The sequence below is a fragment of the Thioclava sp. NG1 genome (assembly GCF_003122275.1).
Lineage (GTDB): Bacteria > Pseudomonadota > Alphaproteobacteria > Rhodobacterales > Rhodobacteraceae > Thioclava > Thioclava nitratireducens.
On the sequence record NZ_QFBB01000003.1, the window covers coordinates 281,296 to 511,981 of the forward strand.

Below are 230,686 nucleotides of genomic sequence, written 5' to 3' on the forward strand. Positions count from 1 at the left end.
GCCGTCTCGGTCGAGCCGGTGAAGGCGATGCCCGCGATCTTCGGGTTGGACGACAGAGCTGCGCCCACCGTCTCGCCCCGCCCCGGCAGCAGTTGCAGCACGTCGCGCGGCACACCCGCCTCATGCATCAGGCGCACAGCGATGGCGGCGACGAGCGGCGTCTGCTCGGCCGGCTTCGCGATCACGCCATTGCCGGCGGCCAGCGCCGCCGAAATCTGCCCGGTGAAGATCGCCAGCGGGAAGTTCCACGGGCTGATCGCCGCGAAGATGCCGCGCGCCGTCGGGTCGCTCTCTTCGGCCTGCGCCGAATAATAATGCAGGAAGTCGACCGCCTCGCGCAATTCGCCCACGGCGTCGAGCTGGCTCTTGCCCGCCTCTTTCGCGAGCACCGCGAAGAAGGGTCCGAAGTTTTCTTCGTAAAGCTCCGCCACGCGACGCAGCACGGCGGCGCGCTCAGCGACCGGGGCAGCCCACGGACGCGCAGCGTCGATGGCGGCCGCGACACAGGCCTCGTCTGCCTCGGTGACGCGGGCCACCTCTTCGCCGGTCGACGGGTTGATGACGGCCACGGCCTCGCCGGTCGCCTCGCCCGCCACCAGCGGACCCGCATCCGGGATCGCCACATTGCGGGCGGCGTCGATGCGCGCCAGCGTGCCCTCGTCGGTCAGATCGAAGCCCTTGGAATTCTCGCGGGACTCGGCGAACACCTCCGAGGGGAGCTTGAGCATCGCCGAACGCTCGGCCGTCTCGAGTTGCACGAACGGGTCTTCCGCGATGGTCTCGGGCGCCACGTCCTCATCGACGATCTGGTGCACGAAGGAAGAGTTCGCACCGTTCTCCAGCAGGCGGCGCACCAGATAGGCCAGCAGGTCGCGATGCGCGCCGACGGGGGCATAGATACGGCAGCGGGTGCCCTCTTCGCGGTGGACGATCTCGTGCAGACGCTCGCCCATGCCATGAAGGCGCTGGAACTCGTAGGGACGTCCCTCGGCCATCTCGAGGATCGCCGCGACCGAATGGGCATTGTGGGTCGCGAATTGCGGATAGATGCGGTCGGTGTAGCTGAACAGCTTGCGCGCATTGGCAAGGTAGCTGACATCGGTCGCAGCCTTCGTGGTGAACAGCGGGAAGTCCGGCAGGCCTTCGACCTGCGCGAGCTTCATCTCGGTGTCCCAATAGGCGCCTTTCACCAGACGCACCATGATCTTGCGGTCGAGCTTTTCCGCCAAAGCGCCCAGCCAGTCGATCACGAGGCTCGCGCGTTTGCCGTAAGCCTGCACGACCACGCCGAACCCGTCCCAGCCGGCAAGCTCGGGGTCGGACAGAACCTCCTTGATGATCTTGAGCGAGATCACCAGACGGTCCTGCTCCTCGGCGTCGATGTTGAGGCCCATGTTCCCGGCCTTCGCGGCCTTCGCCAGATCCTTGAGCACCGGCACGATCTCGGCCATGGCGCGCTCTTCCTTGGCGACCTCGTAGCGCGGATGCAGCGCCGAGAGTTTCACCGAGATGCCGGGATTTTCGGCCACAGGGCGGTCCTTGCAGACCTTCGTGATGGCGGCGATGGCGTCGGCGTAATCCTTCGCGTAGCGCTTGGCGTCGCGCGCGGTGCGAGCGGCCTCGCCCAGCATGTCGTAGCTGTAGGTGTAGCCGCGATCTTCGAGCTTCTTGGCTCGGCTCAGCGCGTCCTTGATCGTCTCGCCAAGGACAAACTGGCGGCCCATCTCCTTCATCGCGCGGCTGACGGCGGCCCGGATCACCGGCTCGCCCAGACGGCGCACGGCCCCGCGCAACACGCCTGCCATGCCGGGCTTTTCGTCTTCGAGCACGCGGCCCGTCAGCATCAGCGCCCAGGTCGAGGCGTTGACCATCGAGGACGAGGCCGTGCCCATGTGCTTGCCCCAGTCCGACGGTGCGATCTTGTCTTCGATCAGCGCGTCGATCGTCTCGGCATCGGGCACGCGCAGCATCGCCTCGGCCAAACACATCAGCGCCACGCCTTCCTGCGTGGACAGGCCATATTCCGCGAGGAAATGCTCCATCAGCGTCGGTTTGGCTTCGGTCCGGATACGGCGCACGAGCTTCGCCGCGCGGGCGGAGATCTGCTTGCGATCACTCTCGCTCAGTTCGGCCTGGCCCTTTAGCCGCTCCAGAAGCGCGGCTTCTTCGGCGAATTTCGCCTGTGTCGTGAACTGATCGAACGTGTCGCCCATGCGATCCTCCCTTGAGTCTGATTGTCCGATGCTATTCGATTTCCCCTAGGCGATTGGCGCAAAGATTTGCTAAGCGATGGTCTCTGGAACTTATTTTTGGAGACTCTGTAGCCCATGAGTGAAGAGATCGATGCGATCGACAGGCGAATCCTCAACGAGCTTATCGCCGATGCACGCCTTCCCGTGGCTGAGATAGCGCGCAGGGTCGGCTTGTCGAAGACGCCGGTGGCCGCGCGCATCCGCCAAATGGAGGAAACCGGGCTCATCAAGGGCTACCGGGCGATGATCTCACCGATCAAGCTGGGGCTGACCCATGTGACCTATATCGAGCTGAAATTGAGCGATACGCGCGAGACCGCGCTGAAGGCGTTCAACGCCGCGGTGCGCGCGATCCCCGAGGTCGAAGAGTGCTACATGATCGCCGGGGGCTTCGATTATCTGGTGAAGATCCGCGCCCGCGACATGGCCGATTACCGGCGGATCATGTCGGAAGAGCTGTCCACCCTGCCCCATGTCCATTCCTCGTCGAGCTATGTCGCGATGGAGACCGTGGTGGAGGCCAGCGCGCCGCCCTTGGAGTGAGGTTACAGAGGGCAGCGCCCGATCGCCGGGCGGGCGTCCCTCGTCATGTGGTCCGTACTTAATCGCGGCCAAATCCGGATGACCTCGATCCGCGCGCTGACGTCACCCAAGCGCCCGCCCGAGGGGGCGGTCGGGCGCTGCCCGGGCCGCTTCGCGGCTGTTCCGGGCAAGCAGATTGCGTTCGTTCAGATCGAGGCCCTCTCTACGCTTCCCTGTCCCTGCACGCGCATATTGGCAATAGTTGTCCACTTGGCACAGGGCGACCAGCCCCGGGCCGCGCCCGACCCTCACCACATTAGGCGCAATAGAAAAGGCGGCAGGTCTCCCTACCGCCTCTCGATCCGATCAGGTCGAACTCACTCGCCCTGTTTCTTGATCCGCCCGTCGAGCTTGGGTGCGACCGTCCCCTTGCCCTCGATATAGGTCATCACGTCATTGGCCATCAGGTTGCCGTTCCCGGCGTTCACGATGACCTTGCCGCCGCCGAGCGACGTGTAGCCGTCGCCGCCGCCCAGCATGTAATCGTTGGTCGCGACCTTGTAGACCTTGTCCTTGTCGAGCGGCTGACCGCCCACCTCGACCGAGACCACGCGCGACCCGGCCGGTGCGGAGGGATCGTAGACCACGCTCATGCCCGAGATCTGCGGGAAACGGCCCGCACCGTTCTCGACCTGGCTGAAGCCGTTCTCCAGCGCGCTCAGGAGCTGCGAGCCGGGGATCTCGGTCACCACCGTCTTGTTGCCGAAGGGCAGCTCGGTCAGCACGTCCTTGCGGGTGATCTTGTGGCCCGCATCATAGGTCGTGTCGCCCCGGATGCCGCCGCCATTGATCAGCGTCACATCGGCCTTGGTCGCGGCGCGCAGCGCATCGGCGATCAGATCGCCCATCGTGCTCTCCTGCGAGCGCACCACGTTGCGCCGCGAGTCCAGTTCGGTCTCCGACGTGCCGATCTGCTGGCCGAGATTGTCGTCGAGTTGCTGCTTGAAGCCGTTGACCAGCTTCATCGATTCCGGATCCGGCGTCACATTCGCGGTGTCGATCCAGCGGAAATCCGGGGTCCAGCTGATCTTGCGCTTGCCGTCCTTCTCGGAGATGTCGACGGTCAGATCGACCGGCATCAGGTAGCGCGCGTCGATCGAGGTCTCCACATAGGCCGTGATCCCGTCATAGAACATCGCATTGAGGTGGTCGTCGCCCGAGATGATGACGTCGAAATCCTTGCTCGCGATCAGGTCGCGGTCGTTCGACTGATCGGTCTGCACGACCCCGATCACCAGATCCGCGCCATCCTCGCGCGCCTTCTTGGCTGCTGCGATCGCGCTGTCCACGGTCGGCCCGAATTTCAGATCGCCCGAATTGGCGACCTCGGGCGTCGTGTCCTGCGCGACCGGAACGAGCGCGACCTTGAGACCGGCGATCTCTTTCACCATCACGCCGCCCAGACCCTGAACCGGCGAGCCGTCTTTCTGGGTGATGTTGATCGCGGCCCACGGGTATTTCGAGGCTTCCATCTTCCTCTCGAAATTCTGCGGGCCGAAATCGAATTCATGGTTGCCCGGCACCGCGATATCGAAGGGCACGATATTGGTCAGGTCGATCGTGTTCTGACCTTCGTCGATCCCCGACAGAAGCGAGGGCGAGAGCATGTCGCCATCGAAGACATAGAGCGTGTTGGGATTGTCCGCGCGCTCCTTCTTGGCGACCGCGTTGAGCCGGGCGAACCCGCCGCGCTCGCCATCACCGTCGAAATTGTAGATATCGCCAACCCCGAGGATCGTGAGCTTCACCGTCTCGGCCTGAATGGGCCCGGCGGCGAGAAGCCCGGTGGAGGCGGCGCCCAGCATGAGGGCAGCCAGACGGCGCTTGAAATCGGACATTTCGGTCTCCCTGCGGAATGAATTTATTCATAGACCCCGAACGGCCGCATGGCCCGGGGCGTGGGAGAAAGCTTAGCCGCACTCTGTCATCGCGCAAACCTCAAGTCAGATGACCTCGCGTTCACGATCGGGCGCGCGCCTCTTTTCGCGTCACCCCGCGCAGATCAACGCGCTGGGTACGCTTTCAGACCAACACGCCCGCCAAGCGCGCGAACAACGCATGCGCCGCCGCCTCGTCGATCAGGTCGACGGTGAATTGCGCGAAGGTCAGGCCGGTCTCCGGCGCGCTGGAGAACATGACGCGGACATCCTCGCCCGACTCGGTGATCATGTCGAGCTGCCCGCCGAAGACGGTCGTGTAGCTTCCCGCGAATCCGGACATCATGGCCTCCAAAGCCTTGGCGCAGGCCACGATCTCGTCCGACGACCCTTTGACGGGCCGCAAGATCCGGTCGCTGGGGCCGATCCGCCCGGCAAGCTGCAGCCCCTCGGGCAACTCGATACCCAGCCGGAGCCGCGTGGTGGCGAGAAGCAGCGGGCTTTCCTGCTCCACCGGGGCCTCCCTCTCGGCCTCGGTTTCAGGCACGACGCCGCCGGTGACATTCGGCCCCGGCTTGAGCGCGGGCTCTCGAACGGGCTCGCGCGCAGGATCGCGAAAGGGTTTCGACGCCCGCGTGACACGACGTGGCGACACCTCGGGCGTGCGGTCGACGGGGTTCGGGTCCGGCCGATACTCGGGCTCGGCCCCGGGGGGCGCGACCGGCGCGCCCGAATTTGCGGGCTCGGAGCTGCGTTTACGCTCCCCGGGCGCGCGGAACGTCAAGATCGCCCCGCCATGTTCCGAGAGCAGCGGGGACGGCGCGTCATGGGCCCCGATCGCCAGATCCGCCTCGGTCTCGGGATCGAGCGCGTCGAGCCCGGCCACCGCGCGCCCTGTCATCGCCCCGAGCGCCGCGATAAGCGCCGCGCCGCCGCTACGCTGGAACGCTTCATCCGAAGTCTCGGCGGCACGCAACAGGTCGCGCGATCCGTGCAGAAATGCGATCCGCGAGAAATACGCCGCCGACTCGCGCTGAACCCGTGCCTTCAGCTTCGCCCGGTCCCTGTCGTTGCGCAGCTTGTCGCCACGCGAAATCGCGAGCAGGCAATCGGACGGGCGCGCAGACCCCAGACATTCGATCAGAGTCTTTTCGGTCAGCCGCCATGCCTGCGAGGCGATCGTGACCCAAATCATCACGTCGCAGGTGGCGATCAGGCCGACCTGTCCTTCGTTGAGATCCTCGGCGCAGGTCAGCGGCACCTCGACGAATTCGAACCCCTGCAGATGCGGCTGCGCGGAATAGACGTAAATCTCGGAGGGCACGGCGCCGCCCTCTTCGACCTCCGCCGCGTCGATCTCCCGCCCCGTCGCGTCGCGCATCACCACGCCCGGCGTCGCCCGGTAGCGCGCGACGACCGTGGGTCGCTCGGTCCGGCCCAGATTGTCGCCGATGCTGCGCGCGCGCAAAATCGCGTTGAGCACCGTGGACTTGCCGGAATTGACCTCGCCGCAGATCGCGACCCGCAACGGTGCGCGGACCGGATCGGGCGGTGCCTGATCGTGGCGGAGGTCTTGTTTGAAGATCATTTGCTTCCTTGTCCTCACGCCGCGCGGGATGCGGGCTTACGCCGCGGCATCATCGTGCTGCTGACGGCGCTTTCGATCGCGCCGAGGTTGATCAGGCGCCGTTCCAGAACTTCCAGCTTGCTCTGAATGCGCGACGCCATCCGGCTTTGCTGGGCGGGATCACGCGCCAGCCGTTCCAACTCGGCCCGCTCCTGCTTGAGCTGCAGGGTCCGCTCGCGCACGACCATCTCCATCATCCGAACCATGACCCGCAGTCGCGACCCGCCCGCGGTCGCGCGCTCCACCAGCGTCTCGCCATAGGCTTGCAGGATCTTCTCCACCGCAGGGCGCAACTCTTCCGCCGCGACGATGCGCAGACCCTCGAGCGTCTTCTCGATATTCACGGTCGGTCCACGCCAGAAGGCCCAGCCGCGCTCCAACGCGAAATTGATGCGCAGCGCGCGCCGGGTCAGCGTCAAGGTCGAGGTGAACGTGTCATGCGGCATATCCGCGAGGTCGATCTCTTCGCTGGGATCGTCGAACCGGTCCACGATGGTTGTGCGGCAGGCATGGATCGCATTGTCGAGCAGCACGTCGATCGCGGCCCGCGAGCGGGCGTAGCTTTTCGTCACTTCGCGTTCGAGCGCGATCTGCAACGCGGTCGTATCGGTCTCGAAGCTGCGCGGCGGACGGCCGTCGCGGATCCGATTGGTGCGCAGAACCTCCTCGAACCGGGCACGCTGACTGTTGACGAAATCCTCGATGCTCTTGTTGAGCCGCGTCTCCAACGCCGACCAGCCTCGGTTCAGCACGGATTCGATCTGGTGTTCGGCGCTCTCGACATGATTTTCGAGCGCGCCGCGCAGCGCCTCCGTCGCCTCGATCTCGCCGGTCATCTCCTCGATCGCGGCCTCCGCCACGTCCGAGCGAATGCTCTCGATCTGCATCTGCAGCGTATCGCGTTCGCGGCGGGCGACGAATTGCATCCCCGACAGCTCCGCGCGCAGATCGCCACGCAGCTGGGCGAGCTGCTGACGCCCCACCCCGCCATCGATCACGGCAGAGAGCACGTGTTTGACCTCTTCGACGCCCGAGGCCAGCAGCAGCCGATCGATCGGATCTTCGGGCACACGGCCGAAACGCGAATACAGATATTGCGCCAGCTCCATCGAATCCATCTCGGCGCGCGCCCAGGCGGCTTCCTCGTCGGAGCGCTGGGTGAGATCGGCGAGATAGGCACTGCCCGCGACGATCTTGAAGTCGATGTCGGGGATCGCCGCGCGCAGGCGGCGCGACACATCGGCAATCACGCGGGGCACTTCGACTGCGTAATCGTCCAACTCGTCGATCCGGTTGAGGAAGATCAGCACGTCCTTGTCGTCCTGCCGCGCGAGGATACGGATCAGGGCGAGGTCCACATCGGTCAGAGGCTGATGCGCCGAGAGCACCATGATGAACACGTCCGAGCGGTCGAGCGAGCGGCAGGTAAACTCGTCGCGCACGAGGAACGGGTCGTTCACGCCGGGCGTGTCGGTGATGATCGTGGGCACCTGAAACTCGGGCAAGCGCATGTAGATATGGGCGCTTTTCGTCAGCGCGGCGAACCGGCCGAGCGCCTCGCGATCCAGCCCGTCATCCGCGCCCGGCCCGGCACAGACATAGCGCTGCAACAGGTCGGGGGCGAGGAAGTCGTAGTCGTGCTGCTGCCCCAGAAGCGTGTGGTAATGCTTGCCGAGCCGCCGTTGCGCGCGCCGGCGCATCTGCTCGGACTGCTCGCGCAGGATGTCGGTATCGAATCCCGGCAGCAGCTCTTCGGTCAGTTGCCGGATGCGCGTGCCACCATTGATGATCTCGTCCCAATCGGCTTCCGAGAAGAACTCGAACCGGGCCCCCGTCACCGGATCTTCCGGCAGGTTGATGCGCATGTTCGTCACGACCGAGGTCCACGGGTTCACGTCCGAGGGCAGGAAGTCATGTTGGTGCAGGAAGGCGTTGAGGAAGGTCGACTTGCCCGCCTTCACCTGCCCGATCACCGCCACGCGCGCCGCCCAGTCATGCAGCCGCAAGCGCAGATCGCGGATGCGCGGACGGGCGCTGCGTTCGACGGCGGTTTCTATCTGGTCGAGCGTGCCGTCGAGAAAGTCGAGTTCCTTACGCAGTTGCGGGGCGATCTTCATGGCGTGCTCCTCCTCGTCGCGTAGGCCGGCTCGGGTTCGTCCGCGGCTCTGGCATCGAGCCGGTCAAGCAGATGTTCGACATGGGCGAGGACATCTGCGGCATCGGTAAAGGCGTGACCCGCCGTGAGTTCCTCCCACAGCGCGCGGGCCGGGCCCGGCATCGAGGCGGGCTCTGCGGGCGGGTAGTCGGGCAGCGGCGAGTCGAGGATCAGCGGCTCGGCATCGGTCACCTCGGGCAGCTCGGCGCCCTCCGCCTTTATCAGGCGCGCCGAGCGCAGACGGCGCGGCTTGACCGGCATGCGCGGCTTCGGGAAAGCGATCACGTCGCGCTCGCGCACGAATTTGGCGACCGTCTCGTTGGTCTCTCCCGATGGTTGGCCGATCTGGCCGATCAGCCGCTCGATCTCGCGCCCGATCTGCGCGACGTCCTGCGCGTCGGTCAGTGCCGCCAGACGGATCGTCGGGAAAACCTCCCCCGCCTCGCGCTGAACCCGGCGCATCAGGCGAGCGCGGGTGCGTTCGTCGGGCAGACGGTCGCCATGGGTCACGACGAGCATCGGCTGCTCGAGAAGCGCCTGGGGCATCGCGTCCCAGACCGCCTTCTCGCTTTGCCGCCACGCCTGCGTCGCATTGGTGCACCAGATCACGAGATCGGCATAGCGCAGCATCCGCTGCCAGCTTTCCATCGGCATGTTCGGGTCCGACGAACCGGGCGTGTCGATGATGTCGATCCGCTCGAGGATCGGCGCACCATGGGCGATCACGCAGTAGCGCGCCTTTTCCAGATTGAGCTGCGCCAGATCGCAAAGCGGGCGCGCGACCTCCTCCTTGTCGATCCAGATCTGCCCCCGGTCCCTGCCGTGCACCAGCCAGATCGGCGGCAGGGCGGTCGCGGTGACATGCGAGGGCAGCACCTTCTCGCCCAGCAACCCGTTGATGAGACTGGTTTTGCCAGCCGAGAATTCGCCCGCCACCAGCACCCGCAGCTTGCGCGGTTTCGCGGCGGCTTGCGGGCTCTGGGCACTCGTGAGGTCCGGCAAGGCAGGGCGTTCGCGTTTGCGCATCGAGTTCATGCAGAGAGCCTTTCCTTGTCGTGTCCCGCCGCGCCCGAGAGGCAGCGCTCGCGCACCGCCTTGCAGAACTGACCCTGATCGAAGACGAAGCGCTCCACGATCTCGCGGCTGCGCGCGATGGCGGGGTCGAAATACTCGGTCATCAGGTCTTCGATCAGCGGCGTGGTTTCCGCGATTATCACATCGCGGTAGCGCGCCTGTGCCGCGCCCTTGCGATTGAACCGCCAATAGCGACGCCACCACGCGCCCTGCATATCCAGCGTGATCATTCGCGCGAGCACCGTCGGCGCGCGATGTTGCGGCTGTTCGGGGAAGCGGCTCACATCGGCCTCGCGGATCACGCCGAACTCGGCAGCGAGGAAGCTGTCGATCCCGTCGCTGACCATGTCGAGCGCCGCCTCGCCCTTGCGCCGCAGCCGCGCGCAATTGGACGCGAAGGCGGTCTTCATCGCCATGCGCAGCGAAGTCGGATCATGGGTCCACGCGCCGATCTCGCCATAGGTGTCGATATGCGACTGCAGCGCCTCTAGCGCCGAGGCCACGAATTGCTCCTGCGCCCGGTCGAGCCGCTCGCGCAGCTCCGCGCGCAGGTCCGCGGCATCACGGTTGAAGGCGGAGACGGCCTCTTCCTCGATCTCGGCAAGGCGCATCATCAGTTTGGACTCGCTGAGGATGGTGGAGGGATCAGCCACGCGGGCGACGCTATCCACGGTCTCGGCGCGCTCGATGATGCGCTCCAGCTCGTCCTGCACATCGCCAAGCACCGCCTGCCCCGGCCCGTCGACGATCCGCTTGACCACCGCCTGCATCAACGCACCGATCCCGGACGCTTCCATCGCGCGCTGGCGCAACTCGGTCTCGCTGGTGGGCGTGGGGCCGGTCATCTTCTCCAGCGCCGCGCGGCTGGCAGGCGCCATCTCGTTCACATCGCCCATCGCGCAATTGGCCCAGTAGCCCGAGCCGAACAGGATCTCGATCTCCTCGCCCAGCCCCATGCGCCCCAGCGTCTTGCGGATCGAGCCGCGGATCGCGGCCTGCGCCCCGCGCGGGTCTTCCAACTCGTCGATGCGGTTGACGAAGATCACCACCTCGCGCGCATCGATCGCGCAGATGATGCGCAGCAGCGCGAGATCCATCGTGGTCAGAGCCTGATGGGCGGAGAGGACGACGATACAGGCGCGGCTGTCGCCGATGGCATTGAGCGTTATCTGCTCGCGCATCATGAAGGTGTCGTTCACACCCGGCGTGTCGCGCAGACACAAGCCGCGCGGCAGATGCGGCAGATCGAGGTAGAGATCGGCGGATTTCGTCAGATCGGCATAGGTGCCTTCGCTCGCGCCCTCGGCCAGATCGTCGGGATCGCCGTAGCAGATATATTGATCCAGCACCGCCTTATCGAGCGTCGGGAAGGCGCGGCTGGTGCCGAGAAGTTCCTCGAACTGCTCGCCAAGCCTCGCCTCGGTCGCGTTGCGCATCGCGGTGACCTGTTTGCGCACGCTCTCGGCCTCGGTCTCGAAGCCCGCGCGGTTGGCCATCTCGCCCAGACGCCCGCCGGTCGCCACAAGCCGATCCCATTCGTGACGGTCGAAGAAACGAAACAGCGCGCGCGTGTCCATCGGGCGGTGGCGCGCGTTCAGATGCAGCGCCGTGATCACCGAGGTCCAGGGGTTCACATCCGAGGGCAGCATCCCCGGCTTGCCGATCAATGCGTTGAGAAGTGTGCTTTTTCCCGCTTTGACCTGGCCGATGACGCTGACGGTCGGCTCGAACGCGTCGATCATCTCGAGCACGCTGTCGAGCTGGTCCTCGACGAAGCCGAGATCGGCGTCCGAGACATCCTTTACGGCCTGTTCGAGCTGGTCGAGCGTCTCCCAGTAAGAATTGAGCGCCTCGAAACCGCGGCGATGCCAATCAAAGATGGAATTCGCTTCATACACGAGGGGCACTCCTTTCCGCAGGGGCGATGCGGTCTTGGGCGGAAACGGTTCGGCACACCCCATGCCGCCCGAGACCGCCAACGTTACAGGGACGGCGCGCGCCCCCTTCTTGGCGACGCACCGGCTGGGTCGGTTCGTGCTTAAGTTCTGTTGTGCACTCTTGTCCGAAATGCGGCAGAGATTATGGCAGAGCGACCATAATTGCCGTTCGGGGCAGCGCGCAGCGCATTTCCCCGATCACGATTTTTCGCCTGTTTTCTTTGCTTTGCTGGGTCGATGCGAAATAGGTGACGCAGGGGAAGTCTCGTTTCGGCCCTATTTCCCTGCGTATTCACGAATTTGTGAGCGTTTCCGGTTATCGCGAGTTACCGCAGGTTTTCCGTGGATTGTTTACACGTAATCCGTCTATCGCGCACCGTCATCAAAGCTTCACTTGATCCGACTCTCTTATTTCGTAAAACCTCGAAATATGGATGAGATGACACCCCAACGGCTCACCGTGCTGGGCCACGCGCAACGCCTAGCGATCTTCCGGCTCTTGATGCGCCGGTATCCCGACCGGCTGCCCGCAGGCGAAATCGGCGCGGCGCTGGGGCTGAAACCCTCCACGCTCTCGGCCTATCTCGCAGCCCTCGCCGAAGTCGGGCTGATCGGTCAGACGCGGGCCGGCACTTCGCTGCGCTACGGGATCGAGATGGAGACCGTGCGCAACCTCTTCGACGCGCTTCTGATCGACTGCTGTCAGGGACGCCCCGATATCTGCTCTCCCCTCACGCAACCCGATCCCAGCGGAGACAGCCGCATGACGCAATCTGCAACGGGCCGAAAATTCAACGTGCTTTTCATCTGCACCGGCAATTCGGCGCGCTCCATCCTTGCCGAGACGATCCTGCGAGACCGGGCGGGCGACCGGTTCAAAGCCTATTCAGCGGGCACGAAACCCTATTCAGAGCTGAACCCTTTCGCGGTGCAGGTGCTGCGCGACAAGGGCCATGACGTGGAGCCGCTGCGCGCGAAGAACATCTCCGAGTTTCACGGAGAGGACGCGCCGGTACTCGATTTCGTCTTCACTGTCTGCGATCTCGCCGCCAACGAGGAATGCCCGCCCTGGCCCGGCCAGCCGATCAGCGGCCATTGGGGGATGCCCGACCCGGTAAAGGCGACCGGCACCGAGGCCGAACGCGCGCTGGCGTTCCAGCAGGCCTATGGCGCGCTTCACCGCCGGATCGAGGCCTTCGCCGCCCTGCCGCTTACCACGCTCGACCGCATCGCGCTGCAATCCGCCGTCGATGACATTGGCCGTAACTGAAGGACTCACCATGACCACCTACGCCCTCAATGGCCTCGGCCGCATCGGAAAACTCGCCTTGAAGCCGCTTCTGGAGTGCGGTGCGAAGATCGCATGGATCAACGACGCGGTGGGCGATGCGGCGATGCAAGCGCATCTGCTGGAATTCGACTCCGTTCATGGCCGCTGGGACGCGGAGTTTTCGAGCGACGCGAACAGCGTCACCATCGACGGCACCCGCCTGCCCTTCATCGGCACGCGCAACATCGAGGACCTGCCGCTGGACGGGGTCGACGTGGTGATCGACTGCACCGGCGTCTTCAAATCCGAAGCCGCGCTCGCCCCCTATTTCGCAGCCGGCGTGAAGAAGGTCGTTGTCTCGGCCCCGGTGAAGGACGGCCCGACCGCGAATATCGTCTATGGCGTGAACAATGACGCCTACGATCCGGCTGCGCATAGCATCGTGACGGCGGCCAGCTGCACCACCAATTGCCTCGCCCCAGTGGTGAAGGTGATCCACGAGAACCTGGGGATCAAGCACGGGTCGATCACCACGATCCATGACGTGACCAACACCCAGACCATCGTTGATCGCCCCGCGAAGGACCTGCGTCGCGCGCGTTCGGCGCTCAATTCGCTGATCCCGACCACGACCGGCTCGGCCACCGCGATCACGCTGATCTACCCCGAGCTGAAGGGCCGCCTGAACGGCCATGCGGTGCGCGTCCCGCTTCTGAACGCATCGCTCACCGATTGCGTCTTCGAGGTCGAGCGCGAAACGACAGCCGAAGAGGTCAACGCGCTTTTCAAAGCCGCCGCTGAGGGCGAGCTGCACGGCATCCTCGGCTACGAGACGCGCCCGCTGGTGTCGTCTGATTACACCAACGACATCCGCTCCTCGATCATCGACGCGCCCTCGACGATGGTCGTGAACGGCACGCAGGTGAAGGTCTATGCGTGGTATGACAACGAGATGGGCTATGCCTACCGGCTCGCCGATGTCGCACTGATGGTGGGAGCCTCGCTGTGACCGACCACCCCGCCAGCCGCCCCGAAGGCTTCTCCGCCTATATCGCGGTGACGGCGGCCTATTGGGCCTTCATGCTCACCGATGGCGCGCTCCGGATGCTGGTGCTGCTGCATTTCCACACGCTCGGCTTCTCGCCGGTGCAGCTGGCTTACCTGTTCATCCTGTATGAAGTCGCGGGGATGGTCACGAACCTCTCGGCGGGCTGGATCGCGGCGCGGTTCGGGCTGGTTTCGACGCTCTATGCGGGGCTGTCGCTGCAGGTCGTGGCGCTGATCGCACTGGCGCAACTGAACCCGGGTTGGGCGATTGGCGCCTCCGTCACGTATGTGATGATCGTGCAGGGCCTCAGCGGGGTCGCGAAGGACCTTGCCAAGATGTCCTCGAAATCGGCGGTGAAGCTGCTGGCGCCCACCGGCGAGGGCGGGCTCTTCAAATGGGTCGCGGTGCTGACCGGGTCGAAGAACGCGGTGAAGGGCGTGGGCTTCCTGCTGGGCGCGGCGCTGCTGGCGGCGCTCGGCTTCGATTACGCGGTGGTCGCGATGGCGGTGGTGCTGGCGCTGATCCTCGCCGCAATCGTCGTGGCGATGCCGCCGGGCCTGCCGCGCGGGCGCAAGGGCGCGAAATTCTCCGAGGTTTTCTCGAAATCGGCCAATGTGAACTGGCTCTCCGCGGCGCGGGTTTTCCTGTTCGGCGCGCGCGACGTCTGGTTCGTCGTCGGCGTCCCGATCTATTTCTACGCGGTTCTGTCGGACGGGACAGACGCGGGCGACCGCGCGGCCTTCTTCCTCGTGGGCACCTTCATGGCGCTCTGGATCATCCTCTACGGCGCGGTGCAGGCCGCCGCCCCGCGCATCCTGAAGGCCAAATCCCGCCCCGAAAGCGCACTGATCGGGGCCGCGCGGCACTGGGCGCTGGCGCTGCTTGCCGTGCCTGCGCTCCTCAGCGCCGCCGTGCTGATCGACCCGACGCCGTCGCTGTGGCTCAGCACCGTGCTGGTCGTGGGTCTGCTCGTCTTCGGCGCGATCTTCGCGGTGAATTCCTCGCTCCACTCCTATCTCATCCTCGCCTTCACGCAGGCCGAGCGGGTGACGATGGATGTGGGCTTCTACTACATGGCCAATGCGGGCGGGCGGCTGGTCGGCACGCTGCTGTCGGGGCTGAGCTACCAGATGGGTGGGCTGCCCGCCGTGATGATCACCGCGACGGGGATGGTGGCCTTCAGCGCGCTGGCGGCGGGGCGGCTCTCAGCACAAAGCCCCGCATAAGCCCGTGAGCGGAGATGGACATTCCCGGCTCTCCGCGCTTTTCTGAGCGGCGGAGGAAAGCGGCCCCCGCGCCGCTTGCAAAATGGGAGGAGAGTCGGTGCTGTCACGCGGCAAGGATTACGCGGCCACGCGGGCTGCGTTTCGATGGGACATACCCGAGCGCTACAATATCGGCGTCGACACCTGCGACAAATGGGCCGCGCGCGAACCTGACCGCGTCGCGCTGATCGAGGTCGAAGAGGATGGCTACGGAGCAGTGCGCGAGACCACCTTTGGCGCGTTGCGCGCGGCGTCGAACCGCTTCGCCAATGTGCTGGCCGGGCTTGGCGTGGGCGGCGATGGGCGCGAGACCGGCGACCGGGTGGCGATCCTGCTGCCGCAACGCCGCGAGACCGCCATCGCCCATATCGCGGCCTTCAAGGCGGGCTGCGTCTCGCTGCCGTTGTTTACCTTGTTCGGCCCCGAGGCGCTGCTGCACCGGCTGCGCGACAGCGGCGCGCGGGTGCTGGTGACCGACCCGGCGAGTTACGAGGTGATCGCCGCAATCCGCTCCGAGCTGCCCGATCTGGAGACGGTTTTCGTCACCGATGGCGGCGGGACGCAACCGGAAGGCGCCGCGGATTTCGACGCCGCTCTCGCCGAGGCTTCGCCCAAGTTCACCCCCGTCGATACCAGCGCCGAGACCCCCGGCGTGCTGATCTACACCTCGGGCACGACGGGCAATCCGAAAGGCGCGCTCCATGCCCATCGGGTGCTGCTGGGCCACCTGCCCGGCGTCGAGATGAGCCATGATTTCCTGCCGCAGGCGGGCGACCGCATCTGGACGCCCGCCGATTGGGCGTGGATCGGCGGGCTCTTGGACGTGCTGCTCCCGGCGCTGCATCACGGTGTGCCGGTCGTGGCTTGCCGCTTCCGCAAGTTCTCGGCGCAGGCAGCGGCCGATCTGATCCGGCGTCTGGGCGTGCGCAACGCTTTCTTGCCGCCCACCGCGCTGAAGATGATGAAAGCCGACCCGGAGAGCCTGTCTTGGAGCCTCAATATGCGCTCAGTCGCCTCGGGGGGCGAGCCGCTGGGCGCGCAACTCCTCGACTGGGGGCGCAAGGCGCTTGGCGTCACGATCAACGAATTCTACGGCCAGACGGAGTGCAACATGGTGGTCTCGTCCGCCACGAGCCTTGATGCGCCCGAACCGGGTGCTATGGGCTGGCCGGTGCCGGGCCACGAGGTCGCGATCGTCGACAGCCAGACGGGTCAGATCCTGCCCGATGGCGAGGAAGGCGCGATCGCGGTGCGCGCGCCCGACCCGGTGATGTTTCTCGGCTATTTCAATCAGCCCGAGGCGACAGAGGCGAAATTCGTGACCGGCCTCGACGGGCGCTGGCTGCTGACCGGCGACCGGGGCGTCAGCGGCGCAGACGGCAGGCTGCGCTTCATCGGGCGCGACGACGACATCATCTCGACCGGCGGCTACCGTGTCGGCCCCGCCGAAATCGAGGATTGCCTGATCTCGCATCCGGCGGTGCAGATGGCGGGCGTCGTGGGGCAGCCCGATCCGCTGCGCGGCGAGATCGTCGCGGCCTTCGTCACGCTCTGCCCCGGCCATGCCGATACCGAGGCGCTGCGCGACGACCTTGCCGCCCATGTCCGCGCACGGCTCGCGAAATACGAATACCCCCGCGCGATCTACGTGATCGACGACATGCCCGTGACCACCACCGGCAAGATCATCCGCAACGCGCTACGCGCCCGCCTACCCAAGGAGCCCGCCCAATGAGCCCCGTCCTGTTCGAGACCCGCGGCAAGATCGCGATCATCACCCTCAACCGCCCCGAACGGCGCAACGCGATCAATGCCGAAGCTGGCCAGGCCCTGGCCGAGGCCGTGGCCCGTCTGGAAGCGGATGACGCACTGCAGATCGGCATCCTGCGCGGCGAAGGCGCGGTGTTCTGCGCGGGCATGGACCTCGCCGCTTTCACCGAAGGTAAGGTCGAGGAGTTACTATTTGCTGAAGGCGGTTTCGGCGGCCTGACCCAATCTCACCGCAGCAAGCCGATCATCGCCGCCTGTCACGGCGCGGCGCTCGCAGGCGGGTTCGAACTCGCCTTGGGCTGCGACATGATCGTGGCGGAAGACGGCTGCCGCTTCGGCCTGCCAGAAGTGCTGCGCGGTCTGGTTGCGGGCGCGGGCGGCGCGTTGCGGCTGGCGAGCCTCATCCCCCCGGCCCGGGCGCGCGAATTGCTGCTGACGGGGCGGCTTTTCGACACGGCGGAGGCGTGGGAGCTGGGCCTGATCGCCCGCCGCGCCGAGGCCGGGCAGGCATTTGACGCGGCGCTGGTGCTGGCCGAGGAGGTCGCGAAGAACGCGCCCTTGGCCCTGCGCGAAACCCTGCGGCTGTCGCGCGAGATCGAGCGCCGCGCGGTCGACCCTCTCTGGGAGGAGAACGCGCGGACCCTGAAGGCCGTGATGGAGAGCGAGGACGCCGCCGAAGGCGCGCGAGCCTTCCTCGAGAAACGCGCGCCGGAGTGGTCCGGGAGATAAGGGCCGCACCCGAGCCTTGGGGTGAGCCGCGTCTCGGAAGGCTGCCAGTGGAAGGCTTCAGCGGCGAACGCGCCGCGCGTCGCGGCGCAGGGGGCGCCCTCCCGGGCGGAGGATCGGCGCGGCCCGGGGCTGGTCGCCCCGTGCCAAAATCAGACCTGAGAGCGTTTCAAAAATGAAAAGGCCCGAGGCGCATCGCCCCCGGGCCCATTTCTTAACTCCAAGCCGCCCCTGAGGCGCCCGGCACTTATTTCTCCGCCGCAGCCAAGAACGCCTTTCGGCGTTCGACCCGCTCGCGGATCTTTTCGACATCAGCGATCGGCGTCGCGGCCAGCAGCGTCTTGGTATATTCGTGCTGCGGATTGGCGAAGATCTGATCGCGCGAGGCGTATTCCACCACCTCGCCCGCATTCATCACCATCACCTCATCCGCGAAATAGCGCACGACCGAGAGATCGTGGCTCACGAAAATATAGGACAGGTCGAACTCGTCCTGCAGGTCTTTGAGCAGGTTCAGCACCTGCGCCTGCACCGACAGATCGAGCGCCGAGACCGGTTCGTCCAGCACGAGGATCTGCGGGTTCAGCATCAGCGCGCGCGCAATCGCGATCCGCTGGCGCTGGCCGCCCGAGAACATATGCGGGTAGCGGTTGTAGTGCTGCCGCTCGAGCCCGACCTTCTCCAGCATCTCCTCGGCGCGTTTGCGGCGCTCCTTGGCGGGGATGTCGGTATTGATGATCAGCGGCTCGGTCAGCACCTCGCCCACCTTCTGGCGCGGGTTGAGCGACGAATAGGGGTTCTGGAAGACGATCTGAACCTTGGCGCGCAGTTCGGACGTCACCTTGGTTTCCTTGATGTCGATCTTCTCGCCCTGGATATACAGATCGCCCGAATTGGCCGGGTCGATCAGCGTCAGGATGCGCGCCAGCGTGGACTTGCCGCAGCCGGATTCGCCGACGATGGCCAGCGTTTTGCCCTGCTCGAGCGAGAACGAGATGCCATGCAACGCCCGGATCGTCTTCGCCCCGCGCAGGAACCCGCCCGAGACGATGTAGTCGCGCGTGATGTCGCGCCCTTCGAGGATCACACTCATTGCACGCCCTCCCAGCCATCGGCGACGGTCAGCAGACGGTCCCCGGTCGCGTTCTCCGGCAGCGCCGCCAGAAGCGCGCGCGTATAGGGATGCTGCGGGTTCTCGAAGAGTGAGAGCACGTCGGCCTCCTCCAGTTTGCGGCCCTTGAACTGGACCGAGACGCGGTCGGCGGTCTCGGCCACGACGCCCATGTCATGGGTGATCATGATCAGCCCCATGCCGTATTCTTCCTGCAGGCTCATCAGCAGATCGAGGATCTGCTTCTGGATCGTCACGTCGAGCGCGGTCGTCGGCTCGTCGGCGATCAGCAGGCGCGGCTTGCAGGCGATGGCCATCGCGATCATCACGCGCTGGCACTGCCCGCCCGAGAGCTGGTGCGGATAGCTGTTCAGCCGCCGCTCGGGATCGGGGATGCCGACCTGTTCGAACAGCTCCAGCGCGCGTTTGCGGGCATCCTTGCCCTTCAGGCCAAGATGACGCGTCAGCACTTCCTCGACCTGGAAACCACAGGTGAAGGAGGGGTTGAGCGAGGAGATCGGCTCTTGGAAGATCATCGAGATTTCCTTCCCGATGATCTGGCGACGTTCGCGGCCAGACATTTTCAGCATGTCGCGCCCGTCATAGGTGATCTCGTCGGCGGTGATCGTCGCGGTGGGCGGCAGAAGTCCCATCACGGCGAGCATAGAGACCGATTTGCCCGAGCCGGATTCGCCCACGATGGCGAGTACTTCGCGGCCGGAGACCTCGACATCGATCCCGTCCACGGCGCGAAACGCGCCCTGAGCGGTGTCGAATTCGACGGTGAGATTGCGGATTTTCAGCAAGGACATTGGCTCAGCTCCGCTTCAGTTTCGGATCGAGCGCGTCACGAAGGCCGTCGCCCATCAGGTTGATCGCCAGCACCGTCACGAGGATCGCGATACCCGGGAAGGTCACGACCCACCATGCGCGCAGGATGAACTCGCGCGCTTCCGACAGCATCGTGCCCCATTCCGGCGTCGGCGGCTGCGCCCCCATGCCGAGGAAGCCGAGCGCCGCCACGTCGAGGATCGCGTTCGAGAAGCTCAGCGTGCCCTGCACGATCAGCGGCGCGAGACAATTCGGCAGCACCGTGCGGAACATCAGGCGCATATGGCCTGCGCCCGCGACCTGTGCGGCCATGACGTAATCACGGTTCTTCTCGGACAGCACCGCGGCCCGCGTCAGGCGTGCGAAATGCGGCTGGTAGACGATGGCGATGGCGATCATCGCATTGATCAGGCCCGGGCCGAGCACCGCCACGAAGACGAGCGCGAGCAGCAGCGACGGGAAGGCGAGGATGATATCCATCACCCGCATGATCACGGTATCGACCCAGCCGCCGAACCAGCCGGCGAGCAGGCCGAGGAGCACGCCCACGGAGAGCGCGAGCAGCACGACCATCACGCCGATGAACAGCGAGAAGCGTGCGCCGAACAGCAGGCGCGAAAGGATGTCGCGCCCGACCGCGTCGGTGCCCATCAGGAACGTCCCGTTCGCGTCATGGGTCAGCGGACCCGCCAGAAGCGCGTCACGGAACTGCGTATCGGGATCGAAGGGCGCGACCAGCGGCGCCGCGATCGCGGCCAGCGCGATCAGCACGAACACCACCAGACCCAGAACGGCCCCACGGTTTTCCTTGAAATAGAACCAGAACTCGGCGAATTGCGCGCGGCGCGTGCCGGCCGGGATATCGGTTTCGATCACTTCGGACATGTCACTCACCTATGCCGGATACGCGGATTGATCAGACCGTAGAGCAGATCCACGATCAGGTTCACGAACATCACGATCAGCGCGATCATCAACAGCCCGCCCTGCACGGAGGGGTAGTCGCGCCGCGAAATCGAGTCGACCATCCATTTGCCGATGCCCGGCCAGGAGAAGATCGTCTCGGTCAGGATCGCGCCCGCCATCAGCATGCCGACCTGAAGGCCGATCGTGGTGATGACCGGGATCATCGCATTGCGCAGCGCGTGGACGCCCACGACGCGGCGCGGCGGCATCCCCTTGGCGCGTGCGGTGCGCACGTAATCCTCGCCCAGCACTTCAAGCATAGCCGAGCGGGTCTGGCGCGCGATCACCGCGAGCGGGATCGTCGCCAGCACGATCGCGGGCAGGATCAGGTGGCTCAGCGCCGAGGTGAGCGCGCCGGACTGCCCCGACATCAGCGCATCCCAGATCATGAAGCCGGTGCCGTTGGGGAAGTAATACATCAGCGAGATGCGCCCCGAGACCGGCGTCCATTGCAGAATGCCGGAGAAGAGGATGATGAGCAGCAGGCCCCACCAGAAGATCGGCATCGAATAGCCCACCAGCGCCGTGCCCATCGTCGCCTGATCGAACCACGAGCCGCGCTTGATTGCAGCCATCACGCCGATCGGAACGCCGATCACCACGGCGAGGAACATCGCGCAGACGCCCAGCTCCAGCGTGGCCGGGAAGAGTGCGAAGAACTCACCGAGCACGGGTTTGTGGGTCACGAGGCTGTCGCCGAGATTGCCATGGGCGAGTTGCCAGATGAACTCGAGATATTGCTGCCAGAGCGGGCGGTCGAAGCCCAGCTGATGCGCCAGCTCGGCATGGCGTTCGGGGCTCAGCCCGCGCTCGCCTGCCATCAGCAGCACGGGATCCCCGGGCAGCACCCGAACGAAGCCGAAGGCCACGATCGTGATGCCGATCAGCGTAGGGATCAGCCAGAGGATCTTGCCGATTATGAAACGTAACATGTCACCGGTCCTGTTTGCGGTTCTCTGCGGAACCTTCGTGGAGCCCCTGCCCGCCGCACCCTGTCGCGCCCGCGGTCATCGGTCTCCGATGTTTGGCCCCTGAAAGTATTGCGAGGCGCCCGGTCTCCCGGACGCCTCAATCAGACGGGTATTCTCAGGATCACTCCGAGATGTCCACCCCATAGAAGTCGTGACCGCCCAGCGGGCTCATCACGTAGCCGGTGACCTTCTTGGACATCGGCATGAACACGGTCGAGTGGGCGATGGTGTCCCACGGCGCCTGTTCCTTGAAGACTTCCTGAGCCTCTTTGTAGAGCTTGGTGCGCTCGGCCTGATCGTTGCTCTGACGTGCCTTGGTGATCAGATCGTCGAATTTCTGATTGCACCAGAAGGCACGGTTCGCACCGCTTTCGGCCGCCGAGCAGCCCAGCAGAACCGCGAGGAAGTTGTCCGGGTCGCCGTTGTCGCCGGTCCAGCCGAGAATCACCGCGCCGTCACGGCTCGGGTCTTTCGACTTCTTCAGGTACTCGCCCCACTCGTAGGAGACGATGTTCGCCTTCACGCCGACCTTGGCGAGATCCGACTGCATCAGCTCCGCGGTGCGGCGCGCGTTCGGCATGTAGGGCCGCTGCACGGGCATCGCCCAGATGTTCATCTCGAGGTCCTTCACGCCGGCATCCTCGAGCATTTTCTTAGCCTGCTCAGGATCGTAGGCGTCGTCCTTGATGTCCTTGTTATAGGACCACATGGTCGGCGGGATCGGGTTCTTGGCAACCTGGCCCGCGCCCTGGAAGACCGCGTCGATGATCGCATCCTTGTTGATCGCCATGTTCAGCGCCTTGCGGACTTCGACCTTGTCGAACGGAGCCTGCGTGGTGTTGTAGGCGAGGTAGGCCACGTTCAGACCGGGCTGCTCGTCGACCTTGATGTTCGAGTCGTCCTTGAGCGCCTGGATGTCGGCCGGCGCCGGGTACGGCATGATCTGGCACTCGCCCGCCTGCAGCTTCTGCATGCGCACCGCCGGATCGGGGGTGATCGCGAAGATCAGGTCGTCGACCGGGGTCTTGCCCTTGAAGTAGTCCGGATTCGCCTTGTAGCGGATCACGGCGTCCTTCTGGTAAGCCACGAAGGAGAACGGGCCGGTGCCGACGGGCACGTTGTTGATGTCGGCCTTGCGGTCTTCGCCGGCGAGCTTGTCGGCATATTCCTTCGACAGGATCGACGCGAAGTCCATCGCGAGGTCGGCGAGGAACGGCGCGTTCGGCTCGGACAGGGTGAACTTCACCGTGTAATCGTCGACTTTCTCGATCGATTTGATAATCGTCGGCATATCCATGCCGGCATAGTATTCATAGGACACGCCCGGCGCGTAAGCGTAATAGGGGTTGTCCTTGTTGCCCTGACGGTCGAACGAGAAAATCACGTCATCGGCGTTGAAATCGCGGCTCGGGGTGAAGCCCTCGACCGAGTGGAATTTCACGCCCTTGCGCAGGTTGAACGTGTAGGTGAGGCCGTCATCCGAGACGTCCCAGCTTTCCGCGAGGCCCGGTTCGATCTCGGTCGTGCCCGGCTTGAATTCGACGAGCTGGTCATAGACGGGGTGCGAAGAGGCGTCGAACGTCGTGCCCGCGGTGTAAGGCGCGGGATCGAAGCCTTCCGGCGACGCTTCCGAGCAGTAAACGAGCGTCTTGGCGCCGGCCCCGCCTGCGGTCATCATCACCGCGGCAGCCCCCGCCAAAAGCATCGAGCGAATGGTCATGGTCTGTCCTTCCTGTTGGTTGGTCTTCTCGTGTGTGCCGCCGCCCCCTCACGGTCGCGCGGACGCGACATCGTGGGACGGTTCAAACACAAACTGGTGAGGAGTAAATCGTGCTTTGATCACGTGGTCAATGAATGCCGTGACGTCGCGGGTCACGAGCGGGTGAAGCTGTCGTGCGTCCGAGGCACGGGGTCACGCCGCAGCGCGCCGTTCACCGCCTCAATCGAGCGGGATCACGTCCACCGCCTGCGCGCTTTGCTGACCGCCCGCCCCGCGCATCGCGCCGCGCAAAGGCGGCACGTCGTCATAGTCGCGGCCATAGCCGACGGTGATGTAATCCTCGCCCGCATATTGATCGTTCGTGGGGTCGAATTCGATCCAACCGGTCTCCGCCCCCGCCCATGCGCGCACCCAGGCATGCATCGCATCCGCGCCTTCCAGACGCGGTTGGCCGGGCGGCGGATAGGTTCGCAGGAAGCCCGAGACGTAGCCCGCAGGGATGCCCACCCCGCGCAGGCAGGAGATCATGATATGGCTGAAATCCTGGCAGACGCCGTGGCGGTTCGCGAATGCCTCCGCCGCGGGCGTGTTGACATCGGTCGCGCCCGCATCGAAGCGCATCTCCCGGTGCAGCGCACGCCCCAATGCCTCGATCGCGCCGCGCGCGGTCTGGCCCGGCTGCAACTGCGCCCGGGCGAAATCGGTCATCGCCTTGGTCGGCGAGGCGCGGCGCGAGGACGCGAGGAAGTGATGCGGCGCGTCGGGCGCGAGGCTGCGAAATTGCGCGATCTCCTGCGCCAGTTCCTCGCGCGGCGACGACAGGTCCAGCCCCGGCTCCGCCAGCCCGCGCTCAATCTTGGCGTTCAGCGTCACTCCGATCTCGGCGACCGGCGCGTGCCAGACCGCCGAGGTCATGCCATTGCCGAAGAAATCGCGCGACTCGTGACGCTCGTCGGGCGGAGGATCGAAGCTGAGCACCCGCGATGTGACGGTTTGCAGCCCCGCGATGTCCGAGGGTAGCACCCGTAGCAGGGTCCGCGCATGATCCGATGGCGCGTTATACCTGTAGACCAACTTCAGCTTCACCTCGTAACGCATCGGATTACCTCAGATATTTCTGCGACACGAGATCGGAGAGCCGGAACAGGTCCGACCGGATCTGCTGTAACATCTGCAGCGTGACCTCCTCGGGCTCGATCACCGAGAGCTGGGTGCGCAGCGGCATGAGCGCGCGCAGCAGATCGCCCGGACGCCCGGCGACCTCCGCACCGGGGAGCTCATCAAGAAGCGCTTTCAAACCATTGATATGGAAAAGAATTGCGCGCGGATTGGCGGCGTCGAGCACCAGCAGGTCCAGCACCGTCTCCAAGTTGGTGCGCACCCGGTAGCGGCGCTGGTGGGTGATGACGCTGTCGGCGACCTCCACCGCCAGATCGAGCGCTCCTTCCGGTGCGTCCTCGGCAGTGAAACGGATCAGCAGCGCGGCCAGCCCGTCAGCGCGCTCCAGCGCCCGCCCGATCGACAGGAAGCGCCAGCCCTCGAAACGATACATGTTCTCGTGCACGAGCCCGGAGAACCCCGTGATCTTGCGCAAAAGCACCCCCATCGCGCGGGCCGCATCGTCGCCGGGGCGCGCGGTATTCACCATCTCCCGCGCGGTCTTCGACAGATCCTTCAGCGCGAGCCAGCCATCGGTCGAGAACCGGTCGCGCACTTTCGACGCGCAGGCCTGCGCCGCATCGAGCCGCTGCAACAGCGCGTCGGGCACCGGTTGCGAGATGTCGAAGCCATGCGCGCCGAGAAATTGCGCAAGCCGTGCAAGCCGCGGGTCTTCCGGGCTGCCTGTCGCGGCGAGGCGCAGGTGATAGGCGCGGATCACCCGGATCGAGTCTTCGCAGCGCTCGATATAGCGGCCGAGCCAGTACAGGTTGTCGGCGGCGCGCGCAGGCAGCGTGCCGGGGATCTTGCGCCGGAAGGTGCCAGTCTGGCGCGGCGCGATGCTCGCCGAGGGCACCGGCTTGTCCGAGACGATCCAGACATCGGCCACCGCGCCGCCTTGCTGCATCGAGAGTGCGGTCGCATCGCCTTCTGGCCCGATCCGGGCATAGCCGCCCTTCATGAACTGCCAGCCCTGCGGCGTGCGCGCGGCAAACACCCGGACCGTCATCGGACAGGGCCGGATCGCGCCGCCGCCCTGCCCGTCGTCATGCCATGCGGGCGTCGTCGACAGCGTCACCGCCTCCTGCCCCACGAGCTTGCCGCCCTCGGCCTCCAGCCAATCCGCGATCGGCGCCTCCGCCCCCGAACGGAACTGCCCGCCCAGCGCGGTCGCGGCATCCAGATCGAACGGGAGATCCACCGCCATCGCGGGGCCGATCATCATGTTGGCCGCATTGGCGCGGACATGGGCGCGCTCTGACGCGCCGCCGCACCACCATGTCGCGATATTGGGCATGGCGAGCGGCTGCCCGGTCAGCACCCGCGAGATCTTCGGCAGGAAAGCCATCAGCGCGCGGGTTTCCAGCACCCCTGCGCCCAGCGCATTGACCATCGCCAGATTGCCTTCGCGCACCGCCTCCATCAAACCGGGCGTGCCGATCTGCGTGGCGGGATCGAACTCCAGCGGATCGACGAAGCCCGCATCCATCCGCCGCCAGAGGGCACCCAGCGGCTGTGGCCCCTCGATCGTGCGGACCATCGCCTCGCCGTTCTGGACCAAGAGATCCTCGCCTTCGAGAAGCGAGAGGCCGAGGTAGCGCGCGATATAGGTATGCTCATAGTAGCTGTCATTGGCCGGGCCCGGCGTCAGGATCGCGGCGCGGCGCATATCGCCATCGGCCCGCCCCGCCAGCGTCTCCAGCGCGGCGCGGAAATCACCGAAGAAGGTGGCGAGCTTGTGGATATGATCGCGCGGGAAGCTCTCGGGGAAGATGCGCCCCGTGGCCATCCGGTTCTCCAGCGCGAAGCCTGCCCCCGAGGGCGCCTGCGTCCGATCCCCCAGCACGAACCACGACCCGTCCGGCGAGCGCCCGATCTCGAAGGCGAGGAAATGCAGGTAGTTCCCCCCCTTGGGCTGCACCCCCACCATCGGGCGCATCCAGTGCTTATTGCCCGCGATGAGTTCCGGCGGCAGGTGTCCGTTGGAGACCAGCGTGCCAGGCCCGTAGAGATCGGCCATCACCGCCTCGAGCAGATCGGCGCGCTGTGCCAGCCCCTCGCAGATACTCGACCATTCGCTTTCATGCAGCACGACGGGAATATGGCTAAGCGGCCATTCGCGTTCGGCCAGAACGTCGTTGGAATATTGCCGGTAATAGACGCCCGCGTCGCGCAGATATTGATTGCCGCGCTCGAACCGCTGGGGGATTTCCCCCGGTTCGAGCTGCAGGAACTTCTCCACGAAGGGCCGCCAGACCCGCCGCATCGCACCGGAGCGTTCGAACAGCTCGTCGGCCACGCCGGGCACAGGCGCATAGCCCGCCAGAAGTGGGTGCTGTTCGAGCGGGCTCGCAGCGTCGGGCGTATCGGGGCTTTGCATCGGGTCTCCGTTAGGCTCGGATCAACTCAGCCCGACAGGACGTCGCAGGTCAAGCGTCAGGGGAAACTCCGGGTGGGGGGTCTCCGGTTCCGGACGATAGGCCCCCGGCGTGTGACCGTGCCCCTCGAAGCGCGCCAATCGGCGGGCTTCCGCCTCGTTGCCGTTCACCGGGAAGGTATCGTAGTTGCGCCCCCCCGGATGGGCCACGTGGTATACGCAGCCCCCGATCGCCCTGCCCGTCCAGTCGTCATAGATGTCGAAGGTCAGCGGCGCATTGACCGGCAGCGTCGGATGCAGCGCCTCTGCAGGTTGCCATGCCTTGAACCGTACCCCGGCGACCGAGACCCCGCTCTCCTGCGTCCGCGCCAGCGGCATGGGGCGACGGTTGCACATCACCCTGTAGCGGTCCTGATGGAGCGAAGTCATTTTCACCTGCAGACGCTCCACCGAGCTGTCGGTATAGCGAACCGTACCGCCAATGGCGCCGGTCTCCCCCAACACATGCCACGGCTCCAGCGCCTGACGGATCTCCAAGTGCACGCCTTCCGCCTCGATCTGACCGCAGAATGGGAAGCGGAACTCCGATTGCGCCTCGAACCATTGCGGATCGAGATCGAAACCGTGGCGGCGCAGATCGGCGAGAAGATCGGTGAAATCCTCCCACAGGTAATGCGGCAACATGAAGCGGTCATGCAGCACCGTACCCCAGCGCACCGGACGCCCCTCTACCGGTGCATTCCAGCACCGCGCGATGATGGCCCGCAACAGAAGCTGCTGGGCCAGCGACATGCGCGGGTCCGGCGGCATCTCGAAGCCGCGAAATTCGACGAGGCCAAGTCGCCCCGTGGGCCCGTCGGGCGAGAACATCTTGTCGATGCAGATCTCGGCGCGGTGGGTGTTCCCGGTGACGTCGGTCAGCATGTTGCGCAGCAGCCGGTCCACCAGCCACGGCGGCGGGACGTTGCCTGCCTCGGGCGGATGGATCTGGCTCAGCGCAATTTCCAGCTCGTAGAGCGTATCGTGCCGCGCCTCGTCGATCCGCGGGGCTTGGCTGGTCGGACCGATGAACAACCCTGAGAACAGGTAGGACAGCGACGGGTGCCGCTGCCAGATCAGGATCAGCGATTTCAGCAGATCGGGGCGACGCAGGAAGGGACTGTCGAGCAGCGTCTCCCCGCCGACAACCACATGGTTGCCGCCCCCCGTGCCGGTATGGCGCCCGTCGATCATGAACTTGTCGGCCCCCAGCCGGGACTGGCGGGCCTCCTCATAGATCGCCTCGGTGGTGGCGACGCAGTCCTCCCAGCTATGAGCGGGATGGATATTCACCTCGATCACCCCGGGATCGGGCGCGACCCGGATCACGTTGAGGCGCGGGTCATGCGGCGGGGCGTAGCCTTCGATATGGATCGGCAGCCCCATCGCCTTGGCGCTTTCCTCGGCGGCGGCGATCAGTTCGAGATAGTCCTCCAGATCCTCGGTCGGCGGCATGAAGACGCACAGCCGCCCGTCGCGCGGCTCGACCGAGATCGCGGTGCGCACGACGCCGTCGATCGTATCCAGATCCTGCTCCACGATGGTCTGGCCCGGCTCGGCCGATTGCGCCTCGGAGACGGGCTGGCTGTGTTCCTCGGTGGGCTTGTCGACCAACCCCTTCGCGACGGCCTTCTCCATCTCGGCATGGAAATCGGGCAAATCGCCTTTGGGCAGCGAGGTATCGGTGACGTAGTGATAGGGATATTGCGCGGGCGGCACATAGGGCAGCGCGCCCAGCGGCAGACGGAACCCGGCAGGGCTGTCCCCGGGGATCAGGAACAGCTTGCCGCGCCGGGTCTTCCACTTCTCCGAGCGCCAGCGATGGCCGGGCTGCGCCTTGGCCTGCCAGCGCTGCACCGGCAGGATGTAGCCCGTGGGCGTCTCCAGCCCGCGATTGAAGACCCGGGCGAAACGGGCGCGATCCTCGGGGTTCTTCAGCTTGCTGTCTTCGGGCGTGACGTTCTCTGGCAGGTTGCCTTCCTTGAGCATCCATTCAGCCGGGTCTTCATAGGCGGGCTGCGCGTGATCGGGCTCGATCCCCAAATGCTCCGCGATGCCGCGCATCAGCGTGCCGGCCTCCTCCGGGCCCGCGCCGGTCTTGTCGCCCTCCTTGGCGATCAGATCTTCGTCGCGCCAGATCGGCTTGCCGTCGCGCCGCCAGTAGAGCGAGAAGGTCCAGCGCGGCAAGCTTTCGCCCGGATACCATTTGCCCTGCCCGTAATGCAGAAAGCCCCCCGGCGCGAAGCGGTCGCGCAGCCGCCGGATCAGCTCATCGGCCAGCGCGCGCTTTTGCGGGCCCACGGCGGCGGTGTTCCACTCGTCGCTCTCGAAATCGTCGATGGAGACGAAGGTCGGCTCTCCCCCCATCGTCAGGCGCACATCGCCCGCCTTCAGGCTTTCATCCACCTCGCGCCCCAACGCATTGAGCCGCTTCCATGCCTCGTCGGAGAACGGCTTGGTGATGCGAGGATGTTCGGCCACCCGGTCCACCGTCATGTCGAAAGCGAAACTCACCTCCGGGCTGCCGACCGAGGAAAAGCCCCCCGAGATCGGGGCGGCGTTGCGGAAATGCGGAGTGGCGGCCAGCGGGATATGGCTCTCCCCGGTCAGAAGGCCCGATGTCGGGTCAAGCCCGATCCAGCCCGCGCCGGGGATGAACACTTCGCACCACGCGTGCAGGTCGGTGAAGTCGTGATCGGTGCCAGACGGCCCGTCGAGCGCCTCCAGATCGGGCTTCAGCTGGATCAGGTAGCCCGAGACGAACCGCGCCGCGAAGCCGAGATGGCGCAGTACCTGAACCAGTAGCCACGAGCTGTCCCGGCACGAGCCCGAGCATTTCTCCAAGGTCTCCTCTGGCGTCTGCACGCCGGGATCCATGCGGATCGTGTAATCGACGACCTTCGAGATATGCGCATTGAGCGCGACGAGGAAATTGACCGTCCCTTTGATCGTGTAGTCGATCTCGCCGATGAACTGCGCCAGACGCGGGCCCTCCGGCTCGGGCGTGCGGTAGATCGACAGATCGTCGCGCAGCTCCTCGGGGTAGTCGAAGGGCCATTCCTCGGCATATTCCTCGGTGAAGAAGTCGAACGGGTTGTAGACGGTCATATCCGCCGTGAGGTCCACTTCGATCTTCAGCTCGGTAACCGGCTCGGGGAAGACGAAGCGCGCAAGCCAGTTGCCATAGGGGTCCTGCTGGTGATTCACGAAATGCCCGCCGGGCGAGACCTTGAGCGAATGCGAGATCACCCGGGTGCGCGAATGCGGCGCGGGACGCAGGCGGATGATCTGCGGGCCGAGCGTCACCGGGCGGTCATATTGGTAATGGGTCAAGTGATAGATGCTGGCATGGATCGCCATAAGTCTCGCTCCCGCAATAGGATGTCGCGTTTCTTCACGATGACGGAGCGAGAGCATCGGTGAAAGGAACAATTTCGAAAAATACGCCCTGCCCCTGCTTATTGCGAAATCGAACGCCCAATAATGAGGCAGGAAGCGCGCCGGCAAATTATTTCCGATTATTTCACTCAGGCATTGACGCCTTCGTGAACCGCCGTTACCTCTTCGCTCACGAAAACGCGAATGGAGACTTCAATGACCCGGACCCTCGCCCTCGCCCTGATGGGCACGGCCCTCGCCACGCCGACGCTTGCGGATGTGAACATCTACTCCCACCGCCAGCCTGAATTGATCCAGCCCGTGCTCGACGCCTTCACCGAAGAGACCGGGATCGCGGTGAACATCGCCTATGTCGAGAAAGGCATGGTCGAGCGTCTCAAAGCCGAGGGCGACCGCTCCCCCGCCGATCTGGTTCTGACCGTCGATATCGCGCGGCTGAGCGAAGTGGTGAATGCCGACGTGACGCAGGCGGTCGAGGCCCCGGCGCTGCAAGACGCGATCCCCGCCGAATTCCGCGATCCGGAGAACCACTGGTTCGGCCTGACCTCGCGGGCGCGCATCGTCTATGCCTCGAAAGAGCGCGTGGCCGATGGCGAGGTTACGACCTATGAAGACCTCGCCTCCGAGAAATGGAAGGGCCGCATCTGCACCCGCTCCTTCACCTCGGATTACAACGTCGCGCTGACCTCCGCCTATCTCGCCCATCACGGCGAAGAGGCGACCAAGGAATGGCTCGAAGGGCTGAAAGCGAACCTCGCCAAGACGCCCGAAGGCAATGACCGCAGCCAGGTGAAATCGATCTGGGCGGGCGAATGCGACATTTCGCTGGGCAATACCTATTACATGGGCCAGATGCTCGCCGATCCCGAGCAGGCGCAATGGGCCAATTCCGTGCGCATCACCTTCCCGGTCTTCGAGGAAGGCGGCACGCATATGAACGTCTCGGGCATGGCGATGACCAAATCTGCGCCGAACCGCGAAGACGCGCTCAAGCTGATGGAATTCCTCGTCTCCGATGAAGCGCAGGAAATCTACGCTCAGACCAACCACGAATTCCCGATCAAGCCGGGCGTTGCGCGGTCCGAGCTGGTGCAAAGCTGGGGCGAGTTCACGCCCGATACGCTGGACCTCGCGAAGCTGGCAGAACTGCGCCCGACCGCGCTGAAGCTGATCGACGAGGTCGATCTCGACGGCTGATCGCAGGCGTGCCTCCGAAAAGAGAAAGCGGCGTCCAGAAGGCGCCGCTTTTTTCATTCTCGCAAAGGAGCGAACCGAACCGTTTACTGGGCGGCGATCTGCAACGCTTCGTCGGGGCCGATGCGCACGCCGTCGATGGCAGCCATCTGCTCCAGATCCTGCTCGTAGCGGCGCTGCAGCGAGACCCGGTCGAGCGCGTCGAACTCCGCAATCGGCGTGCCCTGCGGCTGATGCTCGTGGAACCGCGCCAGACGGCGTTTCTGCTTCGGCCCGATCACGACGCCCGAATGATGCAGACGCTGCATCATCGCAATCACCGTATCGGAATGGTTGGGTTCGGCATCGGGCGCGGGCTCGAGCGACGCGCCCGGCACCAGCGCCGCCAGCGCCTCGCCGATCTGCGAGCCATGCGGCAAGACGATGATCTCGCGGGGATCGAGCCCCGCCTTCAGATCACGCACCACATCGACCCAGCGACGCGGGCGCGCCATCAGGCGCGGCGTCAGCTCGGCGAAGGGCTTGAGCGGGCGGCGGGCGGCGAGGTCACGCCAGAGCGCCGGGTAATAGTCTTCGTAGCTCGGCGCGTAGAGCACCACGCGACCGACCGTCCCGGCCAGCGCTGCGCGAAACCGCTCGGCCCGTTCCTGGGCTCGGGCGAAGAGGTGATAGAGCCCCGCCGCCGCATCGCCGATCAATTGCGAATCAAGATGGACACGGCCACTGGCTGCTGCTCCGATCACGGCCTGCCCATAGCCTGCGCGGGCCAGAGCGTCCTGTCCGCAGCCAAGCGTGCGGGCCATCCGGCCACTCATCCCCCCCGAAGCGGGCGCTGCAATGAAAACGTGATGCTGGTTCATGTCTGGGTGTCCTTCCCTGCAGCAATTTGTCTAAAGACCGAATGTGGCCAAATGTGGCCGGTGGCTGGAAAGCTTCGGGGCGAACACACGCATAGGTATTGTTGATTTGGTGCGCCTCACCGTCATCCGCCCCCATATCTGGACATCGCCGCGCCGCCGCGCCAAGGTCGCGCGGAACCCACGAAGGAGGCGAACATGGCGCGCAAGATCATCATCGACACCGATCCCGGCCAGGATGACGCGGTGGCGATCCTGCTGGCTCTGGCCAGCCCCGAGCTGGAAGTCCTGGGCATCACCTGCGTCGCCGGAAACGTGCCGCTGCCGCTGACATCCAAGAACGCGCGCGTGGTGTGCGAACTTGCCGGACGCACGGATGTGCCGGTCTATGCGGGCTGCGACCGGCCGCTCGCGCGCGAACTGGTCACGGCGGAATATGTCCACGGCAAGACCGGGCTCGACGGGATCGAACTGCCCGAGCCTCAGATGCCGCTGCAGGACCAGCATGCGGTCGATTTCCTGATCGAGACGCTGCGCGACCATCCCGCAGGCAGCGTCACGCTCTGCCCGCTGGGCCCGCTCACCAATATCGCGACCGCCTTGCGCCGCGCCCCCGATATCGCCGAGAAGATCGCCGAGATCGTGCTGATGGGCGGCGCCTATTTCGAGGTGGGCAACACGACGCCCGCCGCCGAATTCAACATTCATGTCGACCCGCAGGCCGCCGAGATAGTGTTCACATCCGGCGTGCCTCTGGTGGTGATGCCGCTCGACGTGACGCATAAGGCGCTCACCACCCGCGCCCGCGTCGAGGCGTTCCGCAATCTCGGCACCCGCGTCGGCCATGCGGTCGCCAGCTGGACCGATTTCTTCGAGCGCTTCGACATGGCAAAATACGGCTCCGAGGGCGCGCCGCTGCACGACCCATGCGTGATCGCCTATCTGCTCAAGCCCGACCTGTTCACAGGGCGGCATATCAATGTCGAGATCGAAACCACGTCGGAGCTGACCATGGGCATGACCGTCGCCGACTGGTGGCGCGTGACCGACCGGGCGCCGAATGCGATGTTCATGGGCGATCTGGACGCGGAAGGGTTCTACACGCTCCTGACCGAGCGCATCGCGCGCCTGTGACAGCTGGGGGGGGGTGCTGCCCCCGCGCTGACGGCCCTTCGCTTGCGCTTCGGGCGTTCGCCGGGGCGTCCTTCCACTGGAAGGCCGCTGATCCCGCCTCACCCCCGGGGATATTTGGGCCAAGCCGAAAGTGACTGCCTGCGCATGAGAAAGGGGGCCGTAGCCCCCTTGCCCGTCTTACTTGTCTTCCACCGTCGCCTTGACGATGTAATCGGGATCCTCGACCACGCCGTTGCGCGCCGCGTCGCCCTTCTTGATCTTGTCGACCACGTCCATGCCGCTCACGACATGACCCACGACGGTATATTGACCGTCGAGATGGGGCGCGGGGGCGAACATGATGAAGAACTGCGAATTTGCCGAGTTCGGATCGGCGGAGCGGGCCATGCCCACGATGCCGCGCTGAAAGGAGATGTTCGAGAATTCCGCCGGAAGGTCGGGCAGATCGGAGCCGCCCATCCCGGCCATCGAGGTATCTCCGCCCTTCTTGCCGAATTGCACATCGCCCGTCTGGGCCATGAAGCCGTCGATCACGCGGTGGAAGACGACATCGTCGTATTTGCCTTCCTTGGCGAGCTTCATCAGCCGTTCGGCGGCTTTCGGGGCCTTGTCGGTGAGCAGGTCGATCACGACCTTGCCTTCGGTCTGACCGCCGATCTGCAGCACGAGCTTCGGCCCGCCGGTATCCGGCACGCCAGAGCTGTCTTGCGCGAAGGCGGCGGGCGCCGAGACGACGAGACTCGCGGCGGCGGCGAGGACGGTGCGGCGCAGGATATTACGCATCGGCGGCCACCTTCACCGAGATCATCCGGTCGGGGTTCGCCGGCGGCTCGCCGCGCGCGATCTTGTCGACATGCTCCATCCCCGAAATCACGCGGCCATAGACCGTGTATTGACCGTTCAGGAAGTGGTTGTCCTTGAAGTTGATGAAGAACTGCGAATTGGCCGAGTTCGGGTTCTGCGAGCGCGCAGCGCCCAGCGTCCCGCGATCATGCGGCAGCTTCGAGAATTCCGCCGGAAGGTCGGGATATTGCGACCCGCCCGTGCCCGCACGGCCCGGATTGTAGTCCTTTTCCATATTGGCGTTCGCGACATCGCCGGTCTGGGCCATGAAGCCCTCGATCACGCGGTGGAAGGCCACGTTGTCATAGGCGCCGTCGCGGGCGAGCTGCTTCATGCGCTCGGCATGTTTCGGGGCGACGTCGCTGAGCAGCTCGATCACGACCGGCCCGTCCTTGAGCTCGATGATGATCGTGTTCTCGGGATCCTTGATATCGGCCATTGGGTCCTCCGTTGAAATTTGGGCCGACCATAGGAGCGAGGCCCTTGCGCGGCAAGGACAAAGCGCCGCAGTTCGGTCCGCCGTGTTGACGCGACCCATCGCCGCAGGCAAGAAGAACGCAAGCCGCGGGAGCGGGCCACATTCGCGGTGGCCCCCTGCGCAGATTGGGAGAGTGATATCATGGCTTGGAAAACCCTCGACGAGGTCGATCTGGACGGCAAGGTCGTGCTGGTGCGCGTGGATATCAACGTGCCCGTGGAGAACGGAAAAGTGACCGACGCGACGCGGATCGAGAAGATCGTGCCGACCGTGCAGGACATCATGTCGAAGGGCGGCAAGCCGGTGCTGCTGGCGCATTTCGGGCGCCCCAAGGGGCAGGTCGTGCCGGAAATGAGCCTCGAGCCGCTGGTGCCCGCGCTGGAGAAGGCGTTCGGCTTTCCGGTGAAATTCGCCAAGGACTGCATCGGCGGCCCTGCGAAGGAAGCCGTGGGCGCGCTGCAGAAGGGCGAGGTTCTGCTGCTGGAGAACACCCGTTTCCACGCCGGCGAAGAGAAGAACGACCCCATGCTGGCCGCCGAGATGGGCGCGCTTGGCGAGGTCTATGTCAACGACGCCTTCTCGGCCGCGCACCGGGCGCACGCATCGACCGAAGGCATCGCGAAGATCCTGCCCGCCGCGGCCGGTCGCCTGATGGAGGCCGAGCTGAAAGCCCTCGAGGCGGCGCTTGGCGATCCCGAGCGTCCGGTGACGGCAGTCGTGGGCGGGGCGAAGGTCTCGACCAAGCTCGACCTGCTCGGAAATCTGGTGGCGAAGGTCGATCACCTGATCATCGGCGGCGGCATGGCGAACACCTTCCTCGTGGCGCAAGGCATCGACGTCGGCAAATCGCTGGCCGAGCGCGACATGGCCGACACGGCGAAGGAGATCATGGAGAAGGCCAAGGCTGCGGGCTGCAAGATTCACCTGCCCGTCGACGTGGTCGTGGCGCGCGAGTTCAAGGCGGGGGCCGAGAACGAGACCGTGGCCAATGACGCCTGCCCCGCGGATGCGATGATCCTCGATGCCGGACCGAAATCGGTCGAGGAAATCAGTAAGGTCTTCGAGAACTCGCGCACGCTGATCTGGAACGGTCCGCTCGGCGCCTTCGAGATCGCACCCTTCGATGCGGCGACCAATGCGGCGGCGGCGAAAGCGGCCGAGCTGACGCGCGAGGAGAAGCTGATCTCGGTCGCGGGCGGCGGCGACACGGTGGCCGCGCTCAACAAGGCCGGTGCGGCGAAGGATTTCTCCTATATCTCTACCGCTGGCGGTGCCTTCCTCGAATGGATGGAAGGCAAGGTCCTGCCCGGAGTGGCGGCGCTCGACCAGCAAAGCTGAGCCGCGCGCCCTGAAAACGGGCGGGAGACAGGAAAGAGCAAACGGATCGGGCCGGGGCTGCGAAAGCGCCCCGGCCTTGTCTTTTCGCGCAGCGTTTCAAGGCGCGCGAGGGCGGGGCCGGCGAGGACACGCCAAAATGCGCGCCGTTTCGATATGTTAGCGTCACCAGCGTTGCATCGCCCCGGCGCGGAAACTATCCCTTCAGACGACCCTATATCCCGCAGGAGGAATTCCCATGTCCAACGCCAAGCAGACCGAGCAGATGCGCGAGGGCAACGGCTTCATCGCGGCCCTCGACCAGTCGGGCGGCTCCACCCCCAAGGCGCTGCGGCTCTACGGCATCGAGGAAGATGCCTATAACAGCGAAGACGAGATGTTCGACCTGATCCACCAGATGCGCTCGCGGATCATCAAATCCCCCGCCTTCACCGGCGAGAAAGTGGTGGGCGCGATCCTGTTCGAGCAGACGATGGATCGTGACATCGACGGCACCCCCACCGCCACCTATCTTTGGGAAAAGCGCGGTGTGGTGCCCTTCCTGAAGATCGACAAGGGCCTCGAGGCCGAGGAGCACGGCGTGCAGCTGATGAAGCCGATCCCGAACCTCGACGCTCTGCTCGAGCGTGCCGTGAAGGCGGGCATCTTCGGCACCAAGGAGCGCTCGGTGATCTCCGCGGCCAATGTCGGCGGCATCAAGGCGATCGTCGATCAGCAGTTCGAGCTCGGGATGCAGGTGCTCAGCCACGGACTCGTGCCGATCCTCGAGCCGGAAGTGACGATCTCGATCTCCGACAAGGACGAGGCCGAGCAGATGCTGCTGGCCGAGATCCTGAGCCATCTCGACGCGGTGCCCGAGGGCAAGCAGGTGATGCTGAAGCTCTCGCTGCCGACCGAGCCGAACCGCTACAAGCCGCTGGTCGACCACCCGAAGGTGCTGAAGGTCGTGGCGCTCTCGGGCGGCTATTCGCGCGACGAGGCGAACGAGAAGCTGGCCAAGAACACCGGCATGATCGCGTCCTTCTCGCGCGCGCTGACCGAGGGCCTCTCGGCCCAGCAGTCGGACGAGGAATTCAACGCGATGCTGGAAGATGCGATCACCTCGATCCATGCGGCGTCTGTGGCCGGGTAAGATCGGTTACCGATCAAGGGGCTCTGCCCGATTCATAGCTGCCGGTTGGACACCTCCGACGCCGTGTCGGAATGGAGGCAACGGCATGCGCATACCCGCTGCCGCGCCGATGGGATCGGTGGGTAGACGATGAACGCTGAGAGGGCGCGGAACCTACCGCGCCCTCTTTTTCTTCTTACCAGACCTAAGGCGCGGCAGCCCCTTTTCATGCTCGGCGAGCCTCCACGCGGAGCCCGCGCAAAGCGGGTCTGTCGTGTCTCTTGCGGCGCGTTCGCCTTGGGGTTCGCACCGGTGAAACAGCGCAGAGCGCTGGCGTGGTCGCCGCCGCCACGCATATCCACTCCCCTCGCACCGCGATTCCCAGCGGTTTCGTTTCTCCGATCGAGACGGCGGCAAATTCAGCGGCGTTTTTAGGGAAGCCTTAAGGCGGCGTTGCTATGCCTCGTGTGACCGCTTTGTTCCCGGCCCAAGAAACACGAGGTCTCGTTCATGCAACCGACTCCCGATGCCTCCGGCTCGACGTTACGGGGCTGGCGCCTCCGCAACTTCCCCGATTGCGCCGCGATCTCGGTCGCGAGGCTCCGGTCATCTCTTTCCGCGCGCGCTTTCCGAGACGCCTTCGAATTCCGACTGAGGTTTCAATAGATGACACGCAGTATTCTGGTGGTCGACGACTCCCTGTCAGTCCGACAAATGATCGCCACGACCTTGAAGAGCGCTGGCTACGACGTGGCCACTGCGGTGGACGGGCAGGACGCGCTGGACATCAGCCGGACCCGTAGCTTCGATGCGGTCATCACGGACCAGAACATGCCCCGGCTCGACGGGCTGGGGTTCTGCCAGGCATTCCGGGCACGCCCCGCCAACCTCGGCGTGCCAATCGTCTTCCTGTCGACCGAAACCGCAGCCGCGATCAAGGACAAGGCCCGCGCGGCGGGAGCCATCGGCTGGATGGTGAAGCCGTTCGACCAGCAGAAACTCCTTTCGGTAATCGGCAAGGTGGTGGGGACATGATGGACGAAGACTCTCTCGACACCTTCCGCGCGGAGGCCGAGAGCCTCGTGGAAAGCCTGGAGCAGCAGTTGCTGGCCTTGCAGGACGCCCCGGGGGACCGTGGGCTGATCGACGGGGTTTTCCGCGATCTGCATACCCTCAAGGGATCCGGCGCGATGTTCGGGCGCACCGACATCGCCGGTTTCCTGCATGACTTCGAGACGGCATTCGTTGCCGTACGTGAGGGGACGGTGCCGGTGGACGAAGACCTGATCACGATCAGTCTCGCGGCACGCGATCACGTTGCCGGCCTGCTATCCGGGGCTGCGCGCGATGACGGCAACGCCATCCTCAAGCGGCTCGCCGACCATCTCACCTCCGACGCTCCGCCGGCCGCGCCCGGCAGGCACCTGCGTTTTTTCCTGCCACCGGACACGCCAACGCTGGGCGGCCGACCAGAACTGGTACTGGAGGAATTGCAACACCTTGGCGCGGCGCAGATCCTTGCCTTGACCGACGAGATTCCGCCCCTCGATGCGCTGGACCCGCTGCAGCTCTACCTCGGATGGGAGGCGTGGATCGACTCAACCGCGACCGAGGACGATATCCGCGGCGTCTTCCTGTTCCACGAGAACGGCCTCCGCCTCGAACTCGAGTCGTCGGAACCGGCGGACCCCCTGCCCCCGCAACGCGCGAGCAAGGAATCTACGGCCCCGGAACAGGAACCCGCAACCGATCCGGCGCCGGCCCGGTCCGCGGAGGGGGCTAGCCGCGGCTCCGGTGCGCTCATGCGGGTGCCGGCCGAGCGCCTCAACGACATGATGGACCGTGTCGGGGAACTGGTGATCGCAGAGGCCCGGCTGATCGAACTGGCCTCACAGTCCGGCGACCCCGGGCTGATCGCGGTGGCCGAAGACATTCAGCGCCTGACCACGGCGATGCGCGACACGACGATGTCGATCCGCATGACCCCGATCGGCGCGATCACGGGACGCTTCCGCCGGCTGGTCCATGATCTGACCGGCAGTCTGGGAAAGTCGCTCACTTTCACGGTCGAGGGCGAGGAGACCGAGCTGGACAAGACCGTTGTCGAGCGGTTGACGGACCCGCTCATGCATATCATCCGCAACGCCGCCGACCACGGTCTGGAGGATGCGGCGACCCGGCGCGCGATGGGTAAGCCCGAGACCGGAGAAATCCGGTTGAAGGCCCGCTACTCCGGGGCCGAGGTGCTGATCTCGCTTGGCGACGACGGACGCGGTCTCGACCGTGCCGCGATCCGCGACCGGGCCGTGGAGCGCGGGCTGATCGCCGAAACCGCCGACCTGAGCGACGAGGCGCTCTTCCAACTCATCTTCGTTCCGGGCTTCTCGACAGCGGCCACGGTGACTGAGCTGTCGGGGCGCGGAGTCGGCATGGACGTGGTGCGCCGCACGATCGAGGCGCTGCGCGGGACGCTCGAGGTCACGAGCGAACCCGGCCACGGCACGACGGTTACCCTGCGCCTGCCGCTGACCCTCGCCATCGTCGACGGTCTGCTGATCGAGGTGGCGAACGAACGTTTCGTGATTCCGCTGGCCGCGGTGGATGAAATCGTCGAGCTTCCCGCCGAGATGGCCATGCCCGACAGCGGCAACGCATTTCTCGACATTCGCGACAGCCTGGTGCCCTTCCTGCGCCTGCGCCATCTGCTGGACAGCCCCGGCGCCCCCGGCCCGCATCAGAAGGTGATCGTCGTGACCAGCAGCGATGGCCGCGTCGGACTGGTGGTGGACCGCATCATCGGCACCAATCAGACCGTCATCAAGCAGCTCTCGCCGCTGCATGCCGGACTCAAGGCATTCTCCGGCGCGACGATTCTGGGCGATGGCGCGGTGGCGCTGATCCTCGACGTCCCGCAACTGGTCGCGCGCGGCCATAGCGAGGCCGAAACCGGTCAGGAGGCGGCATGACCCTGAACAGCGACCCCCGCGCGCTCGACGGTGATCTCGTCACCTTTCACCTCGCCGGTGAAACACTGGCGGCCCCGACAGCGCAGCTACGCGAGGTACTCGAACCGGGCGCCATGACCCGCGTGCCCGGTGCGCCCGATTTCGTCGCCGGGTTGATCAACGTTCGCGGCGCCGTGGTGCCGCTCGCCGACCTGCGGGTTCCGCTGAGAATGCCGCGCGCCACCGGGGGGATCGCGGCCCGTGTTCTGGTCCTCGATCTCGATCTCGAAGACCAGCGCAGCATTGTCGGCATCCTCGCCGACAGCGTGCATGAGGTCACGCGCATCCCGCCCGAATCCATCGAACGCATACCTCCGGTCGGCAGCCGCTGGCCGCCCCGCTACGTCGCCGCCGTCGGACGCTGGTCCGGCCGCTTCGTCACGATACCCGACCTGTCGACGATCTTCGGCGATTTTCTCATCGGGCGAACCGCCCAACCAGAAAGGCCCGGCGCAACGTCCGCGGGGTCCACACCGCAACCGGAGCATGCCTGATGCGATTTACCTTGAAACTCAAACTGGCCGCCACATTCATTCTTCTGATTGCCCTCGCTGGCACTGGCCTCGCATTCGCGATCCGCGATCTCGGACGCCTCAACGATCGTTTGGGCGAGCTGGTCAACAACTCCGCGCGCAGGATCGAATTGTCCCAGCAACTGAATGCTGAGCAGTTGCGCATCCAGCGCAACGTGCGGGAATATCTGCTGAGCGAACGCGCTTCCATGCGGACCGAATTGCGCAGCGAACTCGCGGCCGGGCGAAAGGCCCATGACGCTTTGGTCACCGACCTGCTTGCCCTGGCAACACCCGAGGGCAAGGCGGAAATCGCCACCTATACCGACATCAACGCCAAGCTGCGCGACATCAACAATCGCGCGATGGGCATGGCCGACAACGACGGGGCTTTGTCGGGCTACCGGCTCGTGTCGAGCGATGGACAAGCCCAGTGGACCGAAATGCAGACAAGCCTCGACGCAATTTTGGCTTCCAACCATGCCATCATGGCCGAGGCGATCCGGAACACCGATGCGCTCTACGCCAAAGCGCGACAGACCGTGATCGGGTTGATGATCGCCGCCGTGGTGCTCGGCGCCCTGACAGCCACGTGGATCGTGATGACGATCTCGCGCGGGCTGAATCGCTCGATCGAACTGGCGCGCCGCGTCTCGGACGGCGATCTGACGCAAACGGCCACGTTGCGCGGCAACGACGAGGTGACCGATCTGCTGCGCGCGCAGAACATCATGGTCGAGAAGCTGCGTGACATCGTCGGCGAAGTTACCGGCGGTGCCAGCAACGTCGCCTCGGGCGCCGGCGAGATGGCGAGCACGTCAGAACAACTCAGCCAGGGCGCGACTGAGCAGGCCTCTTCGACCGAGGAGGCGTCGAGCTCGATGGAGCAGATGACCGCCAGCATCAAGCAGACGGCCGAGAACGCGTCCGAAACCGAGGGCATGGCCAAGAAATCCGCCGAGGACGCCCGGGCTTCGGGCTTGGCGGTGTCGCGCGCCGTAACTGCGATGCAGACCATTGCCGAGCGCATCATGGTGGTGCAGGAAATTGCGCGCCAGACCGACCTCCTGGCTCTCAACGCGGCGGTCGAAGCCGCGCGCGCAGGTGAACATGGCCGAGGCTTCGCCGTGGTCGCTTCCGAGGTGCGTAAGCTGGCGGAGCGCAGCCAAACCGCGGCCGGGGAGATCAGCGGACTGTCTTCGGACACGGTCAAGGCTGCCGAGGATGCCGGCCGGATGCTCGACGGTCTGGTCCCCGACATTGAACGCACCGCCGAACTGGTCAGCCAGATCAGCGGCGCCAGTCAGGAACTGGCCACCGGCGCCACACAGGTGAATCTGGCGATCCAGCAGCTGGACAAGGTCACCCAGGAAAATACTTCGGCGTCCGAGCAGTTGTCGTCGACCGCCGAAGAGCTGTCGGCTCAGGCCGAGACACTGCGCGCGACGATGTCGCTGTTCCGGCTGGCTGACGGGATGGCCGCTCCCGCCGGGCACGCGGCGTCGTCCACGTCCACCGGCCGCAAACCGCAACGACGGGCATCGACCGCGCAGCCCAAATCGCCACCCAAGTCCGGTGGCTTCGATTTCGACATGACCGTCAGCGAGGACGAGCTGGATGCTCAGTTCACCCGGGCCGGCCGCAACGCTGCATGATCAGACACAAGTCCCACAGCAAGGATGTGAAGACATGACACAGAACCACCGTACCGTCGTCACCTTCGGACTGGCGGACACGCTTTTCGCTCTGCCCGTTGCGCCCGTGGTCGAAATTCTGGACGTGCGGCCAATCACTCCACTGCCCCGAACGCCCGCACATCTGCTGGGGCTGATCGACCGGCGCGGCGCTTCGGTACCGGTGATCGATCTGCGCCGTCTTCTGGGACGCCCCGACTGCGATGACGCGCCAGATACGCGGATCATTGTCTTGGGGCTGCGCGGCGATGGTGACGCCGATCACAGTGTCGGGCTCCGGGTCGACCAGGTAATCGAGGTGACAGAGCTCGACGAGGCTGTCACCCGGCCGCTGGCCGAGGCGGATTTGCTGAAATGGCACGAATCTATGGTGGCCGGCATCGGTCGTCGTGACGGCGCCTTCGTGACAGTGCTGGATGTCGAAGGGCTCTTCGCGGACGATGTCGCTGTTCTCGCGTCGGCCGCACTCGCCGCCTGACAATGGTAGACGCGGCAACCAGCACCAGCCACGCCAGGCTCGATCGGTTCCGCGACCTCGTTCACGAGGTCAGCGGCATCCGGTTGCGGGAGTCTAAAAACGTGATGATCGAGTCGCGCCTGCGCAAGCGTATGGTCGCGCTCGGCCTCCCCACGCTGGACGCATATCTCGGTCACCTGTTCGACGATGGAGCAATGCGCGAAGAATTGCCCCAAATCATCGATCTGATAACCACCAACAAGACCGACTTCTTCCGGGAGCCGGCACATTACCGCTTTCTGGAGGAGCGTATCATTCCCGAATGCCTCGCGCCTGCGCCCGCTGGACGGACGGTCCGGTTCCGGCTCTGGAGCGCGGCAGCCTCGACCGGGGCCGAAGCCTGGTCGGCGGCAATGCTGCTGGCCCGCGCGGCACAGGCTCATCGCCGGCTGGATTGGGCCATACTCGGCACCGACATCTCTCACCGGGTGCTGCAGATCGCGCAAAACGCCGTCTTTCCGCTATCGGATCTGGAGCCGGTCCCCCCGGCATTGCGCGACGCCTATCTCATGCAGGGCAGGAAAGGCCCGGTTCGGCAGGCACGAATTGTGCCGGAACTCCGTGCGCGGGTCCGGTTCGCACCGATGAACCTGATGGAGATACCCTATCCAATCGAAACCGGTCTGGACGTTGTCATGCTGCGCAACGTCCTGATCTATTTCGACCCGCCGACGCAGCACCGGGTGCTCGCCGCGCTGGCCCGACACCTGCGTCGCGGCGGCTACCTGATCGTCGGCCATTCCGAGTCCATGATCGTGCAGGTGCCTTCGCTCGTTCAGATGGCCCCCGGCGTGTTCCGCAACGAAGGAGCAACATGATGGCGCAGATCAAGGTTCTGATCGTCGAGGACAGCGCCTCCGCGCGAAAGGCGCTGTGCGAACTTCTGGGCGCGGATCCGGCCATTCGGGTGACCGCGACCGCCCGCGATGCTTTCGACGCGGCCGAGAAAATGCGCGATGCGCTGCCCGATGTGATGCTGCTGGATCTGGAATTGCCGCGTATGAATGGGCTGACTTTTCTGGCCAAGATAATGGCACAGCACCCGCTGCCCGTCGTCGTCTGTTCGAGCCATACCGATGCCGGCTCGCATGCCGCGATGCGCGCGCTGGAAATTGGGGCCCGCGAGGTCGTGGGCAAGCCGCGCCTGACCACGCCCGAGGCCCGGCAGGAAGCACAGATTCGGCTCTCCGATGCCGTACGCGCCGCTGCGAAGGCAGGCGGACTTCGCGGCTTCGGCGATCGCGCGTCCGCCCGACTGAAGGCAGAGCCGACCCAGCTCTCGCCTGGGCCGAAACTTACGGCCGACGTCATCCTGCCTCCGCCACGTCCCGGCGCGCCGATCCCCTCCGGCGTCGGGCCGCTCGTGGTGATCGGCGCTTCGACCGGGGGGACGGAGGCGCTGGCGACGCTGCTTCCGCGGCTTGCCCCGACGACGCCACCGGTCGTGATCGTCCAGCACATGCCGGAGAAATTCACAGCGGCCTTCGCCCGGCGGCTCGATGGTCTCTGTTCGGTCAGTGTCAGCGAGGCGGTGGATGGCGACCGCCCAGTCCCGGGCAGCGTGCTGATCGCACCGGGCGATCGCCACCTCATTCTGCGGCGGCAAGGCGCGGGCTATCGCGTGGGGATTCTCGATGGGCCCTATGTCGCACGGCATCGACCTTCAGTGGATGTTCTGTTCCGCTCGGCGGCGATCGCCGCCGGGCCGGCGGCGCTTGGGATCCTGATGACGGGCATGGGCGATGACGGCGCGCGCGGGCTGGCCGAGATGCGGGCGGTCGGCGCCCAGACCATCGCTCAGGACAAGCCGACCTCGGTCGTGTGGGGGATGCCCGGTGAGGCGATGCGCATCGGCGCCGCTGAACGGGCGGTTCCGCTGCAGGGGCTGGCGACGGAGATCGCGCGGTACGAGATGCGGGTCGGTGCGGCATGACCGATGATATCACGCGGTCGCTTGCCGCCCTCCGAACAGTTTCGGCGCAGCTGGCGGGCGAGTTGGAAGCCGTCTTCCTGAATGCATCGACCGCGCTATTCGCACGGCTCGACGATCTCGGCACGATGCAGACCATGCTGGGACGCGTCTCCGAGGCGTCCGGCCAGGAGGGATTGAAACGGCTCGACGAGGCAGCGCGCGACGTCGGGACGCTCCTCGAACAGGTCGAAGCCCAGTTCGGCATGCTCGACGAGGCGGCCGAAATGCTGCTCGGCAATGCCGCAGAGATCCGTGCTCTGATCCCCGCTCAGGTCCGCAGAATTCGGCTTGCGCGAATGATCGCGACCAATGCCCTCGTCGTCAGCCGCGCCATGAACGAGGGGTCGTTGGCGCGCTTCGCCACGGAGGCCCGGACAATCCTCGACAGGATCGATCGCGCGGTGGCAGAGCTGGGGGAGGAACTGGCGCAGGGCGACCGGCAGCTGGCCCACCTCGCCCCTGAGATCCGCGGCATGAAACGGACCGCGCAAGACATCGGGGATGTTCGAAGGGAAATCTCTGCTCTGCTCCGTGCGCTGCGTGGCAATTCCTTGCCGCTCCGGGCCGTGGAACAGGTCGGAGAAGCGCGGCAACGTCTCGGATCCGCCCTTCAAAGCGCGGTGACCCATCTTCAATGCGGTGACGCGGCGCGGCAGAGGCTGGAACATGTCGAGGCGATAGCGGCGCGCGGCGAGGCCGGTCCGGCGGGCGTAAGACCTGCCGCCCGGGCGCTCGCGCAGCGACAGCTGCACGCGGCGATCGACGACTTGGGGATGGGCATCGAGGCCGCCCTGCCGGAGTTCGATCGGATGGGAGTGCAGGTCGAAAACGCGCGCGTCGAACTCGCCGGCATCGCCGAGGCTCCCTTGGCAAGATCACTGGCCGGCGTGGCCGAACGCGCCCGCCGGCTGGCGACCGGGGCAGAGCAACTTGCAGCGCAGCGTGATCGGATCGCGCCGGACATGGCCGCGCTCTCGGCCCTTTACGCCCGCAGTGCCGCGTCCGCCGCGGAAATATCCCGTCTCGACGAACGCATCCAGCTGCTCGGGATAAACGCGACCCTGGTCTCCGGCCGTCTGGGGCCGGACGGCGGAGCGACGCTCGAAGTGTCAGAGCAGCTGCGCGACTGCACACTCGAGATCGCGGCCGGGATCGCCGGGATCGTCCGCCTGGCCCTGTTGCAGGAGTCGAGCGCCGCGGTCTTCCTTTCCCCGGACGAGCAGAGCGGCGCGGATATCTCTGCGGTCAGGGCCATGGAGAGCCTCGCGGCAGAACTCGGCGCCGCGCTGGACGGCATGACAGATATGGTCCGCGCCGACCGCGATGGTCCCCTGCGGGATAGCCGGGCCGCGTTGGTGCGCTTGCTGAGCGAAGCACGATCGGCGCTTCCTCCGAACACGAACAATGCCTTCCAGGGCGAGATTTCGAACGAAATCGCCAGCTTTTTGGACGCGGTCGAGGCGAGTTACACCATGCCCGCAGAGCGCGAGGTGCATGCCGGGGTCTTCCCGTCATCCTCGGCGGATTTCGTATCCGTGGCACAGGAGGCCGAGGACATCTTCTTCTGAGGTATCCGCATATTCAGTCACCGGTTCCAGCGCCCGGGCGCTGAAGCGTATCGTGTGCCGATCTTCGCCAGCGTATCGTCGGTGCAGCCAGTGTCGTAGAGACAGACGTGGCGCGCGCCGGTCACCGTGTGCGTTTCCAGCCATTCGAGGATGTAATCACCGATAGTCTTCACGATAGCGACGAGGGCCGGACCGTCGCGCATCGGCGGCGGGGGACGCGGTGATGCCGAAGAGCCGAATCTTCTTCGATCCGATCGCCTCGATGAATCCGGAGATGCTCACATGCGCGCGTTTCCATTAGCGCCTGCGTAGCCAGATGCGCGGGTGGGAACAAGTTTGTGCGCAACCAAGGGCGGTGCATGCGAGACAATTCGCCGACACGCAACTCTGCGCGGAATCTTTGCAGAATTGATCGCAGGGGGGATTCCAATGACGAATCACATGTGACATGATTCGAGATACAGGGCCCGGCAGAGGTCAGGACGCGGCTCCGGGGGACGGAGCGCGGCCGATACGGAAGAGAGGCAGGACAATGGTTATGAGACGCCCCACGATCGGGCCTCTGATTTTCGTGACCGTGGCGGTGGTGCTCGGCGCCTATTTCGCCTTTGCCGCCGTACAGGGACGCTACGGCATTCTCAGCCGCGTGCAGATCGAAGCGGAGATCGACGCCAAGCGCGCCGAGCGCGATGCGCTGCGCGCCAAGGTCGACCGGATGGCCAACCTGACCCATCGCCTCTCCGACGATTACCTCGATCTGGATCTTCTCGACAGTCAGGCGCGCGAAGTGCTGGGCGCGATGCGCTCCGACGAGATCGTGATCCGCTGAGAGGCTACTCGGCCTGCCCGTTTTTGCGGCACAAACATCGCTCGAAAACTGCCTCACCGGCCCTAGTTGAAACGTGAGCGCCATTCCCGCCCTGCGATGCCGCGGGGTCATTGCCTTCGGCCCGGCATTGCTGTAAGGAATGGTTTAACGCTAAACTATTCCGGCCAAGGGAGGTCTGACCAATGGCAGCACGGAAAGGCTCGGCGAGCGGCGCCAAAGCGGGCGCGAATGTCTCGGCCGAGGAACTCAAGCAATATTACCACGACATGCTGCTGATCCGGCGCTTCGAAGAGAAGGCCGGTCAGCTCTACGGCATGGGTCTGATCGGCGGCTTCTGCCACCTCTATATCGGACAGGAAGCGGTGGTCGTCGGCCTCGAGGCTGCGGCGAAGGAAGGCGACAAGCGCGTCACCTCCTATCGCGACCACGGGCACATGCTCGCCTGCGGGATGGACCCGAAAGGCGTCATGGCCGAGCTCACGGGCCGCGACGGCGGTTACTCGAAGGGCAAGGGCGGCTCGATGCACATGTTCTCGAAAGAGAAGCATTTCTACGGCGGCCACGGCATCGTCGCGGCGCAGGTGCCGATCGGTGCGGGCCTCGCCTTCGCGGATAAGTACAAGGGCAACGACAACGTCACCTTCACCTATTTCGGCGACGGTGCGGCGAACCAGGGTCAGGTCGCAGAGACCTACAATATGGCGCAGCTCTGGGATCTTCCGGTCGTTTTCGTGATCGAGAACAACCAGTACGCGATGGGCACCAGCGTGAAGCGCGCGACCAAGTCGCCCGACTTCTACGAGCGCGGCATCGCCTACGGCATCTCCGGCGAGGAAGTCGACGGGATGGACGTGCTGGCGGTGAAGCAGGCTGGCGAGAAGGCCGTCGCGCACTGCCGCGCGGGCAAGGGCCCCTACATCCTCGAGATCAAGACCTATCGCTATCGCGGCCACTCGATGTCGGACCCGGCGAAATACCGGACCCGCGAAGAAGTGCAGAAGATGCGCGAAGAGCGTGACGCGATCGAGCAGGTCCGTCAGCTTCTGTTGACCGGCAAGCACGCGACCGAGGACGAGCTCAAGCAGGTCGACAAGGATATCAAGGCGATCGTCAACGGCGCCGCCGATTTCGCCAAGGAGAGCCCGGAGCCCTCCGTGGATGAACTTTACACCGACATCTACACTGATGTCGCGCCGCAGAACGCCTGAGGGGGGAAAGACAGATGGCAACCAAGATTCTGATGCCCGCGCTCTCGCCCACGATGGAAGAGGGCACGCTGGCGAAATGGCTCAAGAAAGAGGGCGACGAGATTTCGGCCGGTGACATCATCGCCGAGATCGAGACCGACAAGGCCACGATGGAATTCGAAGCGGTCGACGAAGGCACGCTGGGCAAGATCCTCGTCGCCGAAGGCACCTCCGGCGTGAAGGTCAACGACCCGATCGCGGTTCTGCTGGAAGAAGGCGAAGACGCCTCCGCCGCGGAAGAGGCCGAAGCGCCCGACACCGGGTCGGACGCCGCCGAGAGCGACGACAGCGACGAACCCGCGAAAACTCCGGCCAAGGCGAAGTCCTCGGACGACGGCGACGACATGCCCAAGCCCGACACCACGCCGGATTGGCCCGAAGGCACGCCGATGAAGACGCAAACCGTCCGCGAGGCGCTGCGTGATGCAATGGCCGAAGAAATGCGCGCCGACGACACCGTCTTCGTGATGGGTGAGGAAGTCGCGGAATATCAGGGCGCCTACAAGGTCACGCAGGGCCTGCTCGACGAGTTCGGCGACCGCCGCGTGATCGATACGCCCATCACCGAGCATGGTTTCGCCGGTCTCGGCGTCGGTGCGGCCTTCGGTGGCCTGCGCCCGATCGTCGAATTCATGACCTTCAACTTCGCCATGCAGGCGATGGACCAGATCATCAACTCGGCAGCGAAGACGCTCTACATGTCGGGCGGCCAGATGGGCGCACCGATGGTGTTCCGCGGTCCGAACGGTGCTGCGGCCCGCGTGGCGGCACAGCACAGCCAGGATTACGGCGCATGGTATGCCCATGTTCCGGGCCTGAAAGTCGTGCAGCCCTACTCGGCGGCCGATGCGAAGGGCCTGCTGAAAACCGCGATCCGCGATCCGAACCCGGTGATCTTCCTCGAAAACGAGATCCTCTACGGGCGGAGCTTCGAGGTACCGGATCTGGAGGACTTCACGATCCCCTTCGGCAAGGCGAAGATCTGGCGCGAAGGCGCGGATGTCACCATCGTCAGCTGGGGCATCGGTATGAGCCACGCGCTCGAAGCCGCCGACAAGCTCGAGAAAGAGGGCATCGACGCCGAAGTGATCGACCTGCGCACCCTGCGCCCGGTGGATTACGACACGGTGCTCGCCTCGGTGCGCAAGACCAACCGCTGCGTGACCGTCGAGGAAGGCTTCCCCGTCGCGAGCTTCGGCAACCACCTGTCGGCCGTGATCATGGAGCGCGCCTTCGACTGGCTCGACGCCCCGGTGATCAACTGCACCGGCAAGGACGTGCCCATGCCCTACGCGGCGAACCTCGAGAAACTGGCGCTCGTGACCTCCGACGAGGTCGTCGATGCGGTCAAAAAAGTCACCTACCGGTAAGGGGATAGCGCAATGGCAACCCAGATTTTGATGCCCGCCCTGTCGCCCACGATGGAGGAAGGCACGCTCGCGAAATGGCTCGTGAAAGAGGGTGACGAAGTCTCCTCGGGCGACATCATCGCGGAGATCGAGACCGACAAGGCCACGATGGAATTCGAGGCCGTGGATGAAGGCACGATCGGCAAGATCCTCGTCGCCGAAGGCACCTCCGGCGTGAAGGTCAACGACCCGATCGCGGTGCTGCTGGAAGAAGGCGAAGACGCTTCCGCCGTGGACGAGGCCGAAAGCCCTGCCCCCGCCGCGGCTCAGGCCGAAGCTGCCGAGGACGCGGAAGAGACCAAGGAAGCCGACAACGCGCCCGCCGAGAAAAGCGGCGCGAAAGCCGGCGGCTCGAAAGGTGCGGGCGCCGCGCCGAAGACCGAGAAAGCGCCTGCTGCGCCGCAGGATGCGGATGGCAAGCGCGTCTTCGCCTCGCCGCTCGCGCGCCGCATCGCCGCCGACAAGGGCGTCGATCTGGCCTCGCTCAAGGGCTCGGGCCCGAAGGGTCGCATCGTGAAGGCCGATGTCGAAGCCGCCGAAGGTGGCAAGGCAGCCCCGGCCAAGTCGGACGCGCCGAAATCCGCGGATGCGAGCCCCGTTCCGGCGCCCGCGCCGTCGGTATCCTCCTCTGCCATCGCCAAGATGTACGAGGGTCGCGAGTACGAGGAGATCGAGCTCAACGGGATGCGCAAGACCATTGCCGCGCGCCTCACCGAGGCCAAGCAGACGATCCCGCATTTCTACCTGCGCCGTTCGGTCAAGCTCGACGCGCTGATGAAATTCCGCTCGCAGCTCAACAAGCAGCTCGAGGGTCGTGGCGTGAAGCTGTCGGTCAACGACTTCATCATCAAGGCCTGCGCGCTGGCGCTGCAATCGGTGCCGGATGCGAATGCGGTCTGGGCCGGCGACAAGGTGTTCAAGCTGAAGCCCTCGGACGTGGCCGTCGCGGTCGCGATCGAAGGCGGGCTGTTCACGCCGGTGCTGAAAGATGCCGAGGCGAAATCGCTCTCGACGCTTTCGGCGGAGATGAAAGACCTCGCGACCCGGGCCCGCGACCGCAAGCTCGCGCCGCATGAATATCAGGGCGGCAGCTTCGCGATCTCCAATCTCGGCATGTTCGGGATCGAGAATTTCGACGCGGTCATCAACCCGCCGCATGGTGCGATCCTCGCCGTCGGTGCAGGCATCAAGCAGCCGGTGGTGAATGACGAGGGCGAGATCGAGGTGGCGACCGTCATGTCGATGACGCTCTCGGTCGATCACCGCGTGATCGACGGCGCGCTCGGCGCGGAGCTTCTCAAGGCGATCTGCGAGAACCTCGAGAACCCGATGCTGATGCTGGCCTGACCGGTCCGCACGTTTCGAGACTTTGAAGAGGGGGGCGCTGCCCCCCTCTTCGCATTCGCGAACTCACCCGGGGGAGATTTTCACCAAGGGGACGATGCGCAGTCATTCGAGAAGGCTGGAGGCTTTTCGCGAGGCAACAAAAAAGCGGGGCCGAAGCCCCGCCTCTCTATTCCATCTGAGCTTTGCTCAACTGCCGTGCAGCAGCTGGTCCATCTCGCTTGCCGGACGCTCGCAGCCCGCCTCGCCGACGATCTTCGCGGGAACGCCGGCCACGGTCTTGCAGCAAGGCACGTCCGAGAGGACGACCGACCCCGCCGCGATCCGGCTGTTATCGCCGACATGGATATTGCCAAGCACCTTCGCACCGGCGCCGATCAGCACGCCATTGCCGATCTTCGGGTGACGGTCCTCGTCTTCCTTGCCGGTGCCGCCCAGCGTCACCGAATGCAGCATCGAGACATTGTCTCCCACCACGGCCGTTTCGCCGATCACGATCGAATGGGCGTGGTCCATCATGATGCCGCGGCCGATCTTCGCGCCGGGATGGATGTCAACGCCGAAAAGCTCCGAAGCGCGCATCTGCACGAAATAGGCCATGTCGCGACGCCCGTTCGTGAACAGCCAATGCGCAATCCGGTAGCTTTGCAGCGCCTGGAACCCCTTGAAGAACAACAACGGCTGGATCAGGCGGTGGCAGGCCGGGTCGCGCTCATGCACGGCGACGAGATCGGCGCGGGCCGCCTGCCCCAGATCGGGATCGGCCGCGAAAGCTTCCTCGGCGATCTCGCGCAGGATCTGCTCGCTCATCTCCGCCGAGGCCAGCTTCATCGAGAAACGGTAGGCCAGCGCGCGTTCCAGCGTCGGGTGATGCAACAGCCCCGCATGGATCAGCGCGCCCAGAAGTGGCTCGTCACGCACCGCTGCCCGCGCCTCGTCGCAAATCTGCGTCCAGACCGGATCGACGGTTGCAACCTTTGCCATCTGCTTGTTCATCGGATTACTCCCTCTTCGCGCGCAAGAACCTAACACATAGGTTTTTCGGCGGATAGAGGAAGGGGCGTTCGATCATTTCGGTTTACGGGCTGCCGCATGGATTGCCACGTGGCGAGCCCCGCGCAGACGCAGCCTAGCGCGGACAGATAGCGCGGATCGCCCGGCCCTGCCCGCGCCCGCGGCATCCTCAGCGCCATGCTCAGGATCGCGCCATTGCCCCAGCAGGGGTGCACACGACGCAACCTCTTGCAGTACCGATCGGCCGCATGGACTTGATCGAAAAGCCGGTGGAGTCGCTCCACGCGGCGCTCCTCCGGCCATAGCATCACCGCCCGTGCAAGCGTTATCAGATCGCCGTCGAGTACCGCGCGCATCTTATCCCGTCCAGATCAGCCGCGCCGGTAGTCCCGGCCCGAACACATCAGAGATCTGCGCCACCTCGAAGGTCGGCGCCGCGATCATCCCGTCCTCCGCGCGCTCCGCAGCGCCATAGGTCCATTCCGGCGTGCTCACGATCACTTCGCGCCGGATCGTCTGCCCTTCTAGAACCCGCACGCGGTAGCGCTCGGACGCCTCCCCCAAAGGCACGTCAAGCGCCTCCCAGTCGTCGCCCCCGACCCGGGTCCGACGCACCCAACTCAGCCGCAGATCGCCGCCCAGCGCCCCTGCGTGCAAATGACAAGGCGACAGTGGCCGCAACCCGATCCCCGCGAAGGCCTGAACCGTGCGAATATAGGAAGGGTCGTCATAGCCCCGCCCCGCCGGCCCCACGCGGTAGTGGCGCGCCAGATTACGTGCCGAGGGCGCGACCTCGATCTGGCGCGGTGCCCCGTCGAGCATCACGACGACCGAACCCTCCGGCCAGACATCGGGCATCACCGCGTCGCTGCCCGCCTGCCCGCGCAGCCGGGTCGAGATATCCCATACCCCCGGCTCTACCGGCTCGGCGGTGACGAACTGGAAGATCTCCCACCGATCCGACGACCCATCGCCGATCGCCATCGCGTTGAGCCCGGCGAGCACACTGGCCTCGCTGGCGCTGTGCAATTCCCCGGAGAGCATCTTCACCCGCAAGCCCGGACCACGGTCCCACAGACCGCTCTGCGCGCGCGGCAGGATCGCCTGCGTCACCCCGACCGCCGCCTGCGTCTCGACCTTCGTGTTGAGCGCATAGCCCGCATCCTCCAGCGCCGAATAGAGCGCGGCCGCCCCAGGCCAAGGGCTTGCAGTGACCGCAAGATGCGGCGCGTAAGGATCTTCCGCCCCGGTCAAAAGCGGCAGATCGAGAAACACAGGCGTCACCGGCACCGGGGGCGTGACGCTCTCGATCCGCGCGACCTCGTCGGTCTCTTCCGAGGGGTCGTAAATTCCCGACTCCACTCGCACGGCCTCCACACGGATCGCTTCAGCGCGTTCCATCCGGTCGATCCGGTAGCGCAGCGCGCCCTCCTCGGTCTGCAGCACCACGACATCCCCCGGCCCGAGCCATCCCATCGAAGGCGGGAGCGTGAACTGCACCGTATCGCGCGCCACGCGCGCCTCGGCGAGCCAGCGATGGACGACACGCATTCCCTCGGCCCGGGTCAATGCCAGGGGCGCCTCGCTCGCGGAGGCCGGGCCATCCACCTCATCAGGAAAGATCGCCTCCACCGCGCGGGTCTCGAAACTGCCATCGGCCTCGACATAGGCGAGCCGGACCCGTCCCGCGATCTCTGCCTCCGGGACGCGCCGCGTCTCGAGGCTCTGATCCTCACCATCCAACGCCAGCAGCGGAGGCAAAAGCTCCGCATCCACCGACGCATCGCGCATCCGGAACACCAGCACCCCGTCGCGCTCCAACGCATCGAAGCCGTAGATCAAGCTCAACGACTGCAATGCCCCGCGCGGCGTGATCCCACCGGGCATCGCATATCCGCGCACCACACCGTGCAGCGCGCTCACGTCGAATACGGAAACGCCCGCAAGCGCACATATCTCGCCCACCACATGCGCCAGAGGCTGGGCCGTCGCCCGCCCCGAAATCCAATGTCCGCGCGCGTAATTCGCAGCATCTTCCCACAGGTCCGGCAACCCGGGAAATTGCGGATAAGGTCGCACGTCCCAAGCCCAGACATGAGCGTGCGACATATCCACCATCGGGCCGCCATAGAACTCCGAGATCGGGTTGCGCGCGTCATCCCCCCAATAAGATGTCATCGCCCGCAGATATTGCATCTGCATGTAGTCGTCCCGCCGCCCGTCCGAGTAATGCGGCAGCGCACTTTCCGAGCTTTTCGGATCGAGGAACTTGTTGGGCTCGTTGGTGCCCTTGTCGATCGCGGCGCAGCCCATCTCGTCGACCCAGGCCGCGTCGAATTGCGGCCCCCGCAGCGCCTCGGGCTCATGCGCGGAAAACGCCTGCGCCGTGGCCCCGTTCGGCCAGACGAGCCGGCGCCGGGTCGCTTCCCAGACCGGTCTGCGGTCGGGCGGAGAGCAGGCGAGTATCCCGCTCTCCCCCATCACCATCACGTCGCGCACCTGATCGAAGGTCTCGCCGACCAGCGCAACACGTCGCGCCCTTCCGGGGTCGAGCGGGCGTGCGCCTTCCACCTGCGCACGCACCCATTCGGCCCCGGCCCGCGTCTTGCCCGCGCCGCGCCCACCCATGATCACCCAGCTTTTCCAATCCCCTTCGGGCGGAAGCTGATGATCGAGCGCCCAGAACTCGAAGATCCAGGGCAGCGCGAGCAATGCATTGTCATCAAGCCCGTCGAGAAACGCCTCGACACTCTCAGGCGTCGCGGAGGCGAGCCAGGCGGCGCCCGATTTCAACTCTGGCGGCATCGAAGTCGAGCGCGCCATTCCGCCCGGCGGCGACGCCTGCCAACTGTCTGCGGAGTTTCTCGACACGCGTTCGTTCCTCCATCACCAAATGAAAAGCGGTGCGGAGGTCCTTGACCGCCTGCACCGCCGCTTTCGCCTCGGATATCTCGCCGCACCGCACCCCCTGCAGCGCCTGCGCCAGTTCCTCGGCCACGTCACGATAGAGCGCTTCGGTCTGATCCAGAAGATCGACCGGCGCCCCCGCCTCGTTCATCATGTTGTCTTGCGTCACGTACGAACCCACCCGTTCCAAGTTGGTCCGTTCGAGAGACATGAAAAAACGCCGTCGGGTTGCCCCGCGGCGTTTGCCCACTTCTCCTAGCATGCCAAACCTCTACCCGAGAGCGTTCGCAGAGTCAAGCTCTAAATTCCGGGTTGTGCGGCGTGGGCAAAAAAGAACCCCGGCGAAAACCGGGGTTCTTTGCGTGATATCAGTTACTTGATGCGTCTTCCTGACGCTTCTTCTCGATCTCGCGCCACTTCGCCACGTTCTTGTTATGCTCTTCGATGGTGCTCGAGAAGGCATGCCCGCCAGACCCATCTGCCACGAAGAACAGGTAGTCGGTCGAATCGGGATGCAACGCCGCCTCGATCGCCGCCTTGCCCGGGTTCGCGATCGGTCCGGGCGGCAGCCCGTCGATGACATAGGTGTTGTAGGGCGTCGCCTTGCGCAGCTCGGACTGCCGCAGCCCGCGGCCCAGCACACCCTTGCCTTCGGTCACGCCGTAGATCACCGTCGGGTCGGTCTGCAGCTTCATGCCCTTTTCGAGACGGTTGATGAAGACGCTTGCCACTTCGGGGCGCTCAGCGGGCACACCGGTTTCCTTCTCGACGATCGAGGCCATGGTCAGCGCCTGCTGCGGGTCGTCATAGGGCAGCCCCTCGGCACGTCCGTCCCAGGCATCGGCGAGGATCTTCGACTGCCGCTCGGACATCAGATCGATCAGCGCCTGCCGGTCGGCCCCGCGCGTCACCTCGTAGCTGTCGGGCGCGAGCGTGCCTTCCCCCGGCACCCCGTCGATCTTGCCCGACAGGAAGCTCGCTTCCTTCAGCCCCTGCACGATCTGCCAGCTGGTCACACCATCGACGACGGTCACGCGGGTGCGCACATCGACGCGGTCGGCCTTTTCCTCGAAGCCTTCGGGCGGCTTTTCGCTCTCGGGATTGTATTCCGCGACCTTCTGGTAATCGCCCGTGGTCGGGTCCAGCTCGCGCAGCAGCACCTCGTTGCCGTTCACGCCGATCCGGAACACCAGCTCCGAGCCGCAGGTCGAAGGCCCGCCAGATGTGATCTGCCCCACGATGGATTGCATCGAGGTCTTCGGCTCGATCAGGTAGGAGCCGAATTTCAGCTTGTCGGCCTTCTCCTCATACTGCGCACCGGTGCGGAAGAGATAGGAAGAGGAGATAGCCCCCTTCTCCTTCAGCTTCGACGACACGCCCTGCAGGCTTTCGCCGGGCGCGACGCGCAGGCACATCGCCTCGGCCAGCGGGCCGGGCTCGACATATTGGTTCTTCGCCCAGGCGACCAAGCCGCCAAGCGCGACGAGGATGACAATCAGCAGCGTCAGGAAATTCGAGACGATGTTACGCCACATCAGCTATCCACCTTGCCCATCACGAGGCTCGCATTGGTGCCGCCGAAGCCGAAGCTGTTGGACAGCGCGACGTCGATCTTGCGCTTGACCGCGGTCTTCGGCGCGAGGTCGATCACGGCCTCTTCCGGCGGATTGTCGAGGTTCAGCGTCGGCGGTGCGATCTGATCGCGGATCGCGAGGATCGAGAAAATCGCCTCCACTGCGCCAGCCGCACCCAGAAGGTGGCCAACCGAGGACTTGGTCGAGCTCATCGTGGCTTTCGACGCCGCATCGCCCAGCAGGCGCTGCACCGCCCCCAGCTCGATCACGTCGGCCATGGTCGAGGTGCCATGCGCGTTGATGTAATCCACCTGATCGGGGTTCAGATCGGCCCGCTCCAGCGCCGCTTTCATCGCGCGGAAGCCCCCATCGCCATCCTCGGACGGCGCGGTGATGTGATAGGCGTCGCCCGACAGGCCATAGCCCAGCACCTCGGCATAGATCTTCGCGCCGCGCGCCTTGGCGTGCTCGTATTCCTCCAGCACGACGCAGCCCGCACCCTCGCCCATCACGAACCCGTCGCGATCGGCATCCCACGGACGGCTCGCGGCCTCCGGCTCGTTGCCGCGCTTGGTCGAGAGCGCCTTGCAGGCGTTGAAGCCCGCGATACCGATCTCCGAGATCGGGCTTTCCGCACCGCCGGCGACCATCACATCGGCATCGCCCAGCATGATCAGACGCGCGGCATCGCCAATGGCATGCGCGCCGGTCGAACAGGCGGTGACGACCGCGTGGTTCGGCCCCTTGAAGCCAAACCGGATCGAGACCTGCCCCGAGACGAGGTTGATCAGCGCGCCCGGGATGAAGAACGGGCTGACGCGGCGGACACCCTTTTCCTTGATCAGAACGGCGGTATCGGCGATCGAGCTGAGCCCCCCGATCCCCGAACCGATCATCACGCCGGTGCGCAGGCGACCCTCTTCATCCTCGGGCTCCCAGCCGGAATCCTTTACGGCCTGCGTCGCAGCAGCCATCCCGTAGAGGATGAAATCGTCGACCTTGCGGCGCTCTTTCGGCTCCATCCAGTCGTCGGGATTGAACGTGCCGTCGGAACCGTCGCCCAGCGGAATTTCGCAGGCGTATTTCGTGGTCACGTTGGACGCATCGAAGCGCGAGATCGTCCCCGCCCCCGACTGACCCGCGATGAGCCGCGACCAGGTCTCCTCGACCCCGCAAGCCAGCGGCGTGACCATCCCCAGACCCGTGACAACTACCCGGCGCATGCGTGACCTCTTTCTCAGCAAAATATCTTGCCAGACCTGATACACGCGGGCGCGCAAAGGCGCAATCACAACCCAAAGCGGCAGGCGGGTTACCGTCCGGCGAATGGCTGCAGTTCGGACGGGTTTGCGCCGCGTCGCGCGACCGGTTCAGGCTGGCACGCAGACTTCAGCTTGAGCGCCTCGACCCGCGTGTCCGGCGCGGCAAAGGGCGGCGCCGAGGCGCGGAGTTCGAAGGAGGGCTGCGCCAGCAGAACCCGGTTGCGCCCGCGGTTCTTCGCCGCGTAGAGCGCCCCGTCCGCCCGCGCATAAAGGCTCCGCAGTTCCTCGCCGCACTCCCATTCGGCGACCCCGATGGAGACGGTGACCCGCAGACCAGGCGCCTGCTGCCCCTCGAAACCCAGCGCGGCCACGGCGGCGCGAAGCCGCTCCGCCGCCTCGAGGCCCTCGGTCAGCCGCGCGCCGGGCAGGATCACCGCGAATTCATCGCCGCCGATCCGTGCCAGCGTGTCCTCCAGCCGCAATTGCGCGCGCATCTTGCGCCCCGCGCGGCGCAGCACCAGATCGCCGAGCGCATGCCCACCGCGATCGTTGACCTGCCTGAAATGGTCGATATCGATCATCAGAGCGGTGAACGGGACCCCCTCGCCCATCCCCTGGCTAAAGGCTTGCTGAAACCGCCGCGACAGCATCTCGCGATTGAAAAGCCCGGTCAGCCCGTCCCGCATCGCGCGGTTGAGAAGTTTCTGCTCCACGGCACGCCGCGCATGATCCGTCCGCTCCAGCGAGACCGCCATCAGGATGATCAGGCCGACATTCACCCCCACGATCGTCGCGAGCAGCAGCAGCATTTCCGCGCGCGTGGCCAATTCGGGATCGGCGAGCAGGTAGAAGGTTCCCAGAAGGATCGGTGCGACCACGCCCAGCAGCATCTGCGCCCGCGCTTGCCGGCCAGACGCGTGTTCGTTGAGCAGCACCCGCATCACCCCGCGGTCGCCGCGGCAGATCACCCCGGCATAGGCCAGACAGAGGATCGCCACCGAGGCGCCGAGCGACATCTCCCCCGACAGATGATCGTGGACGAAAACATGCGAGAACAGATACATCAACGCGCCACCGAAAACCGTCATATGGGCAACGGTGCCGATCAGGTAGGCCCGCGCCTCGACCGCAAAAAACGCCGCCGCCGTCATCGCGAGAAGCGTCGCGGCGCTCGGCTCGATCACGGGTACGCCGTCCCACCGGTACAGCGGCGCGAGCGCGGGCACGCCCCGCCCGAGGCAAAGCAGCAGGCTCGCCGCGGCCAGCCCACGCGCCCCGATCCGTACCTCCCGACCACAGGAGAGCGCCCCCGCCAGAGCCAGCACCGCGCCCGCCGTCCCGGTTCCCATCCCGATCCACCCGTTCAGCGCGCGCAACGGCTCCGAGCCGACGCCCGACTGAACGGCCAATCGGGAGATCAGACCCAAAGCGGCAAGCGTCGCCGCGAAAGACAAAAGGGGGCGGACCGCAACCTGCGCCCGGCGAAAGACTGACATGTGACTACCAAGATCTGCACGGGCATTGAGCGTTTGTCGTAAAGCGCCCGCGATAGGATCAGGAGACGGCCCAATTCGTTAACAAACGATTAACAGCCACTCTCAAGAGCCGCGTTTTCGTTCACATCTTCCTTAATATATGTCTTATGACATAAAATAACCGGCAAGCATCTCGTGGCGCGGCGGCCCATGCCCAAGAGTCGAGCGGATCAGCGCCACGTGATCGGGGCCGAATCCCGGCAAGCGCACCGCCCCCTCGCGGGCCATGAATCGCCCCAGACGGGCCAAATCCCCTGCTCCTGCCCGCTTGCCGAACCGCGCCAGCGTCACATGCGGGCGGAAGCGTCGCCGCGGCAGGTCGATCCCCGCCGCTCGCGCCGCCGCCATCACCGCACGGTGCCAGCGGAGCAGCTCGGGATCGGCCTGTACACCCAGTACCAGCGCCTCGGGCCGCGCCGGGCTGCCGAAGGTCTCCAGCCCTGCCAACACCACCTCCGGCCCCGGCGCCCAGTCGATTTCGCGCAACCTGTCGTCCAGAGCCTCCAGCTGTCCGACGTCGATCTCGTCGAGAAAGGCCAGCGTCAGGTGGAGGTTCTCCGGTTGCACAATCCGCCCCGCGGCCAGATCGGCCTGCAACCGCTCGATCGCCTCGATATGCTCCTCGGGCAATTCGATCGCGACGAAACTCCGCATGCAATCCTCCCCGACACCCGCGCGTCTGGCGCAAAAGAAAAGCGGCGCTCCGGTTTCCCGAAGCGCCGCCCTTAACTCTCTCTCAGCGTCAGCCGTTAAGGCTTACTGCGCTTCCGAGATGAATTTAACCGCATCGCCGACGGTCTGAATGTTCTCGGCGGCGTCATCGGGGATCTCGATGCCGAACTCTTCTTCGAAGGCCATGACCAGCTCGACCGTATCGAGGCTGTCCGCACCGAGGTCGTCGATGAACGAGGCGCTCTCAGTGACCTTGTCCTCTTCCACGCCGAGATGCTCCACGACGATCTTCTTCACGCGATCAGCGATGTCGCTCATGTCAATTCCTCAAAGTTTATAGGGCCTAGCCCGTTCATGCTTGCTCGTTTACGAGCGTCTCAACCCGCGCGCCCCGGGTCAACCCGAAGACCGCAATTCAGAGCCGTGGCTGTTACGCCCGGCTCGTCTGCAGCGCTCTTAGCGATTGCCGTGGCCCATGGCAAGACGTTTCTCCACCCTAACAAAGGCGGCCATGCCGTTGGGTCACAAAGACGTCAGGCCATCGTCCCGCCGCCGTTGACATGCAGCACCGCGCCGGTGACGTAGCCCGCCTCGGGGCTCGCGAGATAGCGCACGGCGGCAGCGATTTCTTCGGGCGTGCCCATGCGCCCGGCCGGGATGCCCGACAGGATCGCGTCTTTCTGAGCATCGGTGAGCTTGTCCGTCATCGGCGTCTCGATGAAGCCCGGCGCCACGCAGTTCACCGTCACGCCGCGAGTCGCGACTTCCTGCGCGAGCGATTTCGACGCGCCGACGAGACCCGCCTTGGCTGCGGCATAGTTCACCTGGCCGGGATTGCCGGTCTGGCCGACCACCGAGGTGATGTTGATGATCCGGCCCCAGCGCGCCTTCATCATCGGGCGAAGAACCGCGCGCATCAGGCGGAACGCCGCCGTCAGGTTCACGTCGATCACCGATTGCCAATCCTCGTCCGACATCCGCATCACCAGCTGGTCGCGCGTGATTCCGGCATTGTTCACGAGGATGTCCAGACCGCCCATCGCATCGATCGCCGCTTTCGGCAGCGCCTCGACGCTTTCGGGATCGCTCAGGTTGGCCGGGCAGACATAGGCACCCTCGCCCAGCTCGGCGGCCAGCGCTTCGAGCGGCTCGACCCGCGTGCCCGACAGCGCCACGGCCGCGCCGCCCGCATGGAGCGCTCGCGCGATCTCGGCCCCGATCCCGCCGGAAGCTCCGGTCACCAGCGCGCGCTTGCCTTTCAAATCGAACATCATGCTACCTCGTTTCTAAGTCGACGCTCTCATATCAGCGAATGTGTCGTTAGGGAACTCCAAGTGCCACACGCCAAGGTTGCGCCCGCCGGAATAGGCGCTCCGCCGCGTGCGACGCCACATGGAAAGGCCGTCCGGTTCGATGGCGACCCCGGACGGCCTCGCCTTCCTCTTGGCGGAAATATCCCAGGGGGTCCGGGGGAGGATCCCCCGGTTCAGCCCTCAGTCCTTCAGCGCGGCGACCTCTTCCGGCGTGCCGATCGCCCGGCAGGTGATGTCCTTGGCGATCCGCCGGACCATCCCTGCGAGCGCCTTGCCCGCGCCGATCTCCCAGATTTCGTCGACGCCCTGAGCGGCCATCCACGCGACGCTCTCGCGCCAGCGCACCGAACCCGTGACCTGCTCAACCAGAAGTTCGCGGATCAGGGCCGGATCACTCACCGCCTCTGCACGGACATTGGCGACCAGCGGCACGACCGGCGCCTTGATCTCGACCTGCGACAGCGCGGCGTCCATCGCATCGGCGGCGGGCTGCATCAGCGCGCAATGGAACGGGGCAGAGACCGGCAGCATCACGGCCCGCTTCGCGCCCGCTTCCTTGGCGAGCACCGTGGCCCGCTCGACCGCCGCCTTGTTGCCCGAGATGACCACCTGGCTCGGATCGTTGTCGTTTGCAGCCTGACAGACCTCGCCCTGCGCCGCCTCGGCAGCGACTTTCGACGCCGCCTCGAAATCGAGCCCGAGGATCGCGGCCATCGCGCCGACGCCCACCGGCACCGCCGATTGCATCGCGTCGCCGCGCACGCGCAGCAGGCGTGCGGTGTCGGGCAGGCTCAGCGAACCCGCCGCACAAAGCGCGGAATATTCGCCCAGCGAGTGACCCGCGACATAGGCCGCATCTGTGACCGCAAAGCCCTCGGCTTCCAGCGCCCGCAGCGCCGCGATAGACGTCGCCATCAGCGCGGGCTGCGCGTTGGCGGTCAGCGTCAACTCGTCCTGCTCGCCTTCCCAGATGAGCGCGCTCAGCTTCTGCCCGAGCGCCTCATCGACCTCTTCGAAGACCGCTTTCGAGGCGGGATAGGCGTCGGCCAATGCCTTGCCCATGCCGATGACCTGTGCGCCCTGACCGGGAAATACGAATGCGCGGCTCATGCCTGATCCTCCTGATTGATCTTTGGTTTCCCTTAGCGAGAAGGGCGCGGCGGGGCAAGTTCGCTGCCCTTGGCCAACCCTGCACCACCTCTCACGCTTTACCGATGATGCGCGCAGGATTGCCCGCGACCGTGGCACCCGCCGGCACGTCGCGCGTCACGACGGCCCCCGCGCCGATCAGCGCGCCATCGCCCACCGTGATCCCCGGCAGGATGATCGCCCCGCCGCCGATCCAGACATCCGCGCCGATCCGCACGGGCCGCCCGAATTCCAACCCGGTCCGGCGCGTCTCCGGATCGCGGGGATGATCGGCGGTCAGGATCTGCACCTTCGGACCGACCTGCGTCCGGTCGCCGATCGTCACCGCGACCACATCGAGGATTACACATCCGAAATTCAGAAAGACTCCGGCTCCAAGCCGGATATTGCTGCCGTAATCGCAATGGAACGGTGGGCGGATGCGCGTCCCCTGCCCCACTTCCGCGAACAGCTCCGTCAGCAGCGCATGGCAGTCCGCGGCACTATGCGCGACGGTCGCGTTGAACCGGTCCATCCACGCCGCTGCCCGCGCCATATCGGCTTCGATCTCCGGCCCTTCTGCGCGATACAATTCGCCCGCCAGCATCTTGTCCTTTTCCGAGCGCATGATCCCTCCCCGCCATCTCGCCGGACGATCCTGCCCCAGCTACGCGCAAAGAAAAAGGGGCGCTCGATGCGCCCCTTCTCCTCAGTCCAGTTCGAGATGCGCGACCCCGTCGGAGCGTCGCCCGATCGAGCGCCCATCCGCGCCGATGGTCGCGCGCACGCGCCGCCGCATCGAGGAAAACGCAGCGCTTTCAACGACATCCACCGGCTCGTCCAGCGCAATTTCGATGTCGTAATGGGTCTCGCCCTTGCGCCGCAGCGCATGGACGCGGCCGCTCACCGGATGGCCCAGATAGCGCCCGCGCACCGCATCGCCCAAGGCATATCCCTTCGCGTGTGCAGCCGGTTCGGCACGTCGCAGCGCCGCCACCATCGTGTTCCAGTCGGCATGACCCGCCGCCTGCGCGGTCAGCTCATACGCCTTCGACAGCGCAACCGGATTGCCCGCCTGCGCCATCGCCTCGGCCAGACGGCGCGCCTGCGCCTTTACGTCTTTCACTGCATTTACAGTCATCGTCTCGTCTCCACGGGGATGATCCACCGCTTCGGGGCCCGCATTGCCGAAGAGCCCCCGAAAGTAAGGAGAGCGATCGTGAACCGGATTTCACCAAGGGAAACGCCCCGCGGGCGGCAGGCATCCGGCAGCCAAGGCCGAGAAATGGGCGGCGGGGGCGCATCTGTCAAGGGATGCAGCCTTACCCGGCGTCCGGCGATGCGAAAGCGCCATAGCAGACGCCCCGAATGCGAAAGGGGCGCCCGACCGGACGCCCCTTCCCATCACTGTCCCTCTCCCGTTCAGCAGGAGTAGTAGTACTTGTATTCCACCGGGTGGGGGGTGTGCTCGAACGCGTACACTTCTTCCCACTTCAGTGCGATGTAGCCCTCGATCTGGTCCTTGGTGAACACGTCACCGGCCAGCAGGAACTCGTGATCCTTCTCGAGCGTCTCGAGCGCTTCACGCAGCGAGGCGCAAACGGTCGGGATCGAGGCCAGTTCTTCCGGCGGCAGATCGTAGAGATCCTTGTCCGAGGACGGGCCCGGATCGATCTTGTTCTTGATGCCGTCGAGGCCGGCCATCAGCAGAGCCGAGAAGCACAGATAGGGGTTCGCCGACGGATCGGGGAAACGGGCTTCGACGCGCTTTGCCTTGGGGGATTCCGCCCACGGAATACGGACACAACCCGAGCGGTTGCGGGCCGAGTAGGCGCGCAGAACCGGAGCCTCGAAGCCCGGGATCAGACGCTTGTAGGAGTTGGTCGACGGGTTGGTGAAGGCGTTGAGCGACTTCGCGTGCTTCAGGATACCGCCGATGAACCACAGGGCTTCCTGCGACAGGTCAGCGTATTTGTCGCCTGCAAACAGCGGCTTGCCGTCTTTCCAGATCGACATGTTCACGTGCATGCCGGTGCCGTTGTCGCCGGTGATCGGCTTCGGCATGAAGGTCGCCGATTTGCCATAGGCATGCGCCACGTTGTGGATGACGTACTTGTACTTCTGGATGTCGTCGGCCTGCTTGGTCAGCGTCCCGAAGATCAGGCCCAGCTCGTGCTGGCACGAGGCCACTTCGTGGTGGTGCTTGTCGACCTTCATGCCCATGCGCTTCATGGTCGAGAGCATTTCCGAACGCAGGTCCTGCGCGTCATCCACCGGGTTGACCGGGAAGTAGCCGCCCTTGACGCCCGGACGATGGCCCATGTTGCCCATCTCGTAATCGGTGTCGGTGTTCCACGCCGCGTCGATCGCGTCGACCTCGTAGGAGACCTTGTTCATCGAGACCGAGAACTTCACGTCGTCGAACAGGAAGAATTCCGCTTCCGGACCGAAGAAGGCCGTATCACCGATGCCCGAGGCAACGAGATAGGCTTCGGCCTTCTCAGCGGTGCCGCGCGGGTCGCGGGCATAGGGCTCGCCGGTGTCGGGCTCGACCACGGTGCAGTGCACGCACATGGTCTTCTCGGCGTAGAAGGGGTCGATATAGACCGAGGACGCGTCCGGGATCAGTTTCATGTCGGACTGATCGATCGACTTCCAGCCGGCGATCGAGGAGCCGTCGAACATGAAACCTTCTTCGAAGAAATCTTCGTCCACTTCGGTATGCATCAGCGTCACGTGCTGCAGCTTGCCGCGCGGATCGGTGAAGCGCACGTCGACGTATTCGACGTCTTCGTCCTTCATCAGTTTGAGAGCGTCCTTGATGCTCATGTCACATTACCCTTTCGTTGAGCTTGGGTTGTCCCTGGACCCGCAACGGGGTCCGCCGGGAATGCCGGAGGTTACAGCGCGTCGTCGCCCGACTCGCCGGTGCGGATACGGATCGCCTGCTCCATCGGAGAGACGAAGATCTTGCCGTCGCCGATCTTCTCGGTGCGCGCGGCGTTCGTGATCGCCTCGATGGCGGCGTCGACGAGATCGTCGGGCAGCACCATCTCGATCTTCACCTTGGGCAGGAAATCCACGACATATTCGGCGCCGCGATAAAGCTCGGTATGGCCCTTCTGGCGTCCGAACCCTTTCACCTCGATCACCGAAAGGCCCTGAATCCCAACTTCCTGAAGCGCTTCCTTCACTTCATCGAGTTTGAAGGGCTTGATGATCGCCTCCACCTTTTTCATGCCGCCGACTCCTCCGTCAGGTCTTCGTTCCGACCCCCTCAGACCACTTTCCCAAAGCCCCCGCAATCGGCTAGGCTGGCGGAGCGCGGTTTTGAGGTCGGATATCCGAAAAGCGCGCCCGCAATTCGTGCAAGTAGCACAAAAATGCAGCAGTTTGAAAACGATTCCTTCGAAAACCCCGGGGACCATGCCTGAAATCCTGACCGCCAGCCAAATGCGCGAACACGAACAGACCGAGATCGCGCGCGGCGCGGTCACGGGGCTCGAGCTGATGGAGCGTGCCGGGGAAAGCGTCGTCACGGCGATTTTCTCGCGTTGGTCCGATCCGGGGCCTGCTCAGGCTGTGGTGCTGTGCGGGCCGGGCAATAATGGCGGCGACGGCTACGTGATCGCGCGCCTGCTGGCCGCGCGCGGCTGGGGGATCGCCTGTTACGCCTATGGCGATCCGGCTCGTCTGCCCCCCGATGCGAAGGCCAATCACGACCGCTGGGCGCAGATCGGGGACGTGCTGCCATGGGACGACGCTGCGATCGAAGGCCGCATCGACGATATGGAGAGCGGGCTGGTGATCGACGCGCTGTTCGGCACCGGCCTGACCCGTCAGATGCCCGAGGACACGGCGAAGACATGGCGCGGGATCTATCCGCGGCGCTTTTCCAATCCCTCGGGACCGCGTCCGCATTTCATCGCCGTCGATATCCCCAGCGGCATCTCCTCGGATAGCGGGCGCAATCTCGGGGGGGCATTCCCTGCCGACCTGACGGTCAGCTTCCACCGCGCGAAATGCGGCCATTACCTCGATCCGTCCGACGGGCCCGACCGCCCCGGCGGTGGCGCCTCGATGCGCGGTGCGCTGGTGGTCGCCGATATCGGCCTGCCGCAGGATGCGATCCCCGCGGCTGCGCGGCTGATCGACCGCCCCTCGAATTTCCTGATGAAGCGGACGGGCCACAAGTTCAGCCACGGCCACGCGCTGGTCCTGGCGGGTGGCGCAGGCAAAGGCGGCGCTGCGCGGATGGCTGCGCGCGCGGCTCTGAGGATCGGCGCGGGGCTGGTGACGCTGGCCTGCCCGCCCAAGGCGCTGGCTGAGAACGCCGCCCATCTCGACGCGATCATGCTGAGCGCCCTGCCCGACGCCTATAGCCTGCGCGGGATGCTGGGCGATGAGCGCCTCAACGCGCTCTGCCTCGGGCCCGGTCTGGGCATGTCCCGCGCACAGGAGATGGTGCCGGCGGCGCTTTGGGGCAAACGCGCGACGGTGCTCGATGCCGATGCGCTCAGCGCCTTTTCCGACGACCCGAGCCTGCTCTTCGGCCAGCTCCACGAGGCCTGCGTGCTGACCCCGCATCCGGGCGAGTTCAAACGGCTCTTTCCCGATCTGACCGAAAAGCTGTCAGGCGACGATCCGACCTATTCCAAACTGGACGCCACCCGCGAGGCGGCTGCGCGCGCGGGCTGCACGGTGCTGCTCAAAGGGGCGGACACCGCGATCGCGGCACCAGACGGGCGCGTGGCGCTGCATTCGGCGACGCAGGACCGCGCGGCCCCGTGGCTTGCAACGGCGGGCGCGGGCGATGTGCTGTCGGGGCTGATCGCGGGGCTGCTTGCGCGCGGGTTCCAACCGTTCGACGCCGCGACCACTGCGGCATGGCTTCATGTCGAGGCGGCACGCAGCTTCGGTCCGGGTCTGATCGCCGAAGACCTGCCCGAAGAACTCCCGAAAGTGTTGCGCGCCCTGATGGCGCGGGACGCTGACCGCGACTGAGCCGCGCCGTCGGGGGGCACGCGGCGCGAAAGTTTCGGGCGGCGAAAGGCAGAGGCCCCTCGCCGCCCGTTGCAGCTTATTGCGCCATCTGCTCGCGCGATTGGTTCTGGTTTCCGTTGCGCGCGCCCGGTGCCGTGTCCGTCGCATCCGCCGGAGCGGTGGCCGGGGCCGCCATGGCGGCTTCGGGAGTGTCGACTGCGTCGGTCCCAGCGGGCCCCGTCATCATATCGCACCCGGCCAGAGCGGCGGTCGCGCCCAGAATGATAAGCCAGTTCTTCATCCGTCTCTCCTTTTGTTGCAGTTCATCTAAGCTCCAATCCGCGGCGCGATTCCTTGATGTTGATCAACGTGCTAGGCGCATAGCGCGAATTTCCTGCAACTTCGTGTGGAAAGACGCTGAAAAGGCTGGCGCAACACGGTTTTTCGCCCCCGCGGCCCTCGCATCCGAACCTCACCCCGACTAAGCTCTCCCCTGCGACAGGGAGACGAGACGCGATGAACGAACACTCGAAGTCCGGAAAGCGGATCGAGATAGAGGGCGTAGTGGCGCAGGGCAAATTGCAGCGTCTGCTGGACGCGCTGCCGCCGGAGCTGCGCACCGAGATGATACCGCTCTGGCAGAGTATCCGTTTCGCGCCGGGCGACGTGCTGATCGAGGATGGCGAAGTCGCCGACCGGATCGGCTTCGTCGCGGACGGGTTTCTCGCGATGTCGAAAACGCTGCAGGATCGGCATCGCCACATCATCGGGCTGATCACGCCGTCCGACATGTTCGGACGCGCCTTCAACGGCCCGTCGGGCTACCGGATCGAGGCGCTCAGCGATGGCGCGGTCCTGACCTGCGACCGACAGAAATTCGAAGCGATCCTCGCGCGTTCTCACGCGGCGGAGCGGCTGTTCCTGCTGAGCATCCTCGACGAGCTCGACGCGGCGCGCGAATGGGTGATGGTGCTCGGCAGTTCGAAAGTCGTCGAGCGGCTCGCCTCGCTCCTGATCATCCTGAGCCGCCACAAATACCGCGCTCTCGAAAGCTGCGCGCGAGACAACATCCGGCTCGGCCTGCATATCCATATCAAGCGGGTCGATATCGCCCATTTGCTCGGCACCTCGCCGGAATCGCTGAGCCGGGCATTTCATCAGCTTGAACGCGAGGGCGCGATCCGGATCGTTACACCCTACGATATCGAGATCTCGAATCTCGGAACGCTCGTCGATATTTCCGGCAATTCACTGGAGATGCGCGACGCCTGAGCGCACTCAGCTCGCCAGAAGCTCCTCCAGCCCCGCGGCCAGCGCGTCGAGATCGTTGAGCCGGAACTGGCGGGTGTTCAGGATGTCGATCAGCCCGTCCTTCTGGAACTGGTGCAGCGACCGGCTGACGGTCTCCTGCGTCGTGGCGAGCAGATCGGCGATGTCCTGACGCGGCAGCAGCATGGTCAAGACGCCGCCGCCATCGGGCAAGGCCTGCCAAGGCATGATATGGCGCGACAGCAGAAGCAGCGCGCGCAGCCGCGCCGCCGGCGCGAAGGCGCCGAGAAGCCAGCTCAACCGCCGCGCCTTCTCGACCCAGCTTTCCGCCTGACGGCACAGCGCCCGGCGCAGTTCGGGCTCCTGATCGATGAGCTGCGCGAAAGTCGCGGCTTCGAAGAGACACAGATCCGTATCGATCACCGCTTCGATCGCGGTGTCCCGATGGCCGTTGAGAAGCTGGCCGATGCTATCGCCCGGGCTGACCAGACCGGTGATCTTGCGACGCCCGGCGAGCGAATGGCTCTGCATCCGCAGCATGCCGCGCTGCACCAGCGCGATGTGCTCGCAGCTGACGTCTTCTTCGCAGAGCCGCTCATTGGCCGCGCAGGAAATCTTGCGCGCCCGTTCGGCGACCCTCGCCAGAGCACGATCCGATAGGGATCCGCAGACGCCTTGGTTGCGAGCGGTGCAACCCGCGCAATGCAAGATCGCCTCTGCATTTCGCAAAGGTGCCGTCATCGCAATCTCCAAAAGGGTTTACCCACACTCTTCGCAGCCACGCTGCGCACTCGTCCTCTGGTGCACGATCGAGCTAAGCAAATGACATACGCCCCTGTCAACACACGCGCTTGATCGTGAGCGGTAGCATCGAAATGCTACCACGAATGTGACGGCGAAGCGCATCACCCCCCTTGATACCGGCGGATATCGGTCGAAATCGCGTGCGGATCAGGCCTCGACGCCTGCGACCGCGGCGGCCATTTCCACGCCATCGACATAAATCACCTCGGGCGTCTCGAATTCCAGCACGAAGAGCCGCGCGCGACCTTGCCCTAGCGTGACATAATGCCCGTCGACGACCGATTGCGCAGGCAGAAGCGCCTCGCGCTTGCCGTAGATCACCTGCACCCGCCAGTCGCGCATCATCAACTGCGCGCCCTGCGCGATGATGAGCGGCGCGCCGGGGCGATCATGGCCAAGCGCGCCGGGCGAGATGCGGATCAGCGCGCCCACGTAATCGCCGGCCCGCAGCGCCTTGAGCCTGCAGGTCCCGCTACGGGTCACGATCCGGTCGCCGGGCTCGAGAAACTCCACGGGAATCGCTCCGTCCAGCGTGTAGACCCGTGCCCCGGCGGCGATCCCGGCGCTGAGATCCGGCTTCGGTTTGCGCATCTCCAAAGGCGAGGTGCGCGCTGCCACCTCCGGACCGGCCGGGCCCGGAAGAGCGTGACGTGGATTGGATTCGATGATCTGGCGGAGCATGGCCATGCCATTCCCCCGCCGTGGCGCCTGTCCCATGGCGATACCTGCTCTTGCCCACTCGTAACCTCGGCCTCTGGCGTGCCGTTGCGTAAAGGCTAACTCTCACCAACACGTTAAGACGAGCAAAATCGCATCTTCCTCTTTCCGTACCCGCAAGCTGTTGCTATTACGCCCCTGATGCGGGTGTGGCGGAACTGGTAGACGCACCAGATTTAGGTTCTGGCGCCTTTGGCGTGGGGGTTCGAGTCCCTTCACCCGCACCACTCCCAACCTCCGGAATTTCCTACCATACCCTCGCCTTCTCCCGCGTGCACGCTAGTTTAAGATGGCTACGCGGGCGGAATTGCCCCCGCTTGGATGACCGAATGCGTGGGAGAGGTGATGGTCGAAAGCCCGCAAACACCGCCTCGGCGGCCAGTCGAAGACACGTCGCCGGGCTTGGGTTCGCAGACATCCCTTCCCATCCGCGGGCTCACCCGCGACACGATCGCCACCGATCCGAATTTCTTCGGCGCGCAGCAGGCGGTGGCGGCAATGCTGCTCGACGTGCAGGCGCAGACACCGCGGATCGCGCGCCACATGGCTTCGCATCGGCGCTGGCTCGTGAGCCAGACCAGTTTCGCGCTGGCGATGAGGGCGAAGATGGAGCCCGGCGCGCCGGAACTGACGCCGGGACGGCTTCTCGCGGCGCTGACGCCTCATGTCGAGATCAACCGCAAGACGCTGAGCCAGTATCTGGGCGAGATGGAGGCGCATGGGCTGCTCGCCCCGCCGGACGAGTACAAAGGCGACGGGCGGCTGCGCCCCGTGACCACCACGCCCCTGGCAGAGCAAGGGATGCGGCGTTGGTGCGAGGGCCACCTGCACTGTCTCGATATCCTCGATGGCGGCGCGCGGCTGGACGCGGCCCGGCGCGACCCCGACCTCGCCTTCGCGATGCAGCGGCAGATGGTCGAGATCATCCGGGTCGATCCCGAATGGCACGCCCCGCCCGCGGCGATGGCGCATTTCCTCGGCTCCGACACGGGCGGGATGATGCTGCATGCGCTCACGCGGATGCTGCGAGATCTGCGCGAAACGGACGGGCGCATCTATCTCGAACGGGTCAGCATCGCCGATTTCGCCGAGCAGTTCCTGATCTCGGTCTCGAAGATCAAGCGCATGGTCCAGAAAGCCGAAGAGGCGGGCAACCTGGGATGGGAAGAGCCGCGCCGACGCGGCAGGCTCTGGCTCTCGCCCGATTTCATCCGCGCCCACTTCCGCCGGCAGGCAGTGAAGTTCGAAGCGGTCGAGCGCGCCTATCGCGCTGTCGCGTGAAAGTCACAGGCGGGTTGCGCGGGCGGGTGACGGGCGATCTGTCCGAAAATGACCGCTGAATTTCAAACACTTCTCGGTTAGGCTTACCTCTCGGGAAGATCGTGTCATTCTCGCTTCGGATCCGAGAACAAGGGGGCGGACCCTCCGAAGCTGCGGAAGATCACGACGGTGCGCCGGTTTGGCGCAATCCCGGTTTCGCGGCCGGAGCGACTTCGTGGGGTGGTGCGCCCCGGCCGCAGCTTTCCGAGCCCGCGCGCACCAGACGTTCATCGCATCGCCCGCCGCGCCAACCGGGGCACCTTCCTCCGTCGCGTCAGCGCCCCCTGCCCGCTCCCTATCCAGGGTTCCCGCCCTCGCCCACGCGTACACCCTGCCCGGACGTCATTTCACCGCTCGCAGGCCGCTCTGCGGCCCCTTTTCGCCTTGCCACCATGGCTGAGGCTCAATAGAAGGACGCCTGAAATTCGAGAACCGGCCGCGATCCGCGCGGCGCCCAGAGACAAAGGACAAACCATGCAGGTCACCGAGACCCAGAACGACGGCCTCAAGCGCGGCTACGAGATCACCATCACCGCCAAGGAACTCGACGAGAAGGTCACCGCGAAGCTTTCCGAAGCGCAGCCCGAGATCGAGATGAAGGGCTTCCGCAAGGGTAAGGTGCCGATGGCGATGCTGCGCAAGCAATTCGGCCCGCGCATCCTCGGCGAAGCGATGCAGGAATCGGTCGACGGCGCGATGAGCGAGCATTTCGACAAGACCGGCGACCGCCCCGCGATGCAGCCGAAGATCGAGATGAAAGACGGCGAGAACTGGAAAGAGGGTGACGACGTGGTCGTGACCGTCGAGTACGAAGCGCTGCCCGACATCCCGGACGTCGATCTTTCGGGCGTCAAGCTCGAGCGTCTGGTCGTGAAGGCCAACGAAGGTGAAGTGAACGAAGCGCTGGAAAGCCTCGCGGCAACCGCGAAGAACTTCGAAGCCAAGGATGGCAAGGCCGAGAACGGCGATCAGGTCGTGATCGACTTCGAAGGCTTCGTCGACGGTGAAGCGTTCGAAGGCGGCAAGGGCGAAGGCTACCCGCTGGAGCTCGGCTCGGGCTCGTTCATCCCCGGCTTCGAGGAGCAACTCGTTGGCGCGAAAGCCGGTGACGACGTCGAAGTGACCGTGAAATTCCCCGAGGAATACGGTGCGGAGCATCTCGCGGGCAAGGAAGCGCTGTTCAAGTGCAAGGTCCACGAAGTGAAGGCGCCGAAGGCTGCCGAGATCGACGACGAGATGGCCAAGCAGTTCGGTGCGGAAGACCTCGCCGCGCTGAAAGCGCAAGTCGCCGAGCGTCTCGAAGCCGAGTACCAGGGCGCCGCACGTCAGGTGATGAAGCGCGGCCTGCTCGACCAGCTCGACGATCAGGTGAAGTTCGACCTGCCCCCCTCGCTCGTGGAAGCCGAGGCCAAGCAGATCGCCCACCAGCTCTATCACGAAGAGAACCCGGACGATCACGGCCATGACCACGGCGAGATCGAGACCACCGAGGAGCACACCACCCTCGCCGAGCGCCGCGTGCGTCTTGGCCTGCTGCTCGCCGAAATCGGCCGCAAGCAGGAGATCGAGGTCTCCGACGCCGAGATGACGCAGGCGATCATGAACCAGGCACGTCAGTACCCGGGTCAGGAGCGCGCCTTCTTCGAATTCGTGCAGCAGAACCCGCAGATGCAGCAGCAGCTGCGCGCGCCGATCTTCGAAGACAAGGTCGTCGATTACATTGCCGGTGAAGCCAAGGTGGACGACAAGGAAGTCACCAAGGAAGAGCTGCAGAAAGAGATCGAGAAGCTCGACGAGCTGTGATCTCCGGGCGCTAAGCCCAAAATTAGCGAAGGCCGCCTTTCGGGGCGGCCTTTTGCGTTTCCGGGCGTGGTCCGGCGCGGAGCGCGGTCGCGCCGCGTCACTCTGCGCCCGGCACCTTCAGGAATTTGGCGCTCGGAATGAGCGAGGGCAGCCCGGTCGCGGTCGCCACGTCGCGCAGGGTCTGCGCGGCCCGGTCGACCTGCAAGGACGCCGTGCGTTCCGCCGCCGGGTTGCCGGGTTCGATCCGGTCATGGATCGCGCTGCGTAGTACCTCGCCCACCGAGGCAAGCCGGTCGCGCGCGCCCTCGGGATCGTGCAGGTACAAAAGCCCGCCGGTCACGAGGATCGTGTGGGTCAGCGCGAAGTGCAGGATCGAAAACAGCCGCATCTCGGGGCCTCTTCAGGTTGCTTGCCCTGCGAGGATTCCCTGCAAAAGCGGCGAATTTTGGGCCTGCTTCAGGCCAGCCGCGCTCAGCGTTTGCGCGAGGGCGCGGGCGCCACGGCATCGGCCACTGCCGCGTTGCGCGCGCCCAAGGGAAGCGGCGCGCCAATGGTGCTGTCCTTCGCCGTCTGATGCTCTGCCTCGGAGTTGATCTCCGCGCCCACCAACACCGCCGTCGTCGAAAGCCAGATCCACATCATCAGCACCACCACCGCGCCGATCGAGCCATAGGTGCTCGAGTAATTCGCGAAGTTCGAGGTGTAGAAGGAGAACGCCGCCGAGACGATCAGCAGGAGCAGCGAGGCAACGATCGCCCCCGGGACGACCCAGATCCAGCGCGGCGCGTTGCGCGCGGGTGCGTAGCGATAGAGAAGCATCAGCATCCCCATCAGCACCAGTGCCATCACCGGCCAGCGTCCCCAGCGCAGCACCGCGTCGAAGGCGCCGCCCAGCGGGATGAAATCCAGCGCGACCGGCAGCACCGCCGCCACGAGGATCAGCGCACAGACCATCACGACCCCGGTAATCGTCATGCCCAGCCCGAAGAGATTGAGCTGCACGAAGCTCCGCCGCTCCCTCTCGCCATAGGCCACGTTGAGCGCCCCGATGATCGCCTTCACACCGCCATTGGCCGACCAGAGTGCCAGCAGAATGCCGAAGATCGAGGCGAGACCGAGCGCGTTGGAACTCGACCCGATCAACTGCTCGAGTTGGGTGCGGATCAGGCTCAGCGCCTCGGGCGGGACGACGTTCTTCAGCGCGTCAAGATCCTGCAGCATGGTCTGGCGGTCCGCGAAAATGCCGTAGATCGAGACGGTTGCGGTCAAGGCCGGGAACAGCGCGAGCAGCGCGTAGAAGGTCACGCCCGCCGCCACGGCCAACACGCGATCCTCGTCGATCTGGCCATAGGCGCGCGCAACGATGGCCTTCCAGCCTGCGCGGGGGATTGCGAAGGGGCTTTCTGCCTGACGTCCTAGCGCGCGATCGGCGGGCCGGTCGTAGCGGTCGGTGCGGGTGGCGGGAATATGCCGCGCGCTGCGGCCTTCGGTCGGGCCGTGGATCGCGGCCTGCCGATCCTCCTGATAACGCCGCCACATGAGGTAGGCGCCGAAGCCCAGAAGCCCCGCCTGAACGAGCCTGTCGCGTGTGCTGGATGTCGCGTCGCGTGGGCTTCGCCCCGGTCGTTTCGTCATGCGCGTCCCCTGTTTTCAAAGCTCTGGAGGCTATTTAGGGGCCAACGCCGGATTGCGGTACGCGGTTCCGGGATCTGCGCCGCGCGTCTCGGCCCGAATATGTCTTTAGACATAATTCGCTGAAGCATCCGCGCAGGCAAGCATGAAAAAACCGCGCCCCGGAAGGCGCGGTTCTCTGTCTTTCGACTGAAGGGTCTGAGCGACCGATCAGGCGTTGTTGTCGTCTTCGGCCGACTCCGGGGTGGCAACGGGGCCGCCCTCGTCGTCGTCGGAGGTCGCGCCGCCGATATCGTCGAACAGTTCGGCGATCTCGAATTCGGCCGCAGCCTCTTCCTCGGCCGCCACGTCCTGGATCGACTTGCCCGACGCCTGCAGTTCGGCCTCTTCGGGCGAACGTGCGACGTTGAGCTTGATCTCGGCGACGACTTCGGGGTGCAGGTGCACTTCGACGTCATGCAGGCCGAGAACCTTGATCGGCTGGCGGATGATGACCTGCTTGCGGTCGACCGAGAAGCCCTGCTCGGAGGCGATGTTCGCCGCGTCACGGGTGGTGACCGAACCGTAGAGGTTGCCGCCGTCCGAGGCGGAACGGATCACGACGAAGGTCTCGCCGTCGAGCTTCGACGCCAGAGCTTCGGCTTCTTTCTTGGTTTCGAGGTTGCGTGCCTCGAGCTGGGCCTTGCGCTCTTCGAAAGCTTTGATGTTGCCTTCGTTGGCGCGCAGCGCCTTGCCCTGCGGCAGCAGGTAGTTGCGGCCGAAGCCGTCCTTGACGGTGACGACGTCACCCATCTGGCCGAGCTTGGCCACGCGTTCGAGAAGGATCACTTCCATCGGTCGGTCTCCTTATTTCACGGCGTAGGGGAGCAGGGCGAGGAAACGGGCGCGCTTGATTGCGCGGGCCAGTTCACGCTGCTTCTTCGCCGAGACGGCGGTGATGCGGGCGGGGACGATCTTGCCGCGCTCAGAGATGTAGCGCTGCAGAAGACGGGTGTCCTTGTAGTCGATCTTCGGCGCGTTCTCACCCGAGAACGGGCAGACCTTGCGACGGCGGAAAAACGGTTTTGCCATGGTGTCTACTCCTGTCTACCGATCAACGGCGCTCGCGACGGTTGTCGCGCTCGTCGCGTTTCTGCATCTGGACCGAGGGGCCCTCTTCGTGCTCGTCGACCTTGATGGTCATGACGCGCATCACGTCGTCGTGCAGACGGGCCAGACGCTCCATTTCCTGCACGGCGGCCGACGGGGCGTCGGTGCGCAGGTAGGCGTAGTGACCCTTGCGGTTCTTGTTGATCTTGTAGGCCATGGTCTTCACGCCCCAGTACTCGGAATCGACGACTTTGCCGCCGTTGTCCGACAGGACCGTGGAGAAATGTTCGACAAGGCCTTCGGCCTGCGCGTTGGACAGATCCTGACGCGCGATGAGGACATGCTCGTAAAGCGGCATGCGAACTCCTGTATTTCGAGGCGGCTTCAACGTTGGGCGATGATACTTCCGCATCCCAACACGAGAGGCTCCGCCGGTTCATAGCAAACGCGGAAGATGCGGCCTTATACGGGATGGGCGCAGGGATGCAAGGAAAAATCCGGGGGCCTGCGGGGCGCATTTGCGCCCTGCCCTGCCCGGCTCAGTCCAGCTCACCCGCGGCGAGGATGGGACCGGGCAGCGGGCCATGTTCGCTCGCCAGGGATTCCTGAACGATCACCACCGCGGGCGCGTCCCCGTCGACATCGACCGAGAGCGTAACCGGCTTGCGCCCGTCCCATTCGGCGATTCCGGTCAGGCTGGTGACGATGTTCTTGTAGGTCACCGTGCGCCCGGCATTCTCGCCGCGCAGGATGTCGACCGTGGCGGAGGGATTGTAGCGCACGAGCTGCACCATTGCGGGCGTCTCCAGCGCGTCGACCGGGGTCAGCTCGATCTCGTAATGATCGCCCTCACCGGTGATCTTCAGATCGACCTCGGGATGGACATCGGTCTCGCGCAGGATCGCATTGTTGAGCGCCGCTTTCTGCGGTCCGACCAGCGTCTCGCGGCCGGCGATGATCATCTGCGGCGTGTAGACCGTGCGCTCACCGGCGGCGATCGCATAGGATTTCTGGCGCGCGGAGAATTCCGGCTTTCCGAAGGGATCCTTCCAGCCGAGGTAGTCCCAGTAGTCGACATGCAACGCCAGCGCGATCACGTCGTCGCGGTCGGCAAGCTCCTTGAGAAGCGCGTCCGCCGGCGGGCAGGACGAACAACCCTGCGAGGTATAAAGCTCGACCACGACGGGGTTTTTCTCCTCGTCGTCATTCGGGTCGGGATTCGCGGGCGCAGCCTTGGCGGAGGGCTCGGATTTGGCAGGCGCCATCTGATCGAGCAGCGCCCCGGACGCATCGAGACGCATCCCAGGCGGCGCATCTGCCGCCCCTTGCGCACAAGCGATTACCGCGGAGCTGACCAGCCCCACGGCACATGCAGCTCCGATCGCGGTCAAACGTCCTGCGCGCACTCGAAAAATTCTCCTCAATTCGCCGTCTTTATACTTAGCGTTTCCGCTCTGGCCATGCCTAATCAATGTTTTGAGAGTTTTCTTTCTGTCCGAACGCGCAAAACGATATAAATCAAACGTATCCGGCTCGGGATTGGATCAAAGTGACGCGAGGTCGCCTGAGAGGCCGCTTTTGTGTGCAACGGTATACAAAAAATGGTCCGACCCTCTTGAACGGATCGCGCGCTTGGGGCAAACACACGCCAGCGACACCCTTAGGACCCTTGAAGGGAGGCCATTCTCATGCCCATCGTTACCGGTAAGGATACCGCGAAGACCCGCCGCGAACTCAGCGTCGGCTCGAAGACCTATGCTTATTACTCGATCCCCGCCGCCACCGAGGCTGGCCTGGGTGATTTCTCGAAGCTGCCCGCCTCGCTGAAGGTGGTTCTGGAGAACCTTCTGCGGTTCGAGGATAACGGCTTCACGATCTCGACCGACGACATCAAGGCCTTCGGCGAATGGGCCGAGAAGGGCGGCAAAAACCCGCGCGAGATCGCCTACCGCCCCGCCCGCGTGCTGATGCAGGACTTCACCGGCGTTCCCGCCGTGGTCGACCTCGCCGCGATGCGTGATGGCATCAAGGGTCTGGGTGGCGACGCGCAGAAGATCAACCCGCTCGTGCCCGTCGACCTCGTGATCGACCACTCGGTCATGATCGACGAATTCGGCAACCCGCGCGCGTTCCAGATGAACGTTGACCGCGAATACGAGCGCAACATCGAGCGCTACAAGTTCCTCAAGTGGGGCCAGACCGCGTTCGAGAACTTCCGCGTGGTTCCGCCGGGCACCGGCATCTGCCACCAGGTGAACCTCGAATACCTCGCCCAGACCGTCTGGACCGACAAGGATCAGGACGGCACCGAAGTCGCCTATCCCGACACGCTCGTGGGCACCGACAGCCACACCACCATGGTCAACGGCGCGGCCGTTCTCGGCTGGGGCGTGGGCGGTATCGAAGCTGAAGCCGGCATGCTCGGCCAGCCGATCTCGATGCTGATCCCGGAAGTCGTGGGCTTCAAGCTGACCGGCGCGATGGTCGAAGGCACCACCGGCACCGACCTCGTGCTGAAGGTCGTCGAGATGCTCCGCGCCCATGGCGTGGTCGGCAAGTTCGTCGAATTCTACGGCGACGGCCTCGACCACCTGCCGCTGGCGCAGCGCGCGACCATCGCCAACATGGCCCCCGAATACGGCGCGACCTGCGGCTTCTTCCCGGTCGATGACGAAACCCTGCGCTATCTCGAGCAGACGGGCCGCGACAAGGACCGCATCGCGCTGGTCGAAGCCTATGCCAAGGAAAACGGCATGTGGCGCGACGCGGATTACGCGCCGATCTACTCCTCGACGCTCGAGCTGGACATGAACACCATCGTTCCGGCGATCTCGGGCCCGAAGCGTCCGCAAGACTATGTCGCGCTGACCAAGGCGGCCGACGCCTTCGAGAACGTCGTGGCCGACTATCGCGGCATCGACATCTCGGAAGACGCCAAGGACATGGCCGACGAAGGCCCGGCCGCGACCAAGTCGGTCTCGATCGGCAAGACCGCCAAGGTCGAAGGCGAGGATTACGAGCTGCGCGACGGCTCGGTGGTGATCGCCTCGATCACGTCCTGCACCAACACCTCGAACCCCTACGTGCTGATCGGCGCGGGCCTCGTGGCGCGGAAAGCGCGTGAACTGGGCCTCAACCGCAAGCCCTGGGTGAAGACCTCGCTGGCACCTGGCTCGCAGGTCGTGTCGGAATACCTCGAAGCCGCTGGCCTTCAGGAAGACCTCGACGCGGTTGGCTTCAACCTCGTGGGTTACGGCTGCACCACCTGTATCGGTAACTCGGGTCCGCTCCAGCCGGAAATCTCGAAGGCGATCAACGACAACGACCTGATCGCGACCTCGGTGCTCTCGGGCAACCGGAACTTCGAAGGCCGGATTTCGCCCGACGTGCGCGCCAACTACCTCGCCTCCCCGCCCCTCGTGGTGGCCTACGCGCTGGCTGGCGACATGAACATCGACCTGTCGAGCGAGCCGATCGCCCAGACGCCGGATGGCAAGGACGTCTACCTGAAAGACATCTGGCCGACCGACAAGGAGATCGCCGATCTCGTCGAGAAGGTCGTCACCCGCGAGAAGTTCCAGTCGAAATACGCCGACGTCTTCAAGGGCGACGAGAAGTGGCAGGCTGTGGAAGTCGAAGGCGGCGAAACCTATGACTGGCCCGCCAGCTCGACCTACATCCAGAACCCGCCCTACTTCAAAGGCATGTCGCCGGAAGCAGGCACGATCTCGAACATCAAGGGCGCGGGCATCCTCGCCGTGCTGGGCGATTTCGTGACCACCGACCACATCTCGCCGGCGGGTTCGTTCAAGCCCGACACCCCGGCCGGGAAATATCTGGTCGAGCGTCAGGTCGCGCCGAAGGACTTCAACAGCTACGGTTCGCGCCGTGGTAACCACGAAGTCATGATGCGCGGCACCTTCGCCAACATCCGCATCAAGAACGAGATGCTGGACGGCGTCGAGGGCGGCTTCACCAAGGGCCCCGACGGCGAGCAGACCACGATCTTCGACGCGGCGATGGCCTATGAGAAAGCCGGCAAGCCGCTGGTGATCTTCGGTGGCGAGCAATATGGCGCAGGCTCCTCGCGCGACTGGGCGGCGAAGGGCACCAACCTGCTCGGCGTCAAGGCCGTGATCGCGGAGAGCTTCGAGCGTATCCACCGCTCCAACCTCGTCGGCTTCGGCGTGATCCCCTTCGAGTTCACCGAAGGCCAGACCCGCAAGGATCTGAACCTGACCGGCGAAGAAGAGGTCTCGATCGAAGGTCTGGAAGGCGAAATCAAGCCGCAGTCGATCGTGCCTTGCACCATCACCTACAAGGACGGCACCACCAAGGAGATCAAGCTCAAAAGCCGGATCGATACCGCGGTGGAGATCGAATACCTCAAGAACGGCGGCGTGCTGCACTACGTGCTGCGCAACCTCGCCAAAGCCTGAGGCTGACGGTCACGAGATTGGAGAAGGCCCCGCGAGCGCGGGGCCTTTTTCGTTCGGGAGGAGCGATCCGACTTTCGCCCGGGCGTCCAGCCCGGGCCGCGCCCGACCTCCCCCCCGGGAGGGCGCGACTGCGCTGCACCACTGAGACTAGGCCGTCGGGGCGACGGAGAAATAAAGTTCCCTCGCCCACATCTCACGAGCGCCCACCCGAGGTCGGGCGCGGCCCTCAGCGCGCGATTCCCGCCATTCGCCCGGTCTGTGCTATACTCGGCCTCTCACGAAGGGAGGGCGACGCGATGAACAGACGCGAGATGTTGGCCCTGACGGTCGGAGCGATGACGGCGGGAGGCGCGTTGGGAGGCGCGCGGCCCGTGCAGGCCGAGGCGGTGATGGGCGATGGCGGGCTCTACCGGCAGCCCTTCTTCCACGAAGGGTTCCTCGATCTGGGAGAGGATCTTCAGGAGGCTGCGGATCAGGGCAAGGGGCTGATGGTGCTCTTCGAGCAGCGCGGCTGCCCCTATTGCCGCGAGATGCATCTGGTGAATTTCGCCAAGCCAGAGATTACCGGGCTGATCGAGAAGAGCTATCTGGTGGTGCAGCTCGATCTCTGGGGCGCGCGCGAGGTCACCGATTTCGACGGCGAGGCCTTGGAGGAGCGCGCGCTGGCGCAGAAATGGGCGGTGAACTTCACGCCGACGCAGGTGCTGATCCCCGCCGCGAACGCAGGCGCGCAATCCGTGCGCGAGGCCGAAGCCTTCAGAATGCCGGGCTATTTCAAGCCCTTCCATCATCTGGCGGGACTCGAATACGTGGCCAGCGGCGCCTATGCCGATCAGCCGTTCCAGCGCTTCTTGCAGGACAAATTCTCTGAACTCAGCGCTAAGGGCATCGACCCGGACGTCTGGTAAGAGCCAAATGAAAACGGCCCGCGCGATTGCACGGGCCGTCTCAAACCGTCACACGGGCTCAGCTTACGCGAGCGCGAGGTTACCTGCCGACTGGCGGCCGTCACGGCCGGTTTCCAGATCGTAGGTCACTTTCTGACCGTCATCGAGACGCTGGATGCCAGCGCGCTCAACGGCGGAGATGTGAAGGAAGATGTCCTTGCCGCCATCGTTCGGTGCGATGAAGCCATAACCCTTGGTGCTATTGAACCATTTCACGGTGCCTTCGGCCATCGTGAGTCTCCTATTAAATTATGCTGCCTGCGAAATGCGTCAGCTCGGCGTAGTCAGTTCTTGAAAGCAAACTGAAGCCGTAAGGAGACAGTGCATCTGGGAATCAAACATAGCGAGAGAAGACATAAGGCGAACGGGCGAAAATTGCAATCGTCAAAGCGGGCGCGCCTCCTTGCGCACCCAATATCTTCGACGGCGACGCGCGGCTTCCCGCCGACGCCGGTCCGGGCGAGAAATCGAAGAGATTTTGGACCTTTGCCAAGGCGCCCGCGTTACTCCCTAGCGAACACAGAGATCTTCAGTCGCTGAAGACCCAGGAGGACCCCCATGACAGCAGCTCCGCTTGGCCCCGGCCAACTCAACGCAATCGACCATGGCGGCTCGGGTCGGCCCGTGGTCCTGATCCACGGCTGGCCGCTCTCGGGCAAGGCGTGGGAACGGCAGGTCCCGGCCCTGCTCGACGCCGGCCACCGCGTCATCACCTATGACCGCCGAGGCTTCGGTCTGGCGGAAAAACCCACCGAGGGCTTCGATTACGACACGCTCGCCGCCGATCTCGATGCCCTCATCACGGCGATGGATCTGCATGACGTGACACTGGTGGGCTTCTCGATGGGCGGCGGCGAAGTCGCGCGCTACATCCGCAATCACGGCGAAGGCAGGCTGCGCGCCGCTGTGTTCGCCTCCGCCGTGACCCCCTATCTGATGCAGAGTGACGACAACCCCGACGGCCCGCTGACCAAGGAGGCCGCCGAGGAGATGGAGCAGGGCCTGCGTGATGGGCGCGAGAGCTTCTTCCCGCAATTCGTAGAGACTTTCTACAGCGCCGGCGGAGAGCTCAAGGCCTCGGACGAGGATTGCGAAAAGGCGGTAACGCTGTGCAACCAGTCCGACCAGAGCGCGGCGCTCGGCTGCATGGAAGCGTTCGGCACGACCGATTTTCGCGCCGACCTGGAGGCCGTGCGGGTGCCGGTTCTGGTGATTCACGGCGACAGCGACGAGATCGTTCCGCTCGAAGGCTCGGCCGCGCGGACCTACAAGGCGATCCCCGACAGCCAGTTCTTCACGATCAAGGGCGCGCCGCATGGCTGCAACGTCACCCATTCGGAAGAGTTCAACATCGCGCTGATGGAGTTCCTGAAGTAACGCCCCCCGGGCTTCGGCCTTCTATCAGTCCGGCCCGCGATCCCTTGCGGGCCGGGTTTCTATTGTCTAAAATGTTCATGTTTTGTTTTCACCACCCCTCTCTGTCGCTGCGACCCGATGACCACGCCCCACCCTTTCCCCCTGCGCGAAGGCCGCACCCATGAGGTCTGCGGCATGGGCACCACAAGCTTCGCCTGCGCGGTCTGCGCCAGCACCACGGGGCCGATCCTCTGGGTGAACGAACGCCATCGCCGCGAAGGGCTCAATCCGCGCGGTCTGGTGAGCTTCTTCGACCCCGGGCGGCTTCTGCTGGCGCGCGGCAAGGACCAGACCGACACGCTCGCGGTGATGGAAGAGGCGCTGCGCGACGGCTCGGTGCCGCTTGTGATCGGGGAATTGCCGCGCGAGATCGGGCTGACGGCGGGGCGGCGGCTGCAACTGGCCGCCAAGGAGGGCCGCGCGACGGGGCTGTGCCTGATCCTGCCCGATGGCGGCTCGAACGCGGCGGAGACGCGCTGGCACGCGATGCCGATTTACGACAAGCTGCTGCGCGAGGGCGTGGACTCGCCGCGTCTGCGCTGGCGGCAGCTGAAGAACAAATCCGGCCCCTGCCGCGCCTGGGAGGTGGAGTGGAACGCGAAGACCCGCACGCCCGAGATCCTGTCGGTCAATGACTGCGCACCGTCGAGCGTACCGGTGTAGCGCTGCGCTTCAGAGGTCGAGCTTGTCCTCGATCGCGCCGATCTGGGCGACCGGATCGACGGGCCATTGGCTGATATTCTGCAAGCCGCGATCTTCCAGCACCTCGCTGCCCGGATGATCTGCCAGCCACGCCTCGATCTGTGCATCGCGGGCGCGCAGGAGTGCGGCGAATTGCGGCCGGTAGAGCGTGACCATCGCGCTCAGCCAAAGGTTCACCGCCCAGTTCGGATGCGCCAGTTCGATCGCGAAATGATCGAGCAGCCGGATCATGTCTTCGGCGCGATAGAGGCATTCGTCCGTCACCCAGCGATTGGTGGTGAAAATGCGGATCGCCCGGCCCTTCGCATCCACGCTGATCGCGCCGATATGGACGAAGCGCGCGGACCTGTCCTCGGGGATTTTCGCACCGGGCAGATCCCACGGCTCCAACTCCGGAATGATCCCTTCGGGGCGCATGAACAGGTGGAAATGCCCGTTCTCTCCCTCGGCCATCTCGCGCGCGTCATGGGCATGGTAGAAATAGTGGCAATGCGTCTCGGTATCGAAGACATCGCCCTGCGGGTAGCGCGACCAGACAAGGAAATCCCCCTGCCCGCGCAGCACTTCCGAGACGACGCTCATTCCCGATTTCGCCAGCACCGTCTCGCATTCGAGCACGGTCTCGGCCGCGTCATGCATCTCTTCCAGTCGGGCACGAGGCAGCCCCTCGATCCCCGGATCGGCGATGCGCAGCGTGGGCGCTGGCGTCGCCGGGTTGGCACTGTCGGGTGACATCTCGGAGGATGTTTCGGGTCGCGTCATCGGTCTCTCCTCATGCGAACGGGGCCAGCCTAGGCGCTGACCCCGTCCTTGTCATCGCGGCATCTGCGCTCAGAGCGGCTCCATGCCGAGCATCTCACGCACAGCCGGTTCACGCGAGGTCTTCAGACCAATCTGGCGGCCTTCCTGCACGGCGATCTCGTTCGGAACGCCTTTCGAGGCACGGTAGAGCGCCCACATCGCGCCCACGCGGTTCGCGCTCTCGCAATGCAGCAGGATCGGGTAGTTCGCCGGGTCTTCGACGATCTTCGCGAATTCGGCGACCTGTTCCTCGCTCGGCGCCTTGGTCGGCACGGAGATCTGGATATAGTTCATCCCGGCCTTCTGCACGAGATCGCCCTCGTTCGGCGCGCCCTCGTCAGGCTTGAGCAGACTCACGACGGTCTTGAAGCCGAGCATCTTAAGCATCGGGATGCCCGTCGGGTCGATGAAGCCACCGGTGCCGACATAGGGCGTCGCGCGCAGGTAGTTGTCGACGATCGGGGGCATCTTGTCGCCATAGGGCGCCTGCGTGGCCTTGACGGTAGTGTCATAGGGCCCGCTGGCCATCGGTGCCGCGTCGTTGCCCGCATCCGCAGCCTTTGCCGCCGAGGGGGCGCAGGGGTTCGCCGCGGCGGGCGCGCAGGGGTTGGCCGCCGCCGGAGCGCAAGGGTTGGCCGGAGCGCAGGGGTTCGCGACCGCCGGCGCACAGGGGTTGGTCGCCTGCGCGCTGGAGGTGGCGGGAACCGCGGCGCTCATCGCGACCGCCGTCACCGGCACCATCGCGGCGCGCAACAGGCTCTTGCGTTTCTTGTGCAGTTTCATGGACTTTGTCCTCCCTAGGCTATCGTCCGTGTTAATACTGGTTACCCACGCGCGTTTGCTGATGTCAGGGCGAACTCGTCGGCCTCGTCATCCGGGGCGCAGACCTCTTCGGCGGTGAACGGACCGCCACGCGACCGCTCGAGGATCGTGCCGAGGCGGAAGCCCACAGCGGCGATGATGATCAGCGCCAGCAGGATCACCCATTCCGGCAGCCCGAAGAGCTGCGGCAGGGTCTGCGCCGTCGGCCCCTGACCTGCGAGGTAGAAATCCTTGATCGGGTCGAACACCCAGGCGAAGACCGAGGTGCCGAGCACCATGCCGATCGCGAAGACCACCGCGTCGATCCGGCCCGAGGCCACACCGACCACGGAGGTGCCCGGGCAATAGCCGCCCACAGCAAATCCCGCGCCGATGAAGACGCCGCCCAGCAGGATCGCCCAGAAGAAGAGCGTCGGGATGAAGACCGCGGCCGGGCCCATCCAGCCCATCGTCCGCAGCACGTAGAGCCCCACGGCGCAGACGATCACCGCGGTGAACATCACCTTGAAGACCGAGAAGTCGCGCAGCGTGAACTGCCCCGTCAGCTTGCGCGGAGAGCCGAAGCCCGCCGCTTCCAGCGCATAGCCGAACAGGATGCCCGACAGGAGGCCCGAGGCTATGCCGCTATCGTAAAGAGGGATGCTCATTGCCAGATCCTCCGCATCATCATGGAGACGGCGAAGCCCGCCGCGAAGAAGCCGATCAGGAAGACGAAGCCCGCCACGGCGAGCGTCGCGCTGCCCGACAGACCCAGACCCGAGGTGCAGCCGCGCGCCAGACGCGCGCCGAAACCCACCAGCGCGCCGCCCAGCAGCGCATAGACGAGGCGATTGCCGGAACTGGTGCGCGGCCCGCGCTCAACCTTGACCGAGATCCGGCCCGCGCCTTTCGCGCCGAGCCACGCCCCGATCAGGACGCCCACCACTTCCCAGGTGATCCAGCTCAGAAGCGGGCTGCCTGCCGCCATGAAAGGACCGAAATAGGAATTGCCGGCGGTCGCCTGCGGGGCGATCCAGTCATTGGCCTGCGCCGCGAAGCGGGTCACGAAGCCGGATGCGCCGAGCCCGTGCCCGGTCACGATGAAGGTCAACAGCAACGCGAGGCCGAGCGCAGTGCCGGCGGCGAGCGGTGACCAGAATGGTTTTGGAGCGTCTCTCATGAAAACCTCCGATCCTCCCATAATCATATTCAAAGATGATGATACAACACACCCGAACCGTTTCAACATTTTTAACCGCTGCAATGCGGCAAATGACATATTGTCGGAAGGCACCCTACCCGCCCGCCAGAGAAAACCACCGAAAGCCAAAGCCTTGCCCCAATCCCCCGCCTCCTTCACCGCGACGATTGATCGCGACGGTCGCTGCGAATTGGCGCGGTCGGGGGGGCGGCTTTTTCCCTATTGGAGCTTTACCAAACCGGTGATTGCGGCTCTGGCGCTGATGCTCGAGGCCGAGGGGTGGCTCGACCTGCGCGCGCCGCTCGACCTGCCGGAGCTGCCCGGTGGCATCACCCTCGCCCGTCTGCTCGACCACAGCGCGGGCCTGCCCGATTACGGCACCCTGCCCGACTATCACGCCGATGTCGCCGCCGGACGCGCACCGTGGCCGCGCGATCTGCTGGTGGCACGGGTTTTGGCGCAGCACTCGCGCGACGAGTGGCGCTATTCCAACCTCGGTTACATGCTCGCCCGCGAGGCGATCGAACGGGCAGCGTGCCGGAGCCTCGCGGAGCTGGTACGAGACCGGATCGCTGGACCGTTGGGGCTTGAAAGCGTGCGGCTCGCGGAGGCGCCTGCCGATTTCGCAGAACTTCACTGGCCCGAGGCGCGCGACTACCATCCCGGCTGGGTCTATCACCGCACGCTGATCGGCACGGCGGGCGATGCGGCGCGGCTGTTGCGCGGGCTGAGCGATCTGCTCTCGCAAGACGCATTCGCCCGCATGACCGCCTGTCGCGAGCTGGGCGGCGCGCTGCCGGAGCGACCTTGGACGCGGCATGGCTACGGGCTGGGGCTGATGTGCGGCGACTGGGGCGAGACGCGCGTTTTCGGCCATTCCGGCGCGGGGCCGTTCAGCGCCAACGCCGTCTATCACTGCCCCAAGACAGGCCGCACCGTCGCCGCCTTCACGCATGGCCCCTTCGAGGGGCCGGCGGAGATCGCAGTGGCAAAGCTCGTGGTGGGGCGGTGAGGGCTGCGCCCGACCCTGGGTGGGCGCATGCGCTCCCTAGGTGGATTTCCGTTTATCGCTCCACCTCTCCCTAACTTGCGTTCGCGCGGCTCCGGTGCAGATGCGCCCTCCCGGAGGGAGGGTTGGGCGCAGCCCGGGCTGACCGCCCGGGCGAAGGCACGGTTTCAGACGCGTCCGAAGCCTCCGGCGCATACCTTCGTCGCCAAAAAGAAAGGCGGCAACCTCCGTCGCCGCCTCTCCCAAGATACCGGGAAATCCGATCTCACACGCCGCTGTCGAAGGGCTCGAACGCCTCGGCGCGGGCACGCTTCCAGCGCTTGAGATAGCCGAAGCGGTCGTCATCCTCGCGCAGAAGGAACCCTTCGGGCATGTAGTGATAGATCTCGTCGCCCACTTTGAAATCCCGCTCGCGGTCGCGCACCAGCAGGTGATGCGGCAGGAACTGGCCCGGATGGGTGAGGCCCGCAGCCCCCGTCATTTCGGCCAGCGCCTTCATCGTGTTGCGGTGGAAATTGGCCACGCGGGTCGCCTTGTCCGGCACCACCAGCGCGCGCTGACGGATCGGGTCCTGCGTGGTGACGCCGGTCGGGCAGCGGTTGGTGTGGCACGACTGCGCCTGAATGCAGCCGATCGAGAACATGAAACCGCGCGCCGAATTCGCCCAATCCGCGCCGATCGCGAGAACCTTGGCGATGTGGAACGCGGTGACGACCTTGCCCGAGGCCCCGATCTTCACCTGATCGCGCAGCCCCGCACCGCGCAACGTGTTGTGCACGAAGCTGAGCCCTTCCACGAGCGGGAAGCCCATGTGGTTCGCGAATTCCAAAGGCGCGGCACCGGTGCCGCCTTCCTTGCCGTCGACGACGATGAAATCGGGCGTGATACCGGTCTCGAGCATCGCCTTGACGATGCACATGAACTCGCGGCGATGCCCGACGCAGAGCTTGAAACCCACTGGCTTGCCGCCCGACAGTTCGCGCAGTTCGCCAATGAATTCCATCATCTCGATCGGCGTCGAGAAGGCCGAATGCGAGGCGGGCGAGATGCAGTCGCGATCCATCGGGATGTCGCGCGCCTCGGCAATCTCGGGGGTGATCTTTGCGGCCGGGAGCATGCCGCCGTGGCCCGGCTTCGCACCCTGGCTCAGCTTCAGCTCGATCATCTTGACCTGCGGGTCCTGCGCGCGCTTGGCGAATTTCTCGGGGTTGAAGCTGCCATCGTGATTGCGGCAGCCGAAATAGCCCGAGCCCACCTCGAAGATCAGATCGCCGCCCTCGCGGTGATAGCGCGAGATACCGCCCTCACCGGTGTCATGCGCGAAGCCGCCCATCTTCGCGCCTCTGTTGAGCGCCATGATCGCGTTCGCCGAGAGCGCTCCGAAGGACATCGCCGAAATATTGTAGATCGACGCCTTGTAGGGCTGTTTGCAGGTCTCGCCGCCGATCTCGACGCGGAAATCGCTATCCTCGATGTGGCGCGGCTTCACCGAATGGGTGATCCACTGATAGCCAGATTCCGACACACGCATCCGCGTGCCGAAGGGCTTGGCGTCCTCGATATCCTTGGCCCGCTGGTAGACGATCGTGCGGGTGGCACGCGAGAACGGCACCTCCTCGTCGTCGCCTTCGATCAGGTATTGCCGGATCTCGGGGCGGATCTCCTCGAAGAAGAAGCGCAGATGGCCGAGGATCGGATAGTTCCGGGTGATGGCGTGGCGGCCCTGGATCAGGTCGTAGATGCCGACCAGCGTCAGGAAACCGAAAAGGATCGCGGCGACCAGGAACCAATCTGTCAGGATCAAGCCGGAAAGCGCGAAGAGCGTCAGCAGGGCTGACAGGACGAGCGGAGAAAACCGTATGAAACGCGTGAACATGCCCCCTCCCGCGGGGTTTTTTGTCTTGTGTTCGCTTTGCCCGCCCACTCTAGCGTGCGCGGGTTCTATGTCGAAGAACAATTACGCCCGCAACCCCGGATCGGACCAGATAGCCGCCTCGAGCGCATCGAGCCCGTCGGTCAGCGCGGCGGGGCCCGGCTGCAGAATGAGGGTCGATTTGACTTCGTGCAGCCGGTTTCGCGCAACAGCCGGAACGTCCTGCCAGCCTGGCCTTGCGGAAACTTTCTCGGGGCGGAATTTCTTGCCGCACCAGGAGCCCACGATGACCTCGGGCGCGGCTGCGATCACTTGTTCGGGAGCGACGATGCGATCCTTGGCTTTGCCCTCTTTCGCCAGCTCGGCGAAGACATCGCGCCCACCCGCGATCTCGATCAGCTCCGACACCCAGCCGACGGCAGAGATCAGCGGCTCGTTCCATTCCTCGAACCAGACGCGCGGACGGCTCGGGCGCGGCTTCGCGGCGACCTCCGCCAGACGCGTCTCGTAGCCCGCGGCCAACAGTTCCGCCCGCTCGGTGCAGCCCACCAGCGCGCCCACCGTGCAGATCATGTCGAGGATCCCCGCGACCGAGCGCTGGTTGAACGCGTGCACGGCCACGCCCTCGCGCACCAGCCCCGCGACGATGTCGGCCTGAAGGTCGGAGAACGTCAGGACGAGATCCGGCTCCAGCGCAAGGATCTTCGGTAGATCGGCGGAGATGAAGGCGGAGACGCGCGGCTTTTCCTGCCGTACCCGTTTGGGCCGAACCGCGTAGCCCGAGACGCCGACGATGCGCGCGTCCTCGCCCAGAAGGTAGAGCGTCTCGACCGTTTCCTCGGTCAGGCAGACGATGCGTTCAGGAGGAAATGCCATCAGATCCCCAATGTGGAAAGTGGTTGGAAAACAGCGCCTTCCGACGTGATTTTAAAGTGCGCGCGGATGTGGAAGACCTGCGCCAGAAGCGTCTCGGTCAGGACCTCGCCGGGCGGTCCATCCGCCACAAGCCGCCCGCGATCCATCACCCAAAGCCGGGTGCAATGGCGCGCGGCCAACCCCAGATCATGCAGTGAGGTGACGACCGCGCCGCCCGCCTGCGCGTGGGCGGTGAATACCTGCATCGTCGCGATCTGCGCCGCCGGATCGAGCCCGGCAATGGGCTCGTCTGCGAGGATCAGCGGGCTTTCCTGCGCGAGCGCCCGGGCGATCAGCACCCGCGCCTGCTCGCCGCCCGAGAGCTGCGTGGCGGCGCGGTCTCGGTAAGTGTCGAGCCCCATCCGGCGCAGCGCTTCTTCCACCGCCGCCGCCCCGCGCGTCGCCTGATCGCGGCCATGCGGCAACCGCCCCAGCGCGACCAGATCGGCGACCGACAGCCCCCAGGCGATTTCGCGCGCCTGCGGCAGCCACGCCGCCGCCCGCGCCCGCGCCATCGGATCGAGCGCCGACAGCGAGCTGTCCCCGCGATGCGACAAGAGCCCCATCGCACCGCGCAGCAGCGAGGTCTTCCCCGCGCCGTTGGGCCCGATCAGCCCGATCAGCTCGCCCGGCGTGACCTGCGCCGAGACGTGATCGACGACCGGGCATTCGCCCCGCAGAACGGTCAGGTTTTCCAGCTCCAGCATCAGCCCTCGTGCCCCATCTTGCGGATCATCGACAGGAAGAACGGCGCGCCGACCAGCGCGGTCAGCACCCCCAGTTTCAGGTCGCGTTCGGGCGCGATCACCCGCGTCGCGATATCGGCCAGCGTCAGCATCGCCGCCCCGCCAAGCGCCGAAGCCGGAAGCAGCCGTGAGGGCCGCGCGCCCACGGATTTGCGCAGCAGATGCGGCACGACGAGGCCGACGAAGCCGATCGCACCCGCGACCGCCGTGGCCGCACCGACCATGAGCGCGGTCCCGAAGACGACCTGAAGCCTCAGTTTTTTCAAAGAGATACCAAGCGAAGCTGCAGCATCCTCCCCAAGGCTCAGCGCATCCAGCCCGGCCCCTGCGCGTAGCAGGATCAAAGCGCCCACGATCAGGAACGGCAGTGCCAGGGCAACATGGGTCATCGACCGATCGGCAAGCGAGCCCATCATCCAGAACACGATCTCGGCCGCGGCATAGGGCGACGGAGCGAGGTTCAGCACCAGCGCGGTCGCCGCCGCCGCCAGCGCGGAGACGGCGATGCCTGCAAGGATCAGAACCAGCGCCCGGCCCTCGCGCCCGGCAAGGATCAAGATCAGCGCGACGGCCACGCCCGCGCCCGCCAGCGCGGCGAGCGGCAGGGCCAGGGCGAAGAGCGCGTAGAGCCCGGTCTGGATCGCGATGACCGCGCCAAGCGCCGCCCCTGCAGAGGTGCCGATCAGCCCAGGCTCGGCAAGCGGGTTGCGCAGGAAGCCCTGCATCGCGGCGCCAGACAGCCCCAGCGCGGCGCCAACGCCGATACCGAGGATCGCGCGCGGCAGGCGCAATTCGCGCATCACCAAGCCCGCCGCGCCATCGCCGGAAATGAGCGCGGATATCCCGTCGAGCGGCGAAATCCCCGACGGTCCGATCAGCAGCGACGCTGCGAAAAGCACCGCGCAGAAGGCTGAGAGGAGAATGAGGATCGCGCGATAACTCATTGCGTTAACTTCTCTTTCTCGAACTTGCGCCCAAGCGTCGCCAGTTGCCCTACCGCATTCAGCATCGCCGGTGCGCCGCAGGTCCAGCTCGCATCGCGCAGGCCCCGCACGACCGGAAGATCGCGCAGCACCGGGTGCGCCAGCACCTCCTGCGCGCGGCTCGTGCCGGTGCCGCCTTGCGAGCCCCCCACGACCACCAGATCGGGGCGATCCATCACCAGATCTTCCAGCGGCAACCGTCCGCCCCAGTCGAGCCCCGGCCCGCTGACGACGTTCTGAAACCCTGCCATTTCAAGGATTTGCCCTTCAAGGGTCCGCGGCCCGTAGCCATAGCCCGAGGGCCCGATGATCGCAGCTTTCAGCCCCGGCGCGGGTGTCTGGATCGCCGCCAGCCGCGCATCGAAATCCGCGAGCATCTTCGCCGCGCGACCGGGATGGCCAAGAAGCTTGCCCATCGTCTCGATCCGGCCGCGGATCTCGGGCAGCGAGGTGCCCGGCGGCAGTTGCTCGACCCGGATCCCGAGCGTGCGCAACATGCGGATCGTGTCGGGGTTCGACCACGTATCGGCCAGCACGAGATCGGGATGGAGAATCGAGATTTCCTCGGCGCGACCGTAGTTTACGGGAAGGTCTTCAGCCTGTTTCCAGTGCACCGACATCGACGGGTCGGTCGCGAAATGGCTGACCGAGACGATCTGCGACGGATCGGCCAGCGCCAGCGCCAGCTGATCGGTGCAGAGGTTCATGGAGACGACCCGCCGCGGCACATCTCCCGCAGGCTCTTCCGCCCATGCGGAGGAGGTCGCCGCCAAGGCGGCGAAAAGGGCGGCGCAAACCGCCCATTTCAGATCAGAACCGCGCACGCAGCCCCACATAGGCGGCGCGACCCGAGGTGCCGTAGCCCGGCCAGAGCTGGTAATCGGTGTCGGTCAGGTTCTCGATGCGCAGATAGGCCTCCTTCTCGTTGCCCAGATCGTAGGTCATCTGCGCGTTCAGCAGGCCGTAATCGGGCTGGCTCTGACGATCGGTGACCACACGCATATCGGCGGCGAGCGTGATCTTGTCGGTCACCTGCGCGTCGATGCCCGCGGTCAACGTATGACGCCCGAAGGCCGAGTTCCACGTCGATCCCGACGACAGCCCGTCGGGGTTCTTCCAGTCGAGATAGGTGTAGCCGAGGCTGTAGTTGATCTTGCTGGTGATCGGCCCTTTCAGCCCCAGCTCCAGCCCCTGCCGCTTCGCGGTGCCCGAGGTCTGGTAGTAGGTGCCGTCGTAGTCGATCAGGTCGTCCACCTCGATATGGAACAGCGTCGCGGTCAGCTTATGCGCACCGAAGTCACGCTCGACGCCGAGATCGTAGCTCAGCGATTTCTCGGGCTTGAGGTCGGGATTGCCCACGTAGCCGTCATAGAGTTCATAACCCGACGGCGCGCGGAAGCCATTGCCGATCGACGCCCGGTAGAGCGTCGCGGCGTCGGCCTGCCACGTCACGCCCAGACGACCCGTGGTGTTGCCGCCGAAATCCGAGTGATCGTCGTGGCGCGCGGAGGCGGTCACGTTCACCCCGTCCATCGGCGAGAAAGCATATTCACCGAAGATACCCGTATCCGCCGTCAGGACGTGGCCCGAGACATAGGTGCCTGTATAGGTTTCCAGCGTGCGATCCGCCCCGAAGGTCAGCCGCCCCGGCCCGAGATCGGTCGAGGCTTTCCAGTCGAGTTTGCGGCGCTTGCCCTCGTAGCCATAGTCATAGACCGGATACCAGCGCGAGGTCGTGTAATAGGTCAGACCGAGCTCGTGATCGAGCGGGCCGGTCGCGAATTTCGCGAAGAGACGTCCGCCCCGCTCCTTGTGGATCGTGTATTCCCCGTCGTCGGAGGGCGGCGAGGTGAAGGCATTGTCGAACTCGCCCCGATCGTTCTGCGCGAACCCGTTGAAGCCGATCAGCAGATTGTCGGAGATGCGCTTCTGCGCGCGCAGGCTGACACGGTCGGCGCGGTAGCCGTCCTTCTCGGTATTGCCGTTCTTCTTGTCGGCGGCCGAGAAGCCTGCAGTGTAAATTTTCGACAGCTGAATCGCGAGCTCGTCATCGCCCTTCTTCCAGCCGAAATTATAGGCCGCATTCGCGGTGTGGTAGGAGCCGAGCTCGAGCTTGACGCTTTGGCTCACGCCATCCTCGGTCGGGCGCGGCGTGTCGAGGTTGATCACACCGGCGACCGCCTGCCCGCCATAGACCGCCGATTGCGAGCCGCGCATGATCTCGACCCGGTCGTAGTTGAACGTGTTGAACCGGCCCAGGTCGGGCAGCACCTGCGTCGCCGACGGATCGGAGACGTCGATCCCGTCCACCACGACCTTCACGTAGTTCTGCGACACGCCGCGAATGGTGAAGCCGGTCTGCGCGCCCATCGGCCCGCGCGACAGGATGCCGACGCCCGGCGACTGCGCGATCAGGTTGGCGAGACGGGTCTGGCCCGAACGCTCCAGCTCCTTGCGCGACAGCACGGTGACCGCCTGCGCGGTCTTGTCCGACGATTGCGGCTCGAGCGCGCCGTGATAGATCACGATCTCATCGAGTTGGTAAGGTTGCGCATCTTGCGCGAGCGCGGGGCCTGCCAGCGCTGTGGTGAGCATCAGGCCCACGGTCAAACGGGTGCGGATCATATCCAATTCCCTCGTGCCGCGACTCTGCGGTCGCGTGAACTTCGCATTGCAAGTCTTTGGAAATTTGGAATTTCCGCCGACGGTGAAAAATGTCACCACTGACGGAAGACCGCCTCCGCTGCGCGCCCCGCACAGGCAGAAAGGATGAGCGCCTCGGCAGGTCTCCTGGCTCGCGGGTCCTGGTTCCGGCTGGCCTTCCCGGGTCTCCCCAGTGGCTCAGTCAGCCGTCACTCGCCGCTCACAGTTGCGGGGGCAGCCCCGGAATGAATGCACGCATCGCACCGGGTTCCCTTTTCATCCGCTTTCGCGGAACCGAAGTGCCCCTGCTGTGCCGCGCGCGCCGCACTGAGTCAAGAATATTTCAGCTTTCCACGGCGCGCCGGCAGCGTCGGTTGAACCGGATCGAGGATAGCAGCGCGAGACCGATCAGCCCGGCCCCGATCAGGCCGGTGATCACCTCGGGCACTTCCACCAGCGTCTGCGCGAACATGACGACGGAGAGGATCAGGATCGACCAGAAGGCGCCGTTCTCGAGATAGCGGAATTCGCTGAGCGTGTTGCGCTCCACCAGCATCAGGGTCATCGAGCGCACGTACATCGCGCCGATCCCCAGACCGATCGCGATCAGAAACAGGTTCTGGGTCAGCGCGAAGGCCCCGATCACCCCGTCGAAACTGAAGGACGCATCGAGCACTTCGAGATAGAGAAACGCGCCGAGGCCCGCCTTGGCCGTCTCGGCGGCGATATTCGTCCGGTCGAGCACGTGGCTGAGCACCTCGACGCCGAGAAAGGTCGCAAGACCGCAGATGGAGGCGAAGAGGAACTCGTCCTCGCGCCCCTCCGGCAGAATCCAGGTGAAAAGCAGAACGACGACCAGCACGAAGCCGATCTCCAGGCCCCGGATCGACGCGAGCGCGCGCAACCGGCGCTCCAGCGCGCGGATCCAGTCGACCTCCTTGCCCTCGTCGATGAAATAGGTGAGCGCTACCATCATCAGGAAGGCGCCACCGAAGCCCGCGATCGACAGATGCGCGTCCTCGATGATCTCGGCATATTCGGCCGGGTGTTTCGCAGCCAGAAGAACCGCATCCCACGGTCCGATCCCGGCGGCGATCACGACGATCAGAAGCGGGAAGAGGATACGCATCCCGAACACCGCGATCAGGATACCCCATGTCAGGAAACGACGCTGCCATTTCGGCGTCATCTGGTGCAGCTTGTTGGCGTTGACGATGGCGTTGTCGAAGCTCAGCGAGATTTCCAGCACGGCCAGCACGGCAGTGATCATCAGGAAAGAGACCGCGCCGCCAAGCCCGCCGGTCTGAGCGAACCCCAGCGCGAAGGACCCGACCAGCCCTGCCACCGTGACGGCGATGGCCCAGGAAAAATAACGATACATGATGGTCATGCTGGCTCCGGCTGCATGAGGCCTCACTTAGGCTTCGCCCCCCGTCTTCGCAAGGGAGCGCACTGTCAGAGTTGGTCTGTGTGACCCTACGGCGTGGGGCGGGTCGGCGGGAAAACGCGGCGCAAGATACCCTGCGCACGGCGGGTCGCGCCCGCTAGAGCCCGACCTCGTCGAGCCAGCCCTTGATCCGCGCCTCGTTCACCCCGAGATCGGATTTCCCGTAGACGAGGTGCCCGCGGATCTGCAGCGTATCGCCTTCGATCCAGAGCGTGGTGACATCGGGAAAGCCCCAGACGGCCGAGCGCGTCACATAGGCCGCGTAGCCCTCGTCGGCGCTGCCCGCGACGCGCTTGGTGCGCGCGGTGCCCCGGATGATCTTGTCGAGCGCGGCCATCTGCGCCGGCGGATCGGAGACGTCGCGCACGGCCTGAAACCCGCCTGTCTCCGGGTGGTCACCGGGCGCTTTCGCCAGCCCGTCGACATCGAAGCGCGCCGGATCAATCGGGGCGAGGCGCACCCACCCGTCGGCCGCCACCACGACGGCGAGCCCGAGCGCGAGGATCGTCACGGCCCGTTTCATGCCCCCCTCTCCCGCATCGCCCAGCCCGCAAGGGCGATCAGCTCGGTCGCGACATGAGCCCCGGCGATCGCCGTCACCCCGGTCGGATCGTAGGGCGGAGAGACCTCGACCACGTCGCCGCCGATCAGGTTGATGCCCTTCAGCCCGCGCAACAGCTCTGCCGCCTGCCAGCTCGCCAGGCCGCCCCAGACAGGCGTACCGGTGCCGGGCGCGAAGGCCGGGTCCAGACCGTCGATGTCGAAGGTGAGGTAGCAGGGTCTATCACCCACCACCGCGCGGATGCGTTCGAGCGTGGGACCGATCCCTTCGCGATGCACGCTCGGCGCATCCACGATGTTCACGCCCAGCGTATCGGGATTGTCGGTGCGGATGCCGACCGAGACCACATTCTCCGCCCGCAAGACGCCCGACTTGATCGCCTTGTAGAGGAAAGTGCCGTGGTCGATCCGGTCCATGTCGTCATCGGCCCATGTGTCGGAATGGGCGTCGATCTGGATCAGCGCGATCTCGCCATGCGCGGCGACTGCCGCGCGCAGGATCGGAAGCGTGATGAAGTGATCGCCGCCGAGCGTGATCGGCACCACGCCCGCCCCGAAGATCGCGCCGAGATGCGCCTCGATCCGGCCCGGCACCTCGGGCACATTGGCATAGTCGAAGGGCATGTCACCGTAATCGACGATCGCCAGCTCGGAGAGCGGGTCATAGCCCCAGCCATAGGGCGCATCGAAAGCCTGCAGCGTCGAGGCTTCGCGGATCGCGCGCGGCCCAAACCGCGTGCCGGGGCGATTGGTCACCGCCTGATCGAAGGGGATGCCGGTCACGGCGATCTGCGCGCCTGCGAGGTCTTTCGTGTAGCGCCGCCGCAAGAAGCTGGTCGCGCCACCGAAGGTATTCTCGAAGCTCAGACCGCGCGCATCTGCGCGCGTAAAGGCCTGATCCACTTGGGTTTTCGCATCTTCCAGAGCCATGGGCGCCCTCCCTTTCGCCCGCGAAATCTGCGCCAGCCCTCGCGGGAGGTCAAGTTGCCCCGCAAGGCGACGAGGGATGCGTCCGAACCCGCGCACTCCGACAAGGGCCCGCCCGGGACGATCCGGGCCGGGCAGCGCCCGCAACCGCGCGAACCGGGCGCAGAAGACCGAAGCTCTCATTCGCTCACGCCACCGTGTGCCGCGACTTCATCGAATGGACGCGCCCGCCGCGCCGGCCCGGCAGCCCCGCTTCACCCAACCGATATTGGCCCGCGTGACAACGGCGCGGCAAAATCTCGCCTCGGCGCGAAAATTTCCAATGAATGTGACATAGGTCAAACTTGCGAGGCAAACTTATCTATATCACCGCCGCGTGAGCTGGAGGAGTTACGATGCGTTTGACCACTCGAACCAATCTCGCGATGCGTGTGCTGATGTTCTGTGCGGTCAATCCGGACCGCACCGTGCGCAAGCACGAGATCGCGGAAGCCTGCAATGCGTCCGAGAACCATCTGGCGCAGGTGATCAACACCCTTGCGCATGAGGATTTCATCACCACCCTGCGCGGCCGCGCCGGTGGCATGAAACTTGCGCGCCCACCCGAACAGATCGGCGTCGGCAACGTGCTGCGCGCCTTCGAGGCCCGCCTGCCTTTCGCGGAATGTTTCGACACCGAGACCAACACCTGCCCGCTGCGCGACGCCTGCCTGTTCCGCGATGCGCTGAGCGAGGCGCTCGAGGCGTTTTACGGAACGCTCGACCGCAAGACCATCGCCGATCTGGTCGAGAACAACACCGCGCTGGAAGCGATGCTCAGCCTGCCCGGCCTGCAACCCATCCCGATCTGCACGGCGGCGCGAGCTGCGCGATAGCCCTTTGAAACAACGCTCCGCGCAGGCGGCCACGATAGGTCCGAATTCTTGACGCACTCGCGCCAAAATCCGCGCTTTCGTGTCGGCGACGTCACAGTTTCATGACGGTCGCTCACGCCAATGCGACCAAAAATCAGTTTCGCTTGACCGACCCTTTTCTCGGCGAGAGCCTGTGGCTACTTGTCGCAGCAACGGGAAGACCCCGCTAGAACGCGACTCATCACAAGGCTTAGGTCATGCAACAGCAATCGGGCAATCAATCAGGCCAGCAACAGCAAGGCGGCACGAACCGTCCTGGCCAGCAACAAGGCCAAACGGGCAATACGACCCAACAGAACGGCACCGTATTCGACGATTGGGCGTCCATCTGACGCCCTCTCTCGCGCCGCGATGATAGCGGCCCAGGCAGGCCCCGCAACCGGCATCTTCATCCACCGCCGGTTTTCGCGCCGCCCGCCATTCGATCTCTCCTTCGCGCTGCTCTTGCGTGGCGCGAAGTCCAGCTTCAGACTGCGATGATCCGCCAATCCGTCGCGCTGCCCTTGCCGCGCGGCCCGAAGGACCGTCCGGCACGATGAGCACCTCTATCACCTCCATCAAGGGGATCGGCCCCGCCACCGCCGAAGGTTTCATGCGCGCCGGGATCACCTCGGCGGAAGACCTGCGCGAGATCGGAGCGGACGCCGCCTATGCCGCCTGGATCGAGGCCGGGAACCCCGCCCATTTCATCGGTTATTACGCACTGCACATGGCGCTGCAGGGTCGGCCGTGGAACGACTGCCGCGGCGCCGAGAAGGCCGCATTCCGGAAGAAATTCGACGCGCTCAAGGCGCGGATCGCAGCGGAGGACAGCTCCGCGCCTTCCGCAAAAGAAAAGGGCCGCGCCCGGCTGGACGCGGCCCTCTCGGAAATTGGTCTGATCGCGAAACGCTAGATCAGCCGACGATCTCGAGACCCGAGAAGAAGAACGAGATTTCTTCCGCAGCGGTTTCCGGAGCGTCGGAGCCGTGCACCGAGTTCTCACCCACGGAGAGCGCGTATTCCTTGCGGATGGTGCCCTCGTCGGCTTCCGCCGGGTTGGTCGCGCCCATCACTTCGCGGTTCTTGGCGATCGCGCCTTCCCCTTCGAGGACCTGAACGACGACCGGCTCGGACGCCATGAATTCGCACAGTTCGCCGTAGAAGGGGCGCTCTTTGTGCACTTCATAGAACTTGCCGGCCTGTTCCATGGTCAGCTGGATGCGCTTTTGCGCGACGATGCGCAGACCCGCTTCCTCGAACTTGGCATTGATCTTGCCAGTGAGGTTGCGCTTGGTCGCGTCGGGTTTGATGATGCTCAGCGTGCGTTCGATGGCCATGTGTGACCCTTTCCTTGTGTTCGCGGCCGGAAAGCCGGTCCGAAATATCCCGCGCCTGCTATCATGCAGGGGCTGGCTTGAAAAGCCCTCATGGGCGGGCCCGGGGCGAGTCTAGCGCGGTTTCGTGACCGTTTGGTCAAGGCAGACCGGCGGGCCGCCGGGCGTCACGGGCCGAAGGACGCCTCCGGCGGGGATATTTTTTGCCAAGCCGAAGCGGCGCGGCGCGCAGCAGCGATTGACTGTCGCGCGCCCCTGCGCCAAGTCAGGCCCCATGTTGCGCATCTCCGATATCTCTTTTTCGATCGAAGGCCGTCCGCTCTTTGCGAACGCCTCCGCTACGATCCCCGAAGGCCACAAGGTCGGCCTCGTCGGCCCCAACGGCGCGGGCAAGACCACGCTGTTTAGGCTGATCCGGGGAGAGCTGACGCTGGATGGCGGCGAGATCGCCCTGCCCTCGCGCGCCCGCGTCGGCGGCGTCGCGCAGGAGGTGCCGTCTTCTTCGACCTCGCTGCTCGACACCGTGCTGGCCGCCGATGAGGAACGTGCCAGTCTTCTAGCCGAGGCCGAGACGGCGACCGATCCGCATCGCATCGCCGAAGTGCATGCGCGGCTCGCTGATACCGACGCATGGTCGGGCGAGGCGCGGGCCTCCGCCATCCTGAAGGGGCTCGGCTTCGACATGGAGGCGCAGAAGCGCCCCTGTTCGGATTTCTCGGGCGGCTGGCGGATGCGCGTGGCGCTGGCGGGCGTGCTCTTCGCGCAACCCGATCTGCTGCTTCTGGACGAACCGACGAACTATCTCGATCTCGAAGGCGCGCTCTGGCTGGAAAGCTACCTGATGCGCTACCCGCATACGGTGATCGTGATCTCGCACGACCGCGATCTGCTGAATCGCGCGGTGGGCTCGATCCTGCATCTCGAGGACAAGCAACTGACCCTCTATCAGGGCGGCTACGACACCTTTGCCCGCACCCGCAGGCTGCGCCGCGAGGCGCAGGCCGCGCAGGCCAAGAAGCAGGACGCGCGCCGGGCCCATCTGCAAAGCTTCGTCGATCGGTTCCGCGCGAAGGCCACCAAGGCCAAGCAGGCGCAGGCGCGGGTCAAGATGCTCGAGAAGATGGAGCCGATCACCGCGCCGGAAGAAGCGGCCAAGCAGGTCTTCACATTCCCCGAGCCCGAGCAGCTCTCGCCGCCGATCATCGCGATGGAAAGCGCCGCTGTCGGCTATGGCGGCCCGGCGATCCTGAAGCGTCTCAACCTGCGTATCGATCAGGACGACCGGATCGCGCTTCTGGGTCGAAATGGTGAGGGGAAATCCACGCTTTCCAAGCTCTTGGCGGACAAACTTCAGGTGATGGAGGGCAAGATCACGCGGTCCTCCAAGCTTCGGATCGGCTATTTCGCCCAGCATCAGGTGGATGAGCTTGACCTTAAGGAAACGCCGCTGACCCATCTCAAGCGCGAGCGTCCCGACGAGCATCCCGCCAAGCTGCGCGCGCGGCTCGCTGGCTTCGGCCTCGGCGCGGATCAGGCGGAGACGGCGGTGGGCAAGCTCTCGGGTGGACAGAAGGCGCGGCTGTCGCTCCTGCTGGCGACGCTCGACGCGCCGCATCTCTTGATCCTCGACGAGCCGACCAACCACCTCGACATCGAGAGCCGCGAGGCGCTGGTGACCGCGCTCACCGAATATTCCGGCGCGGTGATCCTCGTCAGCCACGACATGCACCTCTTGGGACTGGTCGCGGACCGGCTCTGGCTGGTGAAAGGCGGCGCGGTCGCGCCCTATCAGGGCGATCTGGAAAGCTACCGCGCCGAGCTGCTGGCGCCGCCGCCCGAAGACAAGCCCGCGAAGCCCGCAGCACCGAAAACGGCCAAGCCCTCCCGCGATGCGATGACGGCAATGAAGCGCGAGGTGCGCGACTGCGAGGCCCGGGTCGAGAAGCTTAGCGGCATGCTGGAGAAGCTCGACGCGAAACTCGCCGATCCCGCGCTTTACGAGCCGGAAAAGGCAAAGGACCTCGCGGTCTGGCAAGCGAAGCACACCGAGGCGACGCAGGCGATGGAGAAGGCCGAAGCACTCTGGATGGCGGCCTTGGAAAAGCTGGAAACCGCTGAGCAAAATTAAGATCGTCGAAGGGGCCGCCCGCCCCTTCCTCTTGACCCAAATATCCCCGCCGGAGGCGCCTGCCCTTTCGGCAAGCGCTTCGGCTCACAGCTTGTAGATGCCCTCGAATTTCCGCGTGAGATAAGCCAGCAGCGGCGTCTCGGTCGGCTCGAACCCGCAGGCATGCCGGATCGTCTCGCGCGGCGTGCGCAACCCGCCGTGGACGCGCAGGTTTTCGTCGAGCCATTGTTTCGCGGGCGTCGCATCGCCCTCGGCGAGGGCTGCGTCGATCCCGGGCGTAACCGCGCGCATCGCCTCGTCCAGACAGCCCGCATAGACATTGCCGAGCGCATAGGTCGGGAAATAGCCGAACAGTCCCACCGACCAGTGTACATCCTGCAGGAAACCCTGGCTGGGCTTGGTGACCTTCACGCCGAAATCCTGCTCGAAGCGGGCATTCCACGCCTCTTCGAGATCGGCGACCTCCAGCTTGCCCGAGATCAGATCGCGCTCCAGATCGAAGCGCAGCATGATGTGGAGGTTGTAGTTCAACTCGTCCGATTCCGTGCGGATGAAGCCCATGTCGACGCGGTTGACCAGCGCGTGGAAGGCCTCCCTATCCATGCCGAGATCGCCGAACGCATCGGTCATGCGCTGGTGCAGCCAGCCGGTGAACGGGGCCGAGCGGCCAAGCTGGTTCTCGTAGATCCGGCTCTGGCTTTCATGCACGCCCATCGAGACGCCATGGCCCAGCGGCGTGAAGCGATAAGCCGCGTCGATCGCCTGCTCGTAGGTGGCGTGGCCGACCTCGTGGATCGTCGAGTAGATATTGCCGAACGGGTCGCTTTCGGAGATGCGCGTCGTGATGCGCGCATCATCGCCGCCGCCCGAGGAGAACGGGTGAACCGACATATCCAGCCGCCCGCGCGTCCAGTCATAGCCGAAGGCGGAGGCGCATTTACGCGCGAGCCGCAGCTGGGCGTTCTCGGGGAAGACCTTGTCGAAGGGCTGCGGCGAGATCTCCGAGCCCAGCACCCGGTCGCGCAGCTCCACCAGCGGGCCGCGCATCCGGTCGAAGACGGTGGCGATTTCCTTCGACGTCGCGCCCGGCTCATAGTCGTCGAGCAGCGCGTCGTAGAGATTGCCCTCGGACAGGCATTCCGCCTCTTCGCGCTTCAGGCGCACAACCTCTTCCAGCGTCGGCAGGAAGGCGGACGCGTCCTCGTTGGCGCGGGCCTCGGCCCAGATGCCCTGGGACAGAGAAGTCAGCCGCGCCATCTCGGTCGCGAGGCGCGCCGGGATACGGGTCGCGCGGTTGTAGCTGCGCCCGACCAGATCGAGAATGCGCGCGCTCACCGCGTCGTCGGCCTCGGCGCGGGCCAGCCAGTCTTCGATACGCGGATCGGTGCGGCGCGCATGCAGCACCGATTCCAGCGCCGCGGATTCCTCGGCGCGCTGATCGGCGGCGCCGCGCGGCATCATCACTTCCTGATCCCAGCTCAGCAGCCCGGCGATATTGCCCAGCGCTTCGGTTTCGCGCTGATGCGCGAGCAGGTCCTGATAGGCGCTCATACGCGGCCCTCCCGGATGGAACGAACAAGGGGGAAGCGCGCCATGTGACGCGCGCGGATCACGAGGACCCATGTAATAACGGCGCCGAACTGATGGATGAGACCCAGCCACCAGTAATTCACCAGCTCAAGCGCGGTGGTGATGCCCAGCACCATCTGGAAGAAGATCATCGCGGCCATCAGCGCGAAGGCTTCCTTGGTGCGCGGATGGGCCGAGCTGCGCGCGCGCCATGCGGCATAAAGGCCCGAGGCGAAGACGAGATAGCCGACCATCCGGTGCATGAATTGCACCAGCGCCGGGTTCTCGAAGAAGTTGCGCCAGATCGGCGTGTAATCGAAGCTCTCGGAGGGCAGGAACTGTCCGTTCATCGAGGGCCATGTCGGGAAAGCGAGCCCGGCGTCGATCCCCGCGGTCAGCGCGCCGAGAAGAATCTGCACGAAAACCAGCCCGATCAGCACCGAGCCGATCCGGGTCAGGCGCGGTTCGGCCAGTCTACGTGCCTGCAACAGCGCCGATTCCGGGCGCGAGAGTTGCAGCGCGAACCAGGAGATCAGACCAAGGATGATGAAAGCGAGGCCGAGATGCGTGGCCAGACGATAAGAGGCGACCGACGTCATCCGCCCCACGAGGCCCGAAGACACCATCCACCAGCCGATCGCGCCCTGCAAACCGCCCAGTATCCCGAGACTGAACAGTCGACCCGTCCAGCCGGTCGGGATTTTCTTGGTCAGCCAGAAGCCGATGAAGCCGATGAACCAGACCATGCCGATCAGGCGGCCCAGCTGCCGGTGCCCCCATTCCCACCAGAAGATGCCCTTGAACTCGGACACGGTCATGTTCGGGTTCATGTATTTGAACTGCGGGCTCTCTTTGTAATGAGTGAATTCCGCCTGCCAGTCCGCATCGCTCATCGGCGGGATCGCACCCGAGATCGGGTCCCAGCGCGTGATCGACAGACCGCTATCGGTGAGGCGCGTGGCCCCGCCTACCGCGATCATCGCCACGACCAGCGTGAACAGCACGAACAGCCACATCCGGATCGCCCGGCGCGCGCCGCGCGGCTTGGCGTCGATCATGCCTCCCTTGGGCTCGGCCCGTTTGGCACTGCCCTCGGCTCCGACTTCCTCGAAGATGCTGCGTTTTTCGGCCATGCGTGCGGACCCCCGGCTTGTCTGTCGGCTTTACTCGGCAAGAATTTGCGCGTGGGCAAACTAGGCCGCCCCCTTACCGGGGGCAAGGGGGCGGGAGAGCGCGGGATGCGCGGGCCGAGGCCACTTAGGCGTGATCGCGATGCGTCAGTCGAGATCTTCGCGGACGATGCGATCTTGCGAGACGCCGAGCTCTTTCAGCGTGGCCTCGAGCTCGTCCACCATTTCGTGGGGGCCGCAGACATAGAACTTGCCGCTCTCCTTCTCGACATAGGGCGCGAGGAAGCCGCGATCGATCTTGGCGGTTTGCACGCCCGCGCCGGGATCGTCCTGCTTGGTCACGGTCCAGACGGTCTCCAGCCCCGACATCGCCTCGAACTCGTCGCGCAGGATGATGTCGTCCTCGGTCTTGTTGGAGAAGATCAGGCGGCAACCCTCCAGCGTACCTTCGCGGGCCAGTCGCGCGCGCAGGATCGAGATGAAGGGCGTCACCCCCGCCCCGCCCGCGATGAAGGTGCCGGGGCCCTTGTCCTTGATAGCGCCCCACGGGTCGGAGACTTCCACCGCCTCGCCGGGCTTGAGCGTCGCGATCTGCTCTGTCACGCCGTCATGGTCCGGATAGGACTTGATGACGAATTCCAGCGTGTCGCCGTCCACCGGGTTCGTGAAGGTGAAGGGGCGCTTCTCGTCGGTCCAGCCCTCCCGGGTCAGGTTCAGCTCGACCGCCTGACCGGGGTCGAAGTCGAACCCGTCGGGGCGCGGGAAGACGAGGTGATGCGTGTCATGGGTGACGGGGCTGATACTTTGCAATTCGAGACGGGTGCTCATGAACGGCTCCTTTCGTTGAAGAGCGAACGCGAGGCTTTGCGCAGGCGTTCCCATCCGATCCGCGGAATGCGCAAAGAAAAGGGCCGCGCGATTGGATGTCGCGCGACCCTTGGGGATTTCGAGGGGTAGCGGCGCGATCAGAAGCCGAGCGCCGCGCGGATCTGATCGACCACCCCTTCCACGAGTTGCGGATTGTCGCGGGCGCTTTGCACCGCCGTGCGCAACTGCGCCTTCGTGGCCTCGGGCAGCTCGGACGTATCGACGATGTCGATCACCCTGTCGGCGTCGAACCCTTCCACGGTCAGCGCCTTCGCGGCGCTCATCACGCCCTGGCCCTGCACCGGCGTCTGGGTATCGCCACCGCTCGCGGCGCCTGCGGGGGCTGCCGCCTGCGTCGCATTGGTGGCGGCGGCCGCGGCGTCGGCGGCGGCATTCGCGGCTTGGCTGGCGGCCTCGGCGGCTGCTTGCGCCGCAGAACTCGCCCCCTCGATCGCGGTCTCGCTCGCATCGGCCTGCGCGCCGCTGGCTGCGGACGCCGCCGCGTTCGCAGCCTTCGCGGCCGCTTCCGCTGCCGCCGTCGCGGCCTTCGCGGCATCGGTGGCGGCGGCACTGGCCGCATCGCTGGCGGAATTCATCGTGGCTTTCGCAGCCTCGTTCGCAGCCGAAGCGGCGTCCTTGGCGGCGCTGGTCGCGTCGCTCGCCGCCTGCTTGGCTGTATCGGTCGCTTTCGAGACGGTATCGGCAGCGCTCTGGGCAGCATCGGAGGCAGCAGTTTGCGCCTGATCGGCCCCCTTCTTCGCGGCCTCTTTCGCGGCATCCGCCGCATCCGACGCCGCGTTCGAGGCGGCATCCGTCGCGCCTGCCGCCGTGTCCTTCATGCTTTCCGCGGCATCCGAGGCGGCCTGCGTCGCCTTGTCGGCCGCGTCGGAAGCGGCTTGGGTCGCCTTGTCCGCGGCGGCCTTCACCGACTCGCTTGCGGATTTCACCGCATCGCTGGCCTTGTCGGCCATGGTCTTTCCGGCGCTCTCGGCGCTCGTAGCGGCCTTCGGCGTCGCATCGGTCGCTTCGGTTCCGTCCGAGATATCGGTATTCAGGATGATCAGTCCGGCGGCCACCCCCAGCACCACGATCACTGCTGCCACAAGCTTGTTCATCACGCTATTTCCCTTGATTGTCTTGCTCTGCGGGCCCTCTTCGCCCGACCACGATCTTCGAACGCAGCGGCCCGCGAGGCCCGCGATCGCGCGGCAAACGCCTTGGCCCTGCCCGGCGGGACACAACGCAGATCCTCCCTGCCCGGTTCCCGTGCCTTTGCGGTTGAATACGGCGGCACTCGGGACTATCTTTTCCGCCCGAAATTACTCAATGGCTACAGAAGGATTCCCACCATAGCCCGCAGACCCCACAACGCCCCGCCGACCCGTGATACCGGCCCCCGAGTGAACGGACGCATTCGCGCGCCCGAGATTCGCCTGATCGGTGCAGAGGGTGAGAATGTCGGCGTGGTTTCCCCGCGCGAAGCGATGGCCATGGCCGAAGAGGCCGGGCTCGATCTCGTGGAGATTTCGCCCAACGCCAACCCGCCCGTCTGCAAGATCATGGATTTCGGCAAGTTCAAATACGAACAGCAGAAGCGCGAAGCCGAAGCCCGCAAGAAGCAGAAGACGATCGAGATCAAGGAAGTCAAATTCCGCCCGGGCACCGATGTGCACGACTATGACGTCAAGATGCGCAACGTGGTGAAGTTCCTCGAGAACGGCGACAAGGTGAAGGTCACCCTGCGCTTCCGCGGCCGCGAGATGGCGCACCAGGATCTGGGTCTCGAGTTGCTCAACCGCGTCCGGAGCGACGTGGGCGAGTTGGGCAAGGTCGAGAACATGCCCAAGCTCGAAGGCCGCCAGATGGTGATGATGATCGCCCCGGCCAAATAAGCGGCCGAGCCTTCCGAGACGGTTTGAACCCTCCCCTCACCGGGAGGGTTTTTTCATGGCCCGTGGCGTGCGGCGGGCGATTTTCCAGAGGTTGAAAATTAAAGCGCCGCGGGAGGGAGACCCGCGGCGCGTTTGGGGAAAGACGAGGGAGAACGTCTGTTCCTCTGGTCGGGTTCTGTGCGGCGTCGACCGCGTCAGGGAGATCAAGAACCCGATGCACTTGTGATATGGGAGTATCCGTGTGCTGAACTTGACTTAGGTCAAAACTCATCGCGTTTGAACTGCGACAAACTGTTCCAATGGTCACGTTTCTGGCAGGCTCGGTGAGGCGGGCGTGAGGAGAACCACACCCCTCGCCGATCCACCCTCCTGCAAGGCTGTATTTTCGGGCTCTGAGAGCACACGACGCGCTCACGCGAGCGCCTCGCCCCGCGCCGTCATTGGGGGGCTTTTTTCGCGGTCTGATCCGCTGTCGCGCGCGCTCCGCCGCGATTGCCCCGGTTTCGCCATTCCCATCGCGCGAAATCGCCCCGTTCGGAGGCGACATCGATTCCCGGACGCGCGGGTTCGCGTGGCCTTTATCGCGTCGCCCCCTGCATGCTAGTTGCAACGAGAGGCAGTTTCGAGATCGACATGGGCAAGCAACGAGTGATCCGGCGCAGGATGGAGGCGCAAACGGGCAAGCCCGCGCTGCTCGACGCGGTGGGCTGGACCGACGAGACCGATCTCGGCCCCCGTCACCATCTGCGCGCCTTCTTCGCCGCCCCTTCGCAGGCCGAGGATCTGAACCTCGACCCGGTGCCGGGCGCCGCGCATCTGGCCGAGGCGCGCAATGTCGCGGGCGCGGTGATGGGGATCTATGAACCGACCGCGCCGGGACCGATCCAGGCCGCGATGGCCGGGCCTGATGGTCCGGTATTGCGTGAGATCACCCCTGCCGCGCCAGATTGGGACATGTTCGAGGGCCGCAACTGTCTGTTTGGGCTTCGGCTGGAGGAAAGCGTCGAGACGGTGCTCGATTGGCTCTGCTGGCATCACGACCATCACGGCGCAACGGGCGCGGTGATCGTGAACCGCGCGCCCGAGGGCAGTCCGGCAGGTAGCGGCGAAGCTTTCGCCGACGCGCTGGAGGCGGGCATGGCGCTGCGCGAGCTGGACCTGCCGGTCGCGATCCTTGAAAGCCCGCTGCCGCTCGGCAAGCCGGGGATGGGGCCGGAGAACCATGTCTTCCTCGCCCCGGACGCGCCCGGCAAGGACCGGATGGAGCCGCCCGCCCCCGATCCGCAGCTGAGCCCGCTGGGTCAGGCGCTGATCTTCGAGATCGCGAAATGGCGGTTCTTCGCGAAGGCGGCCTCGGTGCTGGTGCTCGACGTGACCGATCTTCTGGCGGCGCGCGAGCCGGGCCAGCCCTCGGCTTTCGAGGCCACGCAACAGGCCGAGAACGGCGTGATCCTTCTGGTGGGCCGCCGAATCTACCCTTGGCGCGTGCGCAACGATCAGCCCGCGCGCTTTCCCGACCATATCTGCCGTCAGTTCGACGCCCGGCGCGGCATCGCGCGCTGGGGCTGCGCGCCGACCAAGGCCGGACTGGACAATACGTGGCGGCTGCTGCGCGTCAGCTATTGCCGCCCCGATCCGGGGCTGACCTATGGCTTCTGGCGCGCGATGGCGCTGCGGGTGCCGGGCACCTCGCCCGCGGAACTCGCGCCCAAGACCTCGCTGGTGGAAGACCCGCGCCTGCTGCAGATGTCGCGCGATGTCTGGGGATTCAAGCCGGTGCGCCCACCGGTCTCCAAGGTGAAGGACGCGCCCGCGCAGGCGGTCGAGGCAGGCCGCACCGCCATCGTCACCACGATGAAGAACGAAGGCCCCTTCATCCTCGAATGGATCGCCTATCACCGCGCGATCGGGGTGGATGATTTCCTCGTCTATACGAACGACTGCACCGACGGCACCGATACGATGCTCGATCTGCTGCAGGCCAAGGGCTACGTCCAGCACCGCGAGAACCCGTTCCGCACGATGGTCGATATGAAGCCCCAGCACGCCGCGCTGGCGGCGGCGGAGACCGAGCCGGTCATCACCAAGGCGGGCTGGGCTATCTGCATGGACGTGGACGAGTTCATCAATGTGAAGATCGGCGACGGCACGCTGAAATCGCTGTATCAGGCGATGGGCGAGGCGAACATGATCTCGCTCACCTGGCGGCTGTTCGGCAATAACGACGTCCACGAATACGAGGACAGCTTCATCACCGGGCAATTCACCCGCTGCGCGCCCGAGATCGTGCGCAAGCCGCATCAGGCCTGGGGCTTCAAGACGCTGTTTCGCAATATCGCGCTCTACAAGAAGCTGGGCGTTCACCGCCCCAAGGGGCTGAACCCGGACCTCTGGGATCAGGTGAACTGGCTCAACGGCTCGGGCCAGCCGATGCCGCGCGAGATGTTCCGCAATGGCTGGCGCTCGACGCTCGACACCTATGGCTATGACTGGGTGCAACTGAACCATTACGCGGTGCGCTCGGCCGAGAGCTTCCTCGTGAAGCGCGACCGCGGCCGGGTGAACCATGTCGATCGCGATCAGGGGCTGAACTACTGGTTCCGGATGAACCATAACGCGGTCGAGGATCGCTCGATCCAGCGGATGCTGCCTGCGGCCCGCGCCGAGTTCGACCGGATGATGGCCGATCCCGAGATCGCGGCGGCGCATCACCACGCTGTCGCCAGCCACCGTGCGAAGATCGCGGAGCTGATGGCGCGCCCCGACCAGCGGGAGTTCTACGAGACGCTGACATCGGAGCGGTTCGAGGCGCTCTCGCGGATGCTGCATGTCTTCGGCTCTGCCGTGTTCAACACCGGCCCGCACGTAATCCCCGACGACCTGCATGCCCGAGACCTGCCCGCGGATTTCTTCTTTACCGTCGAAGCTCCGGACGAGGCCGCGCACTAGGCGCGCCGCCTTTACCCAGGCGCGCCCTGACCTAGCTTTCCGGTCAAAGGAAAGGATACCAAACATGGCACGCATTTTCGTCATCGGCGCGACAGGCGGCGTCGGGCATCGGCTGGTCCCGCTTCTGATCGACGCAGGCCACGAGGTTACGGCGCTGCACCGCAAACCCGAGCAGGCCGACAGCCTGCGCGCGATGGGAGCCACACCCGTTCAGGGCGATCTCATGGAACTCACCGCGGGCGATTTCGAACCGATGTTCGAGGGACAGGACGCGGTCGTCTTCTCGGCGGGGGCTGCAGGCTCCGGGCTCGAACGCACCACCCGGATCGACGGCGACGCGCCGCTCGACGTGATCGCCGCGATGAACCGGATGAGCGTGCCGCGGCTCTACCTCGTCTCGGTCTTCCCCGATGCGGGGCGCGGCAAGGAGATCAAACCGGGCTTCGAGCATTACATGCTGGCGAAGAAAACCGCCGATGCCGCCGTGGTGGCGAGCGGGGTCGACTATGTCATCCTGCGCCCCGGCACCTTGATGGATGAGGATGGCGACGGGCGCGTGGCGCTGGCCCATGCGCTGAATTACGGCTCGGTCGCGCGCGGCCATGTCGCGGCGGTGCTCGCGGCCCTGATCGACACCCCCGAGGTGAGCCGTGAAATCCTCGAGCTGACCGACGGCAACGAAGAGATCGCTGCAAGCGTGGCAGCCCTGCCGCGCCGCGTCACCGTGTGATCCCAACCACTTGCGAGCGCGCGCGGCCCCTCTAGAGTGGCGCAATGCGTGCGCTCGCGATCACATCCGTCAAGAATGAAGGCCCGTTTCTGCTGGAATGGCTGGCCCATCACCGCGCCATCGGCTTTACGGATTTCCTTGTCTTTTCCAACGACTGCGACGACGGCACCGATGCGATGCTGGATCGGCTGCAGGAGATCGGCTGGCTGACCCATGTGCCCAATCCCGGCCCGTGGAAGGAAGGCCCTCAATGGGCCGCGCTGAAACAGGCCGATGCCCATCCGCTGGTGGCCCAGGCCGACTGGATCGCGGTGATCGACGTTGACGAATTCGTCACCATAAAGACGGGTGACGGCACGCTGGACGCGCTGATCGAGGCCGTGCCGCAGGCGACCGCTTTCGCGATGACATGGCGACTGTTCGGCAATTGCGGCGTGGTCGGCTTCGAGGATCGCCCCGTCACGCAGCAATTCCCCCGCTGCGCGCCGCCGGACATGCTCTGGCCGTGGCGCGCCTCGATGTTCAAGACGCTGTTTGCCAATACCGGCGCCTATACCAAGCTCGGCGTCCACCGCCCCCGCGCGCCACAGGACGACAAGCTGGCGGGCACGCTCTGGGTCGACGGATCGGGGCGGAAATTGCCGCCGCACTATCAGCGCCAGAAGCTGTTCACCCCGCCCGGCAGCGCGCCCTACGACCTCGTGCAGCTCAACCATTACCCGCTGGGGTCGATGGAAGGCTACCTCGTGAAATGCGACCGGGGCCGGTCGAACCGGCGGGCCGGCGCCTTCGACATGTCCTACTGGGTAGAGCGCAATTTCTCGGAGGTGGAGGACGATTCGATTCGTCGCCACGATGCGGGCACGCAGGACGCTCTTACAGAGCTGAGCGCCGATCCCGAGCTGACCCGCCTGCACAATGCGGCAGTTCTGTGGCGCAAGGAGCGGGCCCGCACGCTTTTGCGCGAAGAAGCCTACCGCGGGCTTTTCGGCCGGCTTCTCCTGTGCCCGCCGAGCCGCCCGCTCTCGCCTCAAGCCGCTAAGCTCATGGTGCGCCTTGCAAAAGCGGCCGCGGCCGAAAACCCGTAAACAAACATCCGAAAATGGGCCAATTGTCGCCTGTTAAGAAATGTGGCGGCAGATTCCTCGCTTGGCTCCTATTTGTGCCCCTTTCTTGCGGTGATACGTTGGGAGAGCAGAATTGGCGGTGTCCCGCCCGCATCCGCAACCCGCGAGATGCGCACGAAAGCTGAAAGAGGCGAAGGTGAGCAAGGCAGACACGGAGTGGCGCGCACGGCTGGAAGAGATCGCGGACGAGACCGGCTATTACGAGCCGCTCGGCACCGATCACGAGGTGCTGTTCCATGACGACTCGCCCGTCCTGATCGTCAGCTTCGAGACCCGAGCCCAGATCGAGGCCGATGCCGACGAGGCCCTGCCCTTCGGCTACAAGATCGCCCGCGACGAAGGCTGGTCCGCGCTCAGCGTGATCGCTTCGGACGAAAGCTGGTTCCGGGATTCGGCGGTCTATGCCTATTTCGACCGACTCGTCGACGAGGCCTTCTTCGAAGATTTCGACCGGGTGGTCTTCTACGGTGCGGGCCCCGGCGGCTACGCGGCGGCGGCTTTCTCGGTCGCGGCGCCCGGCGCCACGGTGGTCGCGCTCGCCCCGCAGGCGACGCTCGATCCGACGCTCGCGGGCTGGGACGACCGTTTCCCGCAGACCCGCCGCATGTCCTTCACCGATCGCTACGGCTTCGCGCCCGAGATGCTCGACGGCGTAGCGCAGGCGTTCATATTCTATGACCCGTTCGAGCGACTCGACGCGATGCACGCAGCACTGTTTGCGCGGCCGTGCGTATCCTTGATGCCCTGCCGGCATATCGGCCCGGACCCGGCGACGGCGCTGCTCGACATGGATATTCTCGACGAGGTGCTGATCGCGGCTGGCGCTGGCAAGCTGACCCCGTCGCTGTTCTGGACTTTCTTCCGCGCGCGGCGGCTGTCGAGACGCTATGTCTTCCGCCTGCTCGACCACCTGCGGAGGGCGCGCCGTCCGGTACTGGAGGCGATCATGTGCCGCGCGGTCGGGACGAGCCAGAACCGCCCGAAATTCCGCAATCGCTACGAAGCGCTCGCACAGAGGCTCGCCGAAGAAGGGATCGAGTTGCCCGAGCCATTGCAACGCGCGGGCGCCGCCTGAAACCCCGAACAGTATTGCAGACATGTAAAAAGGGCGCGCCCCGGCGGGGGGCACGCCCTTTTTCAATACGTGGCGCTTCGGCGCCCCGGACCGGGTTCAGATGTAGAAACGGTCGCGGAACACGTGGCGCACGATGCCGTCACGGGTCAGACCCATATCGGTAAGCTCAGCGTCGCTTTTCGCGTCGAGCGCGCGGATTTGATCTTGGCGCGACTGGCGCTCCATGTAGGCGACGAGGCCTTGTGCGATTGCTTGGCCCATACGAGCGAAGATCGATTGTCCGCCATGGGCGGTGGTAACGAATGCCATGGAAACCTCCTGAGGGTTTAGCGTACAGGTTCGTTTCCTCCCTTGGCGATGAACTTAGGTCAGCCTCGCTGCCTCTACTACCGCCATCTGCGCATCCCCGCCATGCATATGCTGCAGCGCGGCATGCGCGCACCCTCTGGATTCGCGCGCGACCTCGGGCTAAGGACTTTTCCCATGAACTCGATCACCCTGCCCCGCCCCGATGACTGGCACCTGCATCTGCGCGATGGCGCGATGCTGGAAGGTGTCGCCCCCGAAACCGCCCGCGATTTCGCCCGCGCGATCATCATGCCGAACCTCGTGCCGCCGGTGGTGCGCGGGGACGATGCCGCCGCCTATCGCGAGCGTATCCTGAAGGCGCTGCCGGAAGGGAGCGATTTCGAGCCGCTGATGACGCTCTACCTGACCGAGAAGACCGACGCGGAAGACGTGGCCAAAGCCGCAGCCTCCGGACTGGTCAAGGCGGTGAAGCTTTATCCGGCGGGCGCCACGACGAACTCCGATTCCGGTGTGCGCGATTTCGACAAGGTGCGCGGCGTGCTGGAGAAGATGGCCGAGATTGGCCTGCCGCTTTGCGTCCATGGCGAAGTGACCCGCCCCGAAGTCGACATCTTCGACCGCGAAGCCGTGTTCATCGAAACCGTGCTCGACCCGATCCGGCGCGCGACGCCCGGTTTGCGCGTGGTGATGGAGCATATCACCACCAAGGACGGTGTCGATTACGTCTCCTCGCAGGGCGAGGACATGGGCGGAACGATCACCACGCATCACCTGATCATCAACCGCAACCATATCCTCGTGGGCGGGATCAAGCCGCATTACTACTGCCTGCCGGTCGCCAAGCGCGAGACGCATCGGCTGGCGCTTGTCGCCGCCGCGACCTCGGGCAATCCGCATTTCTTCCTCGGCACCGACTCTGCGCCGCATGTCGACGCGGCCAAGGAAAGCGGCTGCGGCTGCGCGGGCTGTTTCACCGCGACCAACACGATGCCGCTTCTGGCGCATGTGTTCGAGGCCGAGGACGCTCTCGATAAACTCGAGGCCTTCGCCTCGCGCAACGGCCCCGCCTTCTACCGGCTTCCGGTCAACGAGGCGACGCTCACGCTCGAGAAGACCGACCAGCCCAACAACTGGCCCGCCAAGATCGAGACCGGCGCGGGCCCCGTCACCCTCTTCGATCCGGGTTTCCCGGTCCATTGGCATGTAAAACGCTGATCTTCGCCTTGGCGCAAATATCCCCGCCGGAGGCTCCCAGGCCCGCCGGCGGACGCTCCGCGGGGGATATTTAGACCAAGCCGAAGCCAGTCTTGATAAGGACGAGATGATGATCCCCAGCTCCTTCCCCAGCAAAGAAGAAATCGCCCGCCTGACCGCTCGGATGCTTCTGGAAATCGAAGCGGTGCATTTCAACGCCGACGAGCCCTTCACGCTCGCCTCCGGCCTGCCCTCGCCGACCTATATCGATTGCCGCAAGCTGATCTCCTTCCCGCGTATCCGCTCGACGCTGATGGATTTCCTCGCCGTGACGGTGATGCGCGAAGCCGGCTTCGAGGCGTTCGACAATATCGCGGGCGGCGAGACGGCGGGCATTCCCTTCGCCGCGATGGTGGCGGAGCGTCTGGCACTGCCGATGACCTATGTGCGCAAGAAGCCGAAGGGCTACGGGCGCAACGCGCGCATCGAAGGCGCGATGACCGAGGGCCAGCGCGTGCTCTTGGTCGAGGATCTGACGACCGATGGCGGCTCGAAGTTGAGCTTCGTCGATGCGATCCGCGACACCGGCGCGACCTGCGGCCATACCGCGGTGATCTTCTATTACGGAATCTTCCCCGAGACGGTCCCGAACCTGCGCGAGCATGGCGTCGAGCTGCATCACCTGTGCACCTGGTGGGACGTTCTGGCCGAGGCGCGCGAACAGGGCAGCTTCTCGAAAGAGACGCTCGACGAGGTCGAAGCCTTCCTGAGCGATCCGCGCCCGTGGCAGGACGCGCGCAAGGGCTGAAACGGCCCGAGATTTCTGTGGATGAAGCTGTGGATGCTCTGGGGAGCATTTTCGCCCGCGACTCTCGCTAATCGCGCCCTCTCGCGAAATGTGGTAGGTTCGGTCGCGACCGCACACTATAAATTCCGAAGACTCCGCTGAAACAGCGGGGTTTTCCCCAATCTTATCCAGATTCCTATTCTCCCCGACTGCGGTTAAAAGACCGCCTGAGGGACGGGGACACCGAGGCAGGAACATGAACGATCAGGCACAACGCCCCGATGAGGGGCAGCCCGGAAATTTGCCCGCAGAGGGCACCGCGCTGCCCCATAATATCGAAGCCGAACAGCAGCTTCTGGGTGCGATCCTCACGAATAACGACATCTTCGACCGGATCGCTTCCGTCATCAAACCGGAGCATTTCTACGAGCCGGTCCACCAGCGAATCTACGAGGTGGCGGCGGCGAAGATCCAGAAGAACGCGCTCGCCTCGCCGGTGACGCTGAAAGCCTATCTCGAGGACGATGCGGGCCTTCAGGAACTGGGCGGGCCGGCCTATCTGGCGCGTCTGGCGGGGGCGGCAATCTCGGCCTATGCGGCGCGCGACTACGCGCTGATGATCTACGAGATGGCGGTGCGGCGCGGGCTGATCGAACTGGGTCAGGATATCTCGTCGCGCGCGGGCAAACCGCAGATCGACGACGATCCGAAAGAGCAGATCGCGGCGGCCGAACAGCGGCTCTACACCTTGGCCGAAGAAGGTCAGGCGCAGAAGGGCTGGACCTCGTTCCTGTCGGCTGTGACCGAGGCCGTGCAATCGGCCAATGCCGCCTATCAGCGCGATGGCGGTCTGGCGGGCGTCTCGACGGGGCTGCGCGATCTCGACAAGAAGCTCGGTGGCTTCCACCCTTCGGATTTGCTGATCCTCGCGGGGCGTCCCTCGATGGGGAAAACCTCGCTTGCGACCAACATCGCCTTCAACATCGCCAAGGCCTACAAGAAGGGCATGCGCCACGACGGGGTCGAGGGCGCAATCGAAGGCGGCGTTGTCGGGTTCTTCTCGCTCGAGATGAGCGCGGAACAGCTGGCCGCGCGTATCTTATCCGAAGCCTCCGAAGTGCCCTCCGAGCGCATCCGGCGCGGCGACATGACGGAGAGCGAATTCCGCCGCTTCGTCGAAGCCGCGAAAGCGCTGGAGAAATGCCCGCTCTATATCGACGATACGCCCGCCCTGCCGATCGGTCAGGTCGCCGCGCGCTGCCGCCGGCTGAAGCGGACGCACGGGCTCGACGTGGTGATCGTCGACTACCTGCAGCTGCTGCGCGGCTCGGGCCGGGGCGATAACCGTGTGCAGGAGATCGGCGAGATCTCGATGGGTCTGAAGGCCATCGCGAAGGAATTGAACATCCCCGTGGTCGCGCTGTCGCAGCTGTCGCGGACGGTGGAAAGCCGCGAGGACAAGCGCCCGCAGCTTTCCGACCTTCGGGAATCCGGCTCGATCGAACAGGATGCCGACGTGGTGATGTTCGTCTATCGCGACGAATATTATCACGAACGCCTCAAGCCACCGGAAGACGACCCGAAATTCGCCGAATGGATGCAGAAGGCCGAGCGCGTGCACGGCAAGGCCGAGGTGATCCTCGGCAAGCAACGTCACGGGCCGATCGGCACGGTGGAATTGGCCTTCGAGAGCCAGTTCACGCGCTTCTCGGATCTCGCCAAGCCTTGGCAGGGCGACGGCAGCGAAGGGTTCTGATCGGGGTAGCGGGGGGCTCTGCCCCCGTCCCTTGCGGGCCTCCCCCGGGATATTTGCGCAAGCCCGAAGGACGACCTCCGAGATAGGAATAATCGAGCAGAAACGAGAAAGGGGGGCGAGCGCCCCCCTTATTTACTGTCGGTCGGTTTTGACGCGTGGTGCGCTCAGTAGAGGCCGCCTGCCGAGAGCGAGCCGAAATCGGCCTTCTTCTTCGGAATGACCTTCTGCTGACCCGTCGAGGTGGTGACCGTGGTGGAGCCCGCGTCGTCACGCTCCCCCTGCGCGAAGAGCGGCAGGTTGGAGCCCATCGCGAAGCCGCCATCGACGACCAGCGAGCCGAGGCCCGACATGTCCTGACCGGGGCGCAGATATTCGGCTTGGACGAATTCGCCGGTGGCGGAGTCGGACAGACGCTCGCCGGTATAGCGGTTGAACTTGGCCCAGGTGCCACCCGGCGGAACCTTGAACTTCGAGCCGCCGAATTCCTTGATCGCCTCGCGCATGAACTCGTTGAACACCGGGACACAGAGTGTACCGCCATAAGCGTGACGGCCCAGCGAGCGCGGGTTGTCGTAGCCCATGTAGCACGAAGCCACGATGTTCGAGCTGAAGCCGGTGAACCAGACGTCTTTCGCGTCATTCGTGGTGCCGGTCTTGCCCGCGATCGGAACCGGCAGGTCGACGCCGTAGCCGGAGCCGCGCTTCACCACGCCCTCCATCAAGGAGATCATCTGGTAGGCGGTGATCGGGTCGATGATCTGGTCGCGGTGGCTGACGATCTTCGGGCCCTGCCCCTCCGGCAGGTTCGGATCGTCGCAATTGTCGCAGCTGCGCTGGTCGTGACGGTAGATCGTGCGGCCGTAGCGGTCCTGCACGCGGTCGACCAGCGTAGGCTCCACCCGCTCGCCGCCATTGGCGAACATCGCGTAGGCCGAGATCAGGCGGAACATCGTGGTTTCCTGCGCGCCAAGCGCGTTGGCGAGGAAGCGGCGCATATGGTCGTAGACGCCGAATTTCTCCGCATAGGCGGCGACCGTGTCCATGCCGATTTCCTGCGCGATCCGGATCGTCATCAGGTTGCGCGAATGCTCCAGACCGGTGCGCATCGGCGTCGGGCCGTAATACTTGTTCGAGGCGTTCTTCGGGCGCCACATGCCCTGCGGCGTGTTCACCTCGATCGGCGCGTCGACCACGATCGTCTCGGGCGAGAAGCCGGAATCAAGCGCCGCCGCGTAGACGAAGGGTTTGAAGTTCGAGCCCGGCTGGCGCATCGCCTGCGTCGCGCGGTTATATACCGAAGCCTGATAGGAGAAGCCGCCCTGCATCGCCAACACGCGGCCGGTATTCACGTCCATCGCCATGAAGGCGCCTTCGACCTTCGGCACCTGGCGCAGCGTCCAGCGGATGAAGGAGCCGTCGCTATCGCTCGTCATCGCACGGACCTCGACCACGTCGCCGGTCTCAAGAAGGTCCTGCGCCTGCTTCGCGCGCGGACCGAGCTTGCCGTCATCTTTCAGCTTGCGCGCCCAAGTCACGTCTTCGGGCGGGATCCAGTGGCCGTCTTTGTCTTCCTCGATACCCTCGATGCCGATCCGGGCCGAACCGCCCTCGAAGCCCAGCACCACGGCCGGGTGCCATCCCTCGATGTCGCGCGGCGCCTTCGCGGTCGAGACATCGTCGAGCGCGGCGCGCCAATCGGCTTCTTTCTTCAGCTTGTCCTCGGCGATCTTCGCGCCGGTGCCGCGCCAGACGCCCTGCTCGCGGTCGTATTTCTCCAGCGCGTGCTGCAGCGCCTTCGTCGCATGGGACTGAAGATCAGGGTTCACGGTCGCGCGGATGGTCAGGCCACCGCCGAAGAATTCCTCTTCGCCAAAGCTTTTCGACAGCTGGCGGCGGATTTCGTCGGTGAAATAGTCGCGCGGCGGGAGCTGTGCGCGGAACGGGGCGTAATCGCCGTTCTGCACGGATTTCAGCGGCTTGTTCTGCTCCGCTTCCATCGTCGCCTTGTCGATGCGGCCATCCTCGTACATCCGGCGCAGCACATAGTTGCGGCGATCCACGGCGGTTTTGTAGTCGCGCACGGGATGCAGATCGGCGGGCTTCTTCGGCAGCGCCGCGAGATAGGCGGCCTCGCCCACCGTCAGATCGGCGAGCGGCTTGTTGAAATAGGTCTGCGCCGCGGCGGCGACCCCGTAGGAGTTCTGGCCGAGATAAATCTCGTTGAGATAAAGCTCGAGGATACGGTCCTTGCTCAGCACATGTTCGATGCGCGAGGACAGGATCAGTTCCTTGATCTTGCGCTCCACCGAGCGGTCCGAGGACAGAAGCAGGTTCTTCGTCACCTGTTGGGTGATCGTCGAGGCCCCGCGCACGTCGCGCCCGCCCGATTTCACGGCGGTGAACATCGCCGCGGCGATCCCGCGCGGATCGAAACCGGGGTGGATGTAGAAATTCTTGTCCTCCGCCGAGACGAACGCGCCCTTCACCCGGTCGGGAATGTCGCGGATCGGTACGAAGAGGCGGCGCTGCTCGGCGAATTCGTCAATCAGGCGGCCGTCGCCGTTATAGATGCGCGAGATGGTCTTGGGGCGGTATTGCGCAAGCTGGTCGTAGCTCGGCAGATCGCGCGAATAGATCCAGAAGATCGCCCCGATGGTGAGCGCCGCAAAGAACAGCCCGGTCACAACCCAGGAAAACACGCCGCCGATCGAGCCGAGAATGAAACGGATCACAGATACACCCCTTGCCTCGGGGCAGTTTACCCCATCGCGCCAGCCTATACATCGCGCCTTCGTGACGGTCAAAGTAATGTGCGCTCACGCTTCCGAGAAGACGCCGCATGGTCATAATCTCGCCGAATGGGCGGATGACCGCGCGTCAGACCTGGAAAAACACGCGATTACTGGCGCAAAAGCTTCGCCTCGGCGGCATCGGCCTGCGCCCAGGTCTCGACACCCTTGGTGATCGCCGCAGCCATCCGGGCGCGCCAGTCGGGGTCTTTGAGCCGCGCCCGATCGGCAGGCGACGACAGGAAACCCAGCTCCACGAGGACGGACGGAATATCGGGCGATTTCAGCACCGAGAAATTCGCGCCCTGCACCGGGCGTTTGTGCATATGCAGCCCCGCTCCCTTGATCGCGCCCGCCAGCACCTGCGACAGCCGGACCGAGCGCGGCTGCGTGTCACGCCGCGCCAGATCTACGAGGATATGGGTGATCGCATCGCCCTGCCCGTTCAGATCAACACCTGCAAGGATATCGTCGCGGTCGTGGCGCTGGACCAGCTTGCGCGTGGCCTCGGTCTCGGCGTGATCGTCGAGCCGGTAGATCGTGGAGCCCGTCGCCCGGCCTTCGGCGATGGAATCGGCATGGAGCGAGATGAAGATATCCGCCCCCGCCGCGCGCGCGACCGTCACGCGGGTCTCGAGCGGCACGAACACGTCCTGATCGCGGGTCATGACCACCTGCATCCCCGCCCGGCGCATCGCGTCGCGCAGCTGACGCGCGAAGCCGAGCACGATATCGGCCTCATGCGCGCCGCCATCCTCCGCACCCGGATCGATGCCGCCATGGCCGGGATCGAGCACGACCTTCAGCGGCCGCGTCCCATCCTGACGGCGGTGCGGCGCGGGTGTCGGCGCGGGCTGCGGCAAGTCCCAGAGCGCGGAATCGGCTGCCCCCTTGCGCGGGGTGAACTTGGCAGCGGGGACTTTTGCGAGAGTCAGCGCGATTTGCGGGTCGCCCTTGGTGCGCTCTTCGGAGCTCACGAGGCGCATCGGATGGGCCAGTTCGGCCACCATCCGCGACCAGCCGGGCCGGAACTTGCCCCAGCGCAGACCTTTGATCGCATCGCTGCCTTTCAGCAGATTTTCAGGTGGGTTGGCCCCGAAATTCAACTCGCGGAAGTCGATGACCAGCCGGTAGGGATCGGCCAGCAGAAAGGCGCGATACGGCACCGGCTGGCTGATCCCGAGCGTGATCGCGAGCTTGTCGCCGCTTTGCGCGATCTGGCTGCGCGCCGGTGCGTATTGCGCCAAGGCCGACAGATCCTGAGCCCGCGCAGGCAGAACCAGCGCGAGAGACATCGCGAGAAGAAGAATGAACCGCCCGATCATACGCGCCCCGTTTTTATGCGCTTTCGTTTTGCGGGCACTATAGCGGCCGGGTTCGCGCGGAGCAAAGGGCGAATGGGGCCGCCCTTGGCAGGGGCGACCAGCCCGGGCCGCGCCCGTCCGGCCCTCCGCTTGCGCTACGGGCGTTCGCCGGACGTCCTTCCACAGGAAGGCCGTTTGATCCGGCTCACCCCTCCCCCATGGCAGGGCGCAATGGCGATGTCACCTCGCGCATGACCAACTTGCGGGCTTGCGGGATAAAGCGCCCGGCCACCAACGATACGACGCGCCCACCCAAGGGTCGGGCGCACCCCTCATCGCAACCTCAGCGGTTCTCCATGAAGCTCCGCAGCCGTTTGATCCCCTCCGCCACCCGCTCGGGGCTTTGCGCGTAGGAGAAGCGGATGGTCTGGGCGCCGCGATGGGGGTCGAAATCCATCCCCGGCGTGACCGCCACCCCGACGCTCTCGAGGATTTCCGCGGCGAAAGCGGCGCTATCCTCGGTCAGCTCCGACACATCGGCATAGAGGTAGAACGCCCCGTCGGGCGGCGCGATCCGGGTGAAGCCCATCTTCGGCAGCTCTTCGAGCAGCATCTGCCGGCTCTGCCCGTAGCGCGCGACATTCTCGGCCATCTCGTCGAGGCTCTCGAGCGCGCCCAGAGCCGCGACCTGACTCGCATGAGGGGCGCAGATGAACATGTGCTGCGCGAGACGCTCCACGGTGCGCAGATGGCTTTCCGGCACCACCATCCAGCCCACGCGCCAGCCCGTCATCGAGAAATATTTCGAAAACGAATTGATCACGAAGACGTCGTCGCTGATCTCCAGCGCCGAGACCGCACGGCCCTCATATTGCAGCCCGTGATAGATCTCGTCCGAGATGAAAGCGATGTCGCGGGCCTGACAATGCTCGATCAGCGCCTGCAGCTCCGGCTTGCCCAGCATCGTGCCTGACGGGTTGCCCGGCGAGGCCACGATCAGCCCGGCCAGATCGTCCGGGATTTCCTCGGGCGTCGGCTGGTAGCGGTTCTGCGCCTCGGTCGGAATGCCCACCGGCTCAATCGAGAGCGCCTTGAGGATCTGGCGGTAGCTCGGATAGCCCGGCTCGCCCAGACCCACCTTGTCGCCTACGTCGAACAGGGCGGTGAAGGCCAGCTGGAACGCCCCGGAAGATCCCGAAGTGATGACCACGCGCGCGGGATCCAGATCGATGTCGTACCAACGCTTGTAGAGCTTCGCGATCCCCTCGCGCAGATAGGGCAGCCCCAGCGCAACGGTGTAGCCCATCGGTCGGCTCTCCAGCGCCTCGGCCAGACGACGCTTGGCGGCTTTCGGTGCGGAAGTTCCCGGCTGGCCCACTTCCATATGCACGATGTCGCGGCCCGCAGCCTCCGCCTCGGCTGCCATGCGCAGCACATCCATCGCGATGAACGGTTCCACCTGCCCGCGTTTCGACTGCCGCATCCTGCCAACTCCTTGCCGCTTGAGATTTCGCCCAAGGGGTTAGGCCGAAGCCGCCCGAGCGTCAATGCGCCCGCATTTCACCCTGCGCGATAACGCCCACTTGATCCCGCGCGCCCGAGCGGTCAGTTTGCTTGCGAACCAACAGGACCCGATCCAAAGGAAATGCCCATGCTCCGCACGCTTCTGGCCGCGACCGCCTTCGCCGCGCTCGCCACGGCCGCCCCGCTCACCCCGGCAGCCGCCCAGGATTTCGACTTCGCCAATATGTCCGACAGCCAGAAATCCGCATTCGGCGACGCCGTGCGCGAATATCTGATGGCGAACCCGCAGGTTCTGGTCGAGGCGATCAACGAGCTGGAGGCCAAGCAACAGGCCCAGCAGGCCGACAATGACAAGAAGCTCATCCAGACCAATGCGAAGGACATCTTCGAGGACGGTCACAGCTGGGTCGGCGGCAATCCCGACGGTGACATTACCATGGTCGAGTTCATGGATTACAAATGCACCTACTGCAAGAAAGCCTATAGCGAGGTCTCGGACCTGATCTCGAAGGACGGCAATATCCGCTTCATCGTCAAGGAATTCCCGATCCTCGGCCAGCAATCCGAACTGGCGGCGCGCTTCGCGGTGGCGACGAAGCAGATCAACGGCGACGACGCCTATGCGAAGATGCACGACACGCTGATGACCGCGCGGGGAGACCTGACCGTCGAGAGCCTGAGCCAGATCGCGAAGGATCAGGGTCTCGATCCGCAGCCGATCCTGAAGCAAATGAACGACGACTCGGTCACCGAGGTTCTGCGCCAGAACTACCAGCTGGCACAGCGCATGGCGATTTCGGGCACCCCGGCCTTCGTGATCGGCGGCCAAATGCTGCGCGGCTATGCCCCCGAAGCCGCGATGGCGAAAATGGTCGCCGAAGAGCGCCAATCCGAGTGATCCGCACCTGAAGAACGCCGTGCAAAGCCTTCTTCAGGTTAATTTTTCGAGATTGTCAGCGCCGCCCGATTCGATCACGATCCGGGCGGCGTTTTCCTTTCGTTTACCGTGACCCTCCAAAGCTTTTGCGCGTTAGACGGTCCTCGGTGGATCGCGCATCGCGGCGGCGCACCAGCGCCAGCAAGGTAAAAATGCCCCCCACATAAAAGAGCCGGCGCGATGACGCGCCGGCTCTCATGTCGCTTTCCGTCTCGGGGCCTTACGAGGCCGGGACCACGTAGACGATCGCGCGGTTGTCGGGATTCACGAAGACCGTGCGGTCGTTAATGTTGCCGTAGGCATAGGTGCTGTCGGGCACCGGCGTCAGCGTCACCACGTCCGGGACGACCTTGCCGGTCGCGACCTCGCCTTTCAGATAAACCGGTGCGACAGGGTGCTTCTCGACCCAGGTGATCGTGGTGGGTTCGGGCTTGGCGGCAGCGCCGACACCTGCGGCACCGACGAGCGCGCCGACCACGGCCCCCACGGGACCGCCCACGGCCGCGCCGGCCGCACCACCCGCGGCAGCACCGGTCAGCGCCGCGGCACCCTGAGCGTCCTTGCTGGCGTTATCGCCCGGGACCTGAATCTGGTTCACCGTCACCGATTGCGGGTTCGTCGACAGAAGCGCCATCTGGCCGTCGACCATCACACCCAGCTGGCTGGCAAGGGCATAGCCGTTCATGCCGTCATAGGTAACCTGGCAGATCGTGCCGTCGGGCAGGCAGCCTTCGACCGGAATGGTCGAGCCGGCCATCACGGTCGCAACGGTTTTCGACGACGCTTCGACCCCTGCATGGATCGTCACGTCGCCCTGCGCCGTCGCCATAAGCGGCGGGCTGGTTTCAGCAAAAGCGGTGCCGGCGATCATCGTGGTGCTGGCAGCAGCAGCGAGAATAGTAGCGAGTTTGCGGGTCATTGGACTTACCTCCGTTATTACCCTGACCGTCATCAGCGACGGCCTCTCTCCGTTTGTGGAGAGGGAAATGTGGAGGGGGCCAAATCGTTCCGCGCCCACCTCATCACGCCAGCGTGAGGTGGGGCGAATTCAGGAGGCCGGAGGCGCTTTTCCGCTTACTCGGCGGCAGCTTTCTCCGCTTCGATCTCTGCCGATTTTTTCTCAACCAATTCAACGATATGGTCGATCATGTCCGCGTTGGACTGCTTGTGATCTTGCTTGCCGGCCATGTAAACCATGCCCGATCCGGCCCCGCCGCCGGTAAAGCCGATATCGGTCATCAGCGCTTCGCCGGGACCATTCACGACGCAGCCGATGATCGACAGAGAGATCGGCGTCTTGATGTGTTCGAGCCGTTGCTCGAGCTCTGCGACGGTCGCGATCACGTCGAACCCTTGCCGCGCGCAGGACGGGCAGGAGATGATCTGCACGCCGCGGGTGCGAAGCCCGAGCGATTTCAGGATCTCGAAACCGACCTTCACCTCTTCGACCGGATCGGCCGAGAGCGAGACGCGCAGCGTGTCGCCAATGCCCATCCACAGCAGGTTGCCCAGCCCGATCGCGGATTTCACCGTGCCGGAGGTCAAGCCGCCCGCCTCGGTGATGCCAAGGTGGATCGGCGCGTCGGTGGCCTCGGCGATGCCCTGGTAGGCTGCGGCGGCGAGGAACACGTCCGACGCCTTCACCGAAATCTTGTATTCGCGGAAATCGTGATCCTCGAGAATGCGGATATGGTCCATAGCGCTCTCGACCATCGCCTCGGGGCACGGCTCGCCGTATTTCTCCAGCAGGTGCCTCTCGAGAGAGCCCGCATTCACGCCGATCCGGATCGAACAGCCGTGATCCTTTGCGGCGCGCACGACCTCGGCCACGCGCTTCTCATCACCGATATTGCCGGGATTGATGCGCAGGCAGGCAGCTCCCGCCTCCGCCGCTTCGATCGCGCGTTTGTAGTGGAAATGGATGTCGGCAACGATCGGCACCGGGCTCTCGCGGCAAATCTCGCGCAGGGCGCGGGTGCTCGATTCATCCGGGGTCGAGACACGCACGATATCCGCGCCGACATCGGCCGCGCGGATCACCTGATCGAGCGTCGCGCGCACGTCCGAGCTGTCGGTATTGGTCATCGTCTGCACCGAGATCGGCGCATCGCCCCCCACGGGGACATTGCCGACCATGATTTGACGGGACTTGCGGCGATAGATATTGCGCCACGGGCGGACCGGGTTGAGAGACATGCAAACGCTCCTTCGAGACCTCGGCTCCTGATACGCCAAGGCCCGCTGCGGTGCAACGGGCCGGGGCGGATCGTGATCTGCGGATTATTGCTGGTCGGTTGCGGCCTGCTTCGCGGCATCGCCCGCATCGGCCACGGCGATCATCTTCGCGAGATCCTTGTCCTGCGAGAGATTGGCGACCGGATAGGTCTCGTCGAGCGCAGCCGAAGACAGCTTGATGTTCTTGGTGACCTGGCCGCGCTTGCCGACCGGGCCATGCGTCACGCCGTTGACCGCGAAATAGATCGCGCCGGATTCACCCGTGCGCATCGTCGGCGGCTCTTCGAGCTTGGGCAGCACGTAGCGTTCGCCCGCATCCATGACCTTCTCGAACAGCGTCGCGCCATCGGCGGATTTGATCCGCACCCAGGACGGGCGCACGGCCAGCACGACGACGTCGGGCTGATCGGCTTCGAGCGCCTTGGCGACGGCGGATTGGATGTTGTTCTCGGGGCCCGCCGCGGAGGCGAGCTGTGTGCCTTTGGGCGCATCGTTGTTCTGCGCCAGACCGATCAGATTGGGCGTCAGGCCCGGAGCGGCTGCGCCCACCCCCTGCCCGGCCAGCGCGCCGGTCGCATTGGGGTCGATCGAGGCGATCGGCCCGTCACGCGAGACCAGCACCGGCGCGTCGAGCGCGGCCGGGCGGTAGATGCGTGCGGAGCGCTCGGGCTGGTTGACCTCGGGCAGCGTGTCATCGGCCTGCGCCATCTCCGGCCCGTCCTTGACCGAGTCGAGCGGGTCGAGATCGGCCATCACGCCGGGCGCCTGATCCACCGGGGTCAGCTGCACGCGCTGCACTTCCTGCAGCACGGTCCAGCCGCCATAGCCGATCCCGCCACCGATCAGCGCCAGCACGAAAAGCGCACCGACCGCGCGCGGTTCGATCTTGCTCCAGATCGATTCCTTGCGCGGAATGAAAGCGGGATTGGCGAGCGCCTCGGCCATGTCCTTCGGGTCGCGCTGCGGCTTGGGGCCGGAGGCGGCCTCCGACATGCCGTGGGCGGGCGAATAGCCAGCCTCGTTGCAGAAGCGCTGGAACGACCATTCCGGGTCGAGACCGAGGTAACGTGCATAGGAGCGCACATAGCCCGCGATGAAGGAGGGCGTGTCGAAAGCTTCCACATCGCAGGCTTCAATGGCCGCGATATAGGCTGCCTTGATCCGGAGTTCGCGCTGAACATCAAGGAGCGATTTGGCGAGCGTCGCCCGCTCGCCGCGCATCACATCGCCAAGACGAAGTTCGAAATCGTCAAACCCTTTGGGTTTGACTTCGTCCTCCGTCGAAGGTTTAGCCCTTCGCCCGATCATGCTGCCTGTCCCTGCCGTTTTCCCGCCTGCGTCGATTCGGAGCCAATAGCCCCTTCGATTAACAAAGGCTTATCACAAGCAAGCGAGCCGCGCACGCGCCTATGTCGCTCAGGCGCTCGCTTCGGCGCGATTTAGCTCACAGCGCGCCCAAAGCGCATCCATGCCCTTGACCAGAGCGTCAATCATACCGGTGTCGTGCACCGGCGAGGGCGTGAAGCGCAGACGTTCGGTCCCGCGCGGGACGGTCGGGAAGTTGATCGGCTGGACATAGACGCCGAACTCGTCGAGCAGCATGTCCGACAAGGCCTTGGTATGCTTGGGATCTCCGATGATCACAGGCACGATATGCGAGCCGTGGTCGATGATCGGCATACCCATGCCCTTCAGGCGCATCTTGAGAATCTTCGCGTGCAGCTGCTGCTTGTCGCGCAGCTCCTGACCGCCCTCGCCTTTCAGGAAAGCGATCGACGCGGCAGCGCCAGCCGCGACCGCCGGCGGGATGGAGGTGGTGAAGATGAAGCCCGGCGCATAGGAGCGCACCGCGTCCACCATCTTGGCCGAAGCCGCGATATAGCCGCCGAACACACCGAAAGCTTTACCCAGCGTGCCGTTGAAGATGTCGATGCGGTCCATCTCGCCCAGCTTCTCGGCGATACCGGCGCCGCGCGGGCCATACATGCCGACCGCGTGCACTTCGTCGAGATAGGTCAGCGCGCCGAATTCCTCGGCGAGGTCGCAGATGTCCGAGATCGGACCGAAATCGCCATCCATCGAATAGACCGACTCGAAAGCGATCAGCTTCGGCGCGGCGGGATCGTCTGCGGCCATCAGTTCGCGCAGATGGGCGACGTCATTGTGGCGGAAGATACGCTTGGCGCCACCGTTGCGGCGGATGCCTTCGATCATCGAGGCGTGGTTCAGCTCGTCTGAATAAATGATCAGGCCGGGGAACAGCTTGGGCAGCGTGCTCAGCGTCGCGTCATTGGCGATATAGGCCGAGGAGAAGACCAGCGCGGCCTCCTTGCCGTGCAGATCGGCGATCTCATGCTCCAGCCGCTTGTGATAGACCGTGGTGCCGGAAATGTTGCGCGTCCCACCCGAGCCTGCGCCGGTGGCGTCCAGCGCCTCGTGCATCGCCGCCAGCACAGCCGGATGCTGGCCCATGCCCAGGTAGTCATTGCCGCACCAGATGGTGATGTCCTGCTTCGATCCGTCCGGCTTGGTCCAGACGGCATGGGGGAAATTGCCCTTCTCGCGCTCGATGTCGATGAAGACGCGATAGCGGCCTTCCTCGTGCAGCTTGTCAATCGCCTGATCGAGTGCGCGGTCGTAATCCATCTTATGCTTCCCTTGCATGACTGTTCGCTGGGTCTGCCCTAGAGGGCTCCACAAAGCGCGACATTGATAAATGTCAAATTCCTCTCCCTGAAGCGTAAAAATGTCGCAGATAGTCATGAAAAGCAAACATTCACTTTTCGCAATTTGTCGCACCCTTGCGTCACCCCCTCTGGACAGTCTCGCGCGCGGCCCTAGGCTGTGGCAAAAATAAAGGAGGCCTGCATGGCACTGAACGAGGTTCTCACCGAAATCGACAATGGTCTGGACGCCGCGATGGAGCGGCTGTTCGAGTTGCTGAAAATCCGCTCGATCTCGACCGATCCGGCCTATCGCGAAGAGACCCGCGAAGCCGCGGAATGGCTCGTCAAGGAGTTGAAATCGCTTGGCTTCGACGCGGAGCTGCGCCCGACCACGGGCCATCCGATGGTGGTCGCGCATTCCAAGGGCGACGGCCCGCGCCTGCTGTTCTATGGCCACTACGACGTGCAGCCGGTGGACCCGCTGGAGCTGTGGGACACGCCCCCCTTCGAGCCGCGCATCGAGGACACCGAGAACGGCCGCGTCATCCGTGGCCGGGGGGCCTCCGACGACAAGGGTCAGCTGATGACCTTCATCGAGGCCTGCCGCGCCTACAAGGCCGTGAACGGCGAATTGCCTGGCAATCTCGTGATCTTTCTTGAAGGCGAGGAAGAATCGGGCTCGCCCTCGCTGGTGCCCTTCCTCGAGAACAACCGCGAGGAACTGACCTGCGATCTGGCGCTGATCTGCGACACCTCGATGGTCTCCCCCGGCGTGCCCTCGATTGCGGGCAGCCTGCGCGGGATGCTGAAGGACGAATTCACCCTGCACGGTCCGCGCATCGACCTGCATTCGGGCCATTACGGCGGCCCCGCGCTGAACCCGCTGCGCGAGATTTCCAAGCTGATCGCGAGCTTCCATGACGACAAGGGCCGCGTCGCCGTCGAGGGCTTCTACGAAGGCGTTCACGAAGTGCCTCAGGAGCAGCTCGAGGCCTGGAAGACCTGCGGCTTCGACGAGGAGGAATACCTTCACCACGCCGGGATGACGGTGCCGCACGGCGAAGAGGGTTACACGACGCTGGAGCAGCAATGGGCACGTCCGACGCTGGAGATCAACGGTCTCTGGGGCGGTTATCAGGGCGCGGGCTCGAAGACCGTGATTCCGGCCGAGGCGCATTGCAAGATCACCTGCCGCCTGGTGGGCGATATGGACCCCGCACATGTGCGCAAGGTTCTGCGTAAACATGTCGAGGACCGCCTGCCCGTCGATGCGCGCATCACCTGGGACAACGATCTCGATGGCGCGCCGGCCTCCGTCATGGACACCTCGCGCCCGGAATTCGAAGCCGCGCGCCAGGCACTGAGCGACGAATGGAACCGCGAGGCGGTGATCGTCGGCATGGGCGGCTCGATCCCGATCGGCTATTACTTCAAGTCGATCCTCGGCATGGATGCGATGCTCGTCGGGTTCGCCAATGACGACGACGCGATCCACTCGCCGAACGAGAAATACGACGTCAAAAGCTTCCACAAGGGGATCCGCTCCTGGGCGCGGATTCTCGACCGGATTGCGAAATAAGCCTGCGGCGAGGGCTTCGCGGCCCTCGCACAGCCGCGCTTCAGTCACCGGCCATTCGCCTCTCGCGAATGGCCGGAACCGTTTCAACTCCCGGATCGCGCCGGAGGCGGCCTCTACTGCCCGTCCCGCGCCGCCTGCACCGCCTGCATCCGCTCGGGCCATGTCGAGCGGATGAAGCCGAGGATGTCGAGGATTTCCGCATCGCTCAGCGTTCCGCCGAAACCCGGCATCCCACTCGGGAAATCGGCGACCCCACGCGCGGCCAAAGCTACCGCCCCGCCCTGCTTGACGTAATCGAACAGCAACGCGGTCTCGTGGTGCCACGTGTGGCCGGTGGCATCATGCGGCGGCGCCGGCAGAACCCCATCGGGCCCCGCCTCGCGCCAGTCCGGCTGCCCCTCAAGATCGGCGCCATGACAGCTCGCGCAATGGGTCGCGTAAAGCTGCTTGCCCCGAGCGATATCGCGCCCTTCAAGCGAGCTGGCGACCGCCGGAGACAGGGCAACGCCCCCTGTGATCGCGAGGCTGAGAAGGAATATCCGCCCCATCACGCCACCTCGATCCAGGATGTCATCCCCGCCGCCGCATGGGCTAGCATGTGACAGTGCAAAAGCCACTTGCCGGGGTTGTCGGCGGTGAAGGCGATCTCGTGGCTGCGCCCCGGGATCGTCAGCACCGTGTCGCGCATCGGGCCGAGGCTTCCATCCTCGCGCAGCTCGCGGAAATGCATTCCGTGCAGGTGCATCGCATGCGGGAAAGCGGTATCGTTGACGAAGCGCAGCCGCACCGGTTCGCCCTGCGACAGCTTCGCGAATGGCGCATCGCCGATTCCGGCCTGACCGGCCAGCGTCCAGAAATTGCCGCGCTGCATCAGGGCCTGCATCCGGTTGCGTGACATTCGGCCCATCGCGCCGCCCTCGATCTTCATCTCCAGCGGACGGGCCTGTGTCAGATCGGGCGGGTCCATGTTCGGATTGGGCGGCAGGGCCGCAGGCGGATCGCGCCGCGTTCGGCTGGCCTCGCCCGAGATCGCGAAGCCGACCTGACGCTGCCATTGCTGATCATTGCCGAGCCGCTCGATCGCGGCCTCGGCGCCATCGCTGGTCACGTCTACGATCAGGTCCACGCGCTGCGCAGGCGCGAGCACCAGTTCCTCGGGAATAGCCTCCGGCGCAGGCAGCGGCATCCCGTCGAGCGCCATCTGCCAGCCCGAAAGCCCGGTCAGGCGCAGCACGAAAATCCGCGCATTGGCGGCATTGATCAGCCGCAGGCGTAACCGTTCATGGCGCTTCGCCGTCAGGGTCAGGGCGTAATGCCCGTTGGTGCCCACGAGATTGCCGAAACGCCCGCCATGGCTGAGGTCCATCGGATGGGTGAAATCCGGCTCCAGCTGCGCAGTATCGGGGTCGAGCAGCCAATCGTCGAGCAGCAGAACCTCGTCGCGATCGACATCCGGCGCCTCCGGCTCCTCGACGATCAGCGCACCGGAGAGACCCCGCGCGACCTGCTCCATAGACTTGGTATGCGCGTGATACCAATAGGTGCCCGCGTCCGGCACACGGAAATCATAGTCGAAGGTCTGGCCGGGCGGCACGGCGTCCTGCGTCAGCCCGGCCACGCCATCCATCGCGTTGTCTATGCGGATGCCGTGCCAATGCACCGAGCTTGGCACGGCGAGCTTGTTGACGAAGCGGCGTTGCAGCCGCACGCCTTGGGCCACCCGAAGCTCCGGCCCGGGCAGCGTGCCGTCATAGGACCAGACCTCGGTCTGCGGATAGCCCTCGGGGGCGATCTGGGCCTTGGCCACCTGTGCGGTGAGCAGCGTCGGGGCGGTGGCCGCCCCTCCTGCACGCGCGGTCAGAGCAGACGCACCCATCCCGGCGAGGACGGCACGGCGGGTCAGTTGGAAGTTCCGCATCTCACTCGATCCCGTTGGCGCGCTGCAATTCGCGTACGTAAGCGACGATATTCGCGACATCGCCGCGGGTCAGGCCCTCTTGCGGGGGCATGTTGCCGAAGCGCCAATGATGCGCCCGTACCCCGGTCTGAACGGCGGCCTGAAAGGCCATGTCGCCGTGATGGGAGGGTTCGTAGATCTTGTGCACGAGGGGCGGGCCGAAGCCCATCTTGCCCGTGGCATTCGCGCCATGACAGGCGGCGCATGTCGCATCAAATGCGCGTTTGCCCATCTGGGCCTGCTCGGAGAGCGTGTTCGGCAGGGAGACAGAGACAAGCGGTTCGCCCCGTGCGGGCGCAGCCTCCGCCTCGGTCGCGGTGTCGGGCTGCAGAACGAGCCAACCGCCCGCAGCGAGGGCCGCGACGACGACGGCAGAAAGTATGTAGCGTTTCATCAGGGTATCCTGTTCGATCATGCGTCCTTTGCACGGACGCGACAGACGAGCCCCCTCGGGGGCCAGCGACGGTGTGATCGATCAGATACGGGGCGGAGGAAGGTCGAGTTGCGGCTCATGCGCCACGGGTGCGGGCGTCTCCGCAGGACGGAGCGTCATCGACAGGTCGGCGCGGCTCAGAGAGAATTCCGGCGCATGATCGAGCCCGGCAGAGACCATCATCTGGGCATGGGGACAGGACTGGTCCTGCATCGGTCCCGCATCGTGATGGGTGTCGGGACAGGCCGCACAGTCGGTCACGGCGACCATGTCCACCGCGTCCATCGCGCGTGCATGTGTCATCGCGGCAGCGGGCGCGCCCAACTGCGACAGACCGATCAAGCAGACCAGTGCGATCATCACGATATGCAGCGCTTTGCGCATGACTCTCCCGGCTTCTCCCTGCCCTCTATCTGATGGGCTCTGACGCGGCTGTCAATTCCCGCGCAGTCCCATCAGGTCGTCGAGGATCGCGCAATCGGGCGCATCGTCGCCGTGGCATTGCGCGATCAAATGTTCGAGCCGGGACTCCAACGCAGCGAGCGACGCGATCTTCTCGCGCACCGCTTCGAGGTTTTCCTGCGCCAGCGCGCGCACATCGCGGCTGGCCCGTCCCTCATCGGCGCTCAGCGCAAGAAGGCGGCGACATTCCTCGAGCGAGAACCCGAGGTGACGCGCCTGCGCCAGAAGCCGCAGCTGCTCCACGCAGCTTTCCGAGAAATCCCGGTAGCCATTGGCCCGCCGATCCGGCGAAATCAGGCCGATATCCTCGTAATAGCGGATCGTTTTGACCGGCAGCCCGGCCTGCGTCGCGGCGGTTCCGATATTCATGAGCGCGTGCCTCCTGCGACACATATAAACCTTCCAGCGGCTGGAGGCAAAAGTCACGCTCGCGTGAGAAATACGGGAACGGCGCCACGCGATCGAAGGTTGGCGTGGAAAGATCAATCAGGCTCTTGACCCTCCAGCTACTGGAAGCCCTATCTGATGGGGCGAAGTTGCCGAAAGGATGAACGGATGACACCGCAGCACGCCCATCATACCAAGGAAACCACCGACGTAATCACGCGCGATCCGGTTTGCGGCATGACGGTCGACCCGAATGCCGACAAACCCAGCGCCGAGCATGACGGGCACCTTTACCATTTCTGCTCGCAGGGCTGTCACGACAAGTTCGTGGCCAAACCGAATGACTACATCAAGGCGACCGACCCTGTCTGCGGCATGTCGGTCGAGCGCGCGACGGCAAAGCATATGGCCAAGCTCGATGGCGAGCGAATTTATTTCTGCTCCGAAGGCTGTCAGCACAAGTTCGAGGCCCGGCCCGAGGATTATCTGGGCGCGCGCCCGGCGGCGAAGCCGATGCCCGAGGGCACGCAGTATACCTGCCCGATGCATCCCGAGATCGTGCAGGATCATCCCGGAGATTGCCCGAAATGCGGCATGGCGCTGGAGCCGATGAGCCCCACCGCCGATAGCGGCCCGAACCCCGAGCTTGTCGATTTCCGCCGCAGGCTCTGGATCATGGGGCCGCTGGCGGCGGCGGTCTTCGTGCTGGAGATGGGCGCGCATATCGGGCTGCCCGTCGCGGACTGGATCGGGCCGAAAGCCTTCCTCTGGCTGCAATTCGCGCTGGCGACGCCGGTTCTGTGGTTCGCGCGTCCCTTCTTCGTGCGTGGCTGGAAATCGGTGGTGAACGTCTCGCCAAACATGTGGACGCTGATCGCGCTGGGTACGCTCGCGGCCTACCTGTTTTCGCTCGCGGGCCTTCTGCTGCCGGGAATCTTCCCGGCAGAGATGCTCAACGAACACGGGCTTCCCCCGGTCTATTTCGAAGCCTCGGCGGTGATCCTCGTGCTGGTGCTGATCGGCCAGATCATGGAGCTTTCGGCGCGTGAGAAGACCGGAGATGCGATCCGCGCGCTGATGGACCTCGCGCCGAAAACCGCGCGTCGCGTGGGCGAAAACGGTGACGAGGACGTGCCACTCGATCAGGTACAGACGGGCGACAAGCTTCGCGTGCGCCCGGGCGAGACCGTGCCGGTCGATGGCGTGGTCACGGAAGGCTCCTCCGCCATCGACGAGAGCATGATCACGGGCGAGCCGGTCCCGGTCGAGAAAGCCCAGGGCGATGCGGTCACCGGCGGCACGCTGAACAAGCAGGGCAGCTTCGTGATGGAGGCGCAGGCCGTGGGCTCGGAAACCACGCTCTCTCGGATCGTCGAGATGGTCGGCAAGGCGCAACGCTCGCGCGCCCCGATCCAAGGCTTGGCCGATCGCGTGGCGCTTTACTTCGTACCCGCCGTCGTGGCCTGCGCCATCCTCGCCTTCATCGCATGGCTCGCCTTCGGGCCGACCCCGGCCTTGGGCTATGCGACCGTGGCTGCGGTGTCGGTGCTGATCATCGCCTGCCCCTGCGCGCTGGGTCTCGCCACGCCGATGTCGGTGATGGTGGGCACCGGGCGCGGCGCGAGTGCAGGCGTGCTGATCCGCGATGCCGAGGCGCTGGAACGCTTCGCCAAGGTCGACACGCTCATCGTGGACAAGACCGGCACGCTGACCGAGGGCAAGCCCGCGCTGACCGATGTGATCGCGGACGGGGCCTCGGAGGAAGAGGTCAAATCGCTCGCCGCCGCGCTGGAACGCGGATCGGAGCACCCGCTTGCCGAGGCCATCGTGCAAGGCGCGGAAGGTGCGCCCAAACTCGAGGCCGAAGGCTTCGAGGCGGTGACCGGCAAGGGCGTCACGGGCCGCGTCGACGGCGCGCAGATCGCGCTCGGCAATGCGGCCCTGATGAAGCAGATCGGCGCGGATACCTCCGCCCAGTCCGACACGGTCGAGCGTCTGCAATCGGACGGCAAGACGGCGATGTATCTCGCCCGCGACGGTGCAGTGATCGGCGTGATCGCGGTGGCCGACCGGATCAAGGAGACCACCGCGGACGCCATTCGCGCGCTCCACGACGAGGGGCTGCGGATCGTCATGGCCACCGGCGACAGCGAGGGCACCGCGCGGGCCGTCGCACGCGAGCTGGGCATCGACGAGGTCCATGCCGGGGTCTCGCCCGAGGACAAGGCCGCGCTGGTCGACAAGCTGCGCAAGGACGGCGCCTCCATCGCGATGGCCGGTGACGGGGTAAACGACGCGCCTGCGCTGGCGGCCGCCGATGTCGGCATCGCCATGGGCACCGGCGCGGATGTCGCGGTGGAGAGCGCCGGGCTGACGCTGGTCAAGGGCGACCTGACCGGCATCGTCCGCGCGCGCCGTCTGGCCGAGGGCGTGATGCGCAACATCCGCCAGAACCTGTTCTTCGCCTTCGCCTACAACACCGCGGGTGTGCCGATCGCGGCGGGCGTACTCTACCCGGTCTTCGGCCTGCTGCTCTCGCCGGTGATCGCGGCGCTCGCGATGAGCTTCTCCTCGGTCTCGGTGATCGGTAACGCGTTGCGGCTGCGGAGGCTGAAGCTGTGACATTCCCGAAGAAAGATGACAGGGTGACGCAAAACTCCGGAGGACTCATGACACGCTTTCTCAGCATTCTCGCCCTCGTGGCGCTGCCCACCGTCAGCTACGCGCACGGGGATGGCAGCGCGGATGGGGACACGCATGACATGATGTCGGGCGATCACATGATGATGGACGATGCGGAGATGGGCGACCACGCGCATATGGGCGCCGACGAGGACATGCCCGCCCATGACGATCACATGATGCCGGACGAGGCCCATGCCGACGGGCAGATGCCCATGACCGCGCCCGAGCAGATGCCCGGGATGCAGGCAGCGGGCGCGATTACCGAGCCGGGTCAATCCGCTTTCGCGGCGATCCAGGAGATCGTGGCCCATCTGCTCGCCGATCCCGACACGGATTGGAACCGCGTCGATATCGAGGCGCTGCGCCAGCATCTGATCGACATGAACAATGTCACCCTGCACGCCAAGGTCAGCGAGAGCGACATCGAGGGTGGTGCGCGCTTCGAGGCTACCTCGGACGATCCTGCGGTTACCGCCTCCATCCGCGCAATGGTGCCCGCCCATGTCGCGACGATGAACGGTATTCGGGGCTGGGAAATGAGAGCCGAGGAAATCCCCGGCGGCAGCGCGCTCACCGTGACCGGGGCGGATGCGCAGAAAATCCGCGCGCTCGGCTTCATCGGCATCCTGACGGTCGGCGCGCATCATCAGCCGCACCATCTGGCGATGGCGAAGGGCGAGATGACACAGGGGCATTGAGCCCTCTCAGGTGACACGGAACGCGAAAGGCTGCCGAGGCATCGCCCGGCAGCCTTTTCTTTTGTCCCTCGCGCCTCAGCGCTCGGTCAGCTTCAACTCGATCCGGCGGTTCTGGGCGCGCGCCTCGGGCGTGTCGGCGGTGTTCACCGGGTCGAACTGCGCGAACCCGGCAGCGGCGAGCCGATCCGGCGGGAAGCCGAGGCTGTCCACCATGTATTTCACCACCGAAAGCGCGCGTGCCTGACTCAGTTCCCAGTTATCCTTGAACTCGCCCTGCCCAGACAGCGGCGTGTCGTCGGTATGGCCGTCGACGCGGATGATCCACGGGATATCGCTCGGGATTTCCCCGCGCAGCTGATCGAGCAGCGCCGTGACCTGCTTGATCTGCGCGCGGCCCGCATCCGACAGCGTGGCAGAAGCCGGCGCGAACAGCACTTCGGAGGAGAAGACGAAGCGGTCGCCTTCCACCTTCACGCCCTGCTTGCCCTTCAGAAGCTGCGACAGCTTGCCGAAGAATTCCGAGCGGTAGTTCTGCAAATCCTTCGCCTTGGCCTCTGCCTCCTTGCGCAGTTTCTCCTGCAGATCGGCACGTTTCTTTTCCTCCGACGCCGCGCGGGCGAGCGCCGCGTTCAGCTGTTGTCCGAGGTTGTCGAGCTGCACCTTGGCCTCGGCATCCTTCTGCTGCGCCTCGTCGAGCACATTCTGAAGCTGCGCAAGCTGGCTTCGCAAAGCCGCGACCTGCTGATTGAGCAGCGCCACCTTCTTCTGCGCGCCCTCCGAGATCGCCTGCTGATCGGCCAGCGCCTTCTGCGCAGTGGCCTTCAGCGCGGCCTGCTTCTCGGCCTCCGAGAGCTGCTTGCCCAGCTGCTTTTCCAGATCGGCCTTCGCGATCTGCGCGGCGGCGAGCTTGGTCAACGTGTCCTCGGCCTTCTTGCGTGCCTCTTCGAGTTGCAGCGTCATCGCCGCGACCTCGTCGCCCGATTTCGTCAGCTTGTCGCGCAGATCGGCGATGGTTTCCTTGCTCAGCCGGATCTCGTCGGCCTTGGCGCTCGCATCCTGCTGGGCGGCGTTGCGCTCGCCCACGAGTTGCGCGACGCGGGCCTCGAATTCTGTAATCTTCTGTTTCGCATCCGCCAGCGCGGCCTTCCGGTCATCGAGCTGCGAGGTCAGCGTGGCGATCAGCGAATCCTGCTGATCGGCCTTGTCCTTCGCGTTCTCCAGCTCGCCCGTCAGTTGCTGCGTCTTTGTCTGTTGCAGCGACAGCGCCTTGGCGAGGTTCGAGACCTGCTCGTTGAGCTGGATCAGCTCGCCTTCCTTGGTGCTCAGCGTGTCGCGCAGAACCGATTGCACGATCATGAAGATCGACAGCACGAACATCAGGACCAGAAGAAGCGCCGTCATCGCATCGACGAAACCCGGCCAGATGTTGGTCGAGAACCGATTGCCGCCGCGCCGTGCCAGAGCCATAAATTACTCCTCGCGATGCGGTTTGTAGCCTAGGATCGCCCGGGTGAGACCTGCGAAATCATGGCGCAGCTCGGCCATGCTTTCCTGCCGCCCGGCGCTGACTTCCTCTAGCATCCGCATCATCTGCTGATCGATCGAGCGCAGCCGCATCCGGGTCTCCATCAGCGCCTCTGCCTCGGGGGCCCCTTCGGCCGTGCGCTGCGCGAGATGATCGAGCGCGCCGATCAGCCGCTCCTGCCCCTCCGCCATCTGCTGCAGCGCGCCTTGCTGGCGGTTGCGCGCATCCATCTCCGCCGAGAGCCGTTCCGACAGGTCGTGGATCGCGTTCGACAGATGCGCGATGCGCGCCTCGGTCTGCACGCGTCCGGCATCGGAGCGCACGAACAGCGTCTGGATCTGGTCCATCTGCTCGGACATGTGATCGAGGACGCCCGCCACCATAGAGCTTTCGCCATCGCCCCCTTCAAGCGCGGTGAAGGACAGCCGCGTGATCGAAGAAATCCATTCCTCCAGCTCGCGGTAGAAGCGATTCTGACCGTGGCTCGCGAACAGTTCCAGCAAGCCGATCACCAGCGAGCCCGCAAGACCCAGAAGCGACGAGGAGAACGCCGTGCCCATGCCGCCCAGCTGCGCTTCGAGCCCCGTCATCAGATTGTCGAACACGCCGATCGCGCTCTCGCCTTCCTTCGGTGCGAGCGCGCGGATCGTCTCCACCACGGCAGGGACGGTGGTGGCGAGGCCGTAGAACGTCCCCAGAAGGCCGAGGAAGATCAGCAGGCCCGCGATGTAACGGGTGATGTCGCGCGCCTCGTCGATCCGGGTCGCGACGGATTCGAGGATCGAGCGGCCGGAGGAGGACGACACCGCGCGGCGCGCCTCGCGCGAGCCCAGAAGGGCTGCGAGCGGCGCCAGCATCGACGGCGCGCGCACCTGCGGACGGCCCGGACGATCGGCGGCGAAGCTCTCGATCCAGTTCACCGCCTTGACCAGCTGCACCACCTGCCAGAAGCAGGCGAGGATGCCGAAGACGAAGACCGCGAGGATCACCCCGTTCAGCCAGGGATTGGCGAGGAAAATCGGGAAGATGCGCGAATAGGCGAAGTAGCCTCCCGCAGCGACCAAGCCGAGCACCAGAAGCATCAGGATCACCTGACGCACGGGTTGTGAGAATTGCGGCTCCAGCCGGATCGGCTCTTGCATCATTGCCCCTCTTGCCTGTTTGCGCAGAGCCTAGCGACGGCGCAGCCCTTCGCCAAGGCCTATCGCGACAAGACACGCAGCCGTGCCACCAATGCATCAAGATGGGGGTCGGGAATGCCCAATTCGTGAAGATGCTGGGCAGTATTGAACAGATAATCGCGGTTCGGACCGCGCCCGCCGGTGGCAGAGGCGATGATCCGGGCCTGCTCGTCATCGCTGAGGCCTCCGCAATATTGGTCGTGATGGCGGTCGATCACGTAGGTCACGGCGCGCACGCGCCGCCCGTCATCCAGATCGACATCAATTTCTCGTTCCAGATAGGCCGCGGTCACCAGCTCGCGCTCGCGCAGGTAGGTCATGACCTCGTCTTCCTGTCCGGGCTTCACCGCGAAGGCGAGCCCCGCGCAGGCGCCCTGCCCCTCGTCGAGCGCCAGCACCAGTCCCGGCGCCTCGGGCGTGCCGCGATGCACCAGCGAGCGCATGCAGAAGCTGCGCTCCCAACCCGGCGCGCGGGCAAGCATCCGTTCGTCGAAATCGAAGCCGGGGTTCCAGATCAGCGAGCCGTAGCCGAAGACCCAGATCCTGTTGTCGTCGCTCTGGTCCTGCATGGGCTCAGGGCTTACATGGGGTTCACCCGATTTGCAAAGAGGCTACGATGCGCAAACTGATCATTCTGGTGCTGGTCGCGACGCTGGCCTATTGCGGCTACTGGTTCTACGGCGCGCACAAGATCGAGAACGGCGCGCGCGACATGCTCGCACAGGCCCGGCAGGAAGGTTGGGGCGATGCGCAATCGGTCTCGCTGGCGGGCTTCCCCTCGCGCTTCGATCTGACCTTCGACAAGCCGGAACTGAAGGATCGGGGCGGCCTGTGGCGCTGGAGCGCCCCCTTCGCGCAAATCTTCGCGCTGGGATATGAGCCCAACAAGGTGATCGCCTACCTGCCCTCGGGCCAGATGCTGCATCTGGGCGACAAGACCTACCGCCTGACGCAAGACGACATGCGCGCCTCGATGACGGTGGGCTATTCGACCGCGCTGCCGCTGGAAAACGCGGTCGCCGTGGTCGCGTCCCCCGTGCTGACGCCCCAGGGGGCCGCCAAGCCGGAGCTTTCGGCCGATCAGCTGCGCCTCGCCATCGCGCGCAAAGACAAGGCGCAGGGCGCGATCGGCGCCTCGGCCCAAGCCGCCGATCTGGTGATGCCCGCCGCCGCCTATCGCCTGGGCGCGGAAGCCAAGAAACTGAAACTGCCGGCCGATCTGCTCGAGCGGATCGACCCGAAGGGCACGCTGCCCGACACGATCACGCGCCTCCATTTCGACGCGCTCATGGGCACGCGGGAGCCGATCGACCAAAGCGCGCTGGAGGCAGGACTGCCGGGTCTGATGACCTTCGCGATCTCGGACCTGTCGCTGAGCTGGGGCGATAACGACGTCTCGGTCGAGGGCAACCTGACCGTCGATCCCTCTGGCTATCCAGACGGCACGCTGACGATCCGCTCTGCCTCGTGGCGCAACTGGGTCGGCATCGCGCAGGGCATGGGGCTGATAGGAAAGGACGAGGTGAAACTCGTCACCGGGATAGGCGCAATGCTGGCCGCGAAGAACCCCGACGGCGCGCTGGAAGTGCCGCTGATTTTCAAGGACGGGCAGATGAGCCTCGGCCCGGTGCCGCTGGGCCCCGCACCGCAACTGGTCGCGCAACGGCAGTGAAACACGGGGCGGGCAGCAGGGCGCGGACCGCCTGCCCGCGTGCGCCTTACGCGTCTTTCTTCGGCGCGCTGCGGCCGAAATCGGGCGCATCCGTATCCTGACCCGCCTCGATGATGCCGCGACGGATCGCGCGCGTGCGCGTGAAATAGTCGTGCAGCATGTCGCCATCGCCCATGCGGATCGCGCGTTGCAGCATGAATAGCTCCTCGGTGAAGCGGCCGAGGATGTCGAGCGTCGCTTCCTTGTTGGTCAGGAAGACGTCGCGCCACATCGTCGGGTCCGAGGCCGCGATCCGGGTGAAATCGCGAAAACCCGTGGCGGAATATTTGATGACTTCCTCGTGGGTTACACGACGAAGATGATCCGCCACGCCCACCATCGTATAGGCGATCAGGTGCGGCGTGTGCGACACGACCGAGAGCACGAGATCATGGTGATCGGGCGCCATCTCGTCGGTATTGGCACCCATCGCCTCGACCAGCGTTTTCAACCGGGTCAGCGCCTCGGAGTCGGTGTCTTCGATCGGCGTGAACAGCCACCAGCGATTGGCGAACAGCGTGGCAAAGCCCGAGCGCGGGCCGGACTGCTCGGTCCCCGCCAGCGGGTGGCCGGGGATGAAATGCACACCGTCGGGCATATGCGGGCCGACCGCGTCGATCACCGCGCGCTTGACCGAACCCACATCGGTGACGGTCGCGCCGGGGGCGAGATGCGCGGCGATCTCTTCGGCGATCTTGTCCATCGCACCGACCGGCACGCAGAGCACAACCAGATCGGCGCCCGCGACCGCCTCGGCGGCGGTCTCGTAGACGGCATCGACCAGCCCGATCTCCAGCGCGGTGTCACGCGTCTCGGCAGAGCGCGCGTGACCGACGATCTCGCCCGCCAGACCCTTTTCGCGCATCGCATGCGCCATCGACGAGGCGATCAGGCCGAGCCCGATCAGCGCGACCCGCTGGTAGAGTTGGCTCATCTGGGCACCTCGATCCCGCCTGCCTTGAAGACGCCGATCAGATGCGCGACGCGGCGGCACGAGGGTTCGTCGCCCACGGTGATGCGCAGGCAGTTGGGCAGGTTATAGCCGGCGACCCGGCGCACGATGATGCCTTCGGATTTCAGATAGGTATCGCAATCGGCCGCTTCCTGCTCGGAAGCCAGACGCGCAAGGATGAAGTTCGCCGTGGAAGTATCTGACGGAACGCCTTTTTCCGCCAACGCTTCTGCGAGCCACGCGCGCAGGCGCGTATTGTCGTCGCGGCATTTCGTGACCCAGTCCTGATCGCGCACGGCGGCCTCTGCCGTCTCCTGCTGCGCGGTCGAGAGGTTGAACGGACCACGGATACGGTTGAGCACGTCGATCACTTCGCGCGACCCGTAGCCCCAGCCGACGCGCAGCCCGCCGAGGCCGTAAATCTTCGAGAAGGTCCGCGTCATGAAGACGTTGGGCAGGCGTGTCGCCAGCTCCGCCCCGCCGTCATAGCCTTCGACATATTCCGCGTAAGCGCCGTCGATCACCAGCAGCGCGCCTTTCGGCAGGCCCGCCGCCAGCCGCTCCAACTCTGCCAGCTGGATCATCGTGCCGGTCGGGTTGTTCGGATTGGCGAGGAAGACGAGCTTGGTCTTCTTGGTGCAGGCGCTCAGGATCGCATCGACATCGGTCGTGCGGTCGCGCTCTTTCACCTCGATCGGCGTGCCGCCCGCGGCCATGGTCGAGATGCGATACATCAGGAAGCCGTGCTCGGTGAAAATCACCTCGTCCCGCGCGCCGACATAGGCCTGGCACAGGAAGTGGATGATCTCGTCCGAGCCCACCCCGCAGATGATCCGGTCGGGATCGAGCTTGTGCACGTCACCGATGGCCGTGCGCAGCTTGCCGTGGTCGGTCGAGGGGTAACGATGCATCGAATGGGCGCATTTCGCGAACGCGTCCTTGGCCTTGTCCGAGGGGCCGAACGGGTTCTCGTTCGAGCTGAGCTTCACGGCATCGGTGCGCCCCGCCACATGGGAGGCGCCGCCCTGATAGAGCTCGATGTCCATAATACCGGGCTGGGGGCGAATATGCGTGGTCATTGTGCACTCCTGAATCGTGGCCCGAGTTCTATCCGCCATGGCGCGACAGGGCTAGTGAGAAGATCACCCGCATAGCAGACGCGGCAGGGATGCAACGGATGTCATAGCACGTCGATGAGAGATGTATTGCCCACGAGTGCCGGAGGGCAGCGCCCGACCGCCGGGTGGGCGCGCTTCATTCAGCGGTTGCCCCTTTATCTCACCACATCCGCACGACCTCGCCGCGCCGATGAGGGAAGAGCGCCCGCCCGAGGGGGCGGCCGGGCGCTGTCCGGGCCGCTGCGCGGCTGTTCCGGACAAAAGCTCCCCTCGCCCACTGCCCAAAAGAAAAAGGCCGCGCCCCGAGGGCACGGCCTTTCCAAATGATCGGCGAAGACTGAGAGATCAGTTCTTCGCGTAGAATTCGACCACGAGGTTCGGCTCCATCTGAACCGCGAAGGGCACGTCGGACAGGGCCGGGGTGCGCACGAATTTCGCGGTCAGTTTGTTGTGGTCGGCTTCGATGTAATCCGGAACGTCACGCTCGGGCGACTGAACGGCTTCGAGAACCAGAGCCATCTGCTTGGACTTCTCGCGGACTTCCACCACGTCGCCTTCTTTCAGGCGATAGGAGGGGATGTTCACTTTCTTGCCGTTCACGAGCACGTGGCCGTGGTTCACGAACTGGCGCGCTGCGAAGACGGTCGGGACGAACTTGGCGCGGTAGACCAGCGCGTCGAGGCGGCGCTCGAGCAGACCGATCAGGTTTTCACCGGTGTCGCCCTTCACACGCTCGGCTTCGGCGTAGATGCGGCGGAACTGCTTCTCGGTCAGGTCGCCGTAATGGCCCTTGAGCTTCTGCTTGGCGCGGAGCTGGATACCGAAGTCGGACAGTTTGCCCTTGCGGCGCTGACCGTGCTGGCCGGGGCCGTATTCACGACGGTTGACGGGCGACTTGGCGCGGCCCCAGATGTTCTCGCCCATGCGGCGGTCGATTTTGTACTTGGCAGACGTGCGTTTGGTCACGGCTGATCTCCTTCTTTAGCGTTTCGAAGGGCGTTGTCCTCCTCCGGGCCTTGCGGCGACCGGCGACAGGTTTCCTCTTGCGAGGTCCACCAACACCAATGAATAACCCCGGCAACTCGCGTTACCGGGATGGCGGGCTTATACATCGGCGCGCGCGGGTGTCAACCACTCCGGGCGAGACGTCCGGGGAACGCGAACGATCCGGCCCGCCAGACTGCCTCTCTGCCCACCTCTCCGCCCACGAGGCGGCCGCCTGCCCGCCCCAGCAAATTTCCCATCAGGCTCCCGACGCTGCGTTCCGTCACGGTTTCGTGAGTAAATTTTGGCTTTCGCCCCCTGTTCAGAGCAACAATTCGCCCCATGATGGCGCTAACGGGGCGCGTGCCGGATGCGCGTCCCGGCGTTGTCCTGCCGGAGGTCGGCACGGGCGGCGCGCGGGAGTGAGGCGTTGCCCGCTCCACCGGGAGGAACCCCATCCGGCCTTAGGAGGATTACAATGAAAAACATTCGTCGCTCGACGTGCGGAACCGCCGCGCGTCTCGCCGGAACCAGCGTTCTCGCGCTCGGCCTGATTGCAGGTGCCGCGCAGGCCCAGAACATCACCGCCGACAGCTTCGGCGCCGACTTCTCGGCCATGAGCCAACTCAAGGACATCGCGTCCAAGGGCAAAGGCAAGGTCGGCGTGCTGCTGCCCGACACCGCCAGCTCCGCCCGCTACACCTCTTTCGACGAGCCCTACCTGAAGAAAGCCTTCGAAGCGGCGGGCCTGTCCTCGGACGACCTGATCATCACCAACGCGCAAGGCTCGGAAGCCGACCAGCTCACGCAGGCGCAGACCGATATCAGCCAGGGCGCGACGGTTCTGCTGATCGACCCGATCTCCTCGGGCGGCGGTGCCGCTGTCGAAAAATACGCGAAAGAGCACGGCGTCGCGGTCATCGACTATGACCGGATCACGCTTGGCGGTTCGCGCGACTACTATATCAGCTTCGACAACGAATATGTCGGCGAGCTGATCGGCAAGGGCATGGAACAGTGCCTGAGCGATTGGAACATCGAGAAGCCGAATATCCTCGTGATGGCGGGCTCCCCCGATGACAACAACGCCACGCTGTTCAAGCAGGGCTACATGAAGGTGCTTCAGCCGAAATTCGACGACGGCAGCTACACCAATGCGGGCGAGCCCGCGGGCACCTGGGACCCGTCTGTCGCACGGACCACCTTCGAGCAGCAGTTCACCGCGCATCAGGACATGAACGCCGTCGTCACCCCGAATGACGACAACGCCAACGCGGTCATCTCCTATCTCAAGACGCTGAACGTGCCGGCGAAAGCCTTCCCGACCACCGGTCAGGATGCGACCGTCACCGGCCTGCAGAACGTGCTCACCGGCTACCAGTGCGGCACCGTCTACAAGCCGATCTATCTTGAAGCCCAGGCGGCCGCCGCACTCGCGCTCTACATGCGCGCCGGTGAAAACCCGCCCGACGGTCTCGTCAACGGCAAGGTCAATGACAGCCAGGGCGGCATGGACGTGCCCTCGATCCTGCTCAAGCCGATCTGGGTCACCCCGGAGAACATGGCCGACACCGTCGTGAAAGACGGCTTCGTCGACACCTCCAAGCTCTGTGCGGGCGACGCGGCTGACGCGTGCAAATCCGCTGGCATCGGGAACTGATAGCTGATGATGGACACGGGCAACGGCACCGGGTCCCAAGCGGAGGATCGCGACGCGATCCTCCGCATTCGGGGTCTGGAAAAGAGTTTCGGCGCAGTGCAGGCGCTCAGCGGGGTCGATTTCGACGTGCGCCCCGGCGAGGTGACGGCACTGGTCGGTGACAATGGCGCGGGCAAATCCGTGCTGACGAAAACCATCGCCGGCATCCATGAAGCCGATGGCGGCGTGATCGAATGGGAAGGCAACGAGGTCCGCGTCCGCTCGCCGCGCGACAGTGCGGAGCTGGGCATCGAGGTCGTCTATCAGGATCTCGCGCTGTGCGACAATCTCGACGTCGTGCAGAACATGTTCTTGGGTCGCGAAATCCTGACCAACGGGATGCTCGACGAGGACGCGATGGAGCGCGCCGCAGCAGAGACGCTGCAAGGACTGCGCGTGACCACGCTGCGCTCGATCCGCGCGCCGGTCTCGGCGCTCTCGGGCGGTCAGCGGCAATCGATCGCGGTCGCCAAGGCCGTGATGTGGAATTCCAAACTGGTGATCCTCGACGAGCCCACGGCGGCGCTCGGCGTGGCCCAGACCGGTCAGGTGCTGCAACTCGTGCGTCGCCTCGCCGATCAGGGCCTCGCGGTGGTGATGATCTCGCACAACCTCAACGACGTCTTCGCAGTTTCCGACCGGATCGCGATCCTCCGTCTGGGCGAGATGGTGAGCCAGGGCCCGATCGAGGAATACGACACCCAACGCGTGGTCGAGCTGATGACCACGGGCAAATCCGACCATGTGGTCGAGCCGGGCGCGATGCGCGCCGCCGCCTCGATCGCGGCAGAGAACGCCAAGGACGTCGCGGCGCAACGCGAGGCATCGGGCGAAAGCGGCCCCTCTGCCGTGGTGGGCGCCACGACCGAGGATCAGAGCTTCTCGAGCTACCTCTCGCGCACCTGGGCGAAGATCAAGGCAGGCGAAAGCGGCGTGCTCCCGGTTCTTCTGGGCTTCGTGCTGATCTCGCTGATCTTCCAGCTGCAGAACCCGAAATTCCTCTCGCCGGGGAACATCGTGAACCTGCTCGTCCAGGGCTCGGTCTTCATGATGATCGGGATGGGACAGGTCTTCGTCCTGTTGTTGGGCGAGATCGACCTGTCGCTCGGCTTCGTCGCCGGGATCGGGGCGACGGTAGCGACACTGCTGGTGGCACCGGGCTCCGACTGGCCCTGGTGGGCGGCGGTTCTGGCAGGTCTGGCGGTGCCGGCGGTTCTGGGCATCTTCCAGGGCTCGCTGATCACGCGCCTGAAACTGCCCTCTTTCGTCGTCACGCTGGCGGGCCTTCTGGGCTTCAACGGTCTGATGATCCAACTGCTGGGCGCCGGGGGGACGATCCCTGTGGCGAGTGACACGATCAACAACTTCGCCAATGGCACGCTGAGCCCGCTGATGGGCTGGCTCATGACCGGCGCCGTGGTTCTCGTCTTCGCGATCCTCACCTTCAGCAAGGATGCGAAACGTCGCAAGAGCGGCCTCGTCGCTCCGCCGATGGGCCTCACCATCGCGAAGATCGCCGCGGCCGTGATCGCGGGTATCGTGCTGGTGACGATCTCGAACATGAACCGCGGCGTCGCGCGCTTCCCGCTCTCGGGGATGCCGTGGGTGATCCCGATCGTCTTCGCGGTGCTGCTGGCATGGTCCTTCCTGCTGGGACGGCTGAAATTCGGCCGCTATGTCCTCGCAATCGGCGGCAATGCCGAGGCTGCACGCCGGGCGGGCATCAACCTGCGCCTGATCCGGACCGCAGCCTTTACGCTGGCGGCGACGACGGCGGGTCTGGGCGGCATCATTTACGCCTCGCGCCTGCGCTCGATCTCCACCAGCTTCGACGGCGGCACGATCGTGCTCTATGTCGTCGCGACCGCGGTGATCGGCGGCACGTCCCTGTTCGGCGGGCGCGGTCATCCAATCCACGCGATCCTCGGTGGCGTCGTGATCGCGGCAATCGTCAACGGCATGGCGCTTCTGGGTCTGCCGGCGGCGGTGCAGCTGATGGCGACGGCGGCGGTGCTGCTCGCGTCGATCACGGTCGACGTGGTGGTGCGCCGGCGCGGCGAGACGACCCGCTAGAGCCAACCACGAGCCAAGACGATGTAACGCGCGCGAGCCCTCTCGCGCGCGTTTTTCATGAGGGCCAGCGCCCTGCCCGACGCCGAGCCGCGCGCCCCACCCGCGCCCGTTCGGCCCCACACGAGAGAAATCGCAAACCACCAGAAATTCCGTCGAAAAACCGCTTGTCTCCCCCCGAGACGATCCCTATACGGGTCCGCGGAGACGTGGCCGAGTGGTCGAAGGCGCTCCCCTGCTAAGGGAGTAGGCCCGGAAGGGTCTCGAGGGTTCGAATCCCTTCGTCTCCGCCACTTGCCCTTATAGCAAGAGCGACCATACCCCTTATTTTGCAGAGGTTCCAGCCGGATTTAGTGGCTCCAGCCGCGCTTCTTGCTACACATTTTGCTACACTTTCGTTGAGACGCACTCATCTTCTGATGGCCTGATTTCTTTAAGAACCAATCTCTTCCCGCGCTTCAGCTTCTAACGACATCCGCCCTCTCCTACGCGGCGCCCAACGTCGAAGCTTCATCATCGTGCCAAACGCCAAACCTGCTTTCACAATGGTCCGGAGCACCTATTGGGAATCATTGACGCTTTGAGCCAGTGCTTCCGCCTGCCTAATCACGGTCTTCACGGCATCGCTCTCCAAGTCCGGCGGATACCCATGGCGCCGGAGGATCTTGCGCACCGCGACGCGCATCTTGCTCCGGACATTCTCCCGCCGCCACCAGTCGACCCCAGCGTTCCGGCGCACCGTGGCAACCAGTTCGGCAGCGATGATACGCAGCTCCTCGTTCGACATGACTTCAACCGCGCTCTCGTTCTGGGCCAGAGCGTCATAGAAAGACCGCTCCTCCTGGCTGAGCGTGTCATCCGGCTCCTTCCGAAGGTCCTTCGCGATCTCGATCAGCTCCTGGATCACCTGAAGGGCGTCGACACTGCGATTGTGGTAGCGGGCAATCGCCTGACGCAAGCGGTTCGAGAAGGCCTCCTGCTGGACCACGTTGGTGCGTGTGCGCGCCGAGATTTCGCCGTTCAGGAGCTGGCGTAACGCCTCGACCGCAAGGTTCTTGCGCTTCATCTGCTGGAGCTCAAGAAGGAACTCGTCCGACAGCACGCTGATGTCTGGGCGATCAACACCGCACATCGCCAGGATGTCAACGACCTCGGTCGAAGCAACGGCTTTGTTGACGAGCTGCTCGATCGCGAAATCCGCTCCCCCGGTCTTCGAAGTCTTCCCGATCCCCAACTTGTCGAGCCCGGCACGCACGGCAACGAAGAACCCGATCTCGAGAGCAAGTGCCTTCGCCTCTGCCGAGCCGGAAGCGAGCTTGAAGGCGCGGACCAGCGCCGCCACGGCATCGCGGAACCGCTTCGCCTCGAGCCCATCTTCGTCGGTCGTTTCGTCTTCGATGGCCTGCCGCACGATGTGGTCGATGGCGGCAGGCAGAAGACGCAGGCGGTCCTCGGCCGTGCCGGTGAGAGCCAGAGCATAGTCGAGGCCGTGGAAAAGGCTTCGTGCCACGTCGAGAGCATCGAAGAGGGCGGCGACGGCCTCGCGCTCGTCGATGCCGGTCTGATCACGATCACCTTGCGAGTAGTAGGCGAGTGCGGACTTCAGTTCGGCAGCGAGGCCGATGTAGTCGACGACAAGGCCGGAGGGCTTTTCGTGGAAGACGCGGTTAACCCGGGCGATCGCCTGCATCAGCCCGTGGCCTTTCATTGGCTTGTCAACGTAGAGCGTGTGCATGCTCGGGGCATCGAAGCCGGTCAGCCACATGTCCCTGACGATGACTAGCCTCAATTCGTCCTTCGGATCCTTGAATCGATTGCGGAGCGTCTCCTGCCTCGCCTTCGAGCGGATGTGCGGCTGGAAGGCGGCCGGGTCCGTCGCATTGCCCGTCATCACCACCTTCACTTGGCCGACATCGTCGGTCTCGCCGTGCCAGTCGGGCCGAGCCGCGACGATCCGGTCGTAGATCTCGACGCAGATTCGTCGACTCATGCCGACGATCATGGCCTTCCCGTCCATCGCCTCGAGACGCGCATCGAGGTGCTGGAGGATGTCGGCTACGACCGCGTCGAGCCGTTTGTCAGCACCAACCAGGGCCTCCACGCGCGCCCATTTCTTTGCCGCGGCGCCCGCTGCCTCCTCGGGGAGGGCCTCTGTGGCCTCGTCGAACTCCTCGTCGATCGAGGCGATCATGTTCTCATCAAGCTCGATCTTGGCGACCCGGCCCTCGTAGTAGATCGGCACGGTAGCGCCGTCCTCGACCGCCTGGGCGATGTCGTAGACGTCGATATAGTCGCCGAAAACACCCCTGGTGTTCGCCCCTACAAGTTCCACGGGCGTGCCGGTGAAGGCCACGAAAACCGCATTCGGAAGTGCGCTGCGCAGGTGGTAGGCGAGACCATGGCGGACCTCGCCCGTTTCGCGGTCGATTTTGGCGTCGAAGCCGTATTGAGTGCGGTGAGCTTCATCGACCAAGACGACGACATTGGACCGCGCCGTGAGTTCCGGGAAGCTGTCGCCGGCATCGGGCCGGAACTTCTGGATCGTGGAAAAGACGACACCCCCGACCTCTCTGTTCAGGAGTGTCCTTAGGTCAGCGACGCTATCGGCCTGCACCGGCGCCTCACCCAGAATCCCCATGCAACGGCCGAAGGTGGCGAACAGCTGATTGTCGAGGTCGTTGCGGTCGGTCAGCACCAGAAGCGTCGGGTTCTGCATCTCGGCGTGATGCATCATCCGTCCGGCGAGGAAGGCCATTAGAAGCGATTTCCCGGAGCCCTGGGTGTGCCAAATCACCCCGCCCTTACCATCGCCACCGCGCGCCGCCAGCACCGTTTCCACGGCTTTCCTGACGGCATGGAACTGGTGGTAGCCAGCGACCTTTTTGATCGGCCCCTTGCCCTCGTCCTCGAAGACCACGAACCAGCGCAGTAGCTCGAGGAGCGTCCGGCGAGTCAGGAGCCCTTGGGTCAGCGTGTCGAGCTCCAGCGTCGCGTGGCCCTTCACCACGGTCTCGCCATCGACCGTGCGCCAGCGCATGAAACGCTCGAAATCGGCTGAGAGAGATCCGTAGCGAGCGCTGAATCCATCCGAGATCACCGAGATCAGGTTGGTGCGGAAGAGGTCGGGAAGGTCAGTCTTGTAGGTCTCTACCTGGTTGAAGGCCGCCGGCAGATCGGCGCCCTCGGTGCCTTTGAGTTCGACCACGACGATCGGCAGGCCGTTCAGGAACAGGATGACATCAGGGATCCGCGGCGTCTTTCCGACAATATCCATCTGGTTGACGGCATGCCATTCGTTCAGCCCGTCGTCCCAATCGACCAAGCGGGCACGGTCCCCCACTTCCTCGCCATCGCGTAGGTAAGTGATGGGCACACCGTCGCGCAGCGCTTCGTGCAGACGTTTGTTCTCCTGGATAGGATCACCCACGAACACGGTATCGCTAAGCCGTGCCATGACCTCGTTGATGGCGCTGTCGGGCAGATGTGGGTTCAGTTTGCGTAGGGATCGCTCCAGGAAAACCGACAGGATCGGATCACGGAAACTCTCCCGCAGCGGTGCGCGCATCTCCGGTGAGACCTCGGCACCGTGAAGCACGGCGAAGCCCTGCCCCTTGAGATTGGCGAGGAACATCGCCTCAAGCTCGGCTTCCGAGATGAACGCCATCAGTTGTGCCCGCCCCGCGCTTTGAACGCTTGGGAGACGCGCCCGAGTGGCCCCTTCATGGCCTTCTCGAGGCGCTGAATGTGTTCGACATGCCAGGCGACGTAGTCCGGCCAGTTCTCCCTATGATAGCCGTCACACCGCTGGCCATAGTGGATCCGGCAGGCCTTCTTGTCGTCGAGCCTCATCCATTCCAGCTCGGCGCCGAAATCCTGCTCAATCTCGTCACGATACTTCGACAGTTCGTCGAACATCCACTTATTCTCATCCCGGTCGGCGCGGCCGAAGGTGAACTCGACCCGGATTTCCGACTTGAGGAGGATCAGTGCGAAGGGGCAGGACGAGATCCCGGACCCCGCACTCAACCAGTGGTCCTTCGACGGGCTGATGTTCTGGTAGAGGTTTACTCCGGCCTCGTGCAGCGCCTGCAGCGCCATGCCCCAGTAGTCCAGCCGGATCGACTGGCTCGTCCTCATTTCGCCCGCGGCGATCTTCTCATCACTTTCCTTCGCGGCGATCCCGATCATGAAGTCCGCTGCCTCCGGCGTCGGGATGATCTGCTGGAGGTCGATGAAGAGCTCTTCGCCGAAGACATAGGGCACCACCTTGAAGCACTGCGCCCGGATGCCATGGCCAAGCAGCCAAAGGACAGTCGCCGTCACTTCCTTGCGGAAGTTCGCGGCGATGAAGATCATGCGCTGGTCGTTTCCCGGGTTCAGCACAACCTCGCTCAGTTCCTCCTCCTCGAGGAACTCGCAGATCAGCTGCGCGGCATTCCCCCCACCTGCGTAACGATCAAGATACTGCTGGTAGATGTCGACGATCTGCGCCTTGGTCAGGCTTGAGACGTAGGCCGTGTATTTCAGCGCCTGCCAGGCCACGTCGCGCCCGCTGTCATCGAGCTTGTTCTCGATGATGACGAGCTGCCCCTCCTTGTCCAACGCCAGCAGGTCGAGCCGCTCACGAGTATCAGCGAAACCGTCGAACTCCTTCTGGATGATCAGGAGATCCTCCCCGAGGGCATCCGGCTGGTTGGCAAGCCATTCTTGGAGGTGGTCGCGCTCGCGCAAGTTGAGGTCGGCGAACCGGCGTTTCTCGAGGCGCTGGAGGCGGTTGGAGGGGCGGTCGACCTGAAACATTGCACTGCTACCTTCTACACTGGGAACCTGAGAGCATCAGACCGCCTCAGCGATCTGGTGCTCGGCTTCCCGCACGCGGAGCTCTCCAGACATCAGCTTGGGCAGCAGGGCGTCGCGGAGGGTGGCGAGGGTGCAGCTTTCGTTGATGACCTGGAGGATACGATGAAACATGGGGGAGACCTCACGTTCGAACGCTTGGCGGATGGCAACCGGAGGGGAGTTCACAGTGGCGGTCTGCAACGTCTTGGTCGTGATGGTGTCGAAGACGGAGCCGTGGGCAGACAATGCGATTTCGGGGATCGCATCCATGACGAGGCAGTTCGCGAAGAAGGGCTGGCCTCTCTTGGAATGCAACGCGTAGCAGGTCTGATTCATCGCGAAGTCATTGCCGAACATGCACGCCCGCCCGGTCGTCGCGCCACGAGCAACAACCACGGTCGCGAACCTTGGAATGATCTTCGTGCTGCTATTCTCAAGCCCCAGTCTTGTGATCGTGCGCTCGGTCTCAACGAGGAAAGCATCCCTACACTGACTGACATCCTTGGCACTGGCCCATGAAATGTCTCCATCCCAATACTCCTGAATAGACGTCTTGGGCGTGCCGCCGGAGATCAGGGTCACCAGATCGAGAAGGCTCGCTTTCGTCCACCCCGCCGGAAGTCCGTCCGGGCCAAAGCGGTCGGGGAAGAGCGCGGCGGTGGCGGCGTCCATGTGGACGGGGGCGCGGCCGGCGGCCTTGGCCTCGACCGGGTCGAAATCGACGAACCATGACCGATAGAGTGCCCGCGCCATTTCCTCCAGCGCCGCCGTCGTCTTGCGGTTCAGCTCGATCTTATCGTCCAGGGCGCCGAGGGTGGCGGCGACCTCATTTTGCTCCACTAAGGGCGGAAAGGAAACGTCCAAACCTTGAAGATCCGAACCGGTGATGCCAGCCACCCCAGCGCCCTGTGAGGTGATGCTATGGATGAGCTCTCTGCCGACAGGGCTTTCAAAGAAATAAAAGGCGAACAGTGGGTTGCATATTCTTTGATCCAAGCGGACGCGAATAAGGTGGCTGTCGAAGCAGACTGGTTCGTCGTCGTGAAGAAAAACCGAGCACTTTCCTGCGCCAGCTGCAACCATGGATTGGCGTGCAAACAGCAAATCGTAGCGCTCCAGTATGGAACGACTCTTTTCCTTCTCTGTCAGCGGAGCTCGATCCATCGGCACATTGCTAACCCTTCGGTGAGCGAAAAGCTCACCCATGTTCAGGAACTTAAAACCCTCACCCCGCACTTTCTTAGGTTTCGTGAGGCCATTTCTCGAAGCTTCAGCGTAGAGGTCCCCAAACTTCATCCCACCGCCCCCAGCCGCGCCTCGATTTCGGCCTCCAGCCGCCGTCCCTCAGCGAACTGTTCGCGCAGGGTCGCGGTCAGCCGCTCGAACTTGTTTTCAAAGGGCTCGTCGTCCTCCTCGATAGCACCGGCGCCAACATATCGGCCCGGGGTGAGCACGTAGTCGTGGCTTCGGATCTCTTCCAGCGTCGCGGCCCTGCAAAAGCCGGGCTCGTCAGCATAGGCGCCAGCCTCAGGCTCGCCCCGCCACGCATGATAGGCTTGGGCAATCTTCGCTATCTCGTCGTCCGAAAGCTGCTTCTGCTTGCGACTACCGGGGATCAGGGCACCCATCTTGCGAGCGTCAATGAACAGGATCTCGTCGCGCCGGTCGCGCAGGGTCGCATTCATCGCCACGCCGTTCGACTTGTCCTTGGCCAAGATCCAGAGGCAGGCCGGGATCTGGGTGCCGAAGAAGAGTTGCCCCGGCAGGGCCACCATGGCGTCTACAGCGTTGCCCTCGACCATCGCGCGGCGGATATCGCCCTCGCCGCCGCTCATCGACGACATGGAGCCGTTCGCCAGCACCACCCCGGCGACGCCGGAGGCAGAGAGGTGGCCGTAGATGTGCTGGAGCCAGGCGAAGTTCGCGTTGCCGACCGGCGGTGTGCCGAAGGCCCAGCGCCGATCCTCGCGGAGCAGGTCGCCGGACCAGTCGGAGATGTTGAAAGGGGGATTGGCGAGGATGTAGTCGAAGCGCTCGTCCGGGAAGGCGTCACGCAGGAGCGTGCCCTCCTGGTTCCATCGCAGCTCGGCAAAGATGCCGCGGATCGCGAGATTCATGCGGGCGAGGCTAAGCGTGGTGTGGTTGCGCTCTTGCCCGTAGATGGCGATGTCGGCCTTCTGACCGGAGTGGGCGTCGATGAACTTCTCGGATTGGACGAAGAAGCCGCCGGTGCCGCAGCAGGGATCGTAGACGCGCCCGCGGGTCGGCTCAATCATCTCGATCAGCGTGCCGACGACGGATTTCGGGGTGTAGAACTCGCCCCCCCCTCTTACCCTCGTTCGAGGCGAACTCGCCGATAAAGTATTCGTAGATGCGGCCGATCAGGTCAAAATCAGCGCCGGTGCCGTCGAGCTTGAGATTGGTAAAGAGGTCGATGAGGCCAGAGACGATCGACTTGTCGAGGCTTTCGCGGCCATAGACCTTCGGCAGCGCCCCCTTGAGGGAGGTGTTGTCCGCCTCGATCGCCCGCATCGCGTCATCGACTATGACACCGATCCGGGGATCCTTGGCGTGGCCAGCGAGGTAGGACCAGCGTGCCTTCTCGGGCACCCAGAATACGTTCTCGGCAATGTATTCCTCGGGGTCCTCGGCGTCAGCGTAGTCGTCGTTCGAGAGCTGCTCGTGCATTTTCTCGAAGGCGGCCGAGACGTATCGCAGGAACAGTAGGCCAAGGGCCACATGCTTGTATTCGCCTGGGTCCATCGCGCCACGCATCTTGTCGGCTGCCGCGAAGAGTGTCTTCTCAATGCTCACTTTGAAATCCCTGCTCTCGGTATCCCCCTCGTCACAAAGCCGACAAGGAAGACAACTTTTTGGAGAACGTGCCCTGAATCCCGGCGGGGATCAATCCATCGAGCAGGAGTTCTCGTATTTGGTGGACGCCCACGAGACACCGAGAAGAGGTGCTTTGAGGTCTCTGACACCACCCCATGCATGTAACCAGCGGGCTTGTTCAGCTCGTCAAAGACCTCCTCGTTGATCATGCCACACCTGCGATCGTCTCGTCGGCAGACAACGCGTCAACAATGCGGTTCACGTCATCCGTAACATCGTAGGATTTGAAGACAAAGCCGGGGCCACGCTTCCCGCTTCGGCTCTTCGTAAGCCCAATCTTACGGGCGGCGATGGAGCCGCGCTCCACGGGGAGAGCGTGGGCAGGGATGAAGTAGCGGGGATTGCCATACATGTCGCGGTCGATGCCAACAATCAGATTCAGGATTTCAGTTTTGTTCAAGGTTTTCATTTCGGTGCTTTTGAGTTTTCAGTGTGATTGAGATGCTGTCTTGGACAGGGACACCCGGTGATCATTTCGGCTCGTCCTCGACCTCCTCGTCCGCATCGAGAAGCGAGCGCAGGTAAATCACCTCGTGCCGATGGCGTTCGACCTCAGCCTGCGCCTTGGCAAGCTCGTCAGCATGATCGCGTTGCTGCAGTTCAAGCTGGCGCTGGTGTTCCTCGATGAGCGAGCGGCGCTGATCCCGCAGCAGCTTTTCGACCCCGACCTGAAGCCGCTCCACCGCGGTTTCAAGCGAACCTTGCAATGGGCGCGGCAGCGGCACCTCCACCACATTTTTAGCCGCCGACTCCCGCTTAGAGAGGTGCCTTTGCCACGCCTCCTCGACCCGCGACGGCCTGCCAACTCCACCCATCGTTTGATGGATCTGCCAGCCCGAAACGGGTGCGCCCAACTCTGCCTCGAGAGCCTTGCCAGCTTCGATGATTTCTTCTTCCGTAAAGATCGGCTTGCGCGCCATTTTCTTTCCTTTCCAGTCTTTGATGGTTTCGGGAAGTTGGGCCTGCCTCGGTGAGAACAAAACACGAAAATGCGAGAAAGCATCGGGCCTTCGAATGCGGAAAATCAAAGAGGAAAAGTCGTATTGTTTGGTCTGTTTGAAAGTTTGTTCGTCAGGTTTGTATGTCGGTTTGTTTTGTCATTTTGAAAGTCACCGGCACTGGCGGATCTGGCCTCGAAAGGGGGGGCGATGGCACCGCCGAAAATCGGCTTCTGCTTTGCCCCTCTCGCCTCATTTACGTGGCATGCAAAGCCTCACGTCTCGCGCCTACGCGCCCCGTCCCTCGATCGCCGACTTAACTCCCGAGAGCTATGTTGACCTGCTCCATCCGACCGGGCATCACGGTCGTCCGGCGCTACTGTGGTTCCAAGAAGAGATTCCGGGCAGCCTCTGTGCTTCGCCGTCCGCGCTTAACCTCGCGTTGCCGGGTCTACTCGACGGCCGCGCATACATATCCCTCAACCGTTTCCATAGACGGCGCGGCGCCAGACAACTCGCAGCGCTTAACGCGCTCTATGCGGATCTCGATTGGCACAAGACGGCGTGTTGGCGGGTGCACCAATCCGGCGAAGTCAAAGCCGCTATTCTTGACACCCTCGATATCGCAAACGTGCCGGAGCCCTCGGTATTGCTGAACAGTGGCCGTGGCACGGCAGTGATCTGGCTTATCGACGAGATGCCCCCGGCCGCCCTGCCGCGATGGCGAGCGGCAATAACGGCTCTGAACGAGGTCCTTGCAAACTTCGGAGCCGACCGCGCGAGCCGCGACCCGGCCCGGGTCTTTCGGTTGCCTGGAAGTCGTAACGAAAAGTCAGGCAAGCAGGTCCGGGTCGAGGGTGGTTCTGGCTTGCGCCACGATTTCGATACACTATCCGATGCGATCTTCCGCGCCAGCGGTCGCCCGACGCGAGCCAAACTGATGGTCGCGCGAGCGAAAGCCGCCAAGTCTACGCCTGAGACCCCAGCGGGCGCCAGCACACCGCGCGGCCTGTCACCAAGGGCACGCTTCCAACTAATCAGGGAGGATCTCGACAAGATCCGCATGTCACACGGCGGCACAATCCAGGAAGGCCGCCGCAACATTTGGCTCCACCTATACGCGACTGCCCTGACTCACGATCCAGATATCGAGGATATTGAACAGGAAATCTTCGAAGCGGCGCGGCGCGGAACTCCCAATCTGCCTGACAAGGAAGTCGCCGCCATCATTCGCGCCGCCGAAAAACAGGCAAGCGGCAGCACAAGCACCGGCGTGTTGGCAGACGGCAGATACCACTATTCAGGCGATCGGATCGCGGAGATGCTCGACATTTCCGGCGAGGAAGCCCGGAAGCTCGCCCTCCGCCAAGTCGTTCCCGCAAAGATCCGCAGGGAAAGACGAGCAGCCGCAGAGCGCGAGCGCCGCGCGCGGACGGGAGCGAAGTCGCGGACTAACTGGCTCGCCGTCAACAGCGCGTCGCGCACCAGGCCGTGGGAGGACCTCGGCATAGGTCGCAGCACCTATTACAAACGCCTGAAATCCGGCACCCTGCCAGAACCGCCCACATGCTGATGCTGGACAGGTCCGTGTCCACAACAAGGGGAACCACTGGGTTAGGACGACGTCTTGGGAGCTGTTCTACGGAGAAGTTCGCCCATGACGACTTCCTTGCCAACTCACCTCCAGACCCAGAAACCGGCAGCACTCTGACGCACCTCCGATCACTCAACACCAACCGGGCTACGGTCCTGCTGGATGAAAGAGTCGCGGTAGGTCAATCGCACCCGTCGCTCAATCTCTCGGGAACTCGCAGCTCCCAAGCACGACCGAACCGTGTTAAGCTTAGCTTATGAAAAGCTTTCGCGACAAAATGCTTGAGGTGCGCCCGGAGATCGCTGAGCGCGAGGCCGCATTTCGAGACAAAATCGCACTTGCGATGGAACTTCGTGCGCTGCGGGACACCGCCAATATGTCTCAGGAACAGATTGCGGCCCTTTCCGCGTTGCCGTTCAGAAATGTTCAGGCTTGCGAAGCGCTAGCCGGCGAGATGCCCACAGAAGGAGATGTCGCGGCGTATCGCGCCGCGGTTCATGCGCAAAAAGCAGGGGACTGAAACGCTTCGTGCATTTGGGTTGGGCATCGACAGGCACCCGCAAGACATCGCATATTTCCAAACGCTGCCAGTCGAGAGAACACGACGAGCGATGGCACTCCAAATCCAACCCACCAAGACGAGCGACACTCCGTGCGGACAGCTAACGCTGCCAAACTCGGGCGAAGTCCTCGGGCTACACGCCTTGGTTCGGAAGGCAGTTTCCGCAAGCTATTAGGCCTATCGAAACGACCGCGCGGTATTTACTTTCCGTGCCGCCTAATCCACAAACTCGGTCGCCCCGGAGCGGGGCGGTATCCTGAGATGCCAATCGAATCCGGTGCCGGTTGATCGTCTGTAAAATAGAGCATTCTTAGACGAAACGAACCCCGAAGAGCCCCCCGGATTCAAGTTCGTCAGTGAGCACCGTTGGATTGACAAACTTCCTCACGTCGAAACCCTCGCGGAACCCATCATCCGGCAATGCATCTGAGTTCATTGTCACAATATATTGGAAACCTTCCGCTTCAGCCTGATCCGCTCCGAGTTGCAGCGCTTTCGCGACTTGCCGTTCGTCAACACCATCGAACAGATGGCTGTCGTGAATCAGGAAGCCTGGCCCAAGGCCACGCCGCGTCGCAAGCGTCGCAAGCATCATGTCGAAGCAAAAGATCTGCATGCTGTTGATGCCCTTGCTCCGCTGGGAGTCGATTGTCACCTCGAAAGTCGGACCGTTAGGAGTAGCGGCAATCGTAAGACTTCCCGCCCGCTCATAGAGTGCGTTCGACAACTCTTCGAAGAGGACGATTGCCTCCTCGACCACCCCATTGCGTTCATGCAAATCGTTTTGCAGCGATTGACGGAGCCGCGCGCGCTCTATCTCCAGCTGAACCTTCGTGCTCTCGATCCGCTCGGCGATTTCAAGCTGCTGTCGTAGCGTCTCGACGTTTGCTTCCGCCCGGCCCACTTCCTCTTGCAGTCTGTTGTAATGCTCGAGCGCTCCTCCCGATCGCAGGATTTCCATCAACTGTCCGCGGCGCCGATCCAGGTCGGCGCGCTCGCGATCGCGTGCCACGATGCGACCCTCGGCAGCTTCGATTTCGCTCGACAGATGCGCCCGCCGGTTTCCGACTACGGCCTCGTGGAACCGAGCAACCTCTTCAAAGCGACGGCCGATGCTGTCGGGGAGCACAACGCCAATCTCCGCGTAGAGTCGCTCGACGTCGTCAGTCGCGGGCGGTCGCTCGTCGTCGAGAGACATTGCGAGTTGGTCGATCAGCTCCCGGTCAATGAGATTGTCGTTGTTGAGTGCGCTGATTGCGCGAGTAATCTCTGTCGCCTCGCGCTCCATATCCACGTATTGAGGAACGACGTTGAAGGCCTCGACTTGAGCTCGAAGCTGCCGAGCCTTTGTCTGCGCTACTGCGAGACGAGTTCGGAAATCGGCAGCATTGCCGTAAAACCGCCCGAGATCACCTTGCTTCGCGGCTCTGCGCAGTTCGGCCATTGCCTTTTCCTGCGCGCGCACCTCTTGGAACTCCTGGGCAATGCCGGCGTCGAGACCAAGAAGATAAGATATCGCTACTTGCTGGTCCCAGTTTTGCTGTTTTCCTGACTGTTGCGTAGGCTGCACGAAACCGCCGCTGTTCTGGCGCCGCACGAAGTAAGAAAACAGCGAGCGGAACGTCGGAACGAAACGTTTTCGCATCTCAGGGTCCACCGACAGACCAAAAATGAGAGCGCCGAGGTTCGTCCTCCAGTTGTCATTTGACAGGATGAGATCGCCGGTATCGTCATCGAGCAAGGGCGGAATCGGCCAGTGTTCCGTCGCACCCTGTATTTTGATGCGACTTGGCTTGGAGCCGGATCGAGCAGCAGAAATCACATCCCCCCCGAGGTCGACTTGCATCTCGAAAGACGCGTCTTTGAGCGCATCCGACCGAAAGATACTGTCGGTCCTGGCGTTACCCCCGAAGAGGAAATGGATCAGTTCGACGAAGCTCGTCTTGCCCGCCCCATTGCGGGACTGACGGTCGTTTGCGCCGCTGCTCTTCTCGGCCAGCAGCACATTCAGGCCAGGTCGGAACGCGAGCGTCTTGAAGCTCGCCAGATCGCTTTTGAGACTATGAATCATGCCACTGACTTCCTAAGCAGCCCGTCCTCGAACTCGACTGCTTTCAGTGTGAAAAGCAGATCAAGGGCCAGAACAAACCAGTCGTAGGTTATCGGCGCGGGCTCCGTAGCCTCACCCCTTTGTCGACGCAACTCATCCCAGACGCGCGACACAGTCATCGGTCGACGCAGCGCAGAAAGAATATCCGCACCGATCGTCAGCAGAGCCCGTTCGGGGCGGATGTGCTTTGTCGGCAGGATCATGTAGCCACTCCTGTCATTTAGGCGCCTCAGCCGAAGGGTGATCTTCGAAGATATCGCAACGCTCAAAAAAATAAGACATTACAGCCAACACTGCAGCCTGATGGGCTGGCGTCCCAGACATGCCCCCAGCGAAGGTCTGCAACTCCATAAAAATCGCCTCCGCGGATCGTTTTTCATCCTTCAGGGTCCGATAGCGGTCCCTGAACCCCTGCGCAATCTCCTCACCAAAGCCGGGATCGGGATACCGGCCGAAGAACGCCTCCACGAGAGGCTCACGACGCCGACCTTGGCGTAGCATACTGGCGGCATCTTCCGACAGATCGTTCGCCGTAATCTTGGAAGGCGAAGGTGCCTTGAGGGGGGGATCGTTGCCTGGGTCCATGCGCTGGATCGCTTTGACAACCGGACGGAGGGCCTCGTAGTCCAGAGCGGCCATTGTCTGTTGCGTAGGCACGGGGCCGAACAGGTCTTCCAGTTGCATCACCGTTAGCCCCATCACGACGCGAAGCAGCTCGGCATACGCCATCTGACTAAGATCGAGGCTCGGATTGACAGCGCGAAAATCCGCAAGGAGTTGCGTTGCCGGCGCTGGAAGGCCGTCATCTGAGTTGTGAACCAAGGACCAGCGCTCCATGAGCGGGCCCCAATGTTTAACGGCCCCTTCGAAATCACGCTTCATTTTAGCCAGCAACTCCTTGAGAGTTGGCGTGCTGGGGCCGTAGCACTGGAAAACCGTCTTATCGCTTGCGCGATAGCCGTCGCACTTGAGATCCCCGAACTTGCCATAGGGGCGCACCGGCTCAAAATCGCTTGGATGGGCGTGGGCCATGATCCGCGAAAACAGTTTCTCAAATGCAGCGCCCTTTTCCTCAAGGAACGCAATGCGAAAGTGCTGGCGGTAGAACAACCGTTGCAGTTCATCCATATTAATCGCCTGCGTCCACTAACGACTTGAGCCCAACGCGCGCAGCTTCGTGAGATGGCTCACCTTGGAAACCGCTGCCGTGTCGAAGAATGTGCGCCGCTGCGAGTTGACGGTCAACGATGCGTTCGTAGTCCGATGGTTGATCATGGCGGATCTGCATGGATGTGTGCTGCCTGACGTTTTTTCTATCTCAGATAGCATACTGGATCATTACTGACACTCGAATATCGCGCGCGCGTCCGAAAATGCCGCGCAACCGAGCTTCGAAGGCAGCACAGCGAACGCCCAGTTGCCGCCTTCCCGTCGAACGACTGCGTCGGCGCAGCATTGTCCGCGCACTTCGGCCAGCCAAGTGCAGTGCTGCGAATAAAAAGGCTCGAGTGCCGAACTCGAAAGAGCCTGTCTCAGATGTCTCTGACATCTGAGGCCTACGTAAGTATCGCTGATCTCCCTCACCATTGATCGCCAAAATTTGGATTTGATCGACGCTTTCCCTTTCTTCCCGGGAGAAAGGAAACCGCTGATGCCAACACCCTCCATCTCCTCGCCCCAACCTTCTGCCCTCCTCGGCCCGAAAGACCTGATCCGCCGCTGGCAGGGCGGCAGCCCGGCGACTCTTTGGCGCGCCGAACAGGACGGGCTGTTGATCCCGCGCCGCATTGGCCGTCGGAAGGGTTACGACTGGCAGGCCATTTGGGCCTTCGAAGGGGGGCAACCCCCGGACGAACTGGAGGAAGCCTATCGCCTCGACCTCCTGACCCCCGAGGAGGCGGCAGAACGCTGTCCGCTGAAGGCATCCACGCTCGTCACAAAAGCGAAGCGTGGCGTGTTGCCCTGCCGAACGGTCGGCCGTCGCACCCTGTTCGTCCCTGCGGAAGTCGACCGCTGGCTGGGAACGTGGACATGAGCGCGCACTCCGCCCTTGAACCGCCAAATCGCCGTCTGAACCCTGCTCGCACCCCTCTGAACGGAACGTCCCTGCAAGTTCATGGGCCAAACCTGCATGGCCGTCCCGTTCATCTTCTCGCGAATGAACGGTCCCGCTCAGCAGATGAAACCCCCAATGAAAGGATGAAACCATGACCCTCCAGGAAGTCTACCTCTCCCTGCCCAACCATTATTCCAAGCTGTCCGCTGAGAAATACGTTGGCGCCTTCAAGCGCGTTGAACGATTGACGGGCCGCAAGCTGCACCAGCTCCCGGCCAACGATGTCGCGTGGAGCGACATCGCCAGTCGCATCGTCTGGGCCGGCGAGTTCACGGCCGCTTCGCCGCGGGCGGCCGAGGCAGCGTTCCACGAGTGGACCAAGATGATCGGTCGCGCGATCCGGAAGGCGTCCGCGGACCAACAGCAGAAAGAGACCAACCCGGATGCCCGCCTCGCTTGGGATCTCATTGTCGGCTACGCGAAGAAGAACCAGAACCGGCCGGGTCCGGACGGCGCCAAGGTGCTGCCGGGAATGGCCGACGTGTCTCTGGCAACCCTGCGGTCACGGGTCGGCCATGTGGCGCCGGCACAGCTCGACACGGCAGCAGCGACCGAGGCTCTGGCGCAGATCCCGCCCGACAAGGCCTCCAGCTACCGCCGCGCCCTGCGTCTCTTCGACAAGATGGCAGCCGACCGACATCGTCACGCGGAGATCGCCGCCCTGCTGCCCGCGACGCCGATCAGTCCGCTTCCCGGCATGCGTGACGCCGCCCTCAAATGGGAAACCCTGTCTCCTTCGCTCGTCACCTCCTGCGACTCCGCGATCGAGCGTGCGATTCTGGGAGAGCGCGCCAAACGCGACCGCTTCGGCGGCAAACTCGGTGCGGACCCGATGCCGCGCCGGATCAAGGGCAGGCGCAAGGTCCGCAACCCGGACGCCGCCCGAAAAGCCCATCGCAACGCGCTGTCCTGGTTGATCCGGCACGCCTGGGAGGATCGCACTGAGGCCTGCCACATCGAACGCCTCGACGACCTGCTGACTGCCGAACACGTGCAGAACGCCGCCGACCGATTCCACCAGCGTGCCGCGCAAAACCGGTTCCTGAAGGCGACGGATGAGACATCCTCGCTGAACTCGATCCTCTCGAGGCTGGAGACTCTCGCCGGGCGAAACGGGATCGACGGCGAGGTGCTCGACACTATCGCGGAGCTACGCTTCTCGGATCTCGCGCACAGCGACTACGCGCGCGAGATGGCCGCCGACCGGGTGGCCTTCCTGAAGCTCCTCGACCGCGATCCGGCGATCGTCCGCGCCATCCTGACCGGCCCGCGGGTGCTGGCACGGGAGGCCCAACGTGGCCTGGACGACTGGCAGAACTTGGGCGCAAACGCACGAGCCGAGGCCCTGCACATGGCGATGGTCTCGACCGCGATGGCGCTGCAGCTGTCGCGGCCGTTGAGAACCCGCAACATCAACGAGCTAACTTGTGGCGGCGAGGCGGCGGAGCTCTTGCTGCCGCGCCGGGCCGGCACGCTCGCGACGATCGACATCCCGCGGGAAAAGGTGAAGAACAACCGGGAGATCGTGCATGACCTCCCGCGCCCGCAATGGCAGGTCATCTCGCTCTGGCTCGAAAAAGCACGCAATCTGTGGTGTGAGAATCATGGGATCGACCCCGATCTAAACCCCTACCTATTCCCCGGCCTCAAGGACAGCGCGCCGGTCTCGCGCGGCACGCTCAACAAGGTCTGGAACCGGGGTATGTCTCGGATCGGGGTGATCGGCCTCAAGCCCCACATGATGCGCCATGTGGGCGCCACGCTCTTCATCGCGCAGAACCCCGGTCAGCATGGCGTCGTGGCCGATTTGCTCTGTGACCGGATCCAGACCGCCGAAGCCTTCTACTCGCGCGGCCCCGGCAAAGAGGCCGCGCAACTCTTCGCCGAGGTGATCTCGCGCCTCGATCCCACCCTGAACCTGTTCTGAGGAAGCCGCATGTCCCACTCACCCTTCTGCCGGGCCAAACGCGAGGCCCGGCTCCTAGCCCGCATGCCCAACGTGCCCCGCACAGTCGCCGGGGCGGTGGCGGCGGCCGTTATCGACGGCACTCTCCGGGGCCGGGGCGTCCCGGCCGCGTTGGAGCGCTTCCATGCCGCCCTCGCCGCCGCAGGCCGGACGCCCGAGACGGCCACGACCGCGGACTTCGCCGCCGCCGCGACGAGCCGCACCGGGCACCGCACCTTCATTGCAGCACTCGACCGGTTCGATCCTTCCGTGCCGCTCGCACCCGCCCGCGCGCTGACGCGCGAGTGGGACCGCTGGCTCAACGCCCGCTACAACGCGAAACCGAGGCAGGAGCGCCAATCGACTCGGATCGCGCTCATGCCCGAGGACTGGCCCGAGGCTTGGCGGAAGGCCCTGCCGCTGCTCGACCGCACCGTCCGGCGCGGCGAGACGGTCTATCGGCCGCTCAAGGGGAAGACCCGGGCCGCGGTGATCGCCGCGGTCGGCACCTGCGCGGTGGCCCGAACATGGGCAGCGGAGCGTGGCATCGAGATCGGCGAGGCATTCTCGGAAGATCTCGCGGAAGTGCTGCTGCGCTTCACGCTCGTCGAGCGGGCCATCTCGCCCCGTTCAGCCGCCGACTACGTCGAGCGCATAGAGGGGTTCGGCTACCGGGCCCGTCTCTTCGACCGCCCTGCTGCCGAGGCCTTCGCCGCGATCCGGGGACAGCTGCGCGCCGAAGCCGCGGAGGTCACACCGGGCAAGCGGACGAAGATCCGAACGTTCGCAAGGAGCTTCGACCTGGCGGACATCCTCCATGCAGCCGTTCGCCACGCCGAGGCGGCGATGAAGTGCCGTGGCGACAGCGCCCAAGCCGAGCGACAGCGCCGCAAGGCGGTGGTCTTTGCGCTCTTGGTGAACGGCTCGGATCGGCAGGGCGACCTGTCCCGCTTCCGCATCGGCCGCGAGATCCGGCGCACCGACGAGGGCGACTGGGAACTCGACTTCCGCCAGGCCAAGACCCGACGGAAGAAGGAGATCGGCGCCCTCTGGCCGTTCACCGGTCGTCTGCTCGATGCGCATGTGCTCGGCGATCGGCCTGCCTGGCAGATCGCCGACCGCGTCGCCGAACTCGACGGCATGAACCTTCTCAGCCTCGCCCCCGAGAGCTTCGACACCTACCACCCCACCGCACTGCTGAAAGAGGAGTTCGGCATCTCTGGTCATTTGGTCCGGACGCTAATTACGAACCTCCTTCGGACCGAGGAACCCGACGCCGCCTGGGCCGCACAGGCCCTGCTCGGCCACTCGCACCGGTTCTCACAGCGAGCCTATCAGACCGACTTCAGGGTCTCCGCGTCGGTGAAGGCCTGGCAAACCTCGATCGAGAAAATCGCGAGACGAGTGTCATGAAAGCATGAAGCCCCGGGCCACTGGGGCATCCGCATCGGTCGCGCGCGCCGGTTGACGCGCGACCGATGCCGGACGCCCCACAGGGCCCACAGGACGTGCGTCGATCCTCAACTCCAGGAGAGACCCATGATCCACACCGCCCCCACCATGACCGCCAAGACCCAGACGACCGACCGCGTTTCGTGGCCGGAGGAAGTCGCCGCAGGCGACATCATCTCGTTCCGTTTTCCCACCGACGATGACACCGGTGGCGTTCGACCGAAGGCGCGCCCGTGTCTCGTGCTCGCCGTTGCCATTGTCGACGGTCGGCGCTGGATGTTGGTCGCATATGGCACGACCGTGCTCAAGAAGGCCCGTAACGGCCGGGGGATCCTCGTCAACGCCGGCGAAGCCGCCGCCGCTGGGCTCGACCGGGCGACCGGCTTCCGCGGCGACCGCATTTTGACCATCACTACCAGCGATCCGGCGCTCGCGGTGAGCCCAGTCTTCAGGACCCCGATCATTGGGCGCTTAACCGGCAGGTCGCTGAAACGGATGCAGATGGTGCAGGCACACCTTCAAGCCGCCGCGGACATTTTGGCGGCCTGAGAAAGGGAAACGACGCGGCGGTCGCCCCGGGATCGCGCCTTCAGCGTGAAGCGCGATCCCGGCAGCACCACCGCAGATCATAGCCCCGAACACAATGAGGACCCAAGACATGGCACGAAATATAACCCTCAGCGCCCACATGATGGCGCTCATACGACGTGAGGCCGCGATCCAGCGTCGATCGCTAGCAGGACAGGCGCGGCATTGGATCAGAATCGGCCGTTCTGTCGAAGAAACTGGCGTGCTCGACTACCGTCAAATCCGCGAACTCCTCCATACATTCGACGATAAGGATCAAGTGCGGGACCACGCAGACTCTGATCGGGAAGGTAAAGGAACGCGCTTCCCCATTTCCTCTGGCCGCGAGCCTCCAGGGTAATTCTTGCCGTCCTGCGGAGGCCCCAGAACCAAGCCAATCACTCGCACGGCCGGAGCGCGAGCCCAGCCGTTCTTGAAGCTGCACGGACCAGACCGCGCGGCAGGACAGGAGTCCTTCGTCATGTTCCATTCCAGAATATTTCCAGTCGCTCGGGTCGCGCTTGCAACCTACCTTCTCGACAACCTCGAGCCGATGCGTAACGCAGCGGAAGTGCTCGGCGGTCCCGAGGCCGCGAGGCGCGTCTCAGCTTTGACACATGAACTTTCGGAACCGGTGCCCCTGACCTCCCGGATCGGGCGGGCGCTCGAATGGCTCGAGGGCCTGCTGACGCTCGAACGCGTCCACGACTTCGACACCGTGGAGGCTGAGCGGTTCGCTCTGCTCGACCCCGATGATCCGGTGGTCGTGGAGATCTGCGCGCTCACCGATGGCTTCAACGATGCACTCATGGCCCTTCGTGTCGAAGCCCCCTCGATCTTCAGGACGCGCGCTAAAGCCGCCTGACGTCCCCGTGCCGCCCACCTACAGGCGGCGCGGTCTTGAGCGGCCGGCAATCCTGCCGGTCGATGCACGGAGTAGACCATGCGTATTTCCCAAGACGGATCCCTGCTCGAATCCAACGCTCTCGCAGCAATCGAAGCCGCCCGCGAGCTGGAGACCGTGATCACGGACAGCACCCTCGACCTCGGCCACGATGCGACCCGCATCCGAAGGATGCTCGAAGCGTTCCGCAGCGGGCACCTTTACCGCGACAACGAAGAAGCCGCACTCGAAACGCTTCGCGCGCGTGTGCTCGGCGTCCTGTCCCAGCGTGTGCCGGGCTACCGGCAAATCATGCTCAATCACTGCACCGACGATTTCTGGTTCGTTGACGAGGAGCTCGAAGGAATCCGCAAGGTTTGGGAAAGCCTTCGGCTGTTCAGGCGCTTTCGGCGGCGCGTCCTCGACGAGTTGGCGGCGGAGCGGCAGGTCGCTTCGCTGCGACGCAAACCGGTAGCCATCGCCGCAGAGTAAACCGTTAGATCAGGCCGGGCTTCCCCGGCCTGATCTTCAAGCGTTGAAGCTCGGACATCATAACAGCTCTTCCGAGAGGAGCCGCGCCCATTGAATAGGAGCAATCATAACTTAGCCGCCGTCGTCGAGTTCGTCGAAGCGTGCAACGGCTTCGGCTTGGCGTATACGAGCCAATGTTTCGTCAAAACTCTCATTGACTGCGCCTGGCGGAATGTGCCGACGGATGGCGTCAAAGTGCCTGCGGGCGGCAACCCGCGAAAACGCGCGCGTCAGGTGCAAGCGCACTGCCAAACTCTCAGGACTGTCGCAACCTTCACCAACCACGCGGCTGAGTGTCGACAGGACTAATGGGATGGGCGTCTCGTCGGCAGCCGCGCGCAAACGTGCCGCGAGCAAACGTCCAGGAATACCTGCCAAAAATGAAAGATCGGGGACGAGCCGCAATACGAAGTGACGGGCGTTCTTGCACTTTTCGAGATTTGCGCCAGCCCCGAGGAAGGCTCTCTCTATGTCACACAATGGCGAGCCAGACATCCAAATCGGCCAGAGTTGACGCAACCAAGAAAGCGCATACTCCCCACGCGCTCTATCGTCGGGTAGTCCTTTGTAATGATTTCCAAACATTTCCTCGAGGCTCTCAGGGCGCACCAGGCGGAGCAACAGTTCAGGTTGTCCATCAAGCCAATCGAGCAAGGCTCCGACCACCTCGGCCGAACTTCCAGAAAATGCCCCAGCGTCGAGCTGCTCAATGAGCGGTTGGAGTATTGCTATTGAGAGTCCTGTCGCGCTGGAGACCTGTTCAATCCAATGATCCGTCTCAGAAAGATCAGGAACAGCTCTCGCTGCCAGAGCAGAAGCAATCCTGGTATTGAGCCAGTCAGTATCTGCGGAGACTTGTGCTCGATAAGCGCCAAGGCTCCGTCTGAGAAGCGCCTCTGCTGGATCGACGTCGGCACCAGCGACCGCCAACGGAAGCTTGCTTAGAAGATAGGCGGAAGTGCCGGTCTGGGTGACGCCATCATGGATGCGGTCGAGCACAGCGTTAAGAGGATCATCGATTTCAAGGCATTGATCCGCTTGCTCGAATATTGCCTGTAGGTCCATCCAGTGGCCGCTTATCCGGTTGTTCTGGTCGTCAAAGTCGATGACTTTGCTCGGCACAAGTAGAACGAAGCCCTGTGCCCCCTCACCGGCCCGTCCCGCACGGCCAGCCGCATTAAGTAGCTCGTGCGCTTCGAGCTTCTTCATCCGGTCCGCCTGAGGATCGAATCGGCTGTCTCCCGAAATGATCACGACCTCGCTCGGCAGGTTCATGCCCTGGGCAAGTGTTGAGGTTGCAAATAGGACCTTGATACCGTCTGGGCGACGAAAGAGGCTTTCGTGGAGTTCGCGTTCTTCCCGCAGTAGCAGTGCGTGATGGCTGGCAGCGCCAGTTCGAAGAGTGCCGTCAGTCGCGAGAGTCATGTAGCAATAACGGGCTCCCCCCATCTCCTCTTCGGCGAGTGCCCGCAGGTTCTGCTCTTCCTCAGTGAGAGTGATCGCGCTGACGTCAACACGGCTAGGATACTTCTTTACGCAGCTTTCGCAGAAAATAGTGGTTTGCACGAATACAAGAGTTTTCATACCCGCGCTTGCCGAAGCGGCAGCTATTGCGGAGCTTGTTTCATTGCCATTGGGGGTCAGATACCATTGCCCCCCTTTGGTTCGCCCGCTCGACAGCGGTCTGGCATCTGCGAGCAACTGAAGCAAAGCGTAATCGCTGCGGCTGGTTGTCGACCAAGTCTGAAGCAAACTGAACAACCCATATGGCTGCGCACGCAATGCCTCTTTCACTGCGGCGGGTGGCCCGCTGTAATCTGGATAGTCAATGCGGGCTTGAGCGAGCTGGTTCCTGAGTGCCCTGATTTGTTCAGCAGGGTAGACTACGCAGCCTCGCACCTGCCGCGTCGGTTTCCAGGCCAAATCAAGCGTCAGGCATTTGCGACCAGTTAAATATGCAACCCATCCGGCGATCTCCTGCGTGTTCTTCATCATTGCGGAGAGCAACAGCAAGTCTGCGGTCGGCGCAACATGCGTCAGATTTAGGATGGCCAGCATAGAATCGAGACCACGTCGGCTCCGATCTCCTTCGCGTGGGTGCAGCAGATGGCATTCATCAAAGACGATCAGACCTAAACTCGTGAAAGCCTCGGGATCGACCGAGAGCAGCATCAGACAACGTTCGGGGGTTGTCACTGTAACTTCACCAAGCAGGACGGCTTCGCCGATACCAACTTCGTCATCGACGTCGGCATAGATGCTAAAGTCTCGAAAAATGCTCTGGAGGGACCGCTGTGTCTGCCCCACGAGGGCATGAGTGGGCGCCAGGAAAACAACCCGGTCTCCTCGCAAAAGCGCCGTCGCTATCTTGAGCTCAGCAAGCGTCGATTTTCCGCCCCCGGTCGGGAAGCTGATCGCCGAGGACACGCCTTGTTCGAGGTAGCCTTCTTCAATAGCTTCGCGATGGTTGCGCCACAGATAGGGCCGCTTCCGAGCCATTCGCCTAAGTATCTGCCACCACCCATTCTCATTGACCCCACCGGGTGTGGGAATGCGAGCAAGCGCAGTCCCAACAAGATCCCCTTCGAGTCCGAGCAGCAAGTTGGCAAGGTGCAATGGGCCCGGGTAGAGACTTAGCAGCGTCTCACCACCCACACCGGCACCATCGACAGTTTCAATGGAAAGTGCGCGCACTTGCTCAAAGAGCGCACTTGGAGGCGCAACACCTTCCGTCTCCGGCGGAGGGTCGACGGGCAGCCTGAGCCGCCGTGCCAAGCTGGTTACGCCGCGCAGTAGCAGAAGGCGGAGGGCATCGACGGCGCTGTCCTCCAAGTTGTCGCCCTCGACATCAATCGCCGGTTCCTCTGGATCGACAATATCTCCGAGCCGGCCCTGCGCAAGATTTCGGATCGCGAACAGCAATGCCTGCTCGATCGGGGTTGCTTCGGCAGAAGGCGCAATGCGCTTGGCCGCCTCGGCTGCATCCGCGTGCGCCTCCGCCAGAAGAAACAGTAGCGTAGCACAGACGTCAGCGCTTACTGCCGCAATGCCGACTTTACTGTCGGGAGCCTCGCCATACAGCGCAAGCGAGATGGCTTGGTGCGCAGTGGCTGCTACAAACGCCGCAGAGGCGCGGTTCTCGCGATCGGGCAGCAAAGCTGCATAAGCTTCGTGAGCGGCCGCTATGTGGCGAAGCTTGTTGACTGTGGCCACCAAAGATTCATCGCCTGCATCGGAAGATGCCCCTCGCAATCGGATGCGCGCAGAGACGATGTCGGCAAATGCTTCGGTCAACACCTTGGGCAACTCGTTAAGATCAAGGCCCTCCAAAGGAGGTGCAGCCCGGATTAGCGCTGCGGTAGTCGGATCAAACATTGGCGACCGCCTCGATCTTCTCGATCACTCGTTCAGCAAAGCCATTCATCCAGTCGCGCATTGCCGGTAGGTAAATCGTATCAGCGCGACGGCGTTCGACGGCACCAACCGCGGCGCCATCGAACCCGCTGAAAAGTCGCGCCCGAGCATTTTCGTTATTGTGCGTATCACCAATCGTGATGCTAACACGGTAGCGTCTGGCGTCCTTCCATATCGTGTTTGCGATCGCTGTGTCGATGTCGAACTCAGGAACCGCTGCCGCCCGCGCATCGAGCATACCGCTCACCTCTTGGCTAAGCTCGTTCAAGCGCTCGCCCCTTTCGAGCGCCGCAATACCAGGCCAGACGTCGTCACGGATGGTATCGCGGGGTCTGTCGGTAGCCTTGTCCTCGAAGATCACGACGGCGATGACTTCGGTGCCATCTTCATCGAGTTCGAGTTGCATTCCGTCAAACCCTTTTTCGGCTTTGCGGATATGCGGCATCCGGGTCAACGAAGCGGAAGGCCGCTGATGTGCAGCAATCCAGGAAATCGCTTGAAACATCCACCCGTCTCGATGCCATGGATCTTCACCATCAGCCAAGGTTAGTTGCCTGATGGCCGCTCTGGCTTGTTCGGCATTTGCGACGGGCCCCGGAACGCCTGCACCGCTCAAGATTTTTGCGACATGCCGATACTGACCGAGCACGATGCGCGCTACCCGTTCGGCGAGCACGTCTTCATCGTCAACAGCCCATGCCCAGCCGTGGCAAAGTTTTCGATGTTCTATTGGTATGATTGTCAGTGTCATTGTCGAGATATAAAGGAATGATGAAAAACAACCAGATAACCGAAACCATAAGACGAACGAAACGATAAGTCATGTAGCGAGCGCAAATCGATCGGGCGCTACAAAACTGTTTCTATCACCGCTGGGGGCCATCAAGGCGATGAGAAACGCCCGGCAGGCACACTGCAACGGATTGTTTCCAAATCGTCCCCTTCCAAAAGGCGACTATTCTGAGTATGCAAGTGTTTCAGATACTGGAGACCAGACATGTAAGCACCCAGCCCCTACCCATGAAACCAGCCGCGCTTACGCGGTGGTAGGGTATGGAGTGACATGTCGCCAGGACAAGCCGCCCGGGCCGCGGCCATCAAAACAGCCCGCTCCCCCAAGAACCCGCTGACATCGCTGCAGAGTAGGATCGACAGGATCCACCGGGCCAGGACACTGATCGCAAAGAAGATCAAGGACGGTGAACTCTGGCTGCTACCTCTGCTGAAACGGTTCAACGACGAACTCGCGACGCTTGAAGAAACCCAAGGTCTTCTGCTCCAAGCTGTCGAAATCGCTAATAACGACGCCGCCCCTCACCGGGCGGCGTGATACGTTCAGCCAGCGTCGAAGCCCTTCAAGCTTCTTCCCGCCATCGTGACAGAGACCGGAAACTCCTACGTCCGACGGTCCAAAAACGTAGGCAGAGCACAAAACCACCGGGCTCCGATCGTGGCTGGATGAAAGACGTGTGGCAGGTCAACTGCGATGCACCTCAAGACACTGAGAGGTCGGATCCTCTGGGCCGCCTTCATCATCGCTGGAGCGATCCTGCTGAACAAACTCTGAAGAGAGGTCAATCCAATCCGAAACAGAGCCACGGCGAGGGCCCTCCCCATTATCAACTGTGACCTGCCACGGTCTTTCATCCGGCGGCGACCGGAGCCCGGTTGGATGAAAGATCAGTGGCAGGTCACCAGCCCACCAATAAGCGATCGGCAACTGCCCTTCGACATGATCATAACACAGGCTGTTGCTACCGCGCACAGGCGGGCTGCGGCCCGGAACGGTTTTTTAGAATGTCCCGCTCCTCCATCACTCTCAGGAGCTCACGCTTGAGCCGTCGGATCTCGGCATCCTTCTCAGCGTCGCCGGATGACGCCTTCGCGAACTTCCTATTCCAGGAATAGAGAAAGTATTGGCTCACGCCCAAGCGCTCTGCCAGCTCCCTGACCGTCAGCGCGGATCAGTTCGGCGGCGTCCAGTTCCATGGAAACAATTCGTCAAGGCGGTTGATTTTATAATCACGGATGCGGTCGAGGATGTCGGCGAGCCAGGCTTGCGGATTGAGACCGCGCATCTTGGCCGTTTCGATGGTCTGCCGAAAATATCTCCGGCGCGCAAAGCGTTACGGGCAGGATGCTAACATCCGGCCCGCATATAGGAAAACGTTAAGCGTTCAAGTCAAGTTCTGCACTCTGGCACAGTTTAAGTGAACGGCTGGGCACGAGGGCGGCCCTGTTTTCCGGCGGTTGGCACCCGCGGTCAAACAAAACGGATGTCGCGCAATCAGGAGGCGCGGACAGTCACCGCAGGCGCGGTCTCCAATTGGTCGGCAACGCCGGTCCAGCGATCCGCGAACAGCCCATAGGCGGTTTTGATGTCGACACCGACGGGAAGCTCGGGGCATTCGTTCTCGCCGTTCGACCCCCAATTGACCCAGCCCGATTGCTTGCGCTGAACGATCTGGAAGGCGCCCGAAGGCTTCGACGTCCACCAGACCATCGCGCGACCCGTCTCTTCGTGGAATTCCACCGTCTTGTCGGCGGCGCCCGGGAAGATCGTCTCATGCGGCAGCGCAGACACGTCGACCGGCTCTTGCGCAATCTGCCATGGACGATCGGTGAAATCGGCCAGAACATGCGAGGAGGCACGCACCCGTGCGAGGCGCTCGCGGATTTCGTCGTCGGGCAGCACCTCTTCCCAGGCGCAGAACATGCGCCAGTAGAGATCCCAATGCGCAGCTTCGATGTCTTCCAGTTCATGACGGAATTCCACGAACTTTTCGCTCTGCGTCGTCGACGTGGCAAGTGTATCGCGCACCATGTCGATAAGCTCACCCGCATAAGGATCGCCCGCGCGGTAGGTCGTGCCTTGGTAGGCCGCGAAACGGTCGAACACCAACGCGCCCTGCCCGCCTTCGAATTCGTCGCCGACGGTGATCTTATTGTCTACCGAGCGGCCGTTGATCACGGTGCGGAACGGATCGACCTGATAGCGGCGCTGGAAATAGGGTGTGTTGTGGGTGAATACCCAGTCGATGGTGAAGGTCTTGCCCTTCAATTCGTCCAAAAGCCCGTCGGGGATCGTGCCGTGCATCCGATAGTGGTGCATGACCGGGCCGGACTCAACGGTTTCGATCTCGACGGTCGTGTGTTCCGGCGGGTTGATCAGGCCGTTCTCCGGCGTGAAGAACGGGCCGTAAAAGCCGCCGATCGCATTGTTGCCCGAAGGCAGAAGCTCGAACCCGTCCGCCTTGGCGCGGAAGTGGCGCAGACCCCATTTCGACGCGCCGGTGCCCTGTGCGGTGCCCGAACACATCTCAAGATCGAAGGCGCCGGTGTCGAGACGCACGAAGCAATCCTGTTCCTGCCCGTCGAGCGCGGTGATCCCTTGGGGTGCGTCGTCGCAGACCTCGGTGATGCGAAGCGTCACGGCGCCGGTGAAGCTGACCGTGGCGACATAGGCCGTGTGACCATCGCTCGAGCGGCTCGCCACACGCTGACACAGCACGCGCGCGCCCGTTTCGGTTTCGGCCCACAGAAGTGCGGCCTCGACATGGCCCGGGATCTGGAACGTCACCGGCTCATGGTCCCGCGCATCGGGCAGCGCGTCGGTGATATCGACCTCGAACCCGCACGGATCGGTCGTCTGAGCCGCTACCTGCGTGGTGGTGTTGGCTACGTTCATTTTTTCCTCCAAGCGGTAAATAGCTGCGGCCGTTGTTTCAGGCTGTCGATGGACACCGCGAAGATGATCACGGCCCCTTTGATGAGTAGCTGGGTGAAGAACGGGACGTTCAGAAGGATCAGACCGGTGGTCAGCACCCCGAGGATCACACTGCCGATCAGCGTGCCGATGATCCGGCCACGCCCCCCAGCCAGCGCGGTGCCACCCAGAACGACGGCGGCGATGGCGTCGAGTTCATAGCCCTCGCCCGCGGTGGGCTGTGCCGAGATGACCCGCGCCGCGAAGATCAGCCCCGCGAGACCGGCACAGGCTCCTGCGATGACATAGACCATGGTCTGGATGCGGTTGACTTTGACCCCGGCCAGAGCCGCCGCTTTGGCGTTCCCGCCGACCGCGTAGACGTGGCGGCCGAAACGCGTCCGTTCAAGCAGATACCACGCGAGCACATAGACCACGATCATCACGTAGACCGGGATCGGGATGCCAAGGAAATACCCGCTCCCCAAGGCTTTGAAGCTGAGGGCCGAATCGACGATGGGCCGACCTTCTGTTAGGGTGTAGGCCAGACCGCGCAGAAACGTCATGGTCCCGAGCGTCACGATGAAGGGTGCGAGCGCCAAGTAGGCGGACAATGCCCCGTTGACGAGGCCACAGATCGCGCCTGTCCCGACCCCGACAAGGATCGCCAAGGGGGCCGGGATACCCGCGATGGCCGCAAGGACCGCGACAACGCCGGAGACGGCCACGGTCGAGCCCACCGACAGGTCGATGCCCCCGGTCAGAATGACGAAGGTCATCCCCGCCGCGAGGATGGCGTTGATCGAGATGGCCCGCAGAATGTTCAACAGGTTATCGACCCGCGTGAAGTTCGGCGCGAAGATCGCCATAAAGATGACAAGCCCGGCCAGCACCATCAGGATGCCGACGCGGTCCCACCATTTTGCAAAGTCGAAGGGCGGCTTGCCCGTCGCGGCTCCGGCCCCGGATTGTGTGTTCGTGTTGTCACTCATGGCTGCACCTCCTCTGCGGCGGCGGTCGTGTCTGAGGCGCTGTTTGTCGCGGCGCCGGTTGCGTGCAGCATGACGATCTCTTCGGTCGCCTGCTGCGATGGCATTTCATGGACGATCTGGCCCGCGCGCATCACGAGCAGGCGGTCACCGATCCCGATGGCTTCGGGAAGGTCGGAAGAGATCACGAGGATAGCCTTACCTTCGCGGGCCAGCCCGTCGATCAGATCGTAAATTTCTCTCTTGGCGCCGATGTCGACACCGCGCGTCGGCTCGTCGAAGATCAGCAGATCGCAATCGCGCATCAGCCAGCGCGCGACGGCGGCTTTCTGTTGGTTGCCGCCAGACAGCGCTTCGACCGGAAGGTCGACGGCGTTCTGCCTGAGATGAAGCGCCGCCATACGGTCGAGCACTTCTTTGCGCCGCTCGGTGCGGTGAATGCGGCCCAGGGTGGAAAGCCGGTCGAGGCTGGAGATCGCGATGTTGTCGAGGACGGAGTGTTCGAGGAACAACCCCTCTTCCTTGCGGTTTTCCGGCACCATGCCGATCCCATCCGCGATCGCCGCCGACGGATCGCCCGGGGCGCTGACCTTGCCGGAAATCCTGACCACGCCAGCCGCACGTCGATCCGCGCCAAAGATCATGCGCGCCATTTCGGTGCGGCCCGAGCCGATCAGCCCGGCCATGCAAACGACTTCGCCCGCGCCCACGGTCAGGTCCACGGGGCCGACGCCGTTGCCTTCGAGCCCTTCGACCTCGAGCACCGGAGCGCCGGGCGTGCGCGATTCGTGGTGGTAAAGGTCTTCGATATCGCGCCCGACCATCATCGAGACGACCTTGGCCTCGGTCAGCTCAGAAGCAGGCCCGGTGCCGACATGGCCTCCGTCGCGCAGAACGGAGATGCGGTCGGCCAGTTGCCAGACCTCTTCCATGCGGTGCGAGATATAGACAAGCCCCACACCGACCCGGCGCATGTGGTCGATCAGGGCATACAATTCTTGGCTTTCGCGCCGCGAGAGCGCCGCCGTGGGTTCGTCGAGAACCAAGATCCGCGCATTCTCGCTGACGGCGCGGGCGATCTCGACCATCTGCTGCATACCGACACTGAGAGAGCCGAGCGGACGGGTCGGATCGACGTCCGCATGAATGCGTGCCAGCTTTTCACGCGCCTCGCGCAACATACGTTTGCGGTCGAGCATGCCGAACCGGCCACGCGGCTCTTTCCCGAGGGCGAGGTTCTCGGCCACGCTCATGTAAGGCACGGTATTGAGTTCCTGGTGGATGATCGCGATCCCGTTCGCCGAAGCCTCGGCGGGCGAGCGGATGTCGACCTCTTTGCCGTCGATCAGTATGCGCCCGGCGTCCGCTGCGACATTCCCGGCGAGCACTTTCATCAACGTGGATTTCCCGGCCCCGTTCTCGCCCATGAGCGCGTGCACTTCGCCCGCGCGCAGGTCCAGCGACACGCCATCGAGCGCCAGCGTTCCGCCGTAGCGCTTGGTTATATCTTCGAGCTTCAGGAGGGGCGCGGTCATGCAAAGGCTCCTTTCGAAAGGGTCGACGCGGGCAAGACGGGCCCGCCCGCGTCACTGAACCGATTTTACCAGCCGGGGTATTCGGCCACGGTTTCGCGGGTCACGAGAACCGACTCGATCAGGATGGTGTCATCTTCCGGGGCGTTGCCCGCGACCATCTCCTGTGCGATCCGAACCGCTTCTTCGACCATCTTGCCGGGGTTCTGCGTCGCTGTCCCGATGAAGGGCGATCCTTCACGCTTCAGCTCGGCCACGCCTTCGGGGCTGCCGTCGACACCGGTCACGATGATCTGGTCGGTCTTGCCAGCCTGCTCGACCGCAAGCACGGCACCGAGCGCCGAGGGGTCGTTCATGCCGAAGATGCCGGTCACGTCCGGGTTCGCCGTCAGCATGTCGGTCGTCACCATAAGACCCGAGGCCCGGTCGTTCATCGAGGATTGCTGCCCGACGATTTCGATGTCCGGGAAGTCGGCAGCGACGGTCTTGCAGCCGTCGATCCGGTCGATGATGGTCTGGATCGGCGTGCCGTCGACCAAGAGCACCTGACCTTCACCGCCCATCTGTTCGAACAGGTAGGTGCAGGATTTCATACCGGCCTGCACGGCGTCGGTCATGATGACCGCGTCCGCGCCATTGGCGGGCGTGTCGACCGCGATCACGATTATCCCTGCGTCTTTCGCCTTGATGATCGCCGGCTCGATGCCGCCACCATCGACAGCGGAGATCACGATCAGGTCGACGCCCTGCTGAATGAACGCGTCGATCTGGTTGTATTGAGCCGAGAGGTCGAGCTGTGCGTCCTGAACGTTCAGGTCAGCGCCGATTTCTTCGGCGGCGCGACGGGCACCTCTGTCCATGGCCGAGAAGAACGGGTTGGACATGTCTTGCACCATGAGCCCGATCTTTTCGATCTTGTCAGGCATGGTCTGAGCGATCGCGGTGGTTGCCATGAGGCCGCATGTTGCGAGTGCACCGACGAAGCCGGCGCCGCGGAAAACGTTGAAAGTCATAAAGTCTCCTCCGATTGTCATCCAGCTTGGGTGGTGGGGTTCAGGTCGCTGGAGGCCTGTCCCGGTCGGTTATTGCCGCGTTACGCCTTGGGGTCTGGCGGTGTGGCGCATCCGCAGGACCGACGCACGATCAGCCCGACGGGAACCTGTTGTTTCAGATCTTCGCGGTAGTTCGGCGCGGCGGGCATGCTGGACGAGCCATCTGCGATCTGTTCGCCAATGATCTTCACCAGGGTCTGCGCCGCGCGCGTTCCGATCTCTTCCGACCGCTCATCGAGCACCGTGATCGGCGGTTCGATGAAGGGCGCCCATGCAAAATCGTCATAGCTGACCACGGCGATATCGCCCGGGGCCTGTAGGTCCCGTTCGCGCAAGCAGTTGAGGATACCCAGGAGCAGCGGGTTGTTGCCCGCGATCAGAACGTCGGGCCGCGTGCCGCGCGCCTCCAGCGCCTGATCAAGCGTCTCTTTCGCCGACTGTGCATTGTTCGCGCTTTCGACCACCTCGATACTGGCGCCCGCGCGGCGCGCCGCTTCGAGCAACCCGGCCTCGCGGTCTTTGCGGCTGGACCAAATACCCGGGTAAACGAGGAACAGCCAATCTTGATGACCGAGCTCGGCCAGATGGGCGCCGACCTTCAGGCTCGCATCGTAGTTGTCGGTGGTGACGCTCGGCAGATACTCCATACCTTCGGGCGGCGAACTGTCGACGAAGACCACCGGAATGTCCCACTTGGCCAGCCGTTCGATGCTTGCGGGCTTCAGCGTCAGGGTCGTGATGACCCCGGCCATCCGCGCTTCGAGCAGGCGCTGAACGGTGCGATCTTCGAGATCGGCGTCATAGGCGCCGTTGATCGTGATATCCATCAATACGACAGATTGGTTCGCGTCCTGCACCACGCGCTGAATGCCGTTCATCATGTCGACGTAATAGGCATTGGCGGTGCCGGCGGTGATCACCGCGACTGACGAGCGCGCCGCGCCACGGAGCTCCTGCGCTGCGAGGTTGGCAACATAGCCGAGCTCTCGTGCGACCGCCAAAACATGGGTCCGGCTTTTCTCGGACACGCCTTTTCCGTCGTTCAGAGCCTTCGACACCGTATAGGTTGAAACCCCTGCCGCAGTGGCAATATCGCGTAAAGTGACTTTGGGCGGCACGCTCAGCTCCTCCAACCTAAACGTTTAGTGTTGATGGGAAAACTAAACGTTTAGCATTCGAGCTGTCAACTCCGACGTTTTCCAATAATTCCTTGGTGTTGTTCAGCAGGGCATGAATTGTTACCGATTTAATTGGGGGAGAAACGAAGAGTCGCGACGGCAGATTCGGCTGACCAGATCACCGATTTTCGTTCAGCAATGGCTTCGACAAAGCACAGGCGCGATAACCGGGCTGGACGCACGTCCGCACCATCTGAACTCGCCCTCAGGTATGAGGGCTACCGTGTCTTTGGTGTGAAAAACATCTCAAATTTAGTCTGAAGAAAAGCCCCAGAAAATCTGAATCCGCCTCGCCCTCTGCAAACTTCATCCACATTCTTGGAGCGTAATCGACGAGTAAGCATCATGAGATTTTCGCAACATAGCATTGAGCGGGCGGCACATCGTGGCATGGGTGCGCCTGGTGCCCCGACAATTCAGCACAGGCGGCCGCACCATTCTCGGCAGGATGACCAAACGCGGCAGTCGCTATTTGAGGATGTTGTTTGTGCAGGCGACGAAAGTGATCATGATGCGCCCGCACCGATGGTCTGACTTCAGCTTTGGCCCATGGCTGACCGAGGCGGTCGCCCGTATGCCGCGAAACACGGCGGCCACCGCGCTTGCCAACAAACTCGCTCGAACCGCCTGGAGCCTTCTGCGGCACGGCACCCGGTTCGACGGTAAGGCTCCGGGGAGGACCGTCTTTCGGATTTGAGGCTGGCGGCGTAGGTCCGGAGCTATGTCCGACCATAGATACAGACCCGAAATTGAGATCCTTTCTGTCACCGATACCGGGCGCCGTCGGCGTTGGATGGATGAAGAGAAGGTGCGCATCGTTGAAGAAAGCTTTGGCGGTAGAGGGCGTGTCGCCGAGACAGCCCGGCGTCATGATATTGACCGCACTCTGCTGGTGCGCTGGCGTCGCCAATACCGCGAAGGCAGGCTGACGAGCGGCGATGCACGACCGCAGTTCACACCGTTGGCCATCGCCGCTCCTGAGGAAGCGGAGGATCAAGGCGGACCGTTTGCACCGGTTCCGACGCCAGAGACAGCCGAGGTCCTGATGGCAGATATTACCCTCGCGAATGGCCGTCGCCTGTCTGTGGCAGCCACGATTGACCCGATGGTGCTGGCGCGCCTCGTGCAAGCCCTGGATCCGTCATGATCGCGTTCCCGGCGGGGGTGCGCGTCTGGATCGCGGGCGGAGTGACAGACATGCGGCGCGGTATGAACACCTTGGCGTTGACGGTGCAGCAGGGTCTGGGGCGCGATCCCCATGCTGGCGAGATCTTCTGCTTTCGCGGGCGCAAGGGCGACCTGGTCAAGCTTCTCTGGCACGACGGGGTGGGCATGTCGCTCTATACCAAGCGGCTGGAGGCGGGGAAGTTCATCTGGCCGACCAGTGGAAGCGGCGAGGCGGTGCAGATCTCCGCGGCCCAGCTCGGTTATCTTCTGGAGGGGATCGACTGGCGCAATCCACGCTGGACCCAACGCCCTGCAAAGGCGGGATAAATTGGCCTCATCGACCTTATTTGCATGGGCTTTCCGATGCCGGCATGGTAGGTCTTGGTCATGTCGAACAACGCTTCCGAGATTGCCAGATTGCGCGCCGCGCTCGCGGCCTCCGAGGCCCGTGCCGAGGCCGCCGAGAGCGAGCTGGCGCAGACCCGGGCGGTGGTCTCGACCTCCGAGGCGATGATCAAGCATCTCCGGCTCGAGATCGCCAAGCTCCGACGCGAGCAATACGGCCACAGCTCGGAACGCCGCGCCCGACTGATCGACCAGATGGAATTGCAGCTCGAGGAACTCGAAGCCGCGGCCACCGAAGACGAGATTGCCGCCGAGAAGCTGGCGAAGACCACGATCGTCGCGGGGCTCAAACGTCGCCGCCCGGCGCGCAAGCCTTTCCCGGAGCATCTGCCGCGCGAGCGCGTGGTGATCGCGGCGCCCACGGCCTGTTCCTGCTGCGGCTCGGATCGCATCGTGAAGATGGGGGAAGGCGTCACCGAGACGTTGGAGGTGATCCCGCGGCAGTGGAAGGTGATCCAGACCGTCCGCGAGAAGTTCACCTGCCGGACCTGCGAGAAGATCAGCCAACCGCCGGCGCCCTTCCACGCCACGCCGCGCGGATGGGCTGGCCCGAACCTGCTGGCGACGATCCTCTTTGAGAAGTTTGGACAGCATCAGCCGCTCAATCGCCAGGCCGAACGCTATGCCCGGGAAGGCGTCGATCTCAGCCTGTCGACCCTCGCCGACCAGGTTGGCGCCTGCGCCGCCGCGCTGAAGCCGATCCATGCGTTGATCGGTGCCCATGTTCTGGATGGCGACCGCTTGCATGGCGACGATACGACAGTGCCGCTGTTGGCGAAGGGCGGGACAAAAACCGCCCGGCTCTGGACCTATGTCAGGGATGACCGACCCTTCGGCGGCGGGGCTCCACCTGCCGCGCTGTTCCAGTTCTCCCGCGACCGAGGAATGACCAACCCGAACCGGCATCTCGCCGGATGGCAGGGTGTCCTGCAAGCCGATGCCTATGGGGGCTACAACGACCTCTACCGCGCCGACCGTGACCCGGGGCCGGTCGAGTCTGCGCTATGCTGGAGCCACGCCCGGCGCAAGTTCTTCGAGCTCGCCGACATCAAGGGGAACGCCCGGAAGGGCAAGCCGGCCCATGATATCTCCCCCGTCGCGCTGGAGGCCGTGGCCCGTATCGACGCGATCTTCGACATCGAGCGCGGAATCAACGGGCTGACGGCTGCAAAACGGCAGGCGGCCAGGCACCAGCTGTCCCGGCCTCTGGTCGAGGAGCTTCATGACTGGCTGCGTGCCGAGCGCGACCGGCTGTCGAAGCACAACCCGGTCGCCAAGGCGATCGACTACATGTTCAAGGCGGAGCGCTGGCCAGCCTTTACCGGGTTCCTCGAGGACGGCAGGATCTGCCTGACGAACAATGCCGCGGAGCGGGCGCTGCGCGGCATCGCCCTTGGCCGCAAGTCCTGGCTCTTCGCTGGCTCCGAGCGCGGCGGGGACCGCGCCGCCTTCATGTATTCCCTGATCGTCACCGCCAAGATGAACGATGTCGACCCTCAGGCCTGGCTCGCCGATGTCCTCGTCCGGTTGCCTGGCACGACCGCCTCCCGGGTGCCGGATCTGTTGCCCTGGAACTGGGCCCGGGCTGAGCAAAGGATAGCCGCATGACCCTGATCGCCCGCCTGCGGATCATCCTGAACGACGTCGATCCGCAGCCGATGCGCCATATCGAGGTGCCGCTGAAGATCAGGCTCGACCGGCTGCATGCGGTCATACAGGCTGCCATGGGCTGGACAGATACCCACCTCTACGAGTTCCGCGCCGGTGATGCCGGTTGGGGCGTGCCCGACCGGGACGGGTTCTACGACGGCCCCATGGACGCGAAGAAGACGACGTTGGAAAAGGTGCTCGAGGACACCGGCGCCAGGACGATCCAGTATATCTATGACTTCGGCGATGACTGGGACCACAGCATCCGTATCGAGCGGGTCTACGAGGCCATCCCCGGCATGATCTACCCACGGCTTCTCAAGGCGACCGGTGCCTGTCCACCCGAGGACGTCGGCGGTGCCTGGGGCTACGAGGAGTTCCTCGAAGCCCTCGCCGATCCCGATCACGAGCAACACGAGGACATGCTCCACTGGTCCGGTGGGGACTTCGACGCCGAAGATGCCAGGATCGACAGCATCCTTGAACGCTTCAACCGGCTTGCCAAGAAATGGGCCCCGCGGGCTCGCAAACCCAAAGCCCCCAAGGGCACGACCTGAGAATTGCGCCCATGTGCGGTCCACGGCGGATGGTTACGTTCGACGCGCCAAAAGACGCGACCATGGAAGCGATCTGACGCCTTCCAAGGTCACCAAGGAGTTCGCGACAGAGATAAAAGCATGGAACGGAGAATATACGCCCCCAGAGTCTGACGGCCCAAGTGGTCATCACGGACCTTGCGGCTAATGAAACCACGGCGCGTGCGTAACCCCATCAATGCCACGGCCCGCGAGCCGATCAACAGGCCGGATACATATGAGCGATTTCCGAAATCGTGCTTTTTCTCGATTGCGAACAGCAGCCGACACATACATATGGGCCGAGCGCGTCGATACGGCTGGGTAGATCACTATCGTTGATGCAGAAAAGAGAACAGAAGGGCGCACACAGGCAACTGAACACTCCCTTCGATTCGGGAACTCTGCACCAGAAAGAATCGAGGAGCCGCGAATGTCATTTAGGCATGGGGCGTTACTCCAGGTGCGAAGGAACCGGCAAAACGACAAGACTGGCAAGCCGGAGCTTCTCTTCCAGACGCAGCTCGTCCCCATAAACCTCCCGATCTCGGATCGCCCTGACGCTGTGGCCCATCATCTCGCCACGGTCTTCCTGGCTGATGCCCGCCTTCTTTAGGCGGCTTTCCCAAGTGTGCCGTAAGCCGCCGATTGTATGTTCGGGTGTAGGTAATAACTTTCGGCTCCGGAGCCTACCGTTGACGTTGGCAGAATATCCACTTTTCCCGCGATATCGCGGGAAACCATCAGGGTGCCGTCGGGCCGCCGCTAACGCCACTCCAACCAGCGGCACCAAGCGACCGGAGGGAGCGTTCTTGATCTCTCGCCGGTATTCGCCAACTTCGAAACCAATTCGAAAATGAGGGATTGGGTGGTCGAGAACGATGGCCCCTGGAGGCAAGTCATAGATCTCAGACTGTCGACAACCGGTCTCAATGGAAATGAGCAAGATGTCCCGCGCTTCGGCATTGATACCGTCCAAGGCACCCGGCGCGAACCAGCGCTCGGTGATCCAGTTCACGGGGATCTCCAGCTTCCTGCTTTCCTTTCTATGCCGGTCCTTCAGGGACACACGATGATATGGCTCTGGCGGATCCGGCTGAGCGATGTTCTCATAGTAGCGCCGGAGCATGCCGGCCATGTTTGCGAAGTCCTTGTTCGCACTCTCGATAGAAAGGTTTTCAGCGGCGATCTTTCGCTGCCACCAAGCCTTATGCTTGAGAGCGGCTGCATGGTCGATCTCGGAAATAAAGACGTCCTTGCCGCCAATTGCAGCCTTCAGGTTGGCGGCCGCACGTTTCAGAGGATTGCGCCAAAGACGCATCTGGTTCTCGCTCTTAAAGCGATTTTCGTGGGCCGCTACGCGCTCGACCTCGTCGACAAGAGCCGAAAGACGCAGAGCGGGATCCTCGACCGCGCCCAGAAGCGCTTTGACAGTTTCCGGCGCCGAATCCGCACTGGCTGCCTCCACTCGATCCAATACTTCGTCCAGCGGATCGCTGACAATCGTGCTAAGCGGCCGATACTGGAAACCTCGTGCCTGAGCGACCTTCTGGGCGGCACGGTATGCAGCCGCCTCGTCGGGGCGCTGCTTGATGGCAATCATTTGATCAAGTTCGGTGAGGATCTGCGCCTTGACAGCGGGTAGAAGTTCCCGCGCCCGACGTTCACTATCAGTCTCCAAGCTTCTGTGTATCTCTTTTCGCCCAGCGACCTCGAGATACCGCTTCGGGACCCTCATCCGCAGATGCCACGTCTGCCCGCGCTTAATCAGCCCTGCCATAAATCGTCCTCAGTATGTCGCAATCATTTTGCTCAAGAATGTCCGAAGTGCTCGCTACACAACATGCTACACATTCGATGTCACCTCTGGGGGTCGATAATGGCAAAATGTCCATACAAATATGGCTTTTTTTGCACACTCGTCTTCCCCGTCGAATCCCTTCGTCTCCGCCATCACACATTCCAGTTATGCCTGCCGGGTTTCGGCCAGGCGATTGGTCGGCCCAAATTCCGCGAGAGCGGCAGAGCCACGACCGGTCTTGGGGCGTTGGCAGCCCTCATAACCACACCCGAGATCGACGTGGGCGAACCGCGGTCCCGCTTCGTTTCCCTCACCTTTGCATTTCAATGGCATAGCTCCCCCGGCGCGTCTGATCGCGGTCCTTGACCAACGCCGGCCTTGAAGACCCGAGCCCAAGCAAAGAACTGCCTGCGCACCGAACGACATTCGGCCCGGCGATCTGCTCGCCGGGCCGAATGCCATTTCGCGAAGCCCCGCCCGAACCGGCGGGCCTCCTCAGCCCCGAAGGTCTTCGGGCAACAGCGCCTCGGGGATGTTCTGATAGCAGACCGGGCGCAGGAAGCGTCTGATCGAGAGCGTGCCGACGCTGGTTGCGCCGAAATTGGTCGATGCCGGATACGGCCCGCCATGCACCATCGCGTCGCAGACTTCGACACCGGTGGGGAAGCCGTTCGCCAGCACCCGGCCCGCCTTGCGCTCGAGCACCGGCAGCAGGCGGCGTGCGAGATCGGCGTCGGCGTCATCCATCTGCAAGGTCGCGGTCAGCTGGCCCTCGAAGCTGCGTGCGACTTTCACCATTTCGTCGGCATCCTTGACGGTCACGATCAGGCCGAGCGGGCCGAACACCTCCTCGGAGAGAGCCGCGTTCTCCAGCCAGTCGGCGGCGGAGACGCGGAACAGGTAGGGCTTCGCCTCGCGCCGGTCGCAGACCTGGGTCAGCAGCTCCTGCACGCCGCCGGCTTCCTGCATCCGCGTCGCGCCCTTGCGATAGGCTTCGGCGATGCCGTCGGTCAGCATGACCTGCGCGCCGCTCGCCTCGAGGGCGGCCAGCGCGGATTTGACGAAGGCTTCACCCGCGTCGCCCTCCATCACCACCGCGATGCCGGGATTGGTGCAGAACTGGCCCGCGCCCATGGTGAGCGAGGCTGCCCAGCCGACGCCCAGATCCTCGCCGCGCGCCGAAGTCGCTTCGGGCAGCAGGAACATCGGGTTGACCGAGCCCAGCTCGCCGAAGAACGGGATCGGCTCGGGACGCTGGGCGCACAGATCGTAGAGCGCCTTGCCGCCCGCCAGCGATCCGGTGAAGCCCACGGCCTTGATCCGCGGGTGCTGCACCAGCGCCTGCCCCACATCATGCGAGCCACCCTGGACGAGGCTGAACACGCCCTTGGGCATGTTGCATTTCTCGGCCGCGGCCTTGATCGCTTCGGCCACGATCTCGCCGGTGCCGGGATGCGCCGGATGGCCCTTCACGACGACCGGGCAGCCCGCCGCGAGCGCCGCGGCTGTGTCGCCGCCTGCGGTCGAGAAGGCCAGCGGGAAGTTCGACGCGCCGAAGACCGCGACGGGGCCGATTGGACGCTGGATCATCCGCAGATCGGGGCGCGGCAGCGGCTGGCGGTCGGGGAGTGCTTCATCGTGACGCCTGTCGAGGTAATCGCCCTTTCGGATATGATCGGCAAAGAGGCGCAACTGGCCAACGGTTCGGCCGCGCTCGCCGTTCAGGCGCGCCTCGGGCAGACCGCTTTCCTGCGTCCCGATCTCGGTGATCGCCTCGCCGCGGGCGTCAATCTCGTCGGCGATGGTGTCGAGGAATGTCGCCCGTGTCTCGCGGCTCGAATAGCCATAGTCCCAGAACGCCTCCTCCGCCGCCTCGCAGGCAGCATTCACCATCTCGACCGTACCCATGCAGAACTCATGCGACGGCCCTTCGACAGGCTCCGATGTGAATTTCGGCTCGGTCTCGATCCAGTCGCCTGCGATCAGATGCTTGCCATGCGGGGTATAGGTCATTTCGGTATCCTTCAGAATTCGAAGTCTTCAACAGCGGTGCGGCGGCCCAGCAGGAACGCATCGGCCACATGCACCATCGGCGCAAGATCCACATCGGATGCGCCTTGCCGCACCAGCCCTGCCATGCGGGCGTAGAGCGCGGGGTATTCTTCCATGATGCTCTCGGCACCCTCGGCTTTCGTACCGCCGATCTCAAGCACATTGCCGCCCAAACGCAGCGCCATCGCCCCGGCATCGGTGTCGATCTCGATATCCCAGGTCTGCGGGCCTTCCTGACGCCAGTCGAAATCCGCCTCGATGGAGCCGGTGAAGCTCAGCCGCGCGGCGATGGGGGCCTGCCGGTTGGCGGGAAATTCCAGCTCTGCCGCCGTAAGGTGAACCGGCGCGGGAAGAATTTCGGTCAGGATCGAGAGTGCGTTGATGCCCGGATCGAAGACGCCCATGCCACCGGGCTCGAACACCCATTCCTGCCCGGGATGCCATTTGCGCACGTCCTCGCGCCAGATGATCCGGCCCGAGTGAACCTTGCGATCCGCGAGCCATGATTTGGCGGCCGCCACCGCATGGGCCATGCGCGAATGCCATGTCGCGAACAGCGTGAGGCCCCGCGCGGCGGCCATCGCCTCGAGCGTATGCACCTCGGCCAGGGTCGCGCCGGGCGGCTTTTCGAGCATGACGTGCCGCCCGGCCTCAAGGGCTGCGCGCGCCGCGAGGAAGCGCGGCACGGGCGGCAGGCAGAGGCTCACAACTTCGATTTCGGGATGGGAGGAGAGCATCTCCTCGATCCGGGTGTAGGCTGGCACCCCCTCGACCGTGCCATGCCGCGAAACCGTCGCTGCCAGTTCCCAATCCGGGCTGGCGGAGATGGCGGGCACGTGTTGATCCAAGGCGATCTTGCCGATGCCGACGAGCGCGAGTTTCATCAGTGACTGTCCTTTCCGACCGGGTTGCCGCGGCAGCCGACGAGGAAATCGAGGTCCGCCCCGGTATCCGCGCCCATCACATGCGCCTGATGCAGCCAGGCATAGCCACCTTCCGGCCGCTCATGGCTCGGCTGCCACTTGGCAAGCCGCTCGGCCAGTTCCGCGTCCGAGATTTCGAGCGTCAGGCTGCGGTTCGGCACGTCGAGCGCGATCATGTCGCCGTTCTGCACGACCGCCAGCGGACCACCGGCGGCGGCCTCGGGCGAGGTGTGCAGCACGACCGTGCCGTAAGCCGTCCCCGACATCCGCGCATCCGAGATCCGCACCATGTCGGTGATGCCCTTCTTCAGCACTTTCGGCGGCAGGCCCATATTGCCCACCTCCGACATGCCGGGATAGCCCTTGGGGCCGCAATTCTTCAGCACCATCACGCAGGTCTCGTCGATATCGAGCGCGTCGTCGTTGATCTTCGCCTTGTAGTCATCGATATCCTCGAAGACGACGGCGCGCCCACGGTGGGTCAGAAGATGCGGGCTCGCGGCGGAGGGTTTGAGCACAGCCCCTTTCGGCGCGAGATTGCCGCGCAGCACCGCGATGCCGCCCTGATCGGTCAGCGGCTTGTCGGCGGGCAGGATCACGTCCTCGTTCCAGTTCACGACGTCCTTGACCTCGTCCCAGATCGCCCCGCCCGACACGGTCAGCGCGTCCTTGTGCAGCTGCCCTGCCTCGCCGAGACGCTTCAGTACGACCGGCAGACCGCCCGCGTAGAAGAATTCCTCCATCAGGTATTTGCCCGATGGCATCAGGTTCACGATGGTCTTCACATCGCGCCCGCAGCGGTCCCAGTCGTCGAGCGTGACATCGACGCCGACCCGGCCCGCCAGCGCCAGCAGATGCACCACCGCATTGGTCGAGCCCCCGATCGCGCCATTGGTGCGGATCGCGTTCTCGAAGGCCTGCTTGGTCATGATGTCAGAGGGCTTCAGATCGTCCTTCACCATCTGCACGATGCGCCGCCCCGAAAGCTGCGCCATCACGCGGCGGCGGCTATCCACCGCCGGGATCGCGGCATTGCCCGACAGCGCCATGCCGAGCGCTTCGGCCATGCTCGCCATCGTGCTTGCCGTGCCCATCGTGTTGCAGGTGCCCGAGGAGCGCGACATCGAGGCTTCGGCTTCGAGGAACTCTTCCTGCGTCATCTCGCCCGCTTTCACGGCTTCGGAGAATTTCCACAGATGCGTGCCCGAGCCCACGCGCTCGCCCCGGAAATAACCGTTTAGCATCGGACCGCCAGTGACGACGATGGACGGGATATCGCAGCTCGCCGCCGCCATCATCAGCGATGGCGTGGTCTTGTCGCAGCCCACCAGCAGCACCGCCCCGTCCATCGGCTGGCCACGGATGGTCTCTTCGATCGCGAGGGCCGCGAGATTGCGAAACATCATCGCGGTCGGGCGGAAGGTGTTCTCGGAGGCCGAGAAGACCGGCACTTCGACCGGGAAGCCACCGGCCTCCCAGATGCCCGCCTTTACCTTCTCGGCCAGCTCGCGCAGGTGGCCGTTACAGGGCGTCAGATCGGACCATGTGTTCAGGATGCCGATGATCGGGCGACCGTCGAACAGGTCATGCGGATAGCCTTGGTTCTTCATCCAGCCGCGGTGGTAGATCGTGTCGCGCGTATTGCCGCCATACCATTCCTGCGAGCGCAGTTTGCGGGGCCAGGGGGCGGGGGTGAAAGCCATGTCGGACCTCAGAGGCTGGCGACGGCCACGGGGGCCGACGCGTCGGAATTGCGGGCAAGCGGATTGCGGAGCGCGAGACCGAACTGTGGGCATTCGATCTCGAAGACGTCCCCCGGCTCGGCGCTGATCCCGTCGGCGAAGCTGAGCGTGGCGGTGCCGAAGAAATGCACATGCACATCGCCCGGATCGCGGAAGGGCGCGTATTTGAAGTGGTGATGCTCGAGATTGGCTATCGTGTGGGACATGTTCGCCTCGCCCGAGAGGAATGGCTTTTCCCAGACCGTCTTTCCATCGCGCAGGATGCGGCTGGTGCCCTCGACGCTTTCGGGCAGATCGCCCACCAGCATCTCGGGACCGAAGCTCGCCGGGCGCAGCTTGGAATGGGCGAGCCACAGGTAGTTCCCGCGCTCGGTGACGTGGTCGGAGAACTCGTTGCCCAGCGCGAAGCCCACGCGGACCGGCTGTCCGTCGGGCGCGATGACGTAGAGCCCCGCGACCTCCGGTTCCTCGCCACCATCGAGCGCGAAGTTCGGCGAGGTCAGCGCAGCGCCCGGCGCGACAGCGGCCAGACCGTTGCCCTTGTAGAACCACTCGGGCTGCACACCCACGGAGCCAGCGGCGGGCTTGCCGCCCTCCAGCCCCATGCGGAACATCTTCATGCTGTCGGTCATCTCGTCGGTGACCTTGGTGTGCATCGCGTCGCGAGTGGAGGCGGAGCCCAGATGGGTCAGCCCCGTCCCCGTCAGATGCAGATGCGCGGCATCGGGATGATCGAGCGGCACCAGCATGCGCCCCTCGGCATAGGCGGCCTCCAGGTCCACCTCGTCCCCCTGCCCGCGCGCGGCGATCTCGGCAGCCAGATCATGTCCGGCGGCGATGGCGGCCAGTGCCAGATCGCGCGTGGTGGAGACACCCGGCACCAGATGCGCGGGGCCGTCTTCACGCGCGGCCACGGCGCGCGATCCGTCGGCAAGGGTCAATTGCGAGAGCAACATCTCAGGCTTCCTTGTTCTTGTTGTAGACATCGAAGAAGACGGCGGCGAGCAGAACGAGCCCCTTGATGACCTGTTGGTAATCGATGCCAATCCCGAGGATCGACATGCCGTTATTCATCACGCCCATGATGAAGGCGCCGACGACCGCGCCGATGATCTTGCCCGAGCCGCCCGACATCGAAGCACCGCCGATGAAGACCGCCGCGATCACGTCGAGCTCCACCGCGAAGCCCGCTTTCGGGGTCGCGGTGTTCAGACGCGCGGCAAAGACGAGACCGGCGAGCGCGGCCAGCAGGCCCATGTTCACGAAGGTCAGGAAGGTCAGCCGCTCGGTGCGGATGCCCGACAGCTTGGCCGCCTTCGCATTGCCGCCCACCGCGTAGACCCGGCGGCCCAGCGTGGTGCGTTCGGTGACGAAGACATAGATGATCGTCAGGATCACCATCGACAGCAGCACGTTGGGCAGGCCGCGGAACCATGCGAGCTTCCATGTCACGAAGAGAAGGGCTGCGGCGACGATGGCGTTGCGCAGCACGAAGAGGCCAAGGGGTTCACCCTCGATCCCGTAGCGCGCATCGCGGGAGCGCGCACGGACACCCAGCCACACCAGCAGCACCACCGCGGCGACACCCACCGCCAGCGCCAGCGAATTGGGGCGGCCCACGCCGAACGGGTCCGCGATGAACCCGGTCGAAAGCGCCTGGAACGATTTCGGGAACGGGCCGATGGACTGTCCTTCGAGCAGCCAGAGCGACAGCCCGCGGAACACCAGCATCCCCGCCAGCGTCACGATGAAGGACGGGATTTTCCAATAGGCCACGAAATAACCCTGCACCGCGCCGATCGCCATGCCCATCACAAGGCATGCCGGGATCGCCACCGCGACCGGCAGGTCCATAGACACGATCAGCACGGCGGCGAAGGCCCCGATGAAGCCCATGACAGAGCCGACCGAGAGGTCGATATTGCCCCCCACGATCACCAGCAGCATGCCCAGCGCCATGATGATGATGTAGCTGTTCTGCAGGAACAGGTTGGTGATGTTGACCGGTTTGAGCAGCGTACCGCCCGTCACGATCTGGAAGAACAGCATGATCGCGATCAACGCAAACAGCAGTCCGTATTCGCGGATGTGGCGCGCGATATAGGCGCCGATCCCAAGGCCACCGGAGGGCTCGGAATTCGCTTGTTCGATCTGGTCCATGACTTTTCCTATTCCCTAACGATCAAGGACATGATGCGCTCCTGGCTGGCCTCGTCGGCGTTCAACTCGCCCACGAAACTGCCCTCGTTCATCACATAGATCCGGTCGGACATGCCCAGGAGTTCCGGCATTTCCGAAGAGATCATGATGACGGCCTTCCCGGCCGCGCTCAGTTCGTTGATGATCCCGTAGATTTCGTATTTCGCACCGACATCGATGCCGCGCGTCGGCTCGTCGAGGATCAGCACCTCCGGCTCGGTAAAGAGCCATTTCGCGAGCACGACCTTCTGCTGGTTGCCGCCCGAGAGGTTCATCACCTTCTGGAACACCGAAGGCGTGCGGATATTGAGGTCGCGGCGGTATTTCTCGGCCACCTCGGTTTCGCGATAATCCTCGACAACGCCGTTCTTCGCCACCGCGCCGAGATTGGCCAGCGTGGTGTTGCGCTGAATGGTCTCCTCGAGGATCAGCCCGAGGCTCTTGCGGTCCTCTGTGACATAGGCGAGCCCAGCCGCGATGGCGCGGTCGACGGTCGAGACATCGGCGGGCTTGCCGTGGATCAGCACCTCGCCCGAGATGTCGCGCCCGTAGCTGCGCCCGAAGACGCTCATGGCAAGTTCCGTGCGGCCCGAGCCCATCAGCCCCGCGATCCCCACTACCTCGCCGGCACGGACATGCATCGACAGGTCGCGGATCATCTGGCGGTCGCGGTGTTCGGGGTGGCGCACGTTCCAGTTCTTCAGCTCGAACAGCACCTCGCCCGCGCGCCGTTCCCGGTCGGGGAAGCGATGCGCCATGTCGCGGCCTACCATGTCGCGCACGATGCGGTCTTCGGTAAGATCGCCGCCGCGCGCGTCAATGGTGGAGATCGTGGCCCCGTCGCGGATCACGGTCACGCTGTCGGCCACGCGCTTCACCTCGTTCAGCTTGTGGCTGATGATGATCGAAGTCACGCCCTGCGCCTTCAGCTCCAGCAACAGATCCAGCAGCGCCTGGCTGTCGGATTCCGACAGGGCCGCAGTCGGCTCGTCGAGGATCAGCAGGCGCACGTTCTTCGACAGCGCCTTCGCGATCTCGACAAGCTGCTGCTTGCCCACGCCGAGGCTGTCGACCAGCGTTCCGGGCGCCTCGCGCAGCCCGACCTTCTTCAGAAGGCCCTCGGTCTGCTGGAAGGTTTCCTGCCAGTTGATCACGCCGCTCTGGGCGCGTTCATTGCCGAGGTAGATGTTCTCGGCAATCGACAGAAGCGGCACGAGCGCCAGCTCCTGGTGAATGATGATGATGCCGCGATCTTCGCTGTCGCGGATGTCGCGGAATTCGGCAGCGGCGCCGTCATAGACGATCTCGCCGTCGTAGCTGCCTGCGGGATAAACGCCTGAGAGCACTTTCATCAGGGTCGATTTTCCCGCGCCGTTCTCGCCGCAGATCGCGTGGATTTCGCCCTCGCGGACCGCGATCGAGACGTCGTCGAGCGCTTTCACACCAGGAAAGGTCTTGGTGATGTTGCGCATTTCAAGAAGGGTGGTCATCCGACCTCTCCGGCGTCAAATCGGGGGGAATTGGCCGCCCCGAAGGGCGGCCAGCGTGGCAAGTCGGGGCAGGCCCGGCTTACTCGATCTGATCCTTGGTGTAGTAACCGGAGTCGATCAGAACCTTTTCCCAGTTCGATTTGTCCACCGGCACCGGCTGGAGCAGGAAGGACGGGATCACCTTGACGCCATTGTCATAGGTCTCGGTGTCGTTGATCTCGGGCTCGCCGCCCTTGAGCATCGCGTTGACCATACCGACGGTGACTTTCGCCAGTTCGCGGGTGTCCTTGAAGATGGTCGAATACTGCTCGCCCGCGAGGATCGATTTCACCGAGGGGATTTCGGCGTCCTGACCGGTGACGATCGGCATCTTCATGTCGCCGGACCCGTAGCCCACGCCCTTGAGCGAGGACAGAATGCCGATCGACAGCCCGTCATAGGGAGACAGAACCCCTTGCACCTTCTTGTCGGTGTAGTTGGCCGAGAGCAGATTATCCATGCGCGCCTGTGCGACCGCACCGTCCCAGCGCAGCGTGCCGACCGTGTCCATGCCCATCTGGCCCGAGGGGATGACAATATCACCCGAGTCGATGAGCGGCTGCAGCACCGACATCGCGCCGTTGTAGAAGAAATAGGCGTTGTTGTCGTCCGGCGAGCCGCCGAACAGCTCGACATTCCACGGCTTCTGATCGGGGAAACGCTCTTCGAGGCCCTGCACCAGCGAATTGGCCTGCTCGACGCCGACCTTGAAGTTGTCGAAGGTCGCGTAATAGTCGACATCCGGGGTGTCGCGGATCAGGCGGTCGTACGCGATGACCTTGATATCGGCGGCCTTCGCGTTGGCCAGCGCGTTCGACAGTGTGGTGCCGTCGATCGCGGCGATCACCAGAACGTCCACGCCCTTGGTGATCATGTTCTCGACCTGGGCGAGCTGGTTGGGAATGTCGTCTTCGGCGTATTGCAGATCGGTGTCGTAGCCTGCGGCCTGGAACTGCTCGACCATCGAGTTGCCGTCGGAAATCCAGCGGGCCGACGATTTGGTGGGCATCGAGATGCCGACAGTTTCGGCCCAGGCGCCGGTCCCGAGCAATGCGGTGCCGATCGCCAGCGCTGCGGCGGCGGTTTTGATTTTCATGGTGTCCTCCCTATGACGGTGCGCGGTCCGTCGATCTCCTCGCGCAGCCCGATACCGGGCGTGGAAGAGACACTAGCAATGTCGGTGCATGATGATAAAATTACATTCAACGCGATCTGCATACCAATATTGATATGTCACTTTCCCACCTGATGTTGAAACCGGCGCAGCTGCGCCTGATCCGCGCCGTCGCTGAATCCGGCCAGTTGCAACTCGCCGCCGAAAGCTGCGCGATGACCCAGCCGGCCGCGTCGCGGATGCTGGCCGAGGTGGAGCGCCGCGTCGGCGCCCCCCTCTTCAACCGTCTGCCCACCGGGATGGAGCCGACCGAGATCGGGCTCACCGTCCTGCGCCGCGCCCGCGCGGTTCTGCGCGAACTGGAGAGCATGAGCTCCGACATCGAGGCGCTGCGCCACGGCCACGCCGGGCGGGTGCGGATCGGCGCGGTGACCGGCCCGGCGGTGGGCTATCTCGTGCCCGCGATCCGCGCGATCAAGCGCGCCTCGCCCGAGACCGACATCTCCGTGGAGGTTCTGCCTTCGCGCGATCTTCTGGGCTATCTCGCGGCGGGGGAGATGGATTTCATCCTCGCCCGGGTTCTGCCCGAATTCGACAGCGCACTGTTCGACATCACGCCGATGCGCGACGAGAAGGTCGTCTTCCTCGTGCGCTCCGATCACCCGCTGGCGCGCGCGCCCATCGTGACGATGACCGAGCTGGGCGAGTATGAATGGATCATGCAGCAGCGCGGCGCGCCGATCCGGGAGGCTACCTTCGAGGCTTTCGCCGCGCTCGGCCTGTCCGAGCCCCGCGACTGCGTGAACAGCCCCTCGCTTCTGTTCACCATCGCCTATCTCGCGCAGAGCGACGCGGTCGCCTCGGTCTCGGAAGAGGTCGCGCAACTGCTGATCCGCGCGCCGGTGAATGCGAGCTTCAAGATCCTGCGGATGCCCCATCAGCTAAGCGTGTCGCCCTATTACCTGCTCTGCCTCAAGCGGCGCCCGCTGTCGCCACTCGCGCTCAGACTGCGCGACGAACTGTTGCGGCTGGCGGCGGAATAGCAGGTGCGCCGATGCCGACCAATTTCCGGTAACGCCTTGCCAAGCCCAGAACATTCCGCAATCTTGCGCGCGATTACGGGCATTTTTGCCAAATATGACTCCGGGAGGCTCTACCATGATCATTTCGCGTCGCGCGGCCCTTTTGGGCGCTGCCGCTGTTTCGCTTTGCAAGCCCGCTCTGGCGCAGAATGCCAACTGGCCGAGCCAGCCGCAGCACGTATTCGTGGGCTTCCCCGCGGGCTCTTCGCCCGACCTGCTGGCACGGATCGTGACCGAGCCACTGGCCGACAAGCTGGGCCAGCCCATCGTGATCGAGAACAAGCCCGGCGCGGGCGGCGTGATCGGCATCCAGCAGATGCTGAACGCGCAGGATCAGAAGAACACCTTCGCCACCACGATCAACGGCCCGCTGACCACCGCACCGCGCCTGACGCCGAATCTCGGCTATGACGTCGCCAAGGATATCGCGCCGGTCACGCTGATCGCGACCTCGCCGCTGGTGCTTGTCGTGGCTGCCGATTTCCCCGCCGACGATCTCGCGGGCTTCGTGAAAGCCGCCGGGAAAGAGCCCGAGGCGCTGGCCTACGGCTCGGTCGGCAAGGGCTCGGGCGCGCATCTGACAGCAGAGCTGTTCTCCGACCGCGCCGGCGTCGAGATGCTGCATATCCCCTTCACCTCCTATGCCGAGGTCACCACCGCGATCATCGCGCACGAGATCGATTGCGGTTTCATGGCGCCCTCGGCTGCGATGCAGTATGTCGAGGCGGGCAAGCTGAAGATCCTCGGCATCACCTCCGAGAAGCCCTTCGCGCAGGCCCCGGGCGTCCCGGTTATGGCGGGTCAGGCCGGTCTGCCCGACGATTTCCGCGCCGAGCTGTGGAACGCCTTCATCGCCCCCGCAGGGACGGATCCGGCGATCATCGACACGCTCAACACCGATATCAACGCGATCCTCGCGGATGACGCCGTGCAGAAGCGGCTGCTGGACATGGGCTGGCAGGCGGCGGGCGGCTCGCCCGAGGATCTGAAACAGCGCATCGCCGAGGACACCAAGGTCTGGGGCGCGGTGCTCGACCGGATCGACGCGAAGAACTGATCGATGAAGCGGGACATTCCTGATTTGGCGGGTGGCGTCCTTCTGGCCGCCATCGGCCTCTTCGTCGCCCTCTACGCGGTGGATCACTACGAGATCGGCTCGCTGCGCCGGATGGGGCCGGGGTTCTTCCCGGCGCTTCTTGGCGGCGTGCTGGCGGTCTTGGGGGTGATGATCGCCCTACCCGCCCTCGCCCGGCGTGGTGAGGCGATCCGCATCGCGTGGAAGGAATGTCTCGCGGTGCTGGCGGCGATCCTCGTCTTTGCCGCGGGCCTCGACCGCGTGGGGCTGGTACCGGTGACGTTGGCCAGCGTACTGATCGCGACGCTGGCCGCTCCCGACCGCCGGATCGGCTGGCGCATCGCGCTCGCGCTCGTCGTCACGCTCCTGTCGGTCGCGGTGTTCTCCTTCGGATTGAAAATGACCGTCCCGCTCTGGCCGGGACGATGAGAGGCATCTGGCTATGAGCGGTTGGGACGGGTTCCTCCACGGGCTGAGCGTCGCGGCGCAACCCGACGTGCTGATCTATTGCGTCTTCGGCGTGCTCCTCGGAACCTTCGTGGGCGTCCTGCCCGGGATCGGCGCGATGGCGACGATCTCGCTGCTGCTGCCGATCACCTATTACCTGTCGCCCGAGGCGGCGCTGGTGATGCTGGCCGGGGTCTATTACGGCTCGCAATATGGCGGCGCGGTAGCCTCGATCCTGCTGCGCCTGCCCGGGACGCCGCAATCGGCGGTGACCACGCTCGACGGCTATCCGCTGGCCCAGAGCGGCCGCGCGGGCGTGGCGCTTTTCACCTCGATGATCTCCAGCTTCTCCGGCTCGATGATCGGGATCGTCGTGTTGATCCTGCTGTCGGGCGCGTTGGCGCGGGCAGCGATCGCCTTCGGTGCGGCGGAATATGCCGCGATGATGATCCTCGGCCTCGTCGCAGCCTCGACGGTAGGGGCGAAACACCCGGCCAAGGGGCTGGCGATGGTGGTGCTGGGGTTGATCCTCGGCTGCATCGGCACCGATGTGAATTCCGGCGTTCAACGTTTCACCTTCGGCCAGACCGAGCTGATGGACGGCGTCAACCTCGTGGCGCTCGCAATGGGCCTGTTCGGGGTGGCCGAGGTGATCGCCAATATCCACGTCGCCGAGCGTACCGGCGTGCCGCCCCGCGTCGCGCTGCGCGAGCTGTTGCCCAGCCGGGCAGAGCTGCGCCGCATCCCCTTCCCCGCCCTGCGCGGCGCCAGCCTCGGCAGCTTCTTCGGCGCGCTGCCCGGCACCGGTTCGACGATCTCTTCCTTCCTCGCCTATGCTGCGGAACGCCGGATTTCACGCCGACCCGAGCAGTTCGGCACCGGCGCGATCGAGGGGATCGCGGGGCCCGAGGCCGCCAACAACGCCGCCGCGATCAGCGCCTTCGTCCCCACGCTCGCGCTTGGCATCCCGGGCGATCCGATCATGGCGCTGATGCTGGGCGCGCTGGTCATTCACGGCGTGCAGCCCGGCCCACTGATGCTCGATGCAAGGCCCGACATGTTCTGGGGCCTGATCGCGAGCTTCGGCATCGGCAACCTGCTGCTCCTGATCCTGAACCTGCCGCTGATCGGCATCTGGGTGTCGATGCTGCGTATCCCGTTCCGCTGGCTCTATCCGGCGATCCTGATTTTCGTCTGCCTCGGCGTCTATTCGGTGCGGGGATCCAGCTTCGACATGTTCGCCGTCGCCGCGATCGGGTTGGTGGGCTACGCGCTCTCGCTGGCCCGGTTCAACCCGGCGCTTCTGCTGTTGGGCTTCGTGCTGGGCCCGCTGATCGAGACCAACCTGCGCCGCGCCCTGCTCATCGCCCGCGGCGACCCGATGGTCTTTCTCGAGCGCCCGCTCGCCGCGACTTTCATGATCGCAGCTGCGGGGCTGATCGTGATGTCGCTGGTGCAGGTGATCCGGCGCCGCGCGCGTTCAGTCGGCGGCTGATAGCCCACCGTGCAAGCTCGGCACGAAAGGCGAACATTTCAAGTTCTCATTTCGTTTCTATTCCGTTAACTTTCTTCCACGGATCGGAACGGGGGGCAGGGAATGCCAGAGGCAGGCTATCTCGACAAGCTGAACGACAACCAGCGGGCCGCGGTGGAATTCGGCGTCGGCGGCGAGGCGCTCTCGCCGCCGCTTCTGGTGATCGCGGGGGCCGGGTCGGGCAAGACCAATACGCTCGCCCACCGGGTCGCGCATCTGCTGGTCAACGGCGCCGATCCGCGACGCATCCTGCTGATGACCTTCTCGCGCCGCGCCGCGACCGAGCTGACGCGTCGGGTGGAACGGATCACCGCGCAGGCCATGGGCACAGCTGTCGCCGCCGAGGCCCTGACATGGGCCGGGACGTTCCACGGCATCGGCGCGCGGATCCTGCGCGAGCATGCGCTGTCGATCGGGCTTCACCCGGAGTTCTCGATCCATGACCGCGAAGACAGCGCCGATCTGATGAATCTCTGCCGTCACGGGCTGGGCTTTTCGAAAACCGAAAGCCGCTTTCCCGCCAAGGGCACCTGCCTTGCGATCTATTCCCGCACGGTGAATGCCGAAACGCCGCTGGGCGAGGTGCTGCGCGACAGCTTTCCGTGGTGCGCGCAGTGGCAGGAGGAGCTGAAGCAACTCTTCGGCGCTTACGTGCAGGCCAAGCAGGCGCAGAACGTGCTCGATTACGACGACCTGCTGCTGGCCTGGGCGCAGGTCATGGCGGATCCGGGGTTCGCCGCGCATATCGGCGGGGCCTGGGACCACGTTCTGATCGACGAGTATCAGGACACCAACCGTCTGCAGGCGCGTATCCTGAAGGCGCTGAAACCGGACGGGCGCGGCTTGACCGTGGTCGGAGATGACGCCCAGTCGATCTATGCCTTCCGGGCCGCCACCGTGCGCAACATCCTCGATTTTCCCGACAGTTTCGACCAACGCGCCGATGTCATCACGCTCGACCGCAACTACCGTTCGACCCAGCCGATCCTCGCCGCAGCCAACGCGGTCATCGGCCTCGCGAAAGAGCGGTTCACCAAGGATCTCTGGACCGAGCGCGCTTCGGGGCCGAAACCTCAGCTGGTGACCGTCCAGACGGAGACCGAGCAGGCGCGTTTCATGGTCGATCGTATTCTCGAGAGCCGCGAGACCGGCATGAAGCTCAAGGAGCAGGCGGTGCTGTTCCGCACTTCCAGCCACTCGGTGCAGATCGAGGCCGAGCTGACGCGGCGCAATGTGCCTTACGTGAAATTCGGCGGGCTCAAGTTCCTCGACAGCGCGCATGTGAAAGACCTGCTGTCGTTCCTGCGGCTGGCGCGCAATCCGCGCGACCGGGTGGCGGGGTTCCGGGTGCTGCAACTGATGCCGGGCATCGGGCCCAAGGCGGCGGGGCGCATTCTGGACGCGCTCGACCTCGCCCCCGATCCCCGCGCAGCGCTTGCCGATGTCGCGCCGCCAGCCCGCGCCGGAGCGGACTGGGAAGGCTTTGTCGAGGCCATGAGCACGCAGGCCGCATGGCCCGCAGCACTTGGCCTTGCCCGCGCATGGTACGACCCGCATCTCGACCGGCTGCACGAGGATGCCGAGGCCCGGCGCGCCGATCTGCTGCAACTCGAGCAGATCGCGACCGGCTACCCGTCGGCCGAGGCGTTCCTGACCGACCTCACGCTCGATCCGCCCGACGCCACCAGCGATCAGGCGGGCGTGCCACTCAAGGACGAGGATTACCTGATCCTGTCGACCATCCATTCGGCCAAGGGGCAGGAATGGAAATCGGTCCATCTGCTGAACGCCGTCGACGGCTGCATGCCGTCAGACCTCGGGACCGGTTCGAGCCACGAATTGGAGGAGGAGCGGCGGCTGCTCTACGTCGCGATGACGCGGGCGAAGGATCAGTTGACCCTGGGGCTGCCGCTGCGGTTCTACGTCACGCAACAGACCCGCAACGGCGACCGGCATGTCTATGCGATGCGGACGCGGTTCATCCCGCGGGAAATCCTGCACCATTTCGAGTCCGTTCACTGGTCGCCGGTGCAACATGGCGGGGCGGCCCAACGCCCCGCCCCCGCCCCCATCGACGTCGCAGCGTCGATGCGACAGATGTGGAGCTAAGTTCCGGTGAGGTCCGCCCTGCCCGTCCGGACATCAGGGCGGACCCTTCGCTTCGGCTTCGCCTCGCTTACCACAGGGCGGATTGTTCACCGCCGAGCTTGGAATTGCTGAGGGGGCGATACTCCTCGACGAAGGAAGCGATTTCCGGCGCGTCAAAGAGCGACAGATACGCATCGGCCCAAGCCAGTTCGAAGCTTTTCAGCTTTTCGTCGCCGGTGGCGAAGGTCTGCTCCTCGCCGGCCTTCTCGGCGACCATGTCGAGGTTGTCGAAGGCGGCCGGGATGAATTTGACCGCGCGATGGATCGCGCCGTCGCACATGTCGAAGGTCGGATAGCCATCACCTTGCAGAAGCGCCGCGCCGACTACGAGCGGGGCGACGGCGTGAAGCTGATAGTGCAGCGCGCGGGGACCGCGCTCCATCTCCCATTTCAGCGCGCCGTCCTCGTCGGCCTGACAGGCGACGAGCGCGAAGCTCGTATTGGCCCAGGCCTTGAGGTAATCGTCGCCCGCAGCATTGCCGACGGCCGCCGCGGCGAGCCCTGCCCAGGCGCGCAGGTTGTTCTGACTCGCCATGTCAGGCGCTTCGGTGTCGAACCACTTGGCAGTGTGACGCGCCCGCGCCTTCAGCCAGTCCTCGATCGTTTTCGCCTTGTCGGGATCGACCTCCGTCGCGGATTCGGCCTGAAGATAGGCCAGCGCCATCGCGCCGAAGCGCGACGGGGAGGAGAGATTGGCGTTCATGCTCTGAAGATCGCTGAGCGCATCAGCTTTCGCCCAGACGCTAAGCGCGTCCACCACGCAGGCGGCGGCGTCCTCGGCGCCGTCCCCGCCCTTGGCGGCCTTGTTGGCCTTGCCGGTGAGATCCACGATGAAATCGTCGATCGGGCCCAGCGCCTCGTTCACCGCCGCGTTCGAGGCTTTGTCGATGTCCGAACGGTCCTTGCTGTCGTCCGTGTAGCGGCTGCCATAGTCGAGAGAGACGACGGGCTCTGGCACGTTCATGCAGGTGACGTCGCTTGCGTCCTGCGCCCAGAGGGCGGGCGCCGGCAAGGCAGCGACGAGCGCCCCGATGATGAGAAATCGTTTCATGACTCTACTTTCGTGTCTCGCGTTACTGAATGAGGCGCGCCGTGGCGGCGGCCGTTTCGTTGCCCGCACGGGCGGCGGCGAGAAGCAGTTTCCGCGACCGCTCCATGGATTGGTCGACGCCAACCCCGTAGGCATAGGCCTGCGACAACAGATACATCGCGTCGGCGTTGCCCCCGTCTGCCGCGCTTTGCAGCAGCGAGGCGTAGCGCTCTGCCGTGTCGTCGGGTGCGTCGCTTTCGCGCACGATCCGGGCCAGTTCGAGCTGTGCCGCGGCATTCCCCTTCTTTGCGGCCTCGGCGTAAAGGGCACGGCGATCTACCTTCGCGTTAACGATCTCGCGCACTTTCGGGTCCGAATATTCGAGGAAATTGAAGATATCGGCGATGTCCTTGGGCGCCGCGATCTTCAGCAGGCGGACCGTCATCGCAGCCGTCTTCTCGGTGCTCATCTCGATCTTGCCGTCCTGTCGCAGCGACAGAAGCCGGCGCAGCGCAAGGGGATAGCCACGGTCTGCGGCAGCGCGATAAAGCTTCATCGCGCGGGCCTTGTCGTCCTCGGACGACCCCATTTCGCGCAGGGCGTCGGCAACGGCCACGTCTTCCCACCCGTCGCCTTCGGAAACCGCGCTCGCGATCTTGAGCCAATGATGCGCCCCATCCTTGGCGTCGATCTTGCGCAGGACATGTGCATAGTCGAGCGCCATGGACGTCGTGCAGTCGATGGTGCTGCGAATGCGGGCCCGGTAGGTCGCGACATCGCCGGCCTTCTTGAGATAGGGCAACGCGAAGAGCATGGCCTTCACGTCCCCGTTTCGCGCGATGGCGTCGCGATAGGTTCGCCATGCCGTGTCGGAATCCATGATACCGTGATCGATCAGAACCCCGATCGCTGTGCCGTTGCCGTTCTTCGCAAGGTCGCGGGCAAGCGAGATCATCCGTTCACGCTGGGTCTTGTCGAGTTCGGTGCGGCTTCCCAGCACAGAGAGGTAGAGCGTCTTCGCCCCCGTCTCTCCCGCGTCGATGGCCTGCGCCAGAAAATCCTCGGCGGCGCCGACATGGCCGCGATTGAGCGCGAGTTTCGCTTCCGCCGTGTAGAGCGCGCCACCCGAGGCCTCTGTCATCCGGCGCATCTTGTCGCCCGCGCCTTCGGGGTTCACGTCATGGAAATTGGCCAGCGAGCGCGCGCGCATGTTGATCGCCTGCGATTGCAGCCGGGCCACCGTCAGCGGATCGTCTTGGGGGTTCACCGCGTCGAGCTGGCTCGGAGTGAGTTCGACGGTCGAGTCGCCGGCGAATTCTTCCATCTTCGTCCAGTATTTCGACTCCGAGAGGATCGGGGCATCCCGTGACCGGCACTGGAAAATGGCCTGGAGATCCTGCATCGGTTCAGTCTTGCCGTCGATATAGACCGCGTCACGCAGCTCCGAGACGATGTTGAGCAGGTCCTGCTCGCCGTCGGCATCGCGGATCTTGATCTCCGCAAGGTGCATCCGGGCCGCCGAGAGCGTCGGATCGATCTTCAGCGCCTCGGCGTAGAGCTTGGCGGCACGGTCCTCGCCGGCCCACCGCCCCTGCTGTTCGAGGACGAGATTGCCGCGCTGTGCATAGGCCCAGGCGGGGGTACCCGGCGCGTCGATCATCCGGTCCAGCGCATCCGCAAGACGCGCCCGCCCGCCGGGCTCGTTCTTATGGGCGCGGGCGATGTTCACGAGACGGATCCGCGCGGTTGGGTCGCCGTAACCGGCGGCCTCCTCGTAAAGCGCGCGGGCTTCTTCGGGATCACGCTCGGTCAGGGCACCGCGTTCGAGGATGCCCCCGAGGCGCAGCATCGCGTAGGGCAGATCGAAATCCGCCGCCTGACGCAGGCTCTTCATCATCAGGTCGTTGTCCCGGTCGACTTCGGTCGCCTCGCGGTTCATTTCGGCAAGGTTCCAGGCGGCGTTGGCCCCGCCCAGCCTGGCCGCGAAACGGTACCAGTCCTCGGCCAGCTTCGGATCTGGTGCGACGACCTCGCCGTCGCGGAAGATGGCGGCAATGCGGTTCACGCGGTCGCACAGAAGCGGATCGAGATCGCCCAGCAGGTTCCCGAGCGCCATGGTCACGGCCACGTTGGGCGCGATGTTCCAGTCGTCGATCTTCTGCTTGTAGGACAGCTCGACCATGCGCAGCAGCGAGGTACTGTCGCCCGCATAGGCGGCCTGACGCCAGAGTGCGATGGCCCGCTTGCGATCGCGCGCGACACCGGTGCCGTTATAGAGCAGTTCCGCCGCCGTGCGTTTGACCGAAGCCGATCCGGCCGGCGCCATGTCGAGCAGGCGCTTGACCAGACCTTCATCCGCGAGATCCTGCATCCGGCCCGCAGCGACGAGAAGGTCGATGCGGTCCAGAAGAAGGTTGGTCTTGTCGTAGCCGTCTCCGGACTTTAGCAGGCGCTGGTCCGCCGCCTCGATGACGTCGAACCAGCGTTTCGCGTCGTTCTGGCGCAGCAGCCGCAGGTCGCGGCGGATGAGCCTCACGTCGCGGTCGCCCAGCGGCCCGCCCTCATAGTCCTTCCACCTTTCGGTCAGGACGTGCTGCGGAGGCCGGGGGCTGCAGGTATCGCTGCCAGCCTCGACCTGGGGAGGATCGAACGGCACCGAGACCGGTTTTGCATGGACCGATCCGGTCTGGGCAATCAGGCCCAATGCTATGGCGGAAAGGATGCGTGTCAGAGACATGGTGATCTTCTCCAGGACGAGGCGTGTCAGTTTCAGTTCGCGTAGGTGCTGTCGGTGGCGGTCAGCGCGCCGTCGGCGCCGACGATCACCGTGGTCGCGGTACCGCGACGCAGCTCCAGCGGATCGAGGCTCGAGAGCGTCTCACCGTCCTGACGCAGCTCGAAGGTCAGGGTCAGCGGCGCCTTCAGGCCGACTGCCCCTTCAGTGCCGGGCGCTACATCGGACAGTGCCGCCGTTTTCGCCTCGGTTGCATAGAGATCGAAAGTCTTCATGTCGCTCAGGTTGTAGAGCAGCAGATCCGCCTGCGCGGGGCTTTCGGTTATGTCGTCCTTGATCATCGGTTCGTCCTTGACCGAAGACAGGATGGTGTAATGGGTGCTGGCGCCCACCTCGACGGAGCGTTCCTCGTCGCCGACGGTGAGGTCCACGTCGCCGGGGGAAACCTCGACATAGGGGGTCAGGCCCGCATCCGAGGTCTCGAGCCGCGTACCGTCGATCGACACCGAATCCGCATCGGGCGCGATCACGCGCAGGAAGGAGGCATCCGGCGAGGACGGCTCGGGGTAGAGCCCTTCATCCTGCGCGGCCGCGGGCAGCGCGGTCAGCAGCGCGACAGGGAGGGAAAGCAGAAGCGTTCGCTTGTTCATCATGTCTGGGATCCTTTCAAGGTACATGTGGAGAGCGTGGCGTCCTTCTCGGCCGGCTGGTCGAGTTCGACGCGCACATGGGTGTAGTCCTTGCGCCAAAGCGGGCGCGCATACTCGTAAAACCAACGGGTCGGCCCCACGCGCTCGGAGCGCTGGATCGTCGTGGAGCCGGTGAGACCACCGTCGTTCGAGAACTTGAGCGTGGCGCGCACACCGTTCGCCCGGCCGGTATCGACACCGAGATAGCTCTCGGGCGTCCAGCTGTTGGCGGGCAGGTCCGCGGTCAGCACGTTCGGGTCGGGATTGGCGGTCTTGAGCGGCGTGCAGTCGGCGCCGGCCGCCGCGATCAACTCGCGCAGGGGGCGTTCGCCGAACCCGCCGAGATTGTTGTAGATCGGGTTTTCCCAGATCAGCACGCGCGGCTTGTTCTCGCGGAAATCCTCCGACAGCAGGTAGGAGGTGATCGCGCCGAACTGGTTGCCGCCGGTCACCGAGTAGTTCGCGACCTGTGCCTGGGTCTCGTAGGACAGGGCATCTTCGAAGCTGAACATCTTCTCGGCGGACATCGATGTGCCGACCAGCGCGATCGGCGGACCGGCGCTGTCGGCCGCGAAGATATCGCCCGCGTCGCCGCTGCCGCCGCCTTTTTCGGTGGCCTTGAACCGTTCGGTCCGCGGCACCGGCAAGCCGTCGCGGCAAAATTTCTGAATATGGCGCCGCAGCGCGGATTCGACCGGCTTGGTGCCCGTCGAGGTCAGCTCGATCTTGGTCGTTTTCATGTCGTCGAGCGATGGCGTCTGGTGAATCGTGTCGGCGATCGCCTTCGCCACGGAATGCGCGCCGTCCGGCGACCAGTGGAAATCGAGGCCGATGAAAGGCTGGCGATCGTCCGGCAAGGTATTCATCGCCGCGACGGTGTCGATGGCGGTGACATTCGCGTCGGCCAGCCGCGACAGGAACGCCTTGTACCCGGCCTGGGCGAGCGCCTTGTCATAGCCGTAATCCGCCGCTTCGGGCGGCAGGTGCTCCGGCATCGCGAGGCTCTTGGTCGGAATCGGCACGTAGATCAGCTTGGTGCCCCTCTCGGCCAGCACCCGCGACAGCGTGCCCACGGTTTTCGCGGCCGCCGCAGAGAGCGGGTGATAGGTGCGCATGTTGAGGTTGAGGCGGTAGAAAAAGCCGTCGCTGCCTTCGAGAACCGGCAGGTTATCCGCCGTGGCGAGCCCGTGGCAGTCATAGGCCGACTTCTGCTGTGCCAAGGCCGATCCGGTCCCGGCGGCCAGCAACCCGGCGGCAAGTGCGAGTGAACGGAGTATCATTGCGTTTCCTTCTCGGTATCGTCGGAACGGGCGTCGAGCTGCGCGAGGATCGACTTTGCGGCCGTGCGCGTGCCCAGTTCATCCGCGTCCGAAGCGGCATGGGTGAGGATGGAATGCAGACGTTCGGGCGCGACGAGGTCCGGGTTCTGCAAGGCCTTGGAGCCGATCTGGATCGCGGCGGCGCCGTCGCCGGACTCGGCCAGCTCTAGCAGCAGGTCGCGGGCACGCTCGGGATGGTAGCCGAAGGGCTTGCCGGACTCGTAAAAGCCCGTCAGCGCCTCGCGCGCCTTGGTGTAGCCCTGCACCGCCAACGTCCGGATCGCGTTCTCGAGATGGTGGAGTCGCTTGTCCGAGACATCGAGATCGGGCCGCTCGAGGATGCGGATCAGCGGCCCCAACGCGTAGTCGCGCCCGGTGAACACCGCAGAGGCGTAATAGAGCGCCGCGTCTCCGACGACGCTCGGATCGTCGAGCGCCATCAGCCGGTTGGCATAGCGGAACGCGGCCAGCCCGTCGCCCGCATCCGCGAGCGCGCGCATCTCGGCAAAGCTGAGATGCTGGTCGTGCAGCATCCGCTTGCGGTCGTGCTGCAACTTCCAGGTCGGCAGGTCGGCGGTCTCGGTGACGCGGTCGTCGATCACCGCCTGCCCGAACACCGGTCCGGCCAATACGACCGCGAGCAGGCCCGCCATGGTCGTCGCAAGACGCGGATCACGCATTTCCGGCCTCCTTTCCGTCGATGTATTTCGGCTCGCCGAGATAGCGGATCGGGAATTCCCAGATCACCCGCGCGGGCGGCGCATCGTCCAGTTTCGGCTCGGACAGGAACGCGTTCATCGGTTCGATCGGGCCGCGGCCTTCCTCGGCGAGGTTCAGGATGTCGCGCCCCAGCGCGATCTTGAGGGCGGGCACGAAGCTCCAGGACTTGTTGGCGCTGTAGCTCGTGCCGACTAGAACGGTGTCGATCGGCGCATCGTCGGAGGCGAAGATGCCCTTCTTTTCCGCGCCTTTCTCTTCGGCGACATAGGGCGTCACCCGCTCGGGGCCGAGCCCCACGCTCGGCGCGAAATCGTCGGTGGTGACGAAGGACACCAGGTCCCCCATGAATTCCTTGGGCCGCGCCGGGACCTTCTTGAACACCGTGTCGCCATGGGAAATCTTGCCCGATTGCGCCACGGCCTTGGCCACCCTCGCAGCCCCCTGCGGGGTCCAGTGCGTGTCGCGCGTCAAGAAGACCGGATCGGGCCCGGCATCGGCCAGCGCGGGCCGGGTATCGACGGTCGTGACGCCCTCATCGGTCAGCGCCGCGCGGAAGGCGCGATACTGGTCCTCCATCGCCTGCCCCGCCTGTTCGCCGCCGTGGTCGCGGTAGATGTCGATCTTCGCGGGCACCGGCACGACGACGAGCTTGGTCCCCAGCGCGTTGAGCTGCGCCTTGACGTCGGCGACGACCCCGGCGGCGGTCTTGATCTCGGACGGCGTGGCGCGGTCGAATTCCTCATCGGTGAAGAGCCAACCGTCATCGCCCGCCGTCACGCCGTCACGGCCTTCGCCGATCAGCTCGTAGCGCGCAGCCCCGATCAGGCCGACCGCGGTCTTGCGGTGCGGCTGCGCCTTTCCGTAGAGCGCGCCGAGCGACGTCGCAGCCTTGCCGCTCACGAAGTCGCCCTTGACCGTTCCGGGCAGCCCCTTCTCGAAGATATCCACGTTCACGAACAGCGCGTAGCCGAGGAACAGGATCGGCACGCTGGTGCGTATGGCTTTCAGCATCATCTGCATGGGTCCGGTCCTTCAGAATTGGAAATAGAGGAAGGGCGAGAAGCTTTGCTCGGCCAGCTTCAGGATGGTCAGCGTCGCCAGCACGGTGACGGCCATCGGCGGCACGATGGCGCTCGTGGCGGTCAGCGTGCCGTCAGGGCGCGGCGAGAGCGGGCCCTCGACCATGCGGGCCAGCCAGGGCTCGAGGATGGTGACGCCGATCGCGATGACGAGCACCGCGACACTTTCGCCGGTGATCTCGAAGGCGGCATCCGGCGACAGCCCGATCCCGTTGGCCCCCAGCATGCCGGCGAAGACCTGTCCCGCCTCGACGATCGAGGTGGCGCGGAAGATCACCCAGCCGATGAGCACGACCAGAAGCGTGCGCAGCAGCGCCGCGGTGGAGCGCGACTTGACCCAGCCGGAATAGCGTTCCCACATCAGCCAGCCGCCGTGCCAGGTGCCCCAGATCACGAAGGTCCAGGCCGCGCCGTGCCACAAGCCGCCCAGCACCATCACCGTCATCAGGTTGACGTAAGTGCGTGCCGGGCCGATGCGGTTGCCGCCGAGCGGAATGTAGAGATAGTCGCGCAACCAGACCGACAGCGAGATGTGCCAGCGCCGCCAAAACTCGGTGATCGAGCGCGAAATATAGGGCGTGTCGAAATTCTCGATGAAGCGGAAGCCCAGCATCATGCCCAGCCCGATCGCCATGTCGGAATAGCCCGAGAAGTCGAAGTAGAGCTGCATCATGTAGGCGATCGCCCCGCCCCATGACAGCGTCAGCGACGGATCGGGCGTCGAGAAGGCGAGATCGGCCAGCGGGGCCACCGCATCGGCCAGCAGCACCTTCTTCGCCAGACCGACGAAGAAGCGCATCATGCCGTCCGAGAACATCTCGACCGAGTGGGTGCGGTGCCGGAACTGATGCGCGAGATCCTTGTAGCGCAGGATCGGCCCGGCAATGAGCTGCGGGAAAAGCGCGATGAAGGCCGCAAAGTCGAGCGGGTGCACGTCATCGGGCGCATCGCCGCGATAGGTGTCGACGATATAGCTCACCGACTGGAACACGTAGAACGAGACGCCGATCGGCAGAAGGATCTGCCAATGCACGCCGATGGCGTCGGGCGTGGTCCCGAACAGCGCGGTCAGGCTGTCGATGAAGAAATTGAAATACTTGAAGAAACCCAGAACGGCGAGGCAGCCGGCGACGCCGATGCCGGTCCATATCTTCGCCATCCGCACATTCGCGGCATGGCGGATCGCCCGGCCGGTGAGCCAGGTCCAGGCGGTGGTGCCGACGAGCAGCAGCAGGAAATCCACCCGCCACCACGCGTAGAACACGTAGGAGACCGCGAGCAGCGTCAGCGACTTCCAGCGGCTCGGCGTCAGATAATAGAGCGCGAGCGCCAGAGGCAGGAAGAGAAACAAAAAGGTTTCGGATGAAAAGACCATCAGGTAGCGCCCTCTCCGGAACAGGTGTCAAAAGCTGCGCGCGCGGCATCACGGCGCAGAGGTGCGGGATCGAGCGCGCGCACGCCGGTGACGCTGAGATCCCCCGCGCCGCCATCAGCGCTCGCGCGCAGGAAATCGGGCGTCAGCGCGTCGAGATCGCCCGACAGAAGCCGGGGGCGCTGATCCGTGAAATCGTTGTCATGCAGGCGCAGGTCGGCAAGGCCGGTCGCGCGGATGCCCATCCGGTTGCCCGCAAAGCGGCTGTCGGTGATCAGCACCCGCGTTTCGGGGCGCTGGCGGTCGATCATCAGTCCGGGGCCTCTATTGTCGGCAAACCGGCTCTCGTTGAAGATCGTCGTGCCCGCACCGCGCTCGGCGAAGCCGGCGCCTTTATTTCCCGAGACCTCGATCCGGTCGAAGAGAACGCAGGTCGCGCCTTGCGCCATCGTCGCGCCGGAACCGTCGAAGCCCCGCACGGCGACATCGCGAAGCTGAAGCGCGCGGCTGTTGTCATCCACGCGCATGCCCTTGCCCTGCCCGCCATCGAGCGCGACATTGACGAGCCGCATGTCTGAGACGCCCGAAAGGTGCAACGCCTGCTCGCCCCCGGTATCGCGGACGGTCAGATCGGTGATCGTGCCCCCGTCGATATCGCGCAGCATCAGGCCGCTGCCCCGCGCGTCGGCAATCTCGGTATCGGTGAGGTTCACCCCGTCGAGATCCTGCAGGACGACGCCGCGCAGATCAGTAAAACTGTTCCCGGTCATCGCGGCCGGGCTGCCGAAACTGAGCAACCCGCGCCCGCCGAGAAACAGCCCTGCGCTATAGGCCCGGTCGCCATAGCCGAGGCCGGTCAGCGTGGCATCTTTCAGCGACAGGCTCTGCGGTCCGAGCGCTGCGACAAAGGGGCGGAACCCCGCAATATCGGGATGCACGTCGGGGCCCGCGGCGATGGTGGCGTGATCGACGTCGAGTGCGCCGAAAGAGATCAGGTAGCTGCCCTCGCGACGCGAAAGGTCCAGCCGATCGCCCTCGGACAGCGAAAGCGACGCGCCTTTCAGCACCACGATGGGCATCGAGGCCACAAACCGGTCATCCTTGCGGATCAGCGCATCGGGATGGCCGGAATCCGCCAGCAGGTCGTCGAGCATGGCCAAGGTCACATCGCCCTGGTTGAGGTAGATCGCCGAGCCGCCGCCCGGCGTATCGCCCAGAAGCTCCGTGTCGATTTCGACCCCGGCCCCGGCGGCAAGCTGGGTCAGCGCCAGGCGCACGTTGGACACCGACGCGCTGACCGCCTGCTGAGCAGCCGCCGGCGCGGTGAGCGCCAGCGCCAGCCCGCAGGACAGGCCAAGGCAACGCAGGTGTTCACTCACGTGCATCGCGCGTTCCCTTCGATGTCTCTTCGGCCTCGTCTTCCGAGAGGTCGATTTCGTAAAGGCTCAGCGCCCCGTCGCCGGTGTTCCAGACCTCGACCGACGAGCCTGGGCTTACGTTGATGCTATGACCCTGGCTGCAGGCATGGGTCGGCCCGCCGTTCTTCCAGTGGCCGCGACCGCTCGACACAGCGAGCAGCTTTCCACCCGGGGTCGGCCCGCGGAAAGTCGCGGTCTCGCCCGCGTCAAGAGTGAGACGCGACACGGCGGGGAAGGCCTCGCCGCCCTGCCCGATATCTTCGGTTGCGACCTCGGGATGGCGCGCAACTTCGCTGCGGTTCTGGGCCTTGAGCTCGGCGACGGCGTCTTTCACCTTCTGGGCGTTGCTGTGATTGGTCACGAGGAGCGCGTCGGGCGTGTCGACGACGATCACGTCCTCCATGCCGATCACGGTGACCAGCTTGTCACCCGCGCGGATCAGCGAGTTGCGGCAGTCGAGGGTCAGGGCCTGTCCGGTCGAAACGTTGCCGTCTTCGCCCTTGGGGCTGATCGAATGGATCGCGGTCCAGGCCCCGACGTCGTCCCAGTCGACCTCGACGGGGGCGACGGCGACGCGGTCGGAGCGTTCGAAGATCAGCCGTTCGGTCGGCTCGTTCGCGGCCTCGGCGAAATGCGCGCCGTCGAGGCACAGGCCGGTTTCGGTCTTTTTCGCGCCGTCGAGCGCGGCCAGAACGGCGGCCAGCGTCGCCGGGTCGTATTTCTCGAATTCCTCGATCAGGACGTCAGCGCGCATCAGGCTGATGCCCGACGCCCAGAACGTGTCGCCCGATGCGACGAGCCTTTGGGCTTTCTCCAATTCGGGCTTCTCGATGAAACTGGTGACCTCGTGGAGGCCTTCCTGGCCATCGACCAGCGCGCCGCCGGAGATATAGCCGAACCCGGTCTCGGCATATTTCGGCACCACGCCGAACAGCACGATCCGGCCCTGCTGCGCGCCCTCGCGCATCTGCTTTACCACCGTGTTCATGTCGCCTTCGATCTTGTGATCGGACGGCAGGACCAGAAGCAGCGCCTCGGGATCCTCTTCCGCCAGCGTCAGGGCAGCGGCGAGAACCGCGGGACCGGTATTGCGGCCCATCGGCTCCCCCAGAAAGCGCCCGGTGACGCCGATCTCGGCCAGCTGATCGCGCACCAGACCCTCCTCGGAGGCGGCGGCGACCAGCAACGGGTCAGCGAAATCGTCATCGAGATGGCGCGCCACGGTGCTTTGCAGGAACGTCGGACCGCCATTGCCGTCGATGGACTGGAATTGCTTGGGCTGGGCGACGCGGGACATCGGCCACAAGCGGGTCCCCATCCCTCCAGACAGAACTACGGGATTAACGACACTATTCATGACTGGTCTCCAATTGCTTTGATACTACGGGTAAAGGCGCGCGCTTCTCCGAGCGCGTCGCGGGAAAGGCTGCCCCAATCGACCCCGAAGGCATCGCGGCTGACGCTGAGCGCGGCGACCTGCCCCGCCTCGTCGGGCGAAAGGTCGATCGATGGAACGAGATTGGCGCGCACCAGCCCGTCGGAGCCGACAGCGCCCGGCGCGCGGAACCCGTCGCCGAGGGTCGCACGGAATTCGGTCCCGTCAGGCAGGGTCACGTTGACGCCGCCGGTCTGCTGCACTTCGAACAAAAGCTCCTGCGGCAGGCGCGCCTCGATGACCAGCGGCGCATCCGGAGCGGAGATCTCGAAGAGCGGCTCGCCGGCAAGAACGGTGCTGCCCTCGGCCACGGAAATCGGATGGACGGTGCCTTTGGTCGGCATGGCGATCGAAAGCGTCTCCCCGTCCACCGTGTCGAGCGCGAAGAGCACATCGCCCGGACCGGCATCGGGGTTGATGAAGCTGATCTGACCGTCGGCGGTCGCCCGGATCGTCTGGCCCTGCGCGACCACGCGGCCCGGGGCGGCGATATCGGTCGTGAACAGGCGCGCCTGCATCAGGCTGACGGCCAGCGCGATGAGCGCGACGCTCAGGGCAAGCACGACGAGCGTGCCGAACGCGCTGCGCAGCCGCTTGCGGAACCCGGGTTTCGGCGCCGCTCCGGTGCCGCCCTTGGGTTGCGCGAGCGATCCGCTGCGGATCAGCCCGCCGGAGCTGGTCAGGTCACCCGAGATATAGTCGTTCAGGATTTGCCGCAGCTGCGGCGAGTGATCGCCCGTCGGCTCGGTGAAGACCAGCACGCTGGAATTGTCGCCTTCCACCATGACCCGCGCGGTCGGCACGAGCGCCACCTGAAAGCCGGGAAAGTCGAAGATCAGGTGGACGATCTTTTCCGTGCCGTCGATCCGGCGGTCTATCAGGCCCGAGACCTGCGCCTCGGTCAGCGACAGACCGTCGCCTGCGTAGCGCCGTCCGTCGATGACCGCGGAAAACGGGATATCGATCAACGGGTGTTCGTTTCCGGCCGAAAGCGGCGCCGGTGAAGTATCGGGGGCGTGTGTCATGGTGCGTCCTGTCGGTCGTTTAGAGAAGTCCGGTCGAGAGCGCCGCGGCGAGGGTTAGCCACCCCAGCGCAAGGACCTGCATGTAAGTGGAAGTGGCCGAGCGCAGCCGCGCTCCGAGAGGCATGCGCGCCGCGGCTTTCTTGGCGGCCTGGCGCGTCCATTTCTGCCGGTCGAGACGGAACAGGGCCGAGCTCTTGACCGACGCGCCGAGGATCTGGCCGAAGTAGAGCAGCGGCGCGTAGATGATCGGGAAGCCGCCGCCCCGGAAGGTCGAGAGCATCCAGCAGAAGACGTAGCGGGTGAACATCACCCAGGCGATGTAGGCGGGGATCACCGCAGGCGTCGCGAAGAGCGCGGTCAGCGCGATCGAGATCGGCCCGAACAGCGTCGTCCAGATCGACACGCGCTGGTCGAGGATTGACCACCAGGTGAAGAACCCGATCCGCGACGGGCCCAGCGCCACCGCGCGGCCATTGGTGCGCAGCATGTTGCCGAACCACCGCTTCATCAGCGCCACGGCGCTTTCGACGAAGCCCGGCATCGGCTGCTCCTCGTAGGAGACGCAGCGCACGTCGGGCAGATAGGTCATCCGGTAGCCGCGGCTCAGCAGCCAGAACCAGGTCGATTTGTCGTCGCCGGTCAGGAAGTTGATCCGACCGAGCCGCCAGTGATCGATATGGTCCGATTGAACCTGTCGGATGAAGCTCGGGTCCACCGCCAGGTCGGCGCGGAAGACGGACATCCGGCCCGTCAGCGTCAGCACCCGGCCGCCGAACGCCATCGAGGACATCATCATCTGGCGCTGCATGAAGCGCAGATCGAACCAGTTCCGAAAGAGCCAGTCATCCGGGATCTCGACGGATTCGTCGGTGGTCAGCGCCCCGACCCGTTCGTCGGTGAAGAAGGGCGCGGAGCGCTCGACGATGTCTGCTGGCACGGCGCTGTCGCCGTCGACGAACAACATGATGTCGTCGCGTCGCGGGGCCTCGCGCTGCATCAGCCGCAGCGAGCGGGCGATGGCGTCGCGCTTCCCGGTTCCCGGGATCTGGTCGATGATGAAGCGCACCTGCGGCATGTCGTGCCTGCGCGCCTCGAAGAGATCGCGCAGCACCCTTAGGTCGGCGCCATCCACCACCGAGGCGACGATGGTCGCGCCGCCGGGCGAGCGGCGGGCCGCCTCGAAGATCGAGCTGTAGACGCGGCTCGTGACGCCCGGCTCGATCTTGTAGGTCGTGACCATGAAATACGCGTGCGCCGGAACGGGGCGGCGCGCATAGGCGGCCTCGGCCCGCGCGCGGCGCCGGGGATAGAGCACCCGGACATAGGCGGTCGCGCGCAGGAAGTTCAGTGCCGCCCATCCATACCGCCACAGGCCGATCACCCCGAGCACCACGATGGCACTATCGGCGGCAGCCAGGCTGGTGTCGCGCACGGCAAGGCCCAATGCGACGAAAGCCGCGATATAAATGAGATGACCCAGCATTGCGGATTACCAGCAGATGCCCTGATAGCCAGCGTCGCTGACGAGGTTCGGGTCGATGCGGCCGAGATCCACCACGCGGCGGTTGCCCAGCGTCTCCTTCAGGCGGGCGGTCACCTCGGGATACTTGTTGCCCACGACGATGACCTCGCTGTCTTCGATCAGACGGTCCAGATCGTCTTCCATCCGTTCGAAGAGGTCGGGCACGACGGCGTTGCCGCGGCCGGCGGCGCCGGGATCGTTGGCGAAGGCGGTGGCGACATAGGGATCGTAGATGCGCACGTCCTGACCGCTTTCGATCAGCCGCGCGGCCAGATCGGCCAGCGGGCTTTCACGCAGATCGTCGGTGCCCGACTTGAAGCTGACGCCGACGAGACCGACGGTCTTCTTCGAGGCGGAGCGCACCATGGCCTCGGCGCGCTCTATCTGCGCCTCGTTCGCCTCGAGAATGGCGTTCAGAAGCGGCGTCGCGACGCCCGATGTCTCGCCCACCGCCTTGAGTGCGCGCACGTCCTTGGGCAGGCAGGAGCCGCCGAAGGCGAAGCCGGGACGCAGGAAGGCCGGCGACATGGCGACCTTGGTGTCGCTGCACAGGACCGCCATCACCTTCTGACCGTCGAGGTCGTTGGCCTTGGCGATGTTGCCGATCTCGTTGGCGAAGCTGATCTTCGCCGCGCGCCAGCTGTTCGAGGTGTATTTCACCATCTCGGCGGTGCGAATATCGACCTTGTTCATCTCGCAGGGAAGATCCTGGTTGATCTCGGTCAGGACCTGTTCGGTCTGCGCGTCCAGGCTGCCGAACACGATCAGGCCGGGATCGGCGTAATCCTCGATCGCGGTGCTTTCGCGCAGGAATTCCGGAAAGTAACCGACGCCGAAATCGCGCGCTGCGAGCTTGCCGGAGGCGCGTTCGAGCGTGGGAATGCAGATCTCTTCCATGGTGCCGGGGACGATGGTCGAGCGCATGATGACCGTGTGGCGGTCTGACTTGTTGGCGATCGCCTTGCCGATGTCCTGACAGACGGAGACCACGAAGGTCAGACCGACCGAGCCGTCGGGCGCCGAAGGCGTGCCCACGCAGACGAAGGAGGCGTCGGTCTTCGCGACGGCCTCCGCCGCGTCGGTCGTGGCCCTGAGCCGACCGCTCGCAGCCATCTCGGCCACCAGCTCGTCGAGCCCTTTTTCAACGATGGGCGCGCGGCCCGCATTCAGTCCATCGACCTTGCTCTCGTCGAGATCGACCGCAATCACTTCGTGGCCGTCACGAGCAAGGCAAGCCGCTGACACGACGCCCACGTAGCCGATCCCGAAAACACTGATCTTTGCCATAATTCTTTTCCTTCTCCCCTCGAAACGGGCGAATCGAAACGTGTAATGGGCAGGGGTACCGCCCGGTTCGACCCAAGGGATAAAGGAAGATTCGCAGCCCTTTCAGTCGGGAATACGGGCGAAGAGCGGAGGAATTTCGGAAAGGGGTCGGGAGCTTCCTGACCCCCCGTGTAGGGCAAAAACCCACCCGGGAGGTCGGACGGGCTCAGACGAGCCAGCCCCGCGCGCTCGCCATCCGGATCAGCGCGGGCCGGTCCGCGAGGCCAAGCTTGTTCATGCCACGCGCGCGGTGGCTGTCGACGGTCTTTCGGCTGAGGCCGATCTGGTCCGCGATGTCGCTGTTGGAATAGCCTTTGGCCCAGAGCCGCAGCACATATTCCTCGCGCTCGGTCAGCGCCTTGCCCTCGGTGGGACCCGGCATCTCGCCCTCGGCGGAGCGCGAAAGACCGCGGTCGACCAGGCTGCCGCCCGCAAGGGTGACGCGGATCACCCGCATCAGCGCGGGGCCCGAGATCGATTTCGCCACGACGGAGCTGAAGCCGATCCGCATGCAGAAGCTGACAAGCTCCTTTGTCGGCTGCGACGCAACGGCGATCAGCGCCAGCGAGGGACAGGCGGCCAGCATCTGCGGGACCAGATCTTCAAGGTTCGGAGTAAACTGCGGATCGATAAGGAGAACATCCCAGTCGGGATCGCGCAGGCGTTCTATGTCGGTGGCAGAAAGCGCGTCGCCGTGCGTCCCCGTGTCGTCGAATGTCGACGCCGCGAGGTCGAGCACCGCTGACGCGAAAATCGGACTTTGGTCGGCCACGCCGATCCGGATCGGACTAACGCTTCGCATCTTCCACTAGACCCGGTTACACGGCCCAGGCGTTGCGGCGCGCAAAGGTTTCGAGCTCGCGCGCGCATGTGAGACCCATCTTTGACAGGGCGCGGTACTTATGCGTCTCGACGGTCTTGCCGCTGATCAGAAGGTCGTTTCCGATCGCGCGACAGCTCTTGCCGTCGACGAGCCCGCGCACGACCTCCCGCTCCCGGCTGGTGAGGGCTTCGGTGCCGACCAGAATGGGCGCGCTGGAATCGCTGCGCGCTTCGGCATAGCACCCGTCGACATACAGACTTCCCATGGAGACCGAGAAAACCGCGTCGATGAGCATTTCGATATTGCCGCTGCGGGAAACGACGCCGTCGTAATCCGACTGGAGACACTGGCGCGCGATCTCGAGTGCAGTTTCCGGCAGGTAGGCGATTGCGGCGACCGGACCGGCGGCCTCGCGGACGGCGCTCAGGGTCTCGGCAGGGTCCGCAGAGGTCTGGCTCGGGTCGAACACGACCACGTCGCAGGTCTCCATCGGGACGTCCTTCGAGGTCAATGCGGAGGGAACATCTTTGCATTCGCTGACAACCGCGATGCTTCCATCCGCAGCGAAGCTCCGCTCCACAGCATCCGCGAGAATGGCGTTGTCGTCGATGAACAGAACACGGGGGGTTTCGGTTGCGTTCGTGAAGTTGGCCATGTTGAGTTCTCCCGCTCACTTCGGTTAACAGCGAATTTACGGTCCGTTAACAGGTGCTTTGCGGGTTAGTTCCATCACGACTGACGGTCTTTTCGAGCGCTCAGCGGGAACCTGCCGCCGACTTTCGCGAAGGTTCGGATATTGTTGGCAAAGTTCGTTTCATGGCTCTCGGCGCGTTATCGCCTGAAGATTTTGTGACTATCGTTATGGTTGTATTAATTCCCGAAACTCAACCGAGTTCCCCTGCTATCGTCGCGATTTCTCGTTGAGGCAACTCGTCCGAAACCAGCCCCATCGCGTCAAAACACACGTCGAAAGCGAGGCCCAAAAGAGACTGTGCACGGACGCGTGTGAAAGCCTCCTTCCCGCATGCTCGCGCGGCAGCGTCGTTGCGAGGCCTTCGCGGCGATACGCACGGGGCCTGAATGCACTGTGGCGCTCTTTGCGGGCGCCTATGTCGCTGCGCGACATCGGAGTGACGCTTATGCCCATTTCGAGCTCCGGAATTCGTCGTAGGGGCGAGGCTGTTTCAATCCGGGTACGCGCCCGGTCGCCACGAGGTTCATTTTCCGCCTCGAACTTCCCGGAGGCCATCATGGCACGCCAGACAAAGCTCATCCTCTGCCCCATCAACCTGCGCCACGCCCAGGTCGAACATCATGCTTACATGGAAGCCGTCGAGATGGCGCGGCGGCGCCAAGCCAAGCTGATCGTCGCGACGATCGCGCCCGAGATCGAGCGTAATCTCAACATCTACAACTCCGATACCTATTGGGGCCAGCAGCTGCGCAAGTTCGTCAACGACAATCCCGCCAGCGGGGTGCCCGAGATCGAGATGGTCGTGCGCAAGGGCGCCGTGCATCGTCAGATCGTCAAGCTGGCGGACGAGCGCAAGGTGGACCTCATCGTGATGGAAGCCGCCAACCCGAAGGTGAAGGACTATCTGCTGGGCACCACGGCGTCGCATGTCGTGACCCATGCGGAGTGCTCGGTCTACGTCGTGCGCAGCTAAGGACACGGCCCGGGATGCGACAGCACACCGGGCAGCGCGCACCCCGCTCCTGCGGCATCCCACGCTTATATTTGGGAAAAGCCCGCGCCTGTCGCGCGGCGGGTCGGACCCGCCCCAATACAGGGGCGGATCCCTTTCTTCTTACCTCTTGGCGGTTTCGCCCGAGGATTGCGCGGGCACCAGCGCGCGCATGATCGAGGGCATGGTGAGGCTGCCCACCGGCTCGCCCCCCATCATCACGCGGTAGCGGCGGTCGAGCGCCCCTTCCGCCTTGGCGATGACGCTCTCGAGGTTGTCGTTGCCGTCGATATCGCCCGACATTTCGCCTTCCGGCGCGCCACGCTCCATCACCGAGCGCACGCGCAGCACGCGGGCGCGGTTGATGTCGGCCACGAAGTCCTCGATGTAGGGATCCGCCGGGTTGAGAAGGATCTCCTGCGGTTCGCCCTGCTGGACCACCCGACCGTCATTCAGGATCACCAGGTGATCGGCGAGCTTGAGCGCCTCGTCCAGATCGTGGGTGATGAAGATGATGGTCTTGTGCAGCTCGGCCTGAAGCTCGAGCAGCAGGTCCTGCATGTCGGTCCGGATCAGCGGATCGAGCGCCGAGAAGGCTTCGTCCATCAGCATGATGTCCGAGTTCGACGCCAGCGCCCGGGCGATCCCCACGCGCTGCTGCATCCCGCCCGAGAGCTGGTGCGGGTGGTGGTCCCCGTAGCCCCCGAGCCCGACACGGTCGAGCCATTTCTCGGCCTCCGCGACATAGTCCGAGGCCAGAAAGCCGCGGGTGGCCAGCGCCATCGCCGTGTTCTCCGCCACCGTGCGGTGGGGCAGAAGGGCGAATTTCTGGAACACCATCGACATCCGCTCGCGCCGCAGCTTGCGCAGCTGCGCCTCGTTATAGTCGAGGATGTTCTCGCCATTGACGAGAACCTCCCCCGCGGTCGGCTCGATGAGCCGGTTGAGGTGCCGGATCAGCGTGGATTTACCCGAGCCCGAAAGCCCCATGATGACGGTGATCTCACCCTCTTTCATGTCCACGTTGATGTCGCTGAGCCCGAGCACGTGGTTGCGCTTCTCGAGCAGTTCCGGCTTGCCCATGCCTGCCTTCACGTCTTCCAGCGCCGCTTGCGGATCCGACCCGAAGATCTTGTAGAGGTGTCGGATCGAGACCTTGATTTCCTTGGTCATGCCTGTCTCCTCACTTGCCGCTCTTGCTGGTGTCGATCCGCGCCAGCGAGGCTTTCGTCACGCGGTCGAGCAGGATCGCGATGATCACGATGCCGAAGCCCGCCACGAGACCAACACCCAGTTCGAGCGACCGGATACCGCGCAGCACGAGCACGCCCAGACCCGGGGCCGAGACGAGCGAAGCGATCACCACCATGGCGAGGCTCATCATGATCGTCTGGTTCACGCCGGCCATGATGTTGGGCAGCGCGAGCGGGATCTGCACGCCGAACAGCTTCTGGCGCTTGGTCATGCCGAAGGCGTCGGCTGCCTCGATCACGTCGGGATCGACCAGTCGGATGCCGAGATCGGTCAGGCGCACCACGGGCACGATCGCGTAGAGGATGATCGCGATACCGTAGAGCTTCGGCTCGGTCACCGAGAACAGGAAGATCAGCGGGATCAGGTAGACGAAGGGCGGCAGCGTCTGCAGCATGTCGAGGATCGGGATCACGGTGCGCTGGAGCCTGTCGCTCCGCGACATCGCGATACCTATGGGCACGCCGAAGAGAACGCATATGAACGCACAGACGAAGATGATCGCCAGCGTCTGCATCGCCGCGTCGTAATGGTTGATGAAGGCGAGGAAGGCGATCGAGACCAGCACGAAGACCACAAGTCTCCAGGACCGCGTTACCAGCCAGGTGATCAGCATCAGGATCGGCACCATCAGCCACCACGGCGTGTTGGTCATGATCCAGAGCATGTCGCGCAGCGCCCAGCTCAGCGGCTGGGTCAGCGGGTCGACGACGGCACGCAGACCGCCACGGATCGCGAGAAATCCGTCTTCGAGGCCCTGCGTCACGTCGCGCGAGGGCGGGATCGCCGCGCAGGCCTTGTTGAGGGCGTCGAGCGAGGGAAAGGGCCAGTTCCACAGGGAGGGGCCTTGCGTCGTGGTGCCGTCGGTCTGTGCGATCAGGTCGGCCATCGACGTCATGCCGCCGCCACCGTCACCGCCAGCCGAGCACCAGTCCTTCAGCCCCACGGCGTTAAAGAAATTCTCGTAAGCTGCCATTGGTTTTCCGGGTCATTGGGGAGGACCCGCCCCATGTTGTTGCGTGATGGATCGAAAAAGGACGGGGCCTGCCTCGGCCCCGTCCAAGGTGTGCGCATCAAGCGCGCGTCACGATCATCCGCCGATCAGCTTCGAAAGCTTCTTCTGGGCGTCTGCGTTGAGCCAGTTCTTCCAGGTGTCCTGGTAGTTCTTGATGAAGTAGACCGCGGTCTCTTCACCCGACGCCTTGTTCTCGTCCTGCCACGCGAGCAGTTTCGACATGGTGTCGGTCTTGAAGCTCATCTTCGAGAAGAACTCGGTCTCGGCCGGGTGGGTCTTCGCGAAGTCGCTCGTCACCGAGGTCAGCACGGGCGCTGCCGGGAAGTCGGAAACCTGCGGATCCTTGGTGTCCTTGTTCTGGAGCTTGTCGAACTTGGCCTTGTCGTAGTCACCAAGCTTGACGCGGGTCATGTCATAGTTGCCCATGACCACGGTCGGGCCCCAGTAGTAGCCGAACCACGGCTTCTTGTCGGCGAAGGCCGAACCGATCGACGAAGCGAGCGTCTGGCCGGAGCCGTGGTTGAACACCTCGATGCCCGAGCTCTTGAGGTCGAGCGCCTTGATCAGGTTGTCGCTCACGACGCGGCAACCCCAGCCGTCCGGGCAGTTGTTGAACGTGCCGCCGACCCAGTCGGGGTGCGCCATCACGCCCTCGATGGTCTTCAGCTCGGGGTGCTCCTTGGCGAGGTAGGTGGGGATCCACCAGCCTTCGACGCCGCCCGGCTGGAGCGTCTTGGCGACGCGCTTGATCTTGCCTTCGCTCTCGAGCTTCTTGTAGGCGTCGCCGGCCGAGTTCAGCCACAGGTTGGTGACGACGTCGGGGCGGCCGTTTTCGGCGATCGAGGTGATGGCCGGGATGGTGTCGGATTTGACCAGGCTGGTGTTACAGCCGTAGCCTTGGTCCAGCATGAATTTCGCGATGTTGGTGGTGACCTCGGCAGCGGCCCAGTTCATCTGGGCGATCGAGATGTCGCCGCACTGCTCGGCAGCGCGGGCAGTCCCGGTCTGAGCTGCAAAACCGGTCACAATTGCAGTCGCACCGGCGACCGCGAGAAGTGTCGTCTTCCGCATGTGTTTTCCTCTCATCCGTTGGATTGTTTGCGATCGTTGTCGGACCGCATTCGCTTTGCGCGTGATGAGACCGCCTGACCTCCCCGCACGGGCGTGTTTTCTCACCCGGAGGAGCGTCTCGGCCCATCGTCGACCATCAGGTTGCGCAATGCACGCGAATGCGCCCGCTCGACGATTGCCGCAAAACCTAGCCTCCACGGCCCCGATCAGCAATCGTCCGCCGGTAACATTAATTTGAGAAAAGCGTCACGGAACCCAATGATTATTGAGAAAAATTATGTAAACGCCGCCGCTTGCCCGACCTTCCGCCAGTACAACAGCCCGATCGCCAAAAGGCACCGGACTGCCGATTTCGGTGCCTTTGAACGGCGAGCTAAGGCCTGCGCCCTGCCCTGCGGCCCGGGACGCGCGCCCGGGCGCGCGGTTTCAGACCGCCATGCCGTCGGCGTCGAAGAACACCGTGCGGTCGGCCTCGAAGGCCAACCCAGAGACATCGCCCGGGCGCAGGTCGGTATCGCCCGCGACGCGCACATTGATCGCGCCCAGCGGTCCGCAATCGAACAGGATGAACGTATCGGCGCCCAGGAATTCCACCACATCGACGCGACCGTCGCATTGCCCCTCGCCCTCGGCCACGAGCGAGATATGCTCGGGCCGGATACCAAGCTGCGTGGTCTGCGGCGCGGGACAGGCCCCGCCGCGCCCGCCTTCGAGGCTGTAGCGACCATCCGTGACCGCGCAGGGCATCACGTTCATCTTCGGGCTGCCGATGAATTGCGCCACGAACAGGTTCGCGGGCTTCTCGTAGAGCTCGCGCGGGGTGCCGACCTGCGCGAGCTTGCCATATTCCAGCACCACGATCCGGTCCGCCAGCGTCATCGCCTCGACCTGGTCATGGGTGACGTAGATCATCGTGCGCTTGAGATTGCGGTGCAGCCGCGCGATCTCAAGCCGCATCTCCACGCGCAGCGCCGCATCGAGGTTCGACAGCGGCTCGTCGAAAAGGAACGCGGTCGGGTCGCGCACGATCGAGCGCCCGATTGCCACGCGCTGACGCTGGCCGCCAGACAGGTCCTTGGGCCGCCGGTCGAGGAAGCTCTGCAGTTTCAGGATGTCCGCAGCCTCGTCGACCTTGGCGCGCCATTCGCCCTGCGGCGCCCCGGCCATCTTGAGCGAGAAGCCCATATTCTCGGCCACCGACATATGCGGGTAGAGCGCGTAGGACTGGAACACCATCGCGAGGCCGCGTTTCGAGGGCGGCTGATCGGTGACGTTCGCGCCGTCGATCTCGATCGCCCCGCGCGAGGTATCCTCGAGCCCGCCGATCATCCGCAGAAGCGTGGACTTGCCGCAGCCGGACGGGCCCACGAAGACGACGAATTCGCCATCCTTGATCTCGAGGTCGATCCCCTTGATGACCTGCACCTCGCCGAACCATTTCTCGACACCGTTTAACGTGATCGACCCCATGTCAGCCCTCCTTGCCGGCCCAGGCGAGCCAGACGGCCGCCGTCCAGGTGAATGCCTTGCCGCCCGCAGCCGCGCCCGTCATCGGGTCGAAATACTCGACGAAACCGTAGCGCCCGATCACCTCGCGAGTGCGCTTGCGGACCTCTTCGCCAAGCGCGACGCCCCGTTCCGAGGCGCCCTCGCCGATCATCATGTTCATCATCCCCCAGGTCGGGCCGCGCCAGTAGCGCTTCGCGTCGAAGCGCGGATCGAACGGCGCGAGCGAGGGCACGCCATAGGGCGCGGCATCTAGCACGCGGGCGAGGTGTTGCTCCATCTGCGGCGCGTCGAGCCCGCCGAACCAGCACAGGAAGGAGGCGTTGCTCAGCGCGTTCGACCAGATGCCGTTGTTGCAGTTGTAGCTGTCGTAGAAGCCCATGCCGGGGTTCCACAGCGCCTGAGCACCGGCCTCCAGTTCGGCCAGCTGCGCGGCCATGTCGCCGGTATCGAGATCCTGCGCCTCACCTGCCGCCAGAAGGTCGCGCAGGCCCCGCATCAGGATGAAATGCATGGTCGGATCGGCCACCTTGAACGGGTTGTCCTCGGCGACCTTGGCATCGTCCCAATCCAGCGCCTTGGCGCGCTGCACCAGCCAGATATAGCGGTCGTAATCGTATTTCGTCGGGCGCATCGAGGCGTCGACATGCTGGGTGTCGCGGCGCTCGTAATAGCCCACGTCCTGCGGGTCGATCTTGCTCATCGCGTCGTCCCAGTCCGGCGCATTGTCGCGGCCGGATTCCCATGGATGGATCACGAAGATCGCGCCCTTCTCGTCACGGCGCCATTTCAGGAACCACTCCGCCCATTTGCGCATCTTCGGATAAAGGGCCGCGAAGCGAGCTTTCCCCGCCTCCGGATCGGCCGCCAGAAGCCGCGTCGCGAAGCTGAGTGCCACGGGCGGCTGGGTGATGCCCGAGGACGCGATCGGCCCGTTGCAACCCCAGACGTCGGGACCGGGGAAATAGCCCGGATCGGGTTTGTGGAAGATGATATGGGGGACCATGCCGCTGTCCCATTGCCCGGTGAACAGCGTCTCGATTTCCTGCCAGGCGCGGTCCAGGTCGAATTCGGCGAAACCGAGACTCGCAAAGGCGCTGTCCCAGTTCCACTGGTAGGGATAGAGGCCATCGGTCGGCACGGTGTAGCCGCCCCGGTCGTTCTGCGTGAGGATTTCGCGCGCCGCAGCGTCCCGGTCGGAGAAATCGGTGGCGGCCACAGTTTCGGTCATCATGTCTTATCCTTTCACCGCGCCGGCCGTCAGGCCGCGGGTCATGAAACGTTCGAGCCCGAGGAACAGCGCCATGATCGGCACCGTCGCGATGACGGCGCCCGCCATCAGGTGCTGGCGCGGGATCTCGGAGGAGTTGAGCGAGGCGATGCCTCGCGTGAGGGTGAATTTGCTGGGATCGTCGAGCAGCATGAAGGCGAGCAGGAACTCGTTCCACGCGATCATGAAGACATAGAGCCCGACCGAGGCCATCGCGGGCAGCGCCAGCGGCAGCGTGATCTTCCAGATCACCTTGAGCCGCGAGAGCCCGTCCATCAGCCCCGCCTCCTCGACCTCGACGGGGAGGCCGCGGAAATAGCCCTGCAGCATGTAGAGCGCGACGGGAATAGTGGTGACCGGATAGATCATCACGATCCCGAGGATCGAGTTGCGCAGACCCACCATCGAGTAGGCGATGTAGATCGGCAGCGCGAGCACGATCATCGGCACCATGTAAATCAGCAGGATACCGCGCGAGAACACTTTCTGCCCACGGAAGCGCAGCCGCGCCACCGCATAGGCGCCGGGCACCGAGAACAGCAGCGTCAGCAGCACGGTCAGCACCGAGACATAGAAGCTCGTCCAGAGGTAGCGGCCGAAATGGAACCGCGTCATCAGCTCGTAATAGCTGTCGAACAGGTGCCAGCCCCGGCTCAGGTCGATCGAGAAATCGAGCGGGTTGAGCATCAGCTGCTGCTGCGACTTCATCGAGGTCATGACCATCACGTAGAACGGGATGACCACGATCGCGGTGAAGAAGATGTAGCCGAAACCGGTCAGGAAGCGGATCACCGCATCCTCGAACTGGTGGCGGGTGAGCGCGCCGAATTGCAGCTCGCGCAGGATCGAGTTGAGCGGGATCGACACCGTGCCCGCGAGCACAACGCTGAGGACGAAGCGCCAGACAAAGTTGAAGCTTTCGTCGAATTGCAGCGCGCCGAGGCCGATGGCCATCAGCACCAGCGCCACGACCACCGCCACCGCATCCGCAGCCCAGCGATTGGCGATGCGCACGCGGGCAAACCCGGTCGCAAGCCCGAGGATCAGCGAGCCGATCAGAGCGGGCTTGGCCGCAGCCCCGGTGGCGAAGGAAATCGCGACCCCCAGCGTGACCGACATGACCAGCGCCCAGAGCGCTCCGATGATCGGTCCGGCGAGATAGCCTTTGTGCAGGATTTTCATAGCCCTTCCTCCCGGCTCATGGTGCGGAAGAACAGCCCCGAGAAGACGAGAAGGCAGGCGAAGATCACCACGGCGACCGCGGCTCCCGCACCGATATTCGACACCGCGAAAGCCTGTTCGTAGACATTGACCGTCAGGACCCGCGTGCCGGCATTGCCGCCGGTGAGCAGGAAGATGTCGTCGAACTTGTTGAAGGTCCAGATGAAGCGCAGCAGGAACAGGACCGAGAGGATCCCCAGCAGCTGCGGCATCGAGAGATACCAGAATTTCTGGAACGGCGAGGCCCCGTCCATATCCGCCGCCTCGTACATATCCGTGTCGATGCTCTGCATCCGCGCGAGGATGAAAAGGAACGAGAGCGGGAAATAGCGCCAGATCTCGAACACCGTCACCATGATCAGCGCGAGCGGCTTGGCCCCGAAGAAGTTGATCGCGCCTTCGCTCACGCCCATCTGCACCAGCAGCGCGTTGGCGGAGCCGGAATAGGGATCGAAGAGCGTGATCCAGGTGAAGGCCACCGCGATCACCGGGGCCACATAGGGAAACAGGTAAAGCCCGCGCAGAATGCCCTGCCCGCGGAAGCTCTTGTTGAGCAGCAGCGCCGCGAACAGCCCCACGACCAGCGCGCCCAGCGTGCCGAAGACCGTGTAGAACAGCGTGATGCCCAGAACGCTCCAGAACTCGCTGCCCGAAAAGAGCCGGCGGAAGTTCTCGAGCGTGAAGGTGGAATTCGTCAGGACGTTCGAGACGTGACCGGTCGCCGTGACCTCGGCGTCACGCATCGCGCGCTCGGCCTCGCGGGTGTCCCCGCTAACCTGCGCATCGACGCGAAAGCGTTCGTTCGCGCCGGGTTCGAGCGTGCCGAAATCGCAAGACAGGTCCTGCCCGTCCATCGCGCAGCCCTGAGGGAGATCGCCGGTCAGCGTCACGCCCTCGGGCAGGGTCACATTCAACCCCGCCTTGGTCATCTCCTGCTCGCCCGACGGATTGATCACGCGCAACTCGAGAAGCGGCTGATCGCCCCGCTCGCGCAGCGCCACCCGCGTGCGGATCTCGGCCGGACGCAGATCGCCCAACGTCACCGGCTTCACGGAGATCCAGAAGATCGCCAGCAGCGGCACGATCACGACGAGCGCCACGATCGCGATGGTCGGGAACAGCAGGCCCCAGGCGAGACGCGCTTCGCGACGGGCAAGCGCGCCGCGCCCCTTGGGCGGCGATATGTCGGTCATGACAGTCTCCAATCCATGCAGTCAGAGCGGGCTTCGACCCCGGGGCAAGGCGCGACCGCCCTGCCCCGGCCAGAGATCGGATCAGTTGATCTTGCCCAGCTCGTCGTTCATCTTCGCGACCGCATCCTCGGCCGAGATGTTGCCGTCGATGAAGTCGCGCACAACCCGGTTGATGACCTGGCTGTTGAGCATCTTCGAGGCCAGCGCGAGCTGCCCGTCTTTCACGCCCCAGCGCTGTGCAGTGTCGAGACCCTTGGTGATCTCGTCGACCACGGCCGGATCGTAGAGATCCTTGAGCGGCGCCTTGCGATCCACGCCCACCGGCAGGGTCGCCCAGAGCTTGGTGAACTTCTCCGGATCCGCGTCGGTGCCGCGACGGGTCGGGAACTTGCCCTCGGGCGCGATCGACAGCGTCTGCTCGTAGCCGTCATTCATCGAGTAATCGACGAATTTCTCGGCCGCATCGGTGTCGGCGTCGGCGGTGATGGTGAAGTAACGCAGGTCCGCCCAGCTCGCACCATCGGGATTCGACGGGCCCGCGAGGTTGGTCACGACGCCGGTATCCTTCGACAGCTCGGTCGAGGTCGGGTCATCGTTGATCATCGGCGGAGCGCTGTCACGCAGGCCGGCCAGTTCGTCGAGGATGAAGGGCGACCACATGATCATCGCCGCCTTGCCCGCGAAATACAGCTCGCGCGACTGCTTCCAGTAGTTCTCGCCGGGCGGGGAGGCATCGGCCAGCTTCTTGTAGAAGTTCAGCACTTCGACCGTCTTCTTCTCGTCGAGCGGCTTGAAGCCGTCCGGCCCCACCGGCGAGACGCCGTTGGCGAGGAAGATCTGCTCGAGGATCTGGCTCATGTAGTTGTCGTCGACCTTGGTCGCGGCGACGAAACCATACATGCTCGGCGGATCGTTGAGCTTGTCGAGCGCGGCCTCGATCGATTTGAAATCGGTCGGCGGCGCGAGGCCCGCCTTGTCGAACAGATCCTTGCGGTAAAGGATCATCTGCGTCCAGCCATCGACCGGCACCGCGGCGTAATCGCCATCGGTCTCGACCATCTTCAGCGCGCCGGGGGCGAAGGTCGCCGGATCGAGCTTGTCGACCACGTCCGAGCTCGCCAGCGTGTCGAGAATGCCCGCATCGGTCCAGGGCAGCACGTTCTGCAGCGGCGTGTAGATCACGTCGGGCAGGTCTCCCGCCGCGAAGGCTGCGGTCGCGCGCTGGTTCAGGTCGCTTTCGGTGACCGGGATCACGTCGACGGTGATGCCGGTCTTGGCCTTGAAGTCGTCGGCCATCTGCTGCTGCTTGGCCAGACGCTCGGGCTGTTCCTCGGTGGTCCAGAACTTGATCGTCTGCGCCTGCACCGCGACGGCGCCCGCCATCAGCGCAAGCACGGTCGAGCCCATCAGCATCGCCGTTTTATGTCCAAGTATCGATTTCATTTACTTTCCTCCCGGTAGATTGCGTTACTCTTATGGGTCGACGGGCGGCCCGTCGGAGCCTCCCGGTTCCAGTTGCGCCGCCACCAATTCCGTCAGCTCACCGGGCGGCGCACCACGGAGCTGCGCGATCAGCAGCGACGCGAGACGCGCGCCCGCATGCTGACTGTCGACTGCGAATGTCGTGAGGGGCGGATCGACCATCCGGCCCTCGGGAATGCCGTCATAGGAGATGACCGACAGATCGCGCCCGATCGTCAGCCCCCGCTCGCGCGCCACGTCATAGGCGCCGAGCGCCGTCGCGTCGGTGGAGTAGACGATCGCCGTCGCGGGCTCGGCCAGATCGAGCAACTGGCGCGCGGCCTCTGCCCCTTCCGCGCGGTTCGAGACCTCCATCACCTCGAGCGCGGGATCGAAGGGCAATCCGGCCTCTTCCAGCCCCTTTCGGTAGCCGTCTCGGCGCAACAGCGCGAAATTGTAGCTCGTATGCGACCCGGCAAAGGCGATGCGGCGATGGCCG

197 protein-coding genes, 2 tRNA genes, 3 pseudogenes and 1 riboswitch (2 of these 203 running past the window's edge) are annotated in these 230,686 nt (G+C 64.5%); of the genes and pseudogenes, 72 read left to right on the forward strand and 130 right to left on the reverse strand.

The window, feature by feature from the left end:
* Nucleotides 1–2,213, reverse strand: the 5' portion of a protein-coding gene (gene putA / locus DEM26_RS06935; protein ID WP_109172014.1) for a bifunctional proline dehydrogenase/L-glutamate gamma-semialdehyde dehydrogenase PutA. Its footprint begins 1,207 nt before the window's first position; only the first 2,213 of its 3,420 coding nucleotides appear in the window; it begins with the start codon at nt 2,211–2,213; its stop codon lies beyond the left edge, outside the window.
* Nucleotides 2,214–2,327: 114 nt separating this feature from the next.
* Here putA and DEM26_RS06940 point away from each other — a divergent pair, with 114 nt between their 5' ends.
* Nucleotides 2,328–2,795, forward strand: coding sequence for an Lrp/AsnC family transcriptional regulator (locus DEM26_RS06940; RefSeq protein ID WP_075774978.1), 468 nt, complete (start codon nt 2,328–2,330; stop codon nt 2,793–2,795).
* Between the two features lie 356 nt (nt 2,796–3,151).
* Here the strand turns inward: DEM26_RS06940 and DEM26_RS06945 are convergent, their stop codons facing one another.
* The 5 genes from DEM26_RS06945 to DEM26_RS06965 form a co-directional block, all read right to left on the reverse strand.
* The gene (locus DEM26_RS06945) at nt 3,152–4,672 is read right to left on the reverse strand and encodes a bifunctional metallophosphatase/5'-nucleotidase (RefSeq protein ID WP_109172015.1); all 1,521 of its coding nucleotides are present in this window, start codon (nt 4,670–4,672) and stop codon (nt 3,152–3,154) included.
* Between the two features lie 184 nt (nt 4,673–4,856).
* Nucleotides 4,857–6,299, reverse strand: coding sequence for a GTPase (locus DEM26_RS06950; protein ID WP_109172016.1), 1,443 nt, complete (start codon nt 6,297–6,299; stop codon nt 4,857–4,859).
* A 14-nt stretch (nt 6,300–6,313) separates the two neighbouring features.
* On the reverse strand, nt 6,314–8,455 hold the full coding sequence (locus DEM26_RS06955; RefSeq protein WP_075774981.1) for a dynamin family protein: 2,142 nt from the start codon (nt 8,453–8,455) through the stop codon (nt 6,314–6,316).
* Nucleotides 8,452–9,528, reverse strand: coding sequence for a dynamin family protein (locus DEM26_RS06960; protein ID WP_075774982.1), 1,077 nt, complete (start codon nt 9,526–9,528; stop codon nt 8,452–8,454). Before DEM26_RS06960 ends, DEM26_RS06955 begins: the two co-directional genes overlap by 4 nt.
* Nucleotides 9,525–11,465, reverse strand: a complete 1,941-nt coding sequence (locus DEM26_RS06965; RefSeq protein WP_075774983.1) for a dynamin family protein — start codon at nt 11,463–11,465, stop codon at nt 9,525–9,527. Before DEM26_RS06965 ends, DEM26_RS06960 begins: the two co-directional genes overlap by 4 nt.
* Before the next feature lie 469 nt (nt 11,466–11,934).
* Between DEM26_RS06965 and DEM26_RS06970 the strand changes: the two genes are divergently transcribed.
* The 5 genes from DEM26_RS06970 to DEM26_RS06990 all read left to right on the forward strand — a co-directional run bounded on the left by DEM26_RS06970 (nt 11,935) and on the right by DEM26_RS06990 (nt 17,586).
* Nucleotides 11,935–12,774, forward strand: a complete 840-nt coding sequence (locus DEM26_RS06970; RefSeq protein WP_109172017.1) for an arsenate reductase/protein-tyrosine-phosphatase family protein — start codon at nt 11,935–11,937, stop codon at nt 12,772–12,774.
* A 10-nt stretch (nt 12,775–12,784) separates the two neighbouring features.
* On the forward strand, nt 12,785–13,783 hold the full coding sequence (locus tag DEM26_RS06975) for an ArsJ-associated glyceraldehyde-3-phosphate dehydrogenase (protein ID WP_109172018.1): 999 nt from the start codon (nt 12,785–12,787) through the stop codon (nt 13,781–13,783).
* Entirely contained in the window at nt 13,780–15,048 is a 1,269-nt protein-coding gene (gene arsJ / locus DEM26_RS06980) for an organoarsenical effux MFS transporter ArsJ (protein WP_109172019.1), read from the forward strand. The genes DEM26_RS06975 and arsJ overlap by 4 nt, the downstream gene beginning before the upstream one ends.
* Nucleotides 15,049–15,145: 97 nt before the next feature.
* Nucleotides 15,146–16,822: an AMP-binding protein gene (locus DEM26_RS06985; RefSeq protein ID WP_233243043.1), complete on the forward strand. Its 1,677-nt coding sequence runs from the start codon at nt 15,146–15,148 to the stop codon at nt 16,820–16,822.
* Nucleotides 16,819–17,586, forward strand: coding sequence for a crotonase/enoyl-CoA hydratase family protein (locus tag DEM26_RS06990; protein WP_109172021.1), 768 nt, complete (start codon nt 16,819–16,821; stop codon nt 17,584–17,586). The genes DEM26_RS06985 and DEM26_RS06990 overlap by 4 nt, the downstream gene beginning before the upstream one ends.
* A 244-nt stretch (nt 17,587–17,830) precedes the next feature.
* Here DEM26_RS06990 and DEM26_RS06995 read toward each other — a convergent pair whose 3' ends face one another.
* The 8 genes from DEM26_RS06995 to DEM26_RS07030 form a co-directional block, all read right to left on the reverse strand.
* The gene (locus DEM26_RS06995; protein ID WP_088724400.1) at nt 17,831–18,676 is read right to left on the reverse strand and encodes a dipeptide ABC transporter ATP-binding protein; all 846 of its coding nucleotides are present in this window, start codon (nt 18,674–18,676) and stop codon (nt 17,831–17,833) included.
* Complete coding sequence (locus DEM26_RS07000; RefSeq protein ID WP_075774990.1) at nt 18,673–19,506, reverse strand: ABC transporter ATP-binding protein; 834 nt, start codon at nt 19,504–19,506, stop codon at nt 18,673–18,675. The genes DEM26_RS06995 and DEM26_RS07000 overlap by 4 nt, the downstream gene beginning before the upstream one ends.
* Before the next feature lie 4 nt (nt 19,507–19,510).
* Nucleotides 19,511–20,410, reverse strand: coding sequence for an ABC transporter permease subunit (locus tag DEM26_RS07005; protein WP_075774991.1), 900 nt, complete (start codon nt 20,408–20,410; stop codon nt 19,511–19,513).
* 5 nt (nt 20,411–20,415) lie between these two features.
* Entirely contained in the window at nt 20,416–21,423 is a 1,008-nt protein-coding gene (locus DEM26_RS07010; protein ID WP_075774992.1) for an ABC transporter permease subunit, read from the reverse strand.
* A 160-nt stretch (nt 21,424–21,583) separates the two neighbouring features.
* On the reverse strand, nt 21,584–23,182 hold the full coding sequence (locus tag DEM26_RS07015) for an ABC transporter substrate-binding protein (RefSeq protein WP_075774993.1): 1,599 nt from the start codon (nt 23,180–23,182) through the stop codon (nt 21,584–21,586).
* A gap of 219 nt (nt 23,183–23,401) precedes the next feature.
* Complete coding sequence (locus DEM26_RS07020; protein ID WP_109172022.1) at nt 23,402–24,280, reverse strand: transglutaminase family protein; 879 nt, start codon at nt 24,278–24,280, stop codon at nt 23,402–23,404.
* A gap of 4 nt (nt 24,281–24,284) precedes the next feature.
* The gene (locus tag DEM26_RS07025) at nt 24,285–26,720 is read right to left on the reverse strand and encodes a circularly permuted type 2 ATP-grasp protein (RefSeq protein WP_109172023.1); all 2,436 of its coding nucleotides are present in this window, start codon (nt 26,718–26,720) and stop codon (nt 24,285–24,287) included.
* Nucleotides 26,721–26,741: 21 nt separating this feature from the next.
* The gene (locus tag DEM26_RS07030) at nt 26,742–30,116 is read right to left on the reverse strand and encodes a transglutaminase family protein (protein WP_109172024.1); all 3,375 of its coding nucleotides are present in this window, start codon (nt 30,114–30,116) and stop codon (nt 26,742–26,744) included.
* Between the two features lie 234 nt (nt 30,117–30,350).
* Here DEM26_RS07030 and DEM26_RS07035 point away from each other — a divergent pair, with 234 nt between their 5' ends.
* Entirely contained in the window at nt 30,351–31,352 is a 1,002-nt protein-coding gene (locus DEM26_RS07035; RefSeq protein ID WP_233243044.1) for a Fe(3+) ABC transporter substrate-binding protein, read from the forward strand.
* 83 nt (nt 31,353–31,435) lie between these two features.
* Here DEM26_RS07035 and DEM26_RS07040 read toward each other — a convergent pair whose 3' ends face one another.
* Nucleotides 31,436–32,209, reverse strand: a complete 774-nt coding sequence (locus DEM26_RS07040; protein WP_088724405.1) for a hypothetical protein — start codon at nt 32,207–32,209, stop codon at nt 31,436–31,438.
* A 195-nt stretch (nt 32,210–32,404) separates the two neighbouring features.
* Here DEM26_RS07040 and DEM26_RS07045 point away from each other — a divergent pair, with 195 nt between their 5' ends.
* The gene (locus DEM26_RS07045) at nt 32,405–33,340 is read left to right on the forward strand and encodes a nucleoside hydrolase (RefSeq protein ID WP_088718486.1); all 936 of its coding nucleotides are present in this window, start codon (nt 32,405–32,407) and stop codon (nt 33,338–33,340) included.
* Between the two features lie 177 nt (nt 33,341–33,517).
* Here the strand turns inward: DEM26_RS07045 and DEM26_RS07050 are convergent, their stop codons facing one another.
* Both DEM26_RS07050 and DEM26_RS07055 read right to left on the reverse strand, forming a co-directional pair.
* Nucleotides 33,518–34,123 (reverse strand): peptidylprolyl isomerase, encoded by a 606-nt coding sequence (locus tag DEM26_RS07050; protein ID WP_075775000.1) that lies wholly within the window; start codon nt 34,121–34,123, stop codon nt 33,518–33,520.
* A complete protein-coding gene (locus tag DEM26_RS07055) occupies nt 34,116–34,622 on the reverse strand; it encodes a peptidylprolyl isomerase (protein ID WP_075775001.1) in 507 nt (168 codons plus the stop codon). Before DEM26_RS07055 ends, DEM26_RS07050 begins: the two co-directional genes overlap by 8 nt.
* Nucleotides 34,623–34,802: 180 nt before the next feature.
* On the opposite strand from DEM26_RS07055, the gene DEM26_RS07060 reads away from it, so the two are divergent.
* The 10 genes from DEM26_RS07060 to DEM26_RS07105 all read left to right on the forward strand — a co-directional run bounded on the left by DEM26_RS07060 (nt 34,803) and on the right by DEM26_RS07105 (nt 46,375).
* The gene (locus DEM26_RS07060) at nt 34,803–35,999 is read left to right on the forward strand and encodes a phosphoglycerate kinase (protein WP_075775002.1); all 1,197 of its coding nucleotides are present in this window, start codon (nt 34,803–34,805) and stop codon (nt 35,997–35,999) included.
* 235 nt (nt 36,000–36,234) lie between these two features.
* Complete coding sequence (locus DEM26_RS07065; protein WP_088718484.1) at nt 36,235–37,128, forward strand: fructose bisphosphate aldolase; 894 nt, start codon at nt 36,235–36,237, stop codon at nt 37,126–37,128.
* 645 nt (nt 37,129–37,773) lie between these two features.
* Complete coding sequence (locus tag DEM26_RS07070) at nt 37,774–38,142, forward strand: response regulator (protein WP_088718483.1); 369 nt, start codon at nt 37,774–37,776, stop codon at nt 38,140–38,142.
* Entirely contained in the window at nt 38,139–40,073 is a 1,935-nt protein-coding gene (locus DEM26_RS07075) for a chemotaxis protein CheA (RefSeq protein ID WP_109172025.1), read from the forward strand. Before DEM26_RS07070 ends, DEM26_RS07075 begins: the two co-directional genes overlap by 4 nt.
* Nucleotides 40,070–40,606, forward strand: a complete 537-nt coding sequence (locus DEM26_RS07080) for a chemotaxis protein CheW (RefSeq protein WP_109172026.1) — start codon at nt 40,070–40,072, stop codon at nt 40,604–40,606. Before DEM26_RS07075 ends, DEM26_RS07080 begins: the two co-directional genes overlap by 4 nt.
* On the forward strand, nt 40,606–42,279 hold the full coding sequence (locus DEM26_RS07085) for a methyl-accepting chemotaxis protein (RefSeq protein WP_109172027.1): 1,674 nt from the start codon (nt 40,606–40,608) through the stop codon (nt 42,277–42,279). Before DEM26_RS07080 ends, DEM26_RS07085 begins: the two co-directional genes overlap by 1 nt.
* Nucleotides 42,280–42,313: 34 nt before the next feature.
* Nucleotides 42,314–42,796: a chemotaxis protein CheW gene (locus DEM26_RS07090; RefSeq protein ID WP_088723355.1), complete on the forward strand. Its 483-nt coding sequence runs from the start codon at nt 42,314–42,316 to the stop codon at nt 42,794–42,796.
* 2 nt (nt 42,797–42,798) lie between these two features.
* Nucleotides 42,799–43,653 carry a CheR family methyltransferase gene (locus DEM26_RS07095; protein WP_109172028.1) on the forward strand — a complete coding sequence of 285 codons (855 nt, stop codon included), beginning with the start codon at nt 42,799–42,801 and terminating at the stop codon, nt 43,651–43,653.
* Nucleotides 43,650–44,768 carry a protein-glutamate methylesterase/protein-glutamine glutaminase gene (locus DEM26_RS07100; RefSeq protein ID WP_199224638.1) on the forward strand — a complete coding sequence of 373 codons (1,119 nt, stop codon included), beginning with the start codon at nt 43,650–43,652 and terminating at the stop codon, nt 44,766–44,768. Before DEM26_RS07095 ends, DEM26_RS07100 begins: the two co-directional genes overlap by 4 nt.
* Nucleotides 44,769–44,830: 62 nt before the next feature.
* Nucleotides 44,831–46,375 (forward strand): hypothetical protein, encoded by a 1,545-nt coding sequence (locus tag DEM26_RS07105; protein ID WP_146194438.1) that lies wholly within the window; start codon nt 44,831–44,833, stop codon nt 46,373–46,375.
* A 17-nt stretch (nt 46,376–46,392) separates the two neighbouring features.
* Here the strand turns inward: DEM26_RS07105 and DEM26_RS20340 are convergent, their stop codons facing one another.
* The gene (locus DEM26_RS20340; protein WP_157771584.1) at nt 46,393–46,548 is read right to left on the reverse strand and encodes a hypothetical protein; all 156 of its coding nucleotides are present in this window, start codon (nt 46,546–46,548) and stop codon (nt 46,393–46,395) included.
* Nucleotides 46,549–46,907: 359 nt separating this feature from the next.
* Between DEM26_RS20340 and DEM26_RS07115 the strand changes: the two genes are divergently transcribed.
* The 4 genes from DEM26_RS07115 (at nt 46,908) to DEM26_RS07130 (ending at nt 51,207) form a co-directional block, all read left to right on the forward strand.
* Nucleotides 46,908–47,204 carry an FtsB family cell division protein gene (locus tag DEM26_RS07115; RefSeq protein WP_075775013.1) on the forward strand — a complete coding sequence of 99 codons (297 nt, stop codon included), beginning with the start codon at nt 46,908–46,910 and terminating at the stop codon, nt 47,202–47,204.
* Nucleotides 47,205–47,386: 182 nt separating this feature from the next.
* Entirely contained in the window at nt 47,387–48,412 is a 1,026-nt protein-coding gene (gene pdhA / locus DEM26_RS07120; protein ID WP_075775014.1) for a pyruvate dehydrogenase (acetyl-transferring) E1 component subunit alpha, read from the forward strand.
* Between the two features lie 14 nt (nt 48,413–48,426).
* Nucleotides 48,427–49,821 carry a pyruvate dehydrogenase complex E1 component subunit beta gene (locus DEM26_RS07125; RefSeq protein WP_075775015.1) on the forward strand — a complete coding sequence of 465 codons (1,395 nt, stop codon included), beginning with the start codon at nt 48,427–48,429 and terminating at the stop codon, nt 49,819–49,821.
* Between the two features lie 12 nt (nt 49,822–49,833).
* On the forward strand, nt 49,834–51,207 hold the full coding sequence (locus DEM26_RS07130; RefSeq protein ID WP_109172032.1) for a pyruvate dehydrogenase complex dihydrolipoamide acetyltransferase: 1,374 nt from the start codon (nt 49,834–49,836) through the stop codon (nt 51,205–51,207).
* A gap of 186 nt (nt 51,208–51,393) precedes the next feature.
* Here DEM26_RS07130 and cysE read toward each other — a convergent pair whose 3' ends face one another.
* From cysE to DEM26_RS07200, 15 genes are all read right to left on the reverse strand, one after another.
* Nucleotides 51,394–52,200 (reverse strand): serine O-acetyltransferase, encoded by an 807-nt coding sequence (cysE, locus tag DEM26_RS07135; protein ID WP_075775017.1) that lies wholly within the window; start codon nt 52,198–52,200, stop codon nt 51,394–51,396.
* A gap of 29 nt (nt 52,201–52,229) precedes the next feature.
* On the reverse strand, nt 52,230–52,574 hold the full coding sequence (locus tag DEM26_RS20960; protein ID WP_441351180.1) for a DUF7742 family protein: 345 nt from the start codon (nt 52,572–52,574) through the stop codon (nt 52,230–52,232).
* Nucleotide 52,575: 1 nt separating this feature from the next.
* Nucleotides 52,576–55,041, reverse strand: coding sequence for a baseplate megatron protein TIM-barrel domain-containing protein (locus DEM26_RS07140; protein WP_109172033.1), 2,466 nt, complete (start codon nt 55,039–55,041; stop codon nt 52,576–52,578).
* The gene (locus DEM26_RS07145; RefSeq protein WP_233243045.1) at nt 54,971–55,336 is read right to left on the reverse strand and encodes a hypothetical protein; all 366 of its coding nucleotides are present in this window, start codon (nt 55,334–55,336) and stop codon (nt 54,971–54,973) included. The genes DEM26_RS07140 and DEM26_RS07145 overlap by 71 nt, the downstream gene beginning before the upstream one ends.
* Before the next feature lie 157 nt (nt 55,337–55,493).
* A complete protein-coding gene (gene mltG, locus DEM26_RS07150) occupies nt 55,494–56,660 on the reverse strand; it encodes an endolytic transglycosylase MltG (RefSeq protein ID WP_109172034.1) in 1,167 nt (388 codons plus the stop codon).
* A complete protein-coding gene (gene fabF / locus DEM26_RS07155; RefSeq protein WP_075775033.1) occupies nt 56,660–57,922 on the reverse strand; it encodes a beta-ketoacyl-ACP synthase II in 1,263 nt (420 codons plus the stop codon). Before fabF ends, mltG begins: the two co-directional genes overlap by 1 nt.
* 89 nt (nt 57,923–58,011) lie before the next feature.
* Nucleotides 58,012–59,457 (reverse strand): GGDEF domain-containing protein, encoded by a 1,446-nt coding sequence (locus DEM26_RS07160; RefSeq protein WP_109172035.1) that lies wholly within the window; start codon nt 59,455–59,457, stop codon nt 58,012–58,014.
* A gap of 144 nt (nt 59,458–59,601) precedes the next feature.
* Nucleotides 59,602–60,150 (reverse strand): RNA 2',3'-cyclic phosphodiesterase, encoded by a 549-nt coding sequence (gene thpR / locus DEM26_RS07165; protein WP_109172036.1) that lies wholly within the window; start codon nt 60,148–60,150, stop codon nt 59,602–59,604.
* Between the two features lie 102 nt (nt 60,151–60,252).
* Complete coding sequence (locus DEM26_RS07170; RefSeq protein ID WP_075775036.1) at nt 60,253–60,486, reverse strand: acyl carrier protein; 234 nt, start codon at nt 60,484–60,486, stop codon at nt 60,253–60,255.
* 215 nt (nt 60,487–60,701) lie between these two features.
* Complete coding sequence (fabG, locus tag DEM26_RS07175) at nt 60,702–61,439, reverse strand: 3-oxoacyl-[acyl-carrier-protein] reductase (protein ID WP_075775139.1); 738 nt, start codon at nt 61,437–61,439, stop codon at nt 60,702–60,704.
* A gap of 222 nt (nt 61,440–61,661) precedes the next feature.
* Nucleotides 61,662–62,591 carry an ACP S-malonyltransferase gene (gene fabD, locus DEM26_RS07180; protein ID WP_075775037.1) on the reverse strand — a complete coding sequence of 310 codons (930 nt, stop codon included), beginning with the start codon at nt 62,589–62,591 and terminating at the stop codon, nt 61,662–61,664.
* A 91-nt stretch (nt 62,592–62,682) separates the two neighbouring features.
* Entirely contained in the window at nt 62,683–63,237 is a 555-nt protein-coding gene (locus tag DEM26_RS07185) for a sugar O-acetyltransferase (protein WP_109172037.1), read from the reverse strand.
* 81 nt (nt 63,238–63,318) lie between these two features.
* Nucleotides 63,319–63,750, reverse strand: a complete 432-nt coding sequence (locus tag DEM26_RS07190; protein ID WP_075775039.1) for a glyoxalase superfamily protein — start codon at nt 63,748–63,750, stop codon at nt 63,319–63,321.
* Between the two features lie 281 nt (nt 63,751–64,031).
* On the reverse strand, nt 64,032–65,438 hold the full coding sequence (gene glnA, locus DEM26_RS07195; RefSeq protein ID WP_075775040.1) for a type I glutamate--ammonia ligase: 1,407 nt from the start codon (nt 65,436–65,438) through the stop codon (nt 64,032–64,034).
* Nucleotides 65,439–65,509: 71 nt separating this feature from the next.
* Nucleotides 65,510–65,848 (reverse strand): P-II family nitrogen regulator, encoded by a 339-nt coding sequence (locus DEM26_RS07200; RefSeq protein ID WP_075775041.1) that lies wholly within the window; start codon nt 65,846–65,848, stop codon nt 65,510–65,512.
* A gap of 187 nt (nt 65,849–66,035) precedes the next feature.
* Here DEM26_RS07200 and DEM26_RS07205 point away from each other — a divergent pair, with 187 nt between their 5' ends.
* A complete protein-coding gene (locus DEM26_RS07205; protein WP_109172038.1) occupies nt 66,036–67,613 on the forward strand; it encodes an NAD(P)H-hydrate dehydratase in 1,578 nt (525 codons plus the stop codon).
* A 76-nt stretch (nt 67,614–67,689) separates the two neighbouring features.
* On the opposite strand, the gene DEM26_RS07210 is transcribed toward DEM26_RS07205, so the two are convergent.
* Nucleotides 67,690–67,893, reverse strand: coding sequence for a hypothetical protein (locus DEM26_RS07210; RefSeq protein ID WP_088718460.1), 204 nt, complete (start codon nt 67,891–67,893; stop codon nt 67,690–67,692).
* A 215-nt stretch (nt 67,894–68,108) separates the two neighbouring features.
* Here DEM26_RS07210 and DEM26_RS07215 point away from each other — a divergent pair, with 215 nt between their 5' ends.
* The gene (locus DEM26_RS07215; protein WP_109172039.1) at nt 68,109–68,864 is read left to right on the forward strand and encodes a Crp/Fnr family transcriptional regulator; all 756 of its coding nucleotides are present in this window, start codon (nt 68,109–68,111) and stop codon (nt 68,862–68,864) included.
* A 6-nt stretch (nt 68,865–68,870) separates the two neighbouring features.
* Here DEM26_RS07215 and DEM26_RS07220 read toward each other — a convergent pair whose 3' ends face one another.
* A complete protein-coding gene (locus DEM26_RS07220) occupies nt 68,871–69,602 on the reverse strand; it encodes a Crp/Fnr family transcriptional regulator (protein WP_088718458.1) in 732 nt (243 codons plus the stop codon).
* Nucleotides 69,603–69,812: 210 nt separating this feature from the next.
* Nucleotides 69,813–70,352: a Hint domain-containing protein gene (locus tag DEM26_RS07225; RefSeq protein WP_157771585.1), complete on the reverse strand. Its 540-nt coding sequence runs from the start codon at nt 70,350–70,352 to the stop codon at nt 69,813–69,815.
* Nucleotides 70,353–70,525: 173 nt separating this feature from the next.
* Here DEM26_RS07225 and DEM26_RS07230 point away from each other — a divergent pair.
* The 3 genes from DEM26_RS07230 to tig all read left to right on the forward strand — a co-directional run bounded on the left by DEM26_RS07230 (nt 70,526) and on the right by tig (nt 73,505).
* Nucleotides 70,526–70,609 (forward strand) — tRNA-Leu (locus DEM26_RS07230).
* A 118-nt stretch (nt 70,610–70,727) separates the two neighbouring features.
* Complete coding sequence (locus tag DEM26_RS07235) at nt 70,728–71,663, forward strand: hypothetical protein (protein WP_109172040.1); 936 nt, start codon at nt 70,728–70,730, stop codon at nt 71,661–71,663.
* A 513-nt stretch (nt 71,664–72,176) separates the two neighbouring features.
* Nucleotides 72,177–73,505: a trigger factor gene (gene tig, locus DEM26_RS07240; RefSeq protein WP_075775047.1), complete on the forward strand. Its 1,329-nt coding sequence runs from the start codon at nt 72,177–72,179 to the stop codon at nt 73,503–73,505.
* Nucleotides 73,506–73,602: 97 nt separating this feature from the next.
* Here the strand turns inward: tig and DEM26_RS07245 are convergent, their stop codons facing one another.
* The 6 genes from DEM26_RS07245 to DEM26_RS07270 form a co-directional block, all read right to left on the reverse strand.
* Complete coding sequence (locus DEM26_RS07245) at nt 73,603–73,893, reverse strand: hypothetical protein (protein WP_088718455.1); 291 nt, start codon at nt 73,891–73,893, stop codon at nt 73,603–73,605.
* Nucleotides 73,894–73,976: 83 nt separating this feature from the next.
* Nucleotides 73,977–75,140, reverse strand: coding sequence for a YihY/virulence factor BrkB family protein (locus DEM26_RS07250; RefSeq protein ID WP_088718454.1), 1,164 nt, complete (start codon nt 75,138–75,140; stop codon nt 73,977–73,979).
* Between the two features lie 207 nt (nt 75,141–75,347).
* On the reverse strand, nt 75,348–75,971 hold the full coding sequence (gene rplI / locus DEM26_RS07255; protein ID WP_075775049.1) for a 50S ribosomal protein L9: 624 nt from the start codon (nt 75,969–75,971) through the stop codon (nt 75,348–75,350).
* Between the two features lie 12 nt (nt 75,972–75,983).
* Nucleotides 75,984–76,208: a 30S ribosomal protein S18 gene (rpsR, locus tag DEM26_RS07260; RefSeq protein ID WP_038073027.1), complete on the reverse strand. Its 225-nt coding sequence runs from the start codon at nt 76,206–76,208 to the stop codon at nt 75,984–75,986.
* Between the two features lie 22 nt (nt 76,209–76,230).
* Nucleotides 76,231–76,584 (reverse strand): 30S ribosomal protein S6, encoded by a 354-nt coding sequence (gene rpsF, locus DEM26_RS07265; protein ID WP_075775050.1) that lies wholly within the window; start codon nt 76,582–76,584, stop codon nt 76,231–76,233.
* 181 nt (nt 76,585–76,765) lie between these two features.
* A complete protein-coding gene (locus DEM26_RS07270; protein WP_233243046.1) occupies nt 76,766–77,632 on the reverse strand; it encodes a DUF1223 domain-containing protein in 867 nt (288 codons plus the stop codon).
* A gap of 282 nt (nt 77,633–77,914) precedes the next feature.
* On the opposite strand from DEM26_RS07270, the gene acnA reads away from it, so the two are divergent.
* Both acnA and DEM26_RS07280 read left to right on the forward strand, forming a co-directional pair.
* Entirely contained in the window at nt 77,915–80,665 is a 2,751-nt protein-coding gene (gene acnA / locus DEM26_RS07275; RefSeq protein WP_075775052.1) for an aconitate hydratase AcnA, read from the forward strand.
* Between the two features lie 296 nt (nt 80,666–80,961).
* Nucleotides 80,962–81,573 carry a thioredoxin family protein gene (locus DEM26_RS07280; RefSeq protein WP_109172041.1) on the forward strand — a complete coding sequence of 204 codons (612 nt, stop codon included), beginning with the start codon at nt 80,962–80,964 and terminating at the stop codon, nt 81,571–81,573.
* 63 nt (nt 81,574–81,636) lie between these two features.
* Here the strand turns inward: DEM26_RS07280 and DEM26_RS07285 are convergent, their stop codons facing one another.
* The gene (locus tag DEM26_RS07285) at nt 81,637–81,843 is read right to left on the reverse strand and encodes a cold-shock protein (protein ID WP_075775053.1); all 207 of its coding nucleotides are present in this window, start codon (nt 81,841–81,843) and stop codon (nt 81,637–81,639) included.
* 327 nt (nt 81,844–82,170) lie between these two features.
* Here DEM26_RS07285 and DEM26_RS07290 point away from each other — a divergent pair, with 327 nt between their 5' ends.
* Entirely contained in the window at nt 82,171–82,989 is an 819-nt protein-coding gene (locus DEM26_RS07290; RefSeq protein WP_088718452.1) for an alpha/beta fold hydrolase, read from the forward strand.
* Nucleotides 82,990–83,106: 117 nt separating this feature from the next.
* Nucleotides 83,107–83,691 (forward strand): ImuA family protein, encoded by a 585-nt coding sequence (locus DEM26_RS07295; RefSeq protein ID WP_075775055.1) that lies wholly within the window; start codon nt 83,107–83,109, stop codon nt 83,689–83,691.
* Nucleotides 83,692–83,700: 9 nt separating this feature from the next.
* Here the strand turns inward: DEM26_RS07295 and DEM26_RS07300 are convergent, their stop codons facing one another.
* The 4 genes from DEM26_RS07300 to DEM26_RS07320 form a co-directional block, all read right to left on the reverse strand.
* The gene (locus tag DEM26_RS07300; RefSeq protein ID WP_109172042.1) at nt 83,701–84,492 is read right to left on the reverse strand and encodes a DUF6969 family protein; all 792 of its coding nucleotides are present in this window, start codon (nt 84,490–84,492) and stop codon (nt 83,701–83,703) included.
* A 69-nt stretch (nt 84,493–84,561) separates the two neighbouring features.
* Nucleotides 84,562–85,314, reverse strand: coding sequence for a fused DSP-PTPase phosphatase/NAD kinase-like protein (locus DEM26_RS20190; RefSeq protein WP_146194439.1), 753 nt, complete (start codon nt 85,312–85,314; stop codon nt 84,562–84,564).
* Between the two features lie 41 nt (nt 85,315–85,355).
* Nucleotides 85,356–86,000 (reverse strand): DUF6691 family protein, encoded by a 645-nt coding sequence (locus DEM26_RS07315; RefSeq protein ID WP_088718449.1) that lies wholly within the window; start codon nt 85,998–86,000, stop codon nt 85,356–85,358.
* Nucleotides 85,997–86,512, reverse strand: coding sequence for a YeeE/YedE thiosulfate transporter family protein (locus DEM26_RS07320; RefSeq protein ID WP_109172043.1), 516 nt, complete (start codon nt 86,510–86,512; stop codon nt 85,997–85,999). Before DEM26_RS07320 ends, DEM26_RS07315 begins: the two co-directional genes overlap by 4 nt.
* 154 nt (nt 86,513–86,666) lie before the next feature.
* Between DEM26_RS07320 and DEM26_RS07325 the strand changes: the two genes are divergently transcribed.
* A complete protein-coding gene (locus DEM26_RS07325) occupies nt 86,667–87,545 on the forward strand; it encodes a serine hydrolase domain-containing protein (protein WP_233243047.1) in 879 nt (292 codons plus the stop codon).
* Between the two features lie 262 nt (nt 87,546–87,807).
* On the opposite strand, the gene DEM26_RS07330 is transcribed toward DEM26_RS07325, so the two are convergent.
* The 9 genes from DEM26_RS07330 to speB form a co-directional block, all read right to left on the reverse strand.
* Nucleotides 87,808–89,418 (reverse strand): FMN-binding glutamate synthase family protein, encoded by a 1,611-nt coding sequence (locus DEM26_RS07330; RefSeq protein WP_088718446.1) that lies wholly within the window; start codon nt 89,416–89,418, stop codon nt 87,808–87,810.
* 81 nt (nt 89,419–89,499) lie between these two features.
* Nucleotides 89,500–90,291, reverse strand: a complete 792-nt coding sequence (locus tag DEM26_RS07335; RefSeq protein WP_075775059.1) for a cobalamin-binding protein — start codon at nt 90,289–90,291, stop codon at nt 89,500–89,502.
* Nucleotides 90,291–91,037 carry an ABC transporter ATP-binding protein gene (locus tag DEM26_RS07340; RefSeq protein ID WP_109172046.1) on the reverse strand — a complete coding sequence of 249 codons (747 nt, stop codon included), beginning with the start codon at nt 91,035–91,037 and terminating at the stop codon, nt 90,291–90,293. Before DEM26_RS07340 ends, DEM26_RS07335 begins: the two co-directional genes overlap by 1 nt.
* Nucleotides 91,037–92,020: a FecCD family ABC transporter permease gene (locus DEM26_RS07345; RefSeq protein WP_088724438.1), complete on the reverse strand. Its 984-nt coding sequence runs from the start codon at nt 92,018–92,020 to the stop codon at nt 91,037–91,039. The genes DEM26_RS07340 and DEM26_RS07345 overlap by 1 nt, the downstream gene beginning before the upstream one ends.
* The gene (locus DEM26_RS07350) at nt 92,017–92,883 is read right to left on the reverse strand and encodes an ABC transporter substrate-binding protein (protein ID WP_158275095.1); all 867 of its coding nucleotides are present in this window, start codon (nt 92,881–92,883) and stop codon (nt 92,017–92,019) included. The genes DEM26_RS07345 and DEM26_RS07350 overlap by 4 nt, the downstream gene beginning before the upstream one ends.
* On the reverse strand, nt 92,870–94,684 hold the full coding sequence (locus DEM26_RS07355) for a TonB-dependent receptor plug domain-containing protein (RefSeq protein ID WP_109172048.1): 1,815 nt from the start codon (nt 94,682–94,684) through the stop codon (nt 92,870–92,872). The genes DEM26_RS07350 and DEM26_RS07355 overlap by 14 nt, the downstream gene beginning before the upstream one ends.
* 138 nt (nt 94,685–94,822) lie before the next feature.
* Nucleotides 94,823–95,016: riboswitch (cobalamin riboswitch) on the reverse strand.
* Between the two features lie 29 nt (nt 95,017–95,045).
* Nucleotides 95,046–96,083, reverse strand: coding sequence for a DUF475 domain-containing protein (locus DEM26_RS07360; RefSeq protein ID WP_369907757.1), 1,038 nt, complete (start codon nt 96,081–96,083; stop codon nt 95,046–95,048).
* A 163-nt stretch (nt 96,084–96,246) separates the two neighbouring features.
* Nucleotides 96,247–96,672, reverse strand: a complete 426-nt coding sequence (locus DEM26_RS07365) for a DUF1499 domain-containing protein (protein WP_088718440.1) — start codon at nt 96,670–96,672, stop codon at nt 96,247–96,249.
* Complete coding sequence (gene speB, locus DEM26_RS07370) at nt 96,669–97,640, reverse strand: agmatinase (protein WP_109172049.1); 972 nt, start codon at nt 97,638–97,640, stop codon at nt 96,669–96,671. Before speB ends, DEM26_RS07365 begins: the two co-directional genes overlap by 4 nt.
* A 392-nt stretch (nt 97,641–98,032) precedes the next feature.
* Here speB and DEM26_RS07375 point away from each other — a divergent pair, with 392 nt between their 5' ends.
* Nucleotides 98,033–98,512, forward strand: coding sequence for an RrF2 family transcriptional regulator (locus DEM26_RS07375; RefSeq protein ID WP_075775067.1), 480 nt, complete (start codon nt 98,033–98,035; stop codon nt 98,510–98,512).
* Nucleotides 98,513–99,086: 574 nt separating this feature from the next.
* Nucleotides 99,087–99,446: a TfoX/Sxy family DNA transformation protein gene (locus DEM26_RS07380; protein WP_109172050.1), complete on the forward strand. Its 360-nt coding sequence runs from the start codon at nt 99,087–99,089 to the stop codon at nt 99,444–99,446.
* Between the two features lies 1 nt (nt 99,447).
* Here the strand turns inward: DEM26_RS07380 and ndk are convergent, their stop codons facing one another.
* On the reverse strand, nt 99,448–99,870 hold the full coding sequence (gene ndk / locus DEM26_RS07385) for a nucleoside-diphosphate kinase (RefSeq protein ID WP_075775069.1): 423 nt from the start codon (nt 99,868–99,870) through the stop codon (nt 99,448–99,450).
* Nucleotides 99,871–100,141: 271 nt separating this feature from the next.
* On the opposite strand from ndk, the gene DEM26_RS07390 reads away from it, so the two are divergent.
* A complete protein-coding gene (locus DEM26_RS07390) occupies nt 100,142–101,995 on the forward strand; it encodes an ABC-F family ATP-binding cassette domain-containing protein (RefSeq protein WP_088719350.1) in 1,854 nt (617 codons plus the stop codon).
* An 84-nt stretch (nt 101,996–102,079) separates the two neighbouring features.
* Here the strand turns inward: DEM26_RS07390 and DEM26_RS07395 are convergent, their stop codons facing one another.
* From DEM26_RS07395 to DEM26_RS07410, 4 genes are all read right to left on the reverse strand, one after another.
* Nucleotides 102,080–103,546 (reverse strand): carboxypeptidase M32, encoded by a 1,467-nt coding sequence (locus tag DEM26_RS07395; protein WP_109172051.1) that lies wholly within the window; start codon nt 103,544–103,546, stop codon nt 102,080–102,082.
* Complete coding sequence (gene ctaA, locus DEM26_RS07400) at nt 103,543–104,697, reverse strand: heme A synthase (RefSeq protein WP_109172052.1); 1,155 nt, start codon at nt 104,695–104,697, stop codon at nt 103,543–103,545. Before ctaA ends, DEM26_RS07395 begins: the two co-directional genes overlap by 4 nt.
* Before the next feature lie 144 nt (nt 104,698–104,841).
* On the reverse strand, nt 104,842–105,522 hold the full coding sequence (locus DEM26_RS07405) for an FAD-binding oxidoreductase (protein WP_088718435.1): 681 nt from the start codon (nt 105,520–105,522) through the stop codon (nt 104,842–104,844).
* 137 nt (nt 105,523–105,659) lie between these two features.
* A complete protein-coding gene (locus DEM26_RS07410) occupies nt 105,660–106,676 on the reverse strand; it encodes a hypothetical protein (protein ID WP_088726424.1) in 1,017 nt (338 codons plus the stop codon).
* Between the two features lie 285 nt (nt 106,677–106,961).
* On the opposite strand from DEM26_RS07410, the gene infC reads away from it, so the two are divergent.
* From infC to DEM26_RS07435, 5 genes are all read left to right on the forward strand, one after another.
* The gene (gene infC / locus DEM26_RS07415) at nt 106,962–107,453 is read left to right on the forward strand and encodes a translation initiation factor IF-3 (protein ID WP_233243048.1); all 492 of its coding nucleotides are present in this window, start codon (nt 106,962–106,964) and stop codon (nt 107,451–107,453) included.
* 633 nt (nt 107,454–108,086) lie between these two features.
* Nucleotides 108,087–110,402, forward strand: coding sequence for a glycosyltransferase family 2 protein (locus DEM26_RS07420; protein ID WP_109172053.1), 2,316 nt, complete (start codon nt 108,087–108,089; stop codon nt 110,400–110,402).
* Between the two features lie 64 nt (nt 110,403–110,466).
* Nucleotides 110,467–111,132: an SDR family oxidoreductase gene (locus DEM26_RS07425; RefSeq protein WP_088726422.1), complete on the forward strand. Its 666-nt coding sequence runs from the start codon at nt 110,467–110,469 to the stop codon at nt 111,130–111,132.
* A 44-nt stretch (nt 111,133–111,176) separates the two neighbouring features.
* Nucleotides 111,177–112,220: a glycosyltransferase family 2 protein gene (locus DEM26_RS07430; protein WP_088734161.1), complete on the forward strand. Its 1,044-nt coding sequence runs from the start codon at nt 111,177–111,179 to the stop codon at nt 112,218–112,220.
* Between the two features lie 175 nt (nt 112,221–112,395).
* On the forward strand, nt 112,396–113,334 hold the full coding sequence (locus DEM26_RS07435) for a phosphoadenosine phosphosulfate reductase (RefSeq protein ID WP_233243049.1): 939 nt from the start codon (nt 112,396–112,398) through the stop codon (nt 113,332–113,334).
* 96 nt (nt 113,335–113,430) lie between these two features.
* Here the strand turns inward: DEM26_RS07435 and DEM26_RS07440 are convergent, their stop codons facing one another.
* Nucleotides 113,431–113,643 (reverse strand): DUF1127 domain-containing protein, encoded by a 213-nt coding sequence (locus tag DEM26_RS07440; protein WP_109172054.1) that lies wholly within the window; start codon nt 113,641–113,643, stop codon nt 113,431–113,433.
* 174 nt (nt 113,644–113,817) lie between these two features.
* On the opposite strand from DEM26_RS07440, the gene pyrC reads away from it, so the two are divergent.
* The 3 genes from pyrC to DEM26_RS07455 all read left to right on the forward strand — a co-directional run bounded on the left by pyrC (nt 113,818) and on the right by DEM26_RS07455 (nt 117,380).
* Complete coding sequence (pyrC, locus tag DEM26_RS07445) at nt 113,818–114,858, forward strand: dihydroorotase (protein WP_088723306.1); 1,041 nt, start codon at nt 113,818–113,820, stop codon at nt 114,856–114,858.
* A gap of 109 nt (nt 114,859–114,967) precedes the next feature.
* Nucleotides 114,968–115,645: an orotate phosphoribosyltransferase gene (locus tag DEM26_RS07450; RefSeq protein WP_075775149.1), complete on the forward strand. Its 678-nt coding sequence runs from the start codon at nt 114,968–114,970 to the stop codon at nt 115,643–115,645.
* A 235-nt stretch (nt 115,646–115,880) separates the two neighbouring features.
* Nucleotides 115,881–117,380 carry a replicative DNA helicase gene (locus tag DEM26_RS07455; protein WP_075775079.1) on the forward strand — a complete coding sequence of 500 codons (1,500 nt, stop codon included), beginning with the start codon at nt 115,881–115,883 and terminating at the stop codon, nt 117,378–117,380.
* 164 nt (nt 117,381–117,544) lie between these two features.
* On the opposite strand, the gene DEM26_RS07460 is transcribed toward DEM26_RS07455, so the two are convergent.
* From DEM26_RS07460 to DEM26_RS07470, 3 genes are all read right to left on the reverse strand, one after another.
* The gene (locus tag DEM26_RS07460; RefSeq protein ID WP_088723304.1) at nt 117,545–120,112 is read right to left on the reverse strand and encodes a penicillin-binding protein 1A; all 2,568 of its coding nucleotides are present in this window, start codon (nt 120,110–120,112) and stop codon (nt 117,545–117,547) included.
* Nucleotides 120,113–120,279: 167 nt separating this feature from the next.
* The gene (locus DEM26_RS07465) at nt 120,280–121,494 is read right to left on the reverse strand and encodes an N-acetylmuramoyl-L-alanine amidase (RefSeq protein WP_109172055.1); all 1,215 of its coding nucleotides are present in this window, start codon (nt 121,492–121,494) and stop codon (nt 120,280–120,282) included.
* 322 nt (nt 121,495–121,816) lie between these two features.
* A complete protein-coding gene (locus tag DEM26_RS07470) occupies nt 121,817–122,956 on the reverse strand; it encodes a pyridoxal phosphate-dependent aminotransferase (RefSeq protein ID WP_109172056.1) in 1,140 nt (379 codons plus the stop codon).
* 168 nt (nt 122,957–123,124) lie between these two features.
* Here DEM26_RS07470 and DEM26_RS07475 point away from each other — a divergent pair, with 168 nt between their 5' ends.
* The gene (locus DEM26_RS07475; RefSeq protein ID WP_088718428.1) at nt 123,125–123,895 is read left to right on the forward strand and encodes a DsbA family protein; all 771 of its coding nucleotides are present in this window, start codon (nt 123,125–123,127) and stop codon (nt 123,893–123,895) included.
* Nucleotides 123,896–124,154: 259 nt separating this feature from the next.
* Here the strand turns inward: DEM26_RS07475 and DEM26_RS07480 are convergent, their stop codons facing one another.
* The 4 genes from DEM26_RS07480 to hemA form a co-directional block, all read right to left on the reverse strand.
* Entirely contained in the window at nt 124,155–124,853 is a 699-nt protein-coding gene (locus tag DEM26_RS07480) for a DUF1236 domain-containing protein (protein WP_109172057.1), read from the reverse strand.
* A gap of 155 nt (nt 124,854–125,008) precedes the next feature.
* Nucleotides 125,009–126,130, reverse strand: a complete 1,122-nt coding sequence (gene ispG, locus DEM26_RS07485) for a flavodoxin-dependent (E)-4-hydroxy-3-methylbut-2-enyl-diphosphate synthase (protein WP_075775085.1) — start codon at nt 126,128–126,130, stop codon at nt 125,009–125,011.
* Nucleotides 126,131–126,214: 84 nt separating this feature from the next.
* Complete coding sequence (locus DEM26_RS07490; RefSeq protein WP_088726415.1) at nt 126,215–127,477, reverse strand: helix-turn-helix domain-containing protein; 1,263 nt, start codon at nt 127,475–127,477, stop codon at nt 126,215–126,217.
* Nucleotides 127,478–127,585: 108 nt separating this feature from the next.
* A complete protein-coding gene (gene hemA / locus DEM26_RS07495; protein ID WP_075775087.1) occupies nt 127,586–128,815 on the reverse strand; it encodes a 5-aminolevulinate synthase in 1,230 nt (409 codons plus the stop codon).
* Nucleotides 128,816–129,037: 222 nt separating this feature from the next.
* Between hemA and DEM26_RS07500 the strand changes: the two genes are divergently transcribed.
* Nucleotides 129,038–130,414, forward strand: coding sequence for a dipeptidase (locus tag DEM26_RS07500; RefSeq protein WP_109172058.1), 1,377 nt, complete (start codon nt 129,038–129,040; stop codon nt 130,412–130,414).
* A 113-nt stretch (nt 130,415–130,527) separates the two neighbouring features.
* Here the strand turns inward: DEM26_RS07500 and DEM26_RS07505 are convergent, their stop codons facing one another.
* The 5 genes from DEM26_RS07505 to DEM26_RS07525 form a co-directional block, all read right to left on the reverse strand.
* A complete protein-coding gene (locus DEM26_RS07505) occupies nt 130,528–130,962 on the reverse strand; it encodes a c-type cytochrome (protein WP_088723299.1) in 435 nt (144 codons plus the stop codon).
* On the reverse strand, nt 130,962–132,332 hold the full coding sequence (locus tag DEM26_RS07510; RefSeq protein ID WP_109172059.1) for a multicopper oxidase family protein: 1,371 nt from the start codon (nt 132,330–132,332) through the stop codon (nt 130,962–130,964). Before DEM26_RS07510 ends, DEM26_RS07505 begins: the two co-directional genes overlap by 1 nt.
* A gap of 1 nt (nt 132,333) precedes the next feature.
* The gene (locus tag DEM26_RS07515) at nt 132,334–132,765 is read right to left on the reverse strand and encodes a c-type cytochrome (protein WP_088723389.1); all 432 of its coding nucleotides are present in this window, start codon (nt 132,763–132,765) and stop codon (nt 132,334–132,336) included.
* Nucleotides 132,766–132,846: 81 nt separating this feature from the next.
* Nucleotides 132,847–133,188 carry a hypothetical protein gene (locus tag DEM26_RS07520; protein WP_109172060.1) on the reverse strand — a complete coding sequence of 114 codons (342 nt, stop codon included), beginning with the start codon at nt 133,186–133,188 and terminating at the stop codon, nt 132,847–132,849.
* A 51-nt stretch (nt 133,189–133,239) separates the two neighbouring features.
* Entirely contained in the window at nt 133,240–133,635 is a 396-nt protein-coding gene (locus DEM26_RS07525; RefSeq protein WP_075775092.1) for a MerR family DNA-binding protein, read from the reverse strand.
* 186 nt (nt 133,636–133,821) lie between these two features.
* On the opposite strand from DEM26_RS07525, the gene DEM26_RS07530 reads away from it, so the two are divergent.
* Both DEM26_RS07530 and DEM26_RS07535 read left to right on the forward strand, forming a co-directional pair.
* On the forward strand, nt 133,822–136,275 hold the full coding sequence (locus DEM26_RS07530) for a heavy metal translocating P-type ATPase (RefSeq protein WP_109172061.1): 2,454 nt from the start codon (nt 133,822–133,824) through the stop codon (nt 136,273–136,275).
* A 47-nt stretch (nt 136,276–136,322) separates the two neighbouring features.
* Nucleotides 136,323–137,036: a hypothetical protein gene (locus tag DEM26_RS07535; RefSeq protein WP_088726408.1), complete on the forward strand. Its 714-nt coding sequence runs from the start codon at nt 136,323–136,325 to the stop codon at nt 137,034–137,036.
* A gap of 75 nt (nt 137,037–137,111) precedes the next feature.
* Here the strand turns inward: DEM26_RS07535 and DEM26_RS07540 are convergent, their stop codons facing one another.
* Genes DEM26_RS07540 through DEM26_RS07550 form a run of 3 tightly spaced genes read right to left on the reverse strand, consistent with a single transcriptional unit; the run spans nt 137,112 to nt 140,311 of the window.
* Complete coding sequence (locus tag DEM26_RS07540; RefSeq protein ID WP_109172062.1) at nt 137,112–138,503, reverse strand: peptidoglycan -binding protein; 1,392 nt, start codon at nt 138,501–138,503, stop codon at nt 137,112–137,114.
* Nucleotides 138,504–138,506: 3 nt separating this feature from the next.
* Entirely contained in the window at nt 138,507–139,706 is a 1,200-nt protein-coding gene (locus DEM26_RS07545; protein ID WP_075775095.1) for a biopolymer transporter ExbB, read from the reverse strand.
* A gap of 56 nt (nt 139,707–139,762) precedes the next feature.
* A complete protein-coding gene (locus tag DEM26_RS07550) occupies nt 139,763–140,311 on the reverse strand; it encodes a gamma-glutamylcyclotransferase (protein WP_199224640.1) in 549 nt (182 codons plus the stop codon).
* Between the two features lie 47 nt (nt 140,312–140,358).
* Between DEM26_RS07550 and DEM26_RS07555 the strand changes: the two genes are divergently transcribed.
* Nucleotides 140,359–141,414, forward strand: a complete 1,056-nt coding sequence (locus DEM26_RS07555) for a DUF2125 domain-containing protein (protein WP_088718417.1) — start codon at nt 140,359–140,361, stop codon at nt 141,412–141,414.
* 46 nt (nt 141,415–141,460) lie between these two features.
* On the opposite strand, the gene DEM26_RS07560 is transcribed toward DEM26_RS07555, so the two are convergent.
* The 3 genes from DEM26_RS07560 to rpsD form a co-directional block, all read right to left on the reverse strand.
* Nucleotides 141,461–142,387 carry a prephenate/arogenate dehydrogenase family protein gene (locus tag DEM26_RS07560; protein ID WP_109172063.1) on the reverse strand — a complete coding sequence of 309 codons (927 nt, stop codon included), beginning with the start codon at nt 142,385–142,387 and terminating at the stop codon, nt 141,461–141,463.
* Nucleotides 142,384–143,484, reverse strand: a complete 1,101-nt coding sequence (hisC, locus tag DEM26_RS07565) for a histidinol-phosphate transaminase (RefSeq protein ID WP_075775098.1) — start codon at nt 143,482–143,484, stop codon at nt 142,384–142,386. Before hisC ends, DEM26_RS07560 begins: the two co-directional genes overlap by 4 nt.
* A 384-nt stretch (nt 143,485–143,868) precedes the next feature.
* The gene (gene rpsD, locus DEM26_RS07570; RefSeq protein ID WP_075775099.1) at nt 143,869–144,489 is read right to left on the reverse strand and encodes a 30S ribosomal protein S4; all 621 of its coding nucleotides are present in this window, start codon (nt 144,487–144,489) and stop codon (nt 143,869–143,871) included.
* 496 nt (nt 144,490–144,985) lie between these two features.
* Here rpsD and DEM26_RS07575 point away from each other — a divergent pair, with 496 nt between their 5' ends.
* From DEM26_RS07575 to DEM26_RS07585, 3 genes are all read left to right on the forward strand, one after another.
* On the forward strand, nt 144,986–146,167 hold the full coding sequence (locus tag DEM26_RS07575; RefSeq protein ID WP_075775100.1) for a sugar ABC transporter substrate-binding protein: 1,182 nt from the start codon (nt 144,986–144,988) through the stop codon (nt 146,165–146,167).
* Nucleotides 146,168–146,173: 6 nt separating this feature from the next.
* The gene (locus DEM26_RS20345; RefSeq protein WP_088723293.1) at nt 146,174–148,279 is read left to right on the forward strand and encodes an ATP-binding cassette domain-containing protein; all 2,106 of its coding nucleotides are present in this window, start codon (nt 146,174–146,176) and stop codon (nt 148,277–148,279) included.
* Nucleotides 148,280–148,479: 200 nt separating this feature from the next.
* A tRNA-Ser gene (locus DEM26_RS07585) sits at nt 148,480–148,569 on the forward strand.
* A gap of 266 nt (nt 148,570–148,835) precedes the next feature.
* Here the strand turns inward: DEM26_RS07585 and DEM26_RS07590 are convergent.
* The 7 genes from DEM26_RS07590 to DEM26_RS07615 form a co-directional block, all read right to left on the reverse strand.
* Complete coding sequence (locus DEM26_RS07590; protein ID WP_109172064.1) at nt 148,836–151,940, reverse strand: type I restriction endonuclease subunit R; 3,105 nt, start codon at nt 151,938–151,940, stop codon at nt 148,836–148,838.
* Nucleotides 151,940–153,076 carry a DUF4268 domain-containing protein gene (locus tag DEM26_RS07595; RefSeq protein ID WP_109172065.1) on the reverse strand — a complete coding sequence of 379 codons (1,137 nt, stop codon included), beginning with the start codon at nt 153,074–153,076 and terminating at the stop codon, nt 151,940–151,942. The genes DEM26_RS07590 and DEM26_RS07595 overlap by 1 nt, the downstream gene beginning before the upstream one ends.
* A gap of 36 nt (nt 153,077–153,112) precedes the next feature.
* Nucleotides 153,113–154,411, reverse strand: a complete 1,299-nt coding sequence (locus DEM26_RS07600; RefSeq protein WP_109172066.1) for a restriction endonuclease subunit S — start codon at nt 154,409–154,411, stop codon at nt 153,113–153,115.
* Entirely contained in the window at nt 154,408–155,391 is a 984-nt protein-coding gene (locus DEM26_RS07605; protein WP_233243050.1) for an N-6 DNA methylase, read from the reverse strand. The genes DEM26_RS07600 and DEM26_RS07605 overlap by 4 nt, the downstream gene beginning before the upstream one ends.
* Nucleotides 155,384–155,929, reverse strand: coding sequence for a type I restriction-modification system subunit M N-terminal domain-containing protein (locus DEM26_RS20655; protein WP_233243051.1), 546 nt, complete (start codon nt 155,927–155,929; stop codon nt 155,384–155,386). Before DEM26_RS20655 ends, DEM26_RS07605 begins: the two co-directional genes overlap by 8 nt.
* A gap of 226 nt (nt 155,930–156,155) precedes the next feature.
* Complete coding sequence (locus tag DEM26_RS07610; protein ID WP_109172067.1) at nt 156,156–156,419, reverse strand: hypothetical protein; 264 nt, start codon at nt 156,417–156,419, stop codon at nt 156,156–156,158.
* Between the two features lie 61 nt (nt 156,420–156,480).
* Nucleotides 156,481–156,930, reverse strand: coding sequence for a DNA-binding protein (locus DEM26_RS07615; protein WP_109172068.1), 450 nt, complete (start codon nt 156,928–156,930; stop codon nt 156,481–156,483).
* Here DEM26_RS07615 and DEM26_RS07620 point away from each other — a divergent pair.
* Complete coding sequence (locus tag DEM26_RS07620; protein WP_146194440.1) at nt 156,920–158,521, forward strand: hypothetical protein; 1,602 nt, start codon at nt 156,920–156,922, stop codon at nt 158,519–158,521. The two genes, DEM26_RS07615 and DEM26_RS07620, sit on opposite strands and share 11 nt — an antisense overlap.
* Before the next feature lie 277 nt (nt 158,522–158,798).
* Complete coding sequence (locus DEM26_RS07625) at nt 158,799–159,062, forward strand: hypothetical protein (protein WP_146194441.1); 264 nt, start codon at nt 158,799–158,801, stop codon at nt 159,060–159,062.
* Between the two features lie 352 nt (nt 159,063–159,414).
* Here the strand turns inward: DEM26_RS07625 and DEM26_RS07630 are convergent, their stop codons facing one another.
* The 3 genes from DEM26_RS07630 to DEM26_RS07640 are packed head-to-tail and all read right to left on the reverse strand — an operon-like array spanning nt 159,415 to nt 162,342.
* Nucleotides 159,415–161,175, reverse strand: coding sequence for an ABC-three component system protein (locus DEM26_RS07630; RefSeq protein ID WP_109172071.1), 1,761 nt, complete (start codon nt 161,173–161,175; stop codon nt 159,415–159,417).
* Nucleotides 161,172–161,417, reverse strand: coding sequence for an ABC-three component system middle component 6 (locus DEM26_RS07635; protein ID WP_109172072.1), 246 nt, complete (start codon nt 161,415–161,417; stop codon nt 161,172–161,174). Before DEM26_RS07635 ends, DEM26_RS07630 begins: the two co-directional genes overlap by 4 nt.
* Before the next feature lie 13 nt (nt 161,418–161,430).
* Nucleotides 161,431–162,342: an ABC-three component system protein gene (locus DEM26_RS07640; RefSeq protein ID WP_109172073.1), complete on the reverse strand. Its 912-nt coding sequence runs from the start codon at nt 162,340–162,342 to the stop codon at nt 161,431–161,433.
* A 523-nt stretch (nt 162,343–162,865) separates the two neighbouring features.
* On the opposite strand from DEM26_RS07640, the gene DEM26_RS07645 reads away from it, so the two are divergent.
* The 7 genes from DEM26_RS07645 (at nt 162,866) to DEM26_RS07675 (ending at nt 168,669) form a co-directional block, all read left to right on the forward strand.
* Nucleotides 162,866–163,249 carry a helix-turn-helix domain-containing protein gene (locus DEM26_RS07645; RefSeq protein WP_109172074.1) on the forward strand — a complete coding sequence of 128 codons (384 nt, stop codon included), beginning with the start codon at nt 162,866–162,868 and terminating at the stop codon, nt 163,247–163,249.
* Between the two features lie 172 nt (nt 163,250–163,421).
* Nucleotides 163,422–165,257, forward strand: a complete 1,836-nt coding sequence (locus tag DEM26_RS07650) for a site-specific integrase (protein ID WP_109172075.1) — start codon at nt 163,422–163,424, stop codon at nt 165,255–165,257.
* Nucleotides 165,258–165,266: 9 nt separating this feature from the next.
* On the forward strand, nt 165,267–166,688 hold the full coding sequence (locus DEM26_RS07655) for a hypothetical protein (protein ID WP_146194443.1): 1,422 nt from the start codon (nt 165,267–165,269) through the stop codon (nt 166,686–166,688).
* A 126-nt stretch (nt 166,689–166,814) separates the two neighbouring features.
* Nucleotides 166,815–167,276, forward strand: a complete 462-nt coding sequence (locus tag DEM26_RS07660; protein WP_109172077.1) for a hypothetical protein — start codon at nt 166,815–166,817, stop codon at nt 167,274–167,276.
* A 109-nt stretch (nt 167,277–167,385) separates the two neighbouring features.
* Nucleotides 167,386–167,655, forward strand: a complete 270-nt coding sequence (locus DEM26_RS20875) for a TA system antitoxin ParD family protein (RefSeq protein ID WP_158275096.1) — start codon at nt 167,386–167,388, stop codon at nt 167,653–167,655.
* A 120-nt stretch (nt 167,656–167,775) separates the two neighbouring features.
* Nucleotides 167,776–168,159, forward strand: coding sequence for a hypothetical protein (locus DEM26_RS07670; RefSeq protein WP_109172079.1), 384 nt, complete (start codon nt 167,776–167,778; stop codon nt 168,157–168,159).
* A 78-nt stretch (nt 168,160–168,237) separates the two neighbouring features.
* Nucleotides 168,238–168,669: a hypothetical protein gene (locus tag DEM26_RS07675; protein ID WP_109172080.1), complete on the forward strand. Its 432-nt coding sequence runs from the start codon at nt 168,238–168,240 to the stop codon at nt 168,667–168,669.
* Between the two features lie 111 nt (nt 168,670–168,780).
* Here the strand turns inward: DEM26_RS07675 and DEM26_RS07680 are convergent, their stop codons facing one another.
* Together DEM26_RS07680 and DEM26_RS07685 are read right to left on the reverse strand one after the other, a co-directional pair.
* Nucleotides 168,781–172,083, reverse strand: coding sequence for a DEAD/DEAH box helicase (locus DEM26_RS07680; protein WP_109172081.1), 3,303 nt, complete (start codon nt 172,081–172,083; stop codon nt 168,781–168,783).
* Nucleotides 172,076–172,873: a hypothetical protein gene (locus DEM26_RS07685; RefSeq protein WP_109172082.1), complete on the reverse strand. Its 798-nt coding sequence runs from the start codon at nt 172,871–172,873 to the stop codon at nt 172,076–172,078. The genes DEM26_RS07680 and DEM26_RS07685 overlap by 8 nt, the downstream gene beginning before the upstream one ends.
* Before the next feature lie 312 nt (nt 172,874–173,185).
* On the opposite strand from DEM26_RS07685, the gene DEM26_RS07690 reads away from it, so the two are divergent.
* Nucleotides 173,186–173,452, forward strand: a complete 267-nt coding sequence (locus tag DEM26_RS07690; RefSeq protein WP_109172083.1) for a hypothetical protein — start codon at nt 173,186–173,188, stop codon at nt 173,450–173,452.
* A 451-nt stretch (nt 173,453–173,903) separates the two neighbouring features.
* On the opposite strand, the pseudogene DEM26_RS07695 reads toward DEM26_RS07690, so the two are convergent.
* From DEM26_RS07695 to DEM26_RS07725, 7 genes and pseudogenes are all read right to left on the reverse strand, one after another.
* A pseudogene (locus DEM26_RS07695) lies at nt 173,904–174,074 on the reverse strand (transposase); the annotation flags it as partial.
* Nucleotides 174,075–174,086: 12 nt separating this feature from the next.
* Nucleotides 174,087–174,215 (reverse strand): annotated as a pseudogene (locus tag DEM26_RS07700) (transposase domain-containing protein); the annotation flags it as partial.
* A 194-nt stretch (nt 174,216–174,409) separates the two neighbouring features.
* The gene (locus DEM26_RS07705; RefSeq protein ID WP_109172084.1) at nt 174,410–175,810 is read right to left on the reverse strand and encodes a hypothetical protein; all 1,401 of its coding nucleotides are present in this window, start codon (nt 175,808–175,810) and stop codon (nt 174,410–174,412) included.
* Nucleotides 175,807–176,820, reverse strand: coding sequence for an ABC transporter permease subunit (locus DEM26_RS07710; protein WP_109172085.1), 1,014 nt, complete (start codon nt 176,818–176,820; stop codon nt 175,807–175,809). Before DEM26_RS07710 ends, DEM26_RS07705 begins: the two co-directional genes overlap by 4 nt.
* Nucleotides 176,817–178,352 carry a sugar ABC transporter ATP-binding protein gene (locus DEM26_RS07715; RefSeq protein ID WP_109172086.1) on the reverse strand — a complete coding sequence of 512 codons (1,536 nt, stop codon included), beginning with the start codon at nt 178,350–178,352 and terminating at the stop codon, nt 176,817–176,819. The genes DEM26_RS07710 and DEM26_RS07715 overlap by 4 nt, the downstream gene beginning before the upstream one ends.
* 65 nt (nt 178,353–178,417) lie before the next feature.
* Nucleotides 178,418–179,362, reverse strand: a complete 945-nt coding sequence (locus DEM26_RS07720) for an ABC transporter substrate-binding protein (RefSeq protein WP_109172087.1) — start codon at nt 179,360–179,362, stop codon at nt 178,418–178,420.
* An 80-nt stretch (nt 179,363–179,442) separates the two neighbouring features.
* Nucleotides 179,443–180,519, reverse strand: coding sequence for a LacI family DNA-binding transcriptional regulator (locus DEM26_RS07725; RefSeq protein ID WP_109172088.1), 1,077 nt, complete (start codon nt 180,517–180,519; stop codon nt 179,443–179,445).
* Between the two features lie 433 nt (nt 180,520–180,952).
* Here DEM26_RS07725 and DEM26_RS07730 point away from each other — a divergent pair.
* The 5 genes and pseudogenes from DEM26_RS07730 to DEM26_RS07750 form a co-directional block, all read left to right on the forward strand.
* Nucleotides 180,953–181,276 (forward strand): annotated as a pseudogene (locus DEM26_RS07730) (transposase); the annotation flags it as partial.
* A 24-nt stretch (nt 181,277–181,300) separates the two neighbouring features.
* Nucleotides 181,301–181,726: an IS66-like element accessory protein TnpA gene (gene tnpA / locus DEM26_RS07735; RefSeq protein WP_109172089.1), complete on the forward strand. Its 426-nt coding sequence runs from the start codon at nt 181,301–181,303 to the stop codon at nt 181,724–181,726.
* Complete coding sequence (gene tnpB, locus DEM26_RS07740) at nt 181,723–182,073, forward strand: IS66 family insertion sequence element accessory protein TnpB (protein ID WP_009803441.1); 351 nt, start codon at nt 181,723–181,725, stop codon at nt 182,071–182,073. Before tnpA ends, tnpB begins: the two co-directional genes overlap by 4 nt.
* Before the next feature lie 60 nt (nt 182,074–182,133).
* Nucleotides 182,134–183,759: an IS66 family transposase gene (gene tnpC / locus DEM26_RS07745; protein WP_109172090.1), complete on the forward strand. Its 1,626-nt coding sequence runs from the start codon at nt 182,134–182,136 to the stop codon at nt 183,757–183,759.
* Nucleotides 183,756–184,358, forward strand: a complete 603-nt coding sequence (locus DEM26_RS07750) for a plasmid pRiA4b ORF-3 family protein (protein WP_109172091.1) — start codon at nt 183,756–183,758, stop codon at nt 184,356–184,358. Before tnpC ends, DEM26_RS07750 begins: the two co-directional genes overlap by 4 nt.
* A 472-nt stretch (nt 184,359–184,830) precedes the next feature.
* On the opposite strand, the gene DEM26_RS07755 is transcribed toward DEM26_RS07750, so the two are convergent.
* The 8 genes from DEM26_RS07755 to chvE all read right to left on the reverse strand — a co-directional run bounded on the left by DEM26_RS07755 (nt 184,831) and on the right by chvE (nt 195,718).
* Nucleotides 184,831–186,156 (reverse strand): DUF6538 domain-containing protein, encoded by a 1,326-nt coding sequence (locus DEM26_RS07755; protein ID WP_109172092.1) that lies wholly within the window; start codon nt 186,154–186,156, stop codon nt 184,831–184,833.
* Nucleotides 186,157–186,672: 516 nt separating this feature from the next.
* The gene (locus DEM26_RS07760) at nt 186,673–188,190 is read right to left on the reverse strand and encodes an aldehyde dehydrogenase (NADP(+)) (RefSeq protein WP_109172093.1); all 1,518 of its coding nucleotides are present in this window, start codon (nt 188,188–188,190) and stop codon (nt 186,673–186,675) included.
* Between the two features lie 11 nt (nt 188,191–188,201).
* Nucleotides 188,202–189,113: a Gfo/Idh/MocA family protein gene (locus DEM26_RS07765; RefSeq protein WP_088718400.1), complete on the reverse strand. Its 912-nt coding sequence runs from the start codon at nt 189,111–189,113 to the stop codon at nt 188,202–188,204.
* Nucleotides 189,113–190,855 (reverse strand): L-arabinonate dehydratase, encoded by a 1,743-nt coding sequence (gene araD, locus DEM26_RS07770; RefSeq protein ID WP_075777071.1) that lies wholly within the window; start codon nt 190,853–190,855, stop codon nt 189,113–189,115. The genes DEM26_RS07765 and araD overlap by 1 nt, the downstream gene beginning before the upstream one ends.
* 8 nt (nt 190,856–190,863) lie before the next feature.
* A complete protein-coding gene (gene araD1 / locus DEM26_RS07775; RefSeq protein WP_109172094.1) occupies nt 190,864–191,850 on the reverse strand; it encodes an AraD1 family protein in 987 nt (328 codons plus the stop codon).
* 1 nt (nt 191,851) lies between these two features.
* On the reverse strand, nt 191,852–193,054 hold the full coding sequence (gene mmsB, locus DEM26_RS07780) for a multiple monosaccharide ABC transporter permease (RefSeq protein WP_075777069.1): 1,203 nt from the start codon (nt 193,052–193,054) through the stop codon (nt 191,852–191,854).
* Between the two features lie 8 nt (nt 193,055–193,062).
* Nucleotides 193,063–194,583, reverse strand: a complete 1,521-nt coding sequence (mmsA, locus tag DEM26_RS07785) for a multiple monosaccharide ABC transporter ATP-binding protein (RefSeq protein WP_109172095.1) — start codon at nt 194,581–194,583, stop codon at nt 193,063–193,065.
* 79 nt (nt 194,584–194,662) lie between these two features.
* Nucleotides 194,663–195,718, reverse strand: coding sequence for a multiple monosaccharide ABC transporter substrate-binding protein (gene chvE / locus DEM26_RS07790; protein ID WP_075777067.1), 1,056 nt, complete (start codon nt 195,716–195,718; stop codon nt 194,663–194,665).
* 134 nt (nt 195,719–195,852) lie between these two features.
* Between chvE and DEM26_RS07795 the strand changes: the two genes are divergently transcribed.
* The 5 genes from DEM26_RS07795 to DEM26_RS07815 all read left to right on the forward strand — a co-directional run bounded on the left by DEM26_RS07795 (nt 195,853) and on the right by DEM26_RS07815 (nt 201,983).
* Nucleotides 195,853–196,779, forward strand: a complete 927-nt coding sequence (locus tag DEM26_RS07795) for a LysR family transcriptional regulator (protein ID WP_109172096.1) — start codon at nt 195,853–195,855, stop codon at nt 196,777–196,779.
* Between the two features lie 115 nt (nt 196,780–196,894).
* A complete protein-coding gene (locus DEM26_RS07800; RefSeq protein WP_158275097.1) occupies nt 196,895–197,875 on the forward strand; it encodes a Bug family tripartite tricarboxylate transporter substrate binding protein in 981 nt (326 codons plus the stop codon).
* Between the two features lie 3 nt (nt 197,876–197,878).
* The gene (locus tag DEM26_RS07805) at nt 197,879–198,322 is read left to right on the forward strand and encodes a tripartite tricarboxylate transporter TctB family protein (protein WP_109172097.1); all 444 of its coding nucleotides are present in this window, start codon (nt 197,879–197,881) and stop codon (nt 198,320–198,322) included.
* Nucleotides 198,323–198,335: 13 nt separating this feature from the next.
* On the forward strand, nt 198,336–199,835 hold the full coding sequence (locus DEM26_RS07810) for a tripartite tricarboxylate transporter permease (protein WP_109172098.1): 1,500 nt from the start codon (nt 198,336–198,338) through the stop codon (nt 199,833–199,835).
* A gap of 102 nt (nt 199,836–199,937) precedes the next feature.
* Complete coding sequence (locus tag DEM26_RS07815; RefSeq protein WP_109172099.1) at nt 199,938–201,983, forward strand: ATP-dependent helicase; 2,046 nt, start codon at nt 199,938–199,940, stop codon at nt 201,981–201,983.
* A gap of 67 nt (nt 201,984–202,050) precedes the next feature.
* Here DEM26_RS07815 and DEM26_RS07820 read toward each other — a convergent pair whose 3' ends face one another.
* From DEM26_RS07820 to DEM26_RS07885, 14 genes are all read right to left on the reverse strand, one after another.
* Nucleotides 202,051–203,073 (reverse strand): alginate lyase family protein, encoded by a 1,023-nt coding sequence (locus DEM26_RS07820; protein ID WP_158275098.1) that lies wholly within the window; start codon nt 203,071–203,073, stop codon nt 202,051–202,053.
* Between the two features lie 22 nt (nt 203,074–203,095).
* Nucleotides 203,096–205,789 (reverse strand): tetratricopeptide repeat protein, encoded by a 2,694-nt coding sequence (locus DEM26_RS07825; protein ID WP_109172100.1) that lies wholly within the window; start codon nt 205,787–205,789, stop codon nt 203,096–203,098.
* Nucleotides 205,790–205,821: 32 nt separating this feature from the next.
* Nucleotides 205,822–206,439, reverse strand: coding sequence for an alginate O-acetyltransferase AlgF (locus DEM26_RS07830; RefSeq protein ID WP_075777059.1), 618 nt, complete (start codon nt 206,437–206,439; stop codon nt 205,822–205,824).
* Nucleotides 206,436–207,755 (reverse strand): alginate O-acetyltransferase AlgX-related protein, encoded by a 1,320-nt coding sequence (locus DEM26_RS07835; RefSeq protein ID WP_109172101.1) that lies wholly within the window; start codon nt 207,753–207,755, stop codon nt 206,436–206,438. The genes DEM26_RS07830 and DEM26_RS07835 overlap by 4 nt, the downstream gene beginning before the upstream one ends.
* Nucleotides 207,752–208,474 (reverse strand): hypothetical protein, encoded by a 723-nt coding sequence (locus tag DEM26_RS07840; RefSeq protein WP_075777057.1) that lies wholly within the window; start codon nt 208,472–208,474, stop codon nt 207,752–207,754. Before DEM26_RS07840 ends, DEM26_RS07835 begins: the two co-directional genes overlap by 4 nt.
* Nucleotides 208,467–209,534: an alginate O-acetyltransferase AlgX-related protein gene (locus tag DEM26_RS07845; protein WP_075777056.1), complete on the reverse strand. Its 1,068-nt coding sequence runs from the start codon at nt 209,532–209,534 to the stop codon at nt 208,467–208,469. The genes DEM26_RS07840 and DEM26_RS07845 overlap by 8 nt, the downstream gene beginning before the upstream one ends.
* Before the next feature lie 12 nt (nt 209,535–209,546).
* Complete coding sequence (locus DEM26_RS07850) at nt 209,547–210,968, reverse strand: MBOAT family O-acyltransferase (protein WP_109172102.1); 1,422 nt, start codon at nt 210,966–210,968, stop codon at nt 209,547–209,549.
* The gene (locus tag DEM26_RS07855; RefSeq protein ID WP_088734119.1) at nt 210,968–212,350 is read right to left on the reverse strand and encodes a right-handed parallel beta-helix repeat-containing protein; all 1,383 of its coding nucleotides are present in this window, start codon (nt 212,348–212,350) and stop codon (nt 210,968–210,970) included. The genes DEM26_RS07850 and DEM26_RS07855 overlap by 1 nt, the downstream gene beginning before the upstream one ends.
* A complete protein-coding gene (locus DEM26_RS07860) occupies nt 212,337–213,740 on the reverse strand; it encodes a mannose-1-phosphate guanylyltransferase (protein ID WP_077701257.1) in 1,404 nt (467 codons plus the stop codon). Before DEM26_RS07860 ends, DEM26_RS07855 begins: the two co-directional genes overlap by 14 nt.
* Nucleotides 213,737–214,843, reverse strand: coding sequence for an HlyD family efflux transporter periplasmic adaptor subunit (locus tag DEM26_RS07865; RefSeq protein WP_088723279.1), 1,107 nt, complete (start codon nt 214,841–214,843; stop codon nt 213,737–213,739). The genes DEM26_RS07860 and DEM26_RS07865 overlap by 4 nt, the downstream gene beginning before the upstream one ends.
* A 19-nt stretch (nt 214,844–214,862) precedes the next feature.
* Nucleotides 214,863–216,326, reverse strand: a complete 1,464-nt coding sequence (locus tag DEM26_RS07870) for a glycosyltransferase (protein WP_075777051.1) — start codon at nt 216,324–216,326, stop codon at nt 214,863–214,865.
* 6 nt (nt 216,327–216,332) lie between these two features.
* Complete coding sequence (locus tag DEM26_RS07875; RefSeq protein ID WP_075777050.1) at nt 216,333–217,652, reverse strand: nucleotide sugar dehydrogenase; 1,320 nt, start codon at nt 217,650–217,652, stop codon at nt 216,333–216,335.
* A 205-nt stretch (nt 217,653–217,857) separates the two neighbouring features.
* Nucleotides 217,858–218,463 carry a response regulator transcription factor gene (locus DEM26_RS07880; protein WP_168172984.1) on the reverse strand — a complete coding sequence of 202 codons (606 nt, stop codon included), beginning with the start codon at nt 218,461–218,463 and terminating at the stop codon, nt 217,858–217,860.
* 46 nt (nt 218,464–218,509) lie between these two features.
* On the reverse strand, nt 218,510–219,169 hold the full coding sequence (locus DEM26_RS07885) for a response regulator transcription factor (protein ID WP_088723276.1): 660 nt from the start codon (nt 219,167–219,169) through the stop codon (nt 218,510–218,512).
* 595 nt (nt 219,170–219,764) lie between these two features.
* On the opposite strand from DEM26_RS07885, the gene DEM26_RS07890 reads away from it, so the two are divergent.
* Nucleotides 219,765–220,181: a universal stress protein gene (locus DEM26_RS07890; protein WP_075777047.1), complete on the forward strand. Its 417-nt coding sequence runs from the start codon at nt 219,765–219,767 to the stop codon at nt 220,179–220,181.
* A gap of 141 nt (nt 220,182–220,322) precedes the next feature.
* On the opposite strand, the gene DEM26_RS07895 is transcribed toward DEM26_RS07890, so the two are convergent.
* From DEM26_RS07895 to DEM26_RS07935, 9 genes are all read right to left on the reverse strand, one after another.
* Complete coding sequence (locus DEM26_RS07895; protein WP_109172103.1) at nt 220,323–221,372, reverse strand: quaternary amine ABC transporter ATP-binding protein; 1,050 nt, start codon at nt 221,370–221,372, stop codon at nt 220,323–220,325.
* A 10-nt stretch (nt 221,373–221,382) separates the two neighbouring features.
* Nucleotides 221,383–222,426, reverse strand: coding sequence for an ABC transporter permease (locus DEM26_RS07900; RefSeq protein WP_075777045.1), 1,044 nt, complete (start codon nt 222,424–222,426; stop codon nt 221,383–221,385).
* 114 nt (nt 222,427–222,540) lie between these two features.
* Nucleotides 222,541–223,536 (reverse strand): ABC transporter substrate-binding protein, encoded by a 996-nt coding sequence (locus DEM26_RS07905; protein ID WP_088718383.1) that lies wholly within the window; start codon nt 223,534–223,536, stop codon nt 222,541–222,543.
* Nucleotides 223,537–223,962: 426 nt separating this feature from the next.
* Nucleotides 223,963–225,006 (reverse strand): ABC transporter ATP-binding protein, encoded by a 1,044-nt coding sequence (locus DEM26_RS07910; protein ID WP_109172104.1) that lies wholly within the window; start codon nt 225,004–225,006, stop codon nt 223,963–223,965.
* 1 nt (nt 225,007) lies between these two features.
* A complete protein-coding gene (locus DEM26_RS07915) occupies nt 225,008–226,276 on the reverse strand; it encodes an MGH1-like glycoside hydrolase domain-containing protein (protein ID WP_233243052.1) in 1,269 nt (422 codons plus the stop codon).
* A 3-nt stretch (nt 226,277–226,279) separates the two neighbouring features.
* Entirely contained in the window at nt 226,280–227,494 is a 1,215-nt protein-coding gene (locus DEM26_RS07920; protein ID WP_088718381.1) for a carbohydrate ABC transporter permease, read from the reverse strand.
* Nucleotides 227,491–228,726: a carbohydrate ABC transporter permease gene (locus tag DEM26_RS07925; RefSeq protein WP_109172105.1), complete on the reverse strand. Its 1,236-nt coding sequence runs from the start codon at nt 228,724–228,726 to the stop codon at nt 227,491–227,493. Before DEM26_RS07925 ends, DEM26_RS07920 begins: the two co-directional genes overlap by 4 nt.
* A gap of 81 nt (nt 228,727–228,807) precedes the next feature.
* Complete coding sequence (locus DEM26_RS07930; RefSeq protein WP_109172106.1) at nt 228,808–230,169, reverse strand: ABC transporter substrate-binding protein; 1,362 nt, start codon at nt 230,167–230,169, stop codon at nt 228,808–228,810.
* Nucleotides 230,170–230,199: 30 nt separating this feature from the next.
* On the reverse strand, nt 230,200–230,686 hold the final stretch of the coding sequence (locus DEM26_RS07935) for a LacI family DNA-binding transcriptional regulator (protein WP_109172107.1). The gene runs 593 nt beyond the window's last position; the window shows 487 of its 1,080 coding nt (coding positions 594–1,080); its start codon lies off the right edge, out of view; it ends in the stop codon at nt 230,200–230,202.

Coding starts and splice junctions, on each gene's coding strand:
- pdhA (WP_075775014.1), top strand. CDS start 47,387: ATGGCAGCACGGAAAGGCTCGGCGAGCGGCGCCAAAGCGGGCGCGAAT.
- DEM26_RS20875 (WP_158275096.1), top strand. CDS start 167,386: ATGGCACGAAATATAACCCTCAGCGCCCACATGATGGCGCTCATACGA.
- DEM26_RS07715 (WP_109172086.1), bottom strand. CDS start 178,352: ATGACCGCGCCCCTCCTGAAGCTCGAAGATATAACCAAGCGCTACGGC.
- DEM26_RS07375 (WP_075775067.1), top strand. CDS start 98,033: ATGCGTTTGACCACTCGAACCAATCTCGCGATGCGTGTGCTGATGTTC.
- DEM26_RS07540 (WP_109172062.1), bottom strand. CDS start 138,503: ATGGCTCTGGCACGGCGCGGCGGCAATCGGTTCTCGACCAACATCTGG.
- ndk (WP_075775069.1), bottom strand. CDS start 99,870: ATGGCCATCGAACGCACGCTGAGCATCATCAAACCCGACGCGACCAAG.
- DEM26_RS07200 (WP_075775041.1), bottom strand. CDS start 65,848: ATGAAAAAGGTGGAGGCGATCATCAAGCCCTTCAAACTCGATGAAGTG.
- acnA (WP_075775052.1), top strand. CDS start 77,915: ATGCCCATCGTTACCGGTAAGGATACCGCGAAGACCCGCCGCGAACTC.
- speB (WP_109172049.1), bottom strand. CDS start 97,640: ATGGCTCTGGAAGATGCGAAAACCCAAGTGGATCAGGCCTTTACGCGC.
- mmsB (WP_075777069.1), bottom strand. CDS start 193,054: ATGGACCAGATCGAACAAGCGAATTCCGAGCCCTCCGGTGGCCTTGGG.
- DEM26_RS07690 (WP_109172083.1), top strand. CDS start 173,186: ATGTCGCCAGGACAAGCCGCCCGGGCCGCGGCCATCAAAACAGCCCGC.
- DEM26_RS07410 (WP_088726424.1), bottom strand. CDS start 106,676: ATGAACAAGCTTGTGGCAGCAGTGATCGTGGTGCTGGGGGTGGCCGCC.
- DEM26_RS07140 (WP_109172033.1), bottom strand. CDS start 55,041: ATGGCGCGCTCGACTTCGATGCCGCCAGAGTTGAAATCGGGCGCCGCC.
- DEM26_RS07705 (WP_109172084.1), bottom strand. CDS start 175,810: ATGAACGTAGCCAACACCACCACGCAGGTAGCGGCTCAGACGACCGAT.
- DEM26_RS07810 (WP_109172098.1), top strand. CDS start 198,336: ATGAGCGGTTGGGACGGGTTCCTCCACGGGCTGAGCGTCGCGGCGCAA.
- DEM26_RS07060 (WP_075775002.1), top strand. CDS start 34,803: ATGGCTTGGAAAACCCTCGACGAGGTCGATCTGGACGGCAAGGTCGTG.
- DEM26_RS07330 (WP_088718446.1), bottom strand. CDS start 89,418: ATGTTCACGCGTTTCATACGGTTTTCTCCGCTCGTCCTGTCAGCCCTG.
- DEM26_RS07925 (WP_109172105.1), bottom strand. CDS start 228,726: ATGACCGACATATCGCCGCCCAAGGGGCGCGGCGCGCTTGCCCGTCGC.
- DEM26_RS07490 (WP_088726415.1), bottom strand. CDS start 127,477: ATGATCGGGCGAAGGGCTAAACCTTCGACGGAGGACGAAGTCAAACCC.
- DEM26_RS07030 (WP_109172024.1), bottom strand. CDS start 30,116: ATGGCGATCCATGCCAGCATCTATCACTTGACCCATTACCAATATGAC.
- DEM26_RS07680 (WP_109172081.1), bottom strand. CDS start 172,083: ATGTTTGATCCGACTACCGCAGCGCTAATCCGGGCTGCACCTCCTTTG.
- DEM26_RS07890 (WP_075777047.1), top strand. CDS start 219,765: ATGGCACGCCAGACAAAGCTCATCCTCTGCCCCATCAACCTGCGCCAC.
- ctaA (WP_109172052.1), bottom strand. CDS start 104,697: ATGGCCGAAAAACGCAGCATCTTCGAGGAAGTCGGAGCCGAGGGCAGT.
- DEM26_RS07420 (WP_109172053.1), top strand. CDS start 108,087: ATGGGCAAGCAACGAGTGATCCGGCGCAGGATGGAGGCGCAAACGGGC.
- DEM26_RS07815 (WP_109172099.1), top strand. CDS start 199,938: ATGCCAGAGGCAGGCTATCTCGACAAGCTGAACGACAACCAGCGGGCC.
- DEM26_RS07440 (WP_109172054.1), bottom strand. CDS start 113,643: ATGGCATTCGTTACCACCGCCCATGGCGGACAATCGATCTTCGCTCGT.
- pyrC (WP_088723306.1), top strand. CDS start 113,818: ATGAACTCGATCACCCTGCCCCGCCCCGATGACTGGCACCTGCATCTG.
- chvE (WP_075777067.1), bottom strand. CDS start 195,718: ATGAAAATCAAAACCGCCGCCGCAGCGCTGGCGATCGGCACCGCATTG.
- DEM26_RS07290 (WP_088718452.1), top strand. CDS start 82,171: ATGACAGCAGCTCCGCTTGGCCCCGGCCAACTCAACGCAATCGACCAT.
- DEM26_RS07885 (WP_088723276.1), bottom strand. CDS start 219,169: ATGGCCAACTTCACGAACGCAACCGAAACCCCCCGTGTTCTGTTCATC.
- DEM26_RS07850 (WP_109172102.1), bottom strand. CDS start 210,968: ATGGTCTTTTCATCCGAAACCTTTTTGTTTCTCTTCCTGCCTCTGGCG.
- DEM26_RS07640 (WP_109172073.1), bottom strand. CDS start 162,342: ATGGATGAACTGCAACGGTTGTTCTACCGCCAGCACTTTCGCATTGCG.
- DEM26_RS07645 (WP_109172074.1), top strand. CDS start 162,866: ATGCCAACACCCTCCATCTCCTCGCCCCAACCTTCTGCCCTCCTCGGC.
- DEM26_RS07025 (WP_109172023.1), bottom strand. CDS start 26,720: ATGCAAAGCCCCGATACGCCCGACGCTGCGAGCCCGCTCGAACAGCAC.
- DEM26_RS07085 (WP_109172027.1), top strand. CDS start 40,606: ATGCGATTTACCTTGAAACTCAAACTGGCCGCCACATTCATTCTTCTG.
- mmsA (WP_109172095.1), bottom strand. CDS start 194,583: ATGACCACCCTTCTTGAAATGCGCAACATCACCAAGACCTTTCCTGGT.
- DEM26_RS07895 (WP_109172103.1), bottom strand. CDS start 221,372: ATGACCAAGGAAATCAAGGTCTCGATCCGACACCTCTACAAGATCTTC.
- DEM26_RS07905 (WP_088718383.1), bottom strand. CDS start 223,536: ATGCGGAAGACGACACTTCTCGCGGTCGCCGGTGCGACTGCAATTGTG.
- DEM26_RS07035 (WP_233243044.1), top strand. CDS start 30,351: ATGACCCGGACCCTCGCCCTCGCCCTGATGGGCACGGCCCTCGCCACG.
- DEM26_RS07575 (WP_075775100.1), top strand. CDS start 144,986: ATGAAAAACATTCGTCGCTCGACGTGCGGAACCGCCGCGCGTCTCGCC.
- DEM26_RS07855 (WP_088734119.1), bottom strand. CDS start 212,350: ATGCACGTGAGTGAACACCTGCGTTGCCTTGGCCTGTCCTGCGGGCTG.
- DEM26_RS07010 (WP_075774992.1), bottom strand. CDS start 21,423: ATGTTACGTTTCATAATCGGCAAGATCCTCTGGCTGATCCCTACGCTG.
- DEM26_RS07900 (WP_075777045.1), bottom strand. CDS start 222,426: ATGGCAGCTTACGAGAATTTCTTTAACGCCGTGGGGCTGAAGGACTGG.
- DEM26_RS07845 (WP_075777056.1), bottom strand. CDS start 209,534: ATGCAGATGATGCTGAAAGCCATACGCACCAGCGTGCCGATCCTGTTC.
- DEM26_RS07045 (WP_088718486.1), top strand. CDS start 32,405: ATGGCGCGCAAGATCATCATCGACACCGATCCCGGCCAGGATGACGCG.
- DEM26_RS07285 (WP_075775053.1), bottom strand. CDS start 81,843: ATGGCCGAAGGCACCGTGAAATGGTTCAATAGCACCAAGGGTTATGGC.
- DEM26_RS07595 (WP_109172065.1), bottom strand. CDS start 153,076: ATGTTTCAGGTCGACCGCCCCTCCAACCGCCTCCAGCGCCTCGAGAAA.
- DEM26_RS07405 (WP_088718435.1), bottom strand. CDS start 105,522: ATGAGCACCCGTCTCGAATTGCAAAGTATCAGCCCCGTCACCCATGAC.
- ispG (WP_075775085.1), bottom strand. CDS start 126,130: ATGTCTCTCAACCCGGTCCGCCCGTGGCGCAATATCTATCGCCGCAAG.
- DEM26_RS20345 (WP_088723293.1), top strand. CDS start 146,174: ATGATGGACACGGGCAACGGCACCGGGTCCCAAGCGGAGGATCGCGAC.
- DEM26_RS07115 (WP_075775013.1), top strand. CDS start 46,908: ATGGTTATGAGACGCCCCACGATCGGGCCTCTGATTTTCGTGACCGTG.
- fabG (WP_075775139.1), bottom strand. CDS start 61,439: ATGTTCGATTTGAAAGGCAAGCGCGCGCTGGTGACCGGAGCTTCCGGC.
- DEM26_RS07800 (WP_158275097.1), top strand. CDS start 196,895: ATGATCATTTCGCGTCGCGCGGCCCTTTTGGGCGCTGCCGCTGTTTCG.
- DEM26_RS07380 (WP_109172050.1), top strand. CDS start 99,087: ATGAGCACCTCTATCACCTCCATCAAGGGGATCGGCCCCGCCACCGCC.
- DEM26_RS06960 (WP_075774982.1), bottom strand. CDS start 9,528: ATGAACTCGATGCGCAAACGCGAACGCCCTGCCTTGCCGGACCTCACG.
- DEM26_RS07600 (WP_109172066.1), bottom strand. CDS start 154,411: ATGAAGTTTGGGGACCTCTACGCTGAAGCTTCGAGAAATGGCCTCACG.
- DEM26_RS07245 (WP_088718455.1), bottom strand. CDS start 73,893: ATGCGGCTGTTTTCGATCCTGCACTTCGCGCTGACCCACACGATCCTC.
- DEM26_RS07450 (WP_075775149.1), top strand. CDS start 114,968: ATGATCCCCAGCTCCTTCCCCAGCAAAGAAGAAATCGCCCGCCTGACC.
- DEM26_RS07000 (WP_075774990.1), bottom strand. CDS start 19,506: ATGTCCTTGCTGAAAATCCGCAATCTCACCGTCGAATTCGACACCGCT.
- DEM26_RS07830 (WP_075777059.1), bottom strand. CDS start 206,439: ATGATGAACAAGCGAACGCTTCTGCTTTCCCTCCCTGTCGCGCTGCTG.
- DEM26_RS07455 (WP_075775079.1), top strand. CDS start 115,881: ATGAACGATCAGGCACAACGCCCCGATGAGGGGCAGCCCGGAAATTTG.
- tig (WP_075775047.1), top strand. CDS start 72,177: ATGCAGGTCACCGAGACCCAGAACGACGGCCTCAAGCGCGGCTACGAG.
- DEM26_RS07545 (WP_075775095.1), bottom strand. CDS start 139,706: ATGATGCAAGAGCCGATCCGGCTGGAGCCGCAATTCTCACAACCCGTG.
- DEM26_RS07055 (WP_075775001.1), bottom strand. CDS start 34,622: ATGGCCGATATCAAGGATCCCGAGAACACGATCATCATCGAGCTCAAG.
- DEM26_RS07805 (WP_109172097.1), top strand. CDS start 197,879: ATGAAGCGGGACATTCCTGATTTGGCGGGTGGCGTCCTTCTGGCCGCC.
- DEM26_RS07425 (WP_088726422.1), top strand. CDS start 110,467: ATGGCACGCATTTTCGTCATCGGCGCGACAGGCGGCGTCGGGCATCGG.
- DEM26_RS07015 (WP_075774993.1), bottom strand. CDS start 23,182: ATGACCATTCGCTCGATGCTTTTGGCGGGGGCTGCCGCGGTGATGATG.
- DEM26_RS07225 (WP_157771585.1), bottom strand. CDS start 70,352: ATGGCCATGCTCCGCCAGATCATCGAATCCAATCCACGTCACGCTCTT.
- DEM26_RS07865 (WP_088723279.1), bottom strand. CDS start 214,843: ATGACACACGCCCCCGATACTTCACCGGCGCCGCTTTCGGCCGGAAAC.
- DEM26_RS07365 (WP_088718440.1), bottom strand. CDS start 96,672: ATGAAACGGGCCGTGACGATCCTCGCGCTCGGGCTCGCCGTCGTGGTG.
- DEM26_RS07235 (WP_109172040.1), top strand. CDS start 70,728: ATGGTCGAAAGCCCGCAAACACCGCCTCGGCGGCCAGTCGAAGACACG.
- DEM26_RS07625 (WP_146194441.1), top strand. CDS start 158,799: ATGAAAAGCTTTCGCGACAAAATGCTTGAGGTGCGCCCGGAGATCGCT.
- DEM26_RS07190 (WP_075775039.1), bottom strand. CDS start 63,750: ATGACTGTAAATGCAGTGAAAGACGTAAAGGCGCAGGCGCGCCGTCTG.
- DEM26_RS06975 (WP_109172018.1), top strand. CDS start 12,785: ATGACCACCTACGCCCTCAATGGCCTCGGCCGCATCGGAAAACTCGCC.
- DEM26_RS06955 (WP_075774981.1), bottom strand. CDS start 8,455: ATGAAGATCGCCCCGCAACTGCGTAAGGAACTCGACTTTCTCGACGGC.
- DEM26_RS07475 (WP_088718428.1), top strand. CDS start 123,125: ATGCTCCGCACGCTTCTGGCCGCGACCGCCTTCGCCGCGCTCGCCACG.
- DEM26_RS07205 (WP_109172038.1), top strand. CDS start 66,036: ATGCCTGAAATCCTGACCGCCAGCCAAATGCGCGAACACGAACAGACC.
- DEM26_RS20190 (WP_146194439.1), bottom strand. CDS start 85,314: ATGAAACTGCACAAGAAACGCAAGAGCCTGTTGCGCGCCGCGATGGTG.
- DEM26_RS07825 (WP_109172100.1), bottom strand. CDS start 205,789: ATGTCTCTGACACGCATCCTTTCCGCCATAGCATTGGGCCTGATTGCC.
- rpsF (WP_075775050.1), bottom strand. CDS start 76,584: ATGCCGCTTTACGAGCATGTCCTCATCGCGCGTCAGGATCTGTCCAAC.
- DEM26_RS06945 (WP_109172015.1), bottom strand. CDS start 4,672: ATGTCCGATTTCAAGCGCCGTCTGGCTGCCCTCATGCTGGGCGCCGCC.
- DEM26_RS07560 (WP_109172063.1), bottom strand. CDS start 142,387: ATGAGCCAACTCTACCAGCGGGTCGCGCTGATCGGGCTCGGCCTGATC.
- DEM26_RS07040 (WP_088724405.1), bottom strand. CDS start 32,209: ATGAACCAGCATCACGTTTTCATTGCAGCGCCCGCTTCGGGGGGGATG.
- DEM26_RS07480 (WP_109172057.1), bottom strand. CDS start 124,853: ATGACCCGCAAACTCGCTACTATTCTCGCTGCTGCTGCCAGCACCACG.
- DEM26_RS07080 (WP_109172026.1), top strand. CDS start 40,070: ATGACCCTGAACAGCGACCCCCGCGCGCTCGACGGTGATCTCGTCACC.
- DEM26_RS07875 (WP_075777050.1), bottom strand. CDS start 217,652: ATGGCAAAGATCAGTGTTTTCGGGATCGGCTACGTGGGCGTCGTGTCA.
- tnpB (WP_009803441.1), top strand. CDS start 181,723: ATGATCGCGTTCCCGGCGGGGGTGCGCGTCTGGATCGCGGGCGGAGTG.
- DEM26_RS07870 (WP_075777051.1), bottom strand. CDS start 216,326: ATGCTGGGTCATCTCATTTATATCGCGGCTTTCGTCGCATTGGGCCTT.
- DEM26_RS07280 (WP_109172041.1), top strand. CDS start 80,962: ATGAACAGACGCGAGATGTTGGCCCTGACGGTCGGAGCGATGACGGCG.
- DEM26_RS07860 (WP_077701257.1), bottom strand. CDS start 213,740: ATGAATAGTGTCGTTAATCCCGTAGTTCTGTCTGGAGGGATGGGGACC.
- DEM26_RS07760 (WP_109172093.1), bottom strand. CDS start 188,190: ATGACCTATACCCCGCATGGCAAGCATCTGATCGCAGGCGACTGGATC.
- DEM26_RS07910 (WP_109172104.1), bottom strand. CDS start 225,006: ATGGGGTCGATCACGTTAAACGGTGTCGAGAAATGGTTCGGCGAGGTG.
- DEM26_RS07820 (WP_158275098.1), bottom strand. CDS start 203,073: ATGAAACGATTTCTCATCATCGGGGCGCTCGTCGCTGCCTTGCCGGCG.
- DEM26_RS06995 (WP_088724400.1), bottom strand. CDS start 18,676: ATGAGTGTGATCCTCGAAGGGCGCGACATCACGCGCGACTACATCGTC.
- DEM26_RS07005 (WP_075774991.1), bottom strand. CDS start 20,410: ATGTCCGAAGTGATCGAAACCGATATCCCGGCCGGCACGCGCCGCGCG.
- DEM26_RS07530 (WP_109172061.1), top strand. CDS start 133,822: ATGACACCGCAGCACGCCCATCATACCAAGGAAACCACCGACGTAATC.
- DEM26_RS07930 (WP_109172106.1), bottom strand. CDS start 230,169: ATGAAATCGATACTTGGACATAAAACGGCGATGCTGATGGGCTCGACC.
- DEM26_RS07660 (WP_109172077.1), top strand. CDS start 166,815: ATGATCCACACCGCCCCCACCATGACCGCCAAGACCCAGACGACCGAC.
- DEM26_RS07465 (WP_109172055.1), bottom strand. CDS start 121,494: ATGATCGGGCGGTTCATTCTTCTTCTCGCGATGTCTCTCGCGCTGGTT.
- DEM26_RS07685 (WP_109172082.1), bottom strand. CDS start 172,873: ATGACACTGACAATCATACCAATAGAACATCGAAAACTTTGCCACGGC.
- DEM26_RS07610 (WP_109172067.1), bottom strand. CDS start 156,419: ATGAAAACCTTGAACAAAACTGAAATCCTGAATCTGATTGTTGGCATC.
- DEM26_RS07210 (WP_088718460.1), bottom strand. CDS start 67,893: ATGAAGAACTGGCTTATCATTCTGGGCGCGACCGCCGCTCTGGCCGGG.
- tnpC (WP_109172090.1), top strand. CDS start 182,134: ATGTCGAACAACGCTTCCGAGATTGCCAGATTGCGCGCCGCGCTCGCG.
- DEM26_RS07160 (WP_109172035.1), bottom strand. CDS start 59,457: ATGTCAGTCTTTCGCCGGGCGCAGGTTGCGGTCCGCCCCCTTTTGTCT.
- DEM26_RS07295 (WP_075775055.1), top strand. CDS start 83,107: ATGACCACGCCCCACCCTTTCCCCCTGCGCGAAGGCCGCACCCATGAG.
- DEM26_RS07130 (WP_109172032.1), top strand. CDS start 49,834: ATGGCAACCCAGATTTTGATGCCCGCCCTGTCGCCCACGATGGAGGAA.
- DEM26_RS07320 (WP_109172043.1), bottom strand. CDS start 86,512: ATGAGAGACGCTCCAAAACCATTCTGGTCACCGCTCGCCGCCGGCACT.
- thpR (WP_109172036.1), bottom strand. CDS start 60,150: ATGCGGAGTTTCGTCGCGATCGAATTGCCCGAGGAGCATATCGAGGCG.
- DEM26_RS06990 (WP_109172021.1), top strand. CDS start 16,819: ATGAGCCCCGTCCTGTTCGAGACCCGCGGCAAGATCGCGATCATCACC.
- DEM26_RS07250 (WP_088718454.1), bottom strand. CDS start 75,140: ATGACGAAACGACCGGGGCGAAGCCCACGCGACGCGACATCCAGCACA.
- DEM26_RS07340 (WP_109172046.1), bottom strand. CDS start 91,037: ATGCTGGAGCTGGAAAACCTGACCGTTCTGCGGGGCGAATGCCCGGTC.
- DEM26_RS20960 (WP_441351180.1), bottom strand. CDS start 52,574: ATGCGCGCGGTACTCGACGGCGATCTGATAACGCTTGCACGGGCGGTG.
- DEM26_RS07185 (WP_109172037.1), bottom strand. CDS start 63,237: ATGCGCTCGGAAAAGGACAAGATGCTGGCGGGCGAATTGTATCGCGCA.
- DEM26_RS07755 (WP_109172092.1), bottom strand. CDS start 186,156: ATGGCAGGGCTGATTAAGCGCGGGCAGACGTGGCATCTGCGGATGAGG.
- DEM26_RS07750 (WP_109172091.1), top strand. CDS start 183,756: ATGACCCTGATCGCCCGCCTGCGGATCATCCTGAACGACGTCGATCCG.
- DEM26_RS07915 (WP_233243052.1), bottom strand. CDS start 226,276: ATGATGACCGAAACTGTGGCCGCCACCGATTTCTCCGACCGGGACGCT.
- DEM26_RS07145 (WP_233243045.1), bottom strand. CDS start 55,336: ATGTCTCTCGAACGGACCAACTTGGAACGGGTGGGTTCGTACGTGACG.
- DEM26_RS07315 (WP_088718449.1), bottom strand. CDS start 86,000: ATGAGCATCCCTCTTTACGATAGCGGCATAGCCTCGGGCCTCCTGTCG.
- DEM26_RS07360 (WP_369907757.1), bottom strand. CDS start 96,083: ATGTATCGTTATTTTTCCTGGGCCATCGCCGTCACGGTGGCAGGGCTG.
- DEM26_RS07355 (WP_109172048.1), bottom strand. CDS start 94,684: ATGATCCGCACCCGTTTGACCGTGGGCCTGATGCTCACCACAGCGCTG.
- rplI (WP_075775049.1), bottom strand. CDS start 75,971: ATGGAAGTGATCCTTCTCGAACGCGTGGCCAAGCTCGGCCAGATGGGT.
- DEM26_RS07050 (WP_075775000.1), bottom strand. CDS start 34,123: ATGCGTAATATCCTGCGCCGCACCGTCCTCGCCGCCGCCGCGAGTCTC.
- DEM26_RS07710 (WP_109172085.1), bottom strand. CDS start 176,820: ATGAGTGACAACACGAACACACAATCCGGGGCCGGAGCCGCGACGGGC.
- DEM26_RS07525 (WP_075775092.1), bottom strand. CDS start 133,635: ATGAATATCGGAACCGCCGCGACGCAGGCCGGGCTGCCGGTCAAAACG.
- DEM26_RS07395 (WP_109172051.1), bottom strand. CDS start 103,546: ATGAGCGCCTATCAGGACCTGCTCGCGCATCAGCGCGAAACCGAAGCG.
- DEM26_RS07070 (WP_088718483.1), top strand. CDS start 37,774: ATGACACGCAGTATTCTGGTGGTCGACGACTCCCTGTCAGTCCGACAA.
- DEM26_RS07675 (WP_109172080.1), top strand. CDS start 168,238: ATGCGTATTTCCCAAGACGGATCCCTGCTCGAATCCAACGCTCTCGCA.
- DEM26_RS07795 (WP_109172096.1), top strand. CDS start 195,853: ATGTCACTTTCCCACCTGATGTTGAAACCGGCGCAGCTGCGCCTGATC.
- DEM26_RS06940 (WP_075774978.1), top strand. CDS start 2,328: ATGAGTGAAGAGATCGATGCGATCGACAGGCGAATCCTCAACGAGCTT.
- hemA (WP_075775087.1), bottom strand. CDS start 128,815: ATGGATTACGACCGCGCACTCGATCAGGCGATTGACAAGCTGCACGAG.
- rpsR (WP_038073027.1), bottom strand. CDS start 76,208: ATGGCAAAACCGTTTTTCCGCCGTCGCAAGGTCTGCCCGTTCTCGGGT.
- DEM26_RS06950 (WP_109172016.1), bottom strand. CDS start 6,299: ATGATCTTCAAACAAGACCTCCGCCACGATCAGGCACCGCCCGATCCG.
- DEM26_RS07630 (WP_109172071.1), bottom strand. CDS start 161,175: ATGATTCATAGTCTCAAAAGCGATCTGGCGAGCTTCAAGACGCTCGCG.
- DEM26_RS07300 (WP_109172042.1), bottom strand. CDS start 84,492: ATGACGCGACCCGAAACATCCTCCGAGATGTCACCCGACAGTGCCAAC.
- DEM26_RS07765 (WP_088718400.1), bottom strand. CDS start 189,113: ATGAAACTCGCGCTCGTCGGCATCGGCAAGATCGCCTTGGATCAACAC.
- DEM26_RS07655 (WP_146194443.1), top strand. CDS start 165,267: ATGTCCCACTCACCCTTCTGCCGGGCCAAACGCGAGGCCCGGCTCCTA.
- hisC (WP_075775098.1), bottom strand. CDS start 143,484: ATGACCACGCATATTCGCCCCCAGCCCGGTATTATGGACATCGAGCTC.
- tnpA (WP_109172089.1), top strand. CDS start 181,301: ATGTCCGACCATAGATACAGACCCGAAATTGAGATCCTTTCTGTCACC.
- DEM26_RS07500 (WP_109172058.1), top strand. CDS start 129,038: ATGGCACTGAACGAGGTTCTCACCGAAATCGACAATGGTCTGGACGCC.
- DEM26_RS07615 (WP_109172068.1), bottom strand. CDS start 156,930: ATGGCGCGCAAGCCGATCTTTACGGAAGAAGAAATCATCGAAGCTGGC.
- DEM26_RS07550 (WP_199224640.1), bottom strand. CDS start 140,311: ATGCAGGACCAGAGCGACGACAACAGGATCTGGGTCTTCGGCTACGGC.
- fabD (WP_075775037.1), bottom strand. CDS start 62,591: ATGAGCCGCGCATTCGTATTTCCCGGTCAGGGCGCACAGGTCATCGGC.
- DEM26_RS07515 (WP_088723389.1), bottom strand. CDS start 132,765: ATGAAACGCTACATACTTTCTGCCGTCGTCGTCGCGGCCCTCGCTGCG.
- DEM26_RS07835 (WP_109172101.1), bottom strand. CDS start 207,755: ATGATACTCCGTTCACTCGCACTTGCCGCCGGGTTGCTGGCCGCCGGG.
- DEM26_RS07635 (WP_109172072.1), bottom strand. CDS start 161,417: ATGATCCTGCCGACAAAGCACATCCGCCCCGAACGGGCTCTGCTGACG.
- DEM26_RS07345 (WP_088724438.1), bottom strand. CDS start 92,020: ATGAGTTATCGCGCGATCCTCATTCTCCTCTCAGCCTTCTGCGCGGTG.
- DEM26_RS07170 (WP_075775036.1), bottom strand. CDS start 60,486: ATGAGCGACATCGCTGATCGCGTGAAGAAGATCGTCGTGGAGCATCTC.
- DEM26_RS07840 (WP_075777057.1), bottom strand. CDS start 208,474: ATGCGTGATCCGCGTCTTGCGACGACCATGGCGGGCCTGCTCGCGGTC.
- DEM26_RS07335 (WP_075775059.1), bottom strand. CDS start 90,291: ATGGCATTTCCTCCTGAACGCATCGTCTGCCTGACCGAGGAAACGGTC.
- araD (WP_075777071.1), bottom strand. CDS start 190,855: ATGGCTTTCACCCCCGCCCCCTGGCCCCGCAAACTGCGCTCGCAGGAA.
- DEM26_RS07125 (WP_075775015.1), top strand. CDS start 48,427: ATGGCAACCAAGATTCTGATGCCCGCGCTCTCGCCCACGATGGAAGAG.
- DEM26_RS07590 (WP_109172064.1), bottom strand. CDS start 151,940: ATGGCGTTCATCTCGGAAGCCGAGCTTGAGGCGATGTTCCTCGCCAAT.
- DEM26_RS07215 (WP_109172039.1), top strand. CDS start 68,109: ATGAACGAACACTCGAAGTCCGGAAAGCGGATCGAGATAGAGGGCGTA.
- DEM26_RS07390 (WP_088719350.1), top strand. CDS start 100,142: ATGTTGCGCATCTCCGATATCTCTTTTTCGATCGAAGGCCGTCCGCTC.
- DEM26_RS07535 (WP_088726408.1), top strand. CDS start 136,323: ATGACACGCTTTCTCAGCATTCTCGCCCTCGTGGCGCTGCCCACCGTC.
- DEM26_RS06970 (WP_109172017.1), top strand. CDS start 11,935: ATGGATGAGATGACACCCCAACGGCTCACCGTGCTGGGCCACGCGCAA.
- DEM26_RS07020 (WP_109172022.1), bottom strand. CDS start 24,280: ATGCGTTACGAGGTGAAGCTGAAGTTGGTCTACAGGTATAACGCGCCA.
- glnA (WP_075775040.1), bottom strand. CDS start 65,438: ATGAGCATCAAGGACGCTCTCAAACTGATGAAGGACGAAGACGTCGAA.
- DEM26_RS07075 (WP_109172025.1), top strand. CDS start 38,139: ATGATGGACGAAGACTCTCTCGACACCTTCCGCGCGGAGGCCGAGAGC.
- DEM26_RS07720 (WP_109172087.1), bottom strand. CDS start 179,362: ATGACTTTCAACGTTTTCCGCGGCGCCGGCTTCGTCGGTGCACTCGCA.
- DEM26_RS07470 (WP_109172056.1), bottom strand. CDS start 122,956: ATGCGGCAGTCGAAACGCGGGCAGGTGGAACCGTTCATCGCGATGGAT.
- mltG (WP_109172034.1), bottom strand. CDS start 56,660: ATGTGGCGTAACATCGTCTCGAATTTCCTGACGCTGCTGATTGTCATC.
- DEM26_RS07430 (WP_088734161.1), top strand. CDS start 111,177: ATGCGTGCGCTCGCGATCACATCCGTCAAGAATGAAGGCCCGTTTCTG.
- DEM26_RS07220 (WP_088718458.1), bottom strand. CDS start 69,602: ATGACGGCACCTTTGCGAAATGCAGAGGCGATCTTGCATTGCGCGGGT.
- DEM26_RS07510 (WP_109172059.1), bottom strand. CDS start 132,332: ATGCGGAACTTCCAACTGACCCGCCGTGCCGTCCTCGCCGGGATGGGT.
- DEM26_RS07100 (WP_199224638.1), top strand. CDS start 43,650: ATGATGGCGCAGATCAAGGTTCTGATCGTCGAGGACAGCGCCTCCGCG.
- araD1 (WP_109172094.1), bottom strand. CDS start 191,850: ATGTTGCTCTCGCAATTGACCCTTGCCGACGGATCGCGCGCCGTGGCC.
- DEM26_RS07555 (WP_088718417.1), top strand. CDS start 140,359: ATGCGCAAACTGATCATTCTGGTGCTGGTCGCGACGCTGGCCTATTGC.
- fabF (WP_075775033.1), bottom strand. CDS start 57,922: ATGCGCCGGGTAGTTGTCACGGGTCTGGGGATGGTCACGCCGCTGGCT.
- DEM26_RS07650 (WP_109172075.1), top strand. CDS start 163,422: ATGACCCTCCAGGAAGTCTACCTCTCCCTGCCCAACCATTATTCCAAG.
- DEM26_RS07920 (WP_088718381.1), bottom strand. CDS start 227,494: ATGAAAATCCTGCACAAAGGCTATCTCGCCGGACCGATCATCGGAGCG.
- DEM26_RS07505 (WP_088723299.1), bottom strand. CDS start 130,962: ATGGGGCGGATATTCCTTCTCAGCCTCGCGATCACAGGGGGCGTTGCC.
- DEM26_RS07520 (WP_109172060.1), bottom strand. CDS start 133,188: ATGCGCAAAGCGCTGCATATCGTGATGATCGCACTGGTCTGCTTGATC.
- cysE (WP_075775017.1), bottom strand. CDS start 52,200: ATGAACAAGCAGATGGCAAAGGTTGCAACCGTCGATCCGGTCTGGACG.
- DEM26_RS07065 (WP_088718484.1), top strand. CDS start 36,235: ATGTCCAACGCCAAGCAGACCGAGCAGATGCGCGAGGGCAACGGCTTC.
- DEM26_RS07670 (WP_109172079.1), top strand. CDS start 167,776: ATGTTCCATTCCAGAATATTTCCAGTCGCTCGGGTCGCGCTTGCAACC.
- DEM26_RS07090 (WP_088723355.1), top strand. CDS start 42,314: ATGACACAGAACCACCGTACCGTCGTCACCTTCGGACTGGCGGACACG.
- DEM26_RS07095 (WP_109172028.1), top strand. CDS start 42,799: ATGGTAGACGCGGCAACCAGCACCAGCCACGCCAGGCTCGATCGGTTC.
- DEM26_RS07605 (WP_233243050.1), bottom strand. CDS start 155,391: ATGATTGAGCCGACCCGCGGGCGCGTCTACGATCCCTGCTGCGGCACC.